This is a genomic window from Acinetobacter terrae (genome assembly GCF_002135195.1).
In the GTDB taxonomy this organism is placed as follows: Bacteria; Pseudomonadota; Gammaproteobacteria; order Pseudomonadales; family Moraxellaceae; genus Acinetobacter; species Acinetobacter terrae.
On the sequence record NZ_NEGF01000003.1, the window covers coordinates 1 to 230,686 of the forward strand.

The window sequence follows — 230,686 nt, forward strand, 5'->3', positions numbered from 1 at the left end:
CCTTTAGTAGGAACATGTTTCTTCAATTGCTCAACCATTAAATAGAAGGTTGACCATGAGATGCCGGTGTATCGCTTGAACTGAGGATCAGAAAGCTTGTTTGAATCGATGTATTTCATCCGCAGATTATGCACGACTGTTAAAAAATCTGGGGTACAAATATTAATCAAAAAGAAGGTCATTTTTTGATTTATGAAAGAGATCTAATAATGTTGAAAATTATTTTAATTGAAAATTCATTAATTTTTATATTAATTTATTATCTAATGGATTGTTTAATAATAATAGTTGGTTTTATAAGTATACTTTTATTCGAGTTATTATATTTTGATACATCATTGCTATTTTTATTAAGTTAACTTCGGTATATGCTGATATTATGATTAATAATTGGACTGATATTATCATTAAGTGGAATGGTCAGCAGGAATACTATTATGTCTAAATCGAAATCTCAACAAAATCAAACAGAGTCTAATCAACGAAATCAACCCATAAAACAACCCCACCACCTACCAGAGCATGACCATAGGAATAATGAGAAAAGATCGCCTGAAAAGCCATCACAGAAAGAAAAATAAAAATTCGCTCATTATGCCAATGCTATGTTTAAAGGGGTTTAGGCTCCTTTAAACAGAATAAGAGGAGTGACGTATGCATATTAAGCCCGTGAAAGTGTATAAAATGAATGAGGATTTTAAAATTTCACCCAAGTTTGTTTATATGGGCGAATATGATGATGAGTATAATTTAATGAATGTATATAACTCATCTCAAGAAAAATTAACGAGAATTATGGGGACTTATCAATGGATTTTAAATTCTACCGGGGAGATTTTTTTTATAGAAGAAGATCTTCCTGATCTAATAGATTAAAGGGTTATGTAAGATGAACATGACAACAACATATCCACAGAAATTGGTCACATTTTATAAATTAGACAGTCCTGATATTCAGAGAGGTGTTTGGGCTAATTATGACAAGAATGGAAATTTTATAAATCTTACCAATTATTATGGTAAGAAATTAGAATTAATTGGACCTGATCGTGTTCGGATAGATGGAGAAGTATGGGTATGTAAAGATCATTTTAAATAGACATTTAATCTGTCTTAATTTAGATAATTTCAACCAATATGAGTGTGGAAAATTTCGATATAAATTAATTAATAAAAACTGAATAATAACAAGAATTAGTACTGATCTTTTATAAAAAATATAACTATATGTTTGAATTTAAAAGAATTAGTTTTGGGGTTAATAAATGATAAAATACTATTAAATACATTTAATGATTATAAAATATTAAAGAAAATTGTAATGTAATCATATATATTTGTATTTCTTATAAAAGTGAATATGACAAGTAAAAATGATAGCAAAACAATTAAGAATACTTAGCGCTGTTCTAGCCATTCTCGGTATCTCTGCATTTTTCGCATTTCAGTATTTTTTGCAAGCTGAAAAGCTTGGCGGCTTTAAAGAAGGGACTGAACAATACAATGGTTATCGTTATGCCCAAGACAATCAGTTGAAGTCCATAGATCAGTGTGATGATGAAAAAGATGATCCAGCAATGAATTTTAATCCTGATTTTTTGCAAGGTTGTAAGCAGTACTTTAATCAATAGTATTGGCGGGTATTTTTGTTTATCAAAATTAAAAAAATGATACTGCAAACTAAAAATAAGCCCTTTCAAATAAAGGGCTTATTCTGTGAATGATTAGCTTTAATTTAAACAGCGACCCACTTATTTTTTACTTCTTCAGAGTCTACATTGAGAAGAACTTGATTATCTTTAATCTCACTCACCCAGGAAAGTGGAATAAGGTGATGACTACCTTCTTCATTTCTTGTTAACTTAATTTTATCGGTACCGTCAAGATGGTCCACTGTTCCCACTTTTGTCCCACATGATGCAATTACATCTGCATGTTTGGTAATGTCATTTACATTGATAGTCGCCATTTCATACCTCTCCTATAATAGCGGTAATCTTGCCCTATCTAATTTAAGGCATTCTCAGATCTTTATCGCTATATGTATGCAAAAGGGAACAAAATGTTAAGTAAGTTTACTTTAGTGGATGAGTATATTTTCCTGAACCATGATTTTTAAGTTTTAGCTCGTTGAACTATGAGTAGTTATACCTTTTTAATTTATTAACTTATTGAAAATAAAATATTTATTTTAAAAGATAATTGCTGATGTTATAACCTGACTCTGAAATTTTATAGATGAGGGCTTTTATGGCAATGAAGTATTATTCATTGAATGAACAGCATGCTTTATATAACTAAAATGACAAGCTTTTCAGTATTCTGTACATCAAAAAATATTCTATTATTGTCGTTTTTATGTACGCAATTTTGGCTTTGCCACATATTCATCTTTCATTTCAAAAAAGAATTGATTTGCTTCACTAGCATTGCAATTTAGCCAATCCATTCTTTTGTCTTCAGGTATCACAATAATGGAACGCTTTTCATCATAAGGCTTATGGAATTGTTTCATAAATGGATGATGATCTGCATTGATGGTTAACAAGCTCATTGATCTGACATGTTTATTATTGATTACCGCATCTTCATATATCGCTGCAATGGTGAAAGGCAATCCATCTTCACGAGAAATTCCATACCAATGCGGCTTTCCATCTATATATTTGGGTTCAAAGATCGTTTCCACGGGGACTAAGGTGAATTGGTTTTTATGCCATGCGTGTCGAAAACTTGGCTTTTCAGCAACGCTTTCAGTTCTTGCGTTATAGGTATGACGACCGAATTTTAATTCTTTAGCCCAAAAAGGAATAAGACCAAATTTGGCGAGATCCCATTCAGGTTGATCCGCACCATGCATTAAAATTGGTGCGTCGTATAAAGGGAAAATATCGTCAGGAAATTCAAATGGTGGCTCCGGAAGATCCAGAAGGAATGCTCTATTTTTTTTGATTGCTTCAAAATTTGCACACATGAGCGGTCTCTTTATTTTTATTCATCCTCATTAAATCAAAAATAATCAACAAAAATAATGAATCTTACAAATCTAGAACCATTCCTATTAAAGCCAGTCATTACAAGGGATTTAATGACATTGCACCTATGTAAATCAGAAGTATGGAGCGATACGAATTTTGCACTGTAGCATCGAGTCAGATTTTTAGATTTAACCGCTTTGATTTGATTAATAGAGCTTAAAATAACTTTATATTTCCAGTTTGTTTGTTTAGTAGTCTTTAAAGAAAGAATATATAGATTATCTTGATAATGTGATCGTTTGTTTAGATTAATTCATATAAGGAATTTTTTGCCAATGAGTTTAATTTATTATATTTGGAAAATAAGGGATAGAAATTAGTTGAAATTTACATGATCTCATCCTGAGGTCTGTTTTAGCCAAATGATTGTAAAGTCATTATAGAGGGTGCGCCCACTATAATTTCGTGGAGACAACAGTATGCTTAATTCCCTTCGTAAACTCTTCTGCTTTCATGTTTATGAATTCAATTGGGATCATAAGCATGGATACACTCACGAATGCCGCAAATGTGGTAAAGCTGATTAAGTCATTTTTTCTCTAGTTGGTGAATATACGACAGTCTATAAATCCTGCTAAATACTAGATATTGGTGGGTTTTTTATTTTCATATTCTAGAGAGTTGTGAATGCAACACACGAGCTAAAAAAATGCAGTTTTATGATTATGAACTTGCAAAATATGAGACTTTAAGTCGTAGGTTTTAAGCCCTAGAAAATGATGAGTATTGATAAAGGCATGATTAAGCTTAATCCACTAAGCGAAATACTTAATCAGGAAAGACCTGAATTTGTATCAGGATTAGATGTGAGGGCTCGAATCAAAGCTACTGTGATGTAATTGAGCGTAAAATTGGCTTGTTAATGAACATAATATTTCTAATACTTTTGGTAAATAATGTGAATTTAGATAGGGATATATTCAAGGTAAATCAATAATTTATATTAATAAAACTTACACGGAAGAAAATTGAAACAGATGGAGTGTGGAATAATAAAATTTAAGGAGTAAATTAAAAAAGTCGTCATGAGTACAACATATTCAAAACTATAGGATGCAAATAGAAATGGCTAATCAACAACCAATGCAGCAAAGTCAACATAATCAACAGCCTGACCAACAGAAACAATCGAATCAGCCACAGCCGGACCAACCGGATCAACACATTCAGGAATCCAATCCGCAAAAGCAGCCAAATGAGCAACCTGAACAGCCACAAAAGCAACAGAAATAAAACTTTACTTTACTCGCCTTGAATCCAAGTATTCAGGGTTTCACTGCTTCAAAGTTTTCGTAGATAAACTGCTTGATTATTTTTATTTGTCATCATTTCATCCAAAGGTAAAAATAAATAAAATGAACTTAAAACAATTTAAAATCATAAGCGCTGTTTTAGCAATTATAGGCATTGCAGCTTTTTTATATTTCCAGTATTCAATGAAACCAGAAAAATTTGGTGGTTTTAAAGAGGGTACAGAGCAATACAATGGTTATCGTTATGCACAAGACACGCTCAAGTCTGTAGACCAATGTGATGATGATAAAGACGATCCAGCGATGAATTTTAATGAGGAATTTTTTGAAGGCTGCAAGAAGTATTTTGAAAAATAAAAGAAGCTTTCTAAGTAAGTTTTATTATATCCAAGGTAATAGTCACTTATTCGTTAGTGATGTAGTCATTACTTGAATAAAGTGACCTCTGCATCCTTAAAAAACTCTTCGTGACGCTCTGCAATAAAAAGTTCAGCTTCTGTTTGACTGGTAAAAAATTTTGACCGATCTTCCTCAGTCGTCCAGTGCCATTGGCTAAACATAGCAAAATGCAACTCTGATATCTCGCAAGTATGCGAGTCATTAAATTGATCACGGTAAGTTAAAAAATTACCATCTTTTTTTATACAATAAAGCGCCATCCGCTTTTCCACCTCCTATAAGGTAAAACTGAGATTGTAGATGAGGGGAGGAACTTGAATATTGTTAAATTGTGATTTGTACGTGAAAATATGTTTAATATAGAATTAACCCTATGTTTTTATATTGTTTATTCTATATTACTTCCCGATAAACGGTAAATAACTAGAAATACTATATGGGTAAACATAGAAAAGCCCCAATTAAAGGGCTTTGGCATAAAGCAAAAACTCATTTATTTTATTAATGGTGAGGTCTTTTTTTCTTGCCACCACCATCTTGCTTATTGACTGTAGCCCAAGCAATACGTTCTGCATCTTCTTCAGAAAGACCACGTTCTCTTTCACTCTCGAAAATATGTTTTGCCTGTCGCTTCTGCTTTTCTGTATAAGTTGATTTATTACCTGTAGGCATAAGTTTATCCTCCTACAAACTAACGAGTTGTCTCTACAATTTTAAATCAAGTAAGAGAAACTTAACAGGCATAATTCATGCTCAAGATGTATCATAGATTGCTGAAAAAGAGAGATTTTTAGGCAGTATACAAATTTTGAAATAATTGAATTTTGAAAAATTTCTATAAAGTTGCACTACTCCTTAGTCTTTTAGCTACAACTTAATACCACTCTTTATTTTTTAACTTATTGAAAATACATCTGTTTATATATCTATGCTCTCATTACCCATCCAACATAAACTGGCAGGATTCTACTTTTTCTACTATTCGATAGTAGGAACCTTCATGCCTTTTTGGAGCCTTTATCTTGAAGATCAAGGTTTTAACTATCAAGAGATTGGGCTTTTATCTTCCATTGCGATTGTGACACGCTTTTTTGCACCGTTTATTTGGGGATGGATTGCCGATAAATCTGGCAAAAGAATGTTGTTGGTACGCATCGCAACTTGGATGGAAGCCTGCATTTGGTTCATGATTTTCCTGATTCCAAATACTTTCCAGTCTGTTGCTTTACTCATGCTGATTTTTAGTTTTTTTCAAAATGCAATTTTAGCGCAATTTGAAGGAGTAACTTTATTCTGGTTAGGTGAAAAACGAACGCAGCTGTATGGCAAAGTGAGAAAGTGGGGGTCGATCGGCTTTATTGTCGGTGTTTTTGGTATCGGCGCTTTATTGGAAATTGTTCCGATTTCAATGTTACCTGTCATGTTGCTGTGTATTGCATTTCTAGCTTTTATTTGGTCCTTTAGTATTAAAGAACCGAGTGCCGCACCGCGCTCACAAAAGCAATTAGAACCACTGTTACCGATTTTAAAACGACCTGTCGTGGCTGCATTTTTTGCCATTGAATTTGTTTTATTATTTTCCCATGCACCATTTTATAGTTTCTATAGTAACTACTTGCATCAAGTGGGTTTTAGCACCACTGAAATCGGTTTTTTATGGTCAGTTGGCGTGGTTGCTGAAATTATCATGTTCGCGTTTGCCAATATGTTCTTAACTCGATTTTCTTGGCGTAGTCTGGTTAGCCTGTGTTTGGTTCTGACTGGAGCAAGATGGATTGTGGTTGGTCTATTACCGAATTCATTTATTGCGCAATTTTTAGCACAAACCATTCATGCTTTTAGTTTTGGCTTATTTCATATGATTGCCATGCGCATTATTTTTCAGAATTTTTCAATGGGACAGCAAGGTCGTGGGCAAGCCATGTATAGCACCATGTGGGGTTTGGGTGTAGCTATAGGCAGTATTTTAGCGGGTAGATATTGGCAACTGATTTCTGGCGAGATGGTTTTTATTATTGCAGGGCTTTCAACTTTAGTTGGCTTGCTGTTTGTTCGATGGCTACCGAAACAGATCCAACAAGCCTAAAGGTAAAAACCCAATATTAGGTGCCTGTTTTTACAGTTGGATTTCACTGTATCGATTAAACCAGGGCTGGGCTTGTTCAAGTTGATTCGCAAGTTGCAGTAACAAGTCTTCACGGGCAAAAGGTGCAATAAACTGTGAACCTAATGGCAAATTGTCTTGATTCCAATAGAGTGGAACAGACATTGCAGGAAGACCGGTAATATTGGCCAATTGAGTAAAGGGAACCCATTTTAGATTTTCTTTCACAATTTGATCGACCAATTTTCCTTGAGCCAGTAAATGGGCTTTGCCTAATTTTAATAAACTTTTTAAAATCGGTTTTTGCCAGTTGGGTATTTTAATCTCACCATTTTTAGGTGCGACAGTAGCAGTTGCAGGGGTTAAATATAAGTCATAGCGATCAAAAAAATGATTCATTTTGGTAGCATAGACACCCCAGTTATTCAGGTTGTGAATATATTCAAGTGCAGTAGTTTGTCCACCGAATGCAGCAAGTGCGAGTGAATCCAGTTCAAAATCGCTATTTTTCGCCTGATATTGTTGTTTAATTTGGTCAAGGATATAAGAAAACTGACTGAACCAGGTGGTAATAAAATCTTTAGCGAGTGCCATACCATCAATCGGAGGAGTATCTTCCACCACCGTATGACCTAATGACTCCAATAATTTTGCCGTATGTTGAACTGCAGCAATCGCATCTTTAGAAACATGTGTACCAATAGGTGAATGGGTACTAAAAGCAATTTTTAATTTCTTAGGCGGATGTTGCATGGCATCTAAATAGCTACTTTTTGGATGTTCAATTTTAAACAATGAACTATGTTCAGCGCCGTGGGTCGCATCCAGCATTGCTGCGCTATCGCGTACGGTTTTTGCGAGGATATGTTGAATGGCTGCACCATGCATGGCTTCACTCATTTGTGGACCCCAGGGTGTACGTCCACGGCTCGGCTTTAATCCAAATAGACCACAGTAAGATGCGGGAATACGAATAGAACCACCCCCATCTCCAGCGCCAGCAATCGGAACCATCCCTGCTGCAACCGCAGATGCAGAACCCCCTGAAGATCCGCCACTATTGTGTTTTAAATTCCAGGGATTGTGACAGGTTCCCCAGGCATCAGGCTCGGTAATTCCTTTAATCCCGAATTCTGGGGTATTGGTACGTCCAAAGGTGACAATGCCGGCATTTTCCCAACGATTCACAATTTCAGAATTATGTTCAGAAATATGATTGATGCGTTTTAAGCCTTTACAGCCATATGAGGTTGGATAGCCGGCATATTCTTGAAATAAGTCTTTCACTAAAAAAGGCACACCTGCAAAAGGACCGGTTAATTCTTGTTGAGTGCGTTTCTGTGCATAGTCATGCATTGGAATAATAATGGCATTTAATTTGGGATTGGTATGGGTTGCACGCTCTAATGCTAAATTCAGTAATTCTGAAGATGAAACTTCTTTGTTTGCAACTAATTCGGCCAATCCTAGCCCATCATATTGTAGATATTCAGAAAGATTCATTAAGGTCCTTGTTTTATTGTTGATATGAACTGTAGCTGTTGTAATGGATTTTATATGAAGAAGCAATACTGCGTTGATTTACCTAGAAGCTTTTGATTGATAACGTGCTTGATCAACTTTGATAATTTGAAAAGCGTTGGCTTGTTGCTATATAGAAGATGATTTAAATGATCCAGTCAGAGTTTACAAAGGGCAGCGCTTTATTCTTCTAAAATATAGCCTAAGTATTAAAAATTTACTTTTCTATACCTAAAAATAAGATAGGAATATTTTGATCATCAGTTAAAAGATATGATGTTGTTAGAGGTCATATGAAGTAGATCATTGTTATTCAATTTCAGAATGAATAATTGAATATTTTCAAGTCACTATCTTTCTATTTTTCAGATAAAAATGAGTGAATATATTGTTGTAATATGGTGATAAATACTGGTTTTTCATAAAAATATGCTAAGTTATAGAGAGAGATTTTTAGCCTTGAACTTCTGTATGAAAAACGCATATCTAACAATTTTACTTATATTATGCTCATCTGTAACGATGGCAAATGACAATAAAGCAGTTGTGGCAACAGAAAATGCTGCAACTGAAACAGAAAGTTCAAATACTATTCGTGTCGCGACTCGTCCCGAAATTGTTGGTTTATGGGGAATGCAAGTTGCCAATAATAAAAAATGTATTGAATATTATAATTTTAAAAGTAATAACAATGTCATTATAAAAAGTGGGCAAGAGTGGTCATCAGGCATTTATGACTATCAGCCATCCCAAGAGGAACGTACTTTGTTGCCTGCACTGGTTTTACAGGTAAAGTATGACAATAATGAAAAAGATTGCTCGGGTCTTCAGGAAGATCAGACAGGCGAGATTTCCCAGTATTTTGTACAATGGAAAAATCCATCGACCATTAACTTTTGCAGTAATGAAAAAGCAGAACAATGTTTTGCGACATTACGCCGTGTCTTACCTTAATAGTTAAAAACTCAGTTATAAAATTCAGCTATAAAAAAACCGCTCATGAAGAGCGGTTTTTACATTTAAGAAGTCCGTATTAAGAAGCTTCTTTTTGCTGACCTTCTAATTTCTGAAGCAAATGCTTTTCAAGATAGTGAATATCCATGGCTTGAGCGCAGAAGTTTTCATCTTGTAAAATCAGATCTTTATGCAAAGGAATATTGGTCTTGACTCCAGTTAAGATCATTTCTTCTAATGCCTGTTTCATACGCGCAATACAAGTTTTACGATCTTTACCATGCGCAATGAGTTTAGCAATCATTGAGTCATAGTAAGGTGGAATGCTATAGCCTGGGTAGATATGCGAATCCAAACGAATACCGGCACCACCTGGAGCATAATAATGCTCAATTTTCCCCGGAGATGGCATGAAGTTGCTTGGATCTTCCGCATTAATACGGCATTCCATCGCATGGCCATGACATTCAACGTCGGCTTGTTCAATCTCTAGACCAAGCCCACCCGCAATACGCAGTTGTTGTTCAATAATGTCGATACCCGTTACCATTTCTGTTACTGGATGCTCAACCTGAACACGGGTATTCATTTCAATGAAGAAGAATTCATCATCTTCAAATAAGAACTCGAATGTACCTGCACCACGGTATTGCATAAGTTTACATGCATTGACACAGGCTTCTAAAATATCAGCGCGTGCTTGTTCAGGTAAGTTTGGTGCTGGTGCTTCTTCAAGCACTTTTTGATGGCGACGTTGTAAAGAACAGTCACGGTCAAACAGGTGAATTGCGTGACCATTACCATCAGCCAAAATCTGTACTTCAACATGACGTGGCTTTTGTAAGAAACGTTCCATGTAGACGGTATCATCACCGAACCACATTTCTGCATCACGTTGTGCTGCCTGAACAGATTCAAGCAAAGTATCTACACGTTCCACAATACGCATACCACGACCACCACCACCTGACGCGGCTTTGACAATCAGTGGGAAGCCAATTTCTTTCGCTTCAGCCAATGCATTGTTGGTGGTCACTGCATGAGCAGAACCGGGAACAGTGGGAACACCTGCTTTACGCATCGCGGTAATGGCAGAAACTTTGTTCCCCATTAAGCGAATATGTTCCGGACGTGGACCAATAAAAATAAAACCTGAATTTTCGACAATTTCCGCAAATTCGGCATTTTCAGACAAGAAGCCATAACCCGGATGGATGGCATCTGCACCAGTGATTTCAGCAGCAGTAATAATTGCTGGAATATTCAAATAGCTTTCACTACTTGCACCCGGACCAATACACACTGCTTCATCCACAAAGCGAAGGTGCATGAGGTCTTTATCGGCATCGGAATAAATACCAACCGTTTTAATTCCTAAAGTTTTGCAAGCGCGGGTAATGCGTAAAGCAATTTCACCACGGTTTGCAATTAACACCTTTTGCAACATTTATAAATCCCCGTGGTTTTACGCGCGATAGCGGAAAAGTGGTTGACCAAACTGAATGACTTCGCCATTTTTAACTAGAATTTCTTCAACCACACCGCTTTGAGTCGCTTCAATCGGGTTCATGATTTTCATGGCTTCAATGATGCCTAAAGTGTCGCCCGCAGAGATGGTTTGACCCACTTTAACAAATGGTGGTTCGCCAGGGCTTTGTGCAGCATAGAACACACCAACCATTGGTGAAGTTTCTACAGCACCACGTGGAGTTTTTGCCACAGGTGCCGCTGCTGGAGCAGTAGTCATGGTTGGAACGCCTGCCGCAACCACAGGATTGCGACGAGTTAAGGCGATGGATTGATCACCCTCTTTAACTTCTATCGCTTGTAAGTCAGATTCAATCATCAGGTCGATGAGTTTCTTGATTTTACGGATATCCATGAGACAGTATTCCTAATTATGATTGCGTAGAAAGTTGAATTTTTTCGATGGCATAATCCAGTGCTGCGGCATAGCCTTGAGCACCTAAACCGCAAATTACGCCAACAGCTTTATCGGACAAATATGAATGATGTCTAAATGCTTCACGAGCATGCACATTCGATAAATGAACCTCAATAAAAGGGATTGCGACACCCAGAAGGGCATCACGTACTGCAACAGAGGTATGTGTCAATGCTGCAGGATTAATAATGATGAACTGTACGCCGTCTTGTTGGGCTTGATGAATTCGATCTACAATTGCACCTTCCCAATTACTTTGGAAAGTGTCTAACGAAAGAGATGAATTTTGAGCTTGAGCGATGAGCTTCTTGTTAATGTCTTCTAGGGTGAGATATCCGTAAACTTCAGGTTCTCGCTTTCCTAACAAATTTAAATTCGGTCCATGAATAACCAAAATGGTCGAGCTCATTCAGCTTGCTCCAATTATAAGTTTGCAATTTTACCTTGCAAGATGTCAGCAAAGTTTGCGTATTATGGCATATATTTCCACATTCTTATTATGAACTGTTTGAATCAATGCGGAAGCTATGTGTCAAAACTGAGCTATATAATGGAAACTTTGCAAGGAATTGGCAATGTTAAAAAATGACATTTTTTATAATTATTACTATTTTTTACATTGTAAACTGAATTGACCAAAACAGCTCATTTATTTTCTGTAACAGCCATTGCTGAATCATCGATAGTCAGAAGTTCCTGCCAACAGGTGGTGTAGCGTGGAGATCGGTGATGTTGTTTCATTTGCCATGCTTGACTGGTGGAATGGTAACCGACTTGTATGCAATCGGAACCGTAGCGTTGCTTCATTTTTAATAAGGTTTGCATCAAATCATCACGCTGTTGAATCAGTTCTAATGGCTGCCATAAGTCATGAATGTGCTGTTGCTTGGAATGCAGCGCAGTAAGCATAACTTCAACTTTGACATATTTTTTATTTTCTTTAAATAAAACATCTATTTGCTTTAATGCTGCGTGGTTTAAAGTCAGTAAATCATCAGTTGCATATTCTAGACCTAATGCATGGGAAACACTCTTTTTATAGGGTGGGTTGGGTATTTTTTCATACAGCGCAACATGCACACATGCGCAAAGTTGCTGTTGTACAGTTAAGCGTTTATAAGCACGGTTTATATGAAAAGTAACAGCTTGTTTTATGATGGTCTTTTCACTTAAAGATGAAGCAAAGCTGCGCGAGGACAGGATTCTTTTTGAAGGGATTGCAGGGTCATCCAGGGCAATACAGGATTGACCTTTTAGCTCACGAATGGTGCGTGCAATGACCACCGAGAACTGCTTGGCCAGATGGTGTTCATTGGCAAAAGTTAAGTCATAGCTATTATAAATTTCATAATCTTGAAGTCGCTTGCTGATTTTACCACCAATACCCCAAACATCTGCTACCGGTGTTTCTTGAAGCAAGCTTTCATAACTGCATAAATCTAAATCAGGCAGAAAGCACAGTGACTTAAAACCGGTTCGTTTTTTCGCAAAATGATTCGCCAGTTTGGCTTGGGTTTTGGTCGTGCCAATGCCTATACAACAGGGTAAACCAATCCATTGATCAATGGTGCTGATCAAATCACGACAATATTGTTCAATATCCAGGTTTTTTGCATAAGGCGTTAACCGGATAAAGCATTCATCAATAGAATAAGCTTCCAGATCATCTATATGGAAGTATTGCTCCAGGATTAAAAAGAAGCGCCGTGACATATCTCCATATAAAGCATAATTACTTGAAAATACTTTTACACCAGCCTGCAAAGCCTCTTTCTCAATTTCATACCAGGGAATCGCCATTCCAATGTTTAAGGCTTTGGCTTCATTACTACGGGAAACCACACACCCATCGTTGTTGGAGAGTACAACGACAGGTTTTCCATTCAGCTGCGGGTTAAATACGCGTTCACAGCTGACATAGCAGTTATTAATATCTATTAAAGCAAACAGTTGTTCTTTCATTATTTTTAATCTTGATTTTGTAACGTTATCAAGTTAAGAATAAAGAGATATTTAAAAAAACTCAAATTAAAAAATTTTGAATAATCAATAGGGCATCAGATGAGGAGGTTTAACCTCGTGTAAGCTTCAGTGTAATTCCAGTTAATAGCGTAAAACTAGGCAAGGGTTACTGACTACAAATCAATAGATTAATATTTTGAATATTACAATGAATTAAGTCGATACAGTTTGGGGGTTGGTGAAGCGGAAATATCCGTTAGATTAGTAAGAGTCGTAATTAGTACGGCATATCCCTAACAACTTAAGGATGGATATGAAAATGGCTAATCAACAACAACCCAATCAACAAAACGAAAATCAACGTCAACAACAGCAACACAACCCACAAAGTGACAAACAGCAACAACAGCAGCAACAACAAAGTGGTAAGCAACAACAGCAACAACCCAATCAACAGCAGCAAAAAAATCCTCAGCAACGCTAAGGGTTAAACAAAAAGCCCCAAGATGATCTTGGGGCTTTTGTCTATCTGTAAATGTTTGCTGCTTTACGGCAATGAAAGACTTAGTATTTTACTAGAGTCTTTCATTGATAAAGAAAAAAGACCGGTTTTTATTGCACTTATATAATTTTATTAGCGTAATTTTTTTAAAATACAGGTCACCACTCCCCAAATAATTAATTGATCTTCACTATGTAGATAAATATCTGGATATTCTGGATTTTCTGCTTTTAACCAGATCTTGGCTTGAGCATTGTTTTGTTTCTCTTTCATCAGGCGTTTTACGGTGAACTCATTATTGATTAAAGCTAAAACGATATCGCCGTGTTCCGCATTTAGGCTACGATCAATGAGAATCTGGTCGTCTATATCTATACCTGCATTTTTCATCGACAAAGAATTCACCCTTAATACAAATGTACTGAGTGGGTTATGGATTAAATATTCATTTAAGTCGATAAAGTCTTCGATGTAATCTTGAGCAGGCGAGGGAAAACCTGCGGCAACCGATTCAAGTGGATAAGGAATATCTAACTGTGTTCGGATTTGAATCGGCTGCAGTTCAATATTCTTGATGCGATCATCTTCAGGCTTTGGCTGTAACCATGCTTTAATTTCCAGCACTTTAGACTCTGGCACACGCATGACCACCGTTTTTTCTTGATACTGTGTTTTTCGCCCGGCATTTTTACGTCTGCCGCCGTGACTATGTTCTATTATCTTTTGATCTTTAAGTTTCATTATTGTTTCTTGAATTTGTAACTTTTTCAAGCTTAGCAAAAAACACTGAAAATAAAAAGATTGCCTACATATTTATGATCTAGGATAAAATGCACTATTCAGCTCAATTTACCAAGGTATAAGCCATGAACCAGAAATCACCCTTAGAAGAATTAATCGCAGAACAAAAGCTATTGTGTGAGGAATTTGATTCTGCTTATATCAAAGTCAGTGGTGACGATGTTGTTGCGGTTGCTGTAGACACCTTAAATCAGGAACCCATTGTCGGGATTCGTAAAAAGCCTGAAACAGAAGAAAATGTTGCTTGGTTCATCTATGGTGGAGAGCTGGGAGAGGGGCAAGATTTTTTTCAAACCATGACTGTTCGAGAATTACAAGATATTTTGCCTGAAGTGCTTCCATACTTGGCTTTGGCTGAAGGTTTCCGCTTTATGATTGATCGTGAAGATTATGAAGATGTATGGAAAGAAGACTAACCCTAAGCTTAAATAAAAGTAAGCCGTTCAAATTGATGATATGAGCCACCGAATAAGTGGCTTTTATTTTTTAAGCGTCTGGATTTGAAGTTAACAATGTTGAAAATACAGATTAAGACTTTAATAAATACTTCTATAATGATTAACGCGATTCTAGTGAGTCAATAAATCACACTAAGTCCCTTAATGGTTTTGAATGAAACAGCGTGATTAAATTTTGAATCCATCTATCCATGCGTTACATTTCTATGTTGGTGTATAAATAGACAATTATTTGTACTATGTTAATATGAGATAGAAATATACCTTGTGTAACGGGAGTTGTTCCATGATAGCTTATAGCATCATGAAAGCAGGCAAATATGAGGACGATATGATTCCTAAACTTGCTATACATGCATTCCGTCATGCCTTTGATAAAGCATGTTCGGTAGCGACGGTCGTTTACGCAAAAGAGCAGCAACTGGTACAACGCGAAGCTAATGGGCAAGAAACCGTAATTCAAGATTTGTCTCAGGCTTATGTGAGCGTTGATCATCTTCCTAAAGTTTTAAAACGCAAGAGAAAACAAGAGGCAGCTGTATAACTGAATGCCTCAACCAAGAATAAGGATGTTTGCCGGCCCCAATGGATCTGGAAAGAGTACAGTCAAAGAATATTTATTGCCCCATCATATTGGGGCTTATTTAAATGCCGATGAATTAGAACAAAATCTGAATACTAGCCATCAACTAGATTTGATGGCTTATCATCCTGCCTTAAAAGCACAAGATCTCATTGATTTCCTAAAACAGAAAAAACGTCCGAATGCTGGACAGTTGGTTCCTTTACTAACAAGTGAGCCTGTTTTATTAGATGATTGGAACATTCAGTTTGATGCATCGGAAATAGATTCCTATCTCTGCGCACGTATTATTGATTATATTCGCCTGGAATTTTTACGCTTAAAGATCAGTTTTACTTTTGAAACGGTGATGTCGCATATTTCCAAAGTGGAATTTCTACAAGAAGCCAAACGACAGGGTTTTAAAACCTATTTGTATTATGTATCGACTGTAGATCCAATAATTAATATTGCTCGAGTTAAATATCGGGTCAGTGTGGGTGGACATCCTGTACCTGAACAAAAGATTGTTGAACGCTATTACCGTAGTATGGACTTACTCATGCAGGCTGTAGATGCCAGTGATCGAACCTATTTGTTTGATAACTCTTCCAATGGTGAAAAGGCAGCGTTTATTGCGGAAATTCAATCTGCAGAAACTTTAAAAATGAATCCTGATGTTCAGCAATTGCCATGGTGGTTTGCAGAAAAAGTCCTTAAAGATTTCACAGAAGAATAAAAAAATCCTTAAAGATCATCTCTAAAAAATAACATTGTGTATATTATAAAATCTGGTTCAGAAAATTGAATAATAATTTAGATGTCAATAACAAAGGCTTAGATAAAAATGGAAAATAATCAACCTTCTGAAAAGATAGAAACCATTGCTGCAGATCTTGCTGTACCAGAGATTGAGCAAGAGCAACAAGACAAAAATAACAATACAGATGTGACTTCAGGATTAGATATATTTGATTTGGCAGCAGAAGTCGGCAGTGATTTAATTGATGTATTAGGTGACTTGGCGAGTGGGATCAGTCTGGATTTATAAAATGTCTGCGATAAATTAAACAAGATTTAACCATACTTTATATTACTTACGCCGTGTAAGACGTATAGTGATTTATAGGATAGGTGTTGCTTAATTTTTCATCGTTTAATGTTTAATTCATAAAATATATTTTAATATATAATATGCAAAAGTATATTGTTTTGGAGCATTCTCACATGCACGATTTCCTGATCGCGTTTCTAGGTGGAACACTTATAGGTTTGTCTGTAGTGGGATATTTGTATGTCAATGGTCGTATTGCTGGGGTCAGTGGCCTCATTGCCCAAGTATTAAATCCTCAAACGATATTTAAGACCCCAGCATTATGGTTTGTATTGGGGCTATTTGTGGTGCCATTTTTCTATGGCATGGTGCAAACGCCCAATATTCATATCTCTGCCAGCCCGTTGATGATGATCGTTGCAGGATTATTAGTGGGCTTTGGTACCCAAATGGGGTGTGGTTGTACCAGTGGGCACGGGATTTGTGGAATAAGCCGGTTGTCTAAACGTTCAATCGTTGCAACATTGACGTTTATGTTCGCAGGGTTTGTGACAATTTATATCATTCGCCATATTGCCGGAGCATTCTGATATGAAAAATCTTTGGGCTTTTATCTTTGGTGGATTATTTTCAGTCGGACTCGTGCTGTCAGGTATGTCTAATCCGAAAAAGATATTGGATTTTTTAGATCTATTTGGACAATGGGATCCAAGTCTTGCATTTGTGATGCTCGGGGCGATCGCCGTGACATTTATTCCATTTCAAAAAGCAGTGCATGGAGATGCCATTGATTTACCTAAAAATAATAAGATAGATTCTAAGCTTGTAACGGGAAGTTTGATATTTGGGATCGGTTGGGGGATTGCAGGGATTTGTCCTGCACCCAGTCTGACTCTGATTGGTCTGGGATATTATCAAGCCCTTTATTTTATAGCCGCAATGATGATTGGCATGTTAATTCATCGCAAGTTGATGGGAAGAAATTCATGATGCAACATCCACAAGTGCAGCATTTTTTTGATGAGCAGACCAATACTTTTAGCTATGTCGTGACAGATCCTATAAGTCAGCGCTGTGCAATTATTGATAGTGTTTTGGATTATGATGCGCCGTCAGCGACAACCAAGACCACGCATGCAGATCAAATCATTGACTATATACATCAAAATAGCCTAAGCGTAGAATGGATTTTGGAAACCCATGTCCATGCAGACCATCTCACAGCATCACAGTATTTAAAAGAAAAATTAGGTGGCAAAATCGCAATGAGCAAAAAAATTGCCATTGTGCAGGAAACATTTAGTGCAATTTATAATATAGACATCAAATACTTAAATGCACATCAATTATTTGATCATTTATTTGAAGATGGCGAACAGTTTAACATTGGCGAATTGACTGCCTATAACATTCCAACGCCAGGACATACGCCAGCCTGCCTAAGCTATGTGATTGGTGATGCGGTATTTGTCGGGGACACCTTGTTTATGCCGGACTATGGCACAGCTCGCTGTGATTTTCCGAAGGGCAGTGCTGCTGATTTATTTGATTCAGTCAAAAAGCTCTATCAATTAGATGAAAATATCCGTGTTTTCCTCTGTCATGATTATTTACCCAAAGAGCGGCAGGAATATTGCTGTGAAAGCAATATTGCCGAGCAGAAAAATACCAACATTCACCTGAATACCAGTACCACAAAAAGCGAATTCGTTGAGATGCGAAACCGCCGTGATACCATATTGTCTATGCCTAAACTGATTTTACCTGCAATCCAGATCAATATGAGAGGCGGGCAATTTCCAGAAGCTGAAGCAAATGGCATTCGCTATTTAAAATTGCCCTTGAACTATTTCAAATAGCCAACTTTATAATAGTAAGACAACAGGAAAGGTCTAAATATAGCTAAGGATCAATCCTGTTGGATTTTGAATATAAGTATATGTTTTTAAATAAATTGTTCTAAATTTAGGCTCGTGTATTTCCTGATCTTAAAAATTATCCAAGGTGAATGATATTGGCAAGGAGGAGTCTTTTTAATATCCATTTTTTATAACCTTAAAATAGCCTAAGCAAAAGTACATTTTTTAAAAATAGCAATTGATTAAATCCCGATTATCAATAACCATATCTTCATCTAAAAAGTAATGAAAGAAATCCATGATTCTCAATCATCAAATTTTTCTCAATGAAAGCGCTACAGAAAAAACACCTCTGGTATTTATTCATGGTCTTTTTGGCAGTTTAAGTAATTTGGGCATGCTGGCACGCGCATATTATGAGTCACATTCAGTGATTCAAATTGATGTCCGTAATCATGGACATTCAGCGCATTCACCCGAAATGAATTATGCCGTGATGGCCCAAGATATTCTGGAGACACTGGATGCTTTGAATATTCAAAAATTCTCTGTGATTGGTCATTCGATGGGTGGGAAAATTGCCATGCAATTGGCGAATAGCGCAAGGGAGCATTTGGAACAATTGGTCGTTCTGGATATGACACCATTTGCATATAAAGAAAGTCATCACGATCAAATTTTTAAAGCTTTATTTGCAGTACAAAATGCGCAGATTGAAAGCCGACAACAAGCGATGCAGATCATGCGTGAATATTTGCATGAAGAAATGGTGATTCAATTTTTAATGAAATCCTTTAGCAAGGGACAATGGCTATTTAATGTTAAAGCTTTATTTAACCATTACCCAGATATTATCAATTGGGATGTGATTCAGCCTTGGCAAAAAGAAGCATTGTTTATTCGTGGTGGTAAATCTGCATATATAAGTAAAGATGAACATTTTGCTGCAATCCAGCAGCAATTTCCCCATGCCAAAATTGCAGTGCTAGAAGATGCTGGGCATTGGTTGCATGCAGAGAAAACTCAACAAGTTCTTGATGAAATGAATAAATACTTAAACTAGTTTCAAATCTCGAAAGTAGCAGCTGAATTAAATTTAGCTGCTACTTTATTAATTTATGTTATTTGCCAGCAGTTGACCTTCAGAGGTGAGTTGTTCAGCCATTTCAGCAGTTTTTCTGAGTCCTGGCATGCGATATTCTGTATGACCATAATCCTGAATGGATTTCCAGCGGCCACCCCAAGTCAAACCTACCGATTCTGCAACTTCCCCATATAATTGGTATCCTTGCATTGCCCATGAGTCACGTTCAGAAATAACCACTTTGCCATTGCGCTTAAAGGCAACATCGGCGGCTAAACCAAATGGATGATAACTTTGAAAACCTCTGGCACGAGTAATATTACTATTACCCGCCAAGGAATTTTGACGCTCGGGACTGCGATAACCTTCCAATAACACCATCTCATAACCATGACGTTGCTGCATGATTTTAAAGACCATTAGTAAACGCTGTTTATAACGCGGATTTATTTTGTGCCACTTACGATCAGCTGATGCAAGATCAGCATGTGAATGCTGCATATGCTTGGGTTAAATACCTTTGCCTGAACATTGGGCTGAGCAGACTCAGTATTCGTTGCAGCAATAATGGCTTCTTCAATTAGTGATTCTTCCACTTCTGGCGGTGGTGAAAGCATTTGTCCCTCAAGCAAGGTATAAATTTGAGGATCTACTTCTCTTAAATAATCTGCTTCAATTTTGGTTGGATTAATCGGTCGCGTAAATGCAAAAATCAAGATACTGGCAAATAGAAAAAAGCCGGCAACCAGAATCCACCATTGTTGTAAATGCCAATGTGATTGGATCTGTTCAGGAGCTGCAGCATTATTTAACTGTTGAGCAAATTGCCTGACAGAGTTTAATTTCTTCTTACTTTGAGGAATAAGCACCAAAAAATACTGCTGTACTTTAGCGCGTAATTCATAAGAAAATAACAAAGCCAGACTGCAAGCCACCCATATAAAACAAATAAAAATGACAAGAATCATGGAGCCACGGCGGTTTCTTTAGGGACTACTGGTATTTTGTTTTGGCTTTTTGCCACAGGCGTAGATTGACCTTGATGTATAAATGCTTTACTTAATTCATTCTCTTGAGGTTGAGGAAATTCAACAGAATGTTCCGTATCTTGCACTGGCTGATGTATTTGAATATCCGGTTCAATGACATGAGAGTCTAACTCTGTAGCAAGCGGTTTATTTTCTAAGTTATCTTGTTCGAAGTGGTCTGTATTGGTGGATAGTAAGCTACTTTCAATTTTATTCTCAATGAAATGATGCAAATAAACAAAACCCACAATAGCGCTAAAAATAACCCCTATGCAAAATCCTAAAATCCCATACAATGCGGGTGGATGAGATATCTTTTTTGCGGGCCGTAATATTCTTAAAGAAGTCTGTTTTTCTTTTGCCATTTTTTTATTTTCTTTTATGGTAAATGAATGGTGATATATGCTTGTTCGGCAGGTGGGCTAATAATGTTTTGATAACCTGCTAATGATTTATTATTTTGATTCGTAAGCATAAAATTTAAGCCAATAAATGACAGTAATGTAAAAATCGCCAGAAAGATTAAAATCCAGAAAAAGGGTAATTCGCGGTGAATAATGTGCTTAATCTGATCGGGCAAGGCTGCAAATGGAGAAAAGGAGGTCTTTTTGCCTTTTAAAAAGTCAATTTCATCGCCAACACGTGCCACCAGATGGCTTAAATTTTGTATAGACTCAATTCTGAATTTTCCATGAAAACCCAGAAGCATGCAGTAATGAAAGACTTCTAGTGCTGCCAGTCGCTCTTTACCGTGACTACGAAGTGATTCTAGGATTTCAAAAAAACGATAGCCAGCAAGTTGTGAACCAAACAAGCTTAATTGTAATGGGCTAATCATCCAGTGATTCTGCAACTCAAAAAACTGTACATCTTGTTGTGTGACAATGGTTTCATCCAGTAATGCACAATAGGCATATTTGGCATCATGAATATCATCCGCTGAAAATTGTAACTTTCGCGCTTGATTTTCAAAGCGGTTTAACAGATTCAAGATCTTGTCACGGAATTCATCTGCATTGGCTGGGACATATTGGTTCTTCAATAGAAATACAATATAGAAACCGTCATGTAATAAATCGACAAGATTCATTGCACTGGTGATTTTAGATTGAGTTGCAGTTGGGGTCAAACCCCTCCCAATTTGACCGTCCTCAAATAGTGAAGGGGCATGATTATTTATAGTCATTGTAATGATCCTTAACTATTGCATCACCGCAATCAGTTCAATCGAAATATCCTGGAAACCCGCAGGGATATAAATGCAAATCGATTCTGCTTCTAGCATCCGTTGATACAATTCATTATTCGGTTCTATCTCAAAATAACTGACACCGGAACGCACTGTAATTGCAGTTGGTACCTGCATTAAGTGATGTAAAGGAATGACTGGAAGGGCAGCAATAACACGTTGTTCAACATCGACAGAATTACCTACTTTAAAACGGAGCGGTACCAACTGAACCAGTTCATGGGTTTGCATCATGCCACTAGAAACTGCGATATAAAGTCGCGTATCACGGGTGATTTTATCGGACTCCAGACTTCCAAGCCAATAGGATGGACGGACTTCTTTTAAAGCAATGCTGATATAGCGATTGGAAATAATCGTATCGAGTAAATCACGTAAAATGACATCTAACTGGGAAAAGCTCTCTTGCAAATGATGATGTTTATACTGCGGCAATTGATCAACTTCGTAGGCTGTAGAGAAAGTCAGTAATGATCCGGTTAAGCGCAATAATTCAAAGAACAATCGTTCCGGATGAATATGTGGATACTGCAACAGATGATTCAACGTGGCATGAGCAGTATTCAATGCATTGACCAACCAAAAAGAAACAATATCGCCTGAACGGAATTCAATCAGTTTTTGCTCATTTTCACGATTGTTGCTTTGAATGGTTTTAATTTTGGCTTTAATCACATTCAAAGTACGTTTTAAACCAGAAATCAGCGTTTCACAGGCTTCAATATGCAAGATCGGTGGAATAAACTTACGGTCAAATTCAAAGTTTCCAGAACTTTGACGTTTGACTTTTGCCACCGGTAAATACAAGAAGCCATCCAGCTCATGATTTGGTTCATTACTCGATTCAAATAATTTAAATTCCGCACGGCGTCGTAATAAAGTGATATCCGCTGCAGTGGCATCGGTAAACAAATCATGGGTTTCAGTAAGATGTGAATGATAACGGCTAGGCTGGGTACTTCCTTCAAAAGCGACATTACGTTTATTCGGCTGAATCATCGGTAAGGCCAAATAGACCGTCATTTCACCACGTAAACTTAACTCATCCAGCTGAATCGGTTGGGGTAATAAGTCAAGTGTAGGTGCCTGATAAATATCGCCATCTTGCCAAATCATGGTTACTTTTTCCAAAGCTAGGACATGAGTGCTTAATTGCACTTCATCAAACTGAATCGATTGCATACCATAAGCAAAAGGAATAGTTGAACGAATCGTATGATTCAAGCGCTGTTCATGATAGGCATCCTGTAATTGAAAATGTTGTGGGCGTAAAAATAAGCCTTCGCCCCAAAGAATTTTGTCTGCTTTAAACATTTAATTTACCAATCGTTATTTGTGTCATGATTATTTTTTTGTACACCTAAAAGCTCATATACAGTTTCTAATGGTTTTTCATTTTTTATGACTTGGCTGAGCCATTCATGTAATGGCATCTGGCTCCATTTAATGGTTTTTTGCAGCATATAGCTGACTGGACTATGTGGCTCATTGGCCTGAAAATAATCGGCAATGTCTTGTAGAACTTGCATGGCCTGTTCACGATTTGCCACATGTTTTTGCACTTGCGGTTGAAATTTTTGTGGATGCCTTGAGGTTATTGTGGATGTGATTTCAATGGATGAAGGAATAGCTTCAGGCGAATTTTTTGTTTCAGATTCAGGGCTTATTCGATGTGTAACTTCTGCTTGCGAACTGAAGACATTGGTTTTATATATTTTTTTCAGATTGCTATGAATAGATTCCAATTGTGAATCTATTGCGGCAAAACTTGGAGCATCTAGGCCCATTAAGCCATTCAGTATATCTTTTAAAATATTCCACTGTTTCAAAATTTCTAAATAGGTTTGATAATTTTGATATTGAAAAGATTTAGAGGTATTAAACAGTGCTTGTTCAAGTTGCTCAAGTGATGCGTTCACCTGAACATCTTCATTCTCTTCAGTATGTTTACGGCGTAAATTTTGTTGATGCAATAAAGCCTCATAATCAATTAAAGAATAAAAAGGTGACGTATTCACCACAGGGATATTTTTAATTAATACTGGTAGTTGATTAATCAGTCCTTGTAGCAGACCCAGACGTTGATCCAAATCATCCTCTTCAATTTCGGGATGCAACAATATCCAGAAGTTACTTAAGCTACGTTGGGTTAATTCCAAACCTTTGGCTACACCGTCAAAACCATACAGGTTTGACCATGATTCAATTAACCAGCTATATAACCGAATATCTTTGGTTTTTTCAGTCAACAATTTAGTGGCTTTTGTATTTACAAAGTTCCAATCTGCCTGTTTAGGCTCAGCAATCCAGTCACCTTGATCTAACAGCGGGTCATCCTGAGTTTTTGCTTTCTTAATGGCATGAAACTCATTTGAAAATGAACAATCAATCCCGCACGGAGCTTCATCTGAAATTTCTTTTAGTAATGCTTCGAGTTCTAAACTCATGTTGTGCCTTTCTCATGTTTTTTTTAAAGTTTTTTAAAATTATGCTTCTAAAACGTTGGTTTTTTTCGTACGTTTTTTTGTTGTTTTAGCTAATGGGTCAAGTTGATAAACAATTTCATCATCCTGAACATCAATAAATATTTGTTTAGGTAGCTTCTGTTCTGCTAAGCAAACTAAAATGTGTGTGGCTAAAGCAGGCAATACCGATACATTCAGGATATTATCAACATTGCGTGCGCCACTATCCACTTCGGTGCAACGGCTGAGTAGTAATTCAATCAAGTCTTCACTATAGGTAACTTTGCTTAAATATTGTTGTTCTAAACGTGCAGTAATTTTTCCCAATTTTTGCTTAATGATACGTAGCAGTAATTCATCATGTAAAGGGAAGTAAGGAACAACACGCATACGGCCTAAAAATGCCGGCTTAAACTGTTGATATAAACTTGGCTTTAATTGATCGATTAATTCTTCTGCCGTTGGCCATTCCTCAACAGCTAAGTTCAAGCAGGCTTGCATAATGGCACTTGAACCTGTATTAGACGTCAACAGGATCGTAGTATTTTTAAAGTCAATTAAACGACCTTCACCATCTTCAAGCATGCCTTTATCAAAAACCTGATAAAATAATTCCTGAACATCACGATGTGCTTTTTCAATTTCATCAAGCAAGACAACACTATAGGGATTACGTCGTACCGCTTCAGTTAAAACACCCCCTTGACCATATCCAACATAGCCTGGAGGAGCACCTTTAAGCGATGAAACCGTATGTGCTTCTTGATATTCAGACATATTGATAGTAATCAAGTGAGATTCACCCCCATATAATTCATGCGCAAGGGCTAAAGCTGTTTCAGTTTTACCTACACCACTTGGACCCACCAATAAAAATACACCTTGTGGTTTATTTGGATCTTCTAGTTTTACTTTCGAAGTTTTGATACCCTGAACCAGTTGCTGCAATGCATAATCTTGTCCCATTACACGTTCAGCAAGTTTGTCTTCTAAAGTTAAAATCTGTTTAATTTCATCACTGACCATTTTCCTTACAGGAATACCGGTCCAGTCTGAAATAATTTCATTAATCATTTGTGCATTTACGCGTTCAAACACTAAAGGTGTCGAACCTTGTGTAGCAGCTAATTGTTGACGAAGGGCGGAAATCGTGTGTTTATCTTGATCTGAGTGTTCAGCTGACTGATCTTGTTGTTCTAGAAATTGAATCTGTTGAACAAGTTTAAGTTCAGATTGCCATTGTTGTTCCGTAGCTATAATTTCAGATTCAAGTAATTCAATTTTCTGATCTAACGCTTCTAAACGTTCATGATGAATAGGTAGGTGATTATGCTCGTTTTCTAAAATATTGCGTTCAAGGGTTAAATTATGCAGTTGTGCTTGAAGTTGATCCAACTTTACCGGTTGGGCATTTTGCGTGAGTGCAACACGCGCGGCTGCTGTATCGAGTACGCTAATCGCTTTATCCGGAAGTTGACGTCCACTAATATAACGATGCGAAGAATGTACTGCTGTCACAATCGCTTCATCATCAATCTGCAAATTAAAATGCTTTGCCATCACAGGAATCATTGCGCGTAGCATATCAATAGCAACTGCTTCATTTGGTTCTTCAATTTTAACCATTTGAAAACGACGGCTTAATGCGGCATCTTTCTCGAAATATTGCTTATATTCAGCCCAAGTGGTTGCAGCGATAGTTCGTAATTCACCACGAGCTAAAGCGGGTTTGAGTAAATTGGCCGCATCATTCTGACCTGCCTGACCACCCGCACCAATCAAGGTATGAGCTTCATCAATAAATAGGATAATGGGGTGACTTGAGCTTTGAACTTCCTGAATCACTTGTTTTAAACGGTTTTCAAATTCACCTTTAACACTGGCACCTGCTTGTAATAGGCCCATATCCAGAACATGCAAATGCACATTTTTTAGGGCATCAGGAACTTGATTGTTGGCAATTTTTAGGGCTAAACCTTCAACAACTGCGGTTTTTCCAACCCCAGGCTCGCCTGTTAAAATCGGATTGTTCTGACGACGGCGCATTAAAATATCAAGCATCAAGCGAATTTCAAATTCACGGCCAATCACTGGGTCAATCGCACCATTTTTTGCTTTTTCAGTTAAGTTGATAGTGTATTGATCCAGAGCAGGTGTTTTTTTCGATGTTTGTACTAATTGCTCTTGGTGTATTGTTGCATCTCGATGATGTTCATCTTGTTCAGATTCTTGCTCAATACTGTGTGAACATACATCCAAGAACTTATGCTTCATAGTATCAATCGGGAACAATTCAAATAAACTCGAAGCACGGGCTGCAATTTGATAAAGATCAGAAGCCGTTAATAATGCAACCAGTAGATGCCCACTTCGAATTAACGGTTTTTGTTCTGCCGAAGCTAACAACCAGGCTTGCTCTAATAGACGTACGATTGATTTTGCAAAAATAGGGGTTCGGGCATTGCCTTTAGGTAATTGTGAAATACTTTGTTTTAAATCATCAATTAAACCATCAGTAGAAATTTTGTATTTTTCTAATAACAACTGTAAATCATTTTTTGCAGCATTCTGTAGAAGTTCTAAAAAGAAATGTTCAATTTCTATTTCATAATTTTGTTGAAAAATACACGTATTGGCAGATTTTTCCAGTGCCAGGCGGGCACAAGAAGATAATTTTGTGATCAAAATTTTTAAATTATTCATATGTTACTCAACATTCTAAAACAACAATCAGTTTTTATTTTTATTTCAATCATGAATTGATCGGATCTTATATTTTTTAAATTTTTATTAAAAACAATGCCTTATGTTTTTATATGTTAAAGCATCTGGCATATTCTACACATTTCTTTCGAAATATTAAAAAATATTTGATCAAAATTAGGTGCTTTTACATAAATAAACAATAAATCATGACAAATAGTGCCGGTTACTGTTAATTTTCTGTTGACTTAAGGTGGTTATTTTTTGTTAAATTCGCAACGTTGATTTAAAGTCATAAAAATTAAACTAAATTGAGAAAATCGTGGAATATGATTTAACTCAGATAAACAATAAAATTTAAAATTAGAATAATTAGAGGCATCTTTTGAATAAAAATATATTTTTTATCCCCTTGATTGTAATGATCTCGGTGAGTCAATTTACTTTTGCTAATCAAAACCCAATCGAACTAAAAAAAGGGTGTATGAAAGATTATCCTTTAGTTACTGGCGAAACTGACCAAGACTTACTCAATATTTATAGCCAGATATGCGATAAAAAGAATAAGAAAAATATTGCCTTGCAAAATGAATTATTGATTCAAGCTGCACAAAAATATCAACAACTTGGGAAGAATCTGAAAGCATTACAGTTGGTGGAAAGTTTAGGTCAACAAAATATTCAACGTACTACACTTACGGATATTGCCTTTCTTGCAGGGGTGGGTATTGCCGAGAGTTCTTTGCAGCATATGCGTTCCAATGAAGTACGTTATTTAAGTGCGCAAACGACTTATCCAGCAGCTAAAAAATTGTCGGATCATATTCAGATCTCATTACCTGAACCTGATACATCTGATGCGCAGGCCATCACGGATGCGTCAATTAAACAAAAAAAATTCTCAAAAACCACTTTCAATAAAAATGCGTCCTTGAACCGTTCGGCTTATAAAGCCACTCAGTTGAATCACCCAAAAAATATCAATGTACAACTCAAAATAGTTAAAGCACCTGCACGAAACACGATAGCAGCGACCAAACCACAAAACCGCAATACGATAACTTCTGGTTCAAGCCCATTTGCTTCATTCAATAAAAACTAAAATAGGAGAACATTCATGGCTAAACGTGAAAGTGTGCAAAAAAAATTACAACGAATTCGTCCACCCCGTGTACAACTGACCTACGATGTAGAAGTTGGAGATGGTAAAGAAATTAAAGAGTTACCCTTTGTAATTGGGGTGTTAGGTGACTTTTCAGCGGCTTCAGAATTAGAAAAAACAAAGTTAAAAGATAAAAAATTTATTAATGTTGATTTGGATAACATTGATGAGGTTATGCAATCACTTGCGCCACGTGCAACTTTTCAGGTCGAAAACACTTTAACTGAAGAAGGCGGACGTATGTCAGTCGACTTAACTTTTAACTCGATGCAAGATTTTCGTCCGGAAAATGTAGTACAGCAGGTTGATCCTTTACGTAAATTGGTAGAAGCACGTGAACGTTTAACGGATTTACGCAACAAAATTTCGAATAATGAACGTCTTGAAGACTTACTTGATGAAGTTTTACAGAATACTGATCAAGTTCGTAGATTAAGCGCGGAGGCAGAACATGAATAATTTACAAACTGCTCATGCGACCAATACCGATGTTGAAGAATTCACTTTGCTGGACTCTATTGTGGAGCAAAGCCGTATTGCCCGTAATGATGAAGAACATGACCGTGCAAAAAGCTTAATTGGCGAATTAGCAAAAGAAGTTATGGCGGGAACTATTATAGTTTCTGAAAATATGACTTTGTCGCTTGATAAACGAATTGCAGAAATTGATGCCTTGATTTCAAACCAGTTAAGTAAAATTATTCATCATGAACAATTTCAAAAAATTGAATCAACATGGCGTGGTTTATATTATTTCTGCCAGGAAACACCCTCACATTCTCTAATCAAAATTCGTATGCTCAATACGACTAAAAAAGAACTGACGAAAGATTTTCAGGGTGCGACAGATTTTGACCAAAGCACATTGTTTAAAAAAATCTATGAAGAAGAATATGGTTCATTTGGTGGTGCACCATATGCAACTTTAATTGGTGATTTTGAATTTGATCGCACGCCATCAGATATGTATTTGTTGGAGCAAATTTCTCATGTGGCAGCTGCGGCACATGCACCATTTATTTCAGCAGCAAGTCCCAACATGCTTGGACTTGAATCATTTACTGACATTGATCGGCCACGTGATGTTTCTAAGATTTTTGAAACGGCTGAATATGTGCAATGGCGTTCATTTCGTGAAAGTGATGATGCACGCTATGTCGCATTAACCATGCCACGTGTATTAGGTCGTCTGCCATATCATCCTAAAGAGGGTACTGCAACTGAAGGATTTAACTTCATAGAAGAAGTTTCCGGTCAAAACCATAATGAATATTTATGGATGAATGCGGCTTATGCATTTGCGACACGTTTAACCAATGCTTTTGATATGCATGGTTGGTGTGCAGCCATTCGTGGTGTTGAAGGTGGGGGCCTGGTTGAAGGTTTACCGGTGCATACTTTTAAAACCCATGATGGTGAAGTCGTATTTAAGTGTCCAACTGAAACTGCCATTACCGACCGTCGTGAAAAAGAACTCAGTGATTTAGGCTTTATTCCGCTGGTGCATTGTAAAAATACAGATTATGCCGCTTTCTTTGGTGCGCAATCGACTCAAAAACCGAAGAAATATGATAGTGATACAGCAAATGCCAATTCTGCTTTATCGAGTCAGATTCAATACATTATGGCGGTTTCTCGTATTGCCCATTATTTAAAAGCCATGATGCGTGACAAAGTGGGTAGTTTTGCCTCTGCTGGAAATGTTGAAGCATTTTTAAATGAATGGTTATCGCAATACGTTTTGTTAGACGATGGAGCCTCACAAGAAGCGAAAGCACAATATCCGCTTCGTGAAGCTTCAGTAAAAGTTGTAGAAAATCCAGCTCAACCTGGACACTACAAATCTGTGGTCTTCTTAAGACCGCATTTTCAATTGGATGAGTTGTCAGTTTCTTTACGACTTGTTACTGAGTTACCTCAGTCCTCTCATTAATTAGAGTGCAATTTATAATAATTTAAAATTAAAATAGGAAAATCTATAAAAATGAAAGATATATACGTACAATTTCGAGGGAAATATAAAGTTGACGGCGAATCTCGTGACTCAGAGCACAAAGATTGGCTGGAAGTGAACTCTTGGGCGCACAATATCCGCCAACCAAAATCTGCAACATCTTCAAGTGTTGGTGGTCATACTGCTGAACGTGTTGAACATTCAGATATGCTGTTTGTTAAAGATCTTGATGCAACCAGTCCAAAACTTTGGGAAGCTTGTTCAGCCGGTTATACCTTTGATGAAGTTCAAATCGATTTTTATCGCGCAAATGGTGATAAACGTATTAAATATCTTCAAATAAAACTAAAACATGTTCTTGTATCAAGCGTAACGCCACACGTAAATGAAGAAGGTGTACCTACTGAATCATTCGGTTTGAAATATGCAGCGGTAGAGTGGACCTATAATCAACAAGATATTAACGGCACACAAAAAGGTGCTGTAACTAAGAAATGGTCACTTTCAAATAATACAGCATCTTACGCTGCATAATTTGGTGATAAAAATAGTGGCTAACCTATGTTGGCCTCTATTTCTTCATCAATTACATGAATAAATAAGAAAAATATGAATTTAGATCAACTCTATCCATATGGTTTTAGAACCACTTTATTTGACCGTTTATTGCCTGAAACCGAGCAAAATTATCAGGGAATATCGCTTCAACAACTACGGGAATCTGTTGCTTCGGATTTAGAGGATTTGCTAAATAGCCGCATGGCTAAATTGGATGATTTAATTGATGATTTTCCTTTAGCGAAACAATCTATTTTGCAATTTGGGATTATCGATTTTGTTGGTTTATCTACCGCTAATCCAACTGATCGGGACAAAATTTGTCAATCCATTGAACAATCAATAGCTGCACACGAACCTAGATTACGACAAGTTAAAGTCGAGATGTTACTCGATGGTCATAATATGGGAGCCTTAGGTTTAAGCATTCAAGCCTATTTAAACATTCATCCTCTATTTGAACCGGTTATTTTTGATGCTTTATTAAAACCGACAACACAACAATATGTTATTTCCGCACGAGCTTAAGTGGGTTTTCTGTGATTGAAGAACTGTTACCGTATTATGAAAAGCAATTACAAGAATTTGGGCAACAATCGCGTGAATTTGCACAAAAATATCCAAAAATTGCTCAGCGTTTATCGCTTAATCAGGAACAAATAGATGATCCGCATATTGAGCGCTTGATTCAGGCTTTTTCACTTGTGGCTGCGCGTATCGATAAAAAGCTGGCAGACAGTTATGACGTTTTTACACGTTCATTATTCGAGGTGATGTTTCCTCAATACCTTAAACCTTTCCCTGCATGTTCAGTGGTGAGTTTTGAGGATATCAATAAGGTTAAACAACTGACTGAAGTTCATGAAATTACTAAATCAACAGCATTAAAGTCGCGTAGTTTTAAAGGGGTACAGTGTGAATTTACGACGACGATGCCAGTTAGATTACTGCCTATTTCATTGAATCATTTAAACTTTAAGACTAATCCAAGTGCGCATATGCATTTAAATCAAAATGCGACACTTAGTCTAAATTTTAAAATTTTCAATCAAAGTACAAAACAGTTAATTCATGAAAAATTACCGATTTATTTAGATGCAATTTCCAATTTCCCATTACAGATTTTAGATAACGTATTCACTAAAAGTACTGGATTTTCATTAAAAATGGGAAATGATTTTATTGAAATCACCAATCCATTTGAAGTGGTGGGTTTTGATGAGACAGAAAGTTTATTACCGGTTGATCAGCATACTCATCATGCTTATCGTTTGTTAATGGAATATTTTTGTTTTCCTGAAAAATTTAATTATCTAAATCTGGATTTAAATTTCTTAAAGCATTTACCCGCTGAGCAAAACGAATTTGAAGTGCTGATTCATTTAAAGTTAAATCTGAATGATCAGGCGTGTATTCGAAATTATGCTGAATTAAATGTCGCTAACTTTAAATTGTTTTCAGCGCCAGTGGTGAATCTATTTAATAAGCAAGCAGAACCCCAGAAAATCAATCATAAACAACTGGAATATTCCTTGGTGACAGATGCTCATCATCCCGAATTCTATCAAGTTTATTCAATTCTTGAGATGAATATGATTCGGGAAAAAAGTAATCAGGATCAGGTCACTTTTCCTGTTTTTCCATTTTTCGCCATGAGTCATTATCATCAGGATGAGGTGCAGTTTTTCTATAGTGTCAATCCCACGCAATTAAAAAATAAATCTCCTGAAACAGGCTACTCTATTATTTCAAAACACTTATCACCACAGAGTACCAAGTTTGATTTTATTAGTACTAGGTTATTGTGTTGCAATCGAGATTTGCCGCATGAGGCTTTAAGTCAGGCCAATAATGTCCTGACTTTGAATGATAGTAACTTGGCACGGCGCGCACTGGTATTAAAGCGCCCCAGCAAGCCCTATTATTTTAAACAAAATAAGAAAGAACAATGGCGTATTATTTCGCATTTGTCTTTGAATACCTTGTCGTTAATGAAAGACGATGCGGTCAGCCATATTAAAGAACTTTTAGAACTCTATAATTTATCTCAACTAAAAGAAAATCATCTCATTATCGATTCGATTAAAAATATCCATTTTTCTTTGACCCAAAAACTGGTTGAGGCCAAACCTTTTCCATTATTTGTACGGGGTATCAAAGTCAATTTAGCCATTGATGCACAAGTTTTTAGAGGGCATAGCCTATATATATTTACGCAGCTTTTAAGTCATGTTTTTAATTTAAAAGTTCAGATAAATAGTTATGTAGATGTCATTGTCAGTGATTCAAATAGCCAACAGGAGTTATACCAATGCGTGCAGAACGTTGGTGGCAAGAAGCTTCTGTAATTGATGATCTGATCACCATACCTACAGCTTATGAGTTTATTCAGGCGACACGTTTGTTACGGCACGTGCCAGATTCATTCAAAACTCAGTATTGGGCGAATGACTTTAAGTTTCACAGTTCTTTAAATCTTAATTTTCCGGTATCTGAGATTGAAACATTAAAACTGGACAATGAACACATACATATTACGAATTTGATTGTCGGTTTAACCGGTATGCAAGGGGCTTTACCTTATACTTATAGTCATAAAATTAAACACAGTACTCGGCAGCAGAAAGTAGAAACCATTAGCTTTCTGGGGTTGTTCAATCATAAGCTCACCGCACAATATGTAGATGCAAGCTTGACCTATCATTTACCAGTACGTTATGAAATTGAACAAGAAAATGATTATCTTGATATTCTGCATGCGTTAAATGGTTATGTCAGTTCACAACAAGATCAATCTGAATTAGATGATTATTTCGCTGAATTTTCAGGTTTAATGCAGGGGCAAAATAATACGGCTTATGCTTTAAGGACAATGCTGAAATGTATTTTTAAAACTGATTTTGAAATCAAAGAATTCATCGCAGAAAAGTTTAAATTAACAGATGAGCAAAAGACAACTTTAGGTGGTTTAAATACCAGTCTATTAGGTGTGAATACCTTTTGTGGTGAAAGTATCCAACAAATCGACGGGAAAATAGAAATCCAGATTGGTCCATTGTCCAGAACAGATTATCTCAGCTTTTTACCCCAGCAAAAAATGAGTGAAAAACTAAAAAAAATCCTCACAACCTGGTGTAGTCCAACCTTAATGGTGGATTTACGTTTAATGCTAAAAAAAGAAGACATACAGCCTCTTTGCTTAAATTCCAGCTCACAGCTTGGCTTGGCACAGGGGGCTTTTTTAATGCCTAAGCATGCTGAACATAATTTAGAAACCTGCTATGCATTATTGGGAGATATTCCATGATTAAATCCATTCTGGGAACGTTTAGCAGTATCTTTCTAATTGTCAGTATTGCAATTATTTATTATTGGCGGGATATTCAATATGATCCATCTAGCATGGATTTATTGTCATATTTTATTGTTTTACCTTTAGTTTTGTCTTTAATCCTGCTTTCACCATATTTAATTTATCAAGCTTACCATGTAGATAAAAAGCGTAAACAGCAACGAGAAATAGCTTTATTAGAACAACAATCGAATAAAAAAATATCAGAAACTAATGAAAAAGTTGAAGATGTTAAATGGCTGAATTTAAATATCTTCTCGTCATCCACATTCAGTGCATTCGGTGAAAATGAAAGTATTATGGATGCATTAAAAAACTTTAAAAGTCCTGAATTGGATCAGCACTTAACCAATGGCTATGGCTTACCTGTGTTGTCGTACAGAATTAAAGACTTAGATAATATCTTGGAACAACAAGACGATGATTCAGATATAGAAGAGAAGCAGGGGCGCTTGCAACGAATCCAAGCCTTAATTCAACACCAGTTAGAGCAGCAAAGCGAAATTCTATCGCAGGTGGCTGAACACTTAAAACAGTCTGCATTTTTTTATGATAGTGAACTGGCATACCAGTATCGCATGCATCCCGCATGGATCGACCCAGATGATCAAGCTAGTGAGGAAGATGATCAGGAAATTCAGATTGAACAAGTACCGCGTCTAAATCGACTGAATGTTCATATTTTATTATCAGATAACTTATTGGATTTTTGGGATGAAAATTCAAGCAATGAAATGCTGCTTAATTTTGTAGAATCTCTGGGCATTATTTCGCAGCAAATACATATCGAACATCATTTTATGAATCAGCAAAGTTCCTATAAAAATTGGCTGAATTTATTAGGTCAAATATCAGCACAATCACATGAAGTTTCATTGGTGATCAATGTGGATTCCGAAATTGATCAAGAATTGCTGGAGGAAAAAATGTGGCTATCGAATGATTATTTGGCTGCAGAATTTGCATCCAGCTGGTGCGTAGCAGCTCATGATGTGAAGATTAATCAGCTAGAAGCAATCCAGATTCTTAAAGTTGCACTCAATGTCCATGACCTAAGAACTTATCTAAATGAGGCTATGCCTAATTATGCAGAACAGATCCAGCAGGAACAGCCTTTTGTACTGCTTTTAGATGATGCAACTGATAGCAAAGTGATTAAAAAAACCAACCAGATATTTGCCCCGATGTTAATAGAAACACATCATTTTTTATATATAAAACAAAGTTTCGGTCATACACTATCACTCGCAAAAATTTTTGGCTTTATGTTAGGCATGCATCTGCCAGAGGAACTTGCGGCAATGATATACAGTACGGATCAAGCTTCAACCCATGCTTTTTTTCAAGCAGTTGCCGAATCAAATCAATTTGAAGAACAAGTCATTTAAATATTAATAAAAATTAAGAAAACAACGAGAATCGCATGTTTTATACCATTTTAGGTTATGTCTGGCAGTATGTAACTCATCCTAAAGCCATCATTGCATTATCTTTTTTACTGGCATTGGTGTCTTCATATAACGTCATTCCCCGAAATATTTTTTGGGCGTTAGTTACAGCTTATGTTTTGGCACTCATCGGCTATGGCATATATTGGCTGATTCAAAAATATCGTCATACTCAAAAAGGTGAATTCCTTGCTGAAGCCATTCAACATGATACCCAGACTGAATATGGCAAACAGAAAGATAAAGATGAATTACAGCTGGTCAATCAGCAAATGAAAGAATCGATCCAGTTGATTCGTAAGTCAAAGCTGGGAGATAAGAAGGGCAATGCAGCTTTATATGAGTTGCCTTGGTATATGGTGATTGGTAACCCTGCTGCAGGTAAAAGTTCGGCTATTTATCATTCTGGGCTGAAATTTCCCTTTGAAGCATCACATCAAAATATGCTTTCTTCAAGCTTAAGTGGGACGCGAAACTGCGATTGGTTTTTCTCGACCGAAGGAGTGTTTCTTGATACGGCAGGGCGTTATTCGGTTTATGCTGAAGATCATTCAGAATGGTTAGGCTTTTTAGGTTTATTAAAGAAAAGCCGTTCTAAGGCACCCATTAACGGTTTGATCGTGATTGTCAGTATTGCGGAGCTAGTGAGCCAAAGTCCGGAAAAATCAATCAAACTGGCGAAAAACTTAAGGGCACGGATTCAAGACTTAACTGAACGTTTAGAGATTTTTGCACCGGTCTATTTGGTGTTTTCTAAAATGGATTTGATTGCAGGATTTACTGAATTTTTTGAATGTTATGAAGTTAATGAATTTGATCAGGTGTGGGGTGCAACCTTAAAGTATGATCCGAATTCTGCAAATAATGCCGTTGAGCTTTTTGAACAGCATTATTCTGTGTTATATGATGGTTTAAAAGGACTAAGCACCACGCATCTCAGTCGACGTCATTCGCAAAATATCTCACCGAGTGTAATGACATTTCCTTTGGAGTTTAAAAGCCTAAAACCAGTCCTAAAAACCTTTATTGGCACTTTATTTGAAGAAAATCCCTATCAGTTTAAACCAGTCTTCCGTGGCTTTTATTTCACTAGTGCCTTGCAAGAAGGGATGATTGAAAGTCCAATGACTGAACAGCTTGCACAGGATTTTAATTTATCTAAAAGCCCAAATAGTGAAAATGGCATACCGACCAATTCGATTGCGCAAAATCACGGTTACTTCCTGAAAGGTTTATTTTTAGATGTGATTTTGAAAGACAAGAATCTGGTTAAACAGCATATTAATCCGGGACGTAAGAAACAGCGTTATCTTGGATTTATTGCCGCATTATTGGGCGTGTCGATTATTCTCAGTTTATGGGTATGGTCATATCGTAATAATCAACAGCTGATTGCTGATGTTCAGGCTGATCTGTACAAGGTTGTGCAACTTGAAAAACAGTCTGGACAAGAGCTATCTACCCAATTGAATGCTTTGTTAATTTTACAAGAGCGTATGCAACAACTTGATCAGTTCGAGGAAGATCAACCTATTCAATTTGGTTTTGGTTTGTATCAAGGTAATGAATTACATGACAAGTTAAAAGTAGAATATTTAAAAGGCGTAAAGCAAATTGTTTTACAGCCCACACAGCAGAATATTGTGCAGTATTTACAACGGGTAAAAGGCAACGAAGCAAGCTTAAAAACCAATCATGTCAATGTAGAAATAAAACAGGTTGCTAAAAATCAACAATATTTAGAGCCGTCTGAAACCAATCCTCAAGATGCTTATAATGCATTAAAGGCTTATTTGATGATGAGCAACTCACAGTATATGGAGACAAGTCATTTAAGTGATCAAGTGACACGCTTCTGGCGTTCTTGGCTGGATTCAAACCGAGGACAAATGCCGCGTGGTGAAATGATCCAGAAAGCGGAGCAAATTTTATCCTACAGTATGACGCTAGCGAATGATCAGCAGTTTTCGGTACTTGAAGCCGATTCTTTGGTGGTGGATCAAGCACGTCAGGTTCTATTGTCTGTCATTCGCGGCATGCCTGCACGTGACCGTGTCTATAATGAAATTAAAATGCGTGCAGCAGTTCGTTATCCGGCAGTCACTGTGAAGCAGTTAGTCGGGGAAAGTAGCCAAAATACAGTATTGGGCAGTTATGCCTTACCTGGCATATTTACCTACAAAGCATGGTCTGATTATGTGGAAAAAGCGATTGATGAAGCGGCGAACCGTCCAACGGATAGTAAGGATTGGGTGTTAAACAGCACACAATCGGATGATCTGACTTTTAGTGGAAGTCCAGACCAGATTCGCAAGCAGTTAACTGCATTATATAAACAGGAATATATTGCTGAATGGCGTAAATTCTTGAATGGCATTCACTACGCAAAAAACAGTGACTTCAAACAACAAGCGAAAAATATTGAAATATTGGGTGAACCAGAAAATTCACCCATTCGTACTATTGTGAATCATATTGCGAGAGAAACCAGTTGGGATAATCCTGTTGTTCAGGCAGAACTCGCTGCACCGCAAACAGGTTTCGTGGCATGGTTTAAACATAAAGTTTTAAGTAATGATGAAACTAAGGTTTCACAACAGGCATCGAATCAGGCACAGGGTGTGATTTCAAAAGAATTCCAGATGTTCTATCACATGGTTCGTAAGCGTGATGATCAGCAGAACAAATCATTATTAGATGAATACATGCAATCACTTGCCCAAGTACGGAGCAAGTTTAACGATCTAAAAAGTGCAGGTGATATTGGTCCTTCAGCCATGACTTTAGTCAAGCAAACCATTAATGATCAAAATTCAGTCTTTAATAGTACCCAGAAAATTATTGATGAAAAAATGTCCGTTGGGCTGAATGAACTGGATCAACAGGTTTTACAAAAATTATTAATGAATCCGCTAATACAGTCATTTGATAGTTTATTAATTCCTGCTCAGGATGAGCTTAATAAATTATGGATGCTGCAAGCCAATCAACCCTTTACAGCGAATTTAAGTCAGAAATATCCATTTAATTCTTCTGCGAGCTTACAAGCAACCAGTCATGAGATTAGTCAAATTTTGGGTGAAAATGGCAGCATTGCACGCTTTGTGAAAGACAATCTTGACCCATTGGTCATTCGTCGTGGCTATACCTTAACCTCTAAAACCTGGAAGGATTTAGGGCTGAGTCTGAATCCTCAATTTGTCATGAATTTCCAGAGTTATGTGGCACCAAGTCATGGTATGGCAACAGGAGAATTGAATCAGACCAAAGCACCTGTGGCAGCCAATCAATCAAACTTTCAATTTTACCCATTGGAAAATACCCAGCTACTTTCTTATACCATTGATATTGATGGACAAAGAATGGTCTATGAAAATGGCATTCAACAATGGGTAAATTTTGTCTGGCCAAACCAAGGTTCTATTCCCGGCGCACGTATTACAGCTGTGGATTTAGAAGGGCAAACCCATACGATTTTTGATGAGCCGGGTGAATATGGCATTAACCGCTTAATTGATCGTGCGCAGCGTACCCAACGCGGTGGTAGTTTTGAAATGATTTGGAAAGATCAACAAAATCCGAACTTGGCTGTGAAAGTGAATTTCCGTTTGATTAGTGGCAATTCAGGACAGATTGGTTCAAGCCGTGGCTATGCCGGCATGCAATTGGTTAATCAGGTGGTAAATAATAAATCCATACGTGTTGTCGCTGCGCAAGCAGCACCGAAACCTGTAACGGCAGTTAAAGCCAATGCAATGTCTCCATTAACGGATCTTAATGGAGCAACACCATGATGGATAAAAGACGAATCATCAAAATAATAAAAAGAGCAGGAGTGTTTTGATGCATGAAATGAAAACGTTGCCACTTTATTATGGTAAATGTCCTGCACGTGGAGATTTCCTGAAAACCCATGGTCAGTCTGCTTTAATTCAATTGATAGATCAATGGATTACTGAAGCACTTGAATATACCATGCAGTCAGCGGATTTCAATACCATGTATGCAGAACTACCTGCATTGGATTTCTTTATTGCTAATTCGCAAGAACCCCAGTTTTTGGTGGCTAATTTGATCACCAGTGAGGATGGTTCAGGTCGAAAGTTTCCAATGGTGCTCAATCATTTATTGGAAGTAGATACACTCTATGAAAATATTTTATATGCACCATATCGCTATAAACAGACATTAACTGATTTGTTTCAAATAAATCGGGAGATGCATGCCATAGATGATCCTGAGATTTTGCTGGATAAATTAGCTAAATTAAGTAATGAAATTCATATATTCACCAATACGGAAAGCGCAGCATTTTATGATAATCATACAATTCATTCATTTTCACAGCTAATGAAAATAAGTGCCTATGAATTTGCACAAAGTATGATTGGATTGGGGATATTGTTACAACCAGTGATTCAACAAGGAACTAATCCGTTAAAAAAGGTACTTATTTTACCTATAAATAATCCAGGTTATTGCTATGAAATTGCCGCTTTTTGGATCAATTTAATTAGTGGTTTTGTCTCTAAACAGAATACCGAATTGTTCATTGGAATCTTACACCGTGATTCACCCGTATTATTGGTTGGATTCCAAGGTGCTGATATTATTACATTAAGTGAAATATTTAATCAAAAGATGCATTCCAAACATTGGGTTTCATTGATTGAAGCGAACTGGATTGATCCTTATTTAGAACAAAATGCCGGTTTAGCAACTTTGGAACAATCTTTAAGTGAGCGCCAACTCAGCTTAAATCAAGCTATGAAATTATTTAAACAAACATTTATTAATGAATAAAAATCATGAAAAAACAAATAATTAAAAGTATTTCTTATATCGTTTTTATGTCGGGTGTCCCAGTCATTGCTTATGCAGAACCGATTGTAGTTGAAGGTGCTGTACCCAATGAAGCGAGTAAACAAGCGATTTTAAATAAAATGTATGCTGTTTACGGTACAGATCATGTGGTTGATAAAATTCAGGTTCGCGCTGTATCTGCACCAAATGGCTGGAGTGATTCTGTTTCAAAAGTCATTACGGAAGACTTAAAAAAAGTTAAACAAGGAAAATTGTCTGTACGTGGTACACAGGTTGAATTAGCTGGAAAAATGTCAAATCAAAATAATATTCAGCCAACTACAGTAAATTTTCAGAATTTGGTTCAAGCACCATATCGTTTAAATACACAGTTAACAGTGAATCAGGCAGAACAGAAAATTATTGATGAGGCTTTAAAAAACCGAATTATTGAGTTTGAATCTAGCAGTGCGATATTGGCTGAATCAGGTATCAAAATTTTGGATGAGATGGCAGTTGCCTTAAACAAGGTTGCTGGAAAGAAGGTAAAAGTTATTGGTCATACGGATAGTTCAGGTAATTCAGCTAAAAATTTAACTTTAAGTCAGGAACGAGCAGCTGCTGTTAAAAATTATTTAATTGGAAAGAATATTCCAACAGATCGTTTAAGTGTTGAAGGTTTAGGTTCCAATAAACCGGTTGCAGATAACACAACAGTTGAAGGTCGTAAGAAAAACCGTCGGATCGAGTTTGAAGTTCTATAAGCTATTCATAAAGAGCTACAGTTATGTGGCTTTTATTAAATGTATTATATTTCGTATAATGTATATTATGTTAAATACGATACACCTGAAAGAGGCCGTTTTATTGTAGCTTTTTAACGGTAGCATATATTAAAAAGCTTTCTTTGAATTATTAATTATTTGAAATATTTTATGCATCAGCACTGTTGTAAATAGGAAGATAAGCTGTAATTTTCTATGTTAATTACGTTTAAATTCCAACCCTCTCATTTTTCAACTAGCTCAGGTTATAATAATGGCCTCCCAAAATATGGTTGATCTATTATGAACACCTCCAATGACCCTTTACACGGCAAAAAACTTGCTGACATTTTGGATGAATTATTGGATTACTACGGTGGCTTTGAAGGCTTAAATCGTAAAATTGAAATTAGATGTTTTTGCATAGATCCAAGTGTTAAATCATCATTGCGATTCTTACGTACCACACCATGGGCACGTGAAAAAGTAGAAAGCTTATATTTGTATGTCTTACGCCAAAAAGCCAAACAGAAATCGTAGCTATCAAAACCCTAGCCTCAGCATAATATTTTATACCAAATAGTAAACTACACTTATTGAATAGCCACCGATTTTGTAGACACCTTTTAATTAGTGGTGGACTGCCACCACTCTCCTAGACAAATTTAGTCTATTCTTAAGACCTTTTTAGTAGGAAAATATGTATTCATAGCTAGGTTAATGAACCAAATATTTTATAAGTTATCACTTTAGTGCTCTAAGTAATTAAATTTATTGTTTATTAAACATAAATTTAATTGTGAACTAGATTCTAGGTGAACATAAGTTAAATAAGATATTGTGCATAACTACCTACTAAGGTCTCCATACATAAAAGCTAATTTTAAAATTAAAGCTAAAACAAATTTTAAGATATCAGAAACTTAATCACATCTAAATAAAGTCTATTTTCATGGTCGGTTAATTTATTTAACCAATCCAAAGATTTCTTCTCTTAACCATTGAATACTTGGATTATGTTGATGTTTGGGATGCCAAATCATTCGAAGTCTATAACGTATAGATTGAAATGGAAGTTCAATAAAATGCAAATTGAAATGCGCTCCTTCAACCAAATTACGCGGTAGCGTACACACATAATCTGTATGCTGCAGGCATTCAGCAGCAAGTAAGAAATGAGAAATACTGTGCCGCACAAATCTTTTATAGCCTAAACTTTGCAATACGATGTCTGTATAACCCGCCAAATTCATCTCATTGGTATTCACCACAATATGTTCCAGTGAACAATATTCCTCCATGGTTATGCTTTTCTTTTTCTGCAGTTGATGTCCTTGTCTAAAACACAGCACCAAATCTTCATCCATCAGTAAAAGGCTTGGAAAATTTTCAGGTAGATTGTTTTCTAAATCTATTGCCAGATCTATTTGATCCTGTGCTAACTGCTGGACAATTTTACTTTGGTGATATTGCACAAATTCTATTTGCAATTGGTTGTTCGGTAGATCACTTAAAAACTGAATGAGTGGACTGACAATACTTACAGAAGCACTATCACTGACCGCAATTCTAAACACTCTTTTATCTTTTTTAGGGTCAAACTTTGGCTCAGTGTCATGAATGACATATAAACAGTGCATCAGGTTTTTCAATGGTTCTATTAAAGCTTCCGCTTTTTCAGTTAACACCATCCCCTTGCCTTCAATGGCGGGTATTAATAATGGATCATTAAAACTTGATCTCAATTTTGCCAGTTGAGCCGATAACGCAGGTTGACTGATATGTATAGCCTGAGCGGCATGTGTGACATTTTTATATTCGAACAGCGTGTGTAAGGATACCAATAAATTGAGATCAAGATGATGTAGTGCTGAAGCATCCATAATGCTTATACCTTAGATAACGACTATCTATTTCAACTATACCATGAATACTTTTATAGTGAATCTATCACATCAGCGTAACCCTGATTTGCACGGTAAATCACCTGATCGACATATTAACTAAAGGTATAAGAATATGACAACTGAACGCTATCAACGTGGTCTTGACCGTATGTTGGAACTTGTTGGCACACCACAAGAAAATACTTTTGACCACGTAAAATTGGTCGAGTCTTATAAAGAACTGGATGCAGATTTATCTGACTACATCATCTCATTTGCCTTCGGCGATATCTATTCACGTAAAAGTTTGACTCAACAAGAACAAACCATGGTCACCATCTCTACCCTGGTTGCTTTAGGAACAGAGCCACAACTGAAGTTACACATTAACGTGGGTTTTAACGTCGGTTTAACGCAAGAGAAAATTGTTGGCGCCCTGATTCAATGTATTCCTTATGTGGGTTTCCCGCGTGTCCTTAATGGTTTAACACTGTTAAAACAAGTGATGGCTGAACGTGGTCTTAGCCCGAAAACTGAAGCCAACTAAGCTTCCATGATTTGATATTCACTGAGTGCGTGATTGTTTTAATAAAAAGCTAAGCGCACTTAGATTTCCATATATTCGGAGTTTACTATGCATCTTATGATTGGTTTAGGCCCGATCGGCGGCAATATCGGTGCAAATCTAGCCGAACGTGGACAAAGCGTTTATGGTTACGACTTTAATTTAGAGCGTAACCGCGAATGGTCTGAAGAAACGCAGTCTCCTTCAGGTAATGACTTGGCGGTTATCGATTGGGCATCTGTAGCAAGCGTTCATATCGCTGTACGTTTGGCAGATCAGGTTTTATCTGTATTTGATGCACTTAAACAGCATACAGACCAGGCTTTAACTGTTTTTGTGCATACTACCCTGTCACCTAATGATGCAAAGCGTATTTTTGCTGCTGCACCTACACACTGGCGTACCTTTGAAGCACCAGTATCTGGTGGCCCCAAAGGCGCGCGGCAAGGTTCAATGACCATTTTTTTAAGTGGCCCTCAACAGACAGATGTTGAAGATAAAATTTTAGCGAATATCTCTGGCCGTGTATTCAGTATGGATTTCTACGGTCAACCTGCATTAGTGAAACTTCTTAATAATGCGTTGGGAACATATAACTTGGCTGCAACAGCACAGATGTTGAATTTGGCAGAAGTACATGGTGTTCCTGCGAAATCATTATTTGAAGTGATTGCCGTATCTACAGGCAAAAGCTGGATGAGCGATAATTTAATTGATGTTCAATATGACTTACTGCTCAAAGATGTCGGTCTACTACATAGTGAATTAGGTTCGCTACCGACAATTGATTTAGATCAAGGCGTTGAAGAAGCCATTTTGCAGGCCCGTACATTACTCGGTACTAAAGCAGATCAATAGCCAAACGAGTTTTAGAATCACTTTATAAGAAGTCACTTAAATTAACTGTTCACATCAATAAACCCATTAAAAATGGGTTTATTTGTTTCATCAAAATAAATGTATTCAACTCATCATTTGAAAAAGGAATTAAAAATGGATCAAAAAGATTTATACGCGTCTGGTGAAGCAAAAATGCTGGAGTTTAGTCATCCGCATGATTCCAGTATCCCGTCTTTTGAACAGGTATCGGATCAACTCAATGCTTTAGCCCCGGGCATGGATCATCTGATCAAGGGCTTTGTATTTGGACAAATCTATACGCGTGAAGGTCTGGATAATCAGCAACGTATACTGATTACCCTATCCTCATTGGTAAGCTTAGGCGCAGAAAAACAATTAAATCTGTATATCAATAATGCACTAAATGTCGATGTGTCCCCTAGGCAAATCATAGAAACCTTTGTGCATTTAATTCCTTATATTGGTTTCCCACGGGTATTAAATGCTTTAACAGTCACCCAAGAAGTGTTTAAACAACGTAGCATCACAGCCGAATAAAAGCCTTTTCAATTTGATAAAAAAATAAAGCCAGCTTAAACAAGCTGGCTTTATTTTTGCGTCAATCTATATCGCGATCTTTCATCTTTTTAACATAGAGGCGTTAGATCATGCGTATAAAAAACTCGGATCATCTGACCCGAGTTTTTATGATTAAAATTTACTTTATGCGATGTACTAGACCATTGCCGTTTTTAAAGCAGTTTTCTGTTGTGGCATGATAAAACATAATGCAACTGTTCCGATTAGCCCTGCCAGTGCAATCACCATAAAGTTTTGTTCTAAAGGTAACTGCAGATTGACAATAATACCAATAATCACCGGTGCCAAAATTGCGCCCAGACGACCAATACCGGTCGCAAAACCAATACCTGTGGAGCGGATATGACTCGGGTAAAATTGCCCACAGAATGCATAAGCAATAATTTGAGCACCCGTCGTACATGAACCGACCAAGGCAATGAGTATGTATAGCAAATGAGTCGGTAAATTAAGGGTCATCATGTAGAGGAAAATACTTCCAAGGGCAAACATACTCACAACAACCCACTTGATCTGGAAACGGTCTGCCAACCAGCCACAGAAGATACTGCCAAATATCGCTCCGATATTCAGTGCAATCACAAAGCTGAGTGATGATCCCAAACTATAACCAGACATCGCCATAAGCTTAGTGAGCCAAGTGCTGAGCGCATACACCATGAATAATCCGGTCGTAATGGAAATCCAAAACATCACTGTGCTTAATGCCCTGCCATTTTGGAAAAGTTGGATTACAGGAGCGGAACTGGTCTGTTCTTTTTCTGTCAACTTTAAAGTATATGGCTTGCTGAGGTCTAATTTCGGGTTAATCGCCATTAAAGCTTTTTCTAAACTTTTACGATCATTTTTCTTTTGCATGTACAGCATGGAATCAGGCATAAATTTAATGATAAATGGAATTAAAATGACCGGTAACGCTGCTGCGTAAAAGACCACTTGCCATCCGAATTCGAGAATAAACTGTTTACCCAATACTGCTGCACATACTGCACCTAATGCATAACCGGAGAACATAATCGCGGTCATCATGCTGCGTATTTTTTTAGGTGCATATTCGGTCATGTGTGCAGTAATATTCGGCTGAACACCACCGATTCCAATACCTGCTAAAAAGCGCATTAAGCTGAAGGTATAGGGATCGTCACACATGCCGGCAGCAGCAGTAAACACACTGAATAAAAAGATACAAATGCTCAGACTCCAGCGGCGGCCGATTTTCTCTGAAATCGAACCCATGAAAATCCCGCCGAACATCATCCCAAACAGTGCTGAGCTGGCCATGAAGCCCGCAGTCACCGCACTTACTCCCATATTTTCCATAATCGAAGGAATTGCGACACCTGCAATTGCGACATCATAACCATCAATCAGGATAATAAGAAAACACCAAAATAATACTTTGAAATTAAAGAAATTAAATTTGGATTCATCAATATTTTTTTGTACATCTATGTACTGCATTGTAGTCTCCTTGACCAAATGGGCGTTCTATTTATCATTGCCCAAATACAGTCTTCATATTTTTATCCAGTTGATTGAGTCGGTTTGAGATCAACTGGATAAGATTTTCGTTTTGCAAATCACTGTGAATTAAATGATTTACCCATAAATTTTCTGAGCATGTTGCTTTACTAAAAAATTAAAATGTCCAGCTATAGTCCAGATTGACACGTGACTCATTTGCATCTTTAAAATGCGCTGAAGATGCAAAATTGTTGCGATAGATGGTGTTTCTTAAACGAATATTTAAGGACTTGAATGCGCCAGAAGCGACTTGATAACGAATTTCACTATCTAGCGAGCGCTCTTTGAGATTGTTGCCGCCCAATGCTTCAGGAAGCTCGATGTGAGTTCCCTTGTTATAACGCAACATGATATTTAGATTAGGCAAATCAAAATCGGAAAAGTGTCTGTCGTAGCGTACTGACCAAACCCGTTCATTTTTATTGACAAAATCCGAGCTCATGTTATCGACAAACATCGGGGTATCTCCCCCGCTCAAATAGGCAAGTGCGGTATCACCCTGACTGAGCATACCGCCCAGACTGAAAGTATTAGCGCCATATTTCCAGCCCCAAATACTACCTACAGCGAAGTTATCAATTTTCCCTGCTTGGGCTGCACCACTATCCAGAGTTCGATAGAGCTGCACCTTGCCAAGAACAGGTAATTCAGATGATGCATTTAAATTGTAGGTAATAGCATACTGCTGATAAATATCATTTAATTGCGAATAGTAGTATGAAATTTGATGCTGATTTTTTTGATATTCCAATCCGCTATAGATAAAATGTGAACTGCTTAAATCACCGCTAAAACGCTTCTGCAATGGAGTTAGCGATACTTCAGTCCATTCAGACTCGTCACGCTGAATCACCTCATCGACATAACCCGCAACAAATTTAAGCGGTTGAATATCCTGAGTGGTGAATTCGACGCCTTGATAGGTCTGATCCAGCAAACGTGCAGGTGAAGCGAAGATAACGGGATTTCGCGGTTTGAGAGCACCCGCTTTTACTTCGCTTTTTGATGCCTTAATTTTTGCTGTCGCATAGATGCGATGAAATTCATCTACAGGCTCACGAGTGGTTTTGTTGTATTCAAGAATACCGGTGCCGGTATGCTGCGAATCCGAATCAAGCTTTAGTCCTAAATCAGCCTGTAGATCTAAACCCAGCCCAATCAACCCTTCTGTATAACCCGATTGATAATTAAAAATGAAAGCTTGGGCCCATTCCCGCGCAGCAGGATATGGCGCATCCTCTGCAGTAAAGTTGCGGTCGAAATAATAGTTTCGGGCAGTCACAGAGACTTTCTGGTCATCTATAAAATTGGCATGGGCTTGAGTCAGACTCAAGCCCACACAGCATAAAATAAACATTTTATCCATATACCTACTGATCTTCCCAGATCAGCTCCTTGTTTCGAACTTTACAAGTTCATTCATCCTTAGATCCATAAAGGTTTCGCACTATTGATTTTTTAACATCATCAATCTCAAAAGAAAATTGACCCAGTTTTGAATCATTATTTTTTTATTGATTAAATAGCGCAGCATTCACATGCTTAGGATTAATTGTAAGGATTGGATAAAATTTTGATTGGATAAAAATAACGATTATTAGAATAATATGATCATCGATTGGACTTTTTTATCTTATTTTGGCTCTCTCATTTTTTATTGGATAAGATCTTTCTATACTGCATTAAAGATAGACAAAATATGGTTTTATATAATGTATGAATAAATCTTAATTTTTGGACGTAAAAAAAATAAAAAAAATAGGAAGGAACAGGCAAAAAAATAGGATGTTGAACATCCTATCTTCGACGAATTTCTAGCGGAGTTTTATTGAGTGTTTTTTGAAATACCCGGCTCATATGGCTTTGGTCACAAAAGCCTGAATCCAGAGCGACTGCTTTCAAGGGTAAATCTGGTTTGGATTGCAGTAGTTTTTTTGCATATTTCACCCGTAGATCCATAATATAATTGGCGGGTGACTGACCAAATTCAATTTTGAATTTTCGCATTAAGTGCGGCACACTCATATTTAAAATTCGGGCTAAATCTGCAAGCGTAATTTTTAAAGCAATATGGTGCTGGATATAATCAAACAACAGTTCTTTTTGGGTTTTATTTAAGCCGGAACTGCACATCTTTTCACTAAAATCTAAATCGGAAAAATGACGTAATAAATGAATCGCAATTTGATTTTTAATGCTTTCAATAAATAAGTCTCCCCCGATTCCACCAATTTTCAGCTCATGTTCTAAGAGATTAAAATAGGAATCTAGTATGGGATCTTCAATACTCACTTGTGGTTTAATTTTAAACGCGGAAATTTCCTGATTAAAAATTTGAGTGGAAATTAAATTGACATCTTTATGCGGAAGATAGATATGTGAAACAGAAATCTGGTTATCCCAAGACCAACGCGAATCTTCACCATAAGTGAGTAAAGAAATATGACCAGGTTTGACAATTTTAGATTGCCAGACCGGACTATCGTGTTTACAACGCATTTCTGCTGCATGCTGTTTATAGTTCACGATCATATAATCACGCATGGCAGGAATATGTACATCCTGATCGGCATAATAATAGCCCTTAAACGTCAAACCCTCCCAATTACGCGTCTGACTGTCTAAAGTTAATTGTCCCGGAATCCATTGCTGAATTTCATTCGGAATAATGAGGTTTTTCCCTTCCATTCTCTGACTATCCTAGTCATTATTTATACGATAAAGTTTACCTAGATCGGGAGCTTTAAGAGTGGCTTATTCACACAATTTTGTAATGAATTTTGTTCTCAGGTAGCCATCAAAAGTTTCCAGTCCCCCCTCACTGCCAAAGCCACTTTCCTTAATGCCACCAAACGGTGTTTCTGCAATAGCTAGTCCCATATGATTAATCGACACCATGCCGGCTTCCAGTCCATGCGAAATCTGATGCGCATTTTTTAATGAAGAAGTAAAGGCGTAGGAAGCCAAACCAAAAGGTAAACGATTGGCTTCTTCCAATACATCATCCAAGTTGCTAAATGGAATTAAACCAATCATTGGACCAAAAGGTTCATCATTCATGAACTGCGTGTCGTTGTTTAAATCGGCGAGTACCGTTGGCTCAAAGAAGTTACCTTTGCCTGCAATACGTCTCCCACCCTGTAACAGACGGGCATTTTTTAACAATGCATCTTCAACAATTTGTTCCATCGCACCAACACGGCGAGTCTGCGCCAAAGGCCCCATATCGACCTGGTCTAGACCATTACCGACTTTAATCTGCTGGGTACGTTTTACCACTTTATCGCTAAATTCCTGATAAATCGCTTCTTCCACATAAAAACGCGTTGGCGATACACACACCTGTCCAGCATTTCTAAACTTGTAACTGACCAGTTGCTCGACACTGCGGTCAATATTGGCATCTTTACAGATAATGACCGGTGCATGTCCACCAAGTTCCATGGTACAGGCTTTCATATTCATGCTTGCCAACGCTGCAATTTTTTTACCTACGGGTGTTGAACCAGTAAAGGATACTTTTTGCAGAATTGGTGACTGGATCAGATAGTCTGAAATAAAGTTCGAGTCACCCCAAACAATATTCAACACGCCTTTCGGTAAACCGATCTCATGGAAAATTTCCGCAATAGCGTTCACTGCACTCGGAGTATCACTTGAACCTTTGACAATCACGGTACAGCCAGCAGCAATGGCTGCCGAGATTTTACGAATCGCCTGATTAAACGGGAAGTTCCAAGGTGAAATTGCCAGACATACGCCGACAGGTTCACGAATGACTGTCTGTTCCACATTCGGCTGACGCGCAGCAATAGTACGGCCATAAATACGTCGACATTCTTCTGCATGCCATTCTGCATGTTCCGCACAAACGGTGACTTCGCCTATCGCTTCTTTTAACGGTTTACCCTGATCCAGAGTAATGTTACGACCGATTTCAGCGGCACGTTCACGTGCCACCTGCGCAAACTTACGCAGCAGTTCACTGCGGTATAAGGGTGAGGTATTTTTCCAGATTTTAAATGCCTGCTGGGCACTGTCTAGCGCATAGTCCAGATCTGCCGCAGTCGCGCAATCAAACTCGCCGATATGTTCATTATCCACCGGATTCACAATCTGTTTGGTATCGCGGTTTTCGCGTGGCAAAAACTCGCCATTAATGTAAAGCTGAATATTTTTATAACTCATTTTTAAATTCCTTAAAATCCCTTTATTCAACTTAGCAAGCAGCTTGTTCGAGCGATTTGACTGAGTAACCGACTTTAAAATCAACATATTTTCCAGCTTTAGAACCGGCTAAAACCTCACGATAATTTTTTAAACCACCCAAATAGAAATACACGGTATTTTTCTTGCCGGGAATATTGGCACCAAAAATCCACGATTCCGATTTAGAAAATAGCGTCGCATCGGCAATCTCTTGGCAGGTTTCTGACCATTGCTGCTCTTTCTCTTTTACTGCTTCAATAGTTTTAATGTCATTTTCCAAGGCATAACCAAGCGCATCTGAAATCCATTCCACCTGAGTTTCAATCGACGGCGGCAAGTTGGTAAATGGACCATTTGGACCCAGTACCATAAACATATTCGGGAAGTTCGCTGTGGTGACTGCAAGGTAGCTGGATGGGCCAGCTTTCCAGTGATCTTGAATGCTTAAGCCATTACGACCTTTAAGATCCATACGCAAATAGTTACCATCCACTGCATCAAAACCAGTTGCACAGATCAGCATATCCAGTTCGATAAATTCGCCATCTTCAAGTAGAACACCGTTTTCATTGATGTGCTGAATTGGATTATTTTTTACATCTTTCAGCGTAACATTGTCGCGGTTAAAGACATTGTAATAACCGCTGTCGCACAATGGACGTTTTGCATAAAGATCATTTGGTGTCAGTAAATCTGCTGTTTTCGGATCTTTGACAATTTCACGGATTTTTTTCTTAATGAAATTTTGAGCGGCAATATTTGCTTCCATACTCAAGGCGATGTCTGAGAAGGTTTCAAACATAAAGCGGAAGCCACCACCTGTTTGCCAAGCTTTTTCAAAAATCACTTCACGTTCTTGTTCAGAAACGCTCATTGCAGGTGTAGTGCTTTCATTTAAGCCAAAAGCAAAGGCTGAATTTTTTGCGTCATGCCAAATTTGATCATAATTGTCTTTGATCTTGGCAATGGCTTCTGGCGTCATTGGATCATTACAAATCGGTACGCTGTACTGTGCTGAACGTTGCAATACGGTCAAATGCTTCACTTGTGGTGCAATGGCAGTAATCACCTGCACACCTGTCGAACCTGTACCAATGACACCCACACGTTTACCTTCAAAGCTTACATTTTCTGGCCAGCGACTGGTGTGATATAGCTCGCCTTTAAAATCTTGAATACCTTCAATACGCGGAAAATTCGGTGCAGACAGAATACCCAATGCTGAAATCACAAAACGTGCAGTATAGACTTCGCCTGTTTCAGTACGTACATGCCAGAGATTATTTTCATCATCAAAATGCGCTGCCTCAATGGCAGTATTGAACTGAATATCTTTTTTAAGATCGTGCTTCGCTGCAACCTTTTGTAAATATTTCAGGGTATCTGGACCCTGCACATATTTGGTTTTGATTTCTAGGTCTTGGAGCAGTTCCTTATCCCAAGAATAGCAATACAGATGGGTTTCTGTATCAGATAATGCGCCTGGATATTTATTCCAAAACCATGTACCCCCTACATCATCGGCTTTATCAAATGCTTTTACTTTAAGCTTTAATTCATCGCGCAATTTTTTCAGTGCATATAAACCGCCAAAACCTGTACCAATAATAACTGCATCGAAATCCATTTGATTTTTCATAGCGTTTTCCTAACTTGTGAATATCTTTTTATGTGTACTCCTTGCAGTGTATGAACAGAAATAAAGCAAATATTGGATGGTTTGATCATGAGTTAGTACCAGATCATCATCAATAAAATATATAAAATAAAAAAGCCTTCTATTTTCATAGAAGGCTTCAGGTATTCGCATTATACAGCGTGTTTTAACACTAACCGCCCTAAAACTTGACCATTGATGAGTTTCTGCATCGCCTGATTGACTTGATCAATCGGATATTCAGTCACTGGAATAGCTTCTACATTCTTGCTTTTAACAAGTTCAACCAGCTCACGTAGCTCTTCTACTGTACCCACGTAGCTGCCTTGAATGGTCAGTGGTCGCATTGGAATGAGTGGAATCGATAGATTCAGCTCACCGCCAATCAGCCCACAAACGACAATATGACCGCCACGACCAGCACTTGAAATAGCCAAGGACAGACTATCCGCATTACCCACCAGATCCAGAATCAGGCGCGATCCACCCTGAGTCATTTGCTGCAACTGGCTAATCACGTTTTCATCTTTACTATTTAAAGTCGCTATTGCACCGGCTTTTTGGGCTTCAGCGAGTTTATTATCATCAATATCCAGCATGATCGTGCCTTTAGCATTCATGGCATTGAGCAATTTCAACGCCATAAAGCCCAAGCCACCTGCACCAATAATCACCACAGGATAATGTTCAATCTTATCGCCAAATTTTTTCAGTGCGCTATAAGTGGTAACTCCAGCACAAGCCAACGGTGCAGCTTCAGATGGATTTAAACCCTCAATATTGACCAGATATTTTGCTTTAGGCACAATAATTGATTCAGCAAAACCGCCGGCACGATGAATCCCAATCTGATTCGGTTTAATGCACAGGTTTTCTTCACCATGTACGCAGTATTGGCATTCACCACAACCAATCCATGGATGAACCAGAACGTGTTGCCCGATTAACGAATTATCCGCATCTGGCCCGGCTGCAATCACTTCACCCGTCACTTCATGACTCAGTACCAAAGGTGGTTTTACCCCGCGATCGGCCAGATTGAGGCGTTTCCCGCCACCCAAATTATAATAACCTTCCCATAAGTGAATATCCGTATGACAAAGACCTGCAGCCTTCACCTGAATTAAATACTCTTCACCCTGAGGTTGTGGCTGAACAGATTTCACTTTTTCGAGTGGTTGATGATGTTCATTGACGCAATAGCAATGCATATTCGAATCCTTAAAAAAGCAAAATATTTAGATAGCTACAGCAAGAGCATTGTTGTACCACTGCGCAATTTGAGCGATCTCAGCATCAGCAACTTTTGAACGGCCTGCGAGACATGGGAAAACGTGCTGCATGTTATCCACCACAGATAAAGTGACATCGACACCCTGACTTTTAGCCAGATCATTTAAACGCGTTGCATTGTCCACAAGTGATTCAATTGAACCGGCATTGATATAGAGACGTGGGAAGCCTGTAAAATCAGCTTTGAGTGGATTCGCAAGTGGATCGGCTGGGTTTCCGGATTCCCCAAGGAACATAGAAGACATGCCTTTAAGCAGATCGGTAGTGATTAAGGCATCAGTTGCATCATTCTTGACCAATGTTTCACCTAGATGCTCCATATCAAGCCAGGGTGAAAATGCAATCACGGCGCCTGGTAATTCGATATTATTTTTTTTCAAATTAAGGACTGTGGAAATAGCGAGGTTCCCACCGGCAGAATCCCCTGCGGTAAGCAAGTTCTTCGCTTCAAAACCTTGTTTAAGCAATGCTTGATAGACAGCTGTGACTTCATTGACCTGAGACGGAAAAACATGTTCAGGTGCACGTTTATAATCCACTACAAAAGCCGTCACGCCTAAAGCTTTCGCTAAATGCCCTGCCAGTTTACGATGGCTAGATGCAGAACCTACAGCGAAACCACCGCCATGGGTATAGAGAATTACTTTTTTGCGATCTGCGCCCGGTGGCAATGCCCAAATACCCCCTGTACCCGCAATGCTTTCAGACTTGTAACATACATTTTCTGGCTCTAGTGTCGGTTGATGCCATTCATCAAACAGACTACGAAAGTCCTCAATGGTCATATTCGGGTTGGCTGTCATACGATCTGACCAGTTTTGATAAAGATCAGTCAAAAATTGTTCATTCTGTCCTTGTTGATTCATTTCGAATTCCTTCACATCATTTAATCTAGGTATCAAAGACTTAAAGCTAAAATAAAAAGCTTTAAATACAGTGATTAAATACACTTTCTATAGGATTAAACTTAGGTGGTAGAAAACAAAAAGTATTGGATAAATTGATACAACTATTGTTTTAAATCATCATTTAATAATGTACTCATTTAAAATTTTCAGGTTTGGCTGTGAGTCTTACCATCATTTTTGAATAGCCGCGGACAAAATTAGATTGCACAATTTCAGGCTCAGCAATCACTTCAATAGTGTCAAAGCGGTTTAAAATTTCTTCCCAGAGAATGTGTAATTGCATTTCTGCCAAACGATTCCCCATACAGCGATGCACACCAAATCCAAATGACAAATGCTTTCTCGCGTCTTTACGATCAATCATAAATTCATCTGGTCGATAAATTACACGTTCATCACGATTTCCCGAGGCATACCACATCACAACTTTGTCACCCTTTTTAATCAATTGACCATTCAATTCCACATTTTGTTTTGCAACACGGCGCATATAAGCTAAAGGCGTTTGCCAACGAATAATCTCGGATACCATATTGGGAATTAAACTCGGATTAGCTTTGAGCTTGGCGAACTGCTCTGGAAATTGATGCAATGCCAGTACTCCACCTGTCATGGAGTTACGAGTCGTATCATTCCCTCCTACTATGAGCAATGCCATATTCCCTAAAAATTCTAGAGGACGTTTAATCAAATCTTTGGTCGCTTCACTGGATTGCATTAGACTGATTAAATCAAAACCCCATGGTTCACCAGCCGCGATTCGAGCTGCTTTATCGTGCCAAAGTGCCGATAATTGTTTTGCCATATCAGCAACACCGAAGAAAGTCTCATCCAATTTCATTGATCCACCCGTCGTTCCCGGCGTGGAAGAAGCTAAATTTGACCAATACACCAGTTTATGCCGTCTCTCATAGGGGAAATCTAATAATGTCGCAAGCATCCTTGCCGTAAGCTCAATCGACACTTTTTGCACAAAATCAAATGGCACACCTATAGGCAAGCTATCTAATACTTCAACTGTTCGTTCCCGAATTAAGCTTTCCATTTCTTTTAAATTTTGCGGCGCAACGACACCTTGAACAGCTTTACGCTGAACGTCATGTTCAGGTGGATCCATCGCAATAAACATATCAAGTTCAAGACCTTTGGGCCGATTACCCAACATGATGATCGGCTCAGATGAAAACAACTGATAATTTCTATCTATAAAAAGAATATCTTCATAACGGGTAATCGACCAAAATGCACCAAATGGACTGTTAGCTTGATAATGAACAGGCGCTTCATCGCGCAGCCGTTTGTAATAGGACTGCCAACGATGTTGTCTAAATAAAAACGGATTACTTAAATCAATATCGTTTAAATCAAGTGTGGATACTTCTGGAATCGGACGTTCAACAAATTGTGTAAAATCTTTATTCTCAAATATGCGCCCCCTAAGCTTCTGATACAGATATACAGCTTTGATTTGTATCTGGATGGGGACAGGTTTCATTTTTTGCTTTATTGATCGTTGCTGAGATTGTGGACATTTCCTTAACCTCACTTTTATGTTTTTAGAAGATATGAAGAGATTTACCGGATTCCAAGCCGACAACATGGGTAGTTCCGTCGTGCTCAACAAAGATAATTATTCCGATCACTGCTCTCCAGCAAAAGAACAGCATAGGTTATTAGTTAGCTCGACCTTTTTAATAATCTAATACTATAAAGAACAATAAAGGAGGTCATTTTTTGACAACATGGAGTCATAAAAAGACAGTCTAGAAGACTAGAAGAAGCGGATGAATTCCAACTCTGCTTATGGAGTAGCTCGGAGGTCATTTTGGAAGCCAAATACGTAGTGCCACCAGAACGGTTAAATCTGGATACAGCAAATATTCCTTCTAACTATGCACGTCTGATCGGCCGTGAACTTGGCTTAAATGTACGTGATATTCCTAAATTACTTCAATTCACTCAACTCACCACAAAGCAATTTATGCAGGAGGATACGTTACTTACAGCTCGGCAGCAGATTCAGATTTTGCAAAATAGTTTAGATCTTACTCATCATCTGGATTTTGGTTTACGTTTGGGACGACGTTTAACACCCTCCACACATGGTGCTATGGGTTTTCTTGCCAATAGCAGTGCTAATTTATTAATTGCATTAAAAGCATTTCAAGCTTTTCTACCAACGCGTATTAGCTTTGCTCATTTGCAATTGGAATATTCAGAAGATATGGTCATATGTTCCCTTCACTTCGATTTAAATCTTTCCTCTGCTATTCACCGTGTTTTATCTGAAACATGTGCAGTGATTTTATATGAATGTGCGGAGTTTATAATAGGACGTCCAATGTCTGAGACAACCATCTGCTTCAGTCATGATCAACCCAGCTATAACGAATGCTATGCAGATTATCTATCCGGTCAGTATTCCTTTTCTGCAGCAGATTTAAAAATACAGCTTCCGTTGTCCCTCTGTGAAATTCCTAATGCATCAGCAAATCATGACAATTATTTGCTCGCCAAGAGTCAATGTGAATCAATGCTGTCCAAACTAAATCCCATTGAGCATAGCTTTATTTATCAAATACAAAAAATAATGTTATCCAATCCATTAAGTGAACTGAGCGAAGAAAATGTTGCGGCAGCTTTATTTATGAGTAAACGGACCCTTGCACGCAGATTGGCGCTAGATGGAACAAGTTTTAGGGAAATTCGGGAATCAATCCTGTCCAAACAAGCCAGTAACTACTTACTTGACAGTGAATTATCTGTTGATGCCATCGCAACATTACTGAACTATCATGACAGTGCAAATTTTCGTCGAGCGTTTAAACGATGGTTCAATATGTCGCCAAGCGCGTATCGTTTGAAAATTAAAAAGTAATATTTATATTTATATTTTTAGTTAAACGCGTGATTCTCGCTGAGGTATATTTTGTTGTTGATCTGGATTCATTATAAGAACCCCAAGAGTATTGCACAGAAACTTGATAGCCTGCGTATAACATCATGGCGGATTTGATTGAGAATTTGCGGATGATTTTTGCAATCACATATTATTGTTATTCAACAAGGCTGATATCTATGAAATTGAACGCAGGAACTAACAAATAATAGCTTCACTGCCCTGTCGAGCAAGTTGAATTACATTATATATAGACATAAAAAAAGCCGAGAATCTCGGCTTTTTTGGCATACAAAACAAGAAAATAATTTGTAATTTACATCACATTTAATTTATCTGATTTTTGTATTTTAATATCTTTTAGATAGCAACGATATTTACTGCATTTGGGCCTTTTTGACCTTGTGCAACGCTGAATTCTACTTGCTGACCTTCCATTAAGGTTTTAAAACCTGAACTAGCGATTTCGCTGAAATGAGCAAAAACATCTGGACCGTTTTCTTGTTGAATGAAACCAAAACCTTTAGTTTCGTTGAACCACTTAACAGTACCTTTAACAACATTTGAGTTAGACATAATAAATCCTACTGATTTTTAATAATTTTTAGCCAATTTGTTGACTATTCATAACTTGGAAAATAATAAAGAATGAAACTTAAAATCTGAAAAAACGAAGGATTATGACTAAAACTGCGATACTTAAAGAAGATTTACCGAAACAAGACTTTTTTTCTAGTTGAGTTAATAATACATGAATTAAATGAATATTCAAGTTTTTTTATATTTATTATTTATTTTGATGATAAATAAGACATTAAATTTGATGATAGCGAATCTTCCATACTTAATTAAACAGTAAATTAAAATAGCTCCTCTATTTAATCATTATTCTGGCATTCATTTTGCTTAACAATATTACGTTTTATAAAAATAGTAATATTGGGGCAAATATAGATGAGTTATGTTGCAAAAGAACTCAGTCAAAGGAACAAGCTATTACTCGGCTTGTCTTCTTTCCTGATACCGATTTTGATTTGGTGTGCGGTCAGCTATTTACCTTTTATTTGGCATCCACAAGTACAGATTACCAATTCAGGCAGCGTGACATATTTACAAGTCGATAGTCGTATCGATAAAAACACTTTCTATAGTGAAGCGCAAAATGCAGTGAATGCTGGCTTAGCCCCACCACAAGGCAAATTGGTCAACCCGATTTACTTACCTGCACCGCATGAAGTCGCAAAAGCTTTGGTGACTGCCTTTGTCACTGCGCCTGTTCAACCAGATGCACCATGGTTTCACCAAAGCTTATGGCACAGTATTAAAATTGTCTTTACTGCTTTTTTCATTGCCTCACTGGTGGGTATTCCTTTAGGCATTTTATGTGGTTTTTCAGCCAGTATCTCGCAGCTGACCGAACCCTTTGTTGAGTTTTTCCGTTATTTACCTGCACCAGCCTTCGGTGCTTTGGCGGTTGCCATTTTAGGGATCAACGATGCACCAAAAATTGCCATCATTGTCATTGGAACTTTATTTCAACAAATTTTAATTATTGCCAATACCACACGGATGGTCGATCGCGGCCTGATTGAAGCGGGTTATACCCTTGGCACCAATAAACTCAAAAGCTTATTTCACGTGGTGATTCCGGCAGCGATGCCCGATATTTATCGTGATTTACGCGTACTTCTAGGTTGGGCATGGACCTACCTGATTGTTTCTGAGCTGATTGGAACAACTTCAGGGATTACCTGGTTTATTACCCAACAAGCGCGTTATCAAAACTTCGACAATGTCTATGCAGCGATTTTGATTATTGGCGTGATTGGACTGTTATGCGATGTGATTTTAATGAAACTCGGACAACGAATGTTTAAGTGGAAAGCAGGAGCAAAATAATGACTATAGAATTAAAACCAGAAAAATTTAATGCACAGCAGTATTTTCAGCGCATTTATGCCCGCCCTGTCATTTTAGAAGCAAAAAAACTCAGCCAGGTTTTTGGAGCAGGCAAAGCACGGCGCACCGTTTTAAATCAACTGGATTTAAAAATTCATAAGCGCGAATTTATTTGTGTGATTGGACCATCGGGTTGTGGCAAATCGACCTTTAGCCGAGTAGTGGCCGGACTTGATGATTACACCAGCGGTGAGCTTTTAGTTGATGGTCAGCCGATTCATGGCCCGAGTCCAGAGCGTGGCATGGTCTTTCAGGGCTACACTCTCTTTCCATGGAAAACGGTCAAAGAAAATGTGATGTTTGGCCCGAAGATGAAAGGTCAAAGTCATGCAACAGCAGAAGCTCATGCGCGTGAATGGATCAATATTATTGGTTTAGAAAAATATGAAAATCATTATCCGAATGAACTTTCTGGCGGGATGAAACAACGGGTTGCGATTGCCCGTGCATTGGTCAATGAACCAAAAATATTGCTGATGGATGAACCTTTTGGTGCACTTGACCCACATACGCGGCAGAAGATGCAGCGACACTTGATGGACTTATGGCAAAACATCGACATCACCATTGTTTTTGTCACCCACGATATGGATGAAGCAATTTTACTGGCCGATCGGATTGTGGCTTTAAAAGCTAATCCAGGTGAAATTAAAGAAATTATCGAAGTGGATTTACCGCGTCCGCGTTCACCGGAACTGTTACTCACCCCAGAATTTAAACGCTTACGTGAACGGGTCGATTTTCTGGTGCATGCACAAGAAGACCAACTTGATCCTGCACTGGAAGATTTACCGGTTATTCCACGCATGACCAAAGTCAGCACGACAAAATAAATCTAAAAGGCCTGTGGGACGACCCAGAGGTTTTCACGCTGTGTTGGACGACCAACAATTGAGGTGATTGCGATGCAAACGCACTATGTACTCCCCCTTGTTGATATCTCAAAACTGCAAAGTTCTGCATTGTCAGATCGACTTGAAGTCGCAGCGGCTTTAGACAAAGCCTGTAAAGACGTCGGTTTTTTATATTTAACCGGTGAACAGTTTAATTTTGAATATGTTCAAGATTTAATTCAGGTCACCAAAGCGTATTTTGAGCAAGATCTTGCGCTTAAAATGCAGCGTTATATTGGCTTATCGAAAAATCATAGTGGCTATGTACCGATTGGAGAAGAACAGTTTTCTGGACATAGTTATGATTTAAAGGAAGCCTTTGATGTCAATTATGATTATCAAGGGGCAAAAAGCGACTGTCCATTAATCGGGCCTACACTTTGGCCAGATGATGCCCAATTTAAGTGCGCCGTGAGTCAGTATTACCAACATTTACGTGGTATTAGCCAGCAGATTTTCCGCGGTTTTGCTTTAGCACTGGGGGTAAATGAAGATTTCTTTGATGCCAAGATCACTGATGCGCCAAGCCAGCTGCGCTTAATTCATTATCCCTACAATCCGGAGGTTAAAGATGCTGAAGGTATTGGTGCACATACCGATTATGAGTGCTTTACCTTACTTTTGCCGACGGCGCCAGGTTTACAAGTATTAAATAAACAAGGCGAATGGATCGATATTCCGCTCATTGAAAATACCTTGGTGATGAATATTGGCGACATGATGGAAATTTTGTCCAATGGTAAATATCTGGCCACCAAACATCGGGTTAAAAAAGTCTGCGAAGAGCGTTATTCATTCCCGCTGTTTTGTGCCTGCAATTACGACACCGTGATTGAACCTATTGTGGAAACAGATGCACCTCGATATTCCGCCTTGATTGGCGGTGAGCATTTGTTTAATCAAACGGCGCAAACCTTTCAATATTTAAAGCAACGGATTGCATCGGGTGAACTGGTATTAAAAAATGCGGTGCCACTGTCTTCATTCGGTTTAGGTGAAATACCGGAGGAAACAGCATGAACCTGTTCGAAATCCTCAAAAAAATTCCCGAAAGCCAAACGACTGATGGTCCGATTCCATCATACTTATATGGTGCATTCAGACGTAAAAGTATTAGTTTTTTTAATGGCCTGACAGATGAAAATACCATTGTGTATTGGTTTCAATCGCGCAGTTTCACCATCGACTTACGCTTAAAACATCGCACCGAAACCCCTGCCCATGAACGTCAGGGCTGGATTGGTCATACGCTTTGGGATACCGAGCAAGCACTGCTTTCATGGCAGGTTTCTGACACTGCAAATTATCAAAACCATGTGCAATGGCCTGAGCCTGCAAAACTACATGCCATCGGCAACTGTATTTTGGAGTTTTCACCAAGCAATGTATATGTGGAAGACTGGCGTCAGCAAGTCCATTCAGGTCTGTATTTAGGCCTCAGACTAAAAACGGCAGTTGATGTTGAACGTGGCGAGCAACTGAATATGGATGGCGGCTTGATTATCTGTGATCAGCACGTGGCTTATACGCTAACGCGTTTGCCGGAAATACAAAATATCGTGAGTCATTTGGATCTAACTGCAGATGGTCTGGAAACCCATAATATTGAACATATTGAAAGCTTTGAAGTGTCGATTGGCGCTGATGGTCACACGAAATGTTATTCCACCTCATCTGAACAGATCGATCAACCATTTAATTTTGACGGTTTTGACATCATCAATGATTCAACTTTAAAGCAACGTACGTCGTTAAACGGGCGTCAAATTGATTTGATTTTTGACATCGATATCTATCAGTCTACTTACCTGTTTCAACAGCAGACGTGTACTACACCAAGCAGTGAACATTGGTTAAAGACTGAAGAAAGTCACCTCTTGCATCACGCTAAATTGACCCTGTAGGCGGCCTATGTCTTTTATTTATTTATCTATTGCGATTATTGCGGAAGTCATAGCGACTTCTGCATTAAAAGCATCGAATGGATTTAGCATTTTATGGCCTGCTATCGCCACGATTATTGGCTATGCCATCGCCTTGTTTTTCCTGTCATTGACCATGAAAACCATTCCGATGGGCATTGCTTATGCCATTTGGTCAGGTGCCGGCATTATTTTAATCTCAACCGTGGGTTTATTGGTCTATAAACAACAGCTTGATATTCCGGCTTTAATTGGTTTGGGCTTTATGATAGTGGGTATTATCATTATTAATGTCTTTTCCAAAAGTACAGAACTCTAAGCTTTGCATGCGAATAATAAAAAACCCCCATTTCGGGGATTTTTTATATCGCTACATTGAAGATTAAAGCATCCCAAATCAGGGTTGGGGATACTGAACTTCATGCAATGCTTATTTCAGTTCTTCCACCAAAGTGGGCACAATCACGCTGTCGACATTCATTTCCATGGTGTAAATACCATTGCTGACGTTGAATTTATTGACGTGATAACTCGACCCATAAATTGAATCAAACCCTGTTCCCTTGCTGAATACTTTCTTGTTGGCCTCTAGATCGAGCAAGTGCGTGCCATTAATAAACTGTTCATAAACTTTTGCATCTACACCGACCCGTTTAGACATAATGGCAGCTGCATCCGCACGTGTTGCAGGGTCATTAATATACTTAACGGTTTTATCCCACACTTGGATAATCTTTTTCCATTGCTCTTTATTGGCTTCTAAATGCGAAGGATTAACCGTTAAGGTATCGTAAATTAAACCCGGTTTATCTTGAGATGTGAAAATCACTTTGGCACCCGCCACTGAGCTCAAAGCCTGATTGGCCACAGGTTGCCAAACCGCAATGGCATCAATATCTCCTGTGGCAAAGACCTGAGGCAATTCATTGGTCATGGTATTGACCAGTTTCACATCCTTTAAGCTAATTTTTGCATCATCTAAAGCGGTCGATAATAGCAAGTGATCAACTAAGCCTTTTTCAGTGGCAATGGTTTTGCCTTTTAAATCCTTGATGGAGTTAATGCCGTTTTTCGCAATGATGACATCATTTCCCGAAGAATAATCGGTTGCCATGATCATCACGCCTTTGGTACCGCCAGAACCTGTGACCAGGTTATCGCCGTTGGTGACCATGACTGCATCCAATTGATTCGCTGCAAAAGCAGACAGTGATGCTGAGTAATCAAACCATTTGAAGTCTGCATTGACACCTGCCTCCTTCAACCAGCCCTTTTCAATCGCCACTTGCCAAGCCACAAAACCCGGCCAGTCGCTATAACCAATCGTAATCGCTTTGCTATTCACACTGCCTTCAGCTTTGGCTTTAGGTTCTGGAATCTTTGCCGTGTTGTCACAACCACTGAGTAAAATAGCCGATATAACAGCTGACGATAAAAATGCCTTCTTAATCATTGCGCAACTTCCCCTATACAATTGCATTTAAATTTTGTGTTAGTCGTTTTGGTTAATTGAATATAGTCACGCCATCCGCCGAAATGGCTGATATCCGTTGCATCTGCCAAGGCATAAGCTTCGCAAATAAAGCCTTTCACCCAACTCCCATCCATCAGTTGCACATTCCCAATACCGAGTGGCGCAGGAACTTCCGCCACAATTTGTCCAAATAAGGCAAACGGAATATCCCACACTTCAACTTCAATGGCTTGACCGCCCTTTTGAGTGCATTGCAAGCCGGGTTTTGGCGGTGTGGTGTTTTTTAGTGCATACAGTTTGTAGTTCGATGCCGTCTTGGTTTTCTGTAATAAAGTTCCACCGCGGCTGCTGAGCTGGAAATTCAGCGGCATCCCCGTGAGATGGGCACCGACAACTGCCAGTTTGACTGAATGTTGAGAGGCTATATTTTGCATTTTTTCATAGTGCAGATCTGATGTGCCCAGTGGCAGATCCGCCGCTTGTTGCCAGCTTTGACCAAAATGCGCCAAGGCCTGATCCATCCATGCCTGCGCAATAAAAGTGACACCGCTGGGTAATCCATCAGCACGAATGCTATTCGGCAAGGCTAATGCAGAAAGATCTGCAAAATTCACGAAATTGGTATACGCTCCCATGTGACTGTTCTTCACGACAGGATCCGCTTCTACATCGCGAATGGTATAAATCGTGGGTGCAGTGGGAACCATTAGGGCATCATAAGACTGTAATACTAAATTAATTTGGCGCGCCAATTGCGCACGTTCATATTCAGCATTCATTGTATCTACAGCAGTAAATTGGTCTGCCTGAGCAATGATTTGGGCGATAATAGGATGTGCCTGTTCACGTTGCACCATTTTTTCTACGGCACTGGTACGCTCTGCCACCCAGGCTTTGTTATATAGTACGGATGCCAGCTGGTTAAAAACACTAAAATCAATCGCTTCAACCATATAACCCAATGATTGGGCGCGCTTTACAGCCAGTTCAAAAGCTTTTTGGCTTTCGATATCGCCATAAAATTCCAGTTGTGCCGGAATGGCAATTTTGCCTTTAGAAAATTGCGTTGGCACATTGGCTGGATGCGGACGTGAATATTCATCGGTTTTGTCATAGCCTTGCATGACTTGTGCAACTTGCCATGCATCATCGACTGTTAAGGCAAAAATCGAAATCACATCAATGGTGCGGCAAGCAGGAATTAAACCTGTCGTTGAGAACCAGCCTTTGGTGGGTTTTAAACCGACAATATTGTTGTGTCCTGCCGGCACACGACCGGAACCTGCAGTGTCTGTACCGAGTGAAAATGGCACTTGACCATTGGCCACTGCAACGGATGAACCTGAGCTTGATCCACCACTGATATATTCCGGATTAAAGCTATTTTTTACTGCACCAAAAGGTGAGCGTACGCCGACTAAACCTGTGGCAAATTGATCGAGATTGGTTTTACCCACCACAATTGCCCCGGCGGCTTTTAAGCGAGCGACCACACTGGCATCTGCTGTTGCCAAATAAGCCGCTTCTTTACATGCCGCAGTCGTATAAAAACCTGCAACATCAATATTGTCTTTGACTGCAAAAGGAATACCGTAGAGGGGGAAATCTTGTGCAGATTGATCTTTTAAGGCATCAATTTGTGCCTGAATATGCGCGGCTGAGGCAATTTCAATCCAGGCATAATCATCGTTATTGAAGGTTTTGACGTACTGAATTAAATCGCCAAGCTGAATCTTTTGCGTTAAATACGCGGTTTTCCAATCTTGAATGGTCCATAACTTTGACATAGTCGGTCTTCCTTATTTTTCATCATTTTGTGGAATGGGCGGCATCACGGCATCCATCATCTCCAAATGCCCTTTGATGACCCCTTTTAAAGCAATAAATTGTTGGCTGATGTGCTGTAGTTCATCACTGACGCCCTGCATCAGCATCACTTGTAAAATTTTTTCGTCATCGAGCTGAATATGCAGCGAACTAATGACTTGAGATAAAAACTGTTGTTGCAGGTCAATCAGTTGTGTACGTAAAGGTTTTAGGCTCACGTCATAAAGCAAGGTCAACGTGCCGACCATCACCGCGTTATTTTCAATATGATCGGCAATTAAATGTTTATTGATCATGTCGACAATGGCTTGCGAACGACTTTCGTAGTGCTGCTCTACAATTTTTTGATCGAGGGCATTCAACGTTTGTTCAGGCACAGTAATACTGATGCGTGCCAGTTTTTGTTTTGGCACAGTGTTATCCTCGCGGGTGATCCTGTTTCACGTATAAACCGGCACGTGCAGTTAAAAGTTCGATTAAGAATTGTTTCCATGGATGCAGTGCTTTTTTCTGTTTAGCAGTGTTCATGTGCATCTCCTTTTGGTATTACCAAAACTTTGTTTTGTATTACTTAAAGAAATGCAGAAAGCGTGCCAATTTTGGCTTTTATTATTTGGATGACAAACTCGGATAAAATGGCAAAAAAAAAAGCCCCACTGCGCTGAGATGGGGCTTGCTTGGAATTAAGCTGAGTTGATTGATTCACCGGCTTATTTCATTTTATTGCTCATGTGCTGTAATTTTTTTTATACATGACGGGTTAACCGATGATTGTAGTTGAGTGATCAAGTGAATTGCTCTCCTCTGTTTATGTGGTATATAAATAAAAGCAGAAAGCGTGCCAAAATATAAAATTAAGTGAATTAAGTCGCAATGGCATATAAAAAGCCCCACCGAAGCGGGGTCGGAAAGAACGAGAGATATTTAGCCCCCTTAAATATGCCTAAAAATTGTACTGTATTGCACCATTCAGGTTCACTCGTGCATCAAAGCGTGGCTGTGACAACAAAGTTGAAGCAACTCAAACAAATGTGATTGATGTAAACGCTTAAAATTTCCAAGATAAGAAAGACTTTCATGAGGCTGTTTTTATTAAACTGCAAAATTATAGATAGATACAATGATTCATAAGGTTTAAAAAATAAATTTTTTCTTATAAAATCATCAATATATAAACCATTAACAATGCAGAATTTGATGACAGAAAAATTATATTATTGGGCTGAAAATTTGGAAGGCTATACTTCAGATAATGATACTGAAAAAAATGACGATGAAGTGATAAAAATTAAAAGACTAAATTTCTTTATCGGTAAGAATAATGCTGGTAAAAGTAGGTTTTTAAGAAACTTATTTATTAGTAATTATCCAAGTGGATTCTATAATTTTCCAGAATTAGTAAAAAATTTAAAAATTCTGAAGCATCGTTTGCCTGAGTTAGAAAGGGAATTAGGATACAGCTCTAGCCTTTCAAATATAAATAATAACTACAAAGATTTAATTCGAGATTTAGAAGAAAGTAAGGTAAATCAGTTAGTATTTTTAAACTCTTCTATTAAAGGAAATTTAGAGCGAGATAGTAATATAGAAGAATTATTAAAGGACTATAGTCTTTTCGAAATAAACGATGAGCAAATTTCTAAAATTTCAGCAGTATTTCTAAGTCGATTTTATATACCTATTTTACGCGGTATGCGCCCTGTATCTGAACAGGAAAATAAACAACCCTATATCGAACGAGCCCAAAAAGATTATTTTTCTGATCCCAATAAATTTAATTCTAAAAATATTATCACAGGTGAATGTCTATATTACGAGCTTAAAATTCATCTCTTAGGTGAACCTGAGCAACGTGACCTCATTAAAAGTTATGAAGAAAAGTTAAGTCAGTATTTCTTTGATAATGAACCAGTTTCACTCATTCCTAAACACAATCAAGATGTTGTTAATATCAAAATTGGAAAGGATGCTCAACGTCCTATATTTGAATTAGGTGATGGTTTACAGCAAGCAATTATTTTGACTTATGAAGCATATATCAAAAGTAAAGACAAAAACGGAAATACAGAAACCCATGCATTTTTTATAGAAGAACCAGAACTTCATATGCATGCTGGTATGGTTCGTCAGCTTATGAATTTCTATTTGAATGAAACCGATCACTATTATTTCTTTACAACACACTCAAATCATTTACTCGATATGGCAGACGAATCAGATCAAGTCATGATTCAAAAATTTGTAAAACAGCCTAAACAAAATGATTCAAAAGAATTTGAGTTTAAAATTTACCGTTGTGACCGTGATCGTGACTTACTCGCTTCATTAGGAGTTCGCCCTTCTTCTGTATATTTAGCCAATTGCACAATTTGGGTAGAAGGTATTACAGATCGACTTTATATCACTAAATATATGGAAAAATATTTGGACGAATTAAAAAAATCAAATGAGGAGCTTTATAAAAAATACCGTCGATTTATGCCCAATTATCACTACACATTTGTGGAATATGCTGGAAGCAATTTAGTGCATTGGTGTTTTAGCGATGATTATGCAGATCATCTTAACGATAAAGGTTTGAGTGCTAAAGCTGTCGCAAGTGAGATGTTATTAATTGCTGATGGTGATATTCAAAGTAAAGCTGATCGTGTTCAGGTTTTAAAAATTGAGTTAAAAAAAGACAATTATCTGATTCTAGAATGTAAGGAAACAGAAAATACTTTACCAAAAAATTCTATTTTTAGAGTAGCTCAAAAAAGATTTATAAATATGAAAACTAAAACGAAACAAGGATTTAGTATAGAAAAATTAGATGACATAAGCGAGTTAGATTATTTTGATCATAAAGAATATGGAATAGGAAAACTATTAGACGATCAAATTCGGAATTCTAGAACTTCATCTGATAAAACTGCATTTGCTGATGGTAAAGGCGTAGGTACTATTAAATACAAATTGGATTTTTGCCGTGAAATCATCAAAGATTTCGACGATAACCCTGATTGGGAGCTTACACCAAAAGCTAAAGAATTATGTGAAAGGATTTTCAAACATATTGAAAGATGTAATTCATAAATTTTAATCTCCCCCTAACCCCTCTTTAATAAAGAGGGGAAATTCCCTCCTTTGAAAAAGGAGGGTTAGGGAGGATTCTTTAAGCCACTGGCGCCAAGGTAAACAACACCTGCCCCGTTTTCACCGTTTGTCCTTTCTCAATGGTAATGGCATCTACACGCATACGTTCAGGCGCAATAATTGGAATCTCAATTTTCATTGCTTCAATGACTGCCAAAGTTGCACCTTCTTCCACAATATCGCCAGAAGCACATTCAATTTTCCAGATGGAACCCGGCATGTGCGACTCAACGGCACAACCACCGTCAGGAATTACAACGCCTTCACCATCGTCCACAGCATCAAGGCTTTCAGTCATATATTCCGCCAAACCTGCTTCATGCCATCGACGGCGCTCCGCTTCAAAATTGGCTTGTTGGGTTTCTTTAAAGCTGTGAATGGTATCGCTATTGTCTTTTAAGAATTGATTGTATTCTTTCAGGTTCAATACACCATCTTCAATGCGAAGCTTTAAACGACCGGCTTTAAAGTCCTCACGCATCTGCATCAGTTCAGCTTCAGAGACTTCATAAAACTTGATTTGGTCAAAGAAACGTAACAGCCACGGCATGCCTTGTTCAAAGTCCGGATTTTTACGGTAGCGTGACCACATTTGCGTAGTACGACCGACAAATTGATAGCCCCCCGGACCTTCCATGCCATAAACACACATATAGGCACCGCCAATACCGACGGCATTTTCAGGTGTCCATGTACGCGCAGGGTTATATTTGGTGGTCACTAAACGCTGACACGGATCAAGTGGCGTGGCCACAGGTGCACCTAAATACACATCGCCCAAGCCCATCACCAAATAATTGGCGTTATAGACCACATTTTTCACCGCTTGTTTATCTTTCAAGCCATTAATACGGCGGATAAATTCGATATTGTCCGGACACCACGGCGCATCACTTCGTACCGTTTGTACATAACGCTCAGTCGCCAATTGGGTTTGTGAATCTTCCCAAGCCAGCGGTAAATACACGGTACGTGATGGTACTTCCATCTCAGTCACATCAGGCAATTCTACTTCTGCGACCTGCAACAGGCGCAATAAATCCAGTTGATCGAGTTTTAATGAGTCAAAATGGATTTGTAGCGAACGAATGCCCGGAGTTAGATCAATAATGCCGCTAATGTTTTGATCTTTTACCCATTGCATCAAGGCATGAATACGGAAACGTAAATTCAGATCCAGCACCAAATCGCCATATTCCACCAACATATAGTTGTTGCCGGCAGGACGATACACCACCTCAGGCGCACCGTCTTTGCCTTTTAAGGTATCCAATACGGCATTTTTTAATGTGCTGATTTCAGGATAGAACGATTCATCAAATGCGACTTGTGCAGTATCAGTTGCCTCTAACATCGCATGATATTTTTTATTCAAAATTTTGGCTTGGTGATAGCTGACTGGAACAAATTTGACTTTGTCACCGGCTTTTAATTGACCCAGTTTCCAAAGTTCAGAATTGATCACCACCGCAGGACACACAAACCCACCCAAACTTGGACCATCTGGCCCGAGAATAATCGGCATATCGCCCGTGAAGTCGATCGCGCCAATGGCATAGGCATTGTCATGAATATTGGATGGATGCAAACCTGCTTCACCGCCGTCTTCACGTGCCCATTCAGGTTTTGGCCCAATTAAACGGATACCGGTACGGCTTGAGTTAAAGTGAATCTCAAAGGTGTTGGCAAAAAAAGTATCAATGTCACGTTTGGTGAAGAAATCAGGTGCACCATGCGGGCCGTACATCACCGCAATTTCCCAATCATGGGAGAAGGCCGGAACTTGATCTTCCGCTAAAGCGACTGTTTCAATTGAACTATATGCTGTGATCGGCAACATATCGCCAATCAGTAAGTTACGCCCTGCATGCCCACCAAATTGACCTAAAGTGAAAGTCGCTTTAGAGCCTAAGTATTCAGGTACATTCAGACCGCTTTTAATGCCGATATAACTACGGCAACCGGTGGTGACTTTGCCACATTTTAAGACCTGACCTTTACGGACATTGACGGTTTGCCACATAGGTACAGTCACACCATCCAAAGTCGATGGCATATCACCACCGGTAATGACAATTTGGCTATCACAGTGGAATTTCAGACTTGGGCCTTGTAGCGTACATTCCAGACCTGCGGTATTGGATTCATTGCCTAAAAGTTGATTCGCCACATTTAACGATAACGGATCAATCGCACCCGATGGCGGTACACCGACATTCCAATAACCGAGTCGTCCGGTGACATCTTGCACAGCGGTTTGAATGCCGGCTTGCAAAACTTCAATCTTTTGGGTTTTCCATTCAAAGGTATTTAAAAAACGTGTTGTTTGCGTGCCTGCTTTAAATACTTCACCGGCAACAATATTTTGTAAATATTCAAGATTGGTTTCAATGCCCGCAACTTGAGTTTTCGCCAAAGTGTCTGTCATGGCTTGAATCGCGGATTCACGGGTCTCGCTTGTCACAATGATTTTGGCAATCATCGGGTCATAGAAAGATGACACATTGGAGCCTGTTTCCACCCATGTTTCATTACGTGCGTTGGCATCAAACTCAACAAAGGTCAGTAATCCCGCACTTGGCTGGAAGTTTTTAATCGGGTCTTCAGCATACAGACGTACCTGAATTGAATGACCTTTCGATTCCAATTTTTCTGTTGGTGCAGTCCACGTACCTGCGGCAAGTGTCACCATCCATTCCACCAAGTCCACGCCAAAGACTTGTTCAGTCACGCCGTGTTCGACTTGCAGACGGGTGTTTACTTCCAGGAAATAGAATTCCTGCGTGTCGGTGTCCATCACGAATTCAACTGTCCCTGCAGAACGGTAATTCACTGATTGCATCAATTGAATAGCCACGGATTGCAGATAATCACGTTGCGTATCATTCAGGTGCGGTGCCGGGGTTTCCTCAATCACCTTTTGGTTGCGGCGTTGCACCGAACAATCACGCTCACCCAGTGCCAAGACTTGCCCTTGACCATCACCAAAAATTTGCACTTCGATATGGCGTGCGTTTTGGACAAATTTTTCTAAATACAATCCAGAATCTTTAAAGTTGGCTTGAGCCAAATACGATACAGTGACATAAGCATCTTTCAGTTCGGCTTCATTCCAGACCAAACGCATACCGATCCCACCACCGCCTGCGGTACTTTTCAGCATCAGCGGGTAGCCAATACGCGCAGCTTCCGTTAATGCTTCTGCCTCGTCTGTAAGTAAGTGACTTCCCGGAAGTAATGGTACATTGCTTTGAATCGCCAGTTCACGCGCGGTATGTTTTAAACCAAATTCACGCATTTGTTGTGAAGTTGGGCCAATAAAGGCAATACCTGCAGCTTCACACAAGTCGCAAAATTCAGCATTTTCAGACAAAAAGCCATAACCGGGATGAATCGCCTGTGCACCGGTCTGTTTCGCCACTTCTAAAATTTTATCGACATCTAAATAGCTTTCGCTGGCAGGTGCCTCACCAATGTAAACGGCTTCATCCGCTAAAGTGACATGCAATGAATCACGATCGGCTTCGGAATAAACGGCAACGGATTGAATGCCCAGTTTTTTTAAACTCAGAATGACACGGCAAGCGATGGCACCGCGGTTGGCAATTAAAACTTTAGTCAATTTAGGCATATTATTATTTTTCATTTTAGGCTTCCTCGCCTTCACGAACCACCAATTGGATTTGCGTCGGGTTGTAGGCATTACATGGGTTATTTAGTTGTGGACAGTTTGAGATCAGCACGATCAAATCCATTTCCGCTTGAATTTCGACGTATTTTCCCGGTGCAGAAATACCATCTTCAAATTTAAGCGCACCTTCTGCCGTCACCGGTACATTCATAAAGAAATTGATGTTCGGTCCAATATGACGCACGTTTAAGCCATGTTTTTGCGCGATGGGATGCTTTGCGAGTGCATACATAAAGTTATTACGGCAACTGTGCATCGGGTACTTGTCATGCGCATAACGTACGGTATTGCTTTCACATGAACATGCACCGCCTAAAGTGTCATGGCGACCGCAGTTATCATCATGAATGATGGCCATCGGACGACCAACATTGCTGTATAAGGTTGTGCCTTTTTCTAGATAAATATATTTGTTAATGACCAAAGTATCGGTTGCACTGTAGCGCTCTTCTGGATTTTCTGCAGATATGAATAAGGTATCTACCGCCTGGTTACCTTCAAGGTCGATAATGCGGAAATACTGGCCCTTTTTGACTTCGCACATCCATGCTTCACCAGCAGGACAGACTTCACTTAATACTGTTTTTTCAAAATTTTGTAGTACCGTCATGATGCTTCTCCTGATTTTAGATGCTGCTTAGGGCGTAGTAACGGGCATTGTTTGCAAATGCACGCTGATTTTGTGGACAAGCATCACGACAAATATCGCTTTCACTTAAAGAATTGGCTTTGAATAAAGACAATTGAATATCTGCAGGACTGTAGCTCTCAGTTGGATCTAAACCGTGTGGTGCGGCTGACAGGAACACCAGACAGTCCATTTCAAAACGCAGTTCTACGATCTGATCACTGTTATCTGCACTTACATAAGACAACTTGCCTGTATCATCTGGGGCAACTTTAGAGAAAAGATTCACTGTGGCACTGAGATCGGTTTGACCTAAGGAAAATTTCGCCATTTCCACCAATAAACCATCCATACCACTTTGGTACATCTCATTGCGGGCATCTTGAAATGTACGTGTCCCAAATTGTTTTTCAATTTGTTCGGTACGACTTGCACCGCAAAGTGTGTCATTCCAACCATGATTATCAGTAACAATAGAGGCCATGACACGTCCCAAATCTGAATACAGCACATTGCCCGTGCTTAAAAATGCAGTGTGTTGACCTTTTAGGCTGTCTGGCATGTTAAAGCGTTCAAGCTTGTCATCAGCATTGACGCAGAACAGCGATACATTGGCATTTGCACCAAGTGCCTTAAATTGCAGCACAGCACCTTTTTGAATACGTCCAGACCAATGATGCCCTCCCGGCAAAACTTCAGTCCAGAGTATTTGATTATTATGATAGTTGCTTAAGCCCATTGCGGTTACCTCTTCGGTTGTTGGCATGACCTCCCGGGCTTTTATCCCTCCGTGTAGTTCTTGCGAACCGTGAACTCTCGGTCTCAGACATAGCATTTTCTAAATTTAGAAAATGTACCGGAACCCTAGATCACTTTTTTCATGTCATACATAAAGCAAAGGCTGTGCCAATTTAGTAATACGTTTTTTAGTTTTAGTGATACTATTTTGCTTCAAAAACAGTGCATTTAAGATAGTTGTTAAAATGAATGCACCAGAATTAGTCAATTTATAGAGTTTATAAGGCTTAATACTTTTTATATTCTTGGTTTTTAGGGGGCTATTGATAATATTTATGATTACTTTCCCTCTATATCGGTTTGAACAAAATTTCGATTCGTCTGATTTTCTAATGTTGTAGTTGTGTAAATTTTGACTGTATGGTTAGATCATTAAAAAAATAATAAGGAATAAAAAAAATGAAATTCCATTTGCTCGTTGTTTATATGGCTTTGACTTGTAATTTTGCTCATGCAGCACAATGCTTATCAACAAGTGAATCAAAAGCATTAAATAATATTTATCAAAACTCGAGTGAATTTTATCGCCATGTCAAACTCGATTGTCAGTCTACTGATGAAATAGTTCAAAAAAACTGTGCCTCTCCCGAACATAAAAAAATATTAGAAATATATCTTAGGACTGCAATTTATGATTATGAAAATACGCATGGAGAAACATTAACCGGTAAACCCTATAAACGTGAATATCATTCTGCTTTCAAAGAAGTAACCCATAGTTTTGATAGTTGTGACGATTTAAAAAAATCTTTGAAATATTTCTTATCTACGTCTATCTGGGCGGATTGATCAGTATTTAAAGTATTCTCCTAAATGCTTTCGCAAGATAACAGAACTAAAAGATGTATTTTTATCCTTTTTTATCACTGTACTCTAGCTATGTTAATCTTTGGGTAGATTTTGAATTGATAAAGAATCCTGAAACAAGAGGAACGTATCATGGGTTACCAACACATATTACTGGCTGTTGATGATTCCCCTATTGCCATTGCTGCAGCTGATCAGACCATTCTTTTAGCCAAAGCATTAGGTAGTAAAGTAACCATAGCGAGCGTTGTCGTGATAGATCCTTTAACCAGTGTCAGTTTTTATAAAAGTGTACCTGGAATAACGGATTATTATATGGAAGCAAAAGCGCATGCTAAAAACATTTTGGCTGAGTTAGGACTGAAATTTACCAATCTAGGTATTGAAACCCATACAAAACTTCTCAGTGGTCAATCCCCAAGTGAAGCCATCACCAAACTTGCTGATGAATTAAATGTTGATTTAATCGTCGTCGGTTCTCATGGGCGTACCGGTTTTAAAAAAGCTTTTCTCGGCAGTATGGCACAAGAGATTTTGACCTCAAGCCATGTACCGGTACTCGTGGTAAAACACACAAAATAATTATGGATGAGCAATAAATTAGCCCACTTTTTAGTGGGCTAATTTGTCTTATAATTTTCTATAAAAATAGTTATAAAAGTAATTAAAAATGTTTAAAAAAACCGATTTATACAAAATAGATTTTCCATATTAGGTCATCCAGTAGCTTGATTGAGCAATTCAGCTTAATAAAAACTTAGGATTTTTCACGCTGTAATTCATTGATGGCTTGACCTTGCTTGGCAAACCACTGATCACGACGTTCAAACAAACGCGGTGCAGCTTGATTGACTTGATCAATCAGTGCCTGTAAATCGGCATGCACCAAGCGACCATTTTCCACCACGACTTGTCCTGCGACCATAGTCATCAACACATCTTGTCCTTGTACCGCATGGACCAGATTGGTATGTAAGTTAAATAAACGACCTTGATCAATCAATGGTGTCATACGTGGGGTATCAATCTTCACTGCAATCATGTCCGCCTGTTTGCCGACTTCTAGCGAACCGATTTCATGTTGCATGCCCAAAGCCCTTGCCCCTGTAAGCGTCGCCATTTGACATACCGACCAAGCATCCAGTGCAGCAGCATCGAGGTTCGAGAATTTAGCCAATAACGAGGCGGTTTTCATTTCTTCAAACATATCCAAGTTATTATTTTCTTTTTCGCCATCAGTGCCTAAACCCACCGCAACACCTTGGCGCAGCATTTCAACGATAGGCGCGGCACCAGATGCCAATTTCATATTGGAAATCGGGTTATGTGCCACACCAACTGCGTGTTGTTTTAAAATTTGAATTTCTCTGGCATCTGCCCAGACACAATGCGCCAATAAGGTTTTGGGTACATCGAACAAGCCCAATTTTTGTAAACTTTCAATTGGGCGAATGCCAGAACGACGTAAGTTTTCTTGTACATCAAATTGACTTTCGTTGCTGTGGGTGTGAAAGCCGGTTTGATAATCATGACACAACTTTTCAATGCGCGTCAGTGCCGAAGTTTCTGCATAAAACAGGTGTTCCAAACCAACCCAGACTTGAATTCGCCCATTGGCGTGCTTATGCCAACGATTGATTAAGGCTTCATTACTTTTTAAGGTTTCAAAATAATGGTGATCTGGATGCTCCGCAACATAGGGCACAAGAACTGCACGAATCCCCAAGTCTTTTGCCGCCTCGGCACTGCCATCCATATAACGCCACATATCGACAATGGTGGTTGTGCCCGATAAAAGTGCCTCTGCATAGCACAAATAAGAGGCAATCTTGGCATCTTCAGGACTAAGTACGCGGTGCATTGGGTCAATAAACTGTTGTAACCAATCCCAAACCGGTAAGCCTTCTGCCGTACCGCGCAATAAGCCAGAATGACAATGGGTATTGATCAAGCCCGGCATCAGTAGGGTCTGTGGATAATGCTCAATGAGCACCTCGGGATAGTGCTGGGTTAACTGTGCCAATAAACCCACGGCTTTAATTTTGTCGCCATCAATCAGGACAGCGCCATTTTTAATGCATTCATTCTGCGCATTCATGGTCAGGACATAGGCAGCTGTTAAAATTTTCATCATTTCCACTCAAATTTATTTCGTTTTATTGATTTATTAATTCATGTACTTAGGGCACAAAGGTTTTTCCCAAAGAGGCAGGTAAATTCATTTTCAGTAATTTTTTATCTCGTGAAATCATCACCAACACCACAATCGTGGCTAAATACGGCAATGCGGCAAGCAACTCATTCGGCACATTGATGCCCAAGGCTTGCGCGTGAAATTGCAAAATGGTCACGCCGCCAAACAGGTACGCACCAAGCATTAAACGGGTTGGTTTCCACACCGCAAACACCACCAAGGCAATGGCAATCCAGCCCCGTCCGGCAACCATATTTTCAATCCACATCGGGGTATAGACCGTCGATAAAAATGCCCCACCAATACCCGCCATCATGCCGCCAAAAAGAACTGCGCCATAACGAATCGCCAACACGTGATAACCCATGGCATGCGCACTTTCCGGTGATTCACCGACTGCTTTAAGCAGTAAACCCAAGCGGGTTTTAGCCAAGACAAACCATACGGCAAAAAATGCAAAAATCGACAGATACACCACATAGTTTTGTTGGAATAAAATCGGGCCAAGTACCGGAATATCAGCCAGCAGTGGAATATTAAAATTGGCTAGACCCGGTAACGCAGTGCTGACATAGTTTTGCCCCAAAAATGCGGAAATCCCCAAACCAAAAATAGTTAAAGCCAGACCGCAAGCCGATTGGTTGGTGCTTAACGACAGGGTGAAAAAGGCGAATATTAGTGCCATTAACATACCTGCTAAACCACCGATCAGCAGCGCGCTAAACACGCTGGCGTCATACTGTGCAGCGAAGGCAAAACCGGCAATGGCACCCACCAGCATCATGCCTTCGACGCCCAAATTAATTACACCGCTACGCTGCGTGACCAATTCCCCCAAACCGGCAAAAATCAGCGGCGTTGCTGCAGCAACAGTACCTGCAAGTATTGCGGTTAATTCTAAAGCCATATCATGCTTCCTTTTACTGTAGACAACATTGGGTTAAGGACTGGTCACTGCGACTGGCTCAGGCGGCACAGTTTTTTTGGCAAAACGATAACGGTTTTCAATCAGCGCGTCAGAAGCCAACAGGAAAAACAACAATAAGCCTTGGAAAATGCCGGTAATGGCCACCGGTAGTTGCAGTTGCATTTGCGCCATTTCCCCGCCCAAATAAATCAGCGCCATAAAGCAGCCCGACAGCACAATGCCAATCGGATTCAGACGACCCAAATACGCCACAATGATGGCTGCATAGCCATAACCCGGCGATAGATTCGGATTCAGTTGACCAATCGGGCCAGCGACTTCACAAATACCGGCAATGCCTGCCATGGTGCCGGAAATCACCAAACTCATCCAAATGGCTTTTGAGGATGAAAAACCGGCATATTTTGCCGCCAAAGGTGCCTGACCACTGACTTCCAATTTATAAGCCGTCAGACTTTTACACATAAACACCCAAAACAGCACTACGGCAAAAAGCGTGATAAAAAGTGACGCGTTAATGCGGGTTCCTTCCATAATCAACGGCAGCGTGGCACTGTCATTAAACATCACTGATTGTGGAAAATTCATACCATCGGGATCACGCCACGGTCCATTGACCAAGTACAGCAGCACAAACAGCGCGACATAGTTCATCATTAAAGTGGTCAGGGTTTCTTCGGCATTAAAATGGGTTTTCAGCAAGGCTGGAATCGCGCCCCATAATGCCCCGCCTAGCGCCCCCATCAATACCATCGAGGGTAAAATCCACCCGCCCATTTGATCGTGGAATAAAATGGCAATACCACCGCCAAAAATTGCGCCCATGGTGAGCTGACCTTCGGCACCAATATTAAATAATTTGGCCCGAAAGCCCACCGCCAGACCCAAGGCAATTAAGATCAATGGACCGGCTTTGACCGCCAATTCGCTCCATCCATACCCAGATGCCAGTGGTTCAATAAAAAAGATGTACATGGCTTTGGCAGGATCGACGCCCAACATTAAAAATAAAATGCTGCCGACAATCAGCATGGCCACAAGTGCAATCACAGGAGAAAGCCACTTCATCATTTTAGATGGATGTTCACGCGGTTCTAATAAATGCATTGCATCCTCCTGTAGACATAAATAGAGACTAAAAGCGTGTTAAGCATGAATTTGCTCCTCTACGCTTTGTTCTGCTGTCAGCGGGCGATGGATTCCCGACATCAACATCCCGATATTTTCTGCATTGGTCTCATCGGTGTTGACCGGTTCAGATAACTCGCCATTGGCTAACACGCACAGCCGGTCACTCATTTCAAACAGTTCTTCCAGTTCTTCTGAAATCACCAAAATGGCAACGCCCTGACGTGATAAATCAATCAGGGTTTGTCGGATAAACATCGAGGCGCCAACATCCACGCCCCATGTCGGCTGCGCCACAATCAGGATTTTTGGATTTTGCAGAATTTCACGACCGACAATAAATTTTTGTAAATTCCCGCCAGATAAAGAACGTGCTTCCGCATCACTGCCACTGGCTTTGACGCCAAATTTTTCGATACATTGCTCGGCAAAGGTTTTGCATTGGGCAAATTTAATCAATCCCCAACGGGTGAATCCTTGGCGAAAAGCCGTCAGTAAGGCATTTTGTGACAGGGTCATATTCGGTACTGCACCACGGCCCAAACGTTCTTCAGGGACAAAGCCCAGTCCTAGGTCGCGGCGCTGCCCGGCGCTTAGGCTTGAAATATCCTGCTGTGCTAAACGGATTTTGCCTGTTTTCAGCCGCTGTTCACCGGACAGCAAAGACAGCAGTTCTGCTTGACCATTACCCGAAATACCGGCAATACCGACAATTTCGCCGGCCTGAATGCTTAAATTGATATTTTTCAGCGATACGCCAAATGGGTCATCGGACTGGTAATCCAGATTTTCAACTTGGAATAACAACTGCTCTGTCCCATGATATTCTTGGCGGACATAGCTCGGTAAATCACGGCCAATCATCAAGCGCGCTAAATCACTGGTGCTATTGTCTTTGGGATCGATATTTCCGGTGACACGACCATTACGCAAAATGGTCGCTTCATCACAGAGTTCTTTAATTTCATGCAGTTTGTGGCTGATATATAAAATCGAAACACCTTGGGATGCCAATAAACGCAAGGTTTTAAACAGTTGACGTACCGCTTGTGGTGTCAATACCGACGTTGGTTCATCTAGAATAATTAAAGCGGGGTTTTGTAATAGACAACGAATAATCTCTACACGCTGACGCTCACCCACAGACAAGGAATACACCTCACGTCGTGGATCGACCGGTAAACCGTATTGTTCAGAGACTTCAATAATTTTTTGACTGAGCACGGCTAAATCAATTTTTTTATCTAAACCCAGTGAAATATTTTCCACCACAGTGAGGGTTTCAAACAAAGAAAAATGCTGATAGACCATGCCAATACCAAGTTTTCTCGCCATTGATGGACTATCAATTCTGACTTCTTTACCGTTCCAGAGCATTTGTCCCTGATTGGCTTTAGTCGCGCCATAAATGATTTTCATCAGGGTACTTTTTCCGGCACCATTTTCACCCAAGATGGCGTGAATTTTTCCGGGTTGAACGGTTAAATGTATCTGGTCATTCGCTTTCAATGAATTGTAACTTTTACAGATATTGATCAGCTGTAAACGCGCTACACTCGAAGCAGATCCTGTGTTCATCTCTCGCGTATGAGCAGATATATCGTGTGGAGGAGTCATCATAGGCACTCTATTTAATGCTGCGATATGGGGCATCCACCTGAAGTGCGTTATGCATTCAGATGGATGGGAAATAAAATCAATCGCGTTAATTCAAGGTCATTTAATTGCTGAATCTCGACCCCGTTACTTCGGTAAAGCCCCTTCTACACCTTTAACGTAATAGTTCATTTTGCTTAAAGCCGCATCATCTAATGATTTGCCTTTAGCCAAGACCAATGCACCATCCTGTTTATAAATTGGACCAGCAAATGGATGTAATGTGCCTTTTAAAATCGCATCACGCACACCGAGTGCTTTGGTTTTTGCTTCTGCCGGTACTGATGGGCCGAAGCTTTCAATATCGACGGCTTTTTGTTTTACGCCATACCACATTGAATTGGGTTTCCAGGTTTTATTACTGACTTGCGTCATTACAGGGGTATAAATTTTTTCCCAATGTAAAACCGAGGCTGCAAGATGGGCTTTAGGTCCAAATTTGCTCATGTCGGAATCCCAACCAAAGGCAAAGACGCCTTTTTGTTCTGCTGCTTGTACCACAGCTGGAGAATCCGTATTTTGCATCAGTACATCGGCACCTTGAGCAATCAATGCCAATGCTGCATCACGTTCTTTGCCCGGGTTAAACCATGAACTCACCCAAATCACTTTGGTTTTAATTTTAGGATTTACACTTTGTGCACCCAAGGTATAGGCATTGATGTTGCGTACCACTTCAGGGATCGGGAAAGAGCCAACCACCCCTAATACATTGTTTTTGGTTTTTTGACCGGCGACCACACCGAGCATATAAGCACCTTCATAGGTACGTACGTCATATACCCCTAAATTTTTCCCCTGCTTATAACCCGTTGCATGCATAAACACCGTATTTGGAAATTGCTTAGATACCTTTTCCATCGCATTCATATAACCGAACGAGGTTGCAAAAATCACTTTGTTGCCTTGCTGCGCCAAGTTACGGATCACACGTTCAGCATCTGCCGTTTCCGGTACATTTTCGATATAGGAGGTTTTATATTTTCCAGCGAGTGCTTTTTCAGTTTTAATACGCCCCTGGTCATGAGAATAGGTCCAGCCATGGTCACTGGTTGGACCAATATAAACAAACGCGGCTTTATCTTCAGCCTGAGCATTCCCCATTGCTGCCATGCCCACTACACCGCTTGCTAGCAATGCGCCCACTAATTTTTTAAACCCTGTTTTCAATGCGTTTTTTTCTTTCATTATGTTCTGCTCTTGCTGTTCTCTGTGTTCGCTGACACACGCCTTAAAAATGGCTTCACTCGAATGAGCTCAGTCTGTTCAATATATAAATAGCAATAACTATTCCAACTTTTGAAAAAAATAATAAATAGATGCTGTTTAAATAAAATATTTTTGTTTTAAACCTTAAATGAAGCATTTTTATATTAAATTTATAGATCTTTATTTTATATTTTGCATTTAATTAAAAAACATAAATTATTTTAAAACAGATTTATTCTAATTATGCTTATCATTGGTGCATTTAAATAAAATGCATTAAATGTGAGCATTTAATATATAATTTCAATGTTGCGTGACAAGACCCAAATATTAAAAATCCCTCTGTATGAACAGAAGGATAAGATAATGCAGATGGATTAAAATAATTTAGCGTTCTGTCCAGAATGCCTGTTGTAATGCCGCTGTTTCTTCTTCAATTTCTGCAACTGGACCAATCAAATCAATATTTTTCTGACCATGTTCAAAGACATAAGCAGATGACACACTCATGGTCGGATTTTCCTGATGATTTCCCGTACATTCTAATAACCGTTGTTCGGTCATGCCATAAACCACGCGGCCAATATTGGCCCAATAAATCGTCCCGGCGCACATGCAGCAAGGCTCTACCGCAGTATACAAGGTACATTGCCATAAATATTCTGCTGGATAATTACTGGCGGCAACACGTGCCAAGGTTGACTCGGCATGATTTACCGTATCAATATTACACTGGGTTAACAGCACGGTTTGATGATCCGGTCCCACCAATACTGCGCCAAAAGGGTGATGCCCCAAAGCCATCGCCCTTCGTCCCACCTCATTGGATAAGGTTAAAAACTGGATGATTTGGGCTTGATTGGGTCGATCCATTTTATTCATTTTCCTATACTGTTTTCATTCTGAAGTTATTATTAAATAAATAATTTAAAATAAGCATGAACTTTAAAATAAAATAAATATAAAAACCATTATTATAAAATACAGCATTATAAAATTTAGTATTTATATTTTAAGCTTTACTTTATATTGATTAAATTAAAACAGATTAAACAATATAACGTTTACTTAGCCCCCACTCGGCTAATATTCGGCGATAAGTCGTTGACGAGCGATCTGCTTCAAAATGCGCTTCCATTGAAATATCAAGGGGTAACTCTTCGGGTTTTTGACTTTCCACCATGTCCTGATCTTCGGCAAAAATTTGTGCATTAAAGTCATACACGGCTTGTAAATCACCGGTGGTATCGAAGTTGCGTGTCAGCGGCACGAATAAACGGGTTTTATTATGTGAAACTGGACAACAGGCATTGAGGATTTTTAACAGCCCTTGTTCAGGAAAATGTACCGTCAACACCGCAGAAAATGGCGGATAGACATCAAATACCCGTTTCCACAAGAAACCTTCCGGCGCCAAATGTTGCATACCATGCGGATAGTTGCTGACATCACTGAGATATTCGGTATGTAAGCCATACTCGGTCCGTTCTGTTGAATATTTGGGCACCACCTGATTTTCACGATCTGCAAATGAACCTTGATGTACCCAAGCGAAATGCGCAACATCAATAAAACCTTCCAGCTGACGACCACTGGAGCCGCCAATATCAACAAACGGCGGTAAGATCGATTGGTGCCCTGCAGTATCCCAGGTCTCCAGTTCAGGAAAATTGGCTTTCGATTCGTCACGGCTAAAAATACTGGTCCAAATCAAACCGTATTTTTCGACTACCGGAAATTTAGTCAAGGAAAATCGTTCAGAAATCTTGGTCAGTTCAGGTTGCGCCGGAATTTTGATGCATCGCCCTTCAGCATTGTAATGCAGGCCATGATAGGGACAGACAATATTTTCACCCGCTACCCAGCCTTTGGTCAAAGGGACACCGCGGTGTGGGCAGATATCACGAACCAGTTGAATAGCACCACTTTCTGTTTTATATAGTGCAAGCTTGACATCAAGCAGCATCACTTGTTGCGGTTGGGTCGAAACGTCCTGAATACGTGCAACCGGATACCAATGATGTGCCAGAATGTCCCAGTCCTGATCATCAAACTGGCTATAACAGGGCTTGTTGAATAAATTGGTGACTGGAATTGCGTTCATATCAAACCTATATCATTGCTTTATGTCATATCTTTTTACAGGCCTTAAAATTTGCATTTTCATGTAATTTTGGCTTTGCTTATCATTGAAATTACTTAATTTTTTATCATTCTGTCTATTAGAATGTTTCGTATAAATCATTCTAAAAATTAGAACACTTCAATTGGTGTGTGAATGTATTTATATATAGAACATCATCATTTGGCATAAAACTCGCATAAGAACGCTTATCTAAAATGTTGATATAAATAAAAGTTGGTTCCAAGCTTTGACTAAATTGATGAATACGCCTTTTTCCCGATTTTCAGAATATTTTATAGCTGTGGCGAAAACGGGCAGTTTACGCAAAGCCGCGGATCAATTATTTATTTCCGTGTCTGCGGTACATCGGCAAATTGCTTTGGCTGAAGAAGAGCTGGGCATTATTTTGTTTGAGCGTTTGCCGAGCGGCTTAAAACTAACCCTTGCCGGTGAATTACTCTATGCCGATGTCTTGAAATGGCAAAAAGAATTCCAGCAAACCCGAATCCGTTTTGATGAAATTCAGGGGCTTACCCGTGGAACCATCGAGTTTGGTTTAATCTCTGCCTTAAGTGATGGTTTTGTCATGCAATCGGTGCAATATATGTATCAAAACTATCCATGGATCAATTTTAATATTCGGGTCGCAGACAGTGAGATTATCGCCAGGAAGATCATCGATGCAGAACTGGATTTTGGTTTAATCTTGAATCCCAAAGCACATCAACACCTTGAAGTGGTGCATTTTTTAGAATTACCTTTAGGTTTTGTGATGGGAAAATCACATCCACTTGCAGAAGTCGAAAAGATTTATTTTTCAGATACCTTAAATGACAACCATTTTATTCCCGCAGAACCCTTGATTATTCATGACTATGTGCAAGCCATGTATAAACATCATAAATTTACACCCGCACGTAAAACTGAATCGAATGATATTCGCTTAATGAATAACTTAATCAAAGCCAATACCGGCATCGGAATTTTAAGTTATTTGGACGTTTTTCCTGAGCTTGAACGTGATGAATTAGTATTTAAACCGATTCTAGAAAAAGGTCTGCATCCACTGACCATTGCTCTATGTGTTGCGCCGAAACGACAAATTTCACGTGTTTCCCAGCTGATGATTAAAAATATTATTGAACAAATGGAAGACTTAAAAACCAAGGTTAAAGATGTTTTCTGTGCCTAAACCCGTTATTGGTATGGCTCTTGCTATTTTGATTGAAATTTCAATTGTTAAGGCAAGGTGATGTCGACTATTTGGATTAAACAACCACTGGCTATTTTTACTGAAAATACAAACGCTGCACGTGGTGGCATGGTCATTTCAGAGGGAAAAATCGTTGAACTGGTTGCTTTAGGGCAAACACCCATTCGCCCTATTGATGAAACTTTTAATGCTCAAAATTTAGAGGTTATTCCAAGGCTCAGCATACATTTTTTCGGGATTCATGATAATTAAGCCCAGATCACCAGTATGGCGGCCACAACCACCAGTAATAATCCCCAATGCTCTGCTTTGGCCAGTTTTTCTTTAAAAAAATAGGCTGAAATTAACAGGCTAAACAAGATTTCAATTTGTCCCAGTGTTTTTACAATGGCCACCGATTGCATGCTCATGGCAGTGAACCATCCCAAGGACGCAATAAAACTGCACAGACTGACTTTGAAGGTTAAGCCTAATCTTGCCCACATGGCCTTTAAGGTCTGGCGACTGAATAAACCTAAATAAATCAGCATACTGACACATTGAAAACCAATAATACTGAGCAATACCCACGCCGCCCGATGAATAAAGGGCAGTTGTGGCAATTCCAGACTGGCTTCACGAACCAGTAGTGAGGTAATGGCAAAGCACAGGCCACTGCCTATACCGATCATTAATGTCGGCATGGAAAGCTTTTCCGCTCTGGATCCTTTACTGAGTAAAAAGACTGCCAACCCACCTAAGGCTACCCCAAACCATCCCAATGCACTTAAATGATCACTCAGCAATGATGCACCTATCAGCGCCGCTAAAATGGCTTCACTCTTGGCCAGCCCCACACCAATGGCATAGTTTTTTTGTTTAAATAATTGCACCATTAATGCAGTGGCAGCAATCTGGCTGATCCCGGCAATGACAATGTAAATGACATAACGTGATGTAAAGCTAAGCGTGAATGGTATAGGCTGACTATGAGATAAAAAGATCAAGTAAAGAATGGCACAAGGAAAACCGAAAATAAATCGCGCCAGTGTTACTCCATAGACATCAACAGTGGTACTCAACTGCTTTTGAAACGCATTACGCCAGGCCTGCATAAATGCAGCCATGAGCGTAAACAGAATCCATGTGGATGCCATCACTTGACCTTATTAAAGCTATAAAATGTAAGTAATTTACTCCTTCATCACCAACTTGACGAATCTTTTTTTTCTAAAAAAGATTTTAATTTTTCATCAGTTCTTTGCAGCATACGATAATCAAAAGCCCTTCATAATGAAGGGCTTTTTGGCTGAACGAGGAATTAATCCAATGGATTACCTACAATGTTGCTAATAATTCCTTTCATAATATGTGGACCTTGTTCTTTACGCAGATCTTCATACCATTCTTTGGTCACGGCTTCATCTTTCATGTGCGTCACATCACAGCGTTTACGGGCACGCAAGACCAATTCATTGGCACGTTCATTGCGTTTATTTTGATAGCGTTTTAACGCATCCTGTAATCCCAGAGTATTAATCTGTAATGATCTTGCCAAATAAATGGCATCTTCCATCGCCTGGCAGCCACCTTGGCCAATATCCGGCGTGGTACTGTGCGCAGCATCACCCACAATCACCACACGCCCTTTATAGAATTGTGCAAAAGGTTCAATGTCGTGAATTTCCACACGATTGGTTTTTTGCTCATTTATATTGTCAATGAGTTTCTGAACTTGTGGACACCATCCTGTGAAATATTCTTTTAACAAAGCTTTATAATTACTACGATTATTCTCTAAGCCCGCGGGTAAAGGTACGTCAAAGAAAAAATAGAAACGATGATCGGCCACTGGCATTAACGAGACACGCTTGCCCTCACCGACATAGGTGGTCCATTGATCAGCAGGTGCATAATCCTCTGAAATTTCAACTAAACCATTCCAGTTGACATAACCCGCATAACGGCGCTCAACCTGTTCGCCTAATACATAAGCCCGGGTAATTGAATGGGTGCCATCCGCACCGACTAAGAGTTGTGTTTGTACTTGTGTCCCATCTGCAAATTGCACTGTGACTACATCATTGGCTTCTGTAAAGGACAGCATTTTTTTGCCCAGATGAATATTTTCACGACCGAATTCATCCATCAGCATATTTTGTAAATCTGAACGCGACACCGGATATGGACGTTGTCCAACTTCTGCTATGAGGGGATGCAAGCTGAACCGTGTCATCACCTCACCTGTTAATCCATCCATATAGGCCAAGTGATTCATTTGCCCGCCAAGCTTCGCGACTTGATCAGTTAATCCTAAATAATTTAAACATTTAACCCCATTTGACCATAAAGAGATGGCTGCTCCCATAACTAAGATTTGTTCTGCTTGCTCATAGATGGTGACTTGGTGTCCAAACTTTTTTAGTGCAATTCCTGTGGTTAACCCCCCCATACCTGCACCAATAATTGTAATTTCCATCTATAACTCCTTTGTATATTTAAGTATCTGCACCACAAAATGCTAAAAACGTGCCATTTTTTAGATAACGCACTTAAAAATTTCAAAAGTTGGCACAAGCTGTGCTTCTAAACATATGTAAAAGCTTGTTTTTATCAATTGTTCAAAATGAATCACCCAACAAAACAAGTCTATTTATTTGATTAATAAAGTTAATGGAAGATATTTATGGCAACTTTGTTTGCACCAATTTTTGATGCTCCTACCCATATACAGCAACTGACTAATCTGGCAGATGACCGAATTGGTGCAGAAATCATGGATTGTTCTGATGATTTTTTTGCTGAAGCAAAACGCATGTTGCAATTCACTTCTCCAATATTTGTAGAAGACAAATTTGATGAACATGGCAAATGGATGGATGGCTGGGAAACTCGCCGTAAACGCCATACAGGTTATGACTGGGCCATTATTAAACTAGGCGTGGCAGGCAAAATTAAAGCACTTGATATCGATACCACTTTCTTTACAGGGAACTATCCCGCTTCTGCTGCTGTAGAAGCATGTTATGCACCAGATGGAGAACTGAGTCATATAGAATGGCAAAATATTTTAAAAAATAACCTTCTAGGCCCAAGTGACCATCACATTTTTAATATTGATACCGAACAGGTGTTTACCCATATCCGTTTAAATATTTATCCAGATGGCGGTGTGGCACGTTTTAGAGTCTATGGTGAAGTGCAAATTCAAGTGAAAGATAGCACTCAAACTCTGGATCTATTAGCTTTAGAAAACGGTGGTCACGTGATTGCCTATAGTGATGCGCATTTTGGTCATCCGCGCAATCTGATTAATCCGGGTCGTGGCATTAATATGGGAGATGGCTGGGAAACCAAACGTCGCCGTGCGCCTGGTTTTGACTGGTGTATTCTGGCTTTAGGTCAAAGTGGGCATATTGAAAAAATTGACATCGATACCGCACACTTTAAGGGAAACTTTCCTGCACAAGTTTCCATCCAGGCGATTTACGTAGAAGATGCAACAGACCAGCAGCTGATTCCGCAAAGCATGTTCTGGCCTTTCCTGCTAGAAGCGCAAGATATGCAAATGGACCATATTCATACTTTTGTCGAGGAAATCTTAAAGCAGGAAAAAATTTCCCATATCCGTATCAACATGATTCCTGACGGCGGGATCAGCCGTATTCGCTTATGGGGTAAAGTCGCTTAATCGATATGAATACTATGACCATGCAAACGATAAAAATACAGCCTTTAGATGCGGAAAGTTTTGCGCCTTATGGCGAAGTCATTGCCTGTAAAGGCAATGACTTTTTTCATATCAATGATCAACATACCGAGCGTTATCATGCTTTGGCCGAGGCAAAAACCGATGCGAAAGTCGGGTTGAGTATTTTTAAGAATATTCAAGCCACTGAAATTCCTTTTGAAATTTCAATGTTAGAACGTCATCCTCTAGGTTCACAAGCTTTTATTCCGATGCAGGGACAACAGTTTTTGATTGTGGTTGCACCGAGTCTTGATCATGAAAAGCCGGATCTGAACCATATTCAGGCATTTATTACGGATGGTTCACAAGGCGTGAATTATCGTGCCGATACATGGCATCATCCCTTACTGACTCTTGAAGCACCTAGTGATTTTATGGTGGTGGATCGGATTGGCACTGGCCCAAACTGTGATGTTTATTTTTTTCCAGAAAAAATTCTTATAGAACGCTAAGCCAATTAAAAAAGCCCTTGTGAACAAGGGCTTTTAAATATCTTGGTTATCACTTTGCTTAGAAGTGATATTTCACTAAAGCACTGACGTTGTTTTCATCAGCATTTGGAATGCCGAATTTGTTGTTCCATACAGAGTGTTCGATGCCTAGATATAAATTAGTATCAGGAGAAATATGTTTACCTACATTCCATTTCCATTGCGTGGTCCAGTTCATCTCACTCTTATGATCGTCTTCTTCTGTTGACCAATCCAGGAAGCCATCGACCAGGAATTCTTCAGTACCCAATTTGAATGGCACACCATAGGTAAGGGTCAATTGATAGTCATCATCAATGTTTTCATTGTTTGCACGGTAAAGATTGATGCTTGCGTAACGGAAATATGGAATATCCAGATCGAAACCTACACCATATAAGAAGTTATCAAAACCTTCTCCACCTTCCCAAGTGGTCGAAATCAATACATCTTTCACAGGACCGAACGCAAGTTTTTGACCTGATACTTCACCCAAGCTTAAACGCGGTGACAATTCAAAATAACTTGATTTACTATCATCTCCACCACGCATGCGGTCAACAAAGAAGAATACATCTGCATATTTAACTTTTGCTGTATATTCAAGTGTTAAAGTCGTTTGCTTCTCGTCTACAACTTCATAATTTTCCCCATAAAGACCAGACACGCTGAAGTCTTGCCAGATCGGTTTTGCTTGTGTAGATACAGCACCTAATGCGAGTAGTGTTGCAACAGTAACTTGAGTGAATTTCATAAATAAGGTCCCCCAATAACGAATAAAATAATCACGTATTAAATAAAGCAAAAACAAAGCCAAGTTTTTAATTGTTGGTATAAAAAAGCCCATAGATATGGGCTTAAATGTAGCCTAAACATTTACAGAATTAATGTTGTGTATCTACCGCTGCTTTAGAGTGGACAGATGGGTTCCCTTTAAACACATTCAGGTGATTAAACAGAAGATTAAGAATAATCGCCATCAAGCAGGTAGAGCTAATACCTGAGTGGAATAAGGTTTGCACCCATTTGGGGAAGTTTGCATAAAATGAATGGTCAATAATCGGGATCATGCCTGCAGCAATCGCAGTTGCCACAATAATTAGGTTTTTTTGTTCGTTGTAATCAATTTTAGCCAGAGTACGGATCCCACTCGCTGCCACAGTACCAAAAAGTACCAGACCTGCACCACCCAATACGGGAACGGGAATGGCGGCAATTAAACGCCCCATAACTGGCAACAATCCCAAGACCACTAAAATCATGCCACCTGCTGCCACCACAAAACGGCTTTTCACCCCGGTAATAGCGACCAAGCCAACATTTTGTGCAAAAGCACTTTGCATGAACGATCCAAAAATAGGTGCAACAGCACTCGACAACATATCGGCACGCAGACCATTGGAAATACGTTCCGAGTCCACTTTTGTTCCAACAATTTCACCGACCGCGATAATATCAGCCGTGGTTTCAGTCATGATGACCAACGTAACAATCAGCATGGAAATGATAGCGGTGAGCTCAAAAGTTGGCAGTCCAAAAGCAAAGAAACTCGGCACTTGTACCCACGCCCCATTGGCCACTTTAGAAAAATCACCAAAGCCAAAAATATAGGCAAGAATGCTACCCAATACGATGGCAAGTAAAATAGATAAACGACGGATGGCCGGATTACGGGTTAAATTCAGGCAGATCACAATGGCCAAGGTCATCAGTGCAATACCAATATTTTCTACGCTACCCCATTCTGGTGCTTTGCTGTTACCGCCCATCATCCAACGTACCGCCACCGGCAGCAACGACAGACCAATCACGGTAATCACGCAGCCCGTCACTACGGGTGGGAAAAAACGGATAATCTTGGAAAAATAAGGCGCAAGGAAGAAACCAATTAATGACGCGACGATGACTGCCCCATAAACCGCTGATAATCCTCCACCTGTCGTCACAATCGCCACCATCGTCGCAACACCGGCAAAGGACACGCCTTGCACTAGCGGCAATTTTGCTCCGATATATTTCACCCCAAGCGTTTGCAGAATTGTGGCCAAACCGCCGACAAATAATGCAGCAGCAATCAGCAAGCCTATTTGATAAGATTCTAGACCTGCTGCTGTTCCCACAATTAATGGTGGCGCGATAATGCCGCCATACATGGTCAACACATGTTGTAAACCATAGGCTGCACTTTTTCCAACGCCTAAATATTCATGCTCCGGTGATATCGTTTTGCTTTGTTCTGTCATTCTTTTTCTCTCCCTCAAAGTCAAAAATAAAATCAGCTTCCGCGATATGTGGAGTAGGCAAATGGGCTAATCAGCAAAGGAATATGAAAGTGCTGCAATGCATCTTTCACATAGAAATGAATGACTGCTTTGGGAAAGAAGGTCTCTAATCCCCAGCTTTCAAAATAAGCAGAGGTGGCAAATTCAAGGCTATAAGTCCCTGCTTTAAATTCGGTTAAACCAAAATCTGTCACCCGGCCATCTGTATTGGTCAATGCTTCACCAAGTAAAGTGCCATCTTCGGAAAAAAGTTTGATCGCGACGTGTGCCGCCGGTTTTCCCAAATGGGTATCTAAAATATGGGTACTAATCATGCTTTGAGCTCCTGAGACAATCTTAGCAAGGCAATTTCAGCCAGTTGATTGTGGACAATGCGTTTTTCAATCTCTGGATCATTGACCAAACGATATTTCAGCGCTTGAAGCACGTCTTCGCTGGTTAAACCAAAGGCTTTAATCAGGAAAATGTGGCCATATTTTTTTTCGTAGGCAATATTGCCTTTAAGCAAAGCAAGCTGGGTTTCTTCATCCGCTGTAATGGAAGATTGCTCACGGTTAGAAAAGTTCTTCTCGATTTCACTCAATTCAGCCTGTGCTTTTTTCTCGCCAATACGTGGATGATTATCCAGAGCCGCTTTAATTTCGTCCCATGTCCAGGTTGCCGCCTGTTGTTTGGCTGACTGCATAACCGCTTCAATTGATGCATAAGGACGCTTAGCTGCAATCTCGGTCGACCAGCTGGGTATTTGCACACAGTGCTTTAAAAAGCTAATGGCATCTTGTAGTGATGCTTGATTAAATTCAACGAGTTGCACTATTAAATCGCCTGATTATATTGAATGTTTGTTCAAAACTGGTTTTGCAATAACAGTGCCAAATCTGATTTCCTATTATTTTTATAAACTGCATAAATCAAAAAAGAGAACCCAAGGTTCTCTTTTTAAATATGTTTTTTTGATTATGGGGCGTGGTGTTTATACCAGTGCTCGGCAATATCACCACGTCGGCAAATCCAGACCTTGTCATGACTTTGAATATAGTCGAGGAACTTTTGTAGTGCTTTGAAACGTCCCGGTCGCCCTAAAATACGACAATGCATCCCAATCGACAGCATTTTCGGTGCAGTTTCCCCTTCGGCATACAGCACATCAAAGGCATCTTTAAGATATTGATAGAATTGTTCACCGCTATTAAAGCCACCCGGTGAAGTAAATTTCATGTCATTGGTTTCAAGGGTATATGGAATGATCAAATGAGGGCGTATTTCACCTGCGGCATTGGTCAATGTGCTCCAAAATGGCAAGTCATCACCATAGTTATCGCTGTCATATTGAATTTGTGGAAATTCTGCTAAAAGTTGACGGGTGTTTGGGCTGTCACGACCTGTATACCAACCCATGGGAGCTTCACTAAACAATGTCTGTAATACGCTGATGGCTTGATCCATGTGTTGGCGTTCAGTCTCAATGTCCATGTTTTGGTAATGCAGCCAACGTTGGCCGTGCGAAACCACATCATAATTGGCTTCTTTGATTGCTTCGACAATATAGGGATTACGCACCAATGCCATACCCACGCCAAAAATGGTCATGGGTAAATGACGTTTTTTAAACTCATTATGAATGCGCCAAAAGCCTGCACGTGAGCCATATTCATACATAGAATCCATCGACATGTGTTTGTCAGGAAAACTTGCTGCGCCAATAATGTCAGATAAAAACTGTTCCGAGCCAGCATCGCCATGTTCGACGTGGTTTTCACCACCTTCTTCATAGTTAAGCACAAACTGCACCGCGACGCGCGCCTGGTCTGGCCATTCTACTTTGGGTGGTTCGCCGTGGTAGCCAATCAGGTCACGTGAATAGGGTGCGCTGCGAATGTCATCAATGAGTTCTTGGCCGCGTAAGTAGGTTGTGGTCACGTCAATTCCCTAATGTGTTATATCAAACCGTTAAATTTCTATAACAGCGATAAGCAATTTATGCGCCAAAAAAGTTCATTTAATTCTTTCTAAATTCACCTATTAGTTTTGCCAACTGTTCCATACCATCGAATGTAGTTGGGATCTTGTCATCTGATGAAACTAAGGGTGAAAAGATAATATTTTCAAATTTCTCAAACCCGGCTTGGTTTTTCTTATGCAATTTTTCTGAATCTTCTGCGTAATTATGGATAAACTGACATAGCGCCATACGAAGTTCAAGTTGCATCATTTGGGATTGTATTGAACGAACATGCTGTAATCCTACTCTCGTAAAATAAAAGAGGAAAAGTATTAAAGTTGTAATGGGCAAAGCTAAGAACCAAAGTGAAGAAAGCTTAGCTTCATAACCTGATAGAATCATAATCACAATAGCTACAATTACGGCAAGAGGAGTACAAACTAATAACGCTCCAAACATTGAGTAGCCATCTCTTCGTTCTTTTAACTCAAGTTTCTTTTGATCATAAAGTTGCTGGAAACCTTTGCTAAGCAGGACAAAGTCATAAGTTAATTTATTTTGTTCTAATCGTTCTTCTAAATCTTGAACAGCTTTTTGTTTTTGATCGAATGACTCTTCCCATTTTTCAATCTTTTTGAGTGTCTCTTCCGTACTAATAATCAATTTATTAAAATCTGAAAAATCCTTTTCTTCTAGAAATTTTCTAATTTCATTTAATTTAGAATTACTATAAATATCCTTAGTAATTCTGTATGGAAGTTCATTTAAATAATCAAAATATGTTTTGTATGTTTGATACTCATTCATTTTGAGATCATGAATTGCATCTTTAAACCTATTAAAAGCTGGATCTTCTTTATCAACTCCTAATCTAAAATAGGCTTCTTGCAAGTAAATAAATATAATTATTGAAGCAACTTTTAAAAGCTCTAATTCATCATCTTTACAATGCTTATAACACTCAACTAAGTTAAATAAATCCCATTTTCTTGTTTCAGGCAAATTTTGTTCAAGTTGATCAATCGATTCAGCGTTAAATACAAAATTAACAAGTATGATTTTTTGTGCCCAATGCTTTAAATCTGAGTCTGATTTTTCCATTGCTTGACTTGAAACAGATCTTATTCTACTAATTACATTCTGGAATTCATTTGTCTTTAATGAGAAACTCATTGATTACCTAAATTATTTTTACAAAATTAATTTTAATATTCTTCTAAATCAAAAACTAAAGCAATGTAAATATAGCCCTCATCCTAACCTTCTCCCAAAGGGAGAAGGAACTTTTCCAAAATTTATTTAAATAATGGAAATTCCCTCTCCTGAGCAAATTTTAAAGCACAGCTTTAAAACTTAGCGCAAGTAAGGGTCAGGGAGAGGTCAAATCAAAATAAGAAATACCTTTGCGCCATAGGCAACACTTCCGCAGGTTCACAGGTCAAATGCACTCCATCCGCACGCACTTCATAAATCTCCGGATCGACTTCCATCACTGGTGTATAGGTGTTGTGCTTCATATCTGCTTTAGAAATATTGCGGGTATTTTTGACTGGTGAAATGATTTTTTTCAGCCCTAACTTTTCCGCCACACCATTTTCAATGCCCGCTTGCGACAAAAAAGTAATACAGGTGTTATGTACACCGCGCGCGCTTGCCCCAAACATCGGACGGTAATGCACCGGCTGTGGCGTTGGAATAGAACCGTTAATATCACCCATCGGTGCTGCTGCAATCATCCCGCCTTTAATAATCATGGCCGGTTTGACACCAAAAAATGCCGGTTTCCAGAGCACTAAATCGGCCAGTTTGCCTTCTTCCACCGAACCAATTTCGTGGCTTAAACCGTGGGTAATGGCAGGGTTAATGGTGTATTTGGCAATATAACGCTTCACACGATTGTTATCATGCGCGGCAGTGTCGCCGTCTAATGAACCACGTTGCACTTTCATTTTATGGGCGGTTTGCCATGTGCGAATAATCACTTCACCGACTCGTCCCATGGCTTGTGAGTCCGAAGACATCATCGCGATTGCACCCAAGTCCTGCAAAATATCTTCCGCAGCAATGGTTTCGCGGCGAATCCGACTTTCTGCAAATGCGACATCTTCCGAGATAGATGGGTCTAAATGATGGCAGACCATCAACATATCCAAGTGCTCATCAATCGTATTAATAGTATATGGACGGGTTGGATTGGTTGAAGATGGTAAGACATTCGGCTGACCAATGGCTTTTAAAATGTCAGGCGCATGTCCACCACCAGCACCTTCGGTATGATAGGTATGAATGGTGCGGTTTTTAAATGCCGCCAAAGTTTCTTCCAAAAAACCACTTTCATTTAATGTATCGGTATGAATTGCCACTTGCACATCATATTCATCCGCGACATTTAAACAATTATCGATGGCCGCCGGCGTTGATCCCCAATCTTCATGCAATTTTAAACCGACCACACCGGCTTCAATTTGTTCACGAATCGGATCAGGCAAACTCAAGTTGCCTTTACCCAGTAAACCTATGTTCATGGGTAAGTCATCAATGGCTTGTAGCATGGTGGCAATATGCCATGGCCCCGGTGTGACCGTAGTTGCAGATGTGCCTGCCGCTGGCCCGGTACCACCGCCAATCATGGTAGTCGTTCCAGACATCAGTGCCGTTTCAACTTGTTGCGGACAAATCCAGTGAATATGTGTGTCGATACCGCCTGCAGTGAGAATCTGTCCTTCACCCGCAATGACTTCCGTCGCTGCGCCTAAAGGAATGGTAATATTCGGTTGAATATCAGGATTTCCGGCTTTACCAATTTTCCAGATTCGGCCATTTTTCAAGCCAACATCGGCTTTGACAATGCCCCACCAATCGATAATCAGGGCATTTGTAATGACAGTGTCAGCCACTTCTGATGACAAAAGCTGAGATTGCCCCATGCCATCGCGAATGACTTTCCCGCCACCAAATTTTACTTCTTCGCCATAGGTTGTGAAGTCCTGTTCAACTTCAATAAACAGTTCGGTATCGGCTAAGCGGACCCGATCACCTACCGTTGGTCCAAACATTTCGGCATACGCGCGACGCGACATTTTCATGATTTATAAACCTTTATAATTCTGATGCAATTTTTATGAATCGAGCTTACCCATCACTCGTCCTGCAAAGCCATAAACTTCACGTTTCCCGGCCAATGCAATGAGTTCAACATTTCGGCTTTGCCCGGGTTCAAAACGTACAGCCGTACCGGCAGCAATATTCAGCCGATAGCCGCGTGCCGCATTGCGGTCAAATTGCAAAGCATCATTGGCTTCCGCAAAATGAAAATGTGAGCCAATCTGAATCGGTCGGTCACCTGCATTGGCCACTCTCATTTTTAAGGTTTCACGTCCTACATTTAATTCAATATCACGATCAGGCGTGATTACTTCACCCGGAATCATCGGCTTATCCTTATTCAAATAATCGGTTGATGGACGGTGACCAGTTTTGAACCGTCAGGAAAGGTGGCTTCCACTTGCACTTCAGCAATCATTTCGGCAATGCCATCCATCACGTCATCACGGCTGAGTAAGGTTGTACCAAAATGCATCAGTTCACTCACGCTCATACCATCACGTGCACCTTCAAGCAGTGCCGCAGAAATATAGGCGATGGCCTCAGGATAGTTGAGCTTTAAACCACGGGCTTTACGACGCTCTGCGACTAAGCCCGCAGTAAAAATCAGGAGTTTGTCTTTTTCTGTGGGATTGAGTTCCATAAACGGTTCCTAATTCATGTATTTATTACTAAGCAAAATGTGTGCAAGGTTGAATCTCCCCCCAAATTCTTCTTTATAAAAGAGGTGGGCTTTTCTCCTCCCTTTGGCAAAGGTGAGCAGCACTGCTGCGCAAGGGAGGGATTTTAAGTCCGCCAGATTCTTGGAAACTCTTCGTCTAAATCAAACCAATAACGTCTTAATCGTGCTCGAATCGCGGCAAAAGCATCATGACATTGCCGTACATCATCCCCTAAAAAACGTGCGCAAATGACATCACCCAACACCGTCAAAGTGACATTGATTTTCATCCGGGTGATCAGCTCACGAATCACGGCAACATATTCTTCTAAATAGACAGTGGCACGATATTTTTCCGGTGCAACAGCCCAAAAGCTGCCCATGACGGCCTGACCATTCATTCCCAAACATGAACTGAGCCAGCGATCATTGCCGACAAAATTCAAACTGTCCGCTACCAGCAATTTATCTTCGAGCAGCAGCTTAAAATGATTGCGGTATTGACCATGCGTAAACTGCTCTGCACAGGCTTGGCGACCAATCACCAACATATCCCAACCAATAAAACTCGATGCTGCATCTAACTGAATAATGGTTTCGGAATGCGCATGCGCGCCATTAAATAACATGGTTTCTTGCGGCAGCCATTCGAAAATAGCGTTGTCCTTTAAGCGAATATGAATATGTTGAAAGGCCGATTTACCGTTGGTTTTGTACCATTTTCCGGCCCCGGGTGTGGTCACCAAGGCATGAGCATCGGCATCCACCTGCATGTCAAAAGTTAAGTGGTCGCCTCCGGCAATACCGGCAGGAGGATGGACAATAATGGCATGACACACCCCACTCTTTTCCGGCCAAAGCATCTTTTGTACCCGAACCGGACCCGAATGTTTACGATGCGCCAAGGTCGTGCGTTGCTGCGCAGCTTGATAACGAAAACCAAGCTCGAGGCACGCGTACCAAAGCTGCGATGGGTTCTGTGCATCAGCAATTTGTGAGATGGGGAAGCTCAACATGTTCATGATAATACTGCTTAAAACGCATTAAGCCAGACCAATAACAGCAAGGATTGCTGCCAATGCGGCGATAATCTTACGACCATGTGGCAGATATTTTTCAGTCAATGCACCTAAGCCTAAACCGATCAGATAAATAATCGACATCGCACTGACCATACCCAACATGAGTTGCAGCATGTGACCTGATTGGCCCAGTTCATTGCCATGTGCCACACCATGGAAACTTGCGAGTACCATGGTCGCGACAGCAAAAATACGATTGTATTTCATCAATAACGCTGTCGCCAAAACGGCTAAAGATAAAACAATGCCATATTCTGCAAAAACATTCGGCAATACTTGCAGCTGTCCTAAAACAAAGCCTGCAATCATCGCTGCCGTTAAACCCAAAAAGCCTGCGACTTTCCAGCGTTGAGTGGCAGTCCAAAGCAATACCCCAAAAGCAATTGCCATGGTTAAATGATCTAAGCCAGTAAAAGGATGGCTAAATCCCGTCCAAAAACTGCTTTCATGGGCATGACCAGGATGTGCCATGGCGATCATTGGTAAGCTGCCGATTACAACAGCAAAAATTCTTTTTAACATTGACATGATCACTCTCCTGCTTAAGCCTTAAATAAACCTTGTTTTTCAATAAAAGAAATAATGGATTCCAGTCCATCTTTGGTTTTCATATTGGAAAATAAAAACGGTTTTTCGCCGCGCATACGTTTGGCGTCTTGATCCATCACATCCAGGTTGGCACCCACCATGGGTGCCAAATCTGTTTTGTTGATAATCAATAGGTCAGATTTGGTAATGCCCGGTCCACCTTTGCGTGGAATTTTTTCGCCGCCACCGACATCAATCACGTACAAGGTTAAATCAGACAGTTCTGGACTAAAGGTTGCCGCTAAATTATCGCCGCCACTTTCAATGATGATCAGTTCTAAACCTTCGAATTTTTCACACAAGTCATCAATCGCCGCCAAGTTAATTGAGGCATCTTCACGAATGGCAGTATGCGGACAACCGCCCGTTTCTACGCCCACAATGCGGTCTGGAGACATCGCTTCATGACGGGTCAGGAAGTTAGAGTCTTCTTTGGTATAGATGTCATTGGTGACCACAGCCATATTGTATTTTTCACGCAAGGCCTGACATAAATTTAGGGTTAACGCTGTTTTACCGGAACCGACCGGTCCGCCAATTCCAACCCGTAATGGACTACGTTCTGACATCTGTATTTCCCCTTTTATTTCTTCAATTTTATATATTTACGATCTAAACAATCTTGAATACTGGTTTTCATGCTGCATGCTGAGCATGGCATATTGTGGTAAGGCACTACTGATTTCAGCATCGTCTAAATTTAAAGCGTGCTGAATTGAGTCAGGAATAAGACCATGTAAATGCCACAAAATCCGTTGTCCACTCATTTGTCCTAACGGTACTGTTTTTACAGCAGCCAACACCTGGTTTTCTAATACAGTGAAGGTATAAGCGGTAAGTACATCGGCTGAATTTAAGGCTAAAGTGCCACATAAATGCCCATACACCGGCATAAACCCCAGTTGTTTTTTAACCATGACCGGTTGTTTTAAAACATCGCGAATCCAGGCGTTTAATGAAAAAGCCAATTGAGTTGATTCTGCTAACAGCTCTTTGCTTTCACGACTGGCACGATAGAGATTTGCCCAATATTCAAATTGCGCTTCATCATCAAAGCATTGCATTAAGCGCTTTAACAACGGCAATTCGAAACGTATTAACAACATCTCGAGCACTTCCTCAAAATAAGCAATACTGGATGCTTCATCATGAATCATGCCGCGATCAATCGCAGTTTCTACGCCTTGCGAGTAGCAATATGCTCCAATCGGCAAGGCCGTAGAAGACAGCGTCAGTAAACTGAGCAGCTGTGCCGCATTAGTGATGGACATGCTGTAAAGCTTTAATTGGGCTTAGACGATGATCATGTTGATGCTGGGCATATGCCCCACTTTCTGGTTCAAAAGGGTGCAGCGTTTCCGTCACGTTCAGTCCTAAGCCTGTGACCATTTCAGCCAAAACATGGTCGGGTTCAAAATAAAGTGCTGTAGGCGTTAACATTAACGGAACATGACGGTTGCCCAAGTGGTAGGCTGCTTTTAATAGATCAAATTCAGTTTGTGCTGTGACTTGCATGAGTTGTTCAGCTTGTGCATTCACTTGCAACACATCGCCCTGCGCTGTTGCAATATAAGCGCCACTACGTAAAATGCCGTTGCGCGGTAAATCCGCACCAATATCAACCCCATTTTGTAAGGTTGCACGAAAACGGCTCTTTTGACGCACATCAAAAGTTAATTCAATCGTTTCAAACCGCTCATTGTGTTTAAGTTGTTCTAATCGTTGAGTATAAATTTTCATTTTTGCTCCATTTTAGTATTTCTTGATTTCACTCTTGCTCCGAAATAAAGCAATAAAAGCAGCATGGATATAAAAGTGCATCATTATGATTATTAGGCAATTTTCATACCAAGTTATTTTTATTGATTAAGTTTTAGAGAATATTTTTATTAAAATTCTCCCATATGCTTAAGAACCCACCCCGACTAAATCATGTACTGCTAGATATTTCTGCTTCAACGCCATTTCCCCAATATCCAAAACATTAATGATCGACGTAAATACCAAGATTGAAGCAGCTTGCTGATGCGCTGATAGGTAATGTCACCCACTTTTCTTAAGCCAAAGCTCAAAACATCCCAGGAAATCCTCGAATCTGTACGGTAGCAATTCCACTCGTAAGATCAACGCTTTCCGACAAGCACAACTTGCTTAACATAAGGTGAAATGTAGGGATGCCACTTTTGGTAGGACTAGTCGACTAATCACGCGCAACGTATAAAGAATAAAATTAAATGCTTACGAAAAAAAATCATCTTTGAAATAAAATGCTAACGAAAAAAAGTATCTTTGAAATAAAATTCTTATGAAAAAAAAGCATCTTTGAAATAAAACGCTAACAATTCAAGCGTAAGCTACAGCACAAAACGAGTTGTTACACCAAACTAATAATCAAGAAACATATTGCTCAAACTGAAAAAATGCAATTCAGAAATAATTTAGCTCGAAGAGGCACTGGAGGTATTTAACAATTTTGGAATCGTTGCACAAAAGGCGGAATTACTACAAAAGCAATAGAAGTTCTTACTCAGGAATAAATAACATGCCTATCCAAATTAAACAGAGTTCACGTACACGCCACGTCCGTGATTTAGGTGAGTTCAGTATTGTATCAGGAGCGATTCGCTTCACTGACCCTTGTTATGCCAATGACGTTTGGTGCAAAGGTTCAATGCTGGCAGCCAACGGTAAGTACCAAGCCCAGATCGGTTTTTTCCGCGATCCCTACGATGAACGCAGTATGTTGGAAAAAATCAACCAATTTAAATATCTCCTGCACTATCACGCAAAGTTTGGAGAGACCTACAAAGATCACTTGTTCTCTTTTGAAAAACTGGTCAGTAAAGCGCATGATCAAGCCAATTGGGACGGAAAGTTGCAAAGCGTTGAAAGACTCTTTCAACTGATCAAAGAAGAACTGGACGTTGAAAAACAACGCATCTATAAAGAATTAGCAGACGATGCAGTGGAATGGTATTCGAAGTGCTATGTGTCAGAAGAATACAATTACTGGGGAAAACAAAGTTGGTTACTGTTTGAAATCAATTCCACTTTTGCCCACGCAAGACCTTCGATCAGCACACGTCCTTCCAAGTTCCGTGCATTAATGCTTGACCAACACAGCCAACACCTGAGCGAAGATCAGATCAGAGGAAAGGTTAAGAAAATTGAAGCGGACGAACGACGCGACTTTATTGCGAACCTCGAAAGAAAAATCACTGACCTGAAAGATGCTTATGCTGCAGGGAAACCGCTCCGCACTCACTTTCTGCGGATCAAGCATGAATCAGTACCCAATTTTAATTCAATTGAAAACGGGAAATGGTATTTCAACACTGACTTTGATGTAGGGGTTGATTCGGGACAAGCAGGCTTTTTCGATGAGCTTTGGTATGAACGTTATAACGGAGATAGCAACAGCCAAGACCTTCCTGCTTACTTCAACTTATGCACGTTATCATCAGGTGGTAATCACGATCGAAGTGTCAAAAAATCAATGAAAGAAGGTGGTGTATTTGAATTTGGTGCCAATTCTTACACTGCACATGGTGATGGTTCAGCTCCACTCATTTATCGCCTCAACAAAGCGGGTGAAGTGATTGAAGCAGCCTATCTATATGATGACGTCAATTTCGAGAAATCTGAAGTTGCATTAAACAATAATAAGGCAACTATTGAACAAAAGGTGAAATAGTGAAAATTAACGATTTTAATAAAATCTTTCAAGCAACCGAACATCTAAACGTAGAAGAGTCCAATTTAAACGGCTGCTTAAATGAAGCCTCGAATATTGATGACAGCAATAAAATTACTTTTGTGGTGGGTGAAAACAAGAATATACGGCTTGACCCATTAAAAAGATCTACAAAGATCAACAATGAATATGATCCTGTCTCATACCATGCAGGCAAGGTCATTTTCAAAAAAGAAAATTATGAACAAGCTGTTTTGGATTTGATGAGTATCGATAACGAAGCCCAAAAAATTTTTAAAAAAGCAAAGTTTCAAGGTTTTGTGATTGGCTTTTGGCATGAGGACAAATTTGCATTCGCTAATATTTCGAAAGCGTCGGACAAACCTGGACAACCCCATGCCAATGCCCACTTTTATGATTCACCTCGATACGCTACTTGTATGCATGATCTTTCCGAGGCTGCCGAGCAGCTTGTGCATATTCAAAGTGTATCGAATGAACGTACATTTCAAATTTTCGTGCTGTATTTAGGCGAGATAAAATCAGGCGAAATCTATTTACCACTTCCATTGTATTTTGAGGAAATGTTCCTTTAAAGACAGGACTTTTTAAGGTTGGAGAACCTTGTTTTCCAGCTTATTTTTCATAAATTCTAAAAATATATTTTTCAAAAGGTATGATATGAACGACATTCAAGCAAAACGTAACTTATTAGAAACAGTGGACAAGTTAGTCCGTAAACCAACAACAATAAGCGAATTAGATTTGGTCAACATTTTCGTTCACTTAGGCTCAATTCTGAAAGAGTCTTTCGCTGAACCTGTCGAGATCACGCCAATCTTTTCAGGTCGAAAGTCTATAGTGCCCATTCAGCTTGGGGAATTAACTGCAGAACAAAAGGAGGCTGAACGTCAAATGTTCATTCGCTTCCTCAAATTACAACCCCATGTTTTAAATATTGGCTATAACACAGAGACACAGCAATTCATCCTGAAAGAAGATCAGGCAGCATGGGATGCGTGGTTGTATCGTGCAATGATTGCACGCAACCTTCTTAAGTCAAGTGAAGTACCAAAAGATCTACTAGAGCGCTTCGATACACACTATAAGAAAACGCCAAAAGGTTATAAGATCACTGAGACTGTAATCAGCTTTTGGAATTTCGACTGTCAGCGCTTTATGATTGATGAAATTCAAAATGAATTTGAAACCTGGTCAAAAGCAAGTTAATAAAATTAAAATAAACAACAATAAGTTGCAAAGATAAACCCAGGAAAAAGCGAGTGATTCTTGCAGGGCAATCAATTTATACTGTTCCGGCAACTTGAGACAGGAAAGTGAATCAATATTTTACGTCCTTGTCTGGTGAATCTAATCCAAGAAAAAATGTATTGCATGATGAGACCTGTAATCCCTCATCATGCAATTTAATGTCTAAACTTGCTGGAAAATACCACAAGGTTTTTACAGGATCTAAAGCACTTTTATTTCGAAACAATGCTTTTATGTTGAAATAGTGCTTCCACAACCCATAGCTTGAATCTGAATTACCCGGGTCAAACACCCAACGTCATTCCCCTGTAATGACATCAAAACGACCAATCACACCACTTGTCATATCAGCAGCCAAAGCGATCTGCAATATGACTACTCACTACACCTATTGTTCCGGTAATAGTCTATGCATAAGTCACTTCAAATTCAGGTGATTTTGTACCATCCCCTAAACTTTCAAGATCGCATAGTAGCTCTTTATTATGCTACTCGGTTTCAAGCTTAAAATTTCGACAAGAATTTCAAGATAGTATTTCTTATTTGAAGTCATACCTGCAATTAATCAGGTCTGGTTTTGCCACACTTACGACATTCAACTTCTTCGAAATATTCATAAGTGTGCATGCAGAATAATTTACGGAAAAAGTGAAACATATCGTTGACCTCCTGCCATAGCAATCAAGCAGTACCCCGAATTGGGTATCGCTATGTGTGGATCATATATTTATATGGGGACATTACATCGGAGTTAAAGATTTTAAGTTCAAAAAGTTGGCTATTTTTGCCTTAGCTACCACAAGTATTTTTTAGTTTTTAGATGATAAAAACCACTGATTAAAATAATGAGATTTACTTTAATTTCATCCTTATTAAGGTGATTTGTTTTTAATTTTTTTAATATAAAAAACCATAAATCACGTTGATTAAATTGGTAAGCACATGTAAATAAAAACAAAAAACAAACAGAGTTAAAATAAGAAGAAAATATGTAAATTTTATTTAAATTATGTAGGCTTAATAATAAATTGAGGCGATATTTAAATTTTTAATGCTATTAGTTATTAACCAGAATAAGTAGTAGATATCAAATATGCGTAATGCTACCACCCAATTTTTAAATAATGAATCTTATTCTTCAAACCTATTACAACTTATTTCTCATCATTTTTCTAAAGAAAAACAATACTGTTTGTTTCTTGATATCGATGGGACACTTTCCGAATTTCATATCGATCCTTCACAAAGTTTTATTCCTAAATCCACCTTGCAAACATTGCAGCAACTCATGGATTTAGACATTCCTGTTATTGCTATAACCGGACGTTCTGTACAAGTAGCAGCTCAGCTATTTTCTCCTCTTCAGTTACCTATTGCAGGGACACATGGTTTAGAAATACAAATAGATCAGGAAAAGAAATTAAATACATGCGTTGATGAAACTGACATTTCTTTGCTGCAACACAATGTTCATAAGGCTTGTATTCCCTATCCTCAGCTATTAATTGAAAATAAAGATTATTCAGTCACTATACATTATCGGGAATATCCTGAACTGGCTGAAATTGCAAAAAAAATTGCGCATGATATCCAGTGTATGCACCCAAAATTTAAAATTAATGAAGGTAAATATGTATTTGAATTATTACCTGCAGAAGCTGATAAAGGACGGGCTATTCAAAAGGTTTTAGATCATTTTAATTTCAGCAACGTTTTACCCATTTTTATTGGAGATGATAAAACGGATGAATCCGGTTTTAAAATAATCAATCACTATCACGGCGTCAGTATAAAAGTTGGAGAAGAACAAACCCAAGCGCACTATCGCCTTAAAAATGTTGCAGATGTCGCTCATTTTCTGGATTTATTTTCACAATTCTTAAAAACACATTTTTCAAGACAGTCTGGAGTATCACATGGAGAAAAAGCATGTCTAAATTAATTGTATTATCGAATCGTGTGAGTTTACCCAATCCCGATAAATCCACTGCTGGCGGCTTAGCTGTTGCTTTACAAGATGCACTAAGTGATATCGGAGGAATTTGGTTGGGCTGGAATGGTGAAAAAATTGAAAATCACCATGATCCACATTTTAGTTCGACTGAATATGAAGGTGTGGAATACATTACCTGCCCTCTAACTGAGGAACAATATAGTGGCTATTATTGCGGCTTTGCAAATGGTGCTCTTTGGCCAGCGATGCATAACCGTGCAGACTTAATAGAATATCAACCAGAAGAATTTAAAATCTACCAACAAGTGAATCGTTTATTTGCCCAGCAGCTTTCTCAAATTGCTCATCCGGATGATATCATTTGGATTCATGATTATCATTTTTTAAGTGTGGCGCATTATTGTCGTGAATTGGGTATGCAAAATAGAATCGGATTTTTTTTACATATTCCCTTTGCTGATTTAAATATCTGGAATTCACTTCCGACCGCCCAATCCCTCATTCAAGATCTTTGTCAGTATGATGTGATCGGATTACAGACTGAACATGACCAAAAACGATGTATGGATGTATGTCATCATTTCTTGGCATCTGAAGTCATTCATTCCAATGTGCTGAACTATAATAACCACCAGACCACTATTCAATGTTATCCAATTGGTATTAATCCCGAACTGATCCAAAAAGTCGCTCAACAGAAAAAAGAGAATCCTCACCCCATCTTTGAATTTGAGGATTTAATTGATCAAAAAACAATTATTAGCGTCGACCGTATCGATTATTCCAAAGGTTTAATTGAGCGTTTTAATGCTTTTGAAGAGTTTCTGAAAAATAACCCTGAATATCATAAACACATCACCGATTTACAAATCGCCTGTCCATGCCGTATGGAGATCCCGGCATATAAGAATCTATATGAGCTTATAGATTCAAAAGTCGATTTTATTAATCACGAGTTTTCACAGGATAATTGGCAGCCTATCAATTGTAGCCATGAGACTGTAGCGCATGATGACTTGATGAAAATTTATCTTCAGTCCGATATCTGTTGGGTCAATTCATTACGTGATGGCATGAATCTGGTTGCAAAGGAGTTTATCGCAGCACAAAATCCTGATAATCCCGGTGTTTTGATTCTTTCTAAATATACCGGTGCTGCGGAGCAAATGTCAGAAGCCATTATTGTCGATCCTGAAAATCGTGGCGATATGATCAAGGCATTAAAGACTGCTTTAACCATGTCAAAATCAGAACGTTTAGAGCGTTATAAACAATTAATGCAGGGTCTAAAAAGTTTTGATATTAATGACTGGCGTAATGCTTTTTTAAAGGATCTTAGACGAGTTCCTGTATTGCATATTTTTAAATCTCCCCTTCGAAAATCCTCTAATCGAATTGTCAGTTATTAAAAATATGCATTAGATCATCTATATATTTAGCTGCAAAAAAGCCGATATATCATCTGATAGACCGGCTGTATATTTATTTAAATGAGGGATTAAAAATTAAGAGGTTTTGACCTGAGTAAAATGATTTAAAAAGGCAATCAGCATTAATAAAGCGGCAATCATCCCAAAAACAAGGGTAAGTCCCATCATTTCACTGGTCAGTCCCACCAAAGCAGGCCCTAATAAAGATCCGCTATAAGCCATAGTAGAAACACACGATAAAGCTGCTGCTTTGGGCATGACATTTTGACGACCTACACGTGAAAACATTACCGGTACAATATTAGAACAACCTAAACCCAGTAAAGAATAACCGAATAGCACAACCATCCAATGTGGCGCCATGACTACAGTGAAAAGACCGAGTGATGCGCAAATTGCACTATAAACAATGATATTTTTTTCACCCAGTATTTTTTGCAAGTAATGACCCGCAAAACGTCCAGCAGTCATTGCGATAGCAAAGAATGTATAAGCCAGTCCAGCATATGCCGGTTTTAAGCCATATTCACTGACTAAATAAATACCACTCCAATCCATGGCTGAGCCTTCTGAAAGAAAAGCAATAAAACAGACCAGACCAATCAGTAGAATCAGGGGGCTAGGTAATTTTCTAGGCTTATTCTCTATTTCAGCAGGATTGATTTTTTTATCATTTTCAATCTCAGACAAATTATTCGGAACAGCAATTAAACTGATGATCATCAATAAAATACAAATAGTTAAAGCGCTCATTAGTGGTGATACGCCGATCGCAAGCAATGCCGTAACCGTCATTACTCCCGCCAAACCACCTAAACTGCACATACCGTGGAACTGAGACATCATGCTTTTAGCACTATTTTTTTCTACAATGACTGCTTGTAAATTAATAGCAACCCCTAAACTACCGGCAGCTGTACCAAACAAGAACAAAGCGACTGACATGATTAACACGCTACTGCTTAAAGCAAAGGTAGGTAAAACCAGTAATAAGAGTAAAATTGCTACCGATATAACCGCACGACAACCAACTTTTTGAATTAAGAGTCCTGTTGCCGGCATAGCAATCATGGAACCTAATCCTATACTCAGTAACAACGTACCGAAGTCAGCATGATTAAGATGAAGTCGTTGCTGCGCATAAGGAATAAGCGGAGCCCAAGCCGCGGTACTCAATCCCAGACTGAAAAAACAAAGCAGTGTGGATAGACGCTGTGCATGATGTTGTGTTGCATGGTCTAGATGTGCTGTTTTGGAAGAAAACATGTGTGAGCCACCACGGTAAGAAAGTTTTGGCATCCCATTCCAAAATAATTTCCATAGAAAAACCTCTGTAGACTTATCGGAAAACCGATAACTATACAGAGGCTGAATTTGGCGAAATTATACACAAAAAAATCGTCAATAAATTTCTTTTTTGAGTATTTGAAAAATGTTTTGTAACTGCCTTAATGGCTACAAAAACACAGTCCCTAGAATCCAGTGATAAGATATTAAAATCATAGATTATTTAATCTGAGTCCTTAAAATAGTCCTCACTTTTATGAAAGGTCCCGTCATCTCAAATGAGTTGATTGTCACAACTGTTGTTTTTGGACTGAAGTAATAAACTTGAAAATTCATCCACTACACGAGCATTCAAGTGACTACTGAGCGTGCTGAGTGTTCAATAATTTAGACTCTACAACCCAACCTATACAATGGATTTTATGGATTTGTTCCCGAAAAAATTCAGTTCATTATGCAGAAATAGCTTCTGTATTTTTTCGATAGACTTGATACGATGATGACGAAATATCCTCAGAATATTAGAGGCTTTAAATGCTGAGATGTCTCAAGGTTATAATTTTTGCACAAGAAGAAACTGTACAAATTTTACACAACTAAACAAAAAAATATATATCTTAGGTACATGTTTTTATTCCCATTATATATTCTGTAAGGGCTCAATTATTATAAAAATACCTTTCAGGAGCATCTTAATGTCAACTCAATTCGATTTTGTTTCTGTAGTAAAAAAACCGAATATTTATTTTGATGGTTTATCTATTAGCCGTACGATCCAGTTCAAAAATGGAATAAAAAAAACACTGGGCGTCATTTTACCCACAGAACGACCTTTAACCTTTGAAACATATGTAGCTGAACGTATAGAAATCATTTCAGGTAAGTGTCATGTTCAAATAGCAAATGACATAGAAGGTCAGATTTATTATGCTGGACAATCATTTTATGTCCCCAGAAATAGTCGTTTTAAGATTATGACAGATGACGTCTTAGACTATATTTGTCACCTAGAGGACTAAATTTTCTCATAAATGAAATAATTAATTTAATTTATTGATTTTTATGTAATTTAAATAATAAAAATTATGAAAAGCATGGAGGTGAGATTCCATGCTTTTCATTTAAAATGATGATGTATCACTGGATGGAGAAACATTGCTGTTGCCCCATATCAGTGATAGCTCAATTTACAATGCTTAATAATAAACAGATGCTTTTTAAGCATTTAAGCAGGAATTGCTTCGGCATTTTTTTCCCTCGCCCAAATACGATGATGACGAATTAAATCCTTAAATTTATCCTGTATTGCAGCAAAACTGTCCGTACTCAACGTACCTTCATCCGTAACAAGTTGCAGAGCATCAAGCAGTTTTTGCTTATCACCTAAAAATACAATCGGTTTTAAATGCTTATAAGCTTCAAGAATATAATGTTTAGTTACACCATCTTGTTTCACGACTTCATAGTTATCACCATCCACAACAATCACTGCATCATAAGCGATGGATGGCTCTGCTTTCTGCATACCATTGGAATCCAGTTTCGCTTGTTTGCTATTTAAAACGGGTGCTGGCGTAGGTGTAAGTATATGAGCAACCACATTTTCAGCTTTGGCCCATTGCTGAATGGCTGCAATATTCTCTTGGTTCACCTTGTCATGAACCAATACTGCTATTTTTCTTGCTTTAATATCTTCAGGAATAAAAGCTTCCATAGTAAATTTTGCTGATTTTTCTACTGTGGAGGACTTCATATTTTGTGCTGAATTAGGAACTTCTATTCCCAAGTTTTTACCCACTTGTTGAGCTAAATCCAAATCAATATTTGCCAGTACTTCTTGCACTTCCCTTTCTCGGATATGTTTGCGTTGCACTTTACTTAATTCAAAAATATAGGCATCTACCACATGCTTTTGTTCATGAGGCGCTAAGCTCTTATAGTACAGACGTGCATGAGAAAAATGATCAGAAAAAGACTCACTGCGCGCACGAATTTTCTTGCCATCAATGCGTTCTTGATAGCTTTCAAAACCGCCATTTTTTGCAGCAGGTGCTGTTTCTACAGGCCAGTTATTGTCAATCGAATTAGGTTGATACGATGCCTGACCTTTATGGATCGTGGTTTGGTGCATCGCATCTCGCTGGTTATTATGAAATGGGCAAACGGGCTTATTAATCGGCAGTTGGTGGAAATTAGGTCCACCCAGACGGCTCAGTTGCGTATCGGTATAGGAAAATAAGCGGGCTTGTAAAAGTGGATCATTGGTAAAATCAATTCCCGGTACAATATGCCCAGGACAAAATGCGACTTGTTCAATTTCAGCAAAGAAATTATCAACATTGCGATTCAGTACAAATTTTCCTATCGGTGTAACAGGAACCAGTTCTTCAGGAATAATTTTGGTTGGATCAAGCAAGTCAAAATCAAACTTCATTTCATCTTGTTCTTGTACAATTTGGATACCCAGTTCCCATTCAGGATAATTCCCTGCTTCAATCGCATCATATAAATCACGTCGATGAAAGTCTGGATCCTTCCCTGCTATTTTTTGCGCTTCATCCCACACCAACTGGCTCAAACCTTGTTTTGGTGTCCAATGATATTTCACAAATATGGCTTTACCTTCGGCATTAATCAACCGGAACGTATGTACGCCAAAACCTTGAATTGAACGTAGATTGCGAGGAATCGCCCGATCAGACATTGCCCACATCACGGCATGAGCCGATTCGGGAACCAATGAAACGAAATCCCAGAATGTATCATGGGCAGAACCACCTGTAGGTACTTCTGTATGCGGTTCTGGTTTTACAGCATGTACAAAGTCGGGGAATTTAATCCCATCTTGGACAAAAAACACCGGTGCATTATTACCGACCAGATCATAATTGCCTTCCTGAGTATAAAACTTAATGGCAAAGCCACGAATATCACGTACTGTATCTGCCGAACCGCGTGGTCCTTGAACTGTCGAAAAGCGTACAAAAATTGGCGTTTGAATATCAGGATCAGTCAGAAAGCCGGCTTTGGTATATTTTTCATTTCCCGCATAAGCTTGAAAATAACCGTGCGCACCCACACCACGCGCATGCACAATTCGCTCTGGTATACGTTCGTGATCAAAATGCGTGATTTTTTCCCTGAGTATAAAATCTTCTAATAAGGTCGAACCTCGAACTCCAGCCCTTAAACTGTTTTGATTATCAGCAATTTTTACGCCTTGATTGGTCGTCAGTGCTTGATCAGTGGCATCACTACGGAAGGCATCTAACTGTTGGGTTTTTGCGCTTTGATTTTGTTTATCTAAAGTATCAGTGCCTGCCACTTCACTTTTGTTCGATTTATTGTCCATGTTTTTCTACCTATACAATTGATCAAAATAATAATTTTTTGGGGGATATCGTTTAAATTATCAATAACGGTTAAAAAATTTTATCGATATTCAGCTAATGGTGTGATGAATTTTTATCACTCAAAAATGGAAAAAGAAAATGGACAAAACGTTGAGTACACCAAAGTCCAATTTCACTGTGGTGGGCATGAGGTGCTAAGTAAGGAAGCAATTTATTCATCTTCATCGCGAGATTGCCTGTTGCTGAAATCTGATGTTGAATCTCCTCTAACTCTCCATCAGACAAGTAACTGAACATAAAATCATTTTTATTTTTATCAGCGGGAGTAATTTTCTGCGTTTTTAAATCAAAGTGTTTAGAATGCTCTCCTGCAATCCAATCATAAATAATCTGCTTTTCTGTCGAATTAAAGACGCCGTACATTTTCCCCTCTTCATGACTAATCAACTGCCAGAAGCGGCTTTCTTCAGGGTCTCTATCCATCTTGATCCATTGCTTCTCAATCAAAAGTTCTACAAATTCTTCGACCAGATTCGGTTCTGAAAGCCATTCATTAATAGATCGATTATTTAGTGTGCATTTATCGCTGTGAATCACATTCCCCACTAAAGCTTTACGTTTAAGAATTTTAAGTACCAAAGCTTCTAAATTGAGGTTTTTAATAATTTGTAATGAGGCTAATCCTTTATTATTTAAAGCGAAACCAGCCTTCACTTTATCCATAAAGGAATTTTTATCCTTGAATTTACTATAAATTTTCTCAAGTGCTTTAATAGATAAATTTGCATGACCATTATCCATATTGTCTATGGTGATATGCAGATTAAAATATTGGGAATTTATCCCTAATTCTTTAAGCTCGTAATTAGTAATCAGAAGATGCAATGGAAGTTGCTCATATCCCAAATTAAAACCAATAATTTCTGGAATGAATTCTGGTGGAGCGTATGCAAGTGCTAATTGAATTGCAGGTTGATGATAATATTCATCTTCTAGTTCTAATATGAAATGTTCTAAGCCTAAATTAAAAAGTAAATCATCAAATAAACACACATGATTCGATTTAGCCAGCCCTAATCCTAATTCTTCAACATAAATCTGGATTAAGTCTCTGAAAACTGGATCATTCCAGTAATGGACTATGCTATATAACCATGAACCGTCTACTCGCTTTACGGGAGCAACTTCGATTAAAAATTCAAATGCTTGACCCACATTTTTAAAATATTCACGCTCTGCTCCGCTATTTCTTCTTTCTTTGTACAATTGGTATTCATGACATTGAATTTTATTGTTATTAACAATCCATTGATGAATTTCACCTAAATTGGAAGGAAAATTGGAATAACTTGAATTGAGCGTGTGAATTTCTTTTTTTAAAAAAATAGATGCTTTTCGTTCCTTATCTGGTGTAGAAATATTTGAATCTAGGAAAAAGGTAACTAAATCGCAATAACTTTGATGGTTTTTATCAAGTAAATCTAGCAATTTTTCTTTTACTGCTACTGGCATTTTTATTCTCCACGCGGTAAGTCTGCTATAAACCTAATTTATCAATATGACATGGTGAAAGATTCAAATTGTTATTATTCGTTTAAGTTGTGTTTAATTAATTTCTATCTATTTATAAAATTCAATCACTTAACATATATAAATCCAAAATTGTGATAAAAACACCTATAAAAAAGATATTGTTAATATCTAAATTCATTCTTAAGATAATTTAATTAAGCCTAAATAAAGTTATAAATATGTCTACTACTAAATGTTGTGAATTAATGGCCAAAAATCAACTTAATATTACTTTTATTGAAAGTTCTTCTGCAGGCTACTTGGCTTACCGCTTTTCCCTTAGTCCATTTTCGGGGGAAATTTTAAATGGTGGACTGGTTTGTTATGATTTAAAAATCAAAGAAAATGTTTTGAAAATTTCATCAAAAATGATTAAGAAATACACACCTGAATCTTCCAAAATTACTGAAGAATTAGTAAAAAAATCAAAAAAAATATTTAAATCAGATGTATATGTGGGATGTACTGGGCTACTCAAGCATGGTGGCTCAGAATCCAAAAATAAGCCAGTAGGAACTTTTTTCTATTCCATTTTATATAATAATAAAATATACAGTTATCGTTGTTTTTGCAAAGGACAAAAGGAGAATAAACTAAAAAAACTGATTAATTATATCTGCAAGAGTTTAATTAAAATTATTAAAAATAATTAATTTTCAGTGTTTTGTAATTTCAATTTAAGTTAGTTACTCCTTTTCTGTGTAATTTATTAATACATTCCAATCATATAACTTGTTTTAAAATTACATTAATTAAACATTACACAATATGTAACATCTATTGGGTTTTTTAATCTAAAATTCATGCTAATAATAATTATATCTGGCTTATACAGATTTTTAAAAATCACTAATATATTATATTGAGGTGTAAAAATGAGTAATATAAATAATCAGCAAGATCAAAATAATGGTAGCCGCAATAATCCAAATCAATCCCAACAGCAAAATGAAAATCAAGGTCAGCAACAGCAAAAAAATGATCCACAGCGTCAACCCAATCAGCAAAACCCGCAAGATCCACAACGTCAACAAACTGGTCAACAGCAACAACAAAACCCTAATCAGCCTTTAAAACATGTAAATGATGATCAGCAGCAATAAGTGCTGTATTAACGATTAGATTTCATATTTTCACCTGTGGCGAGTATTGAATAATACTCTCCCATGCGGGTTGAAAAAATCAGGAGTTAAATCATGACGACCAATTTAGAAAATCAAAACCGTACTCCAAATAGCGAGTCTGATCAGTATTGGCGCGAAAACTATATCAATCGCCCTTATTACACTGATTTACAGCGTGATATTCCAGATATTGAGTATGATCGAGATCTGTCTTCAGCTTATGAATTTGGTAGAAATTCACGTTCTGAATATGGGGGAAATGCCCGATTTGAAGATTCAGAATCTGACCTTCAAACCAAATGGGATAATTTTAAAGCAGAGTCTCGTTTAAAATGGGTTCAAGCTAAACACGCGATTAAAGATGCGTGGGATAGAATGTAAAGATTATAAAATATGGGATTTTATAGCCCATATCTTTGCTTTAAGCATGAAAAAATAATTTTCAAGAATAAATAAAATTGATTTCTTTGGAATGTTTATTCATGCCATAACGATAATTTCTACCGTTAATGCATTTAAAATAAAAATAACTATATTAAAAAATATCCGAGACACTCTCTCACCATTGATAACTTTAATTCACTTTTAATGCCTGATAATATATAATATTTAACAGACATAAATAAAATATTTTTATTTTTTATTAAAAAAACCTCTAAATAAATAATTTAAGATAAATTTTTAAATAGTTTTTCTGGTAATTTAATTAACTCATAATATTCAATAATTTATTAGTTTAATTAATAAAATGTGTTATTTAATGTTTCTCTGTAATAAAAAGTATTAAAAACCCAATAATATATATCAATGCATTTAAAAAAATTGGAAAAAGAAAATGAATAAATATCCTAAGACTCCCTCTATAGAAGTACAAAGCCATCAACCTGGTATTCAATCTAAAATGCATCCCCAACCAGAAATCATCAAAGCCAATTATGAAGGTAGTAATAAATTAAAAGATAAGGTCGCGTTGATCACTGGCGGAGATAGCGGAATTGGTAGATCGATTTCCGTACTGTTTGCCCGTGAAGGTGCCGATATTTGCATCTGCTATTTAGAAGAAGATCAAGATGCTCTTGATACTAAACAAATGGTGGAGAATGAAGGACGACGTTGCTTACTCCTTAAATGTGATTTACAACATCAAGATGAAATAAAGAAAATGGTTGAGCTGGCCCTTCAAGAATTTAAAACCATCAATATTTTAATCAATAATGCAGGTGTTCAATATCCACAAAAATACATTACAGATATCAATACACAACAGCTTTTTAAAACCTTTGAAATTAATATTTTTTCAATGTTTTATTTAACTGAATTGTTAGTACCCTATATGAAACAGGGTGATACGATTATTAATACTACAAGCATCACCAGTTATCATGGACATGACCTGCTTATAGATTATGCGAGTACTAAAGGTGCAATCACCTCATTCACACGAAGTTTATCTACAAACCTGTTAAAAAATAAAACAGGAATTAGAGTGAATGCTGTCGCTCCAGGACCCATTTGGACACCCTTGATCCCCAGTAGTTTTGATGAGGAACACTTGAAAAACTTTGGTAAAAACACGCCAATGGGACGAATGGGACAACCCAGCGAAGTCGCTCCTGCATATTTATTTCTTGCCTCTGACGAAGCAAGTTATATCTCTGGACAAGTCATTCATGTCAATGGTGGTAGCATCGTAAATGGCTAAATCATGATTAAAAAGTTAAATCCATATTAGATAATGCAGGATGATTATTAAATAGGAGTTGATACGAAAACGCGGACCTAAGATCCGCGCCTTTTTATTTATCAGCGATTATTTTTGCTGATTTTGCTGACGTTTTTGATCATTTTGTTGCTGTTGCTGTTGCTGTTGCTGACGTTGTGGATCCTGCGGATTTTGCTGGTTAGGTTGACGCTGTGGATCATTTTGTTGCTGCTGCTGGCGTTGTTGATCTTGCGGGTTTTGTGGTTGATTAGCCATTTTTATATACATCCTATTTTTAAAATAAGTCACAGTGGTTTGTAACCACCCTAAATTTGCATATCCACTATGATAAAGCTATGAGGCTCATGTGACATTTCTTATCATTGTAAAATGAAGATATTTTAAAATCAGAATAAATGATTCATTAAAATCAGATTATTTAAAAATTTTTAAAAATGGTAATTACACTTTTTACTTAATCAAGACATAGATAAAATTTTAATTCTTTAAAAGAATAATTTTTTAAATAAAACCCCATATAAGAATCTTGATATTAAATAGAATGAAATTTCCGAAAACTTTGCTTAATTATTATAACGGAATAGTCAAACATAAGCTTTGCAAGATTATATAAAATGAATAATGACTTAATATTTATTCTCTTTATTACATAATATTACACCCAGTGTTAAAAAAACAATTAAGGTAAATATATAAAGTTAACACCCTATTTATTGGAATAAATATTTATGTCAAACATGCGTAAAAGCTCAAGTCTCCCCTTGGCGAAAATTGGATTAGGTATTGTGATTGGTACTAGCAGTATTTTAACTCTGGCGCATGCACAAACTGAGCCATTACAGGCTGTTGAAAAAATTGAATTAAATAAGTATTTAGGGACTTGGCATGAAATTGCCAGAAAACCTTTGTATTTTCAAAATAAATGCGAAAGTAATGTGATCGCAAACTATTCTTTGAATAAGAATGGCAATATCAAAGTCGATAATAGTTGTTATACAAAAGATGGAAAGTTCAAACAATCTATTGGTGAAGCTTTTGTACAAAATGCCCCTTTTAACTCTAAACTTAAAGTAAGTTTTTTACCAAAAGCTATCCGCTGGCTGCCTGTCGGACGTGGTGATTATTGGGTTTTAAAAATTGATGAGAATTATGAGACAGTATTAGTGGGTGGTCCAGATAAAAAATATATGTGGATTCTTTCTCGTTCACCGCAGCCACAACCAGAAGTCGTACAGGAATATTTGGATTATGCTGCATCCATGGGATATGACTTGAGTGATGTAATCAAAACCAAACAGACTCAAAACTAATTTCCATAATGAAGCATCTAAAGCATGGACTTAATGTTCATGCTTTTTTTATGTCTCAACATTGCATAGAATCATAATCAATCATCTTTTCGAGACATTATACGTCCATGCAATTCATTTGGTTTCGACAGGATTTACGCATTCACGACCATGCTGCTCTTTGGCATGCCACCCAAGCGGGACCCTGTATCGCATTGGTCGTTATTTCGCCTGAACAATGGGCTTTACACAACGACGCCGCTGTTAAAATAGATTTTTATTTAAGACAGCTTCAAGCACTTAAAACACAGCTAAAAACCTTGAATATTCCGTTAGTAATTCGGCATATTCCTTTTTGGAAAGATATTCCGCAAGGCGTTTTTCAGCTTACACAACAACTCAATATCAATTGCATACATGCCAATATTGAACTGGGTGTAAATGAGTTAAAGCGCGATGCCCAGCTTCAGAAGTTCTTAGAAAAAGATAATAAATCACTCGAACTGTATCATGACCGCACTTTATTTCCTGTGGGCAGCATTCGTAACAAGAGTCATCAACCTTATCAGGTTTTTAGCGCATTCAAGAAAAATTGCTATGAACGACTCAGTGTGAGTTTACCGCAGTGTTATCCTCAAATTGAAGTACAGGCTGATCTTCAACTTGACTCTCTCGAGGATGAGTCTGTTTGCACTTTTGCAGAATTATATCCAGATCATCCTTCGATAAAATTACAGGATCGTTGGCCAGTCAGCGAAGAATATGCCTTAACTTTATTGGATGATTTTATCAATGATAAAGTGATTCATTATGAGAAAGAGAGAGACTTTCCTCATCTGGATTCGACCAGCCAATTATCACCTTATCTAAACTTAGGCATGATTTCTATCCGTCAATGTATTCAGGCTCTATTTCGTCGACAGCATGGACACTTCCATATAGAACATTTAGGTCAGCAAACCTGGCTGGATGAATTATTATGGCGCGAGTTTTATCAACATATCTTATTTGATTTTCCGCAGGTGTCTAAACATCAGCCCTTTAAGGTAGATACACAAAAAATCCAATGGCGTGACGCACCCAAAGACTTGACTGCCTGGCAGCAAGGGCAAACCGGTATTCCGATTGTAGATGCAGGAATGCGTCAATTATTGGCAACGGGCTGGATGCATAACCGGGTTCGTATGATTACGGCCATGTTCTTGACCAAAAACCTGCTGATTGACTGGCGACTGGGTGAACAATGGTTTATGCAACATTTAATTGATGGTGATTTGGCAGCAAATAATGGCGGGTGGCAATGGTGTGCCTCTACCGGCACGGATTCAGTGCCCTATTTTCGTATATTTAACCCCATCAGCCAGTCGCAAAAGTTTGACACCAATGGTGATTATATTCGCCAATGGGTTCCTGAACTGGCCCATTTAGATGCCAAAGCCATCCATGAGCCTTATGCCAAAAATTTAAATCTGGCTTTGAATTATCCCCAACCAATTGCAGATTTGAAACAAACCCGAATTCGGGCTATTGAGGCTTTTAAAAGTATTTAAATTAATATGGGTTAGGTAGTTAAGCTGAAATGGCAGAATCAAAGCTTCCTATTTTTTCTACCATTTTATATAAGACGAGTTATACGTAATAAAAAATCCCAACATGACTGTTGGGATTTTTTATCTCTTTGCTCTGCCTTACTTTCCTTCTACTAAAACTTATAATTTTTGTTTTTTGTTCCGGAACATCCTGTTCCCTATATTTTGATCATAAGGACCAGCCAATATGGAAAATATAAGAGATAGACTTGAATTTCTGTAAGTTAAAACTGACAAAAATTAATTAAATTTTTCCATACAAATTGGAGATTATTTTTGGCTTTGAAGGGTTCATCACTCAGAGTAAACCTTCAATTATAAAATGCAATTTCATGACGAAACAGACATATGAAAACAGGAGGATATTTCCTCCCTTTTTTAAAAGAAGATTAAATTGCCACCAAGTCCTTGATTCCTTTCTCTGGCATTTCGCTCCCCACACCCTGCGCAATCACTTGCCCACGTGCCATGACCGTATAGCCATCTGCAAGCTCTTCAGCAAAATCATAGAACTGCTCCACTAAAATAATGGCCATTTCTCCACCATCCGCAAGTTTACGAATCACCTTGCCAATATCTTTAATAATCGATGGCTGAATCCCTTCAGTGGGTTCATCTAAAATCAACACACGCGGTTCAGAAGCTAAGGCACGCGCAATCGCAAGCTGCTGTTGCTGACCACCGGATAAATCTCCGCCACGGCGATGTTTCATTTCATCCAATATAGGGAAAATTTCATAAAGATGCTCAGGGACTTTTTTAGTTTTAGCCCCTGAAAATTTTGCCATCCCAATCAAGATATTTTCTTCTACAGTCAAGGTCGAAAAAATATCCCGTCCTTGTGGCACATATGCCAAGCCAGCACGAACACGTTGTTCGGGACTCATTTTTGAAATGTCTTTGCCATCCAATAAAATCTGTCCCGATTTGATCGGTAAGATCCCCATCAAACATTTCAATAAAGTGGTTTTTCCTACGCCATTGCGTCCAAGGATAACCGAACATTCACCTATAGGCGCTTGGAAGGATATGTCACGTAAAATATGACTGCCACCATAAAACTGATTGACGTCTTTGACTTCTAACATGGTCTGCTCCTTAACGTCCTAAATATTTCTCAATCACATCTTCATTGGCCTGAACTTCCGCCAATGTACCTTCGGCTAAAATTGCCCCCTGAGCCAATACCGTCACTTTCTCGCTGATGCTGTTAATGAAACTCATGTCATGCTCCACCACAATCAAGGTATGGTTTTTCTTGAGTTCTAGACAAAGTTCCGCTGTCCGCTCGGTTTCGGCATCAGTCATTCCTGCCACAGGTTCATCCAGCAAAATCAGTTTTGGACGTTGCATCAACAACATACCAATTTCAAGCCATTGCTTTTGACCATGCGACAATAAGCCTGCAGGTTTGTTGATAAATTCTTTTAATCGAATTTGCTCGAGTGATTGTTCCAAAGCAAGTTGAGCATCTGGCTCTAGCTTGCTGAAAAAACTTTTCTTTACCTGTTTATTTTTAGGTGCAGCAAGCAACAGGTTTTCCATCACGGTGAAATTTTCAAACACAGTCGGTTTTTGAAATTTTCGACCAATTCCTGCTTCAGCAATTTCTTCGGTGCTCATTTTTGCCAGGTTATAGTTTTGACCGAAAAATGCTGTGCCTTCCGTTGGTCGAGTCTTACCCGTAATCACATCCATCAGCGTGGTTTTACCTGCACCATTTGGACCAATGATGCAACGTAACTCACCTTCGTTAATGTAAAGCGACAAGTCGTTTAAGGCACGGAATGCATCAAACCAGACACTGACTTTTTCTAAATATAAAGCGATGCCATGGCTAAAGTCAGGTCCTGCTTCTTTTAAACGTCCATAACCTTCGCCCAGTTGACCGCCATGTTGTTGTGCGTTTAATCCTAAATCTGACATTTAGTTTTTCTCCTTTTTAAAGCGATCGAACATACCAATCACCCCTTTGGGAAGGAAGATAGTCACGACGATGAAGAGTGCTCCTAGAATGAGCAACCATGCTTCGGGATAGGCCACAGTGAAATAGGTCTTCACGCCATTAATTAAACCTGCCCCGAGAATGGGTCCAATCAAGGTTCCACGACCGCCTGCAGCAACCCACACAGCCATTTCAATGGAATTCACCGGGTTCATTTCACTGGGATTAATAATCCCCGCCTGTGGGACATACAATGCTCCTGCAATACCTGCAATGACTGCAGAAAGTACCCATGCAGACAGCTTGTACCAGAGGGTTCGATAACCTAAATATTGCAGACGATTTTCACTATCCCGAATTGCCCCCAATACACGTCCATAAGGCTTATTCATCAAATGACGTAAGCCGATAAAACTCAGTAACAATACTAATGCAGTGATAAAGCATAAGCTTGCACGCATTGAGGTAGAGGTAATATCCATACCTAAAAGGGTTTTAAAGCCGGTAAAACCATTGTTCCCGCCAAAGCCTGTTTCATTACGGAAGAACAACAATGCGGCTGCGAAAGTCATTGCTTGCGTAATGATGGAGAAATACACACCTTTGATTTTGGAACGGAAAGCAAAATATCCGAAGATAAAAGCAATAAGCCCGGGAACTAAAATCACCAAGGTGAGTGACCATAAAATATGTTCTGTTCCCACCCAATACCACGGCAGTTCCGTCCAGCTTAAAAAGCGCATAAAGTCAGGTAAACTTTCTCCGGAGGATTCACGCATCAGGTACATACCAAAGGCATAACCGCCGAGGGCAAAATACAAACCATGCCCCAGACTTAAAATTCCGGCATAACCCCAAACCAAATCAAGCGCTAAAGCCACCAAAGCCAAACACATGATTTTGCCAATCAACGTGACCCAATACGCAGAAAGATGCAGACTCGAATCGCTTGGCAATAAATGAAACCAGGGTAGAATCAACATGATGGCAAAGCCCATCGCAATGGCCACTGCGCTATAAGGATTATCGGATAGGAATGATGTGATTTTCATAGTGTTTACTCCACAAATCGACCTTTAATGGCGAATAAACCTTGTGGGCGTTTTTGAATAAACAAAATCACAAGAACCAGTAAAATAATTTTTGCAAGCACAGCACCCATGCCAATCTCAAGAACAGTACCACTGATTCCTAAACCCAGTGCGGCAAGAACTGCCCCCCAGACTTGTCCTACACCACCGACGACCACAACAAGAAAAGCATCGATAATGTAGTTTTGACCCAAGTCAGGACCAACGTTACCGACTTGTGCCAAAGCACAACCTGCCAGGCCTGCCAAACCTGAACCCAAACCAAAAGCCAGCATGTCGATACGGCTTGAACGAATCCCCACGGCACGTGCCATTTGACGGTTTTGTGTTACGGCACGAACGAATAGGCCAAAACGGGTTTTATTCAATAGATAAACCAAGAGCAGAAAAACAGCCACAGTAAAGACAATAATGGCGATTCGGTTATAAGGCAGCATCAGGCTTGGGGTGATTGAAATCCCCCCGGAAAGCCATGAAATATTGGAGACTTCGACATTTTGTGCACCAAAAATCATACGCACCAATTGCATTAAGATCAGGCTGACACCAAAGGTTGCCAATAAGGTTTCAAGTTGACGACCATATAAGGGACGAATCACGGTCCTTTCAATCAGCATTCCAATCAATGCACTGACCACAAATGCTGCAGGAATTGCAGCAATTAAGTACCAATCGACATATCCTGAAAAATGGGTCTTAAACAAGCTTTGCACCACATAGGTGGTATAGGCACCAATCATGATCAGTTCACCATGCGCCATATTAATGACACCCAGCAAACCGTAGGTAATGGCTAAACCTAAGGCAGCCAATAATAAAATACTGGCTGTACTCAAACCTGAAAAGACATGTCCTGTCCACTCACTGGCTTGAAGTCGGGTTTTAATACTCCCTTTGGCATCGACCAATACTGTTTTTAATTCTGGATTTAAATTCGGTTGTTGGAGTTCTTGTTCGACCAGAGCCAATACCTCGGGACGATTCGATTGTTTTAAAACTTTTACCGCTTGGATCTTGACCCGTACGTCTGAACTGCCATAGTCCATACGTGCTTTGAGTTGTTCTAATCGGGCTTTAACCTTGTTATTCGTTTCATTTAAATACAGCGTATTTATCATTGCCGGATCTAATTCTGATAAATTATTTTCTAAAATATCTATGGCTTCTAAACGCTGAGAAGCATCTTCAGACTGTAATCTTACTTTGGCTTGTCCAAAGCTCAATGCCTTACGCAAGGTGTTCACCAAGGTGACTTGGGATAAATCTGATGGCCAAGTATCTACGACTTGTTCATCTGGATAGCTGAATAATTTTTCATCATCTTTTAAAATATAGGTTTGTCCAGAACCATCTGTATACAGTTCATTATTGTTTACATAGGCAACCAAACGATCGAGTTCTTCAATGCCGGCTGGCCATTGGTTTAACATATTGCGACGTTCAGAAAATCCTGCATGGACAAATTGTTGAATCGCATCGCCAGATGAGGCAACTGCTTTATGCGTATTTTCAGCCTGAGTAATGACTTGAGAATTTTCTGCTGAAGAAGAATTTGGCATCTCTGCATTCAAATTTTGCAGGAAAAAAAATTGAGTAATAATGAATAGAATAGTGGGGTAATTTATTCGATCAATCATGCTAAGCCTCCCAATTAAATGTTATTCCCATGAGGGAAAAATAAATCAAAAAAGCCTGCTACAGATGCAACAGGCTCCGGGAAAACTTATTTAGGAATATACGGGCTCCATGGCTCCGCTTTTATAGCATTCGGTGTTTTGTAAACGATATCAAACTGACCATCCCCACGAATTTCACCAATCATGACCGGCTTATGTAAATGGTGATTGGTTTCATCCATTTTTAAGGTATAACCCGATGGAGCCGTAAAAGTTTGCCCCGCCATTGCTTCACGCACTTTATCTACATCTGTAGTACCCGCTTTTTCTACCGCTTGCTTCCACATGTTAATACCGACATAAGTGGCTTCCATTGGATCATTGGTGACTACCTTAGCTGCATTGGGTAGCTTGTACTCCACTGCAAATTGTTTGTATTTATCAATAAATTTAGTATTAATCGGATTTTTCACAGTCATGAAATAGTTCCATGCCGCCAAATGTCCCACTAGAGGCTTGGTATCAATGCCGCGAAGTTCTTCCTCACCCACTGAAAATGCCATAACAGGAATATCAGAAGCTTTTATGCCTTGGTTACCCAGTTCACGGTAGAACGGTACGTTGGAATCGCCATTGATTGTTGAAATTACCGCAGTCTTTTTACCCGCAGCAAATTTCTTTACATTCCCCACAATGGTTTGATAGTTACTGTGACCGAAAGGTGTGTACTCTTCCATAATATCGGCTTCAGCAATGCCTTTTGATTTTAAGAACGCACGCAAGATTTTGTTGGTGGTCCGTGGATACACATAGTCTGTACCCAATAATACAAAACGCTTGGCGTTACCGCCCTCTTCACTCATGAGATATTCAACTGCAGGGATTGCTTGTTGGTTTGGTGCAGCACCGGTATAGAAAATATTTTTTGACTGTTCTTGTCCTTCATATTGAACTGGATAGAACATTAAGCCATTCAGCTCTTCAACTACAGGGAGTACAGATTTACGCGATACTGAAGTCCAGGCACCAAAAATTACCGCCACTTTATCTTGAGTGATTAACTGGCGTGCACGCTCTGCAAACAAAGGCCAATCGGAAGCAGGGTCAACCACTACAGGTTCCAATTTTTTACCTAATACCCCGCCATTTGCATTAATTTCATTGATCGCCATTAATGCGGTATCTTTTAACGATGTTTCAGAAATTGCCATCGTGCCTGAAAGAGAATGTAAAATACCCACTTTGATCGTATCGCCACTTGTCGCAGCTGCTTTCGCTTCAGGCTTGGCTGCTTCATTTTTTTCAGCGGGTTTTGAGCATCCTGTAAGTGTAATGCTTGCCAGCAATGCAGCAGTAAGTAAACTTTTAGAAATCAATTTTTGTTGCATCATCATTTATTCTCCGACCCTTTTTAAGGCATTTTCTTGTAAAGTCAGAATGTGTTATTCAAATAATGTGCCAATTGTGATTATCCAAACTTAAGTATATGATTGTTATAAATATTAACTATTAAATGGTAGGCTCTTTCTATTCTATGAGCACTAAAATGGAACGAGTGCTACACAATAGAAATGGAATAAATATAAATAATTGATTGATGATGATGCAGAATTGAAAGTATCTGGCTTGAATTCATTTTTTTTAGTAGATAAGAAAAATATTTAAAAAAAATAAAGCCTTATAGTCTCTCCCAAAACTATAAGGCTTAGATCTGTAGCTTCCTCTTCATAACCTACCTTCTTATAAGGTCACAGTTATGTGTTTATAATTATTATTATGCAATTTCCATCTATACATGATGGAATTCATTAAATGAATAATTACAGATATTTAAGCTAAGTTATAGCGGTAATTTCCTGTTTTTTTGTAAGCCTTTACCTACAAAAATAAAGCGCTATCAATTTTATAGCGCTATTTTCAATCATCTATTTACAACACATATAAAGCGATTTATGCGAAACGAAAAATAGAAGTAAAACTCCCATCCTCTACTCAGTTTTAGGATTGAGTGCTATTTTTTCATGCTTACTTGAAATATATGAACTGAGCCACATTATAATTAATAAGACTTTTATTAATTAAAAGTGAGTATAAATCATGACACCAGAACAACGCTTGCAAGCAATATTTGCCAAATCAATACAACATGATGATGAGCAATCTTATCGATCTAAATTGGAAAATAAGCTGGTCGCAACAAGTCATGAACTTAAAGAATTAGCGAATAAAATTGAAGAAAAAGTCACGAATTTAATATTTATTGAGATGGATAAGTTCTTAGAATCTCAAGGATGGATTTCAGAAATCCATGATGCAAAGAATAAAAGATATACGCAAGCTTTCAAAAACATTTATATAAGTGTTATAAAACCCGCAAGTGGAAAATTCGAATTTATTATTAAGCATGATCTATTTGAGAGTATAGATCATCGTATAGAAGTATCTTTTAAAGATAGTACGACTTTAAGCCATTTTAAAACAGCCACTCAAGTTCTAAATATTAAAAAAGATATGTCTATAGAGGTGCTTGAAGATTGGGTAAAAGGCTTACAATCCACTCATCAAAAACTAAAAACAGAAAGTGAAAAATTAAAACTTGAAGATTTGACCTTCGAAGTGATAAAAGTTGGTCAAACTCACCGAATAAAACTACCTAACTTTATTGAAGCATTTTTATCAATTTTGGAAAATCAATAAGCCCTTTTAAAGTCATATAAGACGACCTTTAGACATTTTTTATTTTTTCTACTATTTACATGATACAAATTTTACGCAATAAAAAAGCCCGACATCCTGTCAGGCTTTTTCGTATGGATGAGTTAGGTATAACTCCTGTCGTCCCTCACGATCCTCATGCGAGAACTCATTATTATTTTTTTTGTTCCGGAACTTCCTGTTGTTTCCTAACATAAGAAAAAACTTTAGTAATACCTATCCGCAAAGACCTTAAATATATGTGAGTTAAAACGTACAGATCTGTATAAAACCATCCCAAGTCTTATCTGCAAAAATTGAGAATATTTTCTGTCCTAAAAGCGTTACTAACTCAGAGTGAATTTTTAATTTATTTGTTTATTGATCATGTTAATTAGCAAAAAATTCCGGAATTTCTCAAAAAATCCCATTTGTAACAAGGTTATTTTTTAGTGTTTTTATACTTAAGTAAACTTGTTGAATTATATCGGTTTTTTTAAAAAAATCGTATAAACACAATATAGAGTTAAGCAAGTTCAATTGCCTTTGAATGATCAGTTGGATACTATTTTTATAACGATACCTTGCCAGCATTTCTATGTTCGAACCCCAGCTTTCATTAAGTGAATACTTGTCTGCGGTAAAGGAAGTTATCCGTATAGCTTTTAACGAGCCTGTGTGGGTGAAAGCAGAAATTCGAAATTTAAGTATCAAAGGTGGTCATTACTATTTAGAGCTTGCAGAAAAAGAACAAGGGACAGATAAAGTGATGGCTAGTTGTAAGGCAACGATCTGGAAGTTTTCAGCGGCCAAAATAGTTTTAAAGTTTGAACGTGAAAGTGGGATTGAGCTGTCGAGAGATTTAAATGTCCTGATAAAAGTTAAAGCCACTTTCAGTCCTCAGTATGGTTTTTCAGTCAATGTAGAAGATATTGACTCAAGCTATACCTTGGGGGAGATTGCTAAACGTTATCAGCAAATATTAGAGCATCTTCGCTTAGAAGGCTTGGCCAATAAAAATAAATTGCTCCCTGCTCCTTTCGATATTCAAAATGTCTTGGTGATTGCTCCTGAAAATGCTGCAGGTTTAGGGGACTTTAAAAAAGATGCAGATGCTTTGGATCAGACTGGGGTTTGTCACTTCGTCTATCACACGGCGACATTTCAGGGAAATACTGCAGCTGTCAGTATGATTGAATCATTAACGAATGGCTTAGCTCAGTGGGCGACAGATTTCACTTCTGCTCCCGATTTGATTGTGATTATTCGTGGCGGTGGTGCTGTGAATGATTTAGCGTATTTGAATGACTACCCTTTAGCAGCTTTCTTGTGTACATGTTCAGTTCCGATATGGGTGGGCATTGGCCATGAAAAAGACCGAACTATTTTAGATGAAGTCGCCCACCGATCTTTTGATACCCCAAGTAAAGTGATTGGAGGTATTCGAAACTTGATTGTTGAGCGGACACAACAAGTACTGCAATCATTACAGGCCATCAAACATTTATCTCAACACCAGATCGCGGCCTATCAAAGCCAAAATGATCAGTACATCAAAGTGATCAAGACACTGGCTCAAAATCAGATTAATACGACTCAGCAAACGCTTGAGTTAATAAAAGGCAATAGCCAATATTTTGCGCAACAACAAATCAAATTGGCATCAACCCAAGTTGAATCATTATTACGTGAAACGCTTTTACAGAATCCTAAAAATGTGATGGCCAAAGGTTACGCTATTGTGCGCAGCCAAGGCAAAGCCATTCGTTCGATTCAACAAATTTCAGGTGATAGCATTCAGGTAGAATTACAGGACGGCATTATCAACGCCGATGTTAAAGAGGTAATCCGCAATGGCTAATAAAGAATTAACCTTTAAACAAGGCTATGAAGTTCTTAAAAAGAATGCAGAACTGCTTGAGTCTCAGGAAGAGCCGGATATTGATAACTTAATGAAGATTGTTGAAGAGTCCATGATCGCATACAAAGCCTGCAAGACAAGGATAGATGCAGTGCAGCAAGCTCTGAATGAAACATTTAAAGATTAATCAATAGGCTTTTTAAATTTAATTAAGCAACTTTAGGTGCTTAATCCGTATTTTAATTTTAGGGAAAAGCCGACAGGAAACCTTTTAAAACCTTTGCAATTATTTTTCTCTTCGTAACAACCCAAATCGTTCTTTTCGCCGGATAATCTGACCATCAGTGAATAGTAAGTTGATTATCAGCTCTGCAAACGTGAGCGCATGGTTCTCAATCAAATAACTATCCTGTTCTGTGGTCCAGTGAGTTGTGGCTAATTCAAGTTGCTTTCGGTATCGTCTATTTATCGACCGAATTATAAGACATCCTTCTTCGATTAAATAATTTAAACAATTACTTTCCAGACAATAGAATTTTCTTCGGCGTCACAAAACCCAACAACCTCATTAGTGTTATTGATTTGAGGAATAAAATGATTGTTATGCATATCATAATAACCGGCATGCTCTTGGGCCTTGGCTAAGGTGTCTTCATCACCGAGAACTTTATTAATCGTTCTCTCTTCTCCAGAATTTGGATTTTTAATTTTGATCATAGCTTTTTTACTCCCTACTTTTATTTCTATCATAGGGAATCTGGGGTTAATGTATAACTTACTTTGTTAGCTTGAATGTAAATGGGCAATTAATTTTTGACATTTATACTTGATTGATTGCAGAAAAAACCGGCTGCTATGGATAAAATTAGTGTGGTTGTAAATTATAAAATTTATTATAACCCTTTCATTAATATAAAAATTTTATACTCCTTAACAATGAGGCAGTTTTTGGTCATCTTTTTTAGCCTATTAATAATTTCTTATCTTAGTCAAAAATAAAAGCCCTATAGTCTCTCCCAAAACTATAAGGCTTAATAGTGTAGCTTCCCCTTTATGACTTACGTTTATGTAAGTTCGGAGTTATATTCTTATAATTATTATACGATTTTTCCATCTATATAGAGTGGAACTTACTTAACAAATAATTACAAATATTAACAATAAATCATATCAGCAATCTCCTGTTTCCTTGTACGCAATTACCTACAAACGTTAGAAACTTCTCCTAGCATAGATAAGTTTATACAAGTGATCTATCTATAATTTAAATAAGATGAATTATGTGAAAGATGTATGTTTTAACTGGCAAAGATTATCAGGATCTTATAGCGAAATTTCAGGTGTCAGGAATGTACTACCTATCTATCTACGTACCAGTACATTTTTCATGAGGTGTTCATCTTCCTCTTAATTGATTAGATTAATGGCTGGTATGGTCTGTTGATAAAATTTTACCCATAAAAAACCTCCCGTAGGAGGCTTGTTGTCATTCTATTATTTCTATAATTAAGATTAATCGCTGACCTAAAGCAAAATGCATATTAGGCATCACCGAATGTCTAGGCATTTTGTCATAAGGACGTTTGGATGAACGTAAATAATTTCCCTCTTGATCACAATAAAAATAATTTAAAGTTCCCATGCTCGTATCTTCTTCAGCATTAAGTTCTATCATTTCACCTGTATTTCGGTCTTTAGCAATAATTTTCATTCTAATACCTTATATGGATTAGACTCTATAATTTATCATGACAGATGAATACAATTTCATCCGTGAACTTACCACATACTGATCCTTACATAAGAAAATAAAAAAAACCGCCCATATCTCGTATTATGTAGCAGAGTTTTATGGGCCATAGTACATTCAGCTATACTGGACCAACTAATATTTTGTTTAGGTTTTTTCCACATTTGCGACACACTTTAATCATCTTGCCATTGTCATCCTGCTCATACTCATACGCGTTCAAACAACATAACGCTCTTAAAAATTGCATCAAATTACTACTCCACCGTGATCACAAATGTATTTTCACCCTCTAAATGAGTTTGAAAATTAAAAGCGTGTTTTCAGCAGTATTCTTCCAATTCTAAAATAGCACCCTTCTCGATAGAATCTAAAGGCTCTTTCAATCGAACGGGATTTTGCTCTCGTTTAGCAATAGCATGGTGAAGTTCAGTAAATAATTCTTCAAACGTTAATAGCGAAGTTGATACAGTCATTTTGGTCACCGTTGATTACCAAAAATAGAATTATAATCTAAATACAAAATCATCAAGGCGTTACAAACAAATCACAAACATTTGTTTTATATTACTAATTCTATATGCAATATTTACCGATTTACTTCCGATACTCAATTTCATCAAAGTATTCAGAAGCATGGATACAAAATAATTTACCGAGGAATTAACCCATCTAAACTGTTCTTAACAGGAATTAAAATTTCAGACAATAAAAAACCGCTTAACCCGGTGAATTAGTCCTATTTAAGTTTTTGATTTATCTTTTTCCCTTTTTACTTCGAATAACTAAAATATTCCATCCTCATTTCGTCGAAAAAATATAGAGAAACTATTTTCAACCCTTTTCTTTAATTCACTTTTTATTTTCAATAATATAGCTATTTTAAGGGTAATAAAAAAAACCTACCTTTTGCTAAGTAGGCTTCCTTTTGTCATTTGCGAAGATTAAAGGTGATATTGTTAAATTAAATCATTAGCGATGTAATTGTTTATATACCCATGCCAGAAACTCATTTTTATGCCGTATGGGAGGCGCTAAATTAATATTGATTATTTGTCGACTCCCAAATTTACCGATAATTTTAGAAGGTGAGTCAAGCCTGACTGCTGTTTTTTGATCCTGCTGTATTTCTGAAAAAAATTCTAATAATAGATCTAGCTCCGCTTTTGTTTTAAAATTTGGTTTCTCTGCCATAAAATTATAAACTTGCTGTAACATCTGAAAATTAGCGGCACTTTTCATTTTTGATTGCTCCAGCAAGCATATTAATTAAACACTATACCCCTGAAGAATTTCAAAAATATTCAATGCATTTGTTAGCTGATTGTTCATATTTAGTTATAAAAAAAACCCACCTTTCGATGAGCTTTTTAAGTTCTTGTTTATACTTTAATAACTGTGATAAAAATCAACCACAACTTGCATGGGTGATTTTCTTAGAAACAGGATCAATCGTAACTGTAATTCGATTTGAACGATAATCCATCGTTACTGGCTGACCAGGCGCAATACGACGAATAATTTCAGATTGAGTTTTTTGTTTAATTTGATCATCAGTTAAACCAGTTTTTCCCACCAGAACTTTAGCTTCCTCTGCTAAACATTCTTTTGAGCTATCGCGGAAAAATTTCCACTCTTCATTGATTTGACCATTTGGCAAATGGCAATAACCAACTTGACCATTCACTTCGTTTCTGATTTCTAATTTTCCACCTTGGTTAATACAATATTCACTAGCAGTATTGGCTGCATCTAACTTTGGTGCATGAGTGTCTTTGTTATGTACAGTTGAACACGCTGCAAGTGAGGAAATCATCAGTCCAAGACACAATATTTTTTTCATAATTTTAAATTCTTACCAAAATTCAAAGATATCAAAAATAGGAAGATTATCAATGTTGTTATTTGAAACAAAAAGCCTATCTTTGGATGAGCTTTTTTTCTTTCTATTTTGCTATTAGATTATTAAAAACTTAAAATAAACGTTTAGTCTTTTTTTTAAATTTAAACATATCTGTTTGTTTTATTACCCTGAATACTTTTCCGGTTCCAGGATGAGTAAAAATATTATCTTTATTTAAATTAAATACTTTTTCACTAATAACTATTTTAGGTAACGCCATCCAATTCAAGCTTGCTCCATCCTCATTTAAATTCTTTTCAAAGATTTGTTCTACGATTATCTCTGTGCCGCAACTGCTTATAGCATTTACTTCTTTCAAAATGAGAATTTTAGACATTTCTATAGCCTTGTTATTATTTTCCCAATAAATTATAGAAAATCATTTATTTTATTATGTTAAGTTTATTTGCCTATTTGTTAATCAATTCACACTTTATGTAAATTAATTTAAACAAATCACATAATGGTATTTTTTAATGCTGCATCCTCTTTACATTTGGCTTAAAGAGAAAAACTTTATATAATAAAAAAGCCCATCTTTTGACGAGCTTTTGCTTAAACTAGGGTAATTCAAATGACGATGAGTTTACACCCAAATTATGTCGTAACAGAATTAAATCATACCCCGTTTATAAGACTAATCCACTACATTCTGCGTATAATCTACAAACTCAACTAAATGCAGTAAACTATGATTTTTATCATATAAAAGAGCTCAAATAAGAGCTTCAGTCTTAAAATGTGGATGCTGTAATCTGTATAGAACTAATGCGTCCTTTTCCTTGACTAAAAATAATTTTGACTCTTGCTCCCATGTAGGTTTACAGCCGTCAAAATGTATATTGTTAATAGCCCAATCGGAAACTAACCCATAAATAAAAGACTGATCTGCAAACACTAATTTAGATTGACTTCCAGTTTCACTTTTAAAAATCTTATGAGTTGGTAAAGAACCAAACACATGAAAGCGAGTGTACAAATATTTATAAGTAAGATTCATGGTAAAAGTATTCTCCGCTATATTGAACTATAACAGGAAGTGCAGACCCCTTCATGGGTAAAACCAAATCACAGGCAATAAAAAACCGCAAACTTAATAAGGTCTAATCAATATTATGGTGATTGCAGATATTCGACGACTACATAAGGACGAGCAATTGAGCGAATGGATAAATTCGACAATACGAATAACCAAACGAAAGCACTCCAATAGAAAGCTGAAATTTACTCAAGTCGATCACTTGTTTTAAATAACCCAAACACAAAAATGTATACGTTAAACGGTCGGTTAGTGATCCTTCTCATCCTATATATTCTCGAAAAAACATCATTACACAAAGGGATCAGCACGAAATTCTGGAACGCTTAGAAAAGGAAAAAGTTGCCAATGCCAGTGTAAATGAATTTCAGGATATCTGGGAACATCCACAACTCAAAGCGCGCCAACGTTGGATTGAAGTGGATTCCCCTATAGGCAAAATACCTACCACTTAAGCCTGTGAGTTTGACGGAAGCAAAGAATTTAAATATTCACGCGATTCCAGATTTAGTGGAACATTCACAAAAATTCTTACAAGAGTTAGGTTTTAACACTCAACAAATAGAAAACTTGATTCAACAAGGCATGATTAAAAATTAAAAGTTTTCCAGCCTTCTGAGGCCTGAGATTAGATTTTTTCTCTTACATCAGAGAATTACATTCAGGATTGAATGATGAAGTTTAATTACTTCAAGTCTTTACTTTCACTAGAAATGATTGGGATATCCTCCTCCAACAATAGCGACATCAAATTCCATTGATTCATGCTCAATTTCATCTTTCGGGAACCACCCTACTCCAAAAATGAAAAATCTCAATACAATTAATTAAGAGTAGATTTACTTAAATTTCTAAAAATGCCAAGAACTATTTCAAATAAGAAAAAAGAGTCATAAAACCTTAGTTTTACATTGCGGTATTTTATTTCAAAATAACTCAATAAATATTAAAATCGGAAGTAATTACAAGGCGTATAGGAAATAAGATTAAATGTCGATGGATCAATATACAGGTTTAGAATTTTTAACTGCTGTTAAAAATGGTGAAATTCCACATGCACCGATGGCCAAGACCATTCCCATGAAACTGGTGGATGTGCAAGAAGGTTATGTCGTGTATGAAGTTACACCCGGTGAAGAACATATTAATTTACAAGGTGGCGTGCATGGTGGATTCTGTGCCACTGTTCTAGACAGCGTAACTGGTGGAGTTGCCCACTCAATTATGGAAAAAGGCAATCGCTTTGCTACTGTAGACTTGAATATAAAAATGATCCGTCCCATGCAAGTCGGAAAAACCTATCGAGGCATTGGGCACTTGATTAATGCTGGACGGACAATAGTCAGTACTGAAGGCAAAATTATTGATGAAAATGATAAAATTTATGCACATGCTACTGCAACATTGATGATTATTCGAAAATAAACAAAAAAGAGCAGTATCTTTTTGAATAAATACTGCTCTCTATGTGACTATTTAAATAATACATATCGCGTCTTAATAGTAACTACCCAACATCTGTACGGATATTATTTACCATATGTACCAAGCGCGGTGCGATTTCATCTTCCAGCTTTTCACGACTTAAAATAAAGCTTGGTCCACCACAGTTAAATACTAATAAACCATGTTGCTCATGATAATAAGGCACCGCCACTGAATTCACATCTTTATGCCAATCACCTACCGAGAAGCAATATCCAAAGTCTTGATAGTCTTTAAAAGCTTTATCTAAATCGCGATTAATCTTGATCCAGTCTTCTTTGTGTTTGGAACGAATGGCATTCAGTAAAAATTCGCGTTCATCTTCGGGCATTGCTGCCAAGCATGCGCGACCAACAGAACTTAAATGAATGGGTAAATAGGTACCGACTTGGCGTCGCATAGTAACACTACCTTTGCCTTGTACAACATCTAAGTAGATCATGTTTAAGCGGTCACGGGTTGTCATAGCAACTGCTGCACCTGCATAATCCGCTAATTCTTTCATGTATGGATGAGCAATCGAACGGACTGAAAGATTCGACAACATTGAATAACCAAATGAAAGTACACCCACAGAAAGCTGAAATTTACTTGAGCTTGGTACTTGTTTCAAATACCCCAAACGTGACAGCGTATGGGTTAAACGGCTAATGGTTGGTTTAGGCAACCCTGTCATTTGAGAGAGTTCCTGGTTACCTAAATGTTGATGTTTTGGTGTAAAACAACGTAACAGTTCCAAGCCACGGGCAAGAGCGGTAATGTATTGGCGATCATTTTCATCCTGCATATCCTCAATGGGATCTAGGAGTTCATGTCGTAATGGAGCTAACAGCTTCTCCGCTTGTTCCGATTCTGTCATTTCTGTCATTTAAATGGCCTAAATTCTTTAATTTTGTTTCGCATTGCGAAAATTATAATATAAATATCCTATTAATAGCAAAGAAGCAACTTATAAAAAGTTGCTTCTTTATTCATTTGAAAAAGGCTTTTAACATAGATTAACCAATGATGCCTTTTGTTCGCAGTTCTGCTAATTTTTCAGCATCAGCTACACGCGCCAAGATTTCATTGGTATGTTCACCCAGCATCGGTGGTGCTTTCTTGTATTCCACTGGGGTACGAGAAAGTTTGATTGGAGAACCAATCACTTTAAGCTTATCTTTTAAAGGATGCTGCATTTCAATCAACATGTTACGTGCCTGAACTTGCGGCTCTTCAAAAGCTTGTTCGAGGTTATTGATTAAACCGACTGGAACTTTGACTGCATGAATCGCTTCAACCCAATGTTTCGCATTATTACTAAGGAAATGTTCAGACAATAACACGCCAATTTCAGTACGGTGCTTAATCCGCAGTGCATTGGTGGTAAAGCGCGGATCATTGGGTAATTCCGGCAAACCAATCGCATTACTGAGTGCCACGAATTGTTTGTCATTCCCACAGGCAATAATAAAATCTTGGTCTGCTGCTTTAAATACCTGATAAGGCACAATATTGGCATGTGCATTACCATAGCGACCCGGTACTTTACCCGAAGCTAAATAGTTCATGCCTTGATTGGCAAGCGTTGCCACTTGCACATCTAGCAATGCCATATCAATGTATTGACCTAAGCCAGTAATGGTGCGATTCAACAATGCCGCTTGAATGGCAATTGTTGAATACAGACCCGTGGTTAAATCGGCAAATGCCACACCGACTTTTTGTGGGCCACCACCCGGTAAATCATCTTTTTCACCAGTCACAGACATTAAGCCACCCATGCCCTGAATGATAAAATCATAACCTGGTTCAGGCGCACGCGGACCTGTTTGACCAAAACCGGTAATTGAGCAATAAACCAGTTTCGGGTTAATTGCATTTAAACTATCGTAATCCAGTCCGTATTTTTTCAACGAGCCAGCTTTATAATTTTCGATCACAACATCAGAGTCTGCAGCTAAAGCGCGGACCAATTCCTGACCTTCAGCGGTCGAAATATCAATCGCAACGGAAAGTTTATTTCGATTCGCAGATTGATAATAAGCTGCTTCACGTGTGTCCTCGCCTTGATTATTCTTCATCCAAGGTGGACCCCATAAACGGGTGTCATCACCGGTTTTTGGACGTTCGACTTTAATCACTTCTGCGCCTAAATCCGCGAGGATTTGACCACACCAAGGACCTGCAAGTACGCGACTTAAATCCAGTACGCGAATACCCTCTAATGCACCCATGTATCTTTCCCTTTATACGCGTTCAATAACCATTGCGAGACCTTGTCCCACACCAATACATAGACTGATCACAGCATATTTTTTTCCGCTGCGTTGTAGTTCGCGTGCCGTTGATAATGCCAAGCGAGCGCCCGATGCACCCAGTGGATGACCAACTGCAATCGCACCACCATTTGGATTGACACGCGGATCATCCAACGCCACATCCAAACCTCGGAGACATGCCAACACTTGAGAGGCAAAAGCTTCATTGATCTCGATGATGTCCATATCCGCCAAAGTCAGATTGGCACGTTTTAATGCCAGCTTGATTGCATCAACAGGGCCTGCACCCATGATGCGTGGCTCAATCCCTGCTGCACCCGATGCCAATATTTTCGCAATCGGTTTAAAACCTAAAGTTTGTTCAGCTTGCTCAGAACCAATTAACAGTGCTGCTGCACCATCATTCACCCCTGAAGCATTACCTGCAGTCACTACACCGCCTTCAAACAGTGGACGTAATTTTTGTAGCGCTTCAAAATTAGAAGACGGACGTGGATGTTCGTCTTGATCAACCAGTTTCGGTGGCAACTTACGGCCTTGAGATACTTCAACACCAATAATCTCGCCAGCAAAGAAACCAGACTGTTTCGCTGCTTCGTATTTGGCTTGTGATGCAGCCGCAAACTGGTCTGCATCTTCACGCGTCACACCATATTCCACCGCAACATTGTCACCGGTTTGTGGCATGGTGTCGTTACCAAACTGTTTTTCGATCAATGGGTTTGGGAAACGCGCACCAATGGTCGAATCGAAGACTTTGAAATCACGGCTAAATGGCGTTTCTGATTTGGCAAATACAAAAGGCGCACGCGACATCGATTCGACACCACCGGCAATAAAGATCTCGCCTTCACCACATGTAATCGCACGTGCTGCGTCGATGACTGCTGCCAAACCTGATGCACAGAGACGGTTTACGGTTTGTGCAGGGGTTTTTACATCCAAACCTGCAAGCAAAGTCGCATGACGCGCGATATTACGGCTGTCTTCACCCGCTTGGTTGGTGTTCCCTAAAATCACATCATCATAGATATTATTCGGTAAATTATGTTTTTCAACCAAGGCCTTAATCACATGCGCGGCCAAGTTGTCTGGACGGATGGTAGCTAACTCACTGGCATGGCGACCAAAAGCAGTACGTACGCCATCATAAATATATGCATTTAACATAGGAAGTTCCTTTTGACTCGCTCAAACAGCTGCGCTGTGAAGTAAAGATAAATTCAGTTGTGCACGACGTTTCAGCCATGGGCTTGGACGGTAGCGCTGATCACCAGTATTGGCATAGATACGTTCAAGAATCAGTAGGATGCGATCACTACCCAATACATCGCCCCATGAAATTGGACCATGCGGATAACCTAGACCCAGTTTCACCGCTTTATCGATGTCAGACGCTGTGGCAATTTGTTGCTGTGCAATGTCACAGGCCAAATTTACCACCATCGCCAAGACACGCTGTGCAATAAAGCCCACGCTTTCTGCAATCACAGAAACGCCCTGCCCATCTTTAGTAAAAATGGCATGTGCTTGATCAATATAGTTTTTCGCAGTGAAAATCGAAGGCATGAGCGTGCGGTGTTTGGCAAAATCTGTCAGCATATCAATCGACACAACACGCGCTGGATCGACACCTAAACGTAAAGCTGCTGTAGTCGTGTCTTCACCATAGGTTGCCAAAATAATTAAGCTGTCTACAGCAGGAACGTCAGCACTATCAAGCACTAAGCCTTGCTCACGAATATAGTCACGTAAAACGCTGGCATCTTGCTCACGATCCGCCGCAATCCACACCGCATTAAAGTGGTTGACTGACGGAACAGCTTGTACAGGTGCTTCGTTGGTTTTTTTGCCGTCGATATATTTATAGAAGCCTTCACCGACTTTACGACCGACTTTTTTACCTGCCAACATTTGACGGGTTAAAGCATGCGGACGATAACGGTCTTCTTGATAGTACTGGTTAAAAATCGATTCCATCACCGGATGCGATACATCTAGTGCAGTTAAGTCGAATAACTCAAATGGCCCCATACGGAAACCTGCACCGTCACGTAAAATACGGTCGATGTCTGAAACAGAGGCAACACCTTCACCGAGTGCTTTCAGCGCTTCGGTACCGTAAGCACGACCCGCATGATTGACGATGAATCCCGGTGTGTCTTTGGTGCGCACACCAAAGTGGCCCATGCGCTGTGCCAGTTCAAGCAAGTCCGCAACCACTTGTTCATCGGTTGCCAAACCTGCAATCACTTCCACAATTTTCATCAAAGGGACAGGATTAAAGAAGTGGAAACCTGCCATACGCCCCTGATGTTCAAGGTTTGAAGCAATGGCGGTTACAGACAACGATGAGGTATTAGTGGCTAAAATCGTATCTGGTGCAACAATCGCTTCAATTTTCTTAAACAGACTTTGCTTGATCTCAAGATTTTCAATGATGGCTTCAACCACCATGTCCACACCTGCGATTTGCTCAATGCTGTCTAAAACCACAAAACGCGCCAAGGTTTCATTTAACACTTCTTCGGTGAATTTGCCTTTGGCCTGCAATTTTTCCAGCATGGTTTTGAGTTTGGCTAAGCCCGCCTCTGCAGCACCTACCTTTGCATCAAATAAACGTACTTCGACACCGGCTTGTGCAGCAATTTGCGCAATCCCCATGCCCATTACACCGGTACCGATCAACGCCATAGATTGAATGGTCATGTCTTATTCTCCAGTGTACTGTGCAGGACGTTTTTCAAAAAATGCATTCACGCCTTCTTTTTGATCTTGGGTATCAAATAGAATCTGGAAGGCTTTACGCTCTAAAGTCAGCGCACCCTGTAAAGACAAATCCTGACCTAAATTGGTCACTTCTTTAATTTGCTGAACTGCAATTGGAGAGAAACTTGCAATAGTCTTAGCCAGTTCTAATGCATGTGGAATGGTATTTTCATCTTCAACCACTTCCGAGACCAAGCCCATTTGGCTCGCTTCTTCAGCGCTGATAAATTTACCCGACAACACCAACAGCATGGTTTTAAATTTACCAATCGCACGCAATAAACGTTGTGTACCACCCGCGCCCGGCATCAGACCGAGTTTCACTTCAGGTTGACCAAATTTTGCCGATTGACCGGCAATGATGATGTCGGCATGCATCGCCAGTTCACAGCCGCCACCCAAGGCATAGCCATTTACAGCCGCAATGATCGGTTTGCTGCAATCAACCAGGCTTTGCCAGTACTGTTCGGTATGGCGTAAATACATTTGCGCAGTCGTTGCTGTGGTGAAATCTTTAATATCAGCGCCGGCCGCGAAGACCTTTTCACCGCCAGTAATCACAATTGCGCGTACAGCGGGGTTCTGATTCAGCGCTTGAAAAGTTTCTGAAAGTGTCTGACGTAATTCCAGATTCAGTGCATTCCTTGCTTCAGGTCGATGTATTTCTACCAGCGCCACGCCATCTTCTTGAATGTTGAGTTTTAATATTTGAGTGCTTTCCATAATCTTCTCATTTCGCACAGCGGTATATAATTACAATATACATAATTCCAGGCTAATGTTAAATCAAATTTTTTCATATGAAAAATAATTAATAACCATGATAGATCTAGTCAATCTTTAAAAAACAATAACTTAATATCAAAACTCTAATAAATACTAAATACCGCAGTGCGAAATATACTTTCGTATATGTTGTATATGCGATCTTTTTTGATTAGTATCCGCATAAATTTAGCTTAGTGACTACATCTTGTTCGATTTTATTGCGTGGAAAAAACAAGGTGTTAACCCTAAAAACGGAGTTAGGACATGATTCGTGATCAGGAAACCTTAGACCAGTTAGTCGATATGATTCGTCAATTTGTTGAAGGTGTATTAATCCCCAATGAAGAACTCGTTGCTGAAACAGACGAAATTCCTGCAGAAATCGTTCAGCAAATGAAAGAGTTAGGATTGTTTGGTTTAACAATTCCTGAAGAATATGAAGGCCTTGGCCTAACTATGGAAGAAGAAGTTTATATTGCCTTTGAATTGGGCCGTACTTCTCCTGCTTTCCGTTCGCTCATTGGTACCAACAACGGTATTGGTGCTTCAGGCTTGATCATTGATGGTACAGAAGAACAAAAACAGTATTTTCTACCGCGCCTAGCCAGCGGCGAAATTATTGGTTCATTCTGTTTAACCGAACCTGATTCTGGTTCTGATGCTGCATCTTTAAAAACAACTGCAGTAAAAGATGGTGATGAATACATTTTAAATGGCACAAAACGTTTTATTACCAATGCCCCACATGCCGGTGCATTTACGGTAATGGCACGTACCAATCTTGAATTAAAAGGTTCTGCTGCTATTTCTGCATTTATTGTCGACAGTAAAACGCCTGGTATTTCACTGGGTAAACGTGACAAGAAAATGGGTCAAAAAGGCGCTCATACTTGTGACGTGATCTTTGAAAACTGCCGTATTCCAGCATCAGCTTTAATTGGTGGTGTAGAAGGTGTGGGCTTTAAAACTGCGATGAAAGTACTTGATAAAGGTCGTATTCATATTGCAGCGCTTAGCGTTGGCGCAGCAACACGCATGCTAGATGACTCACTGAAATATGCAGTTGAACGCAAGCAATTTGGTCAAGCGATTGCAAACTTCCAGTTGATTCAAGGCATGTTGGCAGACTCAAAAGCTGAAATCTATGCAGCTAAATGCATGGTTTTAGATGCGGCACGTTTACGCGATGCAGGCAAAAATGTCAGCACTGAAGCCTCTTGCGCAAAAATGTTCGCTACAGAAATGTGCGGTCGCGTCGCAGATCGTGGTGTGCAAATCCATGGTGGCGCAGGTTACATCAGCGAATATGCAATTGAACGTTTCTACCGTGATGTGCGTTTATTCCGTTTGTACGAAGGTACAACTCAAATTCAACAAGTGATTATTGCGCGCAACATGATTAAAGAAGCTACGCAATAACAGTTTTGGCTGGGTCACTCTCCTTGCGACTCGGCCTTTTTTATAAGGTAATGGATTATGGCTGTTAATACTTTATCCAAAATTAATTCAAATACTTGGAAAATTGCATTTATTTTTGCGTTCTTGGCCTTATTGGTTGATGGCGCTGACTTGATGCTTTTATCTTATAGCTTAAGCAGCATTAAAGCTGAGTTTGGATTAACAACGGTCGAAGCAGGGATGCTTGGTAGCTTCACCCTTGCTGGTATGGCCATTGGGGGCATTTTTGGCGGTTGGGCATGTGACAAGTTTGGTCGCGTGCGCACTGTAGTGGTTTCGATTTTACTCTTCTCTGTATTGACTTGTGGTTTAGGCTTCACTCAAAGTTTTGCAGAATTCGGTGCTTTACGTTTCTTCGCATCCCTCGGTTTAGGTTCTTTATATATTGCCTCTAACACCTTGATGGCGGAATACGTACCAACCAAATACCGCACCACTGTACTCGGTACACTCCAGGCAGGTTGGACGGTGGGCTATATCGTCGCAACTTTACTTGCAGGCTGGTTAATTCCAGACCATGGCTGGCGTATGCTGTTCTACGTGGCTGCAATACCCGTTGGTTTAGCGATTCTGATGCATTTCTTGGTGCCAGAACCTGCTGCATGGCAAGAAAACCGTTTCAAGAAAGTAGAATTGACAGACAAACCTGCTGAATCGACTTGGAAAATGATTTTCCAAGATAAGAAAAACCGTAATATGTTCATTCTTTGGGCATTAACTGCTGGCTTCTTACAATTTGGTTACTACGGTGTAAACAATTGGATGCCAACATACCTGGAAACTGAATTGGGTATGAAATTTAAAGAAATGACGGCTTATATGGTTGGTACATATACAGCAATGATCTTGGGTAAAATCCTTGCAGGCTATATGGCAGATAAAGTTGGGCGACGTTTTACTTATGCATTCGGTGCCATTGGTACAGCGATTTTCTTACCTCTGATCGTGTTCTATAACTCACCAGAAAATATTCTTTATCTATTAGTCATCTTCGGTTTCTTATACGGTATTCCATATGGTGTAAATGCAACCTACATGACTGAAAGTTTCCCGACAGCCGTACGTGGTACAGCAATCGGGGGTTCATACAATGTTGGTCGTCTTGGCGCTGCCATTGCACCTGCCGTAATTGGTTACTTAGCAAGCGGTGGTTCTATTGGCCTTGGTTTCCTTGTGATGGGTGCAGCATACTTTATTTGTGGTGTGATCCCTGCTCTCTTCATCAAAGAAAAACAATACGATCCACAAAAATCATAAAGTTTTAAAGCCATTAAAAAAAGTCTCTCAGGAGGCTTTTTTTATTTGAAAAATATGAAAATTAAACTTCATAACAAATTTTAAAAATGATAAAATACCGCTAAGCGAAATAAGGTTTTACATTATGGATAATACAACTAGAGAATCGATGGAGTTTGACGTCGTTATCGTAGGCGCAGGCCCTGCGGGTCTTTCTGCAGCGATTAAAATTCGTCAACTTGCAATTGAAAACAACCTAAACGATCTGTCCGTTTGTGTGGTGGAAAAGGGCTCCGAAGTGGGTGCGCACATCTTGTCCGGTGCGGTGCTTGAACCGCGTGCCATGAATGAACTGTTCCCGAACTGGAAGGAAGAAGGCGCGCCTTTAAATGTTCCGGTGACTGAAGACAAAATGTTCTTCTTGCTGTCTGATGAAAAATCACAAGAAGCGCCACACTGGATGGTGCCGAAAACCATGCACAATGATGGCAACTATGTCATCTCGCTTGGCAACGTGGTGCGCTGGTTAGGCACTAAAGCAGAAGAACTGGAAGTGTCCATTTTCCCGGGCTTTGCCGCATCAGAAATTTTGTATCATGAAGATGGCACCGTTAAAGGCATTCAAACTGGTGACATGGGCATCGGCAAGGATGGCGAACCGACGCATAACTTTACTCCGGGTTATGAACTGCATGCCAAATACACCATTTTTGCTGAAGGTTGCCGTGGTCACCTCGGTAAACGTCTGATTGCAAAATATAACCTAGACAAAGATGCCGATCCGCAGCATTACGGCATAGGGATTAAAGAACTCTGGGAAATTGACCCGGCCAAGCATAAACCCGGTCTGGTGATGCATGGTGCTGGCTGGCCATTGAATGAAACCGGTTCTTCAGGCGGCTGGTGGCTCTACCACGCTGAAAACAACCAGGTGACTTTGGGCATGATCGTGGATCTGTCCTACACCAACCCGCATATGTATCCGTTCATGGAAATGCAGCGCTGGAAAACCCATCCTTTAATCAAGCAATATCTTGAAGGCGGCAAGCGTATTTCTTATGGCGCACGTGCCGTGACCAAAGGTGGCTTTAACTCGCTGCCGAAGTTCACCTTCCCGGGTGGCTCATTGATTGGTGATGATGCAGGTTTCCTGAACTTCGCCAAAATCAAGGGTTCTCATACCGCGATGAAATCCGGCATGCTCTGCGGTGAAGCAGTATTTGAAGCAATTGCTGCCGGTGTGGAAAAAGGCGGTGAACTGGCGGTTGCACGCGTTTTAGAGGGCGAAGATTTCTTCACTAAAGAGTTGACGGCTTATACCGACAAGTTCAACAACAGCTGGCTGAAAGAAGAGTTATATAACTCGCGCAACTTTGGCCCGGCGATGCACAAATTTGGTCAGTGGATTGGCGGTGCGTTTAACTTTATCGACCAGAACGTGTTTAAAGTACCTTTCACTTTGCATGATCTGGTACTTGACTATGCAGCACTGAAAACTCAGGCTGCAGAAACCTTCAAGCCGAACTATCCAAAACCGGATGGCAAGCTGACTTTTGACCGTCTGTCTTCGGTGTTTGTATCCAACACCGTGCATGAAGAAAACCAGCCGGCGCATTTAAAACTGACCGATGCTTCTATTCCAGTAAACGTGAATTTGCCGAAATGGGACGAGCCTGCGCAGCGCTATTGCCCTGCTGGCGTTTACGAAATCATGGAAGAGAACGACGGTTCGAAACGCTTCCAGATCAATGCAGCCAACTGTGTGCACTGCAAGACCTGTGACATCAAGGATCCCTCTCAGAACATCACCTGGGTAACCCCTGAAGGTGGCGGTGGTCCGAACTATCCGAATATGTAATTTGGATAGTTCTTGCGCTGCAATGCAGCTCATACCCACAATGCAGACGTTTAGATAACGCCTTCATTTATTTTTTTAGGTAATCTGAGCCTTCAAGGAGGCTCAGATTAAAAATATTTTCACTGATTTTTCGCATAAATTCGAAATCAAATATTATTCGTTTCAATAAAATTTCTGACTTGAGACTGACAGATCATTTTTATAATAAAAATTTCATAGAGTAAATTAATAAAAACTATAAAATTTTATATCGATGATTGTTATACAAATTTCTCTAAATACAGCACATAAAATTTAACTCATTTTCTTTTTTTATCTTATTGATATAAAAGACTTCTTTCATAAATCATTTTTTACTCAGCTCCAAGTTGTAGATTCCAGCAATTAAATTGAATCTCAAACCGAGTCTTCTGCCTCTATTTCGATAACGCTCAGCAAGGATCTTGAAGGTTTTCAGCCTGCCAAATACATGTTCAATCCCTATTCTTCTTTTATTGATTTCCTGATTATAGATTTTGAGTTCAGGATCCAATTTACACTGTCTTTTGGCTTTTAAGGGTAACAGGCTATTCGGATACAAAGTATAAATTCCCTGATAGCCTTTATCTGCAAGGATAAAAGACCCCAAAGGAATCTGGTTTAAATTACGGTTGAACAACTCGAAATCATGTACAGTACCGCGACTGCTACATAAACTCAGTATTTGCTGAGTCTTGTAGTGAATCATGGCCTGTACTTTGAAGGTATGGGTCTTTTTCTTGCCACTATAGCTTTTCTTCTGTTTTTTTAGGCCTTTGGATTGGAATTTCCGTGGCATCCACGATCACCACATTCCAGTCGATGCCTTCACCTTCGGGTAAACTCTTCGGTAAATTAAACAGCTTAGACTGAATCAGGCAGTCTTCAACATGACGTACAACTCTTGAAGCTGTCGGCTCTGAAACCCCGTAACTCGTCGCAACGTGAAATAAGGTTCGGTATTCCCGCCAATAGCTCAGACAGAGAAGAACCTGGTCTTCCAGGCTTAACTTGGGCGGTCTGCCTTTAGTAGGAACATGTTTCTTCAATTGCTCAACCATTAAATAGAAGGTTGACCATGAGATGCCGGTGTATCGCTTGAACTGAGGATCAGAAAGCTTGTTTGAATCGATGTATTTCATCCGCAGATTATGCACGAATGCTAAGAAATCCGGAGTGCAAATATCAACCAAAAAGAAGATCACTTTTTGATTTATGAAAGAGGTCTAAAGAAGATATTTAATGATATGAGCTAGATTTTAATTAAATATAAGACAGCGAATATAGATTCAATGCCAAGGCTCTATTTATTTATCGCTTACTTTATCTGGGTAAAGACTACAAACATAAATATATAAAAAATCCATAACAACTACTATTTTTTTTATAATAATTCTAATTGAACATATGTTCTTCTTTTTCGAGTAGAAGTCTGGAATGTGTATACAAAACTTCTATTAATTTTAAAGAAAAAACTTACTCAAATCAGTTGAGGTCTAATGATGATAAAAACAACTCTAAGTGTATTAGGACTACCTCTAGTTTCTAGCCTTGCTTTAGCTTCTGATCCATTACATGGCACTAAATGGAAAACCATCGATGATGAAACCAAAAAGCCATTATCGATTGTTCAATTTTCTGAAACCTCGAACGGTGTACTTTCTGCAAAAATTCTAGATGTACTGGACGGTACTGAAGGTGAAAAATGCACAAAATGTGCAGGTAAATTCCATAACAAATCAATTGAAGGTATACAGATTGTTTCAGGTCTGAAAAAGACTGCAAATAATGTTTATGATGGCGGAAAAATTACCGACCCTAAAAATGGTAAAACTTATAGCTTTAGTGCAAAGTTATCCAATGATGGTAAAACCTTAGCGGGACGTGGCTATATTGGTATTTCTGCTTTAGGACGTAGCCAAACCTGGATTCGTATAAACTAATTCTCTGGTTGATGTATCAAAAAAAGCGACTTTATTAAGTCGCTTTTTTATGGGTGTCTATCCTCATGATTAATCATCTTTCATGACAATGAATACCTGTGTTATTCAACCTGAATCATTTTTAATATCTTGATTTCAGCAGATATCTGCTCCTCCCGTTATTTAATAATATCGGGGGGTATACAGATCTTAAAAGCAAATATTGAATTAATGTTAAGCAATATCTTCCAGTAAGTTTAGTTCCTGACGCATCAATTCCTGCAATTTGAATTTCTGTGCCTTGCCTGAGGCGGTCATTGGAAATTCAGTAAAGAAGCGTACATATCGCGGTACTTTATTGTGCGAGATATGCTCTGCACAATACTTACGAATCGCTTCTTCATTGATCTGATGATGCTCGTGCAGGATAATACACGCACAAAGTTCCTCACCATAACGTGCATCTGGCAGACCAATCACCTGTACATCCGAAACATCCGGATGAGTATACAGAAAATCTTCTATTTCTTTCGGGAATAAATTCTCGCCGCCACGAATGACCATATCTTTAATCCGGCCTTTAATTTTTACAAAGCCTTCTTCATCCATTTCGGCAATATCACCGGTATGCATCCACTTGGCAACATCAATCACTTCTTGAGTCTTGTCCGTATCTTCCCAATAACCAAGCATGACTGAATAGCCACGTACACAGAGCTCACCGAGGTTTCCACGCGGTACAACTTTGCCATTTTCATCGACAATTTTGATTTCAAGATGTGGATGGACCCGACCTACAGTACCTACACGACGTTCCACAGAATCTGCCGTTGAACTTTGTGCACTCACAGGCGCTGTTTCAGTCATACCATAACAGATGGTGATTTCTTTCATGTGCATGCGTTCAATCACGCGCTGCATAATTTCACGCGGACACGGACTGCCCGCCATGATACCGGTACGTAAGCTTGAAAGATCGAACTCATCGAACTGTTCATGTTCCAATATGGCAATAAACATGGTCGGAACACCATACGCCGCGGTACATTTTTCTTGCTGGATGGTTTTCAGGGTATCGAGCGGATTAAACACAGCCGATGGATACACCATGGTTGAACCATGGGTAATGCAGGCCAAGTTCCCCATCACCATGCCAAAACAGTGGAATAATGGAACCGAAATACACACCCGATCCTGCGGGGTTAGATGAATCGCTTCACCGACAAAATAGCCATTATTCAAAATATTATTGTGCGTCAGCATGGTTCCTTTCGGATTACCCGTGGTGCCGGAAGTAAATTGAATATTAATGGTTTCATCAAACTGCAAATCAGCGGCAATCGCTTGTAATTGATCTAACTGTGCAGCCGTCGGTTCTGGCAATAAGTCAGCGAAACGGTGAATACCGGTATGCTGTTCATGGTCAATTTTAATAATGTGCTTTAAATGCGGGAGTCTTTGAGAAGAAAGCAGTTTATCTATCGATTGGGTAATTTCAGGGGCAATTTTAGTCAAGATGTCCTGATAATTACTGCTCTTAAATTGAGGTGCAATGACCAATGCCTTGCAGGATACTTTATTCAGCACATATTCAAGTTCACTGCTTTTATACGCTGGATTTAAATTGACTAAAATCATACCAGCTTTAAATGCTGCAAATTGTGTAATGGTCCATTCCACACAATTGGGTGACCAAATCGCGATTCGATCGCCCTTTTCCAAGCCTAATTGAAGCAGGCTGCAAGCAAATGCATTGACTTGATCCTGTAGCTGTTTATAGCTTAAGCGTACATTTTGATGCACGCTGACCACAGCATCTTGTTCAGCATATTGCTGGCACGCCTGATCAAACTTTTCACCAATGGTCATCCCAAGTAAAGGCTGACTGCTTGTTCCATAGGCATAACTTAACCGTACTTGTGTCATTGAATCACTCTCCTTGATTCTTTGTAATTATGATTCTTTCACTTTAATTGTTTTGACTCAGACAACTTTCCCAAACAGCCTTATTTTTTGTGTTTAACCGATCAATCTCCCTCCTTTAAGCAAACTCCACTTACACAAAAATCGGCAATCTGTTTGACAAAATAGTCTTTATAGGCCTGATCAAACCTGACATTTTTAGAAGGATTTAATGGTTCAATTACCACAAAAGTCATGGCGCCAACCACGCACAGCGCTGCGGTATTTAAATCTTCAAATCCAAACTCGCCATTGATTTTACCTTCGGCAAGTATTTCATTAATGCTTTGTTTAATCAGCTGCTTACTACGAAAACGCTCATGCTCTATCGAAGGATCGACAGGTTCAAACATCAGCGAATACGCAAGCTGGGGACTGTTTAATGCACGTTTAACGAAAGTGGACACTGCCTTGTGTAATTTTTCAGCGACTGGCAGATCACTTGCAGCAATGTTATTCAAAATTTGAATTTCATACTGAATTGCATCCGACAATACTTCAATTAACACTTGGCTTTTATTATCGAAATAACGATAAACCAGACCACTGGAAACGCCAGCACGCTCAGCAATCGCCTGAATTTGCGCATCTTTAAATCCCCCTTGAGCAATCAGTTCACGAGCAGACTGCAAAATCGTTTGGCGATTTTGCTCCATTCGTTCCTGCATCAATGATGATCTTTTATAACTCATAATCTTATTCTCAACCAGATAAAATGAATTGTAAATCATTTTGTGAATTTAGATTCACTTTTTTAAAAAATAGTTGTATTGTAAAAATCAAGCACAACAAAAATGCTTTTTTGGAACAACAAATATAACCATCAGGATGAATGAAGAAATGAATCTACAAAGCTTAAATTTCGGTTTGGATGAAACGCTAGTTGCCTTACAAGATTCAATCGCAGCATTCTGTGCAAAGGAGATTGCACCGATTGCTCAGCAAGTTGACCAAGACAATGAATTTCCTGCTCACCTATGGAAAAAGTTTGGTGATATGGGACTGCTTGGTCTAACTGTAAGTGAAGAATACGGTGGTACTAACCTTGGTTATTTGGCCCATATTATTGCCATGCAAGAAATTTCCCGCGCATCAGCATCGATTGGTTTGTCTTACGGGGCACATTCTAACTTATGTGTAAACCAAATTAAGCGAAATGGTTCTGAACAACAAAAACAAAAGTACTTACCTAAACTGGTTTCCGGCGATTTTGTCGGTGCCCTTGCGATGTCAGAACCAAATGCGGGTTCGGATGTGGTGAGCATGAAATTAAAAGCTGAAGACAAAGGCGATCATTACCTGCTGAATGGTTCAAAAATGTGGATCACCAATGGCGGCGATGCTGACGTCTTGGTGGTCTATGCCAAAACTGACCTGAAAGCCGGTTCTAAAGGCATGACGGCTTTTCTGGTTGAAAAAGGCATGCCGGGTTTTAGCCATGGCACCCATTTAGATAAATTAGGGATGCGCGGCTCAAACACCTACCCGCTTTTCTTCGACAATGTAGAAGTCCCGAAAGAAAATGTGCTTGGCGGTGTGGGTAATGGCACCAAGGTTTTAATGAGCGGTTTGGACTACGAACGTGCAGTTTTAAGTGCCGGTCCGTTGGGCATTATGGATGCATGTCTAGACACGGTACTTCCGTATATTCATGACCGTAAACAATTTGGTCAGGCACTCGGTGAATTCCAGTTGATGCAAGGCAAAATTGCCGATATGTACTCCACTTGGCTAGCATGTAAAGCCCTGGTTTATGCAGTGGGTGCTGAATGTGACAAGGCTGAACATAGCCGTAGCTTACGTAAAGATGCAGCAAGTGCAATTTTATATGCTGCTGAAAAAGCCACCTGGATGGCAGGTGAAACCATTCAAACCTTAGGTGGTAATGGCTATATCAATGAATTTGCAGCAGGTCGTTTATGGCGCGATGCCAAACTTTATGAAATTGGTGCGGGAACTTCTGAAATCCGTCGCATGCTGATTGGTCGCGAACTGTTTAATGAAACAGCTTAAATCACGGTCTGTAGGCACATTGAATTAAAAGGAAGTTCGAACATGAATAGATTACAAAGCAAAATTAATATTCGAAGTGAAGATTTTAAAACCAACCAAGCTGCCATGCAGATTTTGGTCGATGATTTAAAACAAAAAGCGCAACAGATTGCTTTAGGCGGTGGCGAAAAAGCCCGTGAAAAACATTTGGCTCGCGGCAAACTTTTACCGCGTGAACGCGTTGATCATCTGATTGATGCTGGAACAGCTTTCTTGGAAATTGGTCAATTGGCAGCCTATAAAGTCTATCCGGATGATGTGCCTGCTGCAGGCGTGATTGCCGGAATTGGTCAGGTAAATGGCGTGACCTGCATGATTGTGGCTAATGATGCTACGGTGAAAGGCGGAACCTACTATCCGCTGACAGTGAAGAAACATTTACGTGCTCAAGAAATTGCAGAACAAAACCATTTACCGTGTATTTATCTGGTCGATTCAGGTGGCGCGTACTTACCAATGCAGGATGAAGTGTTCCCGGATCGTGATCATTTCGGACGTATTTTCTATAATCAGGCGCGTATGTCGAGCCAAGGCATTGCTCAAATTGCCGTGGTGATGGGAAGCTGTACTGCAGGTGGTGCTTATGTCCCTGCCATGTCAGACGAAACCATTATCGTGCGTAATCAAGGCACGATTTTCTTGGGCGGCCCACCTTTGGTGAAAGCTGCGACCGGTGAAGTGGTCAGTTCTGAAGACTTGGGCGGTGGCGATGTCCATACCCGCTTATCAGGCGTGGCAGATCATCTGGCTGAAAGCGATGAACATGCAATTGCCATTGCCCGAAATATTGTGGCGAATTTAAATAAAAACCCGAATAAAACTGCAGATGAAATTGAAGCACCATTATTTGATGCACAAGAACTGTATGGCGTAGTGCCAAGTGATGCACGTAAGCCATTTGATGTGCGTGAAGTGATTGCCCGTATTGTCGATGGTTCACGTTTTGATGAATTTAAAGCCCGCTTTGGTACGACATTAATCACAGGTTTCGCTGAACTTTTTGGTATGAAAGTCGGCATCATTGCCAATAACGGCATTTTGTTTTCGGAATCGGCTCAAAAAGGTGCGCATTTCATTGAACTGTGTACTCAACGCAATATTCCCCTGTTGTTCATTCAAAATATCACTGGCTTTATGGTCGGTCGCCAGTATGAAAATGAAGGCATTGCCAAAAATGGCGCCAAACTGGTAATGGCCGTGGCCAATGCCAATGTGCCTAAACTGACCTTGGTGATTGGTGGTTCGTTTGGTGCCGGTAATTACGGCATGTGTGGTCGTGCCTATTCTCCACGCTTTCTTTGGACTTGGCCGAATTCACGTATTTCGGTGATGGGTGGTGAGCAAGCTTCAAGCGTCCTATCCACTTTAAAGCGCGATCAGATTGAACAAAAAGGTGAAACCTGGTCAGCGGAACAGGAAGATCAATTTAAACAACCAATTCGCGATCAATACGAGCGCCAAGGTCATCCTTATTATGCTTCAGCGCGTCTTTGGGATGACGGTGTGATTGATCCTGCGCAAACGCGTCAGGTCTTGGGCTTAAGTTTGGCAGCTGCTTTAAATGCACCAATTTTACCAACCAAATTTGGTGTGTTCCGCATGTAAGGGGTGAAAAAAATGACCTATCAATTTTTACAACTCGAACAACAGAATCAGGTCGCTACGGTGTGGATTAATCGTGCCGAACTCCACAATGCCTTCAATACCACCGTGATTGAAGAATTGCATGCCTGCTTTCAAGCTTTAAATAGTCGTGATGATGTGCGTGTCGTGGTTTTGGCGGGTCGAGGTAAGAGTTTCTCGGCCGGAGCCGACTTGAACTGGATGAAACAGGCGGGACAAGCATCGCAAGCGGAAAATCAAGCTGATGCGCTGAAACTGGCGAAAATGTTGCAGAGTCTGGCGACTTTAAAACAGCCAACCATTGCACGGGTACACGGTATTGCTTTTGGTGGTGGTATGGGGCTGGCTTCAGCCTGCGATATCTGTATTGCCAGTAGTGATGCCAAGTTTGCCACGTCTGAAGTTCGTTTAGGTTTAGCGCCATCGACGATTAGTCCCTATGTGATTCGTGCCATTGGTGCCCGTCAGGCTTCTCGCTATTTCTTAACCGCCGAACGCATTACTGCCGAGCAAGCACAAAAAATCGGTCTGGTTCATGAGGTCACCGCTGTAGAAGAGCTGGATAGCAAGATTGATGAAATTGTTCAAGCCTTGCTTTTGGGTGGCCCTGCCGCGCAGACATCATCCAAACAACTGATTCAAATGGTCGATCAACAGGTTCTAACCGAAGAATTACTACTGCAAACAGCCCAACATATTGCCCATGTACGCCAAGGATTAGAGGCTAAAAATGGCTTGAGTGCTTTTTTAGATAAGCAAAGTCCTTCTTGGATTATCTCTACAGCACAACAATAATAAGGATCATACAATGTTTGAAAAAATCTTAATTGCGAACCGTGGTGAAATCGCCTGCCGTGTGATTCGTAGCGCAAAAAAACTTGGAATCGCGACGGTGGCTGTCTATTCCGATGCCGATGCACAATCGCAACATGTCAAACTTGCCGATGAAGCGATTTATATTGGTGAATCCCCAGCGGCACAAAGTTATTTACAGATTAATCGTATTATTCAAGCGGCTATAGATACCGGTGCTCAAGCCATTCATCCAGGTTACGGTTTTTTGTCGGAAAACGACCAGTTTGCCGAAGCCTGCCAAGCCAATAACATTACCTTTATTGGTCCACCAGTGGCGGCTATTTTGGCCATGGGCTTAAAAGCGACTTCAAAAGCGCTGATGGAAAAAGCCGGTGTTCCGCTTACTCCAGGCTATCATGGCAGCAATCAAGAGGCTGAATTTTTAAAACAACAGGCTGATGGCATTGGCTATCCTGTGCTGATTAAAGCCAGTGCCGGTGGCGGTGGTAAAGGCATGCGTCTGGTTGAACGCAGTGAAGATTTCCTGAGTTCACTGGCATCTTGTAAAAGCGAAGCCAAATCCAGCTTTGGTAATGATGAAGTATTAATTGAACGTTATGTGATTAATCCGCGTCATATTGAAGTGCAAGTCTTTGGTGACTCACATGGCAATTACGTGCATTTATTTGAACGTGATTGTTCGGTACAACGCCGTCATCAAAAAGTGCTTGAAGAAGCCCCTGCACCACTGGTTTCACAAGATAAACTTGATGCCATGCGCCAAGCCGCGATTGACGCCGCGCGTGCGGTTGATTATGTCGGTGCGGGTACGGTCGAGTTTATTGTAGAGCAAGACGGAACCGCATATTTTATGGAAATGAATACCCGTCTACAGGTTGAACATCCGGTCACTGAAATGATCACGGGTGTTGATCTGGTTGAATGGCAGTTGCGTGTTGCCTTTGGTGAGCCATTACCGAAACAGCAAGATCAGTTAAAAATCCATGGTCATGCCATTGAAGCCCGCGTCTATGCAGAAGAACCTGAAAAAGGCTTTATTCCTGCAATTGGTCAAATCAGCTATTTGCACTACCCTGAACAAAACCAGCATGTCCGGGTCGACAGCGGTATTGTTCAAGGTGACGAAATCAGCACCTATTACGATCCGATGATTGCCAAACTGATTGTCTGGGGTGAAAACCGTGAAGCCGCTTTATTGCAAATGCATCATGCCTTAGGTCAGTTCCATGTTGATGGTTTGGGCAATAATATTGCATTCTTAGATCGCATCATTCGTTGTGATTCATTTAAAAATGCCGAATTGGATACCAATCTGATTCAGCGTGAAGATGAGTTCCTGTTTAAAAATATTCCATCGCTGCAACCTGAGCTGGTTGTTGCAACGGCATTGACAGAGTTGCTGCTACGTTTTAGTAAAAATAAACCTGCAAGCAATCCGGTCTGGCAAAATGAAACGCTATGGCGCGTTAATATCAGCCCAAGCTATGTAATTAAGTTGAAGTTAGATGAAGTACTTTTTCAAGTTAATTTAAGCGCTGAAAAAGAAGGTTTTATTGCTGAATATCAAGGTGAAAAATTCCATATTTCTGGACAGCTTTTAAATAGCAATACCGCGCATTTCAATATTAATGGCAAACAAGACAAAATTGCGTTTAGTCAAAATACACAAGGCCTGACTATTTTCAAAAATGGTCAAAGCCACAAATTTAGTTATCTCAACCAGAAATTCAGTTCTGAGGATGCACAAAGTACTGAAGGCAACTTAAAAGCGCCAATGCCAGGTGTAATTACCCAAGTACTGGTTGCTGCCAATGATCAGGTGAAAAAAGATGATGTGCTGATGACGCTTGAAGCCATGAAAATGGAATATTCAATTCGTGCACCGCATGACGGCATCATTTCCGCTTCCTATTTCCAAGCCGGTGACCAGGTCAAAGCCGGTGATGAACTTGTGGAATTTCAAGCCCTAGTGGAGGAAGTTGCATGAGTGAATTTGTCAAAATCGTTGAAGTCGGTCCGCGCGATGGCCTGCAAAATGAAAAGACGCCTCTTACGCTTGAACAACGCAAAGACTTTATTCTGGACCTCATGCAAACAGGCTTGAAGTTGATTGAAGTCGGTTCTTGTGTTTCGGCAAAGTGGGTGCCGCAAATGGCAGACAGTGATGTGCTGTTTGCCAGCTTGCCGCAAGATCCGAACATTCAATTCAGTTTGCTCACTCCAAACCTGAAAGGTTTCGAATCTGCACTGGCTGTGGGATGTAAAGAGGTTGCGGTGTTTACCGCAGCTTCTGAAAGTTTTACCCGCAAAAACATTAACTGTTCCATTGATGAAAGCTTCGAAAAGTTTGCAGATATCATGGCAGTAGCCAAAGCCAATGATATTAAAGTTCGTGGTTATGTCTCGTGTATGGTGGATTGCCCCTATGAAGGTGCAATTGATCCTCAGCAAGTGGCCAAAGTCTGCAAGCGATTATTGGATATGGGCTGCTATGAAGTTTCCTTGGGTGAAACCATTGGCACCGCCACCCCAAATCGAGTCAAAATAGTTTGGGATGCCTGCCTTGCTGAATTAGACAGCCAAGTTTTGGCGGGTCATTTTCATAATACTTACGGCATGGCGATTGCCAACATCTATCAATCGCTTAATCAAAACATTCGGATATTTGACTCGTCGATTGCGGGTCTAGGTGGCTGCCCCTATGCCAAAGGTGCTTCGGGCAATGTGGCCACAGAAGACTTGTACTATTTATTGTCCAAGATGGGTTTTGAAACCGGTATCAACTTGGATGCATTAATGCATGCAAGTCAAAATATCAGTCAGGTATTAAAGCGCAATAATCCATCGAACTATGCCAATGCCTATTGGCAAACCCAGTGTGCCTGACACAAAGCGGCGATTTTTAAACTGATAAAAAAATTAAAGTTGGTCATACAAAGGACTGACCATGGATAAAAAAGAGGGATTAAATGCCAAATAAAGTTTATGAAAGTGCACAAGCGGCATTACAAGATATCGTCAAAGACGGTCAAACCTTAGCAGTCGGTGGTTTCGGTTTATGTGGCATTCCGGAAGCATTAATTGCGGCACTCAAAGACACCGGTGCCAAACAATTGACCTGCATTTCCAACAATGCCGGCGTCGATGGTTTTGGTTTGGGTATTTTGCTCGAAACTAAACAAATCAAAAAAATGATTTCATCCTATGTGGGTGAAAACAAAGAATTCGAACGTCAGTATTTAAACGGCGAACTGGAAGTTGAACTGACACCGCAAGGCACATTGGCGGAAAAACTTCGTGCCGGTGGTGCCGGTATTCCGGCATTTTTCACCCAGACTGGTGTGGGAACGCTGATTGCCGAAGGGAAAGAAGTTCGTGAATTTGAGGACAAGGAATATATTCTGGAAAATTCCTTAACTGCCGATATTGCCCTGGTTAAAGCCTATAAAGCAGACAAAGCCGGAAATTTGATTTTCCGTAAAACTGCACAAAACTTTAATCCAGTCTGTGCCATGGCCGGTAAAATCAGCATTGCCGAAGTGGAAGAAATTGTTGAAATTGGCGATTTGGATCCCGATGAAATCCATCTTCCCGGCATTTATATCAACCGTATTATTTTAAACCCCCATCCTGAAAAACGCATCGAACAAATGACATTAAAAGCGGAGGCTGTATAAATGGCTTGGACTCGTAATGAAATGGCACAGCGTGCCGCTTTGGAACTTGAAGATGGTTTCTATGTCAATTTAGGCATTGGCTTACCGACACTGGTGGCGAACTATATCCCTGAAAATATGGATGTCTGGTTACAGTCAGAAAATGGCTTATTGGGCATTGGTGAATTTCCAACGCAGGAAACTGTCGATGCAGATTTGATTAATGCCGGCAAACAAACCGTTACTGCTCGCAAAGGTGCCGCTTTTTTCTCCAGCGCTGACTCTTTCGCGATGATTCGTGGTGGTCATGTCAATATTGCCATTTTAGGTGCGATGGAAGTCTCCCAAACAGGTGATTTAGCCAACTGGATGATTCCGGGTAAAAAAGTCAAAGGCATGGGCGGTGCCATGGACTTGGTTGCGGGTGTACAGAAAGTGGTTGTGTTGATGGAACACTGCGCTAAAGATGGCACGCCAAAAATTGTCGAGCAATGTGCCCTGCCACTCACCGGTAAAGGCGTAGTACACCGTATTATTAGTGACTTGGGTGTACTCGATATTACCGCTGAAGGTGTTAAACTGGTTGAACTGGCTAAAGACGTCAGCTTTGAACATATTCAAAAAGTTACCGGTGTAAAACTGATTCAATAATTCATTTTTTAAATTTGATTTCTATTTTACCGCCCCCCCTTAAAGCTGAGCACAGTTTTAGGGGTAAATCGTTTTTGGCATGAATACTAGGTCGAACGCTTAGCTATATTCCAGCTACTTTTTAACAATAAAATATAGGATTAAGGGCATGTAAACATGCCCTTTTTATATTGAATTCAATTTAATACATAAACTGTCTTTAATAAACATCTCGTTGATAGCGCCCTTCAAGTTTCATCTGTTCTAATTGTTCAGCACCTAGAATATTGAACAAGGTCTGATCTACTTCTTGTGCCATGCCTTTTAAGCTACCGCAAACATAAATGGATGCACCAGTTTCAACCCAATGCAAAAGCAGTTCAGATTTTTGCTGCAAGATATGTTGTACATAGATTTTTTCAGTTTGATCACGGGAAAATGCATAATCCACATAAGGCAGCAAACCTTGCGTTTTCCACAGTTGGATCTGCTCTTTATACAGATGGTCAAACTGCTGCTGGCGTTCACCGAAAATAAGCCAATTTTGCTGATCGCCCCATTGCTGTCTTTGCGCTAAATGAGCGACTAGACCCGCGATTCCCGTTCCATTGCCAATTAGAATTAAAGGTTTGTGGGTCGGTTTTAAATGGAATGTAGGATTAGAGCGGATTTTTGCAACAATCGCTTGTCCAAGCAAGGCATGTTCAGTTAACCAACCAGAACCTAGACCTAAACCTGTTGCCGTTTTTTCCTGTCTCACCACCAGTTCTAGAATGCTTTGTTCAGGAATACTGGCAATTGAATATTCACGAATGGCTAACTCATCAAAGCGTTGGATCCAATCCTCAAAAGATTCATTGAGTCGCTGTTCGGGGATTTGTCTTAAATTCTTAAACTGCAATATCGCTAATAAATCGTCATTCACTGTTTTTTGCTGGGCTTGTAAAAATGCCTGTATATCTTCAAGCCGATTGCCACATTGAACTTCTAGAATATCTCCAGATGACCATGTAAGCCCTTCAATATAAGACAATTGAATTTGATAAATTGGATTGCCTTGGCTACCGTTATTTAAACACACCCGATTTTCCAAGATAAAGGAATGCCAGTTTTGCGCTTGTTCAACAGGCATTAATTGTTGATGCGTGAGCTGTTCTAAACGTTGTGTCCAGAGATTTAAATCTACCTGCTTCAAATAATCGACACAGACCATTTCAAATAAAGCTTGTGCTTGATGCTGTTGCAAATGGTGATTTAAAAGCTGTCCAAATTGACAAAAATTGCTATAGCGCTTATCACCCAAGGCTAAAATGGCATAGGACTGATGGGAAAGGTCTAAAGCCGGATGGCTAAAGATATTCTTTACCACCATCCGTGCAGTATCAGGTGCATCACCTTCACCATAGGTACTCACAAACCATAAGACTTTGTTGGCTTGCAGTAAGTGTTCAACAGTCAAATATTGAATATCGACCACGGTGACGGTTTGCCCAACATGTTTTAACTGTTGTGCTGTGTGCCTGGCAAAATTTTCTGCCTGCCCCGATTGACTTGCAAAAACAATCAGATAATCTTTGTGATTAAATATCGTTTCTTTTTTTTGCTTACGATTGATTAAAATCAAGTAAGCAATAATCACGGCATAAAGCAGTAATAAAATGGCGAGTGCAATTAAAACCACAGCAACAGAATGTGTCATGAGATGAGATTACCTATACCGCAGTCCAAATCAGTAAAATAATCATCGCCAGACTGACTGCTGTGAGCACCAGGTGTGTGACGAGTCGTGTTTTAATGCTTAAAAACAAAATATAGCCCGCTAATGACAACATAATATAAATAATCGCGCTGATATCAATCAGCCAGCTCCAACCCAGCCCTGAATTTTTGCCACGGTGTAAATCATTCAGCATCGATACTGTAGACGCCGGCTTTTGGGTGATTTCAGTTTCCCCTGTATCCGCCATCACAAAAATATCGGTCGCTCCGGCTGGACTTTCCAGACGAATCATCACTTCGTTGTCCATGACTTCGCTACTTTGATAACGTCCAACCAGATTTTGCTGTTGGCGGACATAAGTCAAAATAGTATCGCTTGGGTTTTCTTGCTGCTTAATCGACTTTAGAACAGATGCAGGTAAAGTCAATTTAGCCGTTTCTTCTGTTTGAGCCGGTTCAAACCATTCAGGATGATTCAGCAACAAGCCCGTCACAGAAAAAAACAGTAAAGTGATAAATGCAAAAGCTGAAAGCCAGCCATGCACATAGCGTGCATGGCGGTAAAAATCACGACGTTGATACACGTATTCGGCCTTAGTTCACTTTCTGAAAGTTGAGTTGTACTGTGCCAATTTCTTTTTGCGCAGGTAGCGTCTGGTTTGAGCCTTTGGCTTTTACATCCAGATTGAATGTTTGATAAGAATGTTCACCATGCTCACGCGAGGTTTCAATATGAATCAGGTACTGACCTGCTGCTACCGCTTTACCGGTTTCATCTTTACCATCCCAAGCCAATTTGTAATGACCCGGTTGACGTGAGGGTTTCGCTACGGCATCCAAGTTTGGCATTTGGCGTCCATAACGGCGATACCAGACATAGTTCGAGTTAATCCATTTCTCATCTTTGCCCCACACCGCCAAGGTACGGACAATTTTTTTATTGGCATCTGTTACCCAAACCGAAACATATGGGGCACGGTATTTTTCAACAGCAATTTTAGGAATCGTCAGGTCAATAATGGCTTGATAACCTGCTGGCCATTTTGCAGAGGATTGACCGGCTGCTACAGTTCGCATTTCTGCATGTTGAGGCGTTTGAACCAGGCTGTTCCAACCCGAACTTAGATAAACCTGACCATCCGTCAAAGTCACTTTAGCTTCATAACCAATCAGTGCTTCAATAAGTTCCAAGCCTTCAGATGGCGTCATTGCGGCTAAAGCTGTCGCTAAAGCATCAGCATCTGCTGCACAGGTTCCGACCACAACACATTGTTCGACTTGCTGTAAAGGCATGCCCGTTTTCGGGTCTAGTAAATGAGTTTGTCCTGCAAGACTGCGGTAACCTTGTCCACTAAAGGCAATCGCTTGATCTTTTAAGTTCAAAACTTGTTGTGGTGCGCTGTTATCCGTATGGTCAAAGGCATCTTGTACGCCAATTTTCCAGCCATCTTTTTGTGGAGCATTACCCCAAACACGGATTTCACCGCCAATATCCACCAACAGACCTTCAATACTTGGCACAGCTTTACGCGCTGCAACCAGTGCACGGTCAATAATATATCCTTTGGCATAGGCATCTGGTGCAAATTTCACAGCTGAATCCATCGCAATGCTTTGTTGTTCTGCATCTAATTTTACGCTGTCAGCTTTTAACTGATTTAAAACTTGGGCACGGGTGGCTTCATCCAGTTTGACTACACCTTGAGATTGTTCCCATAAAGTAACCAGTTGACCCAATCGGGCATCGAAAGCGCCACAAGTTTTATCACGCCAGTTTTCACAGGCCGCAATCACTTCAAAAAGTTCAGCTGAAACATTGCCCTGTTTATTGTTATTTAAAGCAGTAATTTCACTGTCATCACGCCAGATCGATAACACCTGATCTAACTGGCTAATTTCTTTTTGAATGGCATCTACAGCGCGTTTAGCCTCTTGTTTAGAAGCACCTTGAACCACGATATCTAAAGACGTACCTAAAATATGGTCACGATGGAAACGATGGGTTTGTGTGGCAATATTTTCAGACTGCTCTATTTTTTCACTTTGCTCGGCAGCATTTGCATGAAAAGGAGAAATCAGTGCCAGCGCCATAACCAATGGTGAGAGACGGAATGCCTTACGGATAGGATAAAAATTTCTAACAGCAGATGACATGCTGATTCTCCAGATTATTTTTAATGAATACTATTGATAATGATAGTAATTATCAAGTAGATTACGGTCATTCTATTAAATAAAGTTGATCTGGAGTACCTAACAATGAATAACTGGTTAAAAATTGCTTTACTCACCTCTCTACCCGTACTGAGTCACGCTCATACCATGAGCCCTTTTCTGCTTCCTGAAGTATTTGATACCAAGGCAGCGCAAAGTATTAGTTTCCAAAGTGCGATTACGGTCGAGAAGTTTTTCGTTGCTGGGAATAACTTTAAAACCACGTATGTTGTTACCGAACCTGACGGTCAACAAAAACCGATAAATGCAGCAGCATCATTAAAACGCTTTAATGTTGCAGAATTTGATTTACCTCAAGAAGGTACTTACCGGATTCGTACTCAAGATGCGCTGGGTAATAGTGGTAAATATGCCTTGGTTGATGGTCGCTGGTTACGTGTTCGTCCAGTTCGTGCTCCGATGCAAGCGCCTGCAGCTAAACCTGTTGAAACAGCAAGCACTCAAAAAGAACCTGTCAATAATCAACCACCACGCGTGATTGCAGCGGATCAAGTGCCTGCAAATGCGAAAACGCTTGAAGTGACTAACCACTTTATTGCGGAAAGTTATGTGACTAAAGGCAAACCCTCTGCGCTTTCAGCACCAAGCAAGAAAGGTTTTGAGTTCAAGTTACTGACTCATCCAAATGAGTTATATGCAGGAGAATCATTAAAAGCACAGGTTTTAATGAATGGCAAACCTGTTCCTAACCTTGAAATTGATGTGTTTAAAGGTGCCAGCAGTTACGAGCCTAATGCAAAACGTGAACAGCCCCATGTAAAAACCAATGCTAAAGGCGAAGTAGATATTAAATTAGATCAAGCAGGTATTTATTTAATTACCACGTCTTATCCAGAAGCAAATGAGGATGCCACTCAAAAACCGGCAACAGAAAACTTTACTTATGGCTTAACGGTAGAAGTCACTGAATAATGTTGATGGATAGATAAAATCCAAAAAATGCTTCATATAAGAAAGCCCCTATTTGAAAATAGAGGCTTTCTTAATTAGTCGTTATAGAAGATTAAAAGTTATAGATCGCTACAGCATTCAGGCGGTTGTCTTCACCAGTCTTACTACCATTTGGTGCAGCACCAAACGCTTCACGTTCACCATAGACATATTCCAGACCAAAACTTAAAGGCTTGGTTGGGCTATAGAAAATATTTGCCCATGCCTGCCAAAGTTCTTTGTTGGCTTTGGTTTTATCTGCAAGAGCATCAATATAGTTTTGATCTTCATCAAAAGTCATATAACCATATCCCAAAGTACCGCGTAGTTTTTCATTAAACTGTTGGGTCAAACCTACAGTAATCGAATCAAACTCACTTTGTACAAGGCTACCATCCGCTTGTGTCACCACACCACTATTGGTAAAGGAAACAAAACTGCTGTCTCCTTTGACATGGTAATAATCGGCTTTTAGGGTTGTTCCCGGTACCACATCATACTTGGCACCCATACCCACACCCCATGCCATTTCTTCATCATTATTGATGCGTTTTTCATGACCCATGGCACGTGCACTGATGTTGAAATTGTCGGCAAACTGATGGTTTAATCGCGCTGTTAATGCAGGTAAACGCTGTGTAGTTAACTTATCTTTCGGATCTTCAGCCGCTACAACCAAATTGGTTTGTGGACTAAATTTGGTGGTATAACGCACTTGTGGCGTACGTTTTACTGCCCCCCCCACAAAAGCTAAGGCATCAATGGTTTCTGGCATATAGTCAGGTACTGCAAAGTTTGACCAGGTTTGCCCCATCAGCCAGTTACCATAATTCACATAGGCGTGACGGATACGCAAATTATCAAGGTTGGCTCCACCCAAGAAGTCAACTTCAATTTTACCCTTGACCTCTTGCTCAGCAGCCTGAGTTTTAAAATCCAGACCTAAACGCGTCGCAGATAAAGTCGATCTTAAACGATCACTATTTCCAGCAGTACCTTCCAGTGGCACGCTATTGATCTGGTTATATGGCATATCCACACCACCACCTTCAGCCTGATAGGATGCATCTGCACGGACATTACCATACAGATTAAACTCGGCACCTTTGGCAGTTTTCAGTACAGGGGTTGCTGTAACCACAGGCGCTGGACGTTGAACCGCTGCAATAGCAGTTGCAGTCTGCGCTGTCTGTACTTTTTGCTGTTCAACCAGGTTACGCAAAGCTTGAACTTCCTGTCTGAGCTGTTCAATTTCTTTTTGCTGTTGGGTTTGGGCTTGGGCCGTTACGCTGACTCCCCCTACACTTAGGGCAATCATGCTCATCATGAACGTGCGTTTCATTGTTGGTTGCGTGGTGTTCATCCTAAACTCACTTGTTGTTGTTCGATCAAATATTAGCAATAGATTTTCGCTACTACGATGGCAATCTATTTCACTTAGACCATTGTCTTAATTGAAAATGATAAGAAATTATTGGGTTAATTTTCGCGTAATTGATGTAGGGTTAACCTCATGCGCTGTACGGGATTGACCATCAACAGACGCTTTTAAATTGACCAGATAAATGGCCAAGGCAGCAATAATTCCTGGAATAGCGATGGCCAAAAAGTTTATTTGATGAGGTAATTCAAAAGTGAGTAAGGTGCCGGTTAAGACAGGTCCAACAATGGCACCAATTCGTCCAATTCCTGATGCCCAGCCCATACCTGTTGAGCGAACTGCAGTTGGGTAAAATTGTGCAACAAAAGTATAAAGCAGAATTTGTGAGCCGATGGTTGCTGCACCAGCAATCGCAATCAGAACATATAGCACCGCTTGTGGGCTGTTAAAGCCAAGCAAGATTAAGGCAATCGCTCCGACAGTAAACATAATGCTCAGTACCGGTTTTAAATGGAATCGATCCGCTAAAACACCGCCACCAATTGCGCCGATCATGCCGCCAATATTCAGGGCAAACAGGAACATGAGACTTGCACCCAATGAATAGCCGGCCTGAATCATCAGTTTTGGCAACCAGCTGCCTAATGCATAGACCATCAGCAAGCACATAAAGAATGCTGCCCAAAACATTAAGGTACTGAACATGCGGCCTTGCTGAAATAAAGCACGTAACGGTGCCTCATCACCAACAGTAGGTTCATTCAGAACAAAAGTCGTTTCTGGGTCAATCTCTTGTTCAGGTGCAATTTTTTTCACAATTGCACGAGTCTTTTCTGTTTCACCCTTTTTGGTCAAAAACATCAGGGATTCTGGGAGATATTTCCAAATTAACGGTAAGGTAAACAAAGGAATGCTGGCGATATAGAACATGATTTTCCAGCCATGGTCTGCCACTAGCCATGCGCCCAAGAGAGCTGAAGCCATACCACCAATGGCATAGCCACTAAACATAATGGCAACCAAGGTGCTGCGAATACGTTTAGGTGCATATTCAGTCATCAGCGCAACCACGTTTGGCATTACTCCGCCAATACCCAATCCTGCCAAGAATCGTAATATGCCAAATTCAGTCGGTGTGCTTGCAAATGCGCCCATGAAAGTAAAACCGCTAAAAATGGCAATACAGATCATGATGGTTTTTTTGCGACCTAGCTTGTCTGAGAGTGTGCCAAAACTCATGGCACCAAACATCATGCCGAACAGAGCGGTACTGGCCAGCAATCCGGCTTGTACTGAACTGAGTGCCCACTCCTGCATTAAAATAGGTAGGACTACGCCATAAATGACTAAATCATAACCGTCGAAAATAATAATCATTAAACACCAAATCAGCACTCCCCAATGAAAAGGAGTAAATTTGGCTTCATCCACTAAAGTATTTATGTTCAGTTTATTGGTATTCACTTTGCGCTCCTGCATATGAATCTTTAGATTTGTACAGACAATGCGGCAAAGTGTTTTTTTTGTCCAAAACCGATTACATATATATTCATACCTTAAAAGTTAGACTCGCGTTATTAAAAACGAAAACAATACCTTATAGATATCTAAAAACTGGATTCTGCCGGTTGTGACATTTTATTTTCTCTATTGACCTTATTTTTCTGATAAAAAATATGCCTACTGATCAAATATAGACAACTTGATCAGTAGGCATATTTCAAAAATCACGGTTTGATTTGCGTATGACAATGCTAAAAATTGTAGGGAGATGAGACCTGGATCTGTTAAATTACGGCACGGTCATAAACAATCGCTTCAAGGTCATAAACCTGATAAATACAATCAAATAATGAGCGGATATCTTCACTTTCATCCATGCTGCGTATCGCCAGAAAAATAGGACTAACAGCAGCATCATCAAGTAAAGGAATATAGTGCAAATGCGATAACTGAATGGTTCTAGCACTTTCAGGAACCACGCAAATCCCTTCACCTGCGGCAACAAGTCCCAAAGCCAGCTGGATTTCACGTACCTCTTTTAAACTTTTTGGATCGAGACCGTATTCCGAAAAAAGCGATCGGACTTGGGTAGAAAAATTAGGTTTAGGGTGGCTTGGGTATAAAAACAGGTTCTCATCCACAATATCGGTCAGATAGACGCCTTTCTTTTGCATGGCAAGTGGATGACTGGCATGCACCGCGACCATTAAAGGCTCTTCGCGTAAAAGTATCCGTCTAACTGCAGGATCCGAAATTCGTAGTCGACCAAAGCCTACATCAATCCGCCCTTCCTTCAGCGCCTGAATTTGATCTTTGGTGCTCATTTCGATGAGCTCAATTTTTAAATGCGGCTGTTGTTGACGGAATAGATAGACAATTTTCGGTAATAAACCATAAAGCAGAGAACCGACAAAACCCATAGTTACGGTTTTTTCGACCATTCCTACACGCTGTGTCATGGCCTTAATTTCCTCGGCATTAGACAAAAGTTTAACAGCGTGTTGATAAAAGAACTGACCCGCTTCAGTGGTCAGTAATGGTCGGCTTCCACGCTCAAAAAGCTGGATACCCAGCTCTGCTTCAAGGTTTTGTATCTGACGGCTTAAAGGAGGCTGAGCAATAAACAGTTTTTCAGCCGCTTTCGTGAAACTTTGCTCTTCAACCACGGCAACAAAGTATCGTAAATGTCTTAGTTCCATAATTAACCATACCTTTAAAGCATAATAAAATGCAAATTTGATCTTAGACAGTATATATTTATTCTTTTAAGGTATACCACATGAGATAGACAAAGCAAGATTGGGAAGCTTAAAGATGTACAAATCCATAGAAACGTTGCTTGTTGAAATTCCAACCATCCGTCCGCACAAGATGGCTGTGGCAACCATGCAAACCCAAACATTAGTGTTGGTGAAAGTCACGACTGAAGATGGTTTTACCGGTTGGGGCGAAGCGACCACGATTGGTGGATTGGGATATGGTGAGGAAAGTCCGGAAAGCGTCAAAACCAATATTGAAACATATTTTGCGCCATTACTAAAATCACTTTCAGGTCTAAATGTCGCTCAAATAATTAAAACGCTTAAACGTAATATTAACGGTAACCGTTTTGCTAAATGCGCTATTCAAACTGCGCTACTGGATATTCAGGCACAACGCCTAGGTTTGCCGTTGAGCGAAATCCTCGGTGGCCGTCTGCGTGATAGCGTGCCCGTGCTTTGGGTGCTTGCTTCAGGTGATACTGAAAAAGATATTGCTGAAGCGAAAAAAATGATTGAGCTGAAACGTCATAACGTATTCAAACTCAAAATCGGTTCACGTCCTGTAGAAGACGACGTTGCCCATGTCTTAGCGATTAAGAAAGCTTTAGGTCCAGATATCTCGATTCGTGTCGATGTCAATCGTGCCTGGTCAGAACTTGAAGCGGTTAAAGGCATTCAGTTATTGCAGGATGGCGGTGTTGACCTGATTGAACAACCCTGTGCGATTGAAAACCTGGATGCAATGCAGCGTTTAACACGTCGTTTTGATATTGCCATTATGGCGGATGAATCATTATACGGTCCGCAGAGTGCTTATCAGATTGCCCGTAACAACGGTGCATCAGTATTTGCAGTAAAAATTGCCCAGTCAGGTGGTCTGATTGAAGGTTGTGAAGTTGGAAAAATTGCCAAACTTGCAGGAATTGACCTGTATGGCGGCACCATGCTTGAAGGTCCGGTCGGTACCATTGCTTCAGCGCATGTATTCTCAACTTTCGAAAGCCTGGCTTATGGCACAGAGTTATTCGGCCCACTGCTATTGACTGAAGAAATTTTAAAAACACCGCTTCAATATCAAAACTATGAGTTGGTTCTGCCAACTGTACCTGGTTTAGGTATCGAACTCGATTTAGACAAAATTGACAACTTACGTCGTCAGTAATTGAAGGAGTTAGACATGCTTTTCCAAGTACGCATGGATGTAAATATTCCCCTGGATATGCCAGCTGAACAAGCCAACGAAATTAAAGCCGTTGAAAAAGCTTATTCACATGATTTACAGCGTCAAGGTAAATGGCGTCATATCTGGCGCATTACCGGTCAGTACTCAAACATCAGTATTTTTGATGTCGAGAGCAATGAAGAGCTACACAATATTTTACAAGGTCTTCCGCTATATCCGTATATGAATATTGAAGTTATGCCGTTGAACCGTCATCCTTCTTCTATTCATGAAGACGATCGCTAAGTTTCAAACATGCAAGATGGCGAACTTCTTCTCCATCTTCGCAAAAGCAACATTCAAAGGGTAATTAACAAGGACTGTGGCAGCCAGTGATCTCAAAGCAAACACTGAGAAACTAGCCACCCAAAAGCATACTTCCAAGGAGTAACAAAATGGATCGTCAAACGATTGAAAATGTAGTTAAAGCTTGTAACGTGGACACTTCTGAAGGTCCAGTAAATGCACGCGTACAACAAGTACTGGTACGTTTAGTTACAGATTTATTCCAAGCGATTGAAGACTTAGATTTAAGCCAATCAGAAGTTTGGAAAGGTATTGAAACTATTATCGACATTGCAAAAGCAGATGAGTTTGCATTGATGGGTTCTGCAGTAGGTCTTGAACATTTCCTTGACTTACGTGCTGATGAAGCAGATGTAAAAGCAGGTTTAGCCGGTGGTACACCACGTACGATCGAAGGTCCACTTTATGTCGCAGGTGCACCTGAATCAACTGGTTTTGCACGTATGGACGATGGTTCTGAAGAAGGTAAAATCCCGACGCTTATCATCGACGGTACAGTAACTGATACTGATGGCAACATCGTTCCGGGTGCTAAAGTTGAAGTATGGCATGCCAACAGCCACGGTAACTATTCATTCTTTGATAAGTCACAAAGCCACTTCAACCTACGTCGCTCAATCTTTGCAGACGAAAAAGGTCAATACACTGCGCTTACCACCATGCCTGTCGGTTATGGCTTAAACCCTGAAGGTCCACTTCAAGGCGTATTAAACCAGATCTCTCGTCATGGTCAACGCCCTGCTCACGTACACTATTTCATCTCTGCACCGGGCTTCCGTAAATTAACTACCCAGTTCAACATCGAAGGTGACAAATACCTTTGGGATGACTTCGCATTCGGTACACGTGAAGGTTTGGTTGCAGAAGCTGTTGATGTTACTGATGAAGCTGAAATCGCGCGTCGTGGTTTGAAAGGTCCTTTCAAACACATTCAATTCAACGTCGTTCTTCAACACGATAAAGAAGGTGCACCTTCTACTGAAGTTGAACGTCGCCGCGCAAGCGCTTAATGAGCTCATGATAAGGAACCGAGATGTCAATTTAATGACATTTCGGGGACTTACCCAAATTTGGAAAGTCGGAGAACGGACATGCCACGTATTCCTGTAATTAACACCAGCCATCTCGATCGCATTGATGAATTACTTGTTGAAAACTATGAAACAGGTGAATTCAAACTTCATCGTTCAGTATTCACAGATCAAGCCTTATTCGATTTAGAGATGAAATATATCTTTGAAGGCAATTGGGTTTACCTGGCACATGAAAGCCAAATTCCGAATAATAACGATTTCTATACCACTTATATTGGCCGTCAACCAATCATCATTGCACGTAACCGTGCAGGTGAATTGAATGCCATGATTAATGCCTGTTCACACCGTGGCGCACAATTGTGTCGCAATAAGAAAGGCAATAAAGCGACCTATACTTGCCCATTCCACGGTTGGACATTTAACAACTCGGGTAAATTGTTAAAAGTTAAAGATCCTGCTGATGCAGGCTATTCAGACTGCTTTAACAAAGATGGTTCTCACGATCTTAAGAAAGTAGCCCGTTTCGAAAGCTATAAAGGTTTCTTGTTTGGCAGCTTAAACCCCGATGTTCCACCGCTAGAAGAATACCTTGGCGAAGCGACTAAAATCATGGACATGATTGTGGGTCAGTCTGATCAAGGTCTTGAAGTTTTACGTGGTGCTTCTACCTACACTTATGAAGGTAACTGGAAGTTAACTGCTGAAAATGGTGCCGATGGTTACCACGTGTCTGCAGTACACTGGAACTATGCTGCAACGACTCAGCAACGTAAAGAAAAAGAAGCCGGTGACAACATTCGTGCCATGAGTGCGGGTTCTTGGGGTAAACAAGGCGGTGGTTCTTACGGTTTCGACAATGGTCACATGTTACTTTGGACCCAATGGGCGAACCCTGAAGACCGTCCAAACTTCCCTAAAGCAGAGGAATATACCGAGAAATTCGGTGCTGCAATGGCGAAATGGATGATCGAGCGTTCTCGTAACCTGTGTATTTATCCAAACGTCTATTTCATGGATCAGTTCGGTTCACAAATTCGTGTACTTCGCCCGTTATCTCCAAGCAAAACTGAAGTGACCATTTACTGTATCGCCCCTGTGGGTGAAGACAAAGAAGCGCGTTCACGCCGTATTCGTCAGTATGAAGACTTCTTTAATGCTTCAGGTATGGCAACTCCAGACGATCTTGAAGAATTCCGTGCCTGTCAGGCGGGTTATGCCGGTATTGCGCTTGAATGGAATGATATGAGCCGTGGTGCAAAACACTGGATTCAAGGTCCAGATGATGCAGCCAATGAAATTGGTTTAAAACCAAAACTTTCAGGAATTAAAACTGAAGATGAAGGTTTGTATCTTGCTCAGCATGAACACTGGTTACATCTGATGAAAGACGCGATTACTTCTGAAAAAGAACTTGCTGCAACTGAAGGAGAAAACGCATGAGCGCGATTACTTTAGAAAAAATTGCTCAATTCCTCTACAAAGAAGCTCGTTTTCTGGATGATGAACAATGGGATGACTGGTTACAGTGCTATGCCCCATCAGCAGAATTCTGGATGCCATCTTGGGATGATGATGACAAACTGACTACAGATCCTCAGTCTGAAATCTCTTTGATTTATTACCCTGACCGTCAAGGTTTAGAAGACCGCGTGTTCCGTATCAAGACTGAACGTTCTTCTGCAACCATGCCGGATACCCGTACCAGTCACAACATTTGCAATATTGAAATTGTTGAACAAAACGGTGATCAAGTAACTGTGCGTTTTAACTGGAATACTTTGAGTTTCCGTTATAAAACCAATTACAGCTACTTCGGTATGTCACGTTATGTGATTGATTGCTCAAGCGAGCAGTTCAAAATCTTGAACAAATACGTGGTTCTCAAAAATGATTACATCAATCAAGTGATTGATGTGTATCACCTCTAAGACTGCTCACACAGACGGTAAAACCTTTCAGCCAGATGGAAAATTGGCTGAAAGGTCCAGTTACAAAGATTTAATATAGGATATTCAGCCATGTCAAACCACAATGTTGCACTTCAATTTGAAGATGGCGTTACACGTTTTATTTCTGTTTCGGACGGAGAAACACTGTCAGATGCAGCCTACCGTCAAAAGATCAATATTCCTTTAGACTGCCGTGATGGTGCTTGTGGAACGTGCCGTGCGTTTTGTGAATCAGGTTCATATGACATGCCTGAAGAAACTTATATTGAAGATGCTTTAACCCCTGAAGAAGCAGCTGAAGGTTACATCCTAGCTTGTCAGTGTAAACCGACTTCAGACGCAGTATTCCAGATTCAAGCTTCATCAGAAGTTTGTAAAACTGAAATTCACGCATTCCAAGGTACTTTGGCGCGTGTAGAAAATTTATCTGACTCGACCATCACCTTTGACATCCAGTTAGACGAAGGTCAGCCTGACGTTCACTTCTTGGCAGGTCAATATGTCAATGTGGGTATTCCAGGAACCACTGAAACCCGTTCTTATTCTTTCAGCTCTAAACCGGGTAATCGTTTAACCAGTTTTGTGGTACGTAACGTACCAAATGGCAAAATGAGCGAGTTCTTAAGTGCCAATGCCAAAGCGGGCGACAAAATGACTTTCGCCGGTCCATTTGGTAGTTTCTACTTACGTCCAGTTACTCGTCCTGTGTTAATGCTTGCAGGTGGTACGGGTATTGCACCATTTATGTCAATGTTGCAAGTGCTTGAAGAAAAAGGTTCAGAACATCCGGTACGTTTAGTTTTTGGTGTAACCAATGACTTTGACTTGGTGGCAATTGAAAAACTGAATGAACTTCAAGAGAAATTCCCTTGGTTTGAATATCGTACTGTAGTTGCAAATCCGGAATCTGCACATGAGCGTAAAGGTTATGTGACAGGTCATATTGAAAATGACTGGTTAAATGCAGGCGATGTCGATATTTATCTGTGTGGTCCTGTCATGATGGTAGAAGCCGTACGCGGCTGGTTAGATGCTGAAGGTGTTAAACCTGCAAGCTTCTTATTTGAAAAATTCTCTGCAAACTAATTCGGGAATCCATCAAATGTCTGATCGTCAAAGATTTCAAGATAAAGTCGTAATTGTGACCGGTGCCGCTCAAGGCATTGGTCGCGGTGTGGCGCTGCAAGTTGCCAGCGAAGGCGCACAAGTGGTGATGGCTGACCTTTCCCCTTATGTGGAAGAAGTACTGGCTGAAATTGAAGCCACTGGTGGCGATGCGATTACTGTCAAAGCCAATCTGGAAACTTTTGCCGGTGCCCAGTCGGTCGTTGAAAAAGCAATAGCGACTTATGGTCGTGTCGATGCCCTGATTAACAATGTCGGTGGCGCGATCTGGATGAAACCTTTCGAAGAATTTTCTGAAGAAGAAATTATCAAGGAAGTGAATCGTTCATTGTTCCCAACGATGTGGTGCTGCCGTGCAGTGCTACCTGAAATGATTAAAAATCAAAAAGGTACTATCGTTAACGTTTCATCTATTGCAACACGTGGTATCAACCGTGTGCCTTACTCTGCTTCTAAAGGTGGCGTAAATGGTTTAACGGCTGCCCTTGCATTTGAACATGCCAAAGATGGTATCCGTGTCAATGCGGTGGCAACTGGGGGTACAGAAGCGCCACCACGTAAAGTGCCACGCAATGCCAATCCACTTTCTGAAAATGAACAAGCGTGGATGCAACAAGTAGTCGATCAAACCATTGACCGTACTTTCTTGGGGCGCTACGGCACCATTCAAGAACAGGTGAATGCCATCGTATTTTTGGCTTCAGATGAATCTTCATATATGACAGGAACTGTGGTTCCTGTAGGTGGTGGCGATCAGGGTTAAACCTGATCTCATCAAAATTCAACAGGATCATTGAATTCTACGCATGGAGGCAATAGCGCAATGACGACCCTGTTAAAAACATTAAAAGATGATTGGTCCATTTCAGCCACGGTCGCAGGATTTTTGGCCGTGCTGATTTCCTATTCAGGTCCACTGATCATTTTTTTCCAAGCCGCCCAAAAAGCGCAAGTTTCCAGTGCCATGATGATTTCGTGGATTTGGGGAATTTCAATTGGTGCAGCTGTTGCCGGTATTTTTCTTTCGATTAAATACAAAGTTCCGGTGATTACCGCGTGGTCTGCACCGGGAACGGCATTATTGGTGACCCTGTTCCCCAATATTTCATTGAATGAAGCCATCGCCGCATACATCACTTCTGCTGTGGTGATTTTTTTGATTGGAATTACCGGTTATTTCGACAAATTATTGAAATGGATTCCCCAAGATGTCGCAGCTGGCATGATGGCCGGAATCCTTTTTCAGTTTGGTCTGGGGCTGTTTACTGCAACTGACACCATGCCGATGATTGTTTTTGGCATGCTGATGGTGTTTCTCGTTGCAAAGCGTTTAGTGCCACGCTATGCCATGGTTTGGGTGCTCGTTTCAGGTGTGGTTCTGAGTCTGGTTTTAGGCAAGATGAATCCGGTGGATGTCGATTTCACCCTCGCCATTCCGCAATTCATTGCCCCTGAATGGACATGGAGTTCAACCCTGAATCTGGCCATTCCACTGATTCTGGTCAGTCTTTCCGGTCAGTTTTTACCGGGTATGGCCATCATGAAACTCAGTGGTTATGACACTCCGGCTAAACCGATTATCACGGTAACCAGTATTGCATCCTTGGCAGTCGCTTGTGTCGGTGGGATTACCATCGTTCTGGCCTCTATCACTGCTGCTTTATGTATGGGTAAAGATGCCCATGAACTGAAAGACAAACGTTATATCGCCGGAATCGCTAACGGTATTTTTTACATTTTAGGCGGTTTATTTGCCGGCAGTATTGTGATGTTGTTCAGCTTACTGCCTAAAGAACTGGTCGCTGCATTAGCAGGTCTTGCTTTACTGGGTGCGATTGCAACCAATATTTCTGTCGCGATGAAAAATGAATCTCATCGAGATGCAGCTCTCATCACTTTTTTAGCCACTGCCTCTGGCATGCATTTTTTAGGGCTCAGTTCCGTATTTTGGGGTATTTGTATCGGTGTCATTGCACATTTAGTTTTAACTAAACCTGAACCGAATAGCACTGCTCTCCCTTCAACTCAAAGCTCTAAAAGTTAATGGGTAAATGATTGTCTAGGAAACATTATGATTGATAAAAGCTCCGCTTCACTGACTGAAGCACTTTCCCAAATTAAAGATGGTGCAACCATCATGATTGGTGGTTTCGGTACGGCTGGCCAACCGGCTGAACTGATTGATGGCTTGATTGAACTGGGTGTTAAAGACCTGATCATTGTCAACAACAATGCCGGTAATGGCGATTACGGTTTGGCCAAGCTGCTCAAAACCGGTGCGGTGCGCAAAATTATCTGTTCTTTCCCTCGTCAGTCCGATTCTTATGTGTTTGATGAAATCTATCGTGCCGGGAAAATTGAACTGGAACTTGTTCCGCAAGGCAATCTGGCCTGCCGTATCCAGGCGGCTGGTATGGGCCTCGGTCCCATCTATACCCCAACCGGTTTTGGTACCTTGCTGGCGGAAGGAAAACCGACCCTGAACTATGACGGCAAAGACTTTGTGCTGGAAAATCCAATCAAGGCCGATTTTGCCTTGATCAAGGCGCATCAGGGCGACCGCTGGGGCAATCTGGTTTACCGTAAATCGGCACGTAACTTTGGCCCGATTATGGCCATGGCAGCCGATGTCACCATTGCCCAGGTTTCTGAAGTGGTTGAACTGGGTGCACTTGATCCAGAGCACATCATCACCCCGGGGATTTTTGTTCAACACGTGGTTGCAGTAAAACCTGCACAGTAATTGGCATTGGAGTATTAAAAGATGAGTTATACCAAATTAAGCCGTGACCAGATTGCTGAACGTGTGGCACAAGACATTCCAGATGGCGCCTATGTCAATCTCGGGATTGGCTTGCCGACCAAGATTTCCAGCTACCTGCCTTCAGACAAAGACGTGTTTTTACACTCTGAAAATGGTTTGCTGGCCTTCGGTCCTCCTCCTGCTGAAGAAGACCGTGATCCAGAGTTAATTAATGCCGGTAAAGAGTTTGTCACCTTGCTTGAAGGCGGTTCTTTCTTCCATCATGGCGATTCATTCGCGATGATGCGTGGCGGTCACCTAGATATTGCTGTGCTTGGCGCATTTCAGGTCGCTGAAAATGGTGACCTGGCCAACTGGCATACCGGTGCACCGGATGCCATCCCAGCAGTGGGCGGTGCGATGGATTTGGCAGTGGGTGCAAAGAAAGTCTTTATCACTACAGACCACGTGACCAAAAAAGGCGAACCAAAGATTGTTTCAGAACTCAGCTATCCGGCAACCGGCCTGAAATGTGTCGACCGTATCTATACCGACCTGTGTGTGATTGATGTGACAAGCGACGGCATGAAAGTGATTGAGAAAGTTGAAGGTCTGTCATTTGAAGAATTACAGTCATTGACCGGTGCCAAACTGATTGATGCGACTCAATCAAATTAAGGGGAAGTCCCTCCTTTATTAAAGGAGGGATTTAGGGAGGATTTGAGGAATAAAACTACTTCATTAAATCCCTCCCAACCTCCCTTTAAAAAAGGGAGGAGTTTTCTTCTTTTAAATATGTGAGTAAATACACAATGAAAAATGCATATATCGTAGATGCCATCCGTACCCCATTCGGTCGCTATGCCGGTGGTCTGGCACCCGTTCGTGCCGATGACCTCGGTGCACTTCCAATCAAAGCCTTGATCCAGCGAAATCCGTCAGTGAACTGGGAATCGGTGGATGATGTGATTTATGGCTGTGCCAATCAGGCCGGCGAAGACAACCGTAACGTGGGTCGCATGTCAGCACTGCTTGCAGGTCTGCCTTATCAGGTGCCTGCAACGACCGTCAACCGTTTATGTGGTTCATCGCTGGATGCGGTGGCGATGGCAGCGCGTGCCATTAAAGCCGGTGAAGCAGACCTGATTATTGCCGGCGGTGTGGAATCCATGAGTCGTGCGCCATTGGTAATGGGCAAATCGGAAACTGCCTTTGGTCGTAGTCAAAAACTTGAAGACACCACCATGGGCTGGCGTTTTATCAATCCAAAACTGAAAGAAATGTATGGTGTCGAAACCATGCCGCAAACTGCTGAAAATGTGGCTGCACAGTTCAACATTAACCGTGCAGACCAAGACCAGTTTGCTTTCTCAAGTCAGCAGCGCACAGCAGCAGCACAAGCAAAAGGTTTCTTTGCCAAGGAAATCGTGCCTGTGGTGATTCCGCAGCGTAAAGGCGATCCTGTTGTCGTGGATACCGATGAACATCCACGTGCTTCAACAACATTAGAAGGTTTAACCAAGCTGAAACCTGTGGTGAAAGCCGAGGGTACGGTGACGGCAGGTAATGCGTCAGGAATCAATGACGGGGCAGCAGCCCTTCTGATTGCTTCGGATGATGCTGTAGCACAGTATGGCTTGAAACCACGGGCCAAAATTATTGGCGCAACGGTGGTCGGCGTTGAACCTCGCATCATGGGCTTTGGTCCTGCACCTGCGATTAAAAAGCTGTTGAAACAAACTGGTTTGACTTTAGAGCAGATGGATGTCATCGAGCTGAATGAAGCCTTTTCTGCTCAAGCGTTAGCCGTAACCCGTGACCTAGGTTTAGAGGATGGCTCAGCAAAAGTGAATCCGAATGGTGGAGCGATTGCGATTGGTCATCCCCTCGGTGCATCAGGTGCACGTCTGGTGACGACTGCTTTAAATCAGCTGGAACAAACTGGTGGCAAGTATGGCCTTTGTTCAATGTGTATTGGTGTCGGTCAAGGTATCGCTTTAATTATTGAACGCGTTTAATCCTCATTCAAAGTCCCCCTTTCTTGCGCATCGACTTAAAGCAATGCTTAAGTCTCGCTCAGGGGGATTTAGGGGGATTTATAAGATTAAGGATTTAATGAAATGCCAACTTTTAGCTCTAATGGTGCTCAAATCAATTACCAAACCTTTGGTAATGTGACTAAACCTGCGATCATTTTTTCAAATTCGCTTGGGACGAATTATGCAATGTGGCAACCTCAAATTGATCATTTTAAAGATGATTTTTTTGTGATTTGTTATGACACACGCGGTCATGGTGCATCATCAGCTCCACAAGGTCCCTATACGCTTGAGCAATTGGGTCAAGACGTAGTGAACTTGCTTGACCATCTTAATATTGAAAAAGCTGTTTTTTGTGGTATTTCAATGGGTGGCTTAACCGGTCAATGGCTTGCCGTTCACAAGGCCAAACGTTTTAACCAAATCGTTGTCTGCAATACTGCAGCGAAAATTGGTCAAGAACAAGCGTGGAATGAGCGCGCAGCACTGGTGCGTGAGCAAGGTTTACAGCCGATCGCTTCAACTGCAGCCGGGCGCTGGTTTACAGATAAATTTATTCAAAGCAATGCAGCAGAAATTGAAAAGTTGCAAAACAGCCTGGCAGCTGGCAGCGCCGAAGGTTACGCAAGTTGCTGTGAAGCTTTAGCAAAAGCAGATTTACGTGAACAGTTAGAAGAAATTCGTGTACCGATACTGGTTATTGCAGGTCAAAAAGATCCAGTGACCACAGTTTCAGACGGTCAATATATGGTAAATCATATTAAAAATAGCGCATTATTTGAAATTAATGCCTCGCATATTTCAAATATTGAATGTCCAAATGAGTTCAATCAGGCTGTTCAGCAGTTTATTGCTTAATAGAAAAATAACAGAATTAGCCCTCACAAATTTGTGGGGGCTTTTGCTTTATAGCGGCTCAAAAGTAAAATTGCAGTGCTCTATAAAACCTATCAAAACCTGAATAATTTATGATACGTTTATTTAAATTAAAGACAAAGAACTGAGAAAAAATGCCAAAAATCGTGATCTTTTCCGGTGCAGGAATGAGTGCAGAAAGCGGAATCAATACGTTTCGTGATCATGATGGGCTCTGGGAAAACCACAAGATTGAAGATGTCGCGACGCCCCAAGCATGGAAAAGAAATCCGGAACTGGTGCAACGCTTTTATAATGCACGGCGCAAAAGTGTTTTGGAAGCACAGCCAAATTTAGCCCATCAACTGATTGCCAAAATTCAAGACTTTGCAGATTGTTATGTGATTACCCAAAATATAGATGATTTGCATGAACGTGCTGGAAACCGGTATGTCCTACATTTACATGGCAATATTCGCTTAGCCAAAAGCTCTGCCCCAGGTGCCCAGTATTCTGAGACTTTCTATCCGATTCAAGGTTGGGAATTAAATCTGGAACTCGACAAATGCCCGCAAGGCTATCCGCTGCGTCCGCATGTGGTCTGGTTTGGCGAAGCAGTTCCGGCTTATGAACAAGCCATGCAACTGGTTCAAGATGCCGATATTTTTATCGTGATCGGATCCAGTTTAGTGGTTTACCCAGTTGCCGGACTGATTCATGAAATACCTGAAAGCTGTGAAGCCTATTATATCGACCCTAAAGCCGATCACCTTCGTGTACCGCAGCAATATCATTTAATCCCCGAAACAGCGACTCAAGGCATGCAAATCCTATTTAGCCAGCTTCAACAAAGATTTTCAAATCATAGCTCATGAGAAAATTTTGTACTTAAAGCGCTGTCCATATTGAGACGAGATATAATTCAGGTCATTCAACTCAACAAAACGTAAAATGTCGATGTTTCAAGGAAAAAAACTAATTTGTTTTGATTTAGATGGAACTTTAATTGATTCCGTCAGTAGCGGAAATCAAGGGGATGCCAATTTGATTGAACAACTCACACCAGCAAAAATAAATCTAGACCTTATTCAACAACAGCGTGATACGTAACTTAAAAAAGTGTATTTAAAAGTCTTCAACAATTTGAGGTTCAAGCTGAATATTGCCTCATTATTGAAGATTCATTGATTAGTGTTGAAGCAGTTCACAATGTGAGGATCGATATAGGCTATCTATGATCAATATTCGGTACATGAATTAAAATAAATTAAAACCTATACAAATTATTTTGTGCAAGATTATGCCGAGTTATTAAATTCTATCAGTGAGATAAAAAAGATGCCGTAACTAAACTAAGCCACGGCATCGGATACAATCATTCAATTATTTTGCTTTTTTATAAATTGAGCCTGAACCCACCAGATTTCCGGTTTTCTCGTCAATCGCAAAATCAACCACACCGGCACCTGCATTCACCTCAAGCAAACCATTCTTGCTAACTGAGGCAGGAACAGGATTTTTCTTTTCAGTTTTACCGGTTGCTTTGTCTTTTAAGGTATTGGTAATGAAATAATTGTCACCATTTTTGGCAATCACGAGTGAATTTTCAAGTTTTGGGTTTTCTAAGGTATTTTTCCAAGTACCTTGATAATCCGGTGCTTTAGCACAAGCGGTTAACAGAAGTAATAACGTAATTGCTGAAAAATATTGAATATATTTCAAAATTTTGACCTTGAGTATTGCAAAGCGGTCATTATAAAAAGAACGCCTTTTCGATTAAGCAGGTTCTTGTAGGCAAAGCGTTTCAGCAGTACTGCATCTGTCTTGCTTTCGTCATTTTTTGAAATTTATATCCACATTTCATTCATAAAAAAAACCCATCTCATGATGGGTTCTCTCATTTTCTAGTTAGATTTGGTCTTATGCAGTTTTCTGCATATTGCCAGTTTCTTCAAATTTTGCATGCCAAGACAAAGCTTCCTGCAAAATATGCGGTGTGTGCCCGCCCTTAGCACAAGCACGGTCAAAATAGTCGTTTAACGCATCGCGGTAACATGGATGCACACAGCAGTCAATAATCTTGCGGGCACGTTCACGCGGTGCTAAACCGCGTAAATCTGCCAGACCCTGCTCCGTAACTAAAACATCAATGTCATGTTCGGTATGGTCCGTATGACTGACCATGGGTACGACTGACGAAATTGCGCCCCCTTTGGCAATCGACTTAGTCACAAAAATTGCCAGATGTGCATGACGGCTAAAGTCACCTGAACCGCCAATTCCGTTCATCATTTTGGTACCGCTGACATGGGTCGAATTCACGTTGCCATAGATATCAAACTCAAGTGCCGTGTTAATCGCAATGATCCCTAAACGACGGATGATTTCAGGATTATTGGAAATTTCTTGCGGCCGTAGCACAATCTTGTCTTTGTATTGTTCAAAGTTTCTCATGACGCGTTTGGCACAAGCGTCAGACAGGGTCATTGAACAACCTGAAGCAAAAGTCATTTTGCCAGAATCAATCAAGTCGAAAGTACAGTCCTGCAAAACTTCCGAGTACATTTCCAGATGATGAAAATTGGAATGCTCAAAGCCAGAAAATACTGCATTGGCAATTGAACCCACACCTGACTGTAATGGACCCAGATTTTCCGGCAAGCGCCCTGCTGCCACTTCATTCTCAAAGAACTGAATCAAGTGTTTGGCAATGGACAAGGTATCGCTATCCGGTTCATCCATATTGAAGGATGTATCTGGAATATCATTCAGTACAATCGCGGAAATCTTTTCAGGACTGACCTGAATTCCAATCGTACCAATTCGATCGCCGGCGTGAATCAAGGGAATCGGTGCACGATTTGGACGGGCTTTGGGCACATAAATATCATGGACGCCTTCAAGCACAGGATTGATTGTATTATCAATTTCAATAATCACATGATCAGCCATTTCAATAAAGTTAGCCGAGTTACCGCATGAACCTGTTGGAATAATCTGACCATCTTCAGTAATGGCGGTTGCTGCAATGACAGCCACATTAATACGCGGTAAATTATGATGACGAATATTATCTGCCATTTCAGACAGATGCTGATCGATATACATCACTTCACCGTCGTTAATGGATTTACGCAAGCCAGGATCGGCCTGATAAGGATAACGACGTTGAATGGCATGCGCTTCATTCAAGCGGCCATCAATTTTATTGCCCAAACTTGCACCTGTGGCAAGAGTAATTTTTAAAGGATGTTGTTGAGCGAAATCAGCCAAAGCCAAAGGGACAGTTTTGGCTTCACCCGCACCACCAAAACCACTTAAACCTATTACAGCACCGTCTTGAATCAGTTCAATCGCTTGTTGAGCAGACATTATTTTGTCGCGAAGGGAGACTAAGCGAATGCGTTCTAAACCGTTTTTCATTTAAAAAATCTCAACATAAACATAATTTTTGCCATCATCCTAGCGCACTAGAATCATGGCGTTTGTTGTGCTGTTTCATGTATTTATTGTTGTATCGGTTTAAATCAATTCAACTGCAACAGCAGTCGCTTCACCACCACCAATACATAATGTTGCAATGCCCTTCTTGCCACCGGTACGTTGAAGTGTATGGATTAGCGTGACAATAATACGTGAACCCGATGAACCCAGTGGATGTCCAAGTGCACACGCACCACCGTTCACATTGACTTTGGCTTCATCTAAATTGAAAGCATCCATGGCTGCCATGGTCACCATCGCGAAGGCTTCATTAATTTCCCAAAGATCCACTTCTGCAGCAGTCCAGCCAGTTTGCTTCAAGACTTTCTCAATTGCGCCCACCGGAGCAATGCTAAATTCAGAAGGATGTTGTGAATGACTTGCATAGGCTAGAACTTTAGCCACAGGTTCAAGACCACGTTCAGCTGCAATTTCTTCAGAAGTGATCACCAATGCTGATGCACCATCGCTGATTGAGCTAGAATTTGCCGCTGTAATGGTTCCATCTTTTTTAAATGCTGGACGTAAAGTTGGAATTTTGTCTGCTTTGGCATTCAGTGGTTGCTCATCTTGCTCAACCACTACATCGCCTTTACGGCTAGATACGGTTACAGGTGCAATTTCTGCCTTGAAATAACCCTTATTAATTGCCGTTACTGCTTTATTTAAAGAGCTGATCGCAAAAGCATCTTGTTGCTCGCGGGTATAGCCTTTTTTATCTGCCATTTCTTGTGCAAGGATACCCATGGAAAGCCCGGTTTCAGCATCTTCCAGGCCTTCCTGGAACATGTGATCAGTAGTTTTGCCATGTCCCATACGGTAACCGGAACGTGCTTTTTCAAGTAAATATGGCGCATTACTCATGGATTCCATACCACCGGCAACCACAATTTGTGCAGAACCTGCTTTAACAGCATCGGCAGCTTGCATCACCGCTTTCATACCAGAACCACAAATTTTATTGATGGTGGTCGCACCAGTAGAATCAGGTAAGCCTGCCTGGCGCATGGCTTGACGCGCCGGACCTTGCTTTAAACCCGCAGGTAAAACACAACCAAAAATCACTTCATCAATATCTGTAGGCTGTAAGCCTGAACGTGCAACCGCTTCTTTAATGGCCACTGCACCTAAATCGGGTGCGGTACATGCAGAAAGTGCGCCTTGGAAACCACCCATCGCTGTACGTACACCATTCACAATAACAATCATTTTTTCCATCCTAATTTATAAATTTTGTTGTTTGATATGAGCAGAAGACCCAGCCCATATCATTTCCATCTATGTAAATCGAGGTTAAACCCAAGTGCAGACCTTAAGATTGAGCAGTAAAGTAATCTTCTGGCAACTGCATCATCAAGTTTGAACTGGCTTTAATTTGTGCAATATGTGCAGTTAAGCCGGGTAACACTTTCTCTGCAAAGTACTGCGCCAAAATAAGTTTGTTTTGATAGAACGCTTCTGTTTTAGCTTGAGCCGCTTGCGAAATTTTCGCAAACATATAGCTGAAGCTCAGCAAGCCCACTGCATGCAAGTAATCTACCGCAACACCATTGGCAAAATCGGGTGCGCCTTTCGCCTGTTGCAAAATAAACTGGGTGATGGCTTCTACTTCGCTACACGCATTTAAAGTTGCGGCTTTAATTGCAAGTGAATCATCAAGTGTAGCGACAAATTCACGAATTTCAGTGATATATTCCGCCATATTCGCACCATTGTTGCGAATGGTTTTACGACCGATTAAATCCTGAGCTTGTACGCCGTTGGTGCCTTCATAAATTTGCGAGATCCGTAGGTCACGAACACACTGTTCCATACCCCATTCACGGATATAACCATGACCACCAAACACCATTTGTGAATCGAGTACAGCATTTAATGCCGTATCGGTTAAATAGGCTTTGGCAATTGGGGTTAACAACGCTACGCGGTCATTGGCTTTTTTAACCGCTTCTGCATCACTCGAAAATTTGGTGATATCCAGTTGCTGACCGACATACACGGCAAATGCACGCGATGCTTCATTGTTGGCACGACCATTTAGCAACATACGACGGACATCACCGTGGACCAGAATTGAATCGGCTGGTTTCTCGGGTGATTTCACACCTGTGGCACTGCGGCCTTGTAGGCGGTCTGTCGCATATTGTGCCGCATTCTGATAGGCAAATTCCGATGCGCCTAAACCTTGAATACCCATAGATAAACGTTCGTAGTTCATCATCACGAACATGGCCGCCAGACCTTCATTTTCCTTGCCCACAAGGAAGCCTTTGGCAGCATCAAAGTTCAATACACACGTTGCGGAACCTTTAATCCCCATCTTGTGTTCAATTGAACCGGCCCCCATCGTATTGCGTTCGCCCAATGAACCATCTTCATTGACCAGGAATTTCGGCACGATGAATAATGAAATACCGCGTGAACCTGCTGGTGCATCCGGTGTTTTAGCCAACACCAGATGAATAATATTTTCTGATAGGTCATGCTCACCGCTGGTAATGAATATTTTGGTTCCGCTAATGTCATAAGAACCATCTTCATTGCGTTCAGCTTTGGTTTTAATAATGCCTAAATCAGTCCCTGCATGCGGTTCGGTTAGGCACATCGTACCCGACCATTCACCTGTGTAAATTTTAGGTAAATAGGCTTGTTTTTGCTCTTGAGAGGCGTAGTTATTCAATGCCATGCCTGCACCCACAGAAAGTAGCGGGTAAAGCATAAATGATGGATTGGTTGCCCAAATCATTTCATCAGCAAGAACGGTCAGCATTTTCGGCATGCCTTGACCGCCCCATTCTTCTTCCGCACCCAGGCCAATCCAGCCGCCTTCTGCATATTGCTTAAATGCTTCTTTAAAACCTTTTGGCGTGGTGACTACCCCATTACTAAATTGAGCGCCGCCTTCTTCATCACTTGAACGGTTTAAATCCAGAATGACATTTTTAGAAAATTTGGCCATTTCTTCTAAAATGGCATTGGCTGTTGCCATGTCAATGTGGGCTAAGTCGTCGTTGCCTTGCCAAAAATCTTCAGCCTTAAATACATCATTTAAAATAAAATCCATGTCTTTAAGTGGTGCGTTATAAATAGGCATATTGCTTTCCTTGGGTGAAGACTTCGCATTGAATATTGAAGTGCTTTTTTAAGTTGTAAAAACCTAAACTGAAAATAACGAGCTTTATTTCAACCCATATATATTTAAAAATAAAATTTGGGCGTTCAAACCGGTTTTCAATATCCATCAGGAGAAATGCTATTGAATTCAGGACCAAATTTGAAGAACAATCCCATAAGGGTTTAAGCGTTAAAATGTGTTCATCTGATGTTCACTCGAATGTTGGCTGAATAAAACATCTTTTCTGTAATTTACTTTGAATTGAACGATCCATCCTAAAACCTAATCTTTAAATATACGATTGAAATACTGTTTGATCAGCACATTATTCTGTTTGCGTTTAATCCGTGATTTCACTTTTCAGCGCAAAAAGACAATAAAATAATTATTACCTAATTGGAATTTTATTGGCGATTATTGACCTCTCAGGTTCTCATTTATTGACTTTTAATTTTCGCTATGCAATTGAGAGCTATGAAATTCAAAATAGGGTTAAATAAAAATATCTATTTTAAATATTAATTTTCCCCATACCCGACAATGGTGGAATGGTCATCACGATTTTATTGGTATATGTTGAAGGCGCTTTTTTTAATGTCTGCTTGGGACGATTGCAATGAATACAGTACGCCAACAAAATTTTCTATTACGCAAAGAGAAAATTTTAGCCATGGCAGAAACGCTGTTGCTGGATAACAATCAAGATATTACGCTTGGAGAGTTAGCCTCTGAACTGGATATTGCTAAGGGTACCATTTATAAACATTTTAAAAGCAAGAATCAGCTGTATTTAGAATTGATTATCTTGAATGAAAAAAGACTGTTAGAAATTTCAAAGAAATATAAAAATAATATTAAAACCTATGTCTCCCAGTACATGCTATACAACATGTTAAATGCCAACCGCACTATTTTATTACATGTGATTGAAGACCGATTAACCAATAATGAAAGAAAATTAAAAGAATTATTTGAAGAATTATATCAGGTGCGTGAAGAACGGATTATCGAAATCAAAGACATGACTGATGAATATTTAAAATCACTTGATAGCGCCATGTCGATTCGCGATTATTTATCTTATATCTGGACGGTGACCTATGGGGCATCTTTATTACTCAATTCAACCCATTATCAAAAATCCATTGGTTCACGGGAACGCTTAATCAAGCTGTATATTAATCAAGCGCTCATGACTCCGGATAAAATTTCTTCGGTAGATTAATAACAATCCATAATTGAGCTTGTGGTTTTTATTATTGCTGAATGATTCCATAAGCTGAACCATCTAATTCATTCATTTGGCTGAATAATTCATGACACATCTGACGCAGCCATTGATGGCTGGTTTTATGATGACAAGACATATGCCAATATTGTTTAACCGCATACGTCGGAAAAGTAATCGGCGCTTCAAAAATTTGCAAATTCCCACGTGACAATAAGACTTTACTTAAATAATAAGGCACCGTCGCAATTGCATCGGTTTCCTGAACCACCAGTCCCACACCTAAATAGCTCGGTAAACGCATCAAGATATTACGTTTTAATTCTAAATTTAATAGCTCATTTTCAATATGGTAATGCCCCATTCCTGCATCAATATCAATATGCTGCTCACTAATATATTGTTCAGTATTTAAACTGTTTTGACTGAGGCGTGGATGGTTTTTTGAAGCAATCACTACATAATATTGTTCAAATAATTTTTGCTGATAAAAACCATTTTCCAGATTCGGTAAAAAACCAATGGCTAAATCAATTTCACCATTCGCCATTTGATAACTGGTTTCAGAGGTAATTGCACGCACATTCAAGCGAATATGGGAGGCATGTTGTTTTAAATACTGGGAAATTTTAGGCAATAACACCAAATGCGACACATCGGTCATGGCAATGGTAAATTTTTGCTGTGAGGTCGACTGATCAAAATTAATGGTGAAATTATTAATGATCTCAACCTTACTCAGCGCCTCACTCACCAAGGGGAAAAGCTGTTTAGACAGTTCGGTTGGCACCATCTCGTTGCCAATTCTTAAAAAAAGCGGATCGTTATAATGCTGGCGGATTTTATTCAGGATATTACTGACCGTCGGCTGGCTCATCGCCAGATATTCAGCTGCAACTGAAACACTTTTATATTTATAAATATAAAGAAAAACACTGAGTAATTTACAGTCAAGTTCAAACACGAATCAAAATCCCTGATCTTCTATTTTTAAAACTGCTATATCATCTGCTTTTTTCGACCTATTTCCAATGTTCATTTATATCGAATATGGCATGCAATTGTAATTAAATTGATGATTCATTGGATAAGCGTGAATAAGAATTCAATATTTTTTATTTTATGAATCAAGCGCTAAAGTATATATCTTTTCGTCTAAGGCTTCGGTAAGATCAGTTTTAATAGGTGATAAAAACAATAGAAATATCACTTAAAACAAAAAATGACATTCAAGAATAAATAACAGGAACAAAATCCTCTATGGAAAACAAGGCATTTGATTATATTGTCATTGGTGGCGGCAGTGCCGGCTGTGTATTGGCGGGGCGTTTATCCGAAAATCCAGACATCTCAGTGTGTTTATTAGAGGCTGGCAGTCATGGCAATACATGGATAGTGAATACACCTGCCGCGGCCGTGATCAGCATCCCCAGCAAAATCAATAACTGGGCCTTTGAAACCGTGCCGCAAAAAGGTCTGAATGGTCGTAAAGGCTACCAACCACGCGGAAAATGTTTAGGCGGATCATCTGCCATTAATGCCATGATTTATGTGCGTGGCCATCAAAAAGATTATGACCAGTGGGCGGAACTCGGTAATCACGGTTGGAGTTATCAGGAGGTACTGCCCTATTTCATTCGCTCGGAAAACAATCACGATATTGAAAATGAATATCATGGCAATACTGGGCCGTTGTCGGTATCGAATTTACGCACTGATAGTCCATGGCATGAGCGTTATATTACGGCAGCCAAAGAACAAGGTTATAAAATTCTGGATGACTTTAATGGTGCAGAACAAGAAGGTTTAGGCGTTTATCAAGTCACGCATATTAACGGTGAGCGCTGTAGTGTAGCACGTGCCTATTTGTTTCCGCATTTGGAACGTCCTAATCTGACCATTTTTACTCATGCATCCATGCAGCGTATTTTAATTGAAAATCAGGTTGCGGTTGGCGTCGAAGTTAAACATGGTGGTCAAATTAAACAGCTGCGTGCACATAAAGAAGTGCTGCTAAGCGCAGGAGCAATGCATTCGCCGCAAATCTTAATGCTATCCGGCATTGGCGATGAAAAAGAGCTGCTTGAGCATGGGCTTGAGGTGACTCAGCATTTACCGGGTGTGGGTAAAAATTTCCACGATCATCCTGACTTTATTTTTAGTTATACCGTCAGTGATATTGCCGGCACTTTTGGCGTGTCACTGGCCGGTACGATCGACTTGATGAAACAAATCTCGCGCTACCGTAAAGAACGCCGTGGCATGCTCAGCACCAATTTCGCCGAATGTGGCGGTTTTTTAAAAAGTACGCCTGAAAAAGACATTCCAAATTTACAGCTGCATTTTGTTGTGGCCTTGGTCGACAACCATGCACGCACTTTCCATGCCAGTCATGGTATTTCCTGTCATGTTTGCCTGCTCAATCCAAAAAGTCGTGGCAGTATTCAAATCAGTGGTCCAAGCATCGATGATCCTCTACTGATTGACCCAAATTTCTTTGATCATGAAGATGATATTGAAGATATGGTCAATGCCTATAAAATCACACAACAACTGATGCATTCACCGGCATTAAAAATGCTGCATAAAAAAGATCTGTTTTGTGCTTCGGTCAAAACCGATGATGAAATTCGGCACATTTTGCGTGAACGTGCGGATACCGTGTATCACCCTGTCGGCAGCTGTAAAATGGGAGTTGATGAGCTGGCCGTAGTTGATCCGCAGCTTTGCGTCTATGGTATTGAAAATTTACGTGTGGTGGATGCCTCCATCATGCCGAATGTGGTCAATGGTAATACCAATGCGCCGACCATCATGATTGCTGAAAAAGCGGTGGATATGATACGCGCCAAGCAGTTGCATGCTTAACTGCAAAGATAAGAGCATTGTTCTAAGTTCATGCATATTGCTTAATGATAGGCTTGAATTCACAATTTAATATTTCTAAAAAATTCAAAGTTATAAGTAACGTTAGAATAACCAAAGCATAATGAAAAATTCAGGTTATTCTCTCTCACCACAGGCAAAGGATATGTAAGATGTTGAATCACAAAATGGATCAAAATACCGATCAAAGTATCTCGATCGAGTTACAACAATTATTCGAAAAACAACAACAGGCATTTACTGAAAACAGTTACCCGAGTTTAGAGCAGCGTAGACAGCATCTTAAAACCTTGCAGCAATTGATTCTGCAAAATAAGACCGAGATTAACGTGGCGATTAGCCATGATTTTTCTAACCGAAGTCATTCTGAAACTGAAATGTTCGAGGTCATGACCAGTCTGCACGGCATTAAATACGCGTTAAAAAATTTGAAAAAATGGATGCGTCCAAGTAAGCGTCATATTGGTATTCTTTTCCAACCTGCGACAGGTTATGTCTTGTATCAACCGGTCGGTGTGGTGGGTATCGTTGTGCCATGGAATTATCCACTATTTTTAGCCATTGGCCCCCTCTGTCAGGCTCTTGCTGCAGGCAATCGGGTAATCTTAAAAATGAGCGAATATACGCCTGAATTTTCTGCACTATTCAAGCAACTGATTGCTCAAGCATTTCCTGAAGATTTGGTGTGTGTCGTCAATGGTGATTCAGAAGTTGCACAGAAATTTACCCAATTACCTTTTAATCACCTCTTATTTACCGGTGCCAGTGAAGTTGGTAAACATGTGATGCGTGCAGCAGCCAACAACCTCACGCCAGTGACGTTGGAACTCGGAGGAAAATCTCCAGCACTTGTTTTAGCCGATGCCAATATTCGCGAGAGTGCGCGACGAATTGCCTTTGGTAAAGCCATGAATGCCGGACAGACTTGTGTAGCGCCCGACTATGTGCTGATTCCTGCGCAATTGCAGGCCCAATTTATTGAAGAATATTCAGCCGCCATTCAGGAATTTTTTCCAAAATTAGCCGATAACCCTGATTACACCGCAATTATTAACGAGCGACAGCTCAATCGCTTGAATCACTATATTGAAGATGCAACTGCAAAAAATGCGACTGTTAATGTCATTACCGAGCCTTCTTCAGGACAACGTTTAGCGCATTATGTTTTAAGCAATGTCACCGATGATATGCAGGTGATGCAAAATGAAATTTTTGGTCCTTTATTGCCGATTGTGACTTACCAGCAGCTCGACGAAGCGATTGATTATATTAATCAAAGACCGCGTCCTTTAGCCTTATATTATTTTGGTTATAACAAGCAAGATCAGCAAAAAGTACTCATGCAAACCCATAGTGGCGGTGTTTGCCTCAATGAAACCTTGGTCCATGTCGGACAGGAAGATCTGCCTTTTGGCGGTGTAGGTACATCGGGAATGGGCAATTATCATGGCTATGAAGGATTTGTCACCTTTAGTCATGCAAAAGCTGTGTTTGACCGACCGAAATTTAGTTTGATGCGTTTGTTCTATCCGCCTTATGGCACATTTATCCAAAAACTGATTTTAAAAATGTTCATCCGTTAAGATTTTGTGATTCATACAGACTGAATAAAAAAAGGCTGAAGATCAACTTCAGCCTTTTTACTCTTTTTTTATCGCTTAAATTTTATCGCTTAAAATAATTTCAATTTTGACAAAAATTATTCTGCAGAAATATCTTCAAACAAAACCGAAGATAAATAACGCTCACCCGCATCCGGTAAAATTACCACAATGGTTTTGCCAGCATTTTCAGGACGTGCTGCCAGTTGAGCTGCTGCTGCCATCGCCGCGCCACTTGAAATACCCACCAGAATACCTTCATGAGTCGCGGTTTTACGCGCCCATTCAATCGCTGCTGAACTTTCAATCGCAATGACTTCATCAACCAAATCTAAATCCAGATTTTTTGGAATAAAGTTTGCGCCGATCCCCTGGATTTTATGTGGCCCCGGAGTTAGTGACTCACCACGTTTAGTTTGTCCAATAATTGGCGATTCCGCAGGTTCAACAGCAACTGAATAAAGCGCCTGATTTTTTACCTGCTCAAAATAACGTGAAATACCTGAAATGGTACCACCCGTTCCCACACCAGCTACCAGGATATCGACCTTACCACCGGTTGCTTCCCAAATTTCAGGACCCGTCGTTTGCTCATGAATTTTAGGGTTGGCGGGGTTTTCAAATTGTTGCGGCAAATAATACAGCTCCGGTTGCTCTGTCGCTAAACGAACCGCTTCATCCACTGCGCCTTTCATGCCTTTCGCTGGTTCAGTCAATACCAGATTTGCACCAAATGCCTTTAACACTTTACGACGTTCAACACTCATGCTTGCAGGCATGGTTAAAGTGATGTCATACCCTTTTGCAGCCGCTACGAATGCAAGTGCAATCCCGGTATTACCACTCGTCGGCTCTACAATATGCATACCCGGTTTAAGCAAACCTTTTTCTTCAGCATCTGCAATTAAAGCGGCACCAATACGGCATTTCACAGAAAATGCAGGATTACGGCTTTCAATTTTAGCCAGTACCGTTGCAGGTGAAGAAATTAAGCGATTGATACGAATTAATGGAGTGTTGCCAATAGATTCAGCATTATTACTATAAACCGCAATGCCTAAATTATTTGGTGTTGGAAATGCAGAATCTGTACTCATTTTAACTCCTTGAGCGATCTTTTGATTTTAAAGTCATGCCTTTCATCATAAGCCATTTGGACTGTGAAGATAAGTTTTTCTATTCCAGTTTTTTTTGCCTTAAGCGTATATTTAAACCTAAAAAACAAAGATTTTTTCACCTTCTCACAGCTGGGTTTTTCTTAAATAGTTACAACTTAAATGACTTATTTATCATCAATAAGATTTGTATTTATCCTTGTTATTGCACACAATATCAAGCAAATGAAAACTGATTTAGGGAATACAATGTCTAATAAGGGTTATAGCCGATTCTATCGACAATTTACGCAAAAGATTCTAGATAAAATCGTGACACCTCAAGTCTTAGGCAATACTGAAGAATTAGAAAAAACCATAGAAGATCAACTCGATAAAAAAATAATTTGTTATGTTTTACAAGATGCATCCATCAGCAACACGGTCATCATTGATACTGAAGCTCAAGCACGAAAACTGCCTTCGGTTTTTACACCTTTAAGCATTCAGGAGTTTAAAGAAGATGACTCCATTCTGGCTTTAAATGTACCGAGTTCCAAAAATGAGGCCTACCATTATTCGGCCAAACTCATTCGACTGATTGAAGTTTTGGAAAAATACCCTGAATACGATATTGAACTGGTACCGGTAACCGTTTTATGGGGACGTTCACCTGAATATGAAAATTCCTGGTTTAAAGCTTTATTTGCAGATGCCTGGGCGACCCCATCCAAATTAAAACAAGCCTTGAATATTTCATTATATAGCCGTGAAAACTACATTGAATTTCATAAGCCGATTTCACTTAAATCAGCAATTGAAAAAGCCAAAATTGAATATCCAAACTTTTCTCCGGCACATTCGATTGTCAAAGAACTCAATACAAATTTTAATAAACACAAAGAAGCGATTTTAGGACCCGATTTATCAGACCGTCGCAATCTCATTAATAAGTTAATGAAAACCGAAACGGTTCAAGATGCCATTCGCAAAGAAAGTATTGATCATAAAATCAGTATGTTTGAAGCGGAAAATCGCGCCAAAGGTTATTTAACCGAAGTGGTTTCGGATTTTTCCTATTCAACTTTACGTTTTGCAGAACTTGCACTGACCAAGTTATGGACGCAACTTTATGATGGTATTGAAGTGCATAATTTCGATACGGTGCGTGAATTAGCCAAGGATTATGAAATTGTCTATACGCCATGCCATCGCAGTCATATCGATTATTTACTACTCTCTTATGTGATTTTTAACCGTGGACTCATGGTTCCGCATATTGCCGCCGGGATTAATTTAAACCTGCCGATTGTCGGTCAAATCATGCGTGGCGGTGGTGCCTATTTTATTCGCCGTACTTTTAGTGGCAATGAACTTTATACTTCGGTTTTTAAAGAATATTTACACAGTCTTTTATCGCGTAACACGCCTTTGGAATATTTTATTGAAGGTGGACGTTCACGTACCGGATTATTATTGCCGCCTAAAAAAGGTATGCTTTCGATGACAGTACAAAGTCATTTACGCGGTGCGACCAAACCGATTGCTTTTATTCCGACCTATTTTGGTTATGAAAAGCTGATGGAAGGTACCTCGTACTTAAATGAACTGAATGGCAAACCCAAGGAAGCCGAATCAATCTGGGGCATTTTAAGTTCAGCGCGTAAAATTGAAAAAGTTTTTGGACAGGTTCATGTTAATTTTGGCGAACCTATTTTTCTGGATAAAATTTTAACGGCGAATCAAGCAGATCAAATTAAACTCAATATTGATGATGAATTACCTCAACCTGTGGTTCAAACAGTGAATCAGGTTGCGAGTTCAATTTTAGAAAATATTAATAAAGCGGTTGTGGTTAATCCTATTTCATTAATTTCACTGATTTTACTCAATGTTGAAAATCATGCTCTAAGTGAAAATGATTTAATCTCGCAGATTGATCAATATCGTCAGTTATTAAATGACACAAAATACGATCCAAGAATGATGATGACGGAATTATCCAGCGCTGAAATTATTCAATATGCTAAAAAATTAAAACAGGTTGAAACTTTTAGTCAAAATAATGAAAACTGGATTCGTGTAGCTGAAAGTCAAAAAATTCTGTTAAGTTATTTTAGTAATAATATTCTGCATTGTTTTATTGTTCCTGCATTAATTGCCATGCTGATTCAATCTTATAAAAAGATTTCATGTCATTATTTAATTGATACCGTTAAAAATATGTATCCCTATTTTAAAGAAGAGTTTTTCTTAAAATGGAATCTTGACGAATTAGAAAATGAAATTGGATTAATTTTAAATAGTTTAGAACAGTTAGGCTGGATTGTTCAGCAAGACAACACGGTATCCATTGCATCAGATCAACAGATGCAAAATAAGCTGTTATCACTTGCTCATCTATCTAGCTCTAGCCTGAATAACATGATCATGATTTCAGAATTACTCAAGCAGTACGCTCCGACTCAAGCGCTGACCATGAAAGAGTTAGAGAAAATGGGCAAAGCGGTATTGCAAAAACTTTTCCAGACTCAAAAAATTCAATCTGGCTATTATTTTGACAGTGCGACCTTAAAAAGCTTTATTTCAATACTGAAACAAAACAGCTTATTAAATATTCAGGATGATCATTTTGTGATGAGTGATGATTTTGAAGATAAAATTTCGGCTATTTTCAATTGGTATGACCTTGATACTCGTCAGGCCATAATTGAAGCGCTTCATTTTAATGAAAAAGAATTAAAACAATTTAAGCAACCGGTTAAAAAATAACTTCAGCATTTTTAGCACTGAAATAAGGCATTGAGTTTAAACTCAATGCCTTACTTTTATTTATATAAGAATATTTGATATTTAGCTTCATTAAAAACCATTGAAAATATTACTTTTTCATCATGTATTCAATTATGCAGGCTTTATACTGCGTATATTACTGATGAGTAGTATGGAAATGCTCTATGAACACCGATCTTGAAATTGCCGCTATGCATGATTCTGTCGATATCGTTGTCACGATATTAAAATCACTCGCCAATACAGATCGCCTACTTATTTTATGTCATCTGGCTAAACAAGAACTTAATGTTTCGCAAATTGAAGAAATGACCCAAATTAATCAACCCACCTTATCTCAACAGCTGATGATGTTACGCAAAAGTGATGTGGTTTCGACCCGTCGTGACGGCAAACAGATTTTTTATTCGATTAAGGATGAAAAAATGGTGCAGCTGTTAAATACTTTATATGATTTGTATTGTCCTAAAAACCTAATTTAATCATATAAATATCAGTAGATTAAATAAACAACCTACTCAGATTAAGACTTCTTAGCATTTTTTATGCATAATATATCTAAAATAGTGATTTAGTTTTAGATATGTCAGATTTAAATACTCGCTTAACGACGTTGTTGCCCGCTTGGCAATGGCTGCAAAAATACAATCAAGCCAAATTTAAATCTGACCTGCTTTCTGCACTGATTGTCATTGCAATGCTGGTTCCGCAAGGTATGGCCTATGCCATGCTTGCAGGCTTACCGCCTATTATGGGCTTGTATGCCAGCATTCTGCCGATGATTATTTACGCCATGGTCGGTGGTAGCCCTACGCTATCGATCGGTCCGGTCGCGATTATTTCCATGATGACCTTTGCCACTTTAAATCCACTATTTGAAGTTGGTTCTCCGGTTTATATACAAGCCGCCTGTTTGCTTGCAGTGATGGTCGGGGTCATTTCATTATTGCTCGGGATTTTTAGATTTGGCTTTCTGATTCAACTGATTAGCCATCCCGTGATTAAAAGTTTTATTATTGCTTCCGCTTTGCTGATTGCTTTAGGCCAATTCAAATTTCTTGTGGATGTACCTTTAGAAGCCAATAATATTCCTCAATTTTTGCTCAGTTTTTGGCAATATATTCGTTATAGCAATATTGAAACATTCATTTTTGGCATTCTTGCATTGCTGTTTCTTATCTACCTGCCTAAAGTTTTAGGTTCCAATGCGGTTAAAAGCCGCATCGGTTCTACAGCTTTTATCTCTAAAGCATTGCCTTTGGTACTCGTGGTGGCTTCAATTGCTGCGGTTTATTTTCTAAATTTGCAAGAAATCGGCATTAAAACTGTGGGAGAAATTCCTTCAGGTTTTCCGCCTATCACTATGCCGTTTTGGAATATGGACTTGGTCATCACTTTATTACCCGGTGCTGCGATGATCGCCATGATTAGCTTTGTCGAGTCTTTATCCATCGCACAAGCCACTGCATTACAACAGCGCAGTCATTTAAACAGCAACCAGGAACTGGTGGCTTTAGGTTTAGCCAATTTAAGTGCCGGTCTGAGTTCTGCCTTTCCTGTCACAGGTAGTTTATCTCGAACCGTGGTAAATGCGGACTCTGGTGCTAAAACACCACTGGCAGGTGTGTTTTCATCTCTGCTGATTATTTTAGTCAGCCTTTATTTCACCAGTTTTTTTCGTGATTTGCCTTTGGCTATTTTGGCAGCGACCATTATTGTTTCTATCTGGAAGCTGGTCGATTTCAAACCTTTTATTGAAACCTGGCGTTATTCAAAAGCAGATGGTATTGCCATGTGGATTACCTTTTTTGGCGTAATCTGCATTGATATTACGACCGGTTTAATTATCGGCATTGTCTCTACCTTTATCCTTTTATTGTGGCGAATTAGCCGTCCACATATTGCAGTGATTGGTTTGGTTGAAGGCACGCAGCATTTTAGAAATGTACAACGTCATCATGTACTCACATCTTCCAAAGTGATTTCCCTGCGTATTGATGAAAATCTTACCTTCTTAAATACCAATACCTTTAAAGGTTTTTTAATTAATGCGATCAGTCCCTATGCTGATTTGGAACATGTGGTTATTAACTGTTCCAGTATCAGTGCAATTGATTTCAGTGCTTTAGAAATGCTGGAAGATATCAATGCTGAATTTAGAAAACTTAATATCAAATTGCACTTTTCAGAAATCAAGGGTCCAGTGATGGATAAATTACAGCATTCGAAACTGTTAAAACATTTAAGTGGTCAGATTTATCTGTCGCATTTTCAAGCCATGCAAGAGCTTTCACCTGACGTTTTTTTAAATGAATGAGATAAATCACAACTCTAAATTTCTCAAGCCTATTCACAACCATGGACGGGATTAAATCTAGTCCATGGTTGTGAATAAATGAATAATTTCTAGAAAAAATTCCGACACAATAATGATGCTTTGAAGCATTTTCAGGATAACAATATTTGAATTTTTGAGTTGAAAAATATTTAAAAATAAAAATATCAACTTTAAAAATAAGTAGTTAGTTTTTATATAAAAATTAATTTTTAGCAGTAACTCTTTTAGGTATAAAATGGCGAACATATTTGTGAATTTTTTTAGTCCTCGTATTTGTAACAAGGCACCCTTATGTTCTCTGCTTTAATGCGTTTGAGTTTAGTCTCCCGAATTATTATCGCCATTATTTTAGGTATTGGTGTTGCTGTTTTGTTCCCTAATGTGGCTCCCTATTTAAGCCTGTTGGGTGACTTGTTTATTAAAGCTCTTAAATCTGTTGCACCTATATTGGTTTTTGTGTTGGTTTTATCGTCTATTGCTAATTTTAAAGTCGGACATGGCGCTAAAATCAAACCGATTATGGTGATGTATGGTGTTGGGATGTTCTTGGCTGCATTAAGTGCAGTGATTGCCAGTATCATTTTCCCAAGTACCTTGTTTCTGGATATCCCTGCAAACGCAGACTTGCAACCGCCAGGTAGCCTGATTGAAATTTTAAAGAATCTTCTTTTAAGTTTTGTGGCGAACCCTGTTGTTGCGATTAGTGAAGCGAACTTTATTGGTATTTTGGCTTGGGCTGTTGCTTTGGGTGCTGCATTCCGTCATGCCAATGACACCACAAAAGTGCTGCTCACCGACGCTGCAAATGCCGTAAACACAGTGATTCGTCTGGTGATTAATTTTGCCCCTGTCGGTATTTTTGGTCTGGTGGCTGTCACCGTTGCAGAAGCCGGATTAAGTACCTTTGAAAGCTATGCACAATTATTGGCTGTGTTGATTGGCACCATGTTCTTTGTGGCTTTGGTGGTTAATCCAATCATGGTGGCATTTGTTACCCGCGCCAACCCATATCCACTAGTATTTAAATGTCTACGTGAAAGTGGGATTACCGCCTTCTTCACCCGTAGTTCGGCTGCAAATATTCCAGTGAACCTGGATTTAGCCAAACGTTTAGGTGTGAGCGAATCTACTGCCAGTGTTGCTATTCCACTCGGTGCTGCCATTAATATGGCGGGTGCTTCAGTGACCATTACCGTCCTCACCTTAGCTACTGTAAATACTTTGGGTATTTCGGTTGATTTCACCACCATGCTGGTTTTATCGGTACTTGCGACCATTTCAGCATGTGGCGCGTCTGGTGTTGCCGGTGGTTCTTTACTGCTTATTCCAGTGGCTTGTGGCTTGTTTGGCATTAGTTCGGATATCGCCATGCAAGTGGTTGCCATTGGTATGGTCATCAGTGTATTGCAAGATTCGACTGAAACGGCATTAAATTCTTCTACAGATGTGCTATTTACTGCTGCTGTAGACCGCGGTTTAGATTAAGATAGTCATTATTAAGATTTTTTTATGACGTTATGCCTCTTCAAACTTTACCGCTTTGGGTTCAATTAGGTGCTTTTTTTCTTGCAATGAATGCAGGAATGATTAACGTCCTCGGACTGGTGACCGTGTTGCATCAGTCCGTTTCACATATGACCGGTAATGTCAGCATGTTGGCCATGGCTTTGTTGCATTGGCAACCTGAACAGATCCTCTACTTGGGCCTGGTTGTCCTATGTTATGTGATTGGTTCATGTTATAGCGGATTGATACTGGGAAATAGTCACTTTAGCTTAGGACGCCGTTATGGTTTCCCTTTAAGCCTGGTGGCTTTTTTTATTGGTCTGTGCTGGTTCCTATTGCCGTATTTCCCTCGTTACGCCCTGCTTTGGGCATGTGTGGCGATGGGAGTACAGAATGCCATGATCAGCCATTACAAAGGTGCAATTATCCGAACCACTCATTTGTCTGGTGTTTTGACCGATTTGGGTTTAGCGTTAGGTTATCGCTTACGTGGCCTAGATGTAGACCGCAGACGGATTATTTTACATTTAGCCATTTTATGTGGATTTTTCGTGGGTGGCTTGGTTGCCAGCATCATTTATCCTTATTTAAAATTAGATTCATTCCTTGTCCCTGCGCTGTTAAGTTGGACACTTAGCGCCGTATATTGGGTTATTTATTTTCGTTATCGACGTAGTCAAGAGTAGTTTCGGAATTTATTATGGTCAAAAATGCATTACAGGCTCAATTGCTAAAAGCCGGTTTAGTCGATAATAAAAAGGCTAAAAAGCTGTCTAAACAGGCTGTACATGAGCAACGTACTGGACAAAGCAACGAAGCTGAATTGAAAGCTAAAATTGCGCAAGATAAGCAAGAAAAACTCGCGAAAGACCAAGCCTTGGATTTAGAGAAAAAACGTTTGTTGCAAGGTAAAGAATTAAAAGCTGCGATTATTCAAATGATCAATCAGCACAAAATTCGCGACATCGATGGCGAAGTGTCTTATCAATTTATTGATGACAGCAAAATCAAAAAGATTTATCTGAATCAGCAAATTTATAATGCACTGGTTTCAGGCTCCTTGGTGATTGCCAAAGAAAGCGAGGGTTATGCCGTTTTGCCTAAGGCATTGGCAGATCGTATTAATGACAAAATGGAAGGCTTTATTATTGTCAATAATTCTGAAAAAAATGAGCAAATCACTGATGAAGAAGATCCATATGCAGCTTATGTGATCCCTGATGATTTGATGTGGTAAGTTCAGTTAATCTGGAATTAAAAATAGCGATGCCAATATCCGTATTGGCATTGCTCTCAAAATAAAAAAATCAATAAAATTCCAAAAATACTCGCAGCCTGATCTCAAGTCTTTCACAAGGTCGTAAATTCAGTTTGGGTTCATGTAGCTAAAACGTTATCATTAGCGATGATTAAAATATAACTATATAAACTATAAAGAATTTTTATATTTCCATATTGAGGGTGTACTTTTGCAGCATTTTGCTTTTATCCAGAATATTCAAGATTGGTCAGATCAATATCCATGGTTAGAGATGCTGACCTCTTTAAGTATCTTGATTTTACTGGCTGTCCTCGCAAATTTTATTGCCAAGCAGGTGGTAGTTCAAGGTATTCGCAAGCTTGTCTCCAAGATGAAGTCGGCGAATTCGAGCATTTTTGCTGAACATAATGTTATCCGCCGTATTTCCAACATCGTGCCTGCAATTGTCATTATGAACGGCATCGTGACTGTTCCGCACCTTTCAGAAAAAATCGTCACCTTTGTTCAAATGGGCGCACAAGCCTTTATTTTCCTGACTTTGGCTTTGGCCATCAGTGAGTTTTTAAGCATTTTCAATCTGATTTATCAACGTAATCCAAAATCAAGAAACAAGCCGATTAAAGGCTATTTACAACTGGTTAAGCTGATTATCTTTATTGTTTGTGGCTTGATGATTTTAGGCACGTTCCTGAAAAAAGATGTCTTTACCTTGCTGGCAGGCTTTGGTGCCATGGCTGCGGTGCTGATGTTGGTGTTCCAAAATACCATTCTGTCTTTGGTCGCTTCGGTACAGATTTCTTCCTATGACATGGTACGTATTGGTGACTGGATTGAAATGCCGTCTTTAAATGCCGACGGTGATGTCATTGATATGTCATTACATACCATTACGGTACAGAACTTTGATAAAACGGTGACCACGATTCCGACCAATAAACTGGTGACGGACACTTTTAAAAACTGGCGCGGGATGCAGGAAGCCGGTGCGCGCCGGATTAAACGTTCGATTCAGATTGATCAAAGCAGTGTGCATTTCATGTCGGCTGAAGAACAGGACAAGCTGAAAGATTTTATTCTGCTAGATCAATATCTGAATACCAAGGCAGAAGAACTGGAGCAATTTAACCTGCAACTCAGCCATCATTCGCAGTATAACCAGCGCCGTTTAACCAATTTAGGAACATTTCGTGCCTATATCGAGTTTTATCTGCAACAGCATCCGGGAATTAGCAAGAATCACTCGCTAATGGTACGTCAGTTACAACCGACCAGTGAAGGTTTGCCACTGGAGATTTATGCTTTTACCAATACCACGGTATGGAAGGATTATGAGGCGATACAATCGGATATCTTTGATCATCTGATTGCGATTATTCCAGAATTTGGTTTGAAAGTTTATCAAGCCCCTTCTGGCGCCGATTTTAAGCAGTTCTCGGCTGTTTCAGCAACGCTAGCAAAATCAAATCATCCATCGATTTAAGGTACTTATTTTAAATGACGAACTGATGGTGACCTTAAAAAACCCTCAATCGAGGGTTTTTTTATTTAATATTAATTTTTTTAATTTATTGTTTTTGAATTAATAAGTTCTAAATACCTGATTCACGATTCTAGGCAAAGTTTTACATCTATTGCCTGAATAAACTTTCATCATCTTAATTGGGGTACTTCTGGGAATTTTACTGTTGAAGATGTTGATTCGGTTGATCAGGCTGTGGATTAGGCGGATTAGGTACTTTTATTTCATCAGGCTGTTGAGTGTGTTCAATATGTAGGGTGGGTTGGTCAGGTTGTGGATTTTGTGATTGATTGGTCATGTTTAACTCCCTCCTTTAGATTTTGAATCTCTATCGCCTTCATCACGACACTCTCAATTTACTCTTTCTTTTGCTTTATCTCACTCTAAGTCTGTGTCAATTTCTTTCATTGTAAATACGGTAACTGCATACTATTGATTCATAGTGGCTCCATCCCCTCTACATTCATAATCATTACTTGAACTCACTTAGCTTTAACATTGTGCCCCCCATTTATAATCAAAAAACCTTTACTTATTTTTAGTTCATTGCTTAATGAAGGATGCAAATTTGATATTTGTTTACGGTGAGAGCGAGTGAATAAATGTTGTATAAATTACAGAGACGGCTATTAACGTGTGTATCTTAATGTACCTACATGAACTTGCAAAAATTAGCCATCACTTGAGGGCTATTAAAAAAACATTCGGATCAAAATATGATTTAACTTCTACATAGAAGCCGCAATCAAAAAAACCAATCATTTTAAAATTTAAAAGATTGGTTTTAAGGTGATTGAGGTTATTCAGTAGCAGCTAGGGACGTAAACGATTCCATGCATCACGGGAAGCATGTTTAGCCTCTTCCCAGGATAGGCGGGATTCCGCTTTTGCTCTTTCCCATTTAGTACGAAGATCTGGCTCTACATCTTCAAACCTTTTGGTTGAATCATATGCGGATAAATCCTCATAACCTACACGATAGGCATGCCGATAATCTCTATCATAGTCCAAATCAGGATAAGTATTTTGTGTGGACTGATAATAAGGTTGATGAATACTGTTTTCACGCCAATAAGTATCTTCTACAGTGGGGTCCATCGCTTCACCTGCTGCATGGCCGGCTACACCACCGACTATTGCACCCACTGTCCCACCGACTATAGCGCCTACTGGACCGCCCACACTACCAATCGCAGCACCTGCAGCGGCAGCACTTGCTGCACCTATACCTGTTCCCACTGGGTGTGAATCATCCTCATCAGTATTTGGATTATTTTTGATACGATCTTCATCAGAATTCGCCATCTTTTTTTCTCCTTATAACAATATTGTGTTTAGGGACATTGGCTGGTTCTAGCCAGTTTCACTTATGGAGTTTCTATATTCAAAAAAGCATCTAATTTAAATTCATTACTGTGATCATCTTTCGCATTATCGTATTGGTCTACGCGCTTGAACTTATCTTGTGCATAGGGTTAAGCAGTGTATTACCTTGCTCATTCTTCAAATTTCCCATGTTTTCATCTTTATTTCTGTCATATAGGGAATAAAGAATGACTACAATTATTACAGCGACGATGACACCGATTATGATTTTTACATCTTTTGAGTTCATATTATTCTTCCCTTTTTGATAAATAAGGATAAATAGAAATAATGAAACTATAAATCTGGAAAAACTTTGAACACAGAAAAAATCATGAATAACAATTAATATTCAGGATAGTAGATCAAAGTTTTATTTCTGTTGTTTATGCGGATTTTGTTGTTGCTGTTGTTGGTTTGGTTGTTTTTGCGGATTTTGTTGAGCTGGTTCTCGAGTAGTCATTTATATTTACCTCCTATAGTTTAGGATATACCGCACTAATCATGACTTTATTAACTCTACTCCTTATATTTTATTCACCAAGCCTACATCTGTTTCAATTTCCTTCAATGTAAGCCTGATAAATATATCTGATTGATCTACAAAAAATATATTGCGACTTTATTAACATTGATTACTAAAAGTACGATAATAATCAAGAAATGTTCCACACAATAAAGCAATGTTACACAATGTTCTGATGCACTTTCTGTGCATGCGTATTTTATTTTAAGTTATTGTTTTTTAATTTATTAATGTTTTTTTATTTTAATAAATATACCGTAAAAATAATAAAGTCCTCTTGTTTTCTTATGAGAGACTAGAATTCTTATACAGCTTTATTTAAGTCGCTAAGTATTCCTACATACCGGATGCTTGTACGAAAAAGCTAGGGATCTGCAAAAGTTCATGCTGGATCATACGAGGTTAAATAGGATCAAAACCTAATTTTAGATAAATATACTTTTCGTAGCCCCCCATGATCTGATAAATCCATACGATTTAATTTCATGATAAACTTTTTGGAAACAGGAAATATTTTCACTAAATTAAGTGTATTTGTTTTGGATTTACTCTCTACGTTACCTGCATTGCTGAGGTAAAGCTTAATAGCATCCGTTCATTTCATATTGATCGTCATATAGAATAATTGGTTTATTTCAATTTCGATTTCACATTTTTAAGCCAATTTCTGACTTGCATCATGGGCTAAAAGTTTGACTCTCTTTGTATTCAGGTTAGTCTTTATGATTGACGCGAATTTCAACGCGGTATCTTAAAATACCGTCTAAAAGTTGTGTTGTAGGAACTGTTACCAGAAAATTTACATCTCAACCGTTTTTCCAGTATGGCATCATTCAGGGTCTAAACATAAACAGGTTATAATGCATAGAGGCTTGTTTACACTTATTCAAACAGGCTTTCAACGTTAATATAGAATATTGTTTATACTGGAAAAATTGCATAATACCGATATTAAATCGTTTTAATCAAATGGAGTGTAAGCAATGTTGCAGTGGTTTGAAAAACTGGTCGATCCTTATCCCACCAAAGGTTTAAACGAACCACTTCCAACGCGTTTTTTCCCTTTTGTATGGCAAGCTGCAAATGGCGTTCGCCGTTATTTGCTGTTACTTGTATTATGTACTGCAGGAGCGGCAAGTTTTGAAGCCGTACTCTATGCAAAAATTGGCGATTTAGTGAATTGGTTGAGCAAGAGCCAACCTGAAACATTTTTAGTAGAACATACGCAAAATTTGACCCTTTTGACGGGTATTCTGCTGGCCAATATTTTATTCGCCAGCATGCAATCGATTATCAAGCATCAAATTTTATACAGCACCTTCCCGATGCGCCTGCGTTGGCGCTTTCACAACCTACTTTTGCTGCAAAGTCTGGATTTTTTCCATAATGATTTTGCCGGCCGTTTATCTGCCAAAGTCATGCAGACTTCGCTTGCGGTACGTGAGTTCTGGGTAATTTTGGGAGACATGCTGGCATATGTGCTGATTTACTTTGTCACCATCAGTTTTGTTCTGGGCGCAATTTCCCCTCTGCTGATTTTACCACTGATGTTGTGGTTAGTGCTGTTTATTATTGCTGCCTGCTATTTCATTCCACGTTTAAGCCAAATCTCCAATAAACAAGCTGACGCACGTGCCGTAATGACCGGTCGGGTGACTGATGCCTATACCAATATCCAAACCGTGAAACTGTTTGCCCATGCGGGCCGTGAAAGTCAGTACGCCAAAGAATCCATGCAAGGCTTTATGATCACGGTGTATAAGCAAATGCGCTTAGGGGTTCGGTATGAAGTCAGCATTAATTTACTCAGTGTGGTTTTATATGTGGGTGTTTTAGGAACCGCTCTTTGGCTCTGGATTAATGGGCAAGCTCAGCTGGGCATTATTGCTGCGACTACCGCGATGATATTAAAACTCAACAGCATTGCTGAATTTATGATGTGGCAATCTTCAGCACTATTTGAAAATGTCGGTACCATTCAAGATGGCATGAAAACCATGGGTCGCCCTATTAGCATTCAAGACAAGGAAGATGCTCAGCCCTTACAGGTACAACATGGTGAAATCAAATTTGAAGATGTCAGCTTTGCCTATAACAATAAAAATGTGATTGATCATTTAAATTTAACCATCAAACCCGGTGAAAAAATTGGCATTGTTGGTCGTTCTGGTGCAGGTAAATCAACCCTGATTCAATTGTTACTGCATTTTTATGAGCTCAACCAAGGTCGTATTTTGATTGACGGTCAAAACATTGCAGATGTGACTCAGGATAGTTTGCGTAAAAGCATTGCCTTGGTGACTCAAGACACCTCTTTATTGCACCGCACTGTGGCTGAAAATATTAAATATGGTCGCCCACATGCAAGCGATGAAGAAATGTTTGAGGCTGTTCGCAAAGCCAAAGCAGAAGAATTCATTCCCCAGCTGACCGACTTACGCGGTAAATCTGGCTATGAAGCCTATGTCGGTGAACGTGGTGTCAAACTTTCTGGTGGACAACGTCAACGCGTGGCGATTGCGCGGGTATTTTTAAAAGATGCACCGATCTTGATTTTAGATGAAGCGACCAGTGCTTTAGACTCCGAAGTTGAGGCAGCTATTCAATCCAGTTTGGATGACTTAATGGAAGGTAAAACTGTTATTGCCATTGCCCATCGCTTGTCCACCATTGCTCAAATGGATCGTTTAGTTGTCCTAGATGAAGGTAAAATTGTGGAACAAGGCACGCATGATGAACTTGTGGCCCTGAATGGCATTTATGCGCATTTGTGGCAAAGACAAACCGGCAGTTTTTTGATAGAACAACAAGCATTGAAGAAAAAGGAAGCACATTAATGCTGTATTTAGAAGATATAAAAGTTGGTGATCGTTTTATTAGTCGTGAATATGAAATGACCTTGGAAGAAATCAAGCAATTTGCGCATGCCTATGATCCGCAAGTTTTCCATATCGATGAAGATCAGGCTAAAGAGCATCCTGTTTTTCAAGGGATTGCCGCAAGTGGTTGGCATACCTGTGCCGTGACCATGCGTTTATGGACAGAATGTTTTCCTGTCGCTTATGGACTGATTGGTTCGGAATCCAACTTGCGCTGGCCACGACCGACCCGTCCTGGCGATAAAGTTCATGTTGAAGTTGAAATTGTTGCAATTACGCCATCAAAAACCAAAACTGACCGCGCTATAGTGAGCTATGTGACTCAGGCACTGAATCAAAACAATGATGTACTGCTGATCTCTACAACGAAAATTGTGATCTTTAAAAAGGAATTTAAACCTTTTTAATTTACCGACTTTGAACAGGTTGTCGAACAATTTTAACAGGATGCTGTTCCTTTTCATGCCAATATGAAAAATCAACAAATAGAAAAAACGACTGAGTGCAATGGATAGCGCATGAAAACGATTTCTCCAAGACAAGACCAAGGAATACCCGGGGTTTACGGTTTGCTCCTGTTAGATGTGGTGTCACGTTGGGGCTACAACGCAGAAGCATTGTTTACCCCTTTTCATTTAAGCAGTGAGCAGTTGGCCGAGCCAAATTTTCGTATTCCAACGCCTGTTGCAAATGAGCTGATTAAACATGCTTTACGTTTAACTGGTGAACCAACGCTGGGTTTTCATTTGGGTACCCAAATGCGGATTTCCATTCATGGTTTTATTGGTTATGCCATCATGACCGCACATGATATTAGCGATGCCCTGGTCTTGGCCAACCGCTTTATTCAGCTCCGTTTGCCCTTTTTACAGCTTTATTTTTCCACTTTTGGTGACAAAGCCACGCTGCAATTGCAATGTGATTTTGACATTGAGCCTTTAAGAACTGAAATTGCCATTGCCCTGACCTTTGGCATTGTCACCATGGCAAAAGCCTTGACGGGTTGTGATGATCTATCTGGCGAGATTGATTTTGATTTCCCGAAACCAGACGGTTTTGAACGTTATATGGCAAAATTTCCATCGCATACTTTCCGTTTTGAACAACCTCATTTACTCTCAAGTTTTGATAAAAAATACCTGAGTTTAAAAATGGTCAATGCTGACCCCCTTGCCAGCCAGATTGCGATTAACCAATGTGAAGCTGAACTCTCGGCATTAGGTGAACGCCGTCGTTTGGCTATGCGGGTGCGTGATATTTTGACCAATTCAGAACAGCATTATTTAAGTATCGAAAATGTCGCAGATCGACTGCATATGTCCGATCGGACTTTAAAACGTCAATTGGCTGCCGAAGGGACATCCTTTTCAACCATCGTGGATGAAGTGCGTTATCGTCATGCAACATCGCTGCTTTCTCGAACGGATTACACCTTAGAGTTGATTGCGGATGAACTGGGCTATAGTGATGTGGCCAATTTTAGCCGGGCATTTAAGCGCTGGAGTGGTCGTAGTCCAAGCAACTGGCGTAAAGATCCTTATTTATAAACTTTTGTTTTTATCAAAAAACCTGTATAAAACATGGCAAAAATGATTTGAATATTTTAAAGGAGTCATCAATGAATCACCCTTCAGAATTAAAGTACGCCAGTACTCACGAATGGGTCAAAATTGAAGGTGATCTGGTTGTTACCGGTATTTCCGACCATGCACAGGATGCTTTAGGCGATTTAGTCTATGTGGAAGCACCTGAAGTAGGCCAGCAAATCACTGCCGGTGAACAGGCAGGTGTGGTGGAGTCGGTTAAAACAGCTTCTGATATTCATGCACCTGTTTCAGGCGAAGTGGTTGAAGTGAATCCAGAGCTTGAAGATGATCCTGACTTTGTGAATGATGATCCGTATGGCAAGGGCTGGATTTATAAAATTAAGCCAAATAATATGGCGGATGTAGAAAAGTTACTTTCAAGCAGTGAATATGAAGCAGGTTTATAATCCTGTTTATATCCATAAAAAAATCAGTCTTTAGGGCTGATTTTTTTATTTTAAGCCAACAACAGTCAGATATGAAAATATCACATCTAAAAATCACAATATGAGATTAATAATAAATAAAACCACAGAATAAAATTAATTAAGATGTTTTATTCTTGATAAACTATACTTTTCAAAAATAATCATCTAAAATTTATACAATCTAACGATGATCTGACTTGTCTTTAATCATTATAAAAATCATTTTCCTGGCTCACAAAAATAATTGCCTCGATAAGCCCGATGAATCGTCTATCTCTTATAGATCTAGGTAAATTATGTCGCCTGTAAATGCACAACAGTTATGGAATAAGTCCTTTATTCTGTGTCTAGCCAATAATCTGTTTTTGTTTATATTTTATTTTGCACAAACCACAATTTTACCTATTTATATTTTAAATGAATTACATGGAACTTTAGCGCAAGCGGGTTTAGCCATGACGCTATTTATGGCCTCATCGATTGCAGTTCGTCCTTTCAGTGGTTTAATTATCGAGAAAATTGGACGAAAAAAAGCGCTTTATATTTCAGAGACTTTGTTCTGTCTTTTTTCATTTGCCTATATTTTTGCAGATAATCTGACTTTTCTTTTAGTGATCCGCCTGTTTCATGGTATCTGGTTTAGTATTTTAACCACGGTTACCGTCCCGATTGCCAATGACTTTATTCCTGCAAACCGTAAGGGTGAAGGCATGGGATATTTTGTCATGTCAGTCAACTTGGGGATTGTGCTGGGTCCATTAATTGGTCTGACCTTGATTCAGCAACTTTCTTATCAAATGGTTGCAGCGATTTTAGCCGGCATTATTTGTTTAGGGTTTGCATTTTGCTTCCTGATCCCAATTCAAGAAACCATAAAAAATCAAGTTGAAACCGTTAAACGGAAATTATCTGTTCATGATTTTGTTGAAAAGAAAGCCTTGCCCGTCTCGGTCATGGCAATGATCGTCTCTTTTTCTTATGCCAGTATCATGTCCTTCATTTCGACTTTTGCCGAATCAAAAAATTTACTTGCTTATGCCAGTTTATTCTTTGTGGTCTTTGCGATTTCGATGATGAGTTTGCGACCCATCACTGGGAAAATTTATGATCGTAAAGGGCCAAATTTTGTAGTTTACCCTGCGATTGCGCTATTTTCGATTGGGCTGATTGTTCTAAGTCAAATCAATAGCGTGACTGGATTGATGATTGCTGCGGTATTTGTCGGTATGGGCTTTGGTTCAGCTCAACCCTGCTTGCAAACCATTTCCATTCAGCATTCACCGAAAAATCGAATTGGGCATGCAACCTCAACTTTCTTTACCTGTTATGACATCGGTATTGCAATTGGTTCAATCTTGCTGGGTATGGTGATTGCTCATCAGGGCTACAGCTTTGCCTATCTACTCTGTGCATTGATCACGGCATTAAGTTTGGTTTTTTATAAATTATTTGTAGATCGCAAACATACAGCAGCCTAAAAAACTTCAAACCAGACTCATATAATAGAAATATGCATCACCCTAAAATTGGATGATGCATATTTTTTATAGCTTCACTTAATAGTTTTAAAATTATTATTTTAAAACATGACTCAACTAAGCTTGATTCTTCTCTTTGGTTTCACTTTCATCTACATTACTTTCCTGCATCATGCTAAATGATGATGCTGAACCGGGCACAGATTGATCCTCTCTAGGACTTTTTAATTTGATCTGTAAGCGTAATTCATTCATGGAATCTGCATTGCGCAAGGCTTCTTCATAACTAATCGCACCTTCATTATACAAATCAAATAATGCCTGATCAAAAGTTTGCATGCCCAATTCACGGGATTTTTTCATAATCTCTTTCAGTTCATGAAGTTGACCTTTCAAAATATTATCGCCAATCAATGGAGTATTCAGCAAAATTTCAATGGCAGCACGACGACCGCTGCCATCTTGAGTTCGCACCAAGCGCTGGGAAATAATCGCTTTCATATTGGAAGACAAGTCCATCAGCAATTGATTTTTTCGTTCTTCAGGGAAAAAGTTAATGATTCGATCAAGTGCCTGATTGGCATTGTTGGCATGTAAGGTTCCTAAACATAAATGCCCGGTTTCCGCAAAGGCAATTGCGTGTTCCATGGTTTCAGTATCACGGATTTCCCCAATCAGGATCACATCAGGTGCCTGACGCAAGGTATTTTTTAAGGCATTGTGCCATGAGTGGCTATCTACACCCACTTCACGGTGAGTCACCATCGATTTCTTGTGCTTATGTACATATTCAACCGGATCTTCAACGGTAATGATATGCCCGGCTGAATTTTCATTACGGTGATCAATCATTGCCGCCAAAGACGTAGATTTACCCGAACCCGTAGCTCCAACGACAAGGATCAATCCGCGTTTCGCCATCATCACGTCTTTTAATGTTTCAGGCAGTTTTAACTTGGTAAAATTTGGAATTTCCGCGGTAATGGTTCGAATCACCATACCCACTTGTAACTGTTGTTGAAACACATTAATACGAAAGCGCGAAACATCGGGAACATTAATGGCAAAATTACATTCGAGTTCTTTTTCAAATTCCTGACGTTGTTTTTCATTCATTAAACTGTAGGCAAATAATTTTGTCTTATCTGCAGTTAATGCCTGTTGCCCAATCGGTTTCATTAGGCCTTGATGTTTAATGCTGGGCGGAAAATCTGCTGAAATAAATAAGTCCGAGCCACCATATTCCACCACTTTGGTCAGCATATGAAATATTATTTTACGCGCTTCTTCCAGTAATTCCGCACTATACATATTTTTCCCCATTTAAAATTATTTCCAGTACTCAGCAATATCTATAGTGAATTGTAATTATTAAACAATTAGTTATTGCTGAGTATCAATTTCAATTATTGTGCCTAAAGAAGCTATACGACTCAAATTTGTTAATTCCAATCAGTTAAAAGAATGAATAAAAAATGTATAGAGCATCAACAAAGTATTGTTCTAAATTTAAACAGACAACATAAATGTGCTTATAAGAAACAACAAAGCCCCGATCAACGGGGCTTTGTTAGAAAATAATCACGCTTTTTAAAAATATTAAGCACTACGCTTTAATTGAGAAATACGCAGGGAATCTGCAACACCCAATAAAAGTTGCTGGGTTTTATCCCAACCTAAACAACCATCAGTCACAGATTGACCATAGGTCATCTCACATGAAATCTTTTGCTGACCATCAACCAGATAGCTTTCCAGCATCACGCCACGAACATTGCTTTGTACGCGTTCATCTACAATGGTACGTAAAACTTCAGGTTGTAATAAGGGATTTTTGTGACTATTACCATGACTACAATCAATCACTAATGCCGGCAATTCAACTTTGGATTTTTCTTTAATGTGCTCGATTTCAGCCAATTGGTAATTAGGACCCGAATTTGCACCGCGTAAAATCAGATGCGCTTTTCGATTACCTTGTGATTCTAGAATACAAGGTAAGCCGGATTGGCTCATGCCTAGGAATTCATGTGGATGTGAAGCCGATTGAATGGCATCAAGTGCAATTTGAATTGAACCATCTGTGCCATTTTTGAAACCAATGCTGTATGGCATATGGCTTGAAATTTCACGGTGAATCTGCGATTCGCTGGTACGTGCACCAATTGCACCCCAAGCCAGCAAATCATCGAAATATGCGGTCGCCATCGGGCTTAAAATTTCCGATGCAATTGGTAAACCCATTTCTATAATTTGCAGATATAACTCGCGTGATTTTTCTAAGCCCAATTGCATGTTAGATGAACCATCTAAATTTGGGTCATATAAAAAACCTTTCCAACCAATCGTGGTGCGTGGTTTTTCAATATATGCACGCATAACCAGAAAAATTTGATCTGATACCTGACTTTGTAATTGTTGTAATTTTTCAGCATATTCAAGTGCAGAAACGGGATCATGAATGGAACACGGACCTGTCACCACCATCAAACGATGATCTTTGCCATCTAGAATATTTTGAATGGTTTGACGCTGCTCGGCAATTTGTTGAGCCAGTTTTGCAGATAAAGGAAATTGTGCCTTCAATTGATGAGGCAAACTTAAAGTGGTTTCTTTCGCAGTCGTTTGCGTTTGTTGTAAAGCAGTATTTAAAGCATTCATTGGTCTTTCCTGGGGACTTTTTTCAGTCCAATCTTTTATTTGAGCGTTATGGGTCTAATGGATTGCAAGGCAAGAGTCATCATTTGACTAAAGTAAAACCAATAAGAGTTGCTAAAATATGAGTAATTTAATGATTTCATGAGCTAACTCCAAAAAGTGTAAGAAAAATAAAGCATAAAAAAACCTGATCAGGGTTGCCGATCAGGTTATAAACTTGGTGGGCAACCATTTCTTGCCCGAACGCGTTCAGGCAATTATCTAAATTGCCAAAAATAATAACGTGCGTTTGAGATGACTGGTTGCTTTAACATCTTTATTTCTTCAAAAAAGTATGTGTCTTAAAATTAAAATACGCTGTATTCATCAATTTGACAAGAATTTTATACAAAATAAAAATACATAAATCAGTCAACTTTTACTTATATATTGTTTAAAAATAAAGCTTGGCTCTCAAACTTCAATTTAATCGTTTTCTATTTTTCATGTTCTTTAAATAAATATCTCAATACTACTGGGCAGTTCCTATAAAAATAAAAGACCATCCATTGGCATTAAAAGATAAAATGCGTTCTATACCGAAGGCTTGATTTGTTTACCACATATAACGAAGGATATATTCATGTTCCAACATGTTGATAGTTATGCAGGTGATCCGATTCTTTCTCTTATGGAAGAGTTTGGTAAAGATGAACGGACGCAAAAAATTAATTTAAGTATTGGACTTTATTACAATGAAGACAATATTGTTCCTCAATTAAATGCCATTAAAGCAGCCTATAAAAATATTGAAGCGACCAATGATCATGTCAAGCTCTATTTACCCATGGATGGTTTGAAGTCTTATAACCACGCTACTCAAGCCCTTGTTTTAGGTCAAGATAGTCCAGCCCGTCGTGATGGTCGCGCGGTAACGATTCAAACTTTGGGTGGTTCTGGCGCACTGAAAGTCGGTGCAGATTTTCTTAAAAAATATTTTCCGGAATCTGACGTTTGGATGAGTCAACCGACGTGGGAAAATCATATTGCCATTTTTAATGGTGCTGGTATTCACTCGCATTTCTATCCTTATTTTGATGCAGCGACCAATGGCGTCAATGTTCCGGCTATGCTGGAAAAATTAAACCAGCTTCCAGCAAAAAGCATTGTGCTGTTACACCCGTGTTGCCATAACCCGACAGGTGCAGATTTAACCTCTGCTGAATGGGATCAAGTGATTGAAGTCTTGCAAAAACAGGATCTGATTCCTTTTCTGGACATTGCCTATCAAGGTTTTGGTCAAGGTTTGGAACAAGATGCTTATGCCATTCGTGCTTTAGATCAAGCTGGCATGAATTTTATTATTAGCAATTCATTCTCTAAAATTTTCTCGCTTTATGGCGAACGCGTCGGTGGCTTAACTTTTGTATGTGATGATCAAGCCACTGCACAAAAAGTGTTGGGTCAATTAAAAGCCACTGTACGTCGTATTTACTCAAGCCCTCCAACTACAGGTGCCTTGTTGGTGGATAATGTACTGAATGATGCTGAGCTGACTGCACAATGGGAAGCTGAACTGACCGAAATGCGCGAACGTATTATTAAAATGCGTCAAATTTTGAATGAAAAATTGAGCCAAGCTTTGCCTGAACGTGACTTTAGTTATCTGGTCAAACAGCAAGGGATGTTTAGCTACACAGGCTTAACGGCTGAACAGGTTGATATTCTAAAAGATAAATATGCTATTTATCTGGTGCGCAGTGGTCGTATGTGTGCCGCAGGACTGAATTTAAGTAATATTGATTATGTGGCTGAATCTATTGCAGAAGTCATTAAAGCAACTGCTTAAACAAGCGGATATAAAAAACGGGCATATCGCCCGTTTTTTTATTTTGAAGAAGATTAATCTTTAAAATGGACGACTGTACGAATTGATTTACCTTCGTGCATCAAGTCAAAAGCTTCATTAATTCTGTCTAGACCCATGGTATGCGTTACAAAAGGTTCAAGTTGAATCTCGCCTTTCATTGCATCTTCAACCATGCCCGGAAGTTGTGAACGACCTTTCACACCACCAAATGCGGTGCCTTTCCAGGTACGACCAGTGACCAACTGGAACGGACGGGTCGAGATTTCCTGACCTGCACCGGCTACACCAATAATCACGGATTGTCCCCAACCACGGTGTGCACATTCAAGCGCAGAACGCATCACATTGACGTTACCAATACATTCAAACGAATGATCTACGCCCCAACCGGTCATTTCAACAATTACTTCTTGAATTGGTTTGTCATATTCTTTTGGATTTAAGAAATCTGTCGCACCGAATTCTTTCGCAAGTTCAAATTTTTCCGGATTGGTATCAACCACAATAATCCGACCTGCTTTAGCTTGGCGAGCACCTTGCACAACTGCAAGACCGATACCGCCTAAACCAAACACTGCAACCGAATCGCCGGCTTGAACTTTTGCTGTGTTATGTACCGCACCAATACCTGTAGTTACACCACAACCCAATAAACATACATGTTCAGGGTTTGCGTCTGGATTGATTTTTGCCAAAGAGACTTCGGCAACCACGGTATATTCACTAAAGGTTGAACAGCCCATGTAATGATAGATTGGCTGACCATTATAAGAAAAACGAGTCGTACCATCTGGCATTAAGCCTTTACCTTGCGTCGCACGAACTGCTACACATAGGTTGGTTTTTCCAGATTTACAGAATAAACATTCACCACATTCAGCGGTATAAAGTGGAATCACGTGATCGCCAGGTTTAACACTGGTCACGCCTTCTCCCACTTCTACGACAATGCCTGCACCTTCATGGCCCAATACTGCCGGGAAAACACCTTCAGGATCATCACCGGATAAAGTAAAGGCATCGGTATGACATACGCCGGTATGTGTGATTTTTACCAAGACTTCACCTGCTTTCGGTGGAGCAACATCCAGTTCAACAATTTGAAGGGGTTGACCCGGACCAAATGCGACTGCAGCACGTGATTTCATGAAATGACCATCCTTTATTTGGTTCTTTAACAGATGAGCTACAGTAACCGCTTTTTATTGTCCGGTTCAACCTTTAACATGATGATAATATGTACTTATAACTTTATGACTTCATAATAATCATGCAAATTAGACAATCTGCTCAAGCTGTCTTACTTTCATTTGCAGTCATCACACTGACAGGATGCAGTTTGCCGATGAATGAATCAAAAAAGCAATCTTCTATTCACGTTCATGCTGAACACTGGTTAAATGGTTCCAATGTTGATGCACAAATGGCACAAGGTCTAACGGCTTATTTTACTTTGGAAGATGCCTTTATCAGTATTGCTTCAAGACTTCATCTGATTAATAAAGCGCAATATAATCTCGATTTGCAATATTACATGTGGGAAGATGATTCGATTGGACATCTGATGCTGGCTGAATTGCTCAAAGCCGCAGATCGTGGCGTAAAAATCCGTTTATTGATTGATGACCAAAACGGTTCCCAACTCGATTTCACCTTAAAACAACTGGCAAAACATCCAAACTTTGAAATTAAACTCTTTAATCCTTACACATTTAGATTTAGAAAATTACGGGTGTTTGATTATGTTTTTCGTTTTAACCAAATCAATCACCGTATGCACAATAAGTTGATTATTGCAGATGGTGCCATAGCGGTGACTGGTGGACGCAATATCAGCCGTGAATACTTTGATGCCAGTGAAAATTTCCAGTTTACCGACATGGATATTTTGTTCTATGGCACAGCAGTGAAGCAGGCCAATCAAGTGTTTAAGAACTTCTGGAATGATGATTTAAGCTATTCAGTTCCCCAACTGCTAGGCGATGGTCATCAAGAGCAACTTTCCAAATTACGTAAATATTATGAACTGACGGCTTTACAAAAAGATCAGCTGAAAAAACGGATTGAACTGGCCGAAAAACAAATTAATCAGCACTTAAAAGACCGTCCCATTAATTGGGCAAAAGCACATTTTGTCGCAGACTCACCGAACAAAATTCGTGCAGAGGCATCAGGAGATCAACTGATTTACCGTCAGATGCTGAATATTATGGGGGAACCAAAGCAGCATCTAGAACTGGTTTCTGCCTATTTTGTACCGACCCGTAAAGGTACAGATTATTTAACAAAGCTGGTCAAGAATAATGTTGAGGTTCGAGTACTGACCAATTCATTCATGGCCAATGATGTTCCAGTAGTGCATGCCTTTTATAAAAAATATCGTCATGATTTGCTAAAAGGTGGTGTCAAACTTTATGAGTTTAAGCCTTATATTGAACGGCATAAACGTACCTGGTATGAAGTGGTCACAGGCAATGTGATTCCCGCCAAAAATAAAAATGCCTCAAGCTTGCATGCAAAATTCTTTGATATCGACGGTATGGTGTTTATTGGTTCATTCAACTTTGACCCACGGTCAGCCAATTTAAATACTGAAGTCGGATTGGTGGTTGAATCTGATGTATTACAAGGTCAGATTTCAACCTCACTGGATCAATACTTACCGCAAATTGCTTATGAGTTAAAACTTAACCCGCAAGGGGAAGTGATTTGGCTAGATCATCAAAAAGATGGTTCTATCGTTGAATACAGCCAAGACCCTAAAAGCACCAAATTCCAGCGTTTTGCCATGAAAGTGGTGTCTTATTTCCCGATTGAATGGATGATGTAATGACAAGTGAATGACATCTAAATAGAGATAGTCCTTTTATTTCCAATGCTATTTCAATTTTTGTCGCTGAATCAGTTCAGCATAATAATTAAAAAATTAATAACGCTACGGTCTTTTAATATTGACTTTATTTGCCTAATGTTCTGCATCTTTTGGATTTTTTAAATCAATCGGGCTTGGTACTTCTTTGATTAACATTATTATTATGACTTATAAAATATTGAATGCGATTTATACATATTTTAGATCAATCAGCACAATAGTTTTACTCATTTCCTGATTTGCTTTAACATCCCACTTTTCGAGTTTTTAACTCATTTATCTCCTGATCGTGACCCTCTGCAATGCAATTTTTTGATTTAAGTCGTCAATTTAATTTAAGTGATATTTTAACGCCCTACAAAACACTAAATGAACTTGGACAGCAAGAATGGTTTTTAGCCAAAGTCCGTGTGGAATATGACTGCTTATCTGATTCTGAAACTCTTGAAGGTCAGGCTGTTTTGAAATCCAGTGAAAATATTCAACTGGAATTGGAATGGATAATTCAAGATACTGGTTCAGAATTACAGGTGTTATTTAAAGGCATTGAAACTGAAGCAAATGAAGAAACCTTGCTCCTGGTTAAAGGCGCTCAAATTGTAGATACTGAACAAAAGAATATTTCTGCACAGGCTTTAAGTTTATGGATTGATAGCACATTATTACCGATGCTACCGAATATTCGCCGTGAAATTAAATCCCGTTTAAATTTATGGGACTATGTTGAATATGATGGATAAATTTCAAGCTTTATTAATGATCTTTAAACATCATAAGTTTGATAATTTTCGATAGCCTCTGACAATACATCGAACACTTTTTTATCGACACATTTAACAAAACGATGTTTATCAACATAGATATTGTTATATCTTGGACATTGTTTATATAGTTTTTCAAACTTAAAAATTATATGAATGACTAGTCAGATCGCTAAAACTGTATTCAATTTTTTTTCATCCTACTGAATAATATTAAAAATAATAAAAAGGAAAATCAAAATGAATCTACAAGAATGGCAACATATTCATAAAGTAGTGAATGATGCTCACAAAGTGGCAATGTACTGCTCTATTGCTACAGTAGATGCACAGTTGCAGCCCACCATCACGCCTATAGGTAGTTTATTTCTTAGAGAAAACCAAACCGGTTTTTTCTTTGATACTTATGCTGAATCTTTTAAAGAACATTTGCCGCAAAATAATAAAGCCTGTATTCAGGTGGTTAATAGCAGCAGATTATTTTGGTTAAAATCGCTATTTAAAGGTAAATTTAGGATTATCCCGGTGTGCGACTGTATATCGAAATTGGCGAACTTCGCCCTGCCAATAAAGAAGAATTAGCTCAAATTGCACAACGTATTCAAAGTCTAAAATGGACCAAAGGTAGTCGATTGATTTGGTCCATTTTACTCAGGTACGGGATTTTAGCGTGCATTCTTTTAGATGGGTCAAATATCACAAAATGATGCCTTTTGGTAAATAAAACTTACTTATAGTAAGCCTATTTCATTAAATAACTTACTATAGGCTTCAACTTTTTTCTCTATAGCAAGTGGATAAGCACGTGATGAAGATGGCATGCGGTATAAAGTTAATTCACGATTTGCGAAATAAGCCTTAGAAGATTCGCCAATCGCTGGTTTCAGTGTTCCCTCAGGCATGGAAAGTATTAAAGTATCTGTCGCTTTATCGCCCGTGGTCATAATGCTATGACACTGGGGAATCTGTTGTAGCAGCTTGGCTAAATCAGTTGGCTTGGCTATTTGCAGGAATTTGTCCGAAGCATTGCCTTTTAGGCGAATGATTTGATAGGCCGTATCAAAAATTGCGATGCCTTTTTCCATTAAAAACTCTCGGATCTGCTGTTCCTTGAAGTTTTTATTGGCGATATCTAAAAAGTGTTCTTTATTTTGAAAGAAAACCAAACCAAAAATCTTCCACATATCATTTTGATAGTTTGGATAATAGAACTCCATTTTCCAGCGGTTTTTAGGCGGTGGAAAACTCCCCATCATGATTAACTTGGCATTTTCTGGTAAAAATGGTTCAAGTGGATGAGTTTCAATTTCCAGTTCGGTGGTCATAACAGCCCATTTATCAGTCTTTAGCTTAATTTAAAACATTTGACGAATTTTATCTGCCACCTGTTCACCCCAAAGTGCATAAATTTCCTTGCTTGGATGAAAACCGTCCGCTGCCATTTCCAAGTTTAAAGTTTTAAATCGTTCTAGATCATATTCAATCCATTGCATATTGGCTTGCTTTTGCACGAATTTCCCAAGAGTTTTGTTCATGCCTTTGGCATATTGTCCAAATAACCATGCCAGTGGATTGGGTAAAGCCGGAAACATGTTCATCGGCGGCACACCAGCGGCAATAATCAATTCAGGTGTAAACTTCTGGTTAATTTCTGCATAAAGTTGTTGCTGTTTTTTAATCCAGTTTTCAGGTGGCATCAGTTTAGTAATGTCATTCACCCCTACAGAGGTAATCACCACGTCAAAGTGTTGAGCTGACATATTTTTGGCAGTTTTAATCACTTGTCCTGTGGTATGTCCGGTTTTTGCTTCTAGCTTATAACTGATTTCATACCTATCTTTTAATTGTTGCAATACTGCGCCCAATAAAGCGTCTTCCTGAATTTCAACCCCGACACCTGCTGCTGCCGAATCACCTAAAATTAAAATAGACAGTGCTTTTCCTGTTCCGATAATCCCCTGACGGTTTCCTTCGGGTTCGGGTAAGCGTAAGGTATTTTTTTTGACTGCATTGCCTTGAATAATCAGGGATGGAATAAGGGCGATCGTTGAAATTTTTAAAAACATAAAAGATGCAAGTAGCGGAAAATATCCTGATCAATATACGGTTTTAGCTTGTTAAAATCATTGACCCAATGTGTATATCGTTATAAATACAAAGAATATCATCAATTTAAAACATAGATTATTTTCTTATTTCAGCAAATATTTATGGATTATCGCAAAACAATAACGGCTTAAGTATTTTAGAAACTTCGCCTCTTGTGGCGCAGGATTTGAAATCCCAAGGTCATGCTGACCTATAAAAGTTATGTTGGTGGATCTTCTTATGTAATTTGGCAAGTGATTGTGCAAGCGGCTTTGATTAAATTCTTTGGGAACTCACATATATAAAATTTTGGCTAAAAAGTCCCTCCTTAAAATTCGGACTTTTGCTCGATCTTTGCATTAATACAATTAGAGTATAATTACTTCACTGATCAGACTTTAATAATAAGCCGTTATTGTTCCATTTGATGCGAAACTTCTATCCAGTAAATATCTTCTTTCAATTATTTTAAAAATTCAGTTTCATCTAATTAAACTAAACAATCTGCTTTTCAGTAATTTAATAAAGATTTATTCATAAGAAAGCTAAACTCCAGCATTTTTTGGAAAAATTACCTACTTTTTATCGGAGATTCATATTAAAGTAACATTTAGAAATTTAAACACGAAACTCTCATAATTTTATTATTGACTTAGCCAAGAGTAATCAATATGGACTATTGGAATAGTGTTTTATTAATATCAATAATTGCAATAGTTGGCCTCACCGTTATTACCTTAATCGTCGGCTGTAAAATTTGGAAAAATCTTGTCGTTACGCTTATCATTGCAACTTTCATCAGCTTTCTCATTTTATGTGCGATTAGCTTTTTGTGGAGACAGGGTGTTTATGTACCCTGGAGCAATAATAATCTTTGGAATGAGATATTGACTGTTGAAATGGGACTCATGAGTTTTGTCATAGGTGGAGTGAGCACCTTCATTATGATGTTAGGCATTCTTATTTCTAAAAATAATAGATAATTGAGTCGCTATCACGACCTTAATGTTTATTAAAAAATCTTGGAAAAATAAAAGGCGCATTCAGCGCCTTCGATTCATTAGCTCCTCAACCCAACTTATTCACCCACTTTAGCGGCAATACTTTCATTGCCAAACCTAATGGTAACCATGGCCATTGTGGGACATAAGCTTTGATGGGTGCTTTTTCAATGGCTTTCACCAGTAAATGCGATCCTGTTTTTTCATCCACTTCAAAAGGTAATTTCTTCGCGCCTTCATTCAGTTCGGTACGAATATAACCCGGGAAAATTGTGGTGACTTTAATTGGCGTATCCATCAGTTCGGCCCGAATACCTTCTGCCAAATGTGCAACCCCTGCCTTGCTTGCGCCGTACGCGGTTAAATGTTTAGGCATACCACGCATTGCACTCATCGATGAAATCATCACCAGATGACCAGAATTTTGCGCACGGAAAATTTCAACAGCCGCTTCACATTGCGCTAAAGCAGAAATAAAGTTGGTTTCTACCGTAGTACGGTTAATTTCAAAATTGCCTTTACCAATACGACGTCCATCCCCAACACCTGCGTTTACGATCACACGGTCAATCGTGTCAAATTCCTCTTTGAAAGCTTTAAATACTTCAAAGACTTGATTGTAATTGGTCACGTCCAAAGTTTTCGCAATCACTTTAATGCCATATTTGCTTTCAAGTTCTTGCTTTAATGTTTCAAGACGTTCCAAACGACGTGCACAAATTGCAAGGTTGTAGCCCTTTTGGGCAAATTCACGTGCCATTCCCGCACCAATACCCGAACTGGCACCGGTAATTAAAATCGTTTTTGCCATGATCTATTCCTTTCCTATTTTTTTAATATTAAATCCATGTCAGTAATTGCGGATCTTCAGCTTTAATAAAATGATGTTCATTTAAACTTAATAATTGTGGCTCGTTTCCAACCAAACGTAATGTAGTCATACTGGTATTGGTAATTGCCCAATTCAGTGCAAAAGTACGATTTGCATTAAGCTCGAGTAATTTTCCTGCAGCCACCGAAATCACACCACCCGATGTAAATACTACGGCATAACGCGGTTTGGTTTTTGCCAATTCATCACATAAATTTTGCAGTGCCGTTTCTACACGGCTTTTAAAATCTGGCCAGGATTCATCATATTCATGGTGATAATCACCACCGGTCCAGCGTTCAATGGCACCTTCAAAAATTTTGGCTAAATATGCCCGTGGATTGACTTCATTTTCAACATCCTGTTTTAACAAATGCGGTTCATTAAAACGCGGTTCATATTGGGCAAAAACCTGTTGATGGTTGAACTCGTTCCATGCACTGTCAGTTTGAATTTCTGCCTCGGGAAAACATTCAGCCAAAGCAAGATTGGCGGTTTGTTGATGACGCTGCATCGAACCGGCAACGACATAAGGTTCTTCTTTCAGAATTTGATTGAAATACTGACCCAATAATTTTGCCTGCAATTCGCCATTCGGTGAAAGTTTGTCATAACTTTCCGCACCAAATGAAGCCTGTCCGTGACGAATCAGATAAATTGTGGTCATTTTACTTTTCCTAAAATTTCCTGAAGTTTTGCTTTATATTTCTGTGCAATGTCATTGGCTTCGAACTTCTGTTTACCAATCAGTTTTAATGCACGGATATGTAAGGCATGAATTACAATCCAAAAATCCTTAAACGCAGGATTATTGGTTTGTTTGTGGTGATAACGGTAATAAATTTGCTGCGCGATCACGGCTAAACGGAAAATGCCGAACACTTCATAGAAGGTCCAGTTTTCAGGCTGCAGACCCGTTTTTTCTAAATAATAATCTACCACTTCTTTACGGCTAAACATGCCTTTTAAATGGGTAGGTTGACGACGTGTCGCTTTAAAGATTTGATTGTCAGTCTCTTCAACCCAATATGCCAAAGCTGAACCCAAATCCATTAATGGATCGCCCACAGTGGCCATTTCCCAGTCCAGCACGCCAATGACCTGAGTGGGATGATTCGGATCTAAAATCACATTATCAAAACGCCAGTCATTGTGAATGATGCAACTGGTCGAATCCGCAGGAATATTGTCTTTAAGCCAGTTACGCACATATTTAAATGAAGGTACATTTAAGGTTTTGGCTTTTTCATAGCGTGCATCCCAACCTTCCACCTGACGACGACAGTATCCGTCGCCTTTGCCCAGTTTTTCCAGCTCTGTTCCTTGATAAGGGACTTGATGCAATTCAATCAATTTGTCGATGACATTGATACACAGTTCGCGAACTTGTGCTTCATTGAAATGCAGTTCTTTGGGTAAATTGGCACGCGGAATAATGCCTTCTATCCTTTGCATCACATAGAAGTCACAGCCAATCACGGATTCGTCCTGACACAACGCGACCATTTTAGGCAGTACAGGATAGAACGGTGCCAGATTTTTTTGCACATTGTATTCACGTGTCATGTCATGGGCAGATTTGGCTTTAGTACCTTTAGGCGGACGACGTAGAATCAAATCAGTATTGTCGTATTTCAAACGGTAAGTCCAGTTTGAAGCTCCACCTGAATATTGAGTGACTTCGACCTGACCCTGTAAATCAATACCTTGTGCTTTTAACCAGTTTTCTACTTCGTTTACGTCCAGTTCTTCGCCCGGACGAACATTTCCACTCACATCAATGACTGACATTGTTATTTTCCTAAATCTTCAATTTCAAAAGACTTCTTACATCACCTTATTTATACCTTTTTCATTTTCCATTGATAGGAAAATTTGTACAAAGTTGTAAGAAGTCTCATCTACAATATTTTTAGATATTACTTGCGACGTGAACCGTAGCCACGTTTTGCCAGTTCAAGCTTGGCAATCATGCCTTTATGCACTTCATCGGGACCGTCGGCCAAACGTAGGCTACGTGCTTGAGCAAAGAAACCTGTCAGTGGTGTATCACGCGAAACCCCTGCACCGCCGTGAATCTGGATTGCCATATCGACTACTTTTTCCAGCACACTTGGCGCAACTACTTTAATCGCAGAGATTTCAGTTAAAGCAGCCATATTGCCTAAAGTATCCATTTTATACGCGGCATACAAAGTTAAAAGTCGAGCTTGATCAATGGCAACTCGGGCTTCAGCAACACGTTCCAGGTTACCGCCCAATTTTAAAATTTCTTTACCAAAAGCAGTTCGGCTCATGCCGCGGTCAATCATCAGTTCAAGTGATTTTTCTGCCGCGCCAATACAACGCATGCAATGATGAATACGACCTGGTCCTAAACGACCTTGGGCAATTTCAAAACCTTGCCCCGCACCACCAATAAAGTTGGCAACCGGAACACGGACATTATTGAAGCTGATTTCGCCGTGACCATGTGGTGCATCATAATCACCAAATACAGGCAGCATCCGTTCTATTTTCACACCCGCAGTTTCTACAGGCACTAAAACCATGGAATGTTGATGATGACGGTCTTTGCTTTCATCTGGTGTGTGTGCCATAAAGATGATGATTTTTGCGTTAGGATCGCCTAAACCTGACGACCACCATTTACGACCATTTAAAACAATTTCATCACCTTCAATGACCGCCGTCGCCTGCATATTGGTTGCATCACTAGAAGCGACATCTGGTTCAGTCATACAAAACACTGACCGGATTTTGCCTTCGAGTAAGGGCGTTAACCACTGTTGTTTTTGGGCATCAGAACCATAACGCCACAACACTTCCATGTTGCCACTGTCAGGTGCATTACAGTTAAATATGGTAGGTGCAATTAAACTGCGCCCTGTCAGTTCAGCAATGTGGGCATATTCTTGAACTGAAAGCCCTTGGCCTAAAACAGGATCAGGCAGGAACATGTTCCAAAGCCTAGCTGCTTTGGCTTTATTTTTAAGAACTTCGATTTGCGCTGGCCACTGCCATTTGGTCCAGTCACCCCCTTGATTCAACGAATGAACTTCATTCCAAAATTCAGTTTCAATCGGTTCAATTTCATTTTTTATAAAAGTTTTGGTTCGTTCTACAAAATCTTGTGCATGTGTTGATAATTCAAACATGGCAACTTCCTTCTAAATATTGTCATTACTGCTCTTTACAACACCTTAGCTTGAAAACTACTATGAACAAAATGATTTAATTCAATACCACACTATGAACAGTATTCATAATAAAAGTCCGATGGGTAGTACCGTTGATCTGGCAATTTTCCACCGTATCGATATTAATTTATATCCACTTTTTATTGCGATTTATGAGCAAAGAAGTATTTCCAAATCTGCGCAGATTTTATGTATTAGCCAATCTGCGGCCAGTCATGCCTTGCAACGGCTAAGACAACATTTGCAGGATGATTTATTTGTCCGTGCAGGCAATCAAATGCTTCCTACACCATTTGCTGAACAAATTTATCCTGTGATTAAAAATGCCTTGATTGCCATTCAAAGTATTTCAATACAAAAACAAAATTTTGACCCGAGCATGGTACAGACCTTAAAAATTGCAGTGCATGATGAAATCGAACCGATTATTTTCCCTAAACTGGTAGAACATTTTCATCAACTCAATTTAGCGATTCAATTCTCCAGTATTAAGCTAGACCGTAAAAATGTCCTTACCGATCTAGCCACTCAGCAAGTAGATTTTGTGATTGATTTAGAACAAAACTTTGGGGAAAAAATTCAATTTGAAAAACTGGTGCAGGACCAGTTTGTGGTGTGTACTCAGCAGCAAAGCATGACTGAAGATATTTATCTGGCCTCACCGCATATTGGAGTTTCATCACGACGTACTGGGGTTTTGGTTGAAGATATTTATTTGAACCGAAAACAGCTTTCTCGTCAGATTTTTTTACGTTGTCAGCATTATTCCACCGCCCTGCAGATTTTAAGCCAGCAGCCTCAAGCCATTCTCACCATTCCTAAAAATATATTGGTTCATTTACAACTGGCAGAGGGTCTGAATATTTTTAATGTCCCTGTACAACTTCCAAATATTGATTTGGGGATGTATTGGCACAGGGATTTGGAATTAAATTCACGGCATAGTTTTTTGCGAAGCGAAATTTCCAAAATTTTTACTTAGGCTATTTTATAATAATGATATTAATCTGCTTAGGCTATTTAGGTATAAAATCAACTCATGTTATTTTTAAAAATGGGTTTTTTATAGCTAATTTTTTGCATGAAAAGACATAGAATTCACTTAGGCTATTTATAGCTATTTTAGCATCTCATATAGATCTGCGTTATTTGTTATTTAGATATAATCTTTTGCTGAATAAATAGACGAAATACTGAGTTGGTGAAGGTTTCAGCACTATTTGCCTATTTATTCATCACTTAATTTTTGCCATTTGAATTACACTAAAACCTCATATTTCTCTTTTTTATTGCTGAATTTGGACTGAAGTTTTCAAGCCAATTTCAACAAAGATTTCTTCTATGTTGGCAAATCTCTCCCCTGTTTGGCTCATTATTTTGGGCATGCTGTTGTGCATTGTTTTATTTTTTATTTTTCGAAAAATCACTCAATTTTTTACCCAATTATTGAGACCCTTTAAAAAGGGAAAAAGCTATTATTGCCGCGTCACAGCCATTAGTGATGGTGATACTCTCACCTGCCATCGCTTAAACTTACGACGTTCAGAAACCAAATTACGTTTTGCCTATGTCGATGCGCCAGAATCAAATCAGGAATATGGTAAAGAATCGGCACGTTTGATTAAAAGTATGGTGCACCAAAAATGGGTACGGATAAAAATTACCGATGTTGATCGATATGGGCGCTGTGTCGGGGTCATTTACCGCTATCGTAAAAGCATGAATGAAGAGATGGTCAGACGTGGTGCGGCTTGGGTCTATGAAGAATACATCAAAGATAAAAAACATCTACAATATATGATGTCACTTCAAGACAAAGCCAAAAAACAGAAAAAAGGTTTATGGAAAAGCTCCCGCCCTGTACGTCCGAGTGTTTATCGTAAACAGAATAAATAACAGAATTAAATTTTTATTATAAAAAATATTAGATTGCTTTATATCAGGCGCGCCAATTCATTGTGTATGAATTGGCGTAATTGTTTCATACACAGTTTAATTTCAGTATCGTTAAGTGAACTAAACCCGAGTACAAAACCATATTCACGATCATATTCATAAAACTGGCTTAGACGAGTAATTTTAATATTATTTAGCTCTGCACCATTTACCAAAGCTTGTTCAAGTGCATTTGGAATCTCTGATTTAAAATAACATGCCACCTGCATACTTGGATGATGCTGTTTCATAAAACAAAATTCAGATAAATAATACTCAAAACAACTCATAAACGTTTGATAACGTTTTAAATAGAGCTGCTGCATCTGTCTTAAATATTCAGCGTAGTATCCGCGTTGCATAAAATTTCCAAGTAAAACCTGAAAATATTGAGACGGCGCACTGCCATCGATATAATTGCGATAGCGCTTAAAAGGCTCGATTAACGCCTTAGGCAAAATCAAATAAGATAGTCTTAAACTCGGTAAAATGTACTTGCTGAAAGAACCCAGATAAATCGTTCTTTGGTAAGGGTCTAAACCTAAAATGGCCGTGTTTTGAGTTTTGTTCAGTACCAATGCATCGTAGTCATCTTCAAGAATATAACTATTATTTTTTTCTGCGTATTCAATAATTTGTTCTTTGCGTGTTGCACTCATTGGAATGCCGCTGGGATACTGATTAGCCGGAGTCACGTAAATTGCTTTTGTATCCTGAATATCGGCAAAATCCTGTATTTTTAAACCTTCATGATCTAAACCAATACATTTTAAATCCAGATTCATATGCTTAAAAAGTTGATAGGCATTCGAATAATATGGATTTTCCATAATGATTTTATCATTCGGATTAAATAATACCCGTCCACAAAGATATAAAGCTTGCTGTGTGCTATTCACAATAAGTACTTGCTCTGCAGATATTTGAGTATTTCGATTTAAATTAATGTGTTGGGCAATTTGCTGACACAATAGATCATCACCAGCAGCATTATCTTTTAAGAAGATATTTAAACCATACTGACTCAGCGCATTTTTTTCAGTTTCGTACCATTTTTTAAACGGGAAATTACGTATTTCAGGCATGCCATCGGCAAAAAAATTCAGATTTTGATCAAAAAAAAGATTTTCTAACTGCTCGGTATTTTCTGGAAGTCGGTATTCAACAGCTTCAGAGGGTTGAGATTCTGCTTTTACCTGTGCCCTAATAAAAGTGCCTTTACCTTTAATCCGTTGCAACAATCCTTCTTGTTCTAATTGGGCATATACTTTTTCTACAGTGTCACGAGATACCCCTAAGTGTTCGGATAAAAACCGTGTGGATGGACATTTAAAATCGGACTGCAAATTTAATTGTGGCAAGGTTTCTTTAATCGCTAAATATATTTTAGTTCTTAATTTATTTTCATTGGTCTGTGCCAGATTTTGGCTTAATAATTGGATAAATTCATTTTGTTTCATTTCACAACCTGTACACATCCAACTTATATTTATTTCATAACAATCAACAATGCCTTATCGAAACAAGGCATCATCTTCAGAAGACATTAATCCTGCGAGCGAATTATCTATTGAGCTTGTACCTTTGCTGCTTCAGCCAGTTTCTTCTGATGTGAAGGCATATACTCTGGCTCATTGGTCACTGCCAAGAAGAACAACCCAAGGAACAGGCAGCCTAACAGCAGGCTAATTCCCACCACTAAATATGGGAAAGGCTTTTTAGGTTCATTCATTAGCATACCTCAATTTCGATTCAAGATTGTTTTTAAAGATAGTTTCGGTAAATTCACCAAAGACAGATAATTTTTCAAAAAGATGTTCGCTATACATTAAATCGTCTATCAAATGCGCTGCATCATTCAATTTCATATGAAACTGGCGGCTGACTAAAGGTGCATTTTCCTGTGTGATGCTTTGACAGACTTGTGCTAATTCAGGGGTCTTTCTTTTCCAGAATAGTTTTTTAAAATCAATTTCTGGCAAATTAAACTGTTTTTGATCCAGTAAAATTTCATCTATCTGGACTTGGAATAAACTTGCCAATTGTTGTTTGGTAGCTGGATTCAGCCCACTTTGCCCGATCATCGTCATATGCTGACAAGCAGGATCAAGCAAGGCTTTGGCTAAAGCATATATTCTAAATTCAGCGTCATTAAATTCTGTTGGAACCAAGTCCAGACATAGATTCATTTCAGTAATGGATTGCTGATTTTTCAGTTCTAATGCATCGAGATGTAAATAATGCGCATAGACCTGTTCAACAATATTTTGTCGTGGTGCGATATAAATCGTATTTTGATTCAAGACCGCATAAATAAAAGGCGTAAATAAATAACTTAGGCTATTTTCTAAAGTCGAGCTTTGAATGATGTAATCATGAGATGATTGCTGCGCAGATCGAACTGCTAGGCTTTGCTGAAGAATGACATCAAATTCGTCGAGGGATTCAATTCCCAGTCGTTGCAAAATTTTTGTAGAATCAATTTGAGTAAAATCAAAAAAATCTAAAATAAATTGGAAGCTTAGGCTTCGCAGCATGATCGCCTCGGACTATAAGCGCTATAAAGTGAATAAACATAATATAGAACTTAAACCGCGCTGAAGTGGTCTGCTCGACAAAAACAAAGTGGTCTGTTTTTAGCAGACCACTTTTAAAGTAACTTGAGTTGCCTATTTAGATATAGGCCAACTGAATTAAGAGCCGAAATGCCCCAGCCACCAGTGCTAAAGCAAAGAATCCACCTAGCCACAAAACAATAAACCACTGGGTTTGTGAGAGTTTCATATCTACTCCTTAATGATAGCCTTTATCACCAACTCGTACTTTATCGCGGAATACCCAATAGGACAAACCTGTATAAATCAGAATAATTGGAATCAAAAGCAGTGCACCAATTAAGGTAAATAACTGACTACTTTGCGGTGCGGCTGCATCCCAGATGGTGACGGATGGCGGAATAATATAAGGCCATAAACTGATGAGAAAACCGGTATAAGCCAAAAATACCAAGGCCAATGTGTAGATAAACGGACTGAGTTCTTTGCGCTGTTTACAGGCGCGTAAAGCCAGAAAGGTAAACACCAAAACCAGAATTGGGACAGGACTGAAATAAGTGAGTTGCGGTTGACTGAACCATCGTTCTGCAATTGCCGGATGTGCCAAAGGCGTATAAATACTGACGCAGCCAAAAATAATGAATAAGGCAATAATCATCTTCGGCATAAGCTGATACATTCTATTTTGCAAGTCAGCATCAGTTTTAAAGATCAGCCATCCACAGCCCAAAGTGGCATAAAGCACTACGACGCCTATACCCGTAAAAATTGAAAATGGCGTTAACCAATCCAAACCTCCACCGGTGTATATTCCATTGGTGGTTTTAATCCCTTGGATATACGCACCCAGAATAATGCCCTGTAAAAATCCGGTTAAAATGGAGCCGCCAATAAAGGCCATGTCCCAAAGATGCCGGTTACGTCTGGATTTAAAACGGAATTCGAAAGCCACGCCGCGGAAAATAAGTGCCACCACCATCAGAATGATAGGTAGATATAGTGCAGAAAGTACCGTCGAATAAACCAAGGGAAATGCAGCAAATAATCCTGCCCCGCCCAATACCATCCAGGTTTCATTGCCATCCCATACTGGGGCGACGGTATTCATCATCACATCACGTTCTTGTTGCGCCTTAAAGAAGGGAAACAAGATGCCGATACCTAAGTCAAAACCGTCCAGTACCACATAAATCAGTACGCCAACAGCAATAATTACAATCCAGATAAAAGATAAATCAATCATTTGTCATTCTCCTGGTGATTGTCGATAGGCGGATCATCCAGCTCTTCATCGGTACTGCCCAATGGACGATGCGAAGCTTGAATGACCTTTTCTTCACTATGCGGTACTGAATGAACGAATTCCGGGCCTTTATGCATGATTCGCAACATGTAATAAATGCCAATGCCAAAGACCACGCAATACACCACTACAAAAATAATCAGGGTTAATCCGACTTGTTCTGCTGAAACCGGTGATAACGCATCTTTAGTCCGCATCACCCCATAGACTACCCAAGGCTGACGCCCGACTTCCGTGGTAAACCAGCCAGCCAACATTGCGATAAAGCCGGAGGGTCCCATCAATAAAGCAAAACGGTGAAACCATGGACTTTCATAGAAGCGGCCAGTTTTCCTGAGCCATAAACCTACTAGTGCTAATAACAGCATCAACACGCCCAGTCCGACCATGATCCGGAAGCTCCAAAACACGATGGTCGAATTTGGCCGATCTTCAGGGGCAAACTCTTTCAGGCCCTGAACTTTCCCATCAATGGAGTGGGTTAAAATCAGGCTTCCCACGTTTGGAATACCAATTGCATATTTGGTTTCTTCTGCCTGCATATCTGGAATACCAAATAAATACAAAGGCATGCCTTCATTGTGATTGGTTTCCCAGTGCCCTTCTATCGCGGCGATTTTTGCGGGTTGATACTTTAAGGTATTGATACCATGCAGGTCTCCAATCAGAACCTGTAAGGGGGTAAGTGCCA

General features: G+C 39.4%; 214 protein-coding genes, 4 pseudogenes and 1 riboswitch (1 of these 219 cut by a window edge). Of the genes and pseudogenes, 109 read left to right on the forward strand and 109 right to left on the reverse strand.

Going from position 1 to position 230,686, the window contains the following annotated elements:
• Nucleotides 1-654 precede the first annotated feature (654 nt).
• Nucleotides 655-876 (forward strand): hypothetical protein, encoded by a 222-nt coding sequence (locus B9T23_RS04220; protein ID WP_086193124.1) that lies wholly within the window; start codon nt 655-657, stop codon nt 874-876.
• A 497-nt stretch (nt 877-1,373) separates the two neighbouring features.
• Nucleotides 1,374-1,631 (forward strand): hypothetical protein, encoded by a 258-nt coding sequence (locus B9T23_RS04230; RefSeq protein ID WP_086193125.1) that lies wholly within the window; start codon nt 1,374-1,376, stop codon nt 1,629-1,631.
• 104 nt (nt 1,632-1,735) lie between these two features.
• Here B9T23_RS04230 and B9T23_RS04235 read toward each other — a convergent pair whose 3' ends face one another.
• Together B9T23_RS04235 and B9T23_RS04240 are read right to left on the reverse strand one after the other, a co-directional pair.
• Complete coding sequence (locus B9T23_RS04235; protein WP_086193126.1) at nt 1,736-1,969, reverse strand: DUF2171 domain-containing protein; 234 nt, start codon at nt 1,967-1,969, stop codon at nt 1,736-1,738.
• A gap of 387 nt (nt 1,970-2,356) precedes the next feature.
• The gene (locus B9T23_RS04240) at nt 2,357-2,974 is read right to left on the reverse strand and encodes an SOS response-associated peptidase family protein (protein ID WP_086193127.1); all 618 of its coding nucleotides are present in this window, start codon (nt 2,972-2,974) and stop codon (nt 2,357-2,359) included.
• A gap of 1,129 nt (nt 2,975-4,103) precedes the next feature.
• Here B9T23_RS04240 and B9T23_RS04245 point away from each other — a divergent pair.
• Both B9T23_RS04245 and B9T23_RS04250 read left to right on the forward strand, forming a co-directional pair.
• Nucleotides 4,104-4,271: a hypothetical protein gene (locus tag B9T23_RS04245; RefSeq protein WP_165493754.1), complete on the forward strand. Its 168-nt coding sequence runs from the start codon at nt 4,104-4,106 to the stop codon at nt 4,269-4,271.
• A 122-nt stretch (nt 4,272-4,393) separates the two neighbouring features.
• Nucleotides 4,394-4,648 (forward strand): hypothetical protein, encoded by a 255-nt coding sequence (locus tag B9T23_RS04250; RefSeq protein WP_067724293.1) that lies wholly within the window; start codon nt 4,394-4,396, stop codon nt 4,646-4,648.
• 68 nt (nt 4,649-4,716) lie between these two features.
• Here B9T23_RS04250 and B9T23_RS04255 read toward each other — a convergent pair whose 3' ends face one another.
• Nucleotides 4,717-4,950 carry a hypothetical protein gene (locus tag B9T23_RS04255; protein WP_086193129.1) on the reverse strand — a complete coding sequence of 78 codons (234 nt, stop codon included), beginning with the start codon at nt 4,948-4,950 and terminating at the stop codon, nt 4,717-4,719.
• 241 nt (nt 4,951-5,191) lie between these two features.
• Complete coding sequence (locus B9T23_RS16740; RefSeq protein ID WP_086193130.1) at nt 5,192-5,362, reverse strand: hypothetical protein; 171 nt, start codon at nt 5,360-5,362, stop codon at nt 5,192-5,194.
• A 256-nt stretch (nt 5,363-5,618) separates the two neighbouring features.
• Here B9T23_RS16740 and B9T23_RS04265 point away from each other — a divergent pair, with 256 nt between their 5' ends.
• Complete coding sequence (locus B9T23_RS04265; protein ID WP_086193131.1) at nt 5,619-6,776, forward strand: MFS transporter; 1,158 nt, start codon at nt 5,619-5,621, stop codon at nt 6,774-6,776.
• Between the two features lie 30 nt (nt 6,777-6,806).
• Here the strand turns inward: B9T23_RS04265 and B9T23_RS04270 are convergent, their stop codons facing one another.
• On the reverse strand, nt 6,807-8,297 hold the full coding sequence (locus tag B9T23_RS04270) for an amidase (protein WP_086193132.1): 1,491 nt from the start codon (nt 8,295-8,297) through the stop codon (nt 6,807-6,809).
• 489 nt (nt 8,298-8,786) lie between these two features.
• On the opposite strand from B9T23_RS04270, the gene B9T23_RS04275 reads away from it, so the two are divergent.
• Nucleotides 8,787-9,269 (forward strand): hypothetical protein, encoded by a 483-nt coding sequence (locus B9T23_RS04275; RefSeq protein WP_086193133.1) that lies wholly within the window; start codon nt 8,787-8,789, stop codon nt 9,267-9,269.
• Nucleotides 9,270-9,348: 79 nt separating this feature from the next.
• On the opposite strand, the gene accC is transcribed toward B9T23_RS04275, so the two are convergent.
• From accC to B9T23_RS04295, 4 genes are all read right to left on the reverse strand, one after another.
• Nucleotides 9,349-10,716 carry an acetyl-CoA carboxylase biotin carboxylase subunit gene (gene accC, locus B9T23_RS04280; protein WP_067724288.1) on the reverse strand — a complete coding sequence of 456 codons (1,368 nt, stop codon included), beginning with the start codon at nt 10,714-10,716 and terminating at the stop codon, nt 9,349-9,351.
• Between the two features lie 18 nt (nt 10,717-10,734).
• Nucleotides 10,735-11,151, reverse strand: coding sequence for an acetyl-CoA carboxylase biotin carboxyl carrier protein (locus B9T23_RS04285; protein WP_067724287.1), 417 nt, complete (start codon nt 11,149-11,151; stop codon nt 10,735-10,737).
• A 16-nt stretch (nt 11,152-11,167) separates the two neighbouring features.
• Nucleotides 11,168-11,623 carry a type II 3-dehydroquinate dehydratase gene (aroQ, locus tag B9T23_RS04290; protein ID WP_086193134.1) on the reverse strand — a complete coding sequence of 152 codons (456 nt, stop codon included), beginning with the start codon at nt 11,621-11,623 and terminating at the stop codon, nt 11,168-11,170.
• Between the two features lie 236 nt (nt 11,624-11,859).
• Entirely contained in the window at nt 11,860-13,176 is a 1,317-nt protein-coding gene (locus tag B9T23_RS04295; RefSeq protein ID WP_086193135.1) for a Y-family DNA polymerase, read from the reverse strand.
• A gap of 319 nt (nt 13,177-13,495) precedes the next feature.
• On the opposite strand from B9T23_RS04295, the gene B9T23_RS16745 reads away from it, so the two are divergent.
• A complete protein-coding gene (locus B9T23_RS16745; RefSeq protein WP_155859813.1) occupies nt 13,496-13,660 on the forward strand; it encodes a hypothetical protein in 165 nt (54 codons plus the stop codon).
• Nucleotides 13,661-13,810: 150 nt separating this feature from the next.
• Here B9T23_RS16745 and B9T23_RS04300 read toward each other — a convergent pair whose 3' ends face one another.
• Complete coding sequence (locus tag B9T23_RS04300) at nt 13,811-14,419, reverse strand: LexA family protein (RefSeq protein ID WP_086193136.1); 609 nt, start codon at nt 14,417-14,419, stop codon at nt 13,811-13,813.
• A 125-nt stretch (nt 14,420-14,544) separates the two neighbouring features.
• On the opposite strand from B9T23_RS04300, the gene B9T23_RS04305 reads away from it, so the two are divergent.
• The 8 genes from B9T23_RS04305 (at nt 14,545) to B9T23_RS04340 (ending at nt 19,475) form a co-directional block, all read left to right on the forward strand.
• Nucleotides 14,545-14,895, forward strand: coding sequence for an immunity protein Imm33 domain-containing protein (locus B9T23_RS04305; RefSeq protein ID WP_086193137.1), 351 nt, complete (start codon nt 14,545-14,547; stop codon nt 14,893-14,895).
• Between the two features lie 328 nt (nt 14,896-15,223).
• Nucleotides 15,224-15,481, forward strand: coding sequence for a hypothetical protein (locus B9T23_RS04310; RefSeq protein WP_086193138.1), 258 nt, complete (start codon nt 15,224-15,226; stop codon nt 15,479-15,481).
• Between the two features lie 4 nt (nt 15,482-15,485).
• A complete protein-coding gene (locus tag B9T23_RS04315; protein ID WP_086193139.1) occupies nt 15,486-16,238 on the forward strand; it encodes a zeta toxin in 753 nt (250 codons plus the stop codon).
• Between the two features lie 108 nt (nt 16,239-16,346).
• Nucleotides 16,347-16,550: a hypothetical protein gene (locus B9T23_RS04320; protein ID WP_086193140.1), complete on the forward strand. Its 204-nt coding sequence runs from the start codon at nt 16,347-16,349 to the stop codon at nt 16,548-16,550.
• A 176-nt stretch (nt 16,551-16,726) separates the two neighbouring features.
• A complete protein-coding gene (locus tag B9T23_RS04325; protein WP_086193141.1) occupies nt 16,727-17,143 on the forward strand; it encodes a YeeE/YedE family protein in 417 nt (138 codons plus the stop codon).
• A gap of 1 nt (nt 17,144) precedes the next feature.
• The gene (locus tag B9T23_RS04330) at nt 17,145-17,543 is read left to right on the forward strand and encodes a DUF6691 family protein (protein WP_086193142.1); all 399 of its coding nucleotides are present in this window, start codon (nt 17,145-17,147) and stop codon (nt 17,541-17,543) included.
• Complete coding sequence (locus B9T23_RS04335) at nt 17,543-18,412, forward strand: MBL fold metallo-hydrolase (RefSeq protein ID WP_086193358.1); 870 nt, start codon at nt 17,543-17,545, stop codon at nt 18,410-18,412. Before B9T23_RS04330 ends, B9T23_RS04335 begins: the two co-directional genes overlap by 1 nt.
• A gap of 298 nt (nt 18,413-18,710) precedes the next feature.
• The gene (locus tag B9T23_RS04340; protein ID WP_086193143.1) at nt 18,711-19,475 is read left to right on the forward strand and encodes an alpha/beta fold hydrolase; all 765 of its coding nucleotides are present in this window, start codon (nt 18,711-18,713) and stop codon (nt 19,473-19,475) included.
• 48 nt (nt 19,476-19,523) lie between these two features.
• Here B9T23_RS04340 and B9T23_RS04345 read toward each other — a convergent pair.
• The 6 genes and pseudogenes from B9T23_RS04345 to tssH form a co-directional block, all read right to left on the reverse strand.
• Nucleotides 19,524-20,464 (reverse strand): annotated as a pseudogene (locus B9T23_RS04345) (M15 family metallopeptidase).
• On the reverse strand, nt 20,461-20,889 hold the full coding sequence (locus B9T23_RS04350) for a hypothetical protein (protein WP_086193144.1): 429 nt from the start codon (nt 20,887-20,889) through the stop codon (nt 20,461-20,463). The pseudogene B9T23_RS04345 and the gene B9T23_RS04350 overlap by 4 nt, the downstream one beginning before the upstream one ends.
• Nucleotides 20,890-20,903: 14 nt before the next feature.
• Nucleotides 20,904-21,710 carry a type IVB secretion system protein IcmH/DotU gene (gene icmH / locus B9T23_RS04355; protein ID WP_086193145.1) on the reverse strand — a complete coding sequence of 269 codons (807 nt, stop codon included), beginning with the start codon at nt 21,708-21,710 and terminating at the stop codon, nt 20,904-20,906.
• A 15-nt stretch (nt 21,711-21,725) separates the two neighbouring features.
• The gene (gene tssK, locus B9T23_RS04360) at nt 21,726-23,087 is read right to left on the reverse strand and encodes a type VI secretion system baseplate subunit TssK (protein WP_086193146.1); all 1,362 of its coding nucleotides are present in this window, start codon (nt 23,085-23,087) and stop codon (nt 21,726-21,728) included.
• Nucleotides 23,088-23,092: 5 nt separating this feature from the next.
• Nucleotides 23,093-24,220 (reverse strand): type VI secretion system protein TssA, encoded by a 1,128-nt coding sequence (tssA, locus tag B9T23_RS04365; protein ID WP_086193147.1) that lies wholly within the window; start codon nt 24,218-24,220, stop codon nt 23,093-23,095.
• A gap of 39 nt (nt 24,221-24,259) precedes the next feature.
• A complete protein-coding gene (gene tssH / locus B9T23_RS04370) occupies nt 24,260-26,941 on the reverse strand; it encodes a type VI secretion system ATPase TssH (protein ID WP_086193148.1) in 2,682 nt (893 codons plus the stop codon).
• Nucleotides 26,942-27,425: 484 nt separating this feature from the next.
• On the opposite strand from tssH, the gene B9T23_RS04375 reads away from it, so the two are divergent.
• From B9T23_RS04375 to B9T23_RS04430, 12 genes are all read left to right on the forward strand, one after another.
• Nucleotides 27,426-28,043, forward strand: a complete 618-nt coding sequence (locus B9T23_RS04375; RefSeq protein WP_143222500.1) for a hypothetical protein — start codon at nt 27,426-27,428, stop codon at nt 28,041-28,043.
• A gap of 15 nt (nt 28,044-28,058) precedes the next feature.
• Nucleotides 28,059-28,562 carry a type VI secretion system contractile sheath small subunit gene (gene tssB / locus B9T23_RS04380; RefSeq protein WP_086193150.1) on the forward strand — a complete coding sequence of 168 codons (504 nt, stop codon included), beginning with the start codon at nt 28,059-28,061 and terminating at the stop codon, nt 28,560-28,562.
• Nucleotides 28,555-30,036 (forward strand): type VI secretion system contractile sheath large subunit, encoded by a 1,482-nt coding sequence (tssC, locus tag B9T23_RS04385; protein ID WP_086193151.1) that lies wholly within the window; start codon nt 28,555-28,557, stop codon nt 30,034-30,036. The genes tssB and tssC overlap by 8 nt, the downstream gene beginning before the upstream one ends.
• Nucleotides 30,037-30,087: 51 nt before the next feature.
• Nucleotides 30,088-30,591, forward strand: a complete 504-nt coding sequence (locus B9T23_RS04390) for an Hcp family type VI secretion system effector (protein WP_086193152.1) — start codon at nt 30,088-30,090, stop codon at nt 30,589-30,591.
• A 75-nt stretch (nt 30,592-30,666) separates the two neighbouring features.
• A complete protein-coding gene (tssE, locus tag B9T23_RS04395; RefSeq protein ID WP_086193153.1) occupies nt 30,667-31,143 on the forward strand; it encodes a type VI secretion system baseplate subunit TssE in 477 nt (158 codons plus the stop codon).
• An 11-nt stretch (nt 31,144-31,154) separates the two neighbouring features.
• On the forward strand, nt 31,155-32,963 hold the full coding sequence (tssF, locus tag B9T23_RS04400) for a type VI secretion system baseplate subunit TssF (RefSeq protein ID WP_086193154.1): 1,809 nt from the start codon (nt 31,155-31,157) through the stop codon (nt 32,961-32,963).
• On the forward strand, nt 32,927-33,922 hold the full coding sequence (gene tssG, locus B9T23_RS04405; protein WP_086193155.1) for a type VI secretion system baseplate subunit TssG: 996 nt from the start codon (nt 32,927-32,929) through the stop codon (nt 33,920-33,922). Before tssF ends, tssG begins: the two co-directional genes overlap by 37 nt.
• Nucleotides 33,919-35,355 carry a hypothetical protein gene (locus B9T23_RS04410; RefSeq protein WP_086193156.1) on the forward strand — a complete coding sequence of 479 codons (1,437 nt, stop codon included), beginning with the start codon at nt 33,919-33,921 and terminating at the stop codon, nt 35,353-35,355. Before tssG ends, B9T23_RS04410 begins: the two co-directional genes overlap by 4 nt.
• Nucleotides 35,356-35,390: 35 nt before the next feature.
• A complete protein-coding gene (tssM, locus tag B9T23_RS04415) occupies nt 35,391-39,209 on the forward strand; it encodes a type VI secretion system membrane subunit TssM (RefSeq protein WP_086193157.1) in 3,819 nt (1,272 codons plus the stop codon).
• Nucleotides 39,210-39,258: 49 nt separating this feature from the next.
• Nucleotides 39,259-40,218 (forward strand): type VI secretion system-associated protein TagF, encoded by a 960-nt coding sequence (gene tagF / locus B9T23_RS04420; protein ID WP_086193158.1) that lies wholly within the window; start codon nt 39,259-39,261, stop codon nt 40,216-40,218.
• A 47-nt stretch (nt 40,219-40,265) separates the two neighbouring features.
• Nucleotides 40,266-40,982, forward strand: a complete 717-nt coding sequence (locus tag B9T23_RS04425) for an OmpA family protein (protein WP_228145900.1) — start codon at nt 40,266-40,268, stop codon at nt 40,980-40,982.
• A gap of 303 nt (nt 40,983-41,285) precedes the next feature.
• On the forward strand, nt 41,286-41,522 hold the full coding sequence (locus B9T23_RS04430) for a VF530 family protein (protein ID WP_067724253.1): 237 nt from the start codon (nt 41,286-41,288) through the stop codon (nt 41,520-41,522).
• Nucleotides 41,523-41,947: 425 nt separating this feature from the next.
• On the opposite strand, the gene B9T23_RS04435 is transcribed toward B9T23_RS04430, so the two are convergent.
• Complete coding sequence (locus B9T23_RS04435) at nt 41,948-42,865, reverse strand: LysR family transcriptional regulator (RefSeq protein WP_086193160.1); 918 nt, start codon at nt 42,863-42,865, stop codon at nt 41,948-41,950.
• 136 nt (nt 42,866-43,001) lie between these two features.
• Here B9T23_RS04435 and B9T23_RS04440 point away from each other — a divergent pair, with 136 nt between their 5' ends.
• From B9T23_RS04440 to B9T23_RS04450, 3 genes are all read left to right on the forward strand, one after another.
• Nucleotides 43,002-43,415, forward strand: a complete 414-nt coding sequence (locus B9T23_RS04440; protein WP_086193161.1) for a carboxymuconolactone decarboxylase family protein — start codon at nt 43,002-43,004, stop codon at nt 43,413-43,415.
• A gap of 87 nt (nt 43,416-43,502) precedes the next feature.
• Nucleotides 43,503-44,291: an NAD(P)-binding domain-containing protein gene (locus tag B9T23_RS04445; RefSeq protein ID WP_086193162.1), complete on the forward strand. Its 789-nt coding sequence runs from the start codon at nt 43,503-43,505 to the stop codon at nt 44,289-44,291.
• A 135-nt stretch (nt 44,292-44,426) separates the two neighbouring features.
• Nucleotides 44,427-44,831: a carboxymuconolactone decarboxylase family protein gene (locus tag B9T23_RS04450; protein ID WP_213033028.1), complete on the forward strand. Its 405-nt coding sequence runs from the start codon at nt 44,427-44,429 to the stop codon at nt 44,829-44,831.
• A 177-nt stretch (nt 44,832-45,008) separates the two neighbouring features.
• Here B9T23_RS04450 and B9T23_RS04455 read toward each other — a convergent pair whose 3' ends face one another.
• The 8 genes from B9T23_RS04455 to B9T23_RS04490 all read right to left on the reverse strand — a co-directional run bounded on the left by B9T23_RS04455 (nt 45,009) and on the right by B9T23_RS04490 (nt 55,959).
• Nucleotides 45,009-46,334: an MFS transporter gene (locus B9T23_RS04455; RefSeq protein ID WP_086193163.1), complete on the reverse strand. Its 1,326-nt coding sequence runs from the start codon at nt 46,332-46,334 to the stop codon at nt 45,009-45,011.
• A 178-nt stretch (nt 46,335-46,512) separates the two neighbouring features.
• Complete coding sequence (locus tag B9T23_RS04460; protein ID WP_086193164.1) at nt 46,513-47,763, reverse strand: OprD family outer membrane porin; 1,251 nt, start codon at nt 47,761-47,763, stop codon at nt 46,513-46,515.
• Between the two features lie 431 nt (nt 47,764-48,194).
• Nucleotides 48,195-49,085: a helix-turn-helix domain-containing protein gene (locus tag B9T23_RS04465; RefSeq protein ID WP_086193165.1), complete on the reverse strand. Its 891-nt coding sequence runs from the start codon at nt 49,083-49,085 to the stop codon at nt 48,195-48,197.
• A 66-nt stretch (nt 49,086-49,151) separates the two neighbouring features.
• Entirely contained in the window at nt 49,152-50,585 is a 1,434-nt protein-coding gene (locus tag B9T23_RS04470) for an NAD-dependent succinate-semialdehyde dehydrogenase (RefSeq protein WP_086193166.1), read from the reverse strand.
• 31 nt (nt 50,586-50,616) lie between these two features.
• On the reverse strand, nt 50,617-52,245 hold the full coding sequence (locus tag B9T23_RS04475) for a flavin-containing monooxygenase (protein ID WP_086193167.1): 1,629 nt from the start codon (nt 52,243-52,245) through the stop codon (nt 50,617-50,619).
• Between the two features lie 170 nt (nt 52,246-52,415).
• Nucleotides 52,416-53,474 (reverse strand): alcohol dehydrogenase, encoded by a 1,059-nt coding sequence (locus tag B9T23_RS04480; RefSeq protein ID WP_086193168.1) that lies wholly within the window; start codon nt 53,472-53,474, stop codon nt 52,416-52,418.
• Nucleotides 53,475-53,501: 27 nt separating this feature from the next.
• A complete protein-coding gene (locus tag B9T23_RS04485) occupies nt 53,502-54,422 on the reverse strand; it encodes an alpha/beta hydrolase (protein WP_086193169.1) in 921 nt (306 codons plus the stop codon).
• Between the two features lie 175 nt (nt 54,423-54,597).
• Nucleotides 54,598-55,959 carry a cytochrome P450 gene (locus tag B9T23_RS04490; protein ID WP_228145895.1) on the reverse strand — a complete coding sequence of 454 codons (1,362 nt, stop codon included), beginning with the start codon at nt 55,957-55,959 and terminating at the stop codon, nt 54,598-54,600.
• A gap of 330 nt (nt 55,960-56,289) precedes the next feature.
• Here B9T23_RS04490 and B9T23_RS04495 point away from each other — a divergent pair, with 330 nt between their 5' ends.
• The gene (locus B9T23_RS04495) at nt 56,290-57,342 is read left to right on the forward strand and encodes an AraC family transcriptional regulator (protein WP_228145896.1); all 1,053 of its coding nucleotides are present in this window, start codon (nt 56,290-56,292) and stop codon (nt 57,340-57,342) included.
• Between the two features lie 381 nt (nt 57,343-57,723).
• Here B9T23_RS04495 and B9T23_RS04500 read toward each other — a convergent pair whose 3' ends face one another.
• Entirely contained in the window at nt 57,724-57,939 is a 216-nt protein-coding gene (locus B9T23_RS04500; protein ID WP_067723482.1) for a cold-shock protein, read from the reverse strand.
• 378 nt (nt 57,940-58,317) lie between these two features.
• On the opposite strand from B9T23_RS04500, the gene B9T23_RS04505 reads away from it, so the two are divergent.
• The 5 genes from B9T23_RS04505 (at nt 58,318) to B9T23_RS04525 (ending at nt 62,456) form a co-directional block, all read left to right on the forward strand.
• Nucleotides 58,318-59,262 (forward strand): ABC transporter permease, encoded by a 945-nt coding sequence (locus B9T23_RS04505; RefSeq protein ID WP_086193171.1) that lies wholly within the window; start codon nt 58,318-58,320, stop codon nt 59,260-59,262.
• Nucleotides 59,262-60,155 carry an ABC transporter ATP-binding protein gene (locus B9T23_RS04510; RefSeq protein ID WP_086193172.1) on the forward strand — a complete coding sequence of 298 codons (894 nt, stop codon included), beginning with the start codon at nt 59,262-59,264 and terminating at the stop codon, nt 60,153-60,155. The genes B9T23_RS04505 and B9T23_RS04510 overlap by 1 nt, the downstream gene beginning before the upstream one ends.
• A 72-nt stretch (nt 60,156-60,227) precedes the next feature.
• A complete protein-coding gene (locus B9T23_RS04515) occupies nt 60,228-61,235 on the forward strand; it encodes an isopenicillin N synthase family dioxygenase (protein WP_086193173.1) in 1,008 nt (335 codons plus the stop codon).
• Nucleotides 61,232-62,119: a hypothetical protein gene (locus B9T23_RS04520; protein WP_086193174.1), complete on the forward strand. Its 888-nt coding sequence runs from the start codon at nt 61,232-61,234 to the stop codon at nt 62,117-62,119. The genes B9T23_RS04515 and B9T23_RS04520 overlap by 4 nt, the downstream gene beginning before the upstream one ends.
• Nucleotides 62,120-62,126: 7 nt before the next feature.
• A complete protein-coding gene (locus B9T23_RS04525; RefSeq protein ID WP_067723492.1) occupies nt 62,127-62,456 on the forward strand; it encodes an SMR family transporter in 330 nt (109 codons plus the stop codon).
• A gap of 111 nt (nt 62,457-62,567) precedes the next feature.
• On the opposite strand, the gene B9T23_RS04530 is transcribed toward B9T23_RS04525, so the two are convergent.
• The 3 genes from B9T23_RS04530 to B9T23_RS04540 are packed head-to-tail and all read right to left on the reverse strand — an operon-like array spanning nt 62,568 to nt 65,851.
• On the reverse strand, nt 62,568-63,590 hold the full coding sequence (locus B9T23_RS04530) for an ABC transporter substrate-binding protein (RefSeq protein WP_086193175.1): 1,023 nt from the start codon (nt 63,588-63,590) through the stop codon (nt 62,568-62,570).
• The gene (gene atzF / locus B9T23_RS04535; RefSeq protein ID WP_086193176.1) at nt 63,587-65,398 is read right to left on the reverse strand and encodes an allophanate hydrolase; all 1,812 of its coding nucleotides are present in this window, start codon (nt 65,396-65,398) and stop codon (nt 63,587-63,589) included. Before atzF ends, B9T23_RS04530 begins: the two co-directional genes overlap by 4 nt.
• A gap of 12 nt (nt 65,399-65,410) precedes the next feature.
• On the reverse strand, nt 65,411-65,851 hold the full coding sequence (locus B9T23_RS04540; protein ID WP_086193177.1) for a CopG family ribbon-helix-helix protein: 441 nt from the start codon (nt 65,849-65,851) through the stop codon (nt 65,411-65,413).
• A 784-nt stretch (nt 65,852-66,635) separates the two neighbouring features.
• On the opposite strand from B9T23_RS04540, the gene B9T23_RS04545 reads away from it, so the two are divergent.
• Nucleotides 66,636-68,513, forward strand: a complete 1,878-nt coding sequence (locus B9T23_RS04545) for an AAA family ATPase (RefSeq protein ID WP_086193178.1) — start codon at nt 66,636-66,638, stop codon at nt 68,511-68,513.
• Nucleotides 68,514-68,592: 79 nt separating this feature from the next.
• Here the strand turns inward: B9T23_RS04545 and uca are convergent, their stop codons facing one another.
• The 3 genes from uca to B9T23_RS04560 are packed head-to-tail and all read right to left on the reverse strand — an operon-like array spanning nt 68,593 to nt 73,631.
• Nucleotides 68,593-72,204 carry an urea carboxylase gene (uca, locus tag B9T23_RS04550; protein WP_086193361.1) on the reverse strand — a complete coding sequence of 1,204 codons (3,612 nt, stop codon included), beginning with the start codon at nt 72,202-72,204 and terminating at the stop codon, nt 68,593-68,595.
• A 16-nt stretch (nt 72,205-72,220) separates the two neighbouring features.
• The gene (locus B9T23_RS04555; RefSeq protein WP_086193179.1) at nt 72,221-72,874 is read right to left on the reverse strand and encodes an urea amidolyase associated protein UAAP2; all 654 of its coding nucleotides are present in this window, start codon (nt 72,872-72,874) and stop codon (nt 72,221-72,223) included.
• Nucleotides 72,875-72,890: 16 nt separating this feature from the next.
• On the reverse strand, nt 72,891-73,631 hold the full coding sequence (locus tag B9T23_RS04560) for an urea amidolyase associated protein UAAP1 (RefSeq protein ID WP_086193180.1): 741 nt from the start codon (nt 73,629-73,631) through the stop codon (nt 72,891-72,893).
• A 28-nt stretch (nt 73,632-73,659) separates the two neighbouring features.
• Nucleotides 73,660-73,771, reverse strand: a riboswitch (guanidine-I (ykkC/yxkD leader).
• A 318-nt stretch (nt 73,772-74,089) separates the two neighbouring features.
• On the opposite strand from B9T23_RS04560, the gene B9T23_RS04565 reads away from it, so the two are divergent.
• The gene (locus tag B9T23_RS04565; protein WP_067723509.1) at nt 74,090-74,479 is read left to right on the forward strand and encodes a hypothetical protein; all 390 of its coding nucleotides are present in this window, start codon (nt 74,090-74,092) and stop codon (nt 74,477-74,479) included.
• A gap of 150 nt (nt 74,480-74,629) precedes the next feature.
• Nucleotides 74,630-75,079 carry a universal stress protein gene (locus B9T23_RS04570; protein ID WP_067723511.1) on the forward strand — a complete coding sequence of 150 codons (450 nt, stop codon included), beginning with the start codon at nt 74,630-74,632 and terminating at the stop codon, nt 75,077-75,079.
• A 175-nt stretch (nt 75,080-75,254) separates the two neighbouring features.
• On the opposite strand, the gene B9T23_RS04575 is transcribed toward B9T23_RS04570, so the two are convergent.
• The 7 genes from B9T23_RS04575 to B9T23_RS04605 all read right to left on the reverse strand — a co-directional run bounded on the left by B9T23_RS04575 (nt 75,255) and on the right by B9T23_RS04605 (nt 83,716).
• A complete protein-coding gene (locus B9T23_RS04575) occupies nt 75,255-76,628 on the reverse strand; it encodes an amidohydrolase family protein (protein WP_086193181.1) in 1,374 nt (457 codons plus the stop codon).
• A 49-nt stretch (nt 76,629-76,677) separates the two neighbouring features.
• Nucleotides 76,678-77,598 (reverse strand): ABC transporter permease, encoded by a 921-nt coding sequence (locus B9T23_RS04580; protein ID WP_086193182.1) that lies wholly within the window; start codon nt 77,596-77,598, stop codon nt 76,678-76,680.
• 33 nt (nt 77,599-77,631) lie between these two features.
• Nucleotides 77,632-78,726, reverse strand: coding sequence for an ABC transporter permease (locus tag B9T23_RS04585; protein ID WP_086193183.1), 1,095 nt, complete (start codon nt 78,724-78,726; stop codon nt 77,632-77,634).
• A gap of 39 nt (nt 78,727-78,765) precedes the next feature.
• Entirely contained in the window at nt 78,766-80,367 is a 1,602-nt protein-coding gene (locus tag B9T23_RS04590; RefSeq protein ID WP_086193184.1) for an ABC transporter ATP-binding protein, read from the reverse strand.
• 123 nt (nt 80,368-80,490) lie between these two features.
• A complete protein-coding gene (locus B9T23_RS04595; protein WP_086193185.1) occupies nt 80,491-81,591 on the reverse strand; it encodes a BMP family ABC transporter substrate-binding protein in 1,101 nt (366 codons plus the stop codon).
• Between the two features lie 408 nt (nt 81,592-81,999).
• Nucleotides 82,000-82,485 carry a nucleoside deaminase gene (locus tag B9T23_RS04600; protein ID WP_086193186.1) on the reverse strand — a complete coding sequence of 162 codons (486 nt, stop codon included), beginning with the start codon at nt 82,483-82,485 and terminating at the stop codon, nt 82,000-82,002.
• A 175-nt stretch (nt 82,486-82,660) separates the two neighbouring features.
• Nucleotides 82,661-83,716 (reverse strand): aromatic ring-hydroxylating oxygenase subunit alpha, encoded by a 1,056-nt coding sequence (locus B9T23_RS04605; protein ID WP_086193187.1) that lies wholly within the window; start codon nt 83,714-83,716, stop codon nt 82,661-82,663.
• A 280-nt stretch (nt 83,717-83,996) separates the two neighbouring features.
• Here B9T23_RS04605 and B9T23_RS04610 point away from each other — a divergent pair, with 280 nt between their 5' ends.
• Together B9T23_RS04610 and B9T23_RS04615 are read left to right on the forward strand one after the other, a co-directional pair.
• Complete coding sequence (locus tag B9T23_RS04610) at nt 83,997-84,929, forward strand: LysR family transcriptional regulator (protein WP_086193188.1); 933 nt, start codon at nt 83,997-83,999, stop codon at nt 84,927-84,929.
• Between the two features lie 60 nt (nt 84,930-84,989).
• Nucleotides 84,990-85,202 (forward strand): hypothetical protein, encoded by a 213-nt coding sequence (locus B9T23_RS04615; RefSeq protein ID WP_086193189.1) that lies wholly within the window; start codon nt 84,990-84,992, stop codon nt 85,200-85,202.
• Here the strand turns inward: B9T23_RS04615 and B9T23_RS04620 are convergent.
• Together B9T23_RS04620 and hpxO are read right to left on the reverse strand one after the other, a co-directional pair.
• A complete protein-coding gene (locus B9T23_RS04620) occupies nt 85,199-86,086 on the reverse strand; it encodes a DMT family transporter (protein ID WP_086193190.1) in 888 nt (295 codons plus the stop codon). The genes B9T23_RS04615 and B9T23_RS04620 overlap by 4 nt on opposite strands.
• A gap of 164 nt (nt 86,087-86,250) precedes the next feature.
• The gene (gene hpxO, locus B9T23_RS04625) at nt 86,251-87,408 is read right to left on the reverse strand and encodes an FAD-dependent urate hydroxylase HpxO (protein WP_086193191.1); all 1,158 of its coding nucleotides are present in this window, start codon (nt 87,406-87,408) and stop codon (nt 86,251-86,253) included.
• Between the two features lie 207 nt (nt 87,409-87,615).
• On the opposite strand from hpxO, the gene alc reads away from it, so the two are divergent.
• Both alc and B9T23_RS04635 read left to right on the forward strand, forming a co-directional pair.
• On the forward strand, nt 87,616-88,620 hold the full coding sequence (alc, locus tag B9T23_RS04630; protein ID WP_086193192.1) for an allantoicase: 1,005 nt from the start codon (nt 87,616-87,618) through the stop codon (nt 88,618-88,620).
• A gap of 14 nt (nt 88,621-88,634) precedes the next feature.
• Nucleotides 88,635-89,132, forward strand: coding sequence for an ureidoglycolate lyase (locus tag B9T23_RS04635; RefSeq protein ID WP_086193193.1), 498 nt, complete (start codon nt 88,635-88,637; stop codon nt 89,130-89,132).
• Between the two features lie 58 nt (nt 89,133-89,190).
• Here B9T23_RS04635 and B9T23_RS04640 read toward each other — a convergent pair whose 3' ends face one another.
• From B9T23_RS04640 to ureE, 14 genes are all read right to left on the reverse strand, one after another.
• A complete protein-coding gene (locus tag B9T23_RS04640) occupies nt 89,191-89,904 on the reverse strand; it encodes an outer membrane protein OmpK (RefSeq protein WP_086193362.1) in 714 nt (237 codons plus the stop codon).
• Between the two features lie 130 nt (nt 89,905-90,034).
• On the reverse strand, nt 90,035-91,393 hold the full coding sequence (locus tag B9T23_RS04645; protein WP_086193194.1) for a nucleobase:cation symporter-2 family protein: 1,359 nt from the start codon (nt 91,391-91,393) through the stop codon (nt 90,035-90,037).
• Between the two features lie 32 nt (nt 91,394-91,425).
• Nucleotides 91,426-91,746 carry a hydroxyisourate hydrolase gene (gene uraH / locus B9T23_RS04650; protein WP_086193195.1) on the reverse strand — a complete coding sequence of 107 codons (321 nt, stop codon included), beginning with the start codon at nt 91,744-91,746 and terminating at the stop codon, nt 91,426-91,428.
• Entirely contained in the window at nt 91,743-92,246 is a 504-nt protein-coding gene (gene uraD / locus B9T23_RS04655; RefSeq protein WP_086193196.1) for a 2-oxo-4-hydroxy-4-carboxy-5-ureidoimidazoline decarboxylase, read from the reverse strand. Before uraD ends, uraH begins: the two co-directional genes overlap by 4 nt.
• 143 nt (nt 92,247-92,389) lie before the next feature.
• On the reverse strand, nt 92,390-93,352 hold the full coding sequence (gene puuE / locus B9T23_RS04660) for an allantoinase PuuE (protein ID WP_086193197.1): 963 nt from the start codon (nt 93,350-93,352) through the stop codon (nt 92,390-92,392).
• 79 nt (nt 93,353-93,431) lie between these two features.
• Entirely contained in the window at nt 93,432-94,547 is a 1,116-nt protein-coding gene (locus tag B9T23_RS16925) for a hypothetical protein (RefSeq protein ID WP_228145898.1), read from the reverse strand.
• A 212-nt stretch (nt 94,548-94,759) separates the two neighbouring features.
• Entirely contained in the window at nt 94,760-96,460 is a 1,701-nt protein-coding gene (gene ureC, locus B9T23_RS04670) for an urease subunit alpha (RefSeq protein WP_086193198.1), read from the reverse strand.
• A gap of 33 nt (nt 96,461-96,493) precedes the next feature.
• Nucleotides 96,494-96,805: an urease subunit beta gene (locus tag B9T23_RS04675; protein WP_086193199.1), complete on the reverse strand. Its 312-nt coding sequence runs from the start codon at nt 96,803-96,805 to the stop codon at nt 96,494-96,496.
• Nucleotides 96,806-96,819: 14 nt separating this feature from the next.
• A complete protein-coding gene (gene ureA, locus B9T23_RS04680; protein ID WP_067723553.1) occupies nt 96,820-97,122 on the reverse strand; it encodes an urease subunit gamma in 303 nt (100 codons plus the stop codon).
• Between the two features lie 143 nt (nt 97,123-97,265).
• Nucleotides 97,266-98,156, reverse strand: a complete 891-nt coding sequence (locus B9T23_RS04685) for an urease accessory protein UreD (RefSeq protein WP_086193363.1) — start codon at nt 98,154-98,156, stop codon at nt 97,266-97,268.
• A gap of 27 nt (nt 98,157-98,183) precedes the next feature.
• Nucleotides 98,184-98,750 carry a HupE/UreJ family protein gene (locus B9T23_RS04690; protein WP_086193200.1) on the reverse strand — a complete coding sequence of 189 codons (567 nt, stop codon included), beginning with the start codon at nt 98,748-98,750 and terminating at the stop codon, nt 98,184-98,186.
• A gap of 14 nt (nt 98,751-98,764) precedes the next feature.
• Nucleotides 98,765-99,379 (reverse strand): urease accessory protein UreG, encoded by a 615-nt coding sequence (gene ureG / locus B9T23_RS04695; protein ID WP_086193201.1) that lies wholly within the window; start codon nt 99,377-99,379, stop codon nt 98,765-98,767.
• Between the two features lie 36 nt (nt 99,380-99,415).
• On the reverse strand, nt 99,416-100,081 hold the full coding sequence (locus B9T23_RS04700) for an urease accessory protein UreF (RefSeq protein WP_086193202.1): 666 nt from the start codon (nt 100,079-100,081) through the stop codon (nt 99,416-99,418).
• The gene (ureE, locus tag B9T23_RS04705) at nt 100,068-100,550 is read right to left on the reverse strand and encodes an urease accessory protein UreE (RefSeq protein WP_086193203.1); all 483 of its coding nucleotides are present in this window, start codon (nt 100,548-100,550) and stop codon (nt 100,068-100,070) included. The genes B9T23_RS04700 and ureE overlap by 14 nt, the downstream gene beginning before the upstream one ends.
• Nucleotides 100,551-101,352: 802 nt before the next feature.
• Between ureE and B9T23_RS04710 the strand changes: the two genes are divergently transcribed.
• The 5 genes from B9T23_RS04710 to B9T23_RS04730 all read left to right on the forward strand — a co-directional run bounded on the left by B9T23_RS04710 (nt 101,353) and on the right by B9T23_RS04730 (nt 107,139).
• Nucleotides 101,353-102,504, forward strand: a complete 1,152-nt coding sequence (locus B9T23_RS04710; protein WP_086193204.1) for a hypothetical protein — start codon at nt 101,353-101,355, stop codon at nt 102,502-102,504.
• Nucleotides 102,504-103,100 carry a hypothetical protein gene (locus tag B9T23_RS04715; RefSeq protein ID WP_086193205.1) on the forward strand — a complete coding sequence of 199 codons (597 nt, stop codon included), beginning with the start codon at nt 102,504-102,506 and terminating at the stop codon, nt 103,098-103,100. The genes B9T23_RS04710 and B9T23_RS04715 overlap by 1 nt, the downstream gene beginning before the upstream one ends.
• A gap of 85 nt (nt 103,101-103,185) precedes the next feature.
• Nucleotides 103,186-103,734: a hypothetical protein gene (locus B9T23_RS04720; RefSeq protein ID WP_086193206.1), complete on the forward strand. Its 549-nt coding sequence runs from the start codon at nt 103,186-103,188 to the stop codon at nt 103,732-103,734.
• Between the two features lie 1,135 nt (nt 103,735-104,869).
• Nucleotides 104,870-105,718 carry a trehalose-phosphatase gene (gene otsB, locus B9T23_RS04725; RefSeq protein ID WP_086193207.1) on the forward strand — a complete coding sequence of 283 codons (849 nt, stop codon included), beginning with the start codon at nt 104,870-104,872 and terminating at the stop codon, nt 105,716-105,718.
• Nucleotides 105,706-107,139 carry an alpha,alpha-trehalose-phosphate synthase (UDP-forming) gene (locus B9T23_RS04730; protein ID WP_086193208.1) on the forward strand — a complete coding sequence of 478 codons (1,434 nt, stop codon included), beginning with the start codon at nt 105,706-105,708 and terminating at the stop codon, nt 107,137-107,139. The genes otsB and B9T23_RS04730 overlap by 13 nt, the downstream gene beginning before the upstream one ends.
• A 96-nt stretch (nt 107,140-107,235) precedes the next feature.
• On the opposite strand, the gene B9T23_RS04735 is transcribed toward B9T23_RS04730, so the two are convergent.
• On the reverse strand, nt 107,236-108,426 hold the full coding sequence (locus B9T23_RS04735; RefSeq protein ID WP_086193364.1) for an MFS transporter: 1,191 nt from the start codon (nt 108,424-108,426) through the stop codon (nt 107,236-107,238).
• Between the two features lie 716 nt (nt 108,427-109,142).
• Between B9T23_RS04735 and B9T23_RS04740 the strand changes: the two genes are divergently transcribed.
• Complete coding sequence (locus B9T23_RS04740; protein WP_067723577.1) at nt 109,143-109,466, forward strand: pyrimidine/purine nucleoside phosphorylase; 324 nt, start codon at nt 109,143-109,145, stop codon at nt 109,464-109,466.
• A 206-nt stretch (nt 109,467-109,672) separates the two neighbouring features.
• On the opposite strand, the gene katE is transcribed toward B9T23_RS04740, so the two are convergent.
• Complete coding sequence (katE, locus tag B9T23_RS04745; RefSeq protein ID WP_086193209.1) at nt 109,673-111,799, reverse strand: catalase HPII; 2,127 nt, start codon at nt 111,797-111,799, stop codon at nt 109,673-109,675.
• Nucleotides 111,800-111,893: 94 nt separating this feature from the next.
• Nucleotides 111,894-113,312, reverse strand: coding sequence for an iron-containing redox enzyme family protein (locus tag B9T23_RS04750; protein WP_086193210.1), 1,419 nt, complete (start codon nt 113,310-113,312; stop codon nt 111,894-111,896).
• 239 nt (nt 113,313-113,551) lie between these two features.
• On the opposite strand from B9T23_RS04750, the gene B9T23_RS04755 reads away from it, so the two are divergent.
• The 4 genes from B9T23_RS04755 to B9T23_RS04770 all read left to right on the forward strand — a co-directional run bounded on the left by B9T23_RS04755 (nt 113,552) and on the right by B9T23_RS04770 (nt 116,198).
• Complete coding sequence (locus B9T23_RS04755) at nt 113,552-114,025, forward strand: CinA family protein (RefSeq protein WP_086193211.1); 474 nt, start codon at nt 113,552-113,554, stop codon at nt 114,023-114,025.
• Between the two features lie 222 nt (nt 114,026-114,247).
• Nucleotides 114,248-114,475, forward strand: a complete 228-nt coding sequence (locus B9T23_RS04760; protein ID WP_086193212.1) for a hypothetical protein — start codon at nt 114,248-114,250, stop codon at nt 114,473-114,475.
• 93 nt (nt 114,476-114,568) lie between these two features.
• Complete coding sequence (locus B9T23_RS04765) at nt 114,569-114,877, forward strand: hypothetical protein (protein WP_086193213.1); 309 nt, start codon at nt 114,569-114,571, stop codon at nt 114,875-114,877.
• Between the two features lie 454 nt (nt 114,878-115,331).
• Entirely contained in the window at nt 115,332-116,198 is an 867-nt protein-coding gene (locus tag B9T23_RS04770; RefSeq protein ID WP_086193214.1) for an SDR family oxidoreductase, read from the forward strand.
• A 108-nt stretch (nt 116,199-116,306) separates the two neighbouring features.
• Here the strand turns inward: B9T23_RS04770 and B9T23_RS16750 are convergent, their stop codons facing one another.
• Nucleotides 116,307-116,474, reverse strand: coding sequence for a hypothetical protein (locus B9T23_RS16750; RefSeq protein WP_171263053.1), 168 nt, complete (start codon nt 116,472-116,474; stop codon nt 116,307-116,309).
• A gap of 473 nt (nt 116,475-116,947) precedes the next feature.
• On the opposite strand from B9T23_RS16750, the gene B9T23_RS04775 reads away from it, so the two are divergent.
• Entirely contained in the window at nt 116,948-117,529 is a 582-nt protein-coding gene (locus tag B9T23_RS04775; RefSeq protein ID WP_086193215.1) for a lipocalin family protein, read from the forward strand.
• Between the two features lie 107 nt (nt 117,530-117,636).
• Nucleotides 117,637-119,058: a cryptochrome/photolyase family protein gene (locus B9T23_RS04780; RefSeq protein WP_086193216.1), complete on the forward strand. Its 1,422-nt coding sequence runs from the start codon at nt 117,637-117,639 to the stop codon at nt 119,056-119,058.
• Between the two features lie 428 nt (nt 119,059-119,486).
• On the opposite strand, the gene urtE is transcribed toward B9T23_RS04780, so the two are convergent.
• The 5 genes from urtE to urtA form a co-directional block, all read right to left on the reverse strand.
• A complete protein-coding gene (urtE, locus tag B9T23_RS04785; RefSeq protein WP_086193217.1) occupies nt 119,487-120,185 on the reverse strand; it encodes an urea ABC transporter ATP-binding subunit UrtE in 699 nt (232 codons plus the stop codon).
• 10 nt (nt 120,186-120,195) lie between these two features.
• Nucleotides 120,196-121,023 carry an urea ABC transporter ATP-binding protein UrtD gene (urtD, locus tag B9T23_RS04790; protein WP_086193218.1) on the reverse strand — a complete coding sequence of 276 codons (828 nt, stop codon included), beginning with the start codon at nt 121,021-121,023 and terminating at the stop codon, nt 120,196-120,198.
• Entirely contained in the window at nt 121,024-122,094 is a 1,071-nt protein-coding gene (gene urtC / locus B9T23_RS04795; protein WP_086193219.1) for an urea ABC transporter permease subunit UrtC, read from the reverse strand.
• Nucleotides 122,095-122,099: 5 nt separating this feature from the next.
• A complete protein-coding gene (urtB, locus tag B9T23_RS04800) occupies nt 122,100-123,692 on the reverse strand; it encodes an urea ABC transporter permease subunit UrtB (RefSeq protein WP_407640414.1) in 1,593 nt (530 codons plus the stop codon).
• 164 nt (nt 123,693-123,856) lie between these two features.
• Complete coding sequence (gene urtA / locus B9T23_RS04805; RefSeq protein ID WP_086193365.1) at nt 123,857-125,137, reverse strand: urea ABC transporter substrate-binding protein; 1,281 nt, start codon at nt 125,135-125,137, stop codon at nt 123,857-123,859.
• A gap of 709 nt (nt 125,138-125,846) precedes the next feature.
• Here urtA and B9T23_RS04810 point away from each other — a divergent pair.
• The 3 genes from B9T23_RS04810 to xseB all read left to right on the forward strand — a co-directional run bounded on the left by B9T23_RS04810 (nt 125,847) and on the right by xseB (nt 128,491).
• A complete protein-coding gene (locus B9T23_RS04810; RefSeq protein WP_086193221.1) occupies nt 125,847-126,446 on the forward strand; it encodes a hypothetical protein in 600 nt (199 codons plus the stop codon).
• 595 nt (nt 126,447-127,041) lie between these two features.
• Nucleotides 127,042-128,304 carry an exodeoxyribonuclease VII large subunit gene (gene xseA, locus B9T23_RS04815; RefSeq protein ID WP_086193222.1) on the forward strand — a complete coding sequence of 421 codons (1,263 nt, stop codon included), beginning with the start codon at nt 127,042-127,044 and terminating at the stop codon, nt 128,302-128,304.
• Nucleotides 128,297-128,491 carry an exodeoxyribonuclease VII small subunit gene (gene xseB / locus B9T23_RS04820; RefSeq protein WP_086193223.1) on the forward strand — a complete coding sequence of 65 codons (195 nt, stop codon included), beginning with the start codon at nt 128,297-128,299 and terminating at the stop codon, nt 128,489-128,491. Before xseA ends, xseB begins: the two co-directional genes overlap by 8 nt.
• A 320-nt stretch (nt 128,492-128,811) precedes the next feature.
• On the opposite strand, the gene B9T23_RS04825 is transcribed toward xseB, so the two are convergent.
• The 7 genes and pseudogenes from B9T23_RS04825 to B9T23_RS16930 form a co-directional block, all read right to left on the reverse strand.
• A complete protein-coding gene (locus B9T23_RS04825; protein ID WP_131272197.1) occupies nt 128,812-129,021 on the reverse strand; it encodes a hypothetical protein in 210 nt (69 codons plus the stop codon).
• A gap of 769 nt (nt 129,022-129,790) precedes the next feature.
• Nucleotides 129,791-130,015, reverse strand: coding sequence for a hypothetical protein (locus B9T23_RS04830; RefSeq protein WP_086193225.1), 225 nt, complete (start codon nt 130,013-130,015; stop codon nt 129,791-129,793).
• A gap of 362 nt (nt 130,016-130,377) precedes the next feature.
• Entirely contained in the window at nt 130,378-130,530 is a 153-nt protein-coding gene (locus tag B9T23_RS16755; protein ID WP_171263054.1) for a hypothetical protein, read from the reverse strand.
• A 496-nt stretch (nt 130,531-131,026) separates the two neighbouring features.
• Complete coding sequence (locus B9T23_RS04835) at nt 131,027-131,296, reverse strand: hypothetical protein (protein WP_086193226.1); 270 nt, start codon at nt 131,294-131,296, stop codon at nt 131,027-131,029.
• A gap of 166 nt (nt 131,297-131,462) precedes the next feature.
• Nucleotides 131,463-131,897: an I78 family peptidase inhibitor gene (locus tag B9T23_RS04840; protein WP_086193227.1), complete on the reverse strand. Its 435-nt coding sequence runs from the start codon at nt 131,895-131,897 to the stop codon at nt 131,463-131,465.
• A gap of 130 nt (nt 131,898-132,027) precedes the next feature.
• Nucleotides 132,028-132,294, reverse strand: a complete 267-nt coding sequence (locus B9T23_RS04845) for a hypothetical protein (RefSeq protein WP_067722547.1) — start codon at nt 132,292-132,294, stop codon at nt 132,028-132,030.
• An 803-nt stretch (nt 132,295-133,097) separates the two neighbouring features.
• Nucleotides 133,098-133,240: pseudogene (locus B9T23_RS16930) on the reverse strand (IclR family transcriptional regulator); the annotation flags it as partial.
• A gap of 46 nt (nt 133,241-133,286) precedes the next feature.
• Between B9T23_RS16930 and B9T23_RS17205 the strand changes: the two are divergent.
• The 3 genes from B9T23_RS17205 to B9T23_RS04855 all read left to right on the forward strand — a co-directional run bounded on the left by B9T23_RS17205 (nt 133,287) and on the right by B9T23_RS04855 (nt 134,421).
• Nucleotides 133,287-133,451: a CoA transferase gene (locus B9T23_RS17205; protein WP_407640415.1), complete on the forward strand. Its 165-nt coding sequence runs from the start codon at nt 133,287-133,289 to the stop codon at nt 133,449-133,451.
• 10 nt (nt 133,452-133,461) lie between these two features.
• Nucleotides 133,462-133,596: a hypothetical protein gene (locus tag B9T23_RS17140; RefSeq protein ID WP_265733408.1), complete on the forward strand. Its 135-nt coding sequence runs from the start codon at nt 133,462-133,464 to the stop codon at nt 133,594-133,596.
• Between the two features lie 390 nt (nt 133,597-133,986).
• The gene (locus B9T23_RS04855; RefSeq protein ID WP_086193229.1) at nt 133,987-134,421 is read left to right on the forward strand and encodes a PaaI family thioesterase; all 435 of its coding nucleotides are present in this window, start codon (nt 133,987-133,989) and stop codon (nt 134,419-134,421) included.
• 82 nt (nt 134,422-134,503) lie between these two features.
• Here the strand turns inward: B9T23_RS04855 and B9T23_RS04860 are convergent, their stop codons facing one another.
• The 5 genes from B9T23_RS04860 to B9T23_RS04880 form a co-directional block, all read right to left on the reverse strand.
• Nucleotides 134,504-135,349 carry an IclR family transcriptional regulator gene (locus B9T23_RS04860; RefSeq protein ID WP_086193230.1) on the reverse strand — a complete coding sequence of 282 codons (846 nt, stop codon included), beginning with the start codon at nt 135,347-135,349 and terminating at the stop codon, nt 134,504-134,506.
• A gap of 130 nt (nt 135,350-135,479) precedes the next feature.
• The gene (locus B9T23_RS04865) at nt 135,480-136,697 is read right to left on the reverse strand and encodes a CaiB/BaiF CoA transferase family protein (protein ID WP_086193231.1); all 1,218 of its coding nucleotides are present in this window, start codon (nt 136,695-136,697) and stop codon (nt 135,480-135,482) included.
• Nucleotides 136,698-136,709: 12 nt separating this feature from the next.
• Nucleotides 136,710-137,912: a 3-oxoadipyl-CoA thiolase gene (locus B9T23_RS04870; protein WP_086193232.1), complete on the reverse strand. Its 1,203-nt coding sequence runs from the start codon at nt 137,910-137,912 to the stop codon at nt 136,710-136,712.
• A 21-nt stretch (nt 137,913-137,933) separates the two neighbouring features.
• The gene (locus B9T23_RS04875) at nt 137,934-139,451 is read right to left on the reverse strand and encodes a 3-hydroxyacyl-CoA dehydrogenase (protein WP_086193233.1); all 1,518 of its coding nucleotides are present in this window, start codon (nt 139,449-139,451) and stop codon (nt 137,934-137,936) included.
• A gap of 3 nt (nt 139,452-139,454) precedes the next feature.
• A complete protein-coding gene (locus B9T23_RS04880) occupies nt 139,455-140,234 on the reverse strand; it encodes an enoyl-CoA hydratase (protein WP_086193234.1) in 780 nt (259 codons plus the stop codon).
• A gap of 309 nt (nt 140,235-140,543) precedes the next feature.
• On the opposite strand from B9T23_RS04880, the gene B9T23_RS04885 reads away from it, so the two are divergent.
• From B9T23_RS04885 to B9T23_RS04895, 3 genes are all read left to right on the forward strand, one after another.
• The gene (locus B9T23_RS04885; RefSeq protein ID WP_086193235.1) at nt 140,544-141,698 is read left to right on the forward strand and encodes an acyl-CoA dehydrogenase family protein; all 1,155 of its coding nucleotides are present in this window, start codon (nt 140,544-140,546) and stop codon (nt 141,696-141,698) included.
• Between the two features lie 57 nt (nt 141,699-141,755).
• The gene (locus tag B9T23_RS04890; RefSeq protein WP_086193236.1) at nt 141,756-142,994 is read left to right on the forward strand and encodes an MFS transporter; all 1,239 of its coding nucleotides are present in this window, start codon (nt 141,756-141,758) and stop codon (nt 142,992-142,994) included.
• A gap of 124 nt (nt 142,995-143,118) precedes the next feature.
• Complete coding sequence (locus B9T23_RS04895; protein WP_086193237.1) at nt 143,119-144,831, forward strand: electron transfer flavoprotein-ubiquinone oxidoreductase; 1,713 nt, start codon at nt 143,119-143,121, stop codon at nt 144,829-144,831.
• A 346-nt stretch (nt 144,832-145,177) separates the two neighbouring features.
• Here the strand turns inward: B9T23_RS04895 and B9T23_RS16865 are convergent, their stop codons facing one another.
• Both B9T23_RS16865 and B9T23_RS04905 read right to left on the reverse strand, forming a co-directional pair.
• Nucleotides 145,178-145,648, reverse strand: a complete 471-nt coding sequence (locus B9T23_RS16865) for a transposase family protein (protein ID WP_213033029.1) — start codon at nt 145,646-145,648, stop codon at nt 145,178-145,180.
• Entirely contained in the window at nt 145,596-146,006 is a 411-nt protein-coding gene (locus B9T23_RS04905) for a transposase family protein (RefSeq protein WP_171263055.1), read from the reverse strand. Before B9T23_RS04905 ends, B9T23_RS16865 begins: the two co-directional genes overlap by 53 nt.
• A gap of 348 nt (nt 146,007-146,354) precedes the next feature.
• On the opposite strand from B9T23_RS04905, the gene B9T23_RS04910 reads away from it, so the two are divergent.
• On the forward strand, nt 146,355-146,792 hold the full coding sequence (locus B9T23_RS04910; protein WP_407640416.1) for a DUF2147 domain-containing protein: 438 nt from the start codon (nt 146,355-146,357) through the stop codon (nt 146,790-146,792).
• A gap of 213 nt (nt 146,793-147,005) precedes the next feature.
• Here the strand turns inward: B9T23_RS04910 and B9T23_RS04915 are convergent, their stop codons facing one another.
• Nucleotides 147,006-148,697 carry an AMP-binding protein gene (locus B9T23_RS04915; RefSeq protein ID WP_086193240.1) on the reverse strand — a complete coding sequence of 564 codons (1,692 nt, stop codon included), beginning with the start codon at nt 148,695-148,697 and terminating at the stop codon, nt 147,006-147,008.
• 101 nt (nt 148,698-148,798) lie between these two features.
• Nucleotides 148,799-149,425: a TetR/AcrR family transcriptional regulator gene (locus tag B9T23_RS04920; protein ID WP_086193241.1), complete on the reverse strand. Its 627-nt coding sequence runs from the start codon at nt 149,423-149,425 to the stop codon at nt 148,799-148,801.
• Between the two features lie 148 nt (nt 149,426-149,573).
• On the opposite strand from B9T23_RS04920, the gene B9T23_RS04925 reads away from it, so the two are divergent.
• From B9T23_RS04925 to B9T23_RS04955, 7 genes are all read left to right on the forward strand, one after another.
• Nucleotides 149,574-150,746 carry an isovaleryl-CoA dehydrogenase gene (locus B9T23_RS04925; RefSeq protein WP_086193366.1) on the forward strand — a complete coding sequence of 391 codons (1,173 nt, stop codon included), beginning with the start codon at nt 149,574-149,576 and terminating at the stop codon, nt 150,744-150,746.
• Between the two features lie 42 nt (nt 150,747-150,788).
• Nucleotides 150,789-152,390 (forward strand): carboxyl transferase domain-containing protein, encoded by a 1,602-nt coding sequence (locus tag B9T23_RS04930; protein WP_086193242.1) that lies wholly within the window; start codon nt 150,789-150,791, stop codon nt 152,388-152,390.
• Between the two features lie 12 nt (nt 152,391-152,402).
• The gene (locus tag B9T23_RS04935) at nt 152,403-153,203 is read left to right on the forward strand and encodes an enoyl-CoA hydratase/isomerase family protein (RefSeq protein WP_086193243.1); all 801 of its coding nucleotides are present in this window, start codon (nt 152,403-152,405) and stop codon (nt 153,201-153,203) included.
• Nucleotides 153,204-153,216: 13 nt separating this feature from the next.
• Entirely contained in the window at nt 153,217-155,211 is a 1,995-nt protein-coding gene (locus B9T23_RS04940; RefSeq protein WP_086193244.1) for an acetyl/propionyl/methylcrotonyl-CoA carboxylase subunit alpha, read from the forward strand.
• Nucleotides 155,208-156,110, forward strand: coding sequence for a hydroxymethylglutaryl-CoA lyase (locus B9T23_RS04945; protein ID WP_086193245.1), 903 nt, complete (start codon nt 155,208-155,210; stop codon nt 156,108-156,110). The genes B9T23_RS04940 and B9T23_RS04945 overlap by 4 nt, the downstream gene beginning before the upstream one ends.
• Before the next feature lie 83 nt (nt 156,111-156,193).
• Nucleotides 156,194-156,901 carry a CoA transferase subunit A gene (locus B9T23_RS04950; RefSeq protein ID WP_086193246.1) on the forward strand — a complete coding sequence of 236 codons (708 nt, stop codon included), beginning with the start codon at nt 156,194-156,196 and terminating at the stop codon, nt 156,899-156,901.
• A complete protein-coding gene (locus tag B9T23_RS04955; RefSeq protein ID WP_086193247.1) occupies nt 156,902-157,531 on the forward strand; it encodes a CoA transferase subunit B in 630 nt (209 codons plus the stop codon).
• 199 nt (nt 157,532-157,730) lie between these two features.
• Here the strand turns inward: B9T23_RS04955 and B9T23_RS04960 are convergent, their stop codons facing one another.
• Genes B9T23_RS04960 through B9T23_RS04970 form a run of 3 tightly spaced genes read right to left on the reverse strand, consistent with a single transcriptional unit; the run spans nt 157,731 to nt 161,383 of the window.
• The gene (locus B9T23_RS04960; protein WP_086193248.1) at nt 157,731-159,209 is read right to left on the reverse strand and encodes a sulfite reductase subunit alpha; all 1,479 of its coding nucleotides are present in this window, start codon (nt 159,207-159,209) and stop codon (nt 157,731-157,733) included.
• A gap of 13 nt (nt 159,210-159,222) precedes the next feature.
• Nucleotides 159,223-159,813: a PepSY-associated TM helix domain-containing protein gene (locus B9T23_RS04965; RefSeq protein WP_086193249.1), complete on the reverse strand. Its 591-nt coding sequence runs from the start codon at nt 159,811-159,813 to the stop codon at nt 159,223-159,225.
• Between the two features lie 10 nt (nt 159,814-159,823).
• Nucleotides 159,824-161,383: a DUF2271 domain-containing protein gene (locus B9T23_RS04970; protein WP_086193250.1), complete on the reverse strand. Its 1,560-nt coding sequence runs from the start codon at nt 161,381-161,383 to the stop codon at nt 159,824-159,826.
• Between the two features lie 105 nt (nt 161,384-161,488).
• On the opposite strand from B9T23_RS04970, the gene B9T23_RS04975 reads away from it, so the two are divergent.
• A complete protein-coding gene (locus B9T23_RS04975) occupies nt 161,489-162,376 on the forward strand; it encodes a DUF4198 domain-containing protein (protein ID WP_086193251.1) in 888 nt (295 codons plus the stop codon).
• Between the two features lie 91 nt (nt 162,377-162,467).
• Here the strand turns inward: B9T23_RS04975 and B9T23_RS04980 are convergent, their stop codons facing one another.
• From B9T23_RS04980 to B9T23_RS04990, 3 genes are all read right to left on the reverse strand, one after another.
• Nucleotides 162,468-163,757 carry a DcaP family trimeric outer membrane transporter gene (locus B9T23_RS04980; protein WP_086193252.1) on the reverse strand — a complete coding sequence of 430 codons (1,290 nt, stop codon included), beginning with the start codon at nt 163,755-163,757 and terminating at the stop codon, nt 162,468-162,470.
• Between the two features lie 108 nt (nt 163,758-163,865).
• A complete protein-coding gene (locus tag B9T23_RS04985; RefSeq protein WP_086193367.1) occupies nt 163,866-165,239 on the reverse strand; it encodes an MFS transporter in 1,374 nt (457 codons plus the stop codon).
• Nucleotides 165,240-165,562: 323 nt separating this feature from the next.
• Nucleotides 165,563-166,477: a LysR family transcriptional regulator gene (locus tag B9T23_RS04990; RefSeq protein ID WP_067722600.1), complete on the reverse strand. Its 915-nt coding sequence runs from the start codon at nt 166,475-166,477 to the stop codon at nt 165,563-165,565.
• 115 nt (nt 166,478-166,592) lie between these two features.
• On the opposite strand from B9T23_RS04990, the gene B9T23_RS04995 reads away from it, so the two are divergent.
• The 14 genes and pseudogenes from B9T23_RS04995 to B9T23_RS17210 form a co-directional block, all read left to right on the forward strand.
• A complete protein-coding gene (locus tag B9T23_RS04995) occupies nt 166,593-167,702 on the forward strand; it encodes a muconate/chloromuconate family cycloisomerase (RefSeq protein WP_086193253.1) in 1,110 nt (369 codons plus the stop codon).
• Nucleotides 167,703-167,717: 15 nt separating this feature from the next.
• Complete coding sequence (catC, locus tag B9T23_RS05000; protein WP_086193254.1) at nt 167,718-168,008, forward strand: muconolactone Delta-isomerase; 291 nt, start codon at nt 167,718-167,720, stop codon at nt 168,006-168,008.
• A gap of 149 nt (nt 168,009-168,157) precedes the next feature.
• Nucleotides 168,158-169,078: a catechol 1,2-dioxygenase gene (catA, locus tag B9T23_RS05005; RefSeq protein WP_086193255.1), complete on the forward strand. Its 921-nt coding sequence runs from the start codon at nt 168,158-168,160 to the stop codon at nt 169,076-169,078.
• Nucleotides 169,079-169,159: 81 nt separating this feature from the next.
• On the forward strand, nt 169,160-170,545 hold the full coding sequence (gene benA, locus B9T23_RS05010) for a benzoate 1,2-dioxygenase large subunit (RefSeq protein WP_086193256.1): 1,386 nt from the start codon (nt 169,160-169,162) through the stop codon (nt 170,543-170,545).
• Nucleotides 170,542-171,033: a benzoate 1,2-dioxygenase small subunit gene (benB, locus tag B9T23_RS05015; protein WP_086193257.1), complete on the forward strand. Its 492-nt coding sequence runs from the start codon at nt 170,542-170,544 to the stop codon at nt 171,031-171,033. The genes benA and benB overlap by 4 nt, the downstream gene beginning before the upstream one ends.
• A gap of 90 nt (nt 171,034-171,123) precedes the next feature.
• Complete coding sequence (benC, locus tag B9T23_RS05020) at nt 171,124-172,140, forward strand: benzoate 1,2-dioxygenase electron transfer component BenC (RefSeq protein WP_086193258.1); 1,017 nt, start codon at nt 171,124-171,126, stop codon at nt 172,138-172,140.
• Between the two features lie 16 nt (nt 172,141-172,156).
• Nucleotides 172,157-172,942, forward strand: a complete 786-nt coding sequence (benD, locus tag B9T23_RS05025; protein ID WP_086193368.1) for a benzoate diol dehydrogenase BenD — start codon at nt 172,157-172,159, stop codon at nt 172,940-172,942.
• A 60-nt stretch (nt 172,943-173,002) separates the two neighbouring features.
• Nucleotides 173,003-174,223, forward strand: a complete 1,221-nt coding sequence (benE, locus tag B9T23_RS05030; protein WP_086193259.1) for a benzoate/H(+) symporter BenE — start codon at nt 173,003-173,005, stop codon at nt 174,221-174,223.
• Between the two features lie 27 nt (nt 174,224-174,250).
• Nucleotides 174,251-174,922, forward strand: a complete 672-nt coding sequence (locus B9T23_RS05035) for a 3-oxoacid CoA-transferase subunit A (protein WP_086193260.1) — start codon at nt 174,251-174,253, stop codon at nt 174,920-174,922.
• Nucleotides 174,923-174,943: 21 nt separating this feature from the next.
• A complete protein-coding gene (locus B9T23_RS05040) occupies nt 174,944-175,600 on the forward strand; it encodes a 3-oxoacid CoA-transferase subunit B (protein ID WP_086193261.1) in 657 nt (218 codons plus the stop codon).
• Between the two features lie 134 nt (nt 175,601-175,734).
• Nucleotides 175,735-176,940 carry a 3-oxoadipyl-CoA thiolase gene (pcaF, locus tag B9T23_RS05045; protein ID WP_086193262.1) on the forward strand — a complete coding sequence of 402 codons (1,206 nt, stop codon included), beginning with the start codon at nt 175,735-175,737 and terminating at the stop codon, nt 176,938-176,940.
• Nucleotides 176,941-177,042: 102 nt separating this feature from the next.
• The gene (pcaD, locus tag B9T23_RS05050) at nt 177,043-177,819 is read left to right on the forward strand and encodes a 3-oxoadipate enol-lactonase (RefSeq protein WP_086193263.1); all 777 of its coding nucleotides are present in this window, start codon (nt 177,043-177,045) and stop codon (nt 177,817-177,819) included.
• 152 nt (nt 177,820-177,971) lie between these two features.
• A complete protein-coding gene (locus B9T23_RS05055; protein WP_086193264.1) occupies nt 177,972-178,691 on the forward strand; it encodes an SIR2 family NAD-dependent protein deacylase in 720 nt (239 codons plus the stop codon).
• A gap of 82 nt (nt 178,692-178,773) precedes the next feature.
• Nucleotides 178,774-178,920 (forward strand): annotated as a pseudogene (locus tag B9T23_RS17210) (HAD family hydrolase); the annotation flags it as partial.
• Between the two features lie 279 nt (nt 178,921-179,199).
• Here B9T23_RS17210 and B9T23_RS05065 read toward each other — a convergent pair.
• The 4 genes from B9T23_RS05065 to B9T23_RS05080 all read right to left on the reverse strand — a co-directional run bounded on the left by B9T23_RS05065 (nt 179,200) and on the right by B9T23_RS05080 (nt 184,393).
• A complete protein-coding gene (locus B9T23_RS05065; RefSeq protein ID WP_086193265.1) occupies nt 179,200-179,538 on the reverse strand; it encodes a hypothetical protein in 339 nt (112 codons plus the stop codon).
• A 198-nt stretch (nt 179,539-179,736) separates the two neighbouring features.
• A complete protein-coding gene (locus tag B9T23_RS05070; protein ID WP_086193266.1) occupies nt 179,737-181,239 on the reverse strand; it encodes a succinate CoA transferase in 1,503 nt (500 codons plus the stop codon).
• Nucleotides 181,240-181,338: 99 nt separating this feature from the next.
• Nucleotides 181,339-182,508 carry a thiolase family protein gene (locus B9T23_RS05075; protein WP_086193267.1) on the reverse strand — a complete coding sequence of 390 codons (1,170 nt, stop codon included), beginning with the start codon at nt 182,506-182,508 and terminating at the stop codon, nt 181,339-181,341.
• A 103-nt stretch (nt 182,509-182,611) separates the two neighbouring features.
• Nucleotides 182,612-184,393, reverse strand: a complete 1,782-nt coding sequence (locus tag B9T23_RS05080; RefSeq protein WP_086193268.1) for an acyl-CoA dehydrogenase C-terminal domain-containing protein — start codon at nt 184,391-184,393, stop codon at nt 182,612-182,614.
• Nucleotides 184,394-185,030: 637 nt separating this feature from the next.
• Between B9T23_RS05080 and B9T23_RS05085 the strand changes: the two genes are divergently transcribed.
• Nucleotides 185,031-185,639: a TetR/AcrR family transcriptional regulator gene (locus B9T23_RS05085; RefSeq protein WP_086193269.1), complete on the forward strand. Its 609-nt coding sequence runs from the start codon at nt 185,031-185,033 to the stop codon at nt 185,637-185,639.
• A gap of 31 nt (nt 185,640-185,670) precedes the next feature.
• Here the strand turns inward: B9T23_RS05085 and B9T23_RS05090 are convergent, their stop codons facing one another.
• Complete coding sequence (locus B9T23_RS05090; protein ID WP_086193270.1) at nt 185,671-186,606, reverse strand: LysR substrate-binding domain-containing protein; 936 nt, start codon at nt 186,604-186,606, stop codon at nt 185,671-185,673.
• Nucleotides 186,607-186,902: 296 nt separating this feature from the next.
• On the opposite strand from B9T23_RS05090, the gene B9T23_RS05095 reads away from it, so the two are divergent.
• Entirely contained in the window at nt 186,903-188,510 is a 1,608-nt protein-coding gene (locus B9T23_RS05095; RefSeq protein WP_086193271.1) for a GMC family oxidoreductase, read from the forward strand.
• A 170-nt stretch (nt 188,511-188,680) separates the two neighbouring features.
• Nucleotides 188,681-190,111 carry a coniferyl aldehyde dehydrogenase gene (locus B9T23_RS05100; RefSeq protein ID WP_228145899.1) on the forward strand — a complete coding sequence of 477 codons (1,431 nt, stop codon included), beginning with the start codon at nt 188,681-188,683 and terminating at the stop codon, nt 190,109-190,111.
• 116 nt (nt 190,112-190,227) lie between these two features.
• Here the strand turns inward: B9T23_RS05100 and cysK are convergent, their stop codons facing one another.
• The gene (gene cysK / locus B9T23_RS05105; RefSeq protein ID WP_086193272.1) at nt 190,228-191,226 is read right to left on the reverse strand and encodes a cysteine synthase A; all 999 of its coding nucleotides are present in this window, start codon (nt 191,224-191,226) and stop codon (nt 190,228-190,230) included.
• A 267-nt stretch (nt 191,227-191,493) separates the two neighbouring features.
• Here cysK and plsB point away from each other — a divergent pair, with 267 nt between their 5' ends.
• The 7 genes from plsB to B9T23_RS05145 all read left to right on the forward strand — a co-directional run bounded on the left by plsB (nt 191,494) and on the right by B9T23_RS05145 (nt 200,601).
• Nucleotides 191,494-193,995 (forward strand): glycerol-3-phosphate 1-O-acyltransferase PlsB, encoded by a 2,502-nt coding sequence (gene plsB / locus B9T23_RS05110; RefSeq protein ID WP_086193273.1) that lies wholly within the window; start codon nt 191,494-191,496, stop codon nt 193,993-193,995.
• A 185-nt stretch (nt 193,996-194,180) separates the two neighbouring features.
• Nucleotides 194,181-194,498, forward strand: a complete 318-nt coding sequence (locus tag B9T23_RS05115; RefSeq protein WP_086193274.1) for an ArsR/SmtB family transcription factor — start codon at nt 194,181-194,183, stop codon at nt 194,496-194,498.
• Between the two features lie 101 nt (nt 194,499-194,599).
• A complete protein-coding gene (locus B9T23_RS05120; RefSeq protein ID WP_086193275.1) occupies nt 194,600-196,333 on the forward strand; it encodes a SulP family inorganic anion transporter in 1,734 nt (577 codons plus the stop codon).
• A gap of 312 nt (nt 196,334-196,645) precedes the next feature.
• Nucleotides 196,646-197,839 carry a serine/threonine transporter SstT gene (gene sstT, locus B9T23_RS05130; RefSeq protein WP_086193277.1) on the forward strand — a complete coding sequence of 398 codons (1,194 nt, stop codon included), beginning with the start codon at nt 196,646-196,648 and terminating at the stop codon, nt 197,837-197,839.
• Between the two features lie 32 nt (nt 197,840-197,871).
• Nucleotides 197,872-198,546 (forward strand): YoaK family protein, encoded by a 675-nt coding sequence (locus B9T23_RS05135; protein WP_086193278.1) that lies wholly within the window; start codon nt 197,872-197,874, stop codon nt 198,544-198,546.
• Between the two features lie 14 nt (nt 198,547-198,560).
• Entirely contained in the window at nt 198,561-199,097 is a 537-nt protein-coding gene (locus tag B9T23_RS05140; RefSeq protein WP_067722655.1) for a DUF2058 domain-containing protein, read from the forward strand.
• Between the two features lie 232 nt (nt 199,098-199,329).
• Nucleotides 199,330-200,601, forward strand: a complete 1,272-nt coding sequence (locus tag B9T23_RS05145; protein WP_086193279.1) for a mechanosensitive ion channel family protein — start codon at nt 199,330-199,332, stop codon at nt 200,599-200,601.
• Between the two features lie 199 nt (nt 200,602-200,800).
• Here the strand turns inward: B9T23_RS05145 and B9T23_RS16760 are convergent, their stop codons facing one another.
• Nucleotides 200,801-200,938 (reverse strand): hypothetical protein, encoded by a 138-nt coding sequence (locus B9T23_RS16760; RefSeq protein WP_155859772.1) that lies wholly within the window; start codon nt 200,936-200,938, stop codon nt 200,801-200,803.
• A 515-nt stretch (nt 200,939-201,453) separates the two neighbouring features.
• The gene (locus B9T23_RS05150) at nt 201,454-201,945 is read right to left on the reverse strand and encodes a hypothetical protein (RefSeq protein ID WP_086193280.1); all 492 of its coding nucleotides are present in this window, start codon (nt 201,943-201,945) and stop codon (nt 201,454-201,456) included.
• Nucleotides 201,946-203,514: 1,569 nt separating this feature from the next.
• On the opposite strand from B9T23_RS05150, the gene B9T23_RS05155 reads away from it, so the two are divergent.
• The 5 genes from B9T23_RS05155 to B9T23_RS05175 all read left to right on the forward strand — a co-directional run bounded on the left by B9T23_RS05155 (nt 203,515) and on the right by B9T23_RS05175 (nt 208,902).
• Nucleotides 203,515-205,368, forward strand: a complete 1,854-nt coding sequence (locus B9T23_RS05155; RefSeq protein WP_086193281.1) for an ABC transporter ATP-binding protein — start codon at nt 203,515-203,517, stop codon at nt 205,366-205,368.
• Nucleotides 205,368-205,817 carry a MaoC family dehydratase gene (locus tag B9T23_RS05160; RefSeq protein WP_086193282.1) on the forward strand — a complete coding sequence of 150 codons (450 nt, stop codon included), beginning with the start codon at nt 205,368-205,370 and terminating at the stop codon, nt 205,815-205,817. The genes B9T23_RS05155 and B9T23_RS05160 overlap by 1 nt, the downstream gene beginning before the upstream one ends.
• 111 nt (nt 205,818-205,928) lie before the next feature.
• A complete protein-coding gene (locus tag B9T23_RS05165; RefSeq protein ID WP_086193283.1) occupies nt 205,929-206,957 on the forward strand; it encodes a helix-turn-helix transcriptional regulator in 1,029 nt (342 codons plus the stop codon).
• Nucleotides 206,958-207,028: 71 nt separating this feature from the next.
• Nucleotides 207,029-207,403, forward strand: a complete 375-nt coding sequence (gene gcvH, locus B9T23_RS05170; RefSeq protein WP_086193284.1) for a glycine cleavage system protein GcvH — start codon at nt 207,029-207,031, stop codon at nt 207,401-207,403.
• 317 nt (nt 207,404-207,720) lie between these two features.
• Nucleotides 207,721-208,902: an MFS transporter gene (locus tag B9T23_RS05175; protein ID WP_086193285.1), complete on the forward strand. Its 1,182-nt coding sequence runs from the start codon at nt 207,721-207,723 to the stop codon at nt 208,900-208,902.
• 117 nt (nt 208,903-209,019) lie between these two features.
• Here the strand turns inward: B9T23_RS05175 and B9T23_RS05180 are convergent, their stop codons facing one another.
• Together B9T23_RS05180 and B9T23_RS05185 are read right to left on the reverse strand one after the other, a co-directional pair.
• A complete protein-coding gene (locus B9T23_RS05180) occupies nt 209,020-210,213 on the reverse strand; it encodes a PilT/PilU family type 4a pilus ATPase (protein WP_086193286.1) in 1,194 nt (397 codons plus the stop codon).
• 288 nt (nt 210,214-210,501) lie between these two features.
• Entirely contained in the window at nt 210,502-211,563 is a 1,062-nt protein-coding gene (locus tag B9T23_RS05185) for a 3-deoxy-7-phosphoheptulonate synthase (RefSeq protein WP_086193287.1), read from the reverse strand.
• Between the two features lie 619 nt (nt 211,564-212,182).
• Between B9T23_RS05185 and B9T23_RS05190 the strand changes: the two genes are divergently transcribed.
• Nucleotides 212,183-213,388: an amino acid aminotransferase gene (locus B9T23_RS05190; RefSeq protein ID WP_086193288.1), complete on the forward strand. Its 1,206-nt coding sequence runs from the start codon at nt 212,183-212,185 to the stop codon at nt 213,386-213,388.
• A gap of 53 nt (nt 213,389-213,441) precedes the next feature.
• On the opposite strand, the gene B9T23_RS05195 is transcribed toward B9T23_RS05190, so the two are convergent.
• Nucleotides 213,442-214,557, reverse strand: coding sequence for an S-(hydroxymethyl)glutathione dehydrogenase/class III alcohol dehydrogenase (locus B9T23_RS05195; RefSeq protein ID WP_086193289.1), 1,116 nt, complete (start codon nt 214,555-214,557; stop codon nt 213,442-213,444).
• Between the two features lie 122 nt (nt 214,558-214,679).
• Between B9T23_RS05195 and B9T23_RS05200 the strand changes: the two genes are divergently transcribed.
• The 3 genes and pseudogenes from B9T23_RS05200 (at nt 214,680) to B9T23_RS05210 (ending at nt 217,766) form a co-directional block, all read left to right on the forward strand.
• Nucleotides 214,680-216,239: a phospholipase D family protein gene (locus B9T23_RS05200; protein ID WP_086193290.1), complete on the forward strand. Its 1,560-nt coding sequence runs from the start codon at nt 214,680-214,682 to the stop codon at nt 216,237-216,239.
• Nucleotides 216,240-216,583: 344 nt separating this feature from the next.
• A complete protein-coding gene (locus B9T23_RS05205; protein WP_086193291.1) occupies nt 216,584-217,021 on the forward strand; it encodes a hypothetical protein in 438 nt (145 codons plus the stop codon).
• 261 nt (nt 217,022-217,282) lie between these two features.
• Nucleotides 217,283-217,766 (forward strand): annotated as a pseudogene (locus tag B9T23_RS05210) (pyridoxamine 5'-phosphate oxidase family protein).
• A 7-nt stretch (nt 217,767-217,773) separates the two neighbouring features.
• Here the strand turns inward: B9T23_RS05210 and B9T23_RS05215 are convergent.
• Nucleotides 217,774-218,367, reverse strand: a complete 594-nt coding sequence (locus B9T23_RS05215) for a uracil-DNA glycosylase family protein (protein ID WP_086193292.1) — start codon at nt 218,365-218,367, stop codon at nt 217,774-217,776.
• 30 nt (nt 218,368-218,397) lie between these two features.
• The gene (locus B9T23_RS05220; protein ID WP_086193293.1) at nt 218,398-219,108 is read right to left on the reverse strand and encodes an SGNH/GDSL hydrolase family protein; all 711 of its coding nucleotides are present in this window, start codon (nt 219,106-219,108) and stop codon (nt 218,398-218,400) included.
• 693 nt (nt 219,109-219,801) lie between these two features.
• Here B9T23_RS05220 and B9T23_RS05225 point away from each other — a divergent pair.
• The gene (locus tag B9T23_RS05225) at nt 219,802-220,113 is read left to right on the forward strand and encodes a hypothetical protein (protein WP_086193294.1); all 312 of its coding nucleotides are present in this window, start codon (nt 219,802-219,804) and stop codon (nt 220,111-220,113) included.
• An 85-nt stretch (nt 220,114-220,198) separates the two neighbouring features.
• On the opposite strand, the gene B9T23_RS05230 is transcribed toward B9T23_RS05225, so the two are convergent.
• The 4 genes from B9T23_RS05230 to B9T23_RS05245 all read right to left on the reverse strand — a co-directional run bounded on the left by B9T23_RS05230 (nt 220,199) and on the right by B9T23_RS05245 (nt 224,160).
• Entirely contained in the window at nt 220,199-220,942 is a 744-nt protein-coding gene (locus B9T23_RS05230) for an SDR family oxidoreductase (protein ID WP_086193295.1), read from the reverse strand.
• A 28-nt stretch (nt 220,943-220,970) separates the two neighbouring features.
• Nucleotides 220,971-221,669 (reverse strand): histidine phosphatase family protein, encoded by a 699-nt coding sequence (locus tag B9T23_RS05235; RefSeq protein ID WP_086193296.1) that lies wholly within the window; start codon nt 221,667-221,669, stop codon nt 220,971-220,973.
• Nucleotides 221,666-222,793, reverse strand: coding sequence for a phosphotransferase family protein (locus B9T23_RS05240; RefSeq protein WP_086193297.1), 1,128 nt, complete (start codon nt 222,791-222,793; stop codon nt 221,666-221,668). The genes B9T23_RS05235 and B9T23_RS05240 overlap by 4 nt, the downstream gene beginning before the upstream one ends.
• Before the next feature lie 128 nt (nt 222,794-222,921).
• Nucleotides 222,922-224,160, reverse strand: coding sequence for an acyl-CoA dehydrogenase family protein (locus B9T23_RS05245; protein WP_086193298.1), 1,239 nt, complete (start codon nt 224,158-224,160; stop codon nt 222,922-222,924).
• Between the two features lie 94 nt (nt 224,161-224,254).
• Here B9T23_RS05245 and B9T23_RS05250 point away from each other — a divergent pair, with 94 nt between their 5' ends.
• Entirely contained in the window at nt 224,255-225,184 is a 930-nt protein-coding gene (locus B9T23_RS05250) for a LysR family transcriptional regulator (protein WP_086193299.1), read from the forward strand.
• A 359-nt stretch (nt 225,185-225,543) separates the two neighbouring features.
• The gene (locus B9T23_RS05255; RefSeq protein ID WP_086193300.1) at nt 225,544-226,098 is read left to right on the forward strand and encodes a thermonuclease family protein; all 555 of its coding nucleotides are present in this window, start codon (nt 225,544-225,546) and stop codon (nt 226,096-226,098) included.
• Between the two features lie 38 nt (nt 226,099-226,136).
• On the opposite strand, the gene pdxR is transcribed toward B9T23_RS05255, so the two are convergent.
• The 6 genes from pdxR to B9T23_RS05280 all read right to left on the reverse strand — a co-directional run.
• On the reverse strand, nt 226,137-227,597 hold the full coding sequence (pdxR, locus tag B9T23_RS05260) for a MocR-like pyridoxine biosynthesis transcription factor PdxR (RefSeq protein WP_086193301.1): 1,461 nt from the start codon (nt 227,595-227,597) through the stop codon (nt 226,137-226,139).
• A 107-nt stretch (nt 227,598-227,704) separates the two neighbouring features.
• Nucleotides 227,705-227,869: a hypothetical protein gene (locus B9T23_RS16765; protein ID WP_165493776.1), complete on the reverse strand. Its 165-nt coding sequence runs from the start codon at nt 227,867-227,869 to the stop codon at nt 227,705-227,707.
• Nucleotides 227,862-228,674, reverse strand: a complete 813-nt coding sequence (locus B9T23_RS05265) for a hypothetical protein (RefSeq protein WP_086193302.1) — start codon at nt 228,672-228,674, stop codon at nt 227,862-227,864. Before B9T23_RS05265 ends, B9T23_RS16765 begins: the two co-directional genes overlap by 8 nt.
• 136 nt (nt 228,675-228,810) lie before the next feature.
• Nucleotides 228,811-228,921, reverse strand: a complete 111-nt coding sequence (locus B9T23_RS05270; RefSeq protein ID WP_086193303.1) for a DUF2474 domain-containing protein — start codon at nt 228,919-228,921, stop codon at nt 228,811-228,813.
• Nucleotides 228,922-228,930: 9 nt separating this feature from the next.
• Nucleotides 228,931-229,935 carry a cytochrome d ubiquinol oxidase subunit II gene (cydB, locus tag B9T23_RS05275; protein WP_086193304.1) on the reverse strand — a complete coding sequence of 335 codons (1,005 nt, stop codon included), beginning with the start codon at nt 229,933-229,935 and terminating at the stop codon, nt 228,931-228,933.
• A protein-coding gene (locus B9T23_RS05280; RefSeq protein WP_086193305.1) for a cytochrome ubiquinol oxidase subunit I crosses the window boundary here: on the reverse strand, nt 229,932-230,686 show its 3' portion. The gene runs 685 nt beyond the window's last position; the window shows 755 of its 1,440 coding nt (coding positions 686-1,440); the start codon falls outside the window, past its right edge — the gene reads right to left on this strand; the stop codon is at nt 229,932-229,934. The genes cydB and B9T23_RS05280 overlap by 4 nt, the downstream gene beginning before the upstream one ends.

What these genes read in the sequence shown, in the direction of transcription:
- B9T23_RS04220 (WP_086193124.1), top strand. Translation starts at nt 655, where the DNA reads ATGCATATTAAGCCCGTGAAAGTGTATAAAATGAATGAGGATTTTAAA.
- B9T23_RS04230 (WP_086193125.1), top strand. Translation starts at nt 1,374, where the DNA reads ATGATAGCAAAACAATTAAGAATACTTAGCGCTGTTCTAGCCATTCTC.
- B9T23_RS04235 (WP_086193126.1), bottom strand. Translation starts at nt 1,969, where the DNA reads ATGGCGACTATCAATGTAAATGACATTACCAAACATGCAGATGTAATT.
- B9T23_RS04240 (WP_086193127.1), bottom strand. Translation starts at nt 2,974, where the DNA reads ATGTGTGCAAATTTTGAAGCAATCAAAAAAAATAGAGCATTCCTTCTG.
- B9T23_RS04245 (WP_165493754.1), top strand. Translation starts at nt 4,104, where the DNA reads ATGGCTAATCAACAACCAATGCAGCAAAGTCAACATAATCAACAGCCT.
- B9T23_RS04250 (WP_067724293.1), top strand. Translation starts at nt 4,394, where the DNA reads ATGAACTTAAAACAATTTAAAATCATAAGCGCTGTTTTAGCAATTATA.
- B9T23_RS04255 (WP_086193129.1), bottom strand. Translation starts at nt 4,950, where the DNA reads ATGGCGCTTTATTGTATAAAAAAAGATGGTAATTTTTTAACTTACCGT.
- B9T23_RS16740 (WP_086193130.1), bottom strand. Translation starts at nt 5,362, where the DNA reads ATGCCTACAGGTAATAAATCAACTTATACAGAAAAGCAGAAGCGACAG.
- B9T23_RS04265 (WP_086193131.1), top strand. Translation starts at nt 5,619, where the DNA reads ATGCTCTCATTACCCATCCAACATAAACTGGCAGGATTCTACTTTTTC.
- B9T23_RS04270 (WP_086193132.1), bottom strand. Translation starts at nt 8,297, where the DNA reads ATGAATCTTTCTGAATATCTACAATATGATGGGCTAGGATTGGCCGAA.
- B9T23_RS04275 (WP_086193133.1), top strand. Translation starts at nt 8,787, where the DNA reads ATGAAAAACGCATATCTAACAATTTTACTTATATTATGCTCATCTGTA.
- accC (WP_067724288.1), bottom strand. Translation starts at nt 10,716, where the DNA reads ATGTTGCAAAAGGTGTTAATTGCAAACCGTGGTGAAATTGCTTTACGC.
- B9T23_RS04285 (WP_067724287.1), bottom strand. Translation starts at nt 11,151, where the DNA reads ATGGATATCCGTAAAATCAAGAAACTCATCGACCTGATGATTGAATCT.
- aroQ (WP_086193134.1), bottom strand. Translation starts at nt 11,623, where the DNA reads ATGAGCTCGACCATTTTGGTTATTCATGGACCGAATTTAAATTTGTTA.
- B9T23_RS04295 (WP_086193135.1), bottom strand. Translation starts at nt 13,176, where the DNA reads ATGAAAGAACAACTGTTTGCTTTAATAGATATTAATAACTGCTATGTC.
- B9T23_RS16745 (WP_155859813.1), top strand. Translation starts at nt 13,496, where the DNA reads ATGGCTAATCAACAACAACCCAATCAACAAAACGAAAATCAACGTCAA.
- B9T23_RS04300 (WP_086193136.1), bottom strand. Translation starts at nt 14,419, where the DNA reads ATGAAACTTAAAGATCAAAAGATAATAGAACATAGTCACGGCGGCAGA.
- B9T23_RS04305 (WP_086193137.1), top strand. Translation starts at nt 14,545, where the DNA reads ATGAACCAGAAATCACCCTTAGAAGAATTAATCGCAGAACAAAAGCTA.
- B9T23_RS04310 (WP_086193138.1), top strand. Translation starts at nt 15,224, where the DNA reads ATGATAGCTTATAGCATCATGAAAGCAGGCAAATATGAGGACGATATG.
- B9T23_RS04315 (WP_086193139.1), top strand. Translation starts at nt 15,486, where the DNA reads ATGCCTCAACCAAGAATAAGGATGTTTGCCGGCCCCAATGGATCTGGA.
- B9T23_RS04320 (WP_086193140.1), top strand. Translation starts at nt 16,347, where the DNA reads ATGGAAAATAATCAACCTTCTGAAAAGATAGAAACCATTGCTGCAGAT.
- B9T23_RS04325 (WP_086193141.1), top strand. Translation starts at nt 16,727, where the DNA reads ATGCACGATTTCCTGATCGCGTTTCTAGGTGGAACACTTATAGGTTTG.
- B9T23_RS04330 (WP_086193142.1), top strand. Translation starts at nt 17,145, where the DNA reads ATGAAAAATCTTTGGGCTTTTATCTTTGGTGGATTATTTTCAGTCGGA.
- B9T23_RS04335 (WP_086193358.1), top strand. Translation starts at nt 17,543, where the DNA reads ATGCAACATCCACAAGTGCAGCATTTTTTTGATGAGCAGACCAATACT.
- B9T23_RS04340 (WP_086193143.1), top strand. Translation starts at nt 18,711, where the DNA reads ATGATTCTCAATCATCAAATTTTTCTCAATGAAAGCGCTACAGAAAAA.
- B9T23_RS04350 (WP_086193144.1), bottom strand. Translation starts at nt 20,889, where the DNA reads ATGGCAAAAGAAAAACAGACTTCTTTAAGAATATTACGGCCCGCAAAA.
- icmH (WP_086193145.1), bottom strand. Translation starts at nt 21,710, where the DNA reads ATGACTATAAATAATCATGCCCCTTCACTATTTGAGGACGGTCAAATT.
- tssK (WP_086193146.1), bottom strand. Translation starts at nt 23,087, where the DNA reads ATGTTTAAAGCAGACAAAATTCTTTGGGGCGAAGGCTTATTTTTACGC.
- tssA (WP_086193147.1), bottom strand. Translation starts at nt 24,220, where the DNA reads ATGAGTTTAGAACTCGAAGCATTACTAAAAGAAATTTCAGATGAAGCT.
- tssH (WP_086193148.1), bottom strand. Translation starts at nt 26,941, where the DNA reads ATGAATAATTTAAAAATTTTGATCACAAAATTATCTTCTTGTGCCCGC.
- B9T23_RS04375 (WP_143222500.1), top strand. Translation starts at nt 27,426, where the DNA reads ATGAAAGATTATCCTTTAGTTACTGGCGAAACTGACCAAGACTTACTC.
- tssB (WP_086193150.1), top strand. Translation starts at nt 28,059, where the DNA reads ATGGCTAAACGTGAAAGTGTGCAAAAAAAATTACAACGAATTCGTCCA.
- tssC (WP_086193151.1), top strand. Translation starts at nt 28,555, where the DNA reads ATGAATAATTTACAAACTGCTCATGCGACCAATACCGATGTTGAAGAA.
- B9T23_RS04390 (WP_086193152.1), top strand. Translation starts at nt 30,088, where the DNA reads ATGAAAGATATATACGTACAATTTCGAGGGAAATATAAAGTTGACGGC.
- tssE (WP_086193153.1), top strand. Translation starts at nt 30,667, where the DNA reads ATGAATTTAGATCAACTCTATCCATATGGTTTTAGAACCACTTTATTT.
- tssG (WP_086193155.1), top strand. Translation starts at nt 32,927, where the DNA reads ATGCGTGCAGAACGTTGGTGGCAAGAAGCTTCTGTAATTGATGATCTG.
- B9T23_RS04410 (WP_086193156.1), top strand. Translation starts at nt 33,919, where the DNA reads ATGATTAAATCCATTCTGGGAACGTTTAGCAGTATCTTTCTAATTGTC.
- tssM (WP_086193157.1), top strand. Translation starts at nt 35,391, where the DNA reads ATGTTTTATACCATTTTAGGTTATGTCTGGCAGTATGTAACTCATCCT.
- tagF (WP_086193158.1), top strand. Translation starts at nt 39,259, where the DNA reads ATGCATGAAATGAAAACGTTGCCACTTTATTATGGTAAATGTCCTGCA.
- B9T23_RS04425 (WP_228145900.1), top strand. Translation starts at nt 40,266, where the DNA reads ATGTCGGGTGTCCCAGTCATTGCTTATGCAGAACCGATTGTAGTTGAA.
- B9T23_RS04430 (WP_067724253.1), top strand. Translation starts at nt 41,286, where the DNA reads ATGAACACCTCCAATGACCCTTTACACGGCAAAAAACTTGCTGACATT.
- B9T23_RS04435 (WP_086193160.1), bottom strand. Translation starts at nt 42,865, where the DNA reads ATGGATGCTTCAGCACTACATCATCTTGATCTCAATTTATTGGTATCC.
- B9T23_RS04440 (WP_086193161.1), top strand. Translation starts at nt 43,002, where the DNA reads ATGACAACTGAACGCTATCAACGTGGTCTTGACCGTATGTTGGAACTT.
- B9T23_RS04445 (WP_086193162.1), top strand. Translation starts at nt 43,503, where the DNA reads ATGCATCTTATGATTGGTTTAGGCCCGATCGGCGGCAATATCGGTGCA.
- B9T23_RS04450 (WP_213033028.1), top strand. Translation starts at nt 44,427, where the DNA reads ATGGATCAAAAAGATTTATACGCGTCTGGTGAAGCAAAAATGCTGGAG.
- B9T23_RS04455 (WP_086193163.1), bottom strand. Translation starts at nt 46,334, where the DNA reads ATGCAGTACATAGATGTACAAAAAAATATTGATGAATCCAAATTTAAT.
- B9T23_RS04460 (WP_086193164.1), bottom strand. Translation starts at nt 47,763, where the DNA reads ATGGATAAAATGTTTATTTTATGCTGTGTGGGCTTGAGTCTGACTCAA.
- B9T23_RS04465 (WP_086193165.1), bottom strand. Translation starts at nt 49,085, where the DNA reads ATGGAAGGGAAAAACCTCATTATTCCGAATGAAATTCAGCAATGGATT.
- B9T23_RS04470 (WP_086193166.1), bottom strand. Translation starts at nt 50,585, where the DNA reads ATGAGTTATAAAAATATTCAGCTTTACATTAATGGCGAGTTTTTGCCA.
- B9T23_RS04475 (WP_086193167.1), bottom strand. Translation starts at nt 52,245, where the DNA reads ATGAAAAATCAAATGGATTTCGATGCAGTTATTATTGGTACAGGTTTT.
- B9T23_RS04480 (WP_086193168.1), bottom strand. Translation starts at nt 53,474, where the DNA reads ATGCATTGCTATTGCGTCAATGAACATCATCAACCACTCGAAAAAGTG.
- B9T23_RS04485 (WP_086193169.1), bottom strand. Translation starts at nt 54,422, where the DNA reads ATGAATCAACAAGGACAGAATGAACAATTTTTGACTGATCTTTATCAA.
- B9T23_RS04490 (WP_228145895.1), bottom strand. Translation starts at nt 55,959, where the DNA reads ATGAAACCTGTCCCCATCCAGATACAAATCAAAGCTGTATATCTGTAT.
- B9T23_RS04500 (WP_067723482.1), bottom strand. Translation starts at nt 57,939, where the DNA reads ATGTCTAACTCAAATGTTGTTAAAGGTACTGTTAAGTGGTTCAACGAA.
- B9T23_RS04505 (WP_086193171.1), top strand. Translation starts at nt 58,318, where the DNA reads ATGAGTTATGTTGCAAAAGAACTCAGTCAAAGGAACAAGCTATTACTC.
- B9T23_RS04510 (WP_086193172.1), top strand. Translation starts at nt 59,262, where the DNA reads ATGACTATAGAATTAAAACCAGAAAAATTTAATGCACAGCAGTATTTT.
- B9T23_RS04515 (WP_086193173.1), top strand. Translation starts at nt 60,228, where the DNA reads ATGCAAACGCACTATGTACTCCCCCTTGTTGATATCTCAAAACTGCAA.
- B9T23_RS04520 (WP_086193174.1), top strand. Translation starts at nt 61,232, where the DNA reads ATGAACCTGTTCGAAATCCTCAAAAAAATTCCCGAAAGCCAAACGACT.
- B9T23_RS04525 (WP_067723492.1), top strand. Translation starts at nt 62,127, where the DNA reads ATGTCTTTTATTTATTTATCTATTGCGATTATTGCGGAAGTCATAGCG.
- B9T23_RS04530 (WP_086193175.1), bottom strand. Translation starts at nt 63,590, where the DNA reads ATGATTAAGAAGGCATTTTTATCGTCAGCTGTTATATCGGCTATTTTA.
- atzF (WP_086193176.1), bottom strand. Translation starts at nt 65,398, where the DNA reads ATGTCAAAGTTATGGACCATTCAAGATTGGAAAACCGCGTATTTAACG.
- B9T23_RS04545 (WP_086193178.1), top strand. Translation starts at nt 66,636, where the DNA reads ATGACAGAAAAATTATATTATTGGGCTGAAAATTTGGAAGGCTATACT.
- uca (WP_086193361.1), bottom strand. Translation starts at nt 72,204, where the DNA reads ATGCCTAAATTGACTAAAGTTTTAATTGCCAACCGCGGTGCCATCGCT.
- B9T23_RS04555 (WP_086193179.1), bottom strand. Translation starts at nt 72,874, where the DNA reads ATGACGGTACTACAAAATTTTGAAAAAACAGTATTAAGTGAAGTCTGT.
- B9T23_RS04560 (WP_086193180.1), bottom strand. Translation starts at nt 73,631, where the DNA reads ATGGGCTTAAGCAACTATCATAATAATCAAATACTCTGGACTGAAGTT.
- B9T23_RS04565 (WP_067723509.1), top strand. Translation starts at nt 74,090, where the DNA reads ATGAAATTCCATTTGCTCGTTGTTTATATGGCTTTGACTTGTAATTTT.
- B9T23_RS04570 (WP_067723511.1), top strand. Translation starts at nt 74,630, where the DNA reads ATGGGTTACCAACACATATTACTGGCTGTTGATGATTCCCCTATTGCC.
- B9T23_RS04575 (WP_086193181.1), bottom strand. Translation starts at nt 76,628, where the DNA reads ATGAAAATTTTAACAGCTGCCTATGTCCTGACCATGAATGCGCAGAAT.
- B9T23_RS04580 (WP_086193182.1), bottom strand. Translation starts at nt 77,598, where the DNA reads ATGGCTTTAGAATTAACCGCAATACTTGCAGGTACTGTTGCTGCAGCA.
- B9T23_RS04585 (WP_086193183.1), bottom strand. Translation starts at nt 78,726, where the DNA reads ATGCATTTATTAGAACCGCGTGAACATCCATCTAAAATGATGAAGTGG.
- B9T23_RS04590 (WP_086193184.1), bottom strand. Translation starts at nt 80,367, where the DNA reads ATGATGACTCCTCCACACGATATATCTGCTCATACGCGAGAGATGAAC.
- B9T23_RS04595 (WP_086193185.1), bottom strand. Translation starts at nt 81,591, where the DNA reads ATGAAAGAAAAAAACGCATTGAAAACAGGGTTTAAAAAATTAGTGGGC.
- B9T23_RS04600 (WP_086193186.1), bottom strand. Translation starts at nt 82,485, where the DNA reads ATGGATCGACCCAATCAAGCCCAAATCATCCAGTTTTTAACCTTATCC.
- B9T23_RS04605 (WP_086193187.1), bottom strand. Translation starts at nt 83,716, where the DNA reads ATGAACGCAATTCCAGTCACCAATTTATTCAACAAGCCCTGTTATAGC.
- B9T23_RS04610 (WP_086193188.1), top strand. Translation starts at nt 83,997, where the DNA reads ATGAATACGCCTTTTTCCCGATTTTCAGAATATTTTATAGCTGTGGCG.
- B9T23_RS04615 (WP_086193189.1), top strand. Translation starts at nt 84,990, where the DNA reads ATGTCGACTATTTGGATTAAACAACCACTGGCTATTTTTACTGAAAAT.
- B9T23_RS04620 (WP_086193190.1), bottom strand. Translation starts at nt 86,086, where the DNA reads ATGGCATCCACATGGATTCTGTTTACGCTCATGGCTGCATTTATGCAG.
- hpxO (WP_086193191.1), bottom strand. Translation starts at nt 87,408, where the DNA reads ATGGAAATTACAATTATTGGTGCAGGTATGGGGGGGTTAACCACAGGA.
- alc (WP_086193192.1), top strand. Translation starts at nt 87,616, where the DNA reads ATGGCAACTTTGTTTGCACCAATTTTTGATGCTCCTACCCATATACAG.
- B9T23_RS04635 (WP_086193193.1), top strand. Translation starts at nt 88,635, where the DNA reads ATGACCATGCAAACGATAAAAATACAGCCTTTAGATGCGGAAAGTTTT.
- B9T23_RS04640 (WP_086193362.1), bottom strand. Translation starts at nt 89,904, where the DNA reads ATGAAATTCACTCAAGTTACTGTTGCAACACTACTCGCATTAGGTGCT.
- B9T23_RS04645 (WP_086193194.1), bottom strand. Translation starts at nt 91,393, where the DNA reads ATGACAGAACAAAGCAAAACGATATCACCGGAGCATGAATATTTAGGC.
- uraH (WP_086193195.1), bottom strand. Translation starts at nt 91,746, where the DNA reads ATGATTAGTACCCATATTTTAGATACCCATTTGGGAAAACCGGCGGCA.
- B9T23_RS16925 (WP_228145898.1), bottom strand. Translation starts at nt 94,547, where the DNA reads ATGAGTTTCTCATTAAAGACAAATGAATTCCAGAATGTAATTAGTAGA.
- ureC (WP_086193198.1), bottom strand. Translation starts at nt 96,460, where the DNA reads ATGAAAATGTCGCGTCGCGCGTATGCCGAAATGTTTGGACCAACGGTA.
- B9T23_RS04675 (WP_086193199.1), bottom strand. Translation starts at nt 96,805, where the DNA reads ATGATTCCGGGTGAAGTAATCACGCCTGATCGTGATATTGAATTAAAT.
- ureA (WP_067723553.1), bottom strand. Translation starts at nt 97,122, where the DNA reads ATGGAACTCAATCCCACAGAAAAAGACAAACTCCTGATTTTTACTGCG.
- B9T23_RS04685 (WP_086193363.1), bottom strand. Translation starts at nt 98,156, where the DNA reads ATGTTGAGCTTCCCCATCTCACAAATTGCTGATGCACAGAACCCATCG.
- B9T23_RS04690 (WP_086193200.1), bottom strand. Translation starts at nt 98,750, where the DNA reads ATGTCAATGTTAAAAAGAATTTTTGCTGTTGTAATCGGCAGCTTACCA.
- ureG (WP_086193201.1), bottom strand. Translation starts at nt 99,379, where the DNA reads ATGTCAGAACGTAGTCCATTACGGGTTGGAATTGGCGGACCGGTCGGT.
- B9T23_RS04700 (WP_086193202.1), bottom strand. Translation starts at nt 100,081, where the DNA reads ATGTCCATCACTAATGCGGCACAGCTGCTCAGTTTACTGACGCTGTCT.
- ureE (WP_086193203.1), bottom strand. Translation starts at nt 100,550, where the DNA reads ATGAAAATTTATACTCAACGATTAGAACAACTTAAACACAATGAGCGG.
- B9T23_RS04710 (WP_086193204.1), top strand. Translation starts at nt 101,353, where the DNA reads ATGCCTATCCAAATTAAACAGAGTTCACGTACACGCCACGTCCGTGAT.
- B9T23_RS04720 (WP_086193206.1), top strand. Translation starts at nt 103,186, where the DNA reads ATGAACGACATTCAAGCAAAACGTAACTTATTAGAAACAGTGGACAAG.
- otsB (WP_086193207.1), top strand. Translation starts at nt 104,870, where the DNA reads ATGCGTAATGCTACCACCCAATTTTTAAATAATGAATCTTATTCTTCA.
- B9T23_RS04730 (WP_086193208.1), top strand. Translation starts at nt 105,706, where the DNA reads ATGTCTAAATTAATTGTATTATCGAATCGTGTGAGTTTACCCAATCCC.
- B9T23_RS04735 (WP_086193364.1), bottom strand. Translation starts at nt 108,426, where the DNA reads ATGTTTTCTTCCAAAACAGCACATCTAGACCATGCAACACAACATCAT.
- B9T23_RS04740 (WP_067723577.1), top strand. Translation starts at nt 109,143, where the DNA reads ATGTCAACTCAATTCGATTTTGTTTCTGTAGTAAAAAAACCGAATATT.
- katE (WP_086193209.1), bottom strand. Translation starts at nt 111,799, where the DNA reads ATGGACAATAAATCGAACAAAAGTGAAGTGGCAGGCACTGATACTTTA.
- B9T23_RS04750 (WP_086193210.1), bottom strand. Translation starts at nt 113,312, where the DNA reads ATGCCAGTAGCAGTAAAAGAAAAATTGCTAGATTTACTTGATAAAAAC.
- B9T23_RS04755 (WP_086193211.1), top strand. Translation starts at nt 113,552, where the DNA reads ATGTCTACTACTAAATGTTGTGAATTAATGGCCAAAAATCAACTTAAT.
- B9T23_RS04760 (WP_086193212.1), top strand. Translation starts at nt 114,248, where the DNA reads ATGAGTAATATAAATAATCAGCAAGATCAAAATAATGGTAGCCGCAAT.
- B9T23_RS04765 (WP_086193213.1), top strand. Translation starts at nt 114,569, where the DNA reads ATGACGACCAATTTAGAAAATCAAAACCGTACTCCAAATAGCGAGTCT.
- B9T23_RS04770 (WP_086193214.1), top strand. Translation starts at nt 115,332, where the DNA reads ATGAATAAATATCCTAAGACTCCCTCTATAGAAGTACAAAGCCATCAA.
- B9T23_RS16750 (WP_171263053.1), bottom strand. Translation starts at nt 116,474, where the DNA reads ATGGCTAATCAACCACAAAACCCGCAAGATCAACAACGCCAGCAGCAG.
- B9T23_RS04775 (WP_086193215.1), top strand. Translation starts at nt 116,948, where the DNA reads ATGTCAAACATGCGTAAAAGCTCAAGTCTCCCCTTGGCGAAAATTGGA.
- B9T23_RS04780 (WP_086193216.1), top strand. Translation starts at nt 117,637, where the DNA reads ATGCAATTCATTTGGTTTCGACAGGATTTACGCATTCACGACCATGCT.
- urtE (WP_086193217.1), bottom strand. Translation starts at nt 120,185, where the DNA reads ATGTTAGAAGTCAAAGACGTCAATCAGTTTTATGGTGGCAGTCATATT.
- urtD (WP_086193218.1), bottom strand. Translation starts at nt 121,023, where the DNA reads ATGTCAGATTTAGGATTAAACGCACAACAACATGGCGGTCAACTGGGC.
- urtC (WP_086193219.1), bottom strand. Translation starts at nt 122,094, where the DNA reads ATGAAAATCACATCATTCCTATCCGATAATCCTTATAGCGCAGTGGCC.
- urtB (WP_407640414.1), bottom strand. Translation starts at nt 123,692, where the DNA reads ATGCCAAATTCTTCTTCAGCAGAAAATTCTCAAGTCATTACTCAGGCT.
- urtA (WP_086193365.1), bottom strand. Translation starts at nt 125,137, where the DNA reads ATGCAACAAAAATTGATTTCTAAAAGTTTACTTACTGCTGCATTGCTG.
- B9T23_RS04810 (WP_086193221.1), top strand. Translation starts at nt 125,847, where the DNA reads ATGACACCAGAACAACGCTTGCAAGCAATATTTGCCAAATCAATACAA.
- xseA (WP_086193222.1), top strand. Translation starts at nt 127,042, where the DNA reads ATGTTCGAACCCCAGCTTTCATTAAGTGAATACTTGTCTGCGGTAAAG.
- xseB (WP_086193223.1), top strand. Translation starts at nt 128,297, where the DNA reads ATGGCTAATAAAGAATTAACCTTTAAACAAGGCTATGAAGTTCTTAAA.
- B9T23_RS04825 (WP_131272197.1), bottom strand. Translation starts at nt 129,021, where the DNA reads ATGATCAAAATTAAAAATCCAAATTCTGGAGAAGAGAGAACGATTAAT.
- B9T23_RS04830 (WP_086193225.1), bottom strand. Translation starts at nt 130,015, where the DNA reads ATGAAAATTATTGCTAAAGACCGAAATACAGGTGAAATGATAGAACTT.
- B9T23_RS16755 (WP_171263054.1), bottom strand. Translation starts at nt 130,530, where the DNA reads ATGACTGTATCAACTTCGCTATTAACGTTTGAAGAATTATTTACTGAA.
- B9T23_RS04835 (WP_086193226.1), bottom strand. Translation starts at nt 131,296, where the DNA reads ATGAAAAGTGCCGCTAATTTTCAGATGTTACAGCAAGTTTATAATTTT.
- B9T23_RS04840 (WP_086193227.1), bottom strand. Translation starts at nt 131,897, where the DNA reads ATGAAAAAAATATTGTGTCTTGGACTGATGATTTCCTCACTTGCAGCG.
- B9T23_RS04845 (WP_067722547.1), bottom strand. Translation starts at nt 132,294, where the DNA reads ATGTCTAAAATTCTCATTTTGAAAGAAGTAAATGCTATAAGCAGTTGC.
- B9T23_RS04855 (WP_086193229.1), top strand. Translation starts at nt 133,987, where the DNA reads ATGTCGATGGATCAATATACAGGTTTAGAATTTTTAACTGCTGTTAAA.
- B9T23_RS04860 (WP_086193230.1), bottom strand. Translation starts at nt 135,349, where the DNA reads ATGACAGAAATGACAGAATCGGAACAAGCGGAGAAGCTGTTAGCTCCA.
- B9T23_RS04865 (WP_086193231.1), bottom strand. Translation starts at nt 136,697, where the DNA reads ATGGGTGCATTAGAGGGTATTCGCGTACTGGATTTAAGTCGCGTACTT.
- B9T23_RS04870 (WP_086193232.1), bottom strand. Translation starts at nt 137,912, where the DNA reads ATGTTAAATGCATATATTTATGATGGCGTACGTACTGCTTTTGGTCGC.
- B9T23_RS04875 (WP_086193233.1), bottom strand. Translation starts at nt 139,451, where the DNA reads ATGACCATTCAATCTATGGCGTTGATCGGTACCGGTGTAATGGGCATG.
- B9T23_RS04880 (WP_086193234.1), bottom strand. Translation starts at nt 140,234, where the DNA reads ATGGAAAGCACTCAAATATTAAAACTCAACATTCAAGAAGATGGCGTG.
- B9T23_RS04885 (WP_086193235.1), top strand. Translation starts at nt 140,544, where the DNA reads ATGATTCGTGATCAGGAAACCTTAGACCAGTTAGTCGATATGATTCGT.
- B9T23_RS04890 (WP_086193236.1), top strand. Translation starts at nt 141,756, where the DNA reads ATGGCTGTTAATACTTTATCCAAAATTAATTCAAATACTTGGAAAATT.
- B9T23_RS04895 (WP_086193237.1), top strand. Translation starts at nt 143,119, where the DNA reads ATGGATAATACAACTAGAGAATCGATGGAGTTTGACGTCGTTATCGTA.
- B9T23_RS16865 (WP_213033029.1), bottom strand. Translation starts at nt 145,648, where the DNA reads ATGCCACGGAAATTCCAATCCAAAGGCCTAAAAAAACAGAAGAAAAGC.
- B9T23_RS04915 (WP_086193240.1), bottom strand. Translation starts at nt 148,697, where the DNA reads ATGACACAAGTACGGTTAAGTTATGCCTATGGAACAAGCAGTCAGCCT.
- B9T23_RS04920 (WP_086193241.1), bottom strand. Translation starts at nt 149,425, where the DNA reads ATGAGTTATAAAAGATCATCATTGATGCAGGAACGAATGGAGCAAAAT.
- B9T23_RS04925 (WP_086193366.1), top strand. Translation starts at nt 149,574, where the DNA reads ATGAATCTACAAAGCTTAAATTTCGGTTTGGATGAAACGCTAGTTGCC.
- B9T23_RS04930 (WP_086193242.1), top strand. Translation starts at nt 150,789, where the DNA reads ATGAATAGATTACAAAGCAAAATTAATATTCGAAGTGAAGATTTTAAA.
- B9T23_RS04935 (WP_086193243.1), top strand. Translation starts at nt 152,403, where the DNA reads ATGACCTATCAATTTTTACAACTCGAACAACAGAATCAGGTCGCTACG.
- B9T23_RS04940 (WP_086193244.1), top strand. Translation starts at nt 153,217, where the DNA reads ATGTTTGAAAAAATCTTAATTGCGAACCGTGGTGAAATCGCCTGCCGT.
- B9T23_RS04945 (WP_086193245.1), top strand. Translation starts at nt 155,208, where the DNA reads ATGAGTGAATTTGTCAAAATCGTTGAAGTCGGTCCGCGCGATGGCCTG.
- B9T23_RS04950 (WP_086193246.1), top strand. Translation starts at nt 156,194, where the DNA reads ATGCCAAATAAAGTTTATGAAAGTGCACAAGCGGCATTACAAGATATC.
- B9T23_RS04955 (WP_086193247.1), top strand. Translation starts at nt 156,902, where the DNA reads ATGGCTTGGACTCGTAATGAAATGGCACAGCGTGCCGCTTTGGAACTT.
- B9T23_RS04960 (WP_086193248.1), bottom strand. Translation starts at nt 159,209, where the DNA reads ATGACACATTCTGTTGCTGTGGTTTTAATTGCACTCGCCATTTTATTA.
- B9T23_RS04970 (WP_086193250.1), bottom strand. Translation starts at nt 161,383, where the DNA reads ATGTCATCTGCTGTTAGAAATTTTTATCCTATCCGTAAGGCATTCCGT.
- B9T23_RS04975 (WP_086193251.1), top strand. Translation starts at nt 161,489, where the DNA reads ATGAATAACTGGTTAAAAATTGCTTTACTCACCTCTCTACCCGTACTG.
- B9T23_RS04980 (WP_086193252.1), bottom strand. Translation starts at nt 163,757, where the DNA reads ATGAACACCACGCAACCAACAATGAAACGCACGTTCATGATGAGCATG.
- B9T23_RS04990 (WP_067722600.1), bottom strand. Translation starts at nt 166,477, where the DNA reads ATGGAACTAAGACATTTACGATACTTTGTTGCCGTGGTTGAAGAGCAA.
- B9T23_RS04995 (WP_086193253.1), top strand. Translation starts at nt 166,593, where the DNA reads ATGTACAAATCCATAGAAACGTTGCTTGTTGAAATTCCAACCATCCGT.
- catC (WP_086193254.1), top strand. Translation starts at nt 167,718, where the DNA reads ATGCTTTTCCAAGTACGCATGGATGTAAATATTCCCCTGGATATGCCA.
- catA (WP_086193255.1), top strand. Translation starts at nt 168,158, where the DNA reads ATGGATCGTCAAACGATTGAAAATGTAGTTAAAGCTTGTAACGTGGAC.
- benA (WP_086193256.1), top strand. Translation starts at nt 169,160, where the DNA reads ATGCCACGTATTCCTGTAATTAACACCAGCCATCTCGATCGCATTGAT.
- benB (WP_086193257.1), top strand. Translation starts at nt 170,542, where the DNA reads ATGAGCGCGATTACTTTAGAAAAAATTGCTCAATTCCTCTACAAAGAA.
- benC (WP_086193258.1), top strand. Translation starts at nt 171,124, where the DNA reads ATGTCAAACCACAATGTTGCACTTCAATTTGAAGATGGCGTTACACGT.
- benD (WP_086193368.1), top strand. Translation starts at nt 172,157, where the DNA reads ATGTCTGATCGTCAAAGATTTCAAGATAAAGTCGTAATTGTGACCGGT.
- benE (WP_086193259.1), top strand. Translation starts at nt 173,003, where the DNA reads ATGACGACCCTGTTAAAAACATTAAAAGATGATTGGTCCATTTCAGCC.
- B9T23_RS05035 (WP_086193260.1), top strand. Translation starts at nt 174,251, where the DNA reads ATGATTGATAAAAGCTCCGCTTCACTGACTGAAGCACTTTCCCAAATT.
- B9T23_RS05040 (WP_086193261.1), top strand. Translation starts at nt 174,944, where the DNA reads ATGAGTTATACCAAATTAAGCCGTGACCAGATTGCTGAACGTGTGGCA.
- pcaF (WP_086193262.1), top strand. Translation starts at nt 175,735, where the DNA reads ATGAAAAATGCATATATCGTAGATGCCATCCGTACCCCATTCGGTCGC.
- pcaD (WP_086193263.1), top strand. Translation starts at nt 177,043, where the DNA reads ATGCCAACTTTTAGCTCTAATGGTGCTCAAATCAATTACCAAACCTTT.
- B9T23_RS05055 (WP_086193264.1), top strand. Translation starts at nt 177,972, where the DNA reads ATGCCAAAAATCGTGATCTTTTCCGGTGCAGGAATGAGTGCAGAAAGC.
- B9T23_RS05070 (WP_086193266.1), bottom strand. Translation starts at nt 181,239, where the DNA reads ATGAAAAACGGTTTAGAACGCATTCGCTTAGTCTCCCTTCGCGACAAA.
- B9T23_RS05075 (WP_086193267.1), bottom strand. Translation starts at nt 182,508, where the DNA reads ATGATTGTTATTGTGAATGGTGTACGTACAGCGATGGGTGGTTTCCAA.
- B9T23_RS05080 (WP_086193268.1), bottom strand. Translation starts at nt 184,393, where the DNA reads ATGCCTATTTATAACGCACCACTTAAAGACATGGATTTTATTTTAAAT.
- B9T23_RS05085 (WP_086193269.1), top strand. Translation starts at nt 185,031, where the DNA reads ATGAATACAGTACGCCAACAAAATTTTCTATTACGCAAAGAGAAAATT.
- B9T23_RS05095 (WP_086193271.1), top strand. Translation starts at nt 186,903, where the DNA reads ATGGAAAACAAGGCATTTGATTATATTGTCATTGGTGGCGGCAGTGCC.
- B9T23_RS05100 (WP_228145899.1), top strand. Translation starts at nt 188,681, where the DNA reads ATGTTGAATCACAAAATGGATCAAAATACCGATCAAAGTATCTCGATC.
- cysK (WP_086193272.1), bottom strand. Translation starts at nt 191,226, where the DNA reads ATGAGTACAGATTCTGCATTTCCAACACCAAATAATTTAGGCATTGCG.
- plsB (WP_086193273.1), top strand. Translation starts at nt 191,494, where the DNA reads ATGTCTAATAAGGGTTATAGCCGATTCTATCGACAATTTACGCAAAAG.
- B9T23_RS05115 (WP_086193274.1), top strand. Translation starts at nt 194,181, where the DNA reads ATGAACACCGATCTTGAAATTGCCGCTATGCATGATTCTGTCGATATC.
- B9T23_RS05120 (WP_086193275.1), top strand. Translation starts at nt 194,600, where the DNA reads ATGTCAGATTTAAATACTCGCTTAACGACGTTGTTGCCCGCTTGGCAA.
- sstT (WP_086193277.1), top strand. Translation starts at nt 196,646, where the DNA reads ATGTTCTCTGCTTTAATGCGTTTGAGTTTAGTCTCCCGAATTATTATC.
- B9T23_RS05135 (WP_086193278.1), top strand. Translation starts at nt 197,872, where the DNA reads ATGCCTCTTCAAACTTTACCGCTTTGGGTTCAATTAGGTGCTTTTTTT.
- B9T23_RS05140 (WP_067722655.1), top strand. Translation starts at nt 198,561, where the DNA reads ATGGTCAAAAATGCATTACAGGCTCAATTGCTAAAAGCCGGTTTAGTC.
- B9T23_RS16760 (WP_155859772.1), bottom strand. Translation starts at nt 200,938, where the DNA reads ATGACCAATCAATCACAAAATCCACAACCTGACCAACCCACCCTACAT.
- B9T23_RS05150 (WP_086193280.1), bottom strand. Translation starts at nt 201,945, where the DNA reads ATGGCGAATTCTGATGAAGATCGTATCAAAAATAATCCAAATACTGAT.
- B9T23_RS05155 (WP_086193281.1), top strand. Translation starts at nt 203,515, where the DNA reads ATGTTGCAGTGGTTTGAAAAACTGGTCGATCCTTATCCCACCAAAGGT.
- B9T23_RS05160 (WP_086193282.1), top strand. Translation starts at nt 205,368, where the DNA reads ATGCTGTATTTAGAAGATATAAAAGTTGGTGATCGTTTTATTAGTCGT.
- B9T23_RS05165 (WP_086193283.1), top strand. Translation starts at nt 205,929, where the DNA reads ATGAAAACGATTTCTCCAAGACAAGACCAAGGAATACCCGGGGTTTAC.
- gcvH (WP_086193284.1), top strand. Translation starts at nt 207,029, where the DNA reads ATGAATCACCCTTCAGAATTAAAGTACGCCAGTACTCACGAATGGGTC.
- B9T23_RS05175 (WP_086193285.1), top strand. Translation starts at nt 207,721, where the DNA reads ATGTCGCCTGTAAATGCACAACAGTTATGGAATAAGTCCTTTATTCTG.
- B9T23_RS05180 (WP_086193286.1), bottom strand. Translation starts at nt 210,213, where the DNA reads ATGTATAGTGCGGAATTACTGGAAGAAGCGCGTAAAATAATATTTCAT.
- B9T23_RS05185 (WP_086193287.1), bottom strand. Translation starts at nt 211,563, where the DNA reads ATGAATGCTTTAAATACTGCTTTACAACAAACGCAAACGACTGCGAAA.
- B9T23_RS05190 (WP_086193288.1), top strand. Translation starts at nt 212,183, where the DNA reads ATGTTCCAACATGTTGATAGTTATGCAGGTGATCCGATTCTTTCTCTT.
- B9T23_RS05195 (WP_086193289.1), bottom strand. Translation starts at nt 214,557, where the DNA reads ATGAAATCACGTGCTGCAGTCGCATTTGGTCCGGGTCAACCCCTTCAA.
- B9T23_RS05200 (WP_086193290.1), top strand. Translation starts at nt 214,680, where the DNA reads ATGCAAATTAGACAATCTGCTCAAGCTGTCTTACTTTCATTTGCAGTC.
- B9T23_RS05205 (WP_086193291.1), top strand. Translation starts at nt 216,584, where the DNA reads ATGCAATTTTTTGATTTAAGTCGTCAATTTAATTTAAGTGATATTTTA.
- B9T23_RS05215 (WP_086193292.1), bottom strand. Translation starts at nt 218,367, where the DNA reads ATGACCACCGAACTGGAAATTGAAACTCATCCACTTGAACCATTTTTA.
- B9T23_RS05220 (WP_086193293.1), bottom strand. Translation starts at nt 219,108, where the DNA reads ATGTTTTTAAAAATTTCAACGATCGCCCTTATTCCATCCCTGATTATT.
- B9T23_RS05225 (WP_086193294.1), top strand. Translation starts at nt 219,802, where the DNA reads ATGGACTATTGGAATAGTGTTTTATTAATATCAATAATTGCAATAGTT.
- B9T23_RS05230 (WP_086193295.1), bottom strand. Translation starts at nt 220,942, where the DNA reads ATGGCAAAAACGATTTTAATTACCGGTGCCAGTTCGGGTATTGGTGCG.
- B9T23_RS05235 (WP_086193296.1), bottom strand. Translation starts at nt 221,669, where the DNA reads ATGACCACAATTTATCTGATTCGTCACGGACAGGCTTCATTTGGTGCG.
- B9T23_RS05240 (WP_086193297.1), bottom strand. Translation starts at nt 222,793, where the DNA reads ATGTCAGTCATTGATGTGAGTGGAAATGTTCGTCCGGGCGAAGAACTG.
- B9T23_RS05245 (WP_086193298.1), bottom strand. Translation starts at nt 224,160, where the DNA reads ATGTTTGAATTATCAACACATGCACAAGATTTTGTAGAACGAACCAAA.
- B9T23_RS05250 (WP_086193299.1), top strand. Translation starts at nt 224,255, where the DNA reads ATGAACAGTATTCATAATAAAAGTCCGATGGGTAGTACCGTTGATCTG.
- B9T23_RS05255 (WP_086193300.1), top strand. Translation starts at nt 225,544, where the DNA reads ATGTTGGCAAATCTCTCCCCTGTTTGGCTCATTATTTTGGGCATGCTG.
- pdxR (WP_086193301.1), bottom strand. Translation starts at nt 227,597, where the DNA reads ATGAAACAAAATGAATTTATCCAATTATTAAGCCAAAATCTGGCACAG.
- B9T23_RS16765 (WP_165493776.1), bottom strand. Translation starts at nt 227,869, where the DNA reads ATGAATGAACCTAAAAAGCCTTTCCCATATTTAGTGGTGGGAATTAGC.
- B9T23_RS05265 (WP_086193302.1), bottom strand. Translation starts at nt 228,674, where the DNA reads ATGCTGCGAAGCCTAAGCTTCCAATTTATTTTAGATTTTTTTGATTTT.
- B9T23_RS05270 (WP_086193303.1), bottom strand. Translation starts at nt 228,921, where the DNA reads ATGAAACTCTCACAAACCCAGTGGTTTATTGTTTTGTGGCTAGGTGGA.
- cydB (WP_086193304.1), bottom strand. Translation starts at nt 229,935, where the DNA reads ATGATTGATTTATCTTTTATCTGGATTGTAATTATTGCTGTTGGCGTA.